The sequence below is a fragment of the Glutamicibacter protophormiae genome (assembly GCF_016894325.1).
In the GTDB taxonomy this organism is placed as follows: domain Bacteria; phylum Actinomycetota; class Actinomycetes; order Actinomycetales; family Micrococcaceae; genus Glutamicibacter; species Glutamicibacter protophormiae.
In genome coordinates, this window is the sequence record NZ_CP069806.1 from 1,194,294 (window position 1) to 1,423,765 (window position 229,472).

At 64.3% G+C, this 229,472-nt stretch carries 212 protein-coding genes, 2 tRNA genes, 3 rRNA genes, 1 other RNA gene and 2 pseudogenes (2 of these 220 cut by a window edge); 152 read left to right on the forward strand and 68 right to left on the reverse strand.

The window, feature by feature from the left end:
• From recA to dapF, 5 genes are all read left to right on the forward strand, one after another.
• Positions 1-370 carry the end of a recombinase RecA gene (gene recA, locus JQN66_RS05665; protein WP_188949188.1) on the forward strand. 683 nt of this gene lie to the left of the window's left edge, so only the last 370 of its 1,053 coding nucleotides appear in the window; its start codon lies beyond the left edge, outside the window; it ends in the stop codon at positions 368-370.
• Between the two features lie 98 nt (positions 371-468).
• The gene (locus JQN66_RS05670) at positions 469-1,254 is read left to right on the forward strand and encodes a regulatory protein RecX (protein WP_239464155.1); all 786 of its coding nucleotides are present in this window, start codon (positions 469-471) and stop codon (positions 1,252-1,254) included.
• A gap of 157 nt (positions 1,255-1,411) precedes the next feature.
• Complete coding sequence (miaB, locus tag JQN66_RS05675; RefSeq protein ID WP_239464193.1) at positions 1,412-2,860, forward strand: tRNA (N6-isopentenyl adenosine(37)-C2)-methylthiotransferase MiaB; 1,449 nt, start codon at positions 1,412-1,414, stop codon at positions 2,858-2,860.
• Positions 2,861-2,864: 4 nt separating this feature from the next.
• A complete protein-coding gene (gene miaA / locus JQN66_RS05680) occupies positions 2,865-3,797 on the forward strand; it encodes a tRNA (adenosine(37)-N6)-dimethylallyltransferase MiaA (RefSeq protein WP_204676997.1) in 933 nt (310 codons plus the stop codon).
• Between the two features lie 23 nt (positions 3,798-3,820).
• Entirely contained in the window at positions 3,821-4,753 is a 933-nt protein-coding gene (gene dapF / locus JQN66_RS05685; protein WP_204676998.1) for a diaminopimelate epimerase, read from the forward strand.
• 34 nt (positions 4,754-4,787) lie between these two features.
• On the opposite strand, the gene JQN66_RS05690 is transcribed toward dapF, so the two are convergent.
• Positions 4,788-5,396 carry a class I SAM-dependent methyltransferase gene (locus JQN66_RS05690; RefSeq protein WP_204676999.1) on the reverse strand — a complete coding sequence of 203 codons (609 nt, stop codon included), beginning with the start codon at positions 5,394-5,396 and terminating at the stop codon, positions 4,788-4,790.
• 420 nt (positions 5,397-5,816) lie between these two features.
• Here JQN66_RS05690 and hflX point away from each other — a divergent pair, with 420 nt between their 5' ends.
• The 4 genes from hflX to JQN66_RS05710 all read left to right on the forward strand — a co-directional run bounded on the left by hflX (position 5,817) and on the right by JQN66_RS05710 (position 11,671).
• A complete protein-coding gene (gene hflX, locus JQN66_RS05695) occupies positions 5,817-7,385 on the forward strand; it encodes a GTPase HflX (RefSeq protein ID WP_204677000.1) in 1,569 nt (522 codons plus the stop codon).
• The gene (locus tag JQN66_RS05700) at positions 7,378-9,375 is read left to right on the forward strand and encodes an ATP-dependent DNA helicase (RefSeq protein WP_204677001.1); all 1,998 of its coding nucleotides are present in this window, start codon (positions 7,378-7,380) and stop codon (positions 9,373-9,375) included. Before hflX ends, JQN66_RS05700 begins: the two co-directional genes overlap by 8 nt.
• Positions 9,376-9,986: 611 nt before the next feature.
• Positions 9,987-10,862: an excalibur calcium-binding domain-containing protein gene (locus tag JQN66_RS05705; protein ID WP_239464156.1), complete on the forward strand. Its 876-nt coding sequence runs from the start codon at positions 9,987-9,989 to the stop codon at positions 10,860-10,862.
• Entirely contained in the window at positions 10,850-11,671 is an 822-nt protein-coding gene (locus JQN66_RS05710) for an HNH endonuclease family protein (protein WP_239464157.1), read from the forward strand. The genes JQN66_RS05705 and JQN66_RS05710 overlap by 13 nt, the downstream gene beginning before the upstream one ends.
• 198 nt (positions 11,672-11,869) lie before the next feature.
• On the opposite strand, the gene lexA is transcribed toward JQN66_RS05710, so the two are convergent.
• On the reverse strand, positions 11,870-12,589 hold the full coding sequence (gene lexA / locus JQN66_RS05715; protein WP_204677002.1) for a transcriptional repressor LexA: 720 nt from the start codon (positions 12,587-12,589) through the stop codon (positions 11,870-11,872).
• 256 nt (positions 12,590-12,845) lie between these two features.
• Between lexA and JQN66_RS05720 the strand changes: the two genes are divergently transcribed.
• From JQN66_RS05720 to JQN66_RS05755, 8 genes are all read left to right on the forward strand, one after another.
• The gene (locus tag JQN66_RS05720; RefSeq protein WP_188949197.1) at positions 12,846-13,199 is read left to right on the forward strand and encodes a LysM peptidoglycan-binding domain-containing protein; all 354 of its coding nucleotides are present in this window, start codon (positions 12,846-12,848) and stop codon (positions 13,197-13,199) included.
• A gap of 90 nt (positions 13,200-13,289) precedes the next feature.
• Positions 13,290-14,396, forward strand: coding sequence for a histidinol-phosphate transaminase (locus JQN66_RS05725; RefSeq protein WP_204677003.1), 1,107 nt, complete (start codon positions 13,290-13,292; stop codon positions 14,394-14,396).
• Between the two features lie 21 nt (positions 14,397-14,417).
• Positions 14,418-15,038 carry an imidazoleglycerol-phosphate dehydratase HisB gene (gene hisB, locus JQN66_RS05730; RefSeq protein WP_188949199.1) on the forward strand — a complete coding sequence of 207 codons (621 nt, stop codon included), beginning with the start codon at positions 14,418-14,420 and terminating at the stop codon, positions 15,036-15,038.
• Positions 15,039-15,674 carry an imidazole glycerol phosphate synthase subunit HisH gene (hisH, locus tag JQN66_RS05735; protein WP_204677004.1) on the forward strand — a complete coding sequence of 212 codons (636 nt, stop codon included), beginning with the start codon at positions 15,039-15,041 and terminating at the stop codon, positions 15,672-15,674.
• A gap of 1 nt (position 15,675) precedes the next feature.
• Positions 15,676-15,825, forward strand: coding sequence for a hypothetical protein (locus JQN66_RS05740; RefSeq protein WP_188949201.1), 150 nt, complete (start codon positions 15,676-15,678; stop codon positions 15,823-15,825).
• A 25-nt stretch (positions 15,826-15,850) separates the two neighbouring features.
• Positions 15,851-16,588 carry a bifunctional 1-(5-phosphoribosyl)-5-((5-phosphoribosylamino)methylideneamino)imidazole-4-carboxamide isomerase/phosphoribosylanthranilate isomerase PriA gene (priA, locus tag JQN66_RS05745; RefSeq protein ID WP_204677005.1) on the forward strand — a complete coding sequence of 246 codons (738 nt, stop codon included), beginning with the start codon at positions 15,851-15,853 and terminating at the stop codon, positions 16,586-16,588.
• A gap of 361 nt (positions 16,589-16,949) precedes the next feature.
• Positions 16,950-17,831, forward strand: a complete 882-nt coding sequence (locus tag JQN66_RS05750) for an SseB family protein (RefSeq protein WP_188949203.1) — start codon at positions 16,950-16,952, stop codon at positions 17,829-17,831.
• Positions 17,832-17,865: 34 nt separating this feature from the next.
• Positions 17,866-19,200 carry an MFS transporter gene (locus JQN66_RS05755; protein WP_188949204.1) on the forward strand — a complete coding sequence of 445 codons (1,335 nt, stop codon included), beginning with the start codon at positions 17,866-17,868 and terminating at the stop codon, positions 19,198-19,200.
• 105 nt (positions 19,201-19,305) lie between these two features.
• Here JQN66_RS05755 and JQN66_RS05760 read toward each other — a convergent pair whose 3' ends face one another.
• The gene (locus tag JQN66_RS05760) at positions 19,306-19,671 is read right to left on the reverse strand and encodes a DUF1844 domain-containing protein (protein WP_188949205.1); all 366 of its coding nucleotides are present in this window, start codon (positions 19,669-19,671) and stop codon (positions 19,306-19,308) included.
• A 323-nt stretch (positions 19,672-19,994) separates the two neighbouring features.
• Between JQN66_RS05760 and infC the strand changes: the two genes are divergently transcribed.
• The 8 genes from infC (at position 19,995) to pheT (ending at position 27,723) form a co-directional block, all read left to right on the forward strand.
• The gene (gene infC / locus JQN66_RS05765; RefSeq protein WP_229777417.1) at positions 19,995-20,645 is read left to right on the forward strand and encodes a translation initiation factor IF-3; all 651 of its coding nucleotides are present in this window, start codon (positions 19,995-19,997) and stop codon (positions 20,643-20,645) included.
• A 170-nt stretch (positions 20,646-20,815) separates the two neighbouring features.
• Positions 20,816-21,010, forward strand: a complete 195-nt coding sequence (rpmI, locus tag JQN66_RS05770; RefSeq protein ID WP_047121169.1) for a 50S ribosomal protein L35 — start codon at positions 20,816-20,818, stop codon at positions 21,008-21,010.
• A 98-nt stretch (positions 21,011-21,108) separates the two neighbouring features.
• On the forward strand, positions 21,109-21,789 hold the full coding sequence (gene rplT / locus JQN66_RS05775) for a 50S ribosomal protein L20, sunset domain variant (protein WP_204677006.1): 681 nt from the start codon (positions 21,109-21,111) through the stop codon (positions 21,787-21,789).
• Positions 21,790-21,886: 97 nt separating this feature from the next.
• A complete protein-coding gene (locus tag JQN66_RS05780; protein ID WP_204677007.1) occupies positions 21,887-22,765 on the forward strand; it encodes a TrmH family RNA methyltransferase in 879 nt (292 codons plus the stop codon).
• Positions 22,766-22,801: 36 nt separating this feature from the next.
• Positions 22,802-23,251 carry a (deoxy)nucleoside triphosphate pyrophosphohydrolase gene (locus JQN66_RS05785; protein WP_204677008.1) on the forward strand — a complete coding sequence of 150 codons (450 nt, stop codon included), beginning with the start codon at positions 22,802-22,804 and terminating at the stop codon, positions 23,249-23,251.
• A 61-nt stretch (positions 23,252-23,312) separates the two neighbouring features.
• A complete protein-coding gene (locus JQN66_RS05790; RefSeq protein ID WP_204677009.1) occupies positions 23,313-23,957 on the forward strand; it encodes an LppM family (lipo)protein in 645 nt (214 codons plus the stop codon).
• Between the two features lie 142 nt (positions 23,958-24,099).
• Positions 24,100-25,179: a phenylalanine--tRNA ligase subunit alpha gene (pheS, locus tag JQN66_RS05795; protein ID WP_188949210.1), complete on the forward strand. Its 1,080-nt coding sequence runs from the start codon at positions 24,100-24,102 to the stop codon at positions 25,177-25,179.
• A gap of 3 nt (positions 25,180-25,182) precedes the next feature.
• Entirely contained in the window at positions 25,183-27,723 is a 2,541-nt protein-coding gene (gene pheT / locus JQN66_RS05800; protein ID WP_204677010.1) for a phenylalanine--tRNA ligase subunit beta, read from the forward strand.
• A gap of 65 nt (positions 27,724-27,788) precedes the next feature.
• Here the strand turns inward: pheT and JQN66_RS05805 are convergent, their stop codons facing one another.
• The gene (locus tag JQN66_RS05805) at positions 27,789-28,394 is read right to left on the reverse strand and encodes a class I SAM-dependent methyltransferase (RefSeq protein ID WP_204677011.1); all 606 of its coding nucleotides are present in this window, start codon (positions 28,392-28,394) and stop codon (positions 27,789-27,791) included.
• A 197-nt stretch (positions 28,395-28,591) separates the two neighbouring features.
• On the opposite strand from JQN66_RS05805, the gene JQN66_RS05810 reads away from it, so the two are divergent.
• On the forward strand, positions 28,592-28,756 hold the full coding sequence (locus JQN66_RS05810; protein WP_204677012.1) for a hypothetical protein: 165 nt from the start codon (positions 28,592-28,594) through the stop codon (positions 28,754-28,756).
• 541 nt (positions 28,757-29,297) lie between these two features.
• Here JQN66_RS05810 and JQN66_RS05815 read toward each other — a convergent pair.
• On the reverse strand, positions 29,298-29,822 hold the full coding sequence (locus JQN66_RS05815; protein WP_188949213.1) for a phosphoribosyltransferase: 525 nt from the start codon (positions 29,820-29,822) through the stop codon (positions 29,298-29,300).
• Positions 29,823-30,198: 376 nt separating this feature from the next.
• Between JQN66_RS05815 and JQN66_RS05820 the strand changes: the two genes are divergently transcribed.
• From JQN66_RS05820 to JQN66_RS05830, 3 genes are all read left to right on the forward strand, one after another.
• Positions 30,199-30,543, forward strand: a complete 345-nt coding sequence (locus JQN66_RS05820; protein ID WP_204677013.1) for a PadR family transcriptional regulator — start codon at positions 30,199-30,201, stop codon at positions 30,541-30,543.
• Positions 30,540-30,920 (forward strand): hypothetical protein, encoded by a 381-nt coding sequence (locus JQN66_RS05825; RefSeq protein WP_204677014.1) that lies wholly within the window; start codon positions 30,540-30,542, stop codon positions 30,918-30,920. The genes JQN66_RS05820 and JQN66_RS05825 overlap by 4 nt, the downstream gene beginning before the upstream one ends.
• Before the next feature lie 233 nt (positions 30,921-31,153).
• Entirely contained in the window at positions 31,154-32,668 is a 1,515-nt protein-coding gene (locus JQN66_RS05830; protein WP_204677015.1) for a DUF5129 domain-containing protein, read from the forward strand.
• Positions 32,669-32,720: 52 nt separating this feature from the next.
• Here JQN66_RS05830 and JQN66_RS05835 read toward each other — a convergent pair whose 3' ends face one another.
• The 3 genes from JQN66_RS05835 to JQN66_RS05840 form a co-directional block, all read right to left on the reverse strand.
• Entirely contained in the window at positions 32,721-33,638 is a 918-nt protein-coding gene (locus tag JQN66_RS05835) for an amidohydrolase family protein (RefSeq protein WP_239464158.1), read from the reverse strand.
• 64 nt (positions 33,639-33,702) lie between these two features.
• Complete coding sequence (locus JQN66_RS18470; RefSeq protein ID WP_239464159.1) at positions 33,703-33,972, reverse strand: hypothetical protein; 270 nt, start codon at positions 33,970-33,972, stop codon at positions 33,703-33,705.
• 95 nt (positions 33,973-34,067) lie between these two features.
• Positions 34,068-35,036: a quinone oxidoreductase family protein gene (locus tag JQN66_RS05840; protein WP_204677017.1), complete on the reverse strand. Its 969-nt coding sequence runs from the start codon at positions 35,034-35,036 to the stop codon at positions 34,068-34,070.
• Between the two features lie 177 nt (positions 35,037-35,213).
• On the opposite strand from JQN66_RS05840, the gene argC reads away from it, so the two are divergent.
• Genes argC through JQN66_RS05870 form a run of 6 tightly spaced genes read left to right on the forward strand, consistent with a single transcriptional unit; the run spans position 35,214 to position 41,189 of the window.
• Complete coding sequence (gene argC, locus JQN66_RS05845) at positions 35,214-36,245, forward strand: N-acetyl-gamma-glutamyl-phosphate reductase (protein ID WP_204677018.1); 1,032 nt, start codon at positions 35,214-35,216, stop codon at positions 36,243-36,245.
• A 38-nt stretch (positions 36,246-36,283) separates the two neighbouring features.
• Positions 36,284-37,456, forward strand: a complete 1,173-nt coding sequence (gene argJ / locus JQN66_RS05850; RefSeq protein ID WP_188949237.1) for a bifunctional glutamate N-acetyltransferase/amino-acid acetyltransferase ArgJ — start codon at positions 36,284-36,286, stop codon at positions 37,454-37,456.
• Between the two features lie 35 nt (positions 37,457-37,491).
• Complete coding sequence (gene argB, locus JQN66_RS05855) at positions 37,492-38,430, forward strand: acetylglutamate kinase (RefSeq protein ID WP_188949220.1); 939 nt, start codon at positions 37,492-37,494, stop codon at positions 38,428-38,430.
• Positions 38,431-38,456: 26 nt separating this feature from the next.
• A complete protein-coding gene (locus tag JQN66_RS05860) occupies positions 38,457-39,695 on the forward strand; it encodes an acetylornithine transaminase (protein ID WP_204677495.1) in 1,239 nt (412 codons plus the stop codon).
• 28 nt (positions 39,696-39,723) lie between these two features.
• On the forward strand, positions 39,724-40,683 hold the full coding sequence (gene argF, locus JQN66_RS05865; protein ID WP_204677019.1) for an ornithine carbamoyltransferase: 960 nt from the start codon (positions 39,724-39,726) through the stop codon (positions 40,681-40,683).
• A gap of 2 nt (positions 40,684-40,685) precedes the next feature.
• Entirely contained in the window at positions 40,686-41,189 is a 504-nt protein-coding gene (locus tag JQN66_RS05870) for an arginine repressor (RefSeq protein WP_188949222.1), read from the forward strand.
• A 319-nt stretch (positions 41,190-41,508) separates the two neighbouring features.
• Here JQN66_RS05870 and JQN66_RS05875 read toward each other — a convergent pair whose 3' ends face one another.
• Positions 41,509-42,060: an O-acetyl-ADP-ribose deacetylase gene (locus JQN66_RS05875; protein WP_188949223.1), complete on the reverse strand. Its 552-nt coding sequence runs from the start codon at positions 42,058-42,060 to the stop codon at positions 41,509-41,511.
• 295 nt (positions 42,061-42,355) lie between these two features.
• On the opposite strand from JQN66_RS05875, the gene argH reads away from it, so the two are divergent.
• The 19 genes and pseudogenes from argH (at position 42,356) to JQN66_RS05970 (ending at position 66,536) form a co-directional block, all read left to right on the forward strand.
• Positions 42,356-43,774, forward strand: coding sequence for an argininosuccinate lyase (gene argH, locus JQN66_RS05880; RefSeq protein ID WP_204677020.1), 1,419 nt, complete (start codon positions 42,356-42,358; stop codon positions 43,772-43,774).
• A gap of 99 nt (positions 43,775-43,873) precedes the next feature.
• Positions 43,874-44,614 (forward strand): maleylpyruvate isomerase family mycothiol-dependent enzyme, encoded by a 741-nt coding sequence (locus JQN66_RS05885; RefSeq protein ID WP_204677021.1) that lies wholly within the window; start codon positions 43,874-43,876, stop codon positions 44,612-44,614.
• A gap of 113 nt (positions 44,615-44,727) precedes the next feature.
• Positions 44,728-45,267 carry an adenine phosphoribosyltransferase gene (locus JQN66_RS05890; protein ID WP_239464161.1) on the forward strand — a complete coding sequence of 180 codons (540 nt, stop codon included), beginning with the start codon at positions 44,728-44,730 and terminating at the stop codon, positions 45,265-45,267.
• Between the two features lie 105 nt (positions 45,268-45,372).
• Positions 45,373-47,652, forward strand: a complete 2,280-nt coding sequence (locus JQN66_RS05895; protein ID WP_204677022.1) for a HelD family protein — start codon at positions 45,373-45,375, stop codon at positions 47,650-47,652.
• 159 nt (positions 47,653-47,811) lie between these two features.
• Positions 47,812-49,131: a tyrosine--tRNA ligase gene (gene tyrS, locus JQN66_RS05900; protein WP_204677023.1), complete on the forward strand. Its 1,320-nt coding sequence runs from the start codon at positions 47,812-47,814 to the stop codon at positions 49,129-49,131.
• Positions 49,132-49,643: 512 nt separating this feature from the next.
• Positions 49,644-51,169, forward strand: a 16S ribosomal RNA gene (locus JQN66_RS05905).
• A gap of 577 nt (positions 51,170-51,746) precedes the next feature.
• Positions 51,747-54,885, forward strand: a 23S ribosomal RNA gene (locus tag JQN66_RS05910).
• Positions 54,886-55,029: 144 nt separating this feature from the next.
• Positions 55,030-55,146 (forward strand): 5S ribosomal RNA (gene rrf / locus JQN66_RS05915).
• Together the 16S, 23S and 5S rRNA genes form the textbook arrangement of a ribosomal RNA operon.
• A gap of 503 nt (positions 55,147-55,649) precedes the next feature.
• Positions 55,650-56,180, forward strand: a pseudogene (locus tag JQN66_RS18705) (DEAD/DEAH box helicase); the annotation flags it as partial.
• A 402-nt stretch (positions 56,181-56,582) separates the two neighbouring features.
• Complete coding sequence (locus tag JQN66_RS05925) at positions 56,583-57,413, forward strand: tetratricopeptide repeat protein (RefSeq protein WP_204677025.1); 831 nt, start codon at positions 56,583-56,585, stop codon at positions 57,411-57,413.
• A gap of 46 nt (positions 57,414-57,459) precedes the next feature.
• A complete protein-coding gene (locus JQN66_RS05930) occupies positions 57,460-58,476 on the forward strand; it encodes an HAD-IIA family hydrolase (RefSeq protein ID WP_188948528.1) in 1,017 nt (338 codons plus the stop codon).
• Positions 58,473-58,676 carry a hypothetical protein gene (locus JQN66_RS05935; RefSeq protein WP_204677026.1) on the forward strand — a complete coding sequence of 68 codons (204 nt, stop codon included), beginning with the start codon at positions 58,473-58,475 and terminating at the stop codon, positions 58,674-58,676. The genes JQN66_RS05930 and JQN66_RS05935 overlap by 4 nt, the downstream gene beginning before the upstream one ends.
• Positions 58,673-59,464 carry a TlyA family RNA methyltransferase gene (locus tag JQN66_RS05940; RefSeq protein ID WP_204677027.1) on the forward strand — a complete coding sequence of 264 codons (792 nt, stop codon included), beginning with the start codon at positions 58,673-58,675 and terminating at the stop codon, positions 59,462-59,464. The genes JQN66_RS05935 and JQN66_RS05940 overlap by 4 nt, the downstream gene beginning before the upstream one ends.
• Before the next feature lie 90 nt (positions 59,465-59,554).
• Complete coding sequence (locus JQN66_RS05945; protein WP_204677028.1) at positions 59,555-60,583, forward strand: NAD kinase; 1,029 nt, start codon at positions 59,555-59,557, stop codon at positions 60,581-60,583.
• Between the two features lie 125 nt (positions 60,584-60,708).
• On the forward strand, positions 60,709-62,463 hold the full coding sequence (gene recN, locus JQN66_RS05950) for a DNA repair protein RecN (RefSeq protein ID WP_188948532.1): 1,755 nt from the start codon (positions 60,709-60,711) through the stop codon (positions 62,461-62,463).
• 107 nt (positions 62,464-62,570) lie between these two features.
• Positions 62,571-64,253 carry a CTP synthase gene (locus JQN66_RS05955; protein WP_188948533.1) on the forward strand — a complete coding sequence of 561 codons (1,683 nt, stop codon included), beginning with the start codon at positions 62,571-62,573 and terminating at the stop codon, positions 64,251-64,253.
• A gap of 156 nt (positions 64,254-64,409) precedes the next feature.
• Positions 64,410-65,072, forward strand: a complete 663-nt coding sequence (locus JQN66_RS05960; RefSeq protein WP_204677029.1) for an NUDIX domain-containing protein — start codon at positions 64,410-64,412, stop codon at positions 65,070-65,072.
• Positions 65,026-66,012 carry a site-specific tyrosine recombinase XerD gene (gene xerD / locus JQN66_RS05965; RefSeq protein ID WP_204677030.1) on the forward strand — a complete coding sequence of 329 codons (987 nt, stop codon included), beginning with the start codon at positions 65,026-65,028 and terminating at the stop codon, positions 66,010-66,012. Before JQN66_RS05960 ends, xerD begins: the two co-directional genes overlap by 47 nt.
• Before the next feature lie 26 nt (positions 66,013-66,038).
• Positions 66,039-66,536 (forward strand): 8-oxo-dGTP diphosphatase, encoded by a 498-nt coding sequence (locus JQN66_RS05970; protein ID WP_229777356.1) that lies wholly within the window; start codon positions 66,039-66,041, stop codon positions 66,534-66,536.
• On the opposite strand, the gene JQN66_RS05975 is transcribed toward JQN66_RS05970, so the two are convergent.
• From JQN66_RS05975 to JQN66_RS06000, 6 genes are all read right to left on the reverse strand, one after another.
• Entirely contained in the window at positions 66,523-66,777 is a 255-nt protein-coding gene (locus JQN66_RS05975; protein WP_188948536.1) for a helix-turn-helix domain-containing protein, read from the reverse strand. The two genes, JQN66_RS05970 and JQN66_RS05975, sit on opposite strands and share 14 nt — an antisense overlap.
• Positions 66,777-67,274 (reverse strand): DUF2975 domain-containing protein, encoded by a 498-nt coding sequence (locus tag JQN66_RS05980; RefSeq protein WP_204677031.1) that lies wholly within the window; start codon positions 67,272-67,274, stop codon positions 66,777-66,779. Before JQN66_RS05980 ends, JQN66_RS05975 begins: the two co-directional genes overlap by 1 nt.
• A 168-nt stretch (positions 67,275-67,442) precedes the next feature.
• Positions 67,443-68,585: a bifunctional 2-methylcitrate synthase/citrate synthase gene (locus JQN66_RS05985; RefSeq protein ID WP_204677032.1), complete on the reverse strand. Its 1,143-nt coding sequence runs from the start codon at positions 68,583-68,585 to the stop codon at positions 67,443-67,445.
• A 113-nt stretch (positions 68,586-68,698) separates the two neighbouring features.
• Complete coding sequence (gene prpB, locus JQN66_RS05990; RefSeq protein ID WP_053797750.1) at positions 68,699-69,628, reverse strand: methylisocitrate lyase; 930 nt, start codon at positions 69,626-69,628, stop codon at positions 68,699-68,701.
• Positions 69,629-69,630: 2 nt separating this feature from the next.
• Entirely contained in the window at positions 69,631-71,148 is a 1,518-nt protein-coding gene (locus tag JQN66_RS05995) for an MmgE/PrpD family protein (protein ID WP_204677033.1), read from the reverse strand.
• A gap of 7 nt (positions 71,149-71,155) precedes the next feature.
• Positions 71,156-71,800, reverse strand: a complete 645-nt coding sequence (locus tag JQN66_RS06000) for a GntR family transcriptional regulator (RefSeq protein WP_204677034.1) — start codon at positions 71,798-71,800, stop codon at positions 71,156-71,158.
• A gap of 187 nt (positions 71,801-71,987) precedes the next feature.
• On the opposite strand from JQN66_RS06000, the gene JQN66_RS06005 reads away from it, so the two are divergent.
• Complete coding sequence (locus JQN66_RS06005; protein WP_204677035.1) at positions 71,988-73,904, forward strand: AMP-binding protein; 1,917 nt, start codon at positions 71,988-71,990, stop codon at positions 73,902-73,904.
• Positions 73,905-73,984: 80 nt separating this feature from the next.
• Here JQN66_RS06005 and JQN66_RS06010 read toward each other — a convergent pair whose 3' ends face one another.
• The 3 genes from JQN66_RS06010 to JQN66_RS06020 form a co-directional block, all read right to left on the reverse strand.
• Positions 73,985-74,725, reverse strand: a complete 741-nt coding sequence (locus JQN66_RS06010) for a VIT1/CCC1 transporter family protein (protein WP_204677036.1) — start codon at positions 74,723-74,725, stop codon at positions 73,985-73,987.
• Positions 74,726-74,792: 67 nt separating this feature from the next.
• Positions 74,793-75,542, reverse strand: coding sequence for a response regulator (locus JQN66_RS06015; RefSeq protein ID WP_204677497.1), 750 nt, complete (start codon positions 75,540-75,542; stop codon positions 74,793-74,795).
• Between the two features lie 46 nt (positions 75,543-75,588).
• Positions 75,589-77,280 (reverse strand): sensor histidine kinase, encoded by a 1,692-nt coding sequence (locus JQN66_RS06020; RefSeq protein WP_204677037.1) that lies wholly within the window; start codon positions 77,278-77,280, stop codon positions 75,589-75,591.
• Between the two features lie 193 nt (positions 77,281-77,473).
• On the opposite strand from JQN66_RS06020, the gene JQN66_RS06025 reads away from it, so the two are divergent.
• Together JQN66_RS06025 and JQN66_RS06030 are read left to right on the forward strand one after the other, a co-directional pair.
• Positions 77,474-78,775, forward strand: a complete 1,302-nt coding sequence (locus JQN66_RS06025; protein ID WP_188948544.1) for a cation:dicarboxylate symporter family transporter — start codon at positions 77,474-77,476, stop codon at positions 78,773-78,775.
• Positions 78,776-79,973: 1,198 nt separating this feature from the next.
• Positions 79,974-81,422, forward strand: coding sequence for a glycoside hydrolase family 5 protein (locus JQN66_RS06030; RefSeq protein ID WP_204677038.1), 1,449 nt, complete (start codon positions 79,974-79,976; stop codon positions 81,420-81,422).
• Positions 81,423-81,486: 64 nt separating this feature from the next.
• Here JQN66_RS06030 and JQN66_RS06035 read toward each other — a convergent pair whose 3' ends face one another.
• Positions 81,487-81,837, reverse strand: coding sequence for a VOC family protein (locus tag JQN66_RS06035; protein WP_204677039.1), 351 nt, complete (start codon positions 81,835-81,837; stop codon positions 81,487-81,489).
• 1 nt (position 81,838) lies between these two features.
• Positions 81,839-82,201 (reverse strand): hypothetical protein, encoded by a 363-nt coding sequence (locus tag JQN66_RS06040; RefSeq protein WP_204677040.1) that lies wholly within the window; start codon positions 82,199-82,201, stop codon positions 81,839-81,841.
• A gap of 479 nt (positions 82,202-82,680) precedes the next feature.
• On the opposite strand from JQN66_RS06040, the gene JQN66_RS06045 reads away from it, so the two are divergent.
• From JQN66_RS06045 to JQN66_RS06085, 9 genes are all read left to right on the forward strand, one after another.
• Positions 82,681-83,538 (forward strand): ParA family protein, encoded by an 858-nt coding sequence (locus JQN66_RS06045; protein WP_229777363.1) that lies wholly within the window; start codon positions 82,681-82,683, stop codon positions 83,536-83,538.
• Positions 83,538-84,455, forward strand: a complete 918-nt coding sequence (locus tag JQN66_RS06050) for a segregation and condensation protein A (RefSeq protein WP_204677041.1) — start codon at positions 83,538-83,540, stop codon at positions 84,453-84,455. Before JQN66_RS06045 ends, JQN66_RS06050 begins: the two co-directional genes overlap by 1 nt.
• Positions 84,448-85,038: an SMC-Scp complex subunit ScpB gene (gene scpB / locus JQN66_RS06055; protein WP_188948548.1), complete on the forward strand. Its 591-nt coding sequence runs from the start codon at positions 84,448-84,450 to the stop codon at positions 85,036-85,038. The genes JQN66_RS06050 and scpB overlap by 8 nt, the downstream gene beginning before the upstream one ends.
• Before the next feature lie 99 nt (positions 85,039-85,137).
• Positions 85,138-86,262, forward strand: a complete 1,125-nt coding sequence (locus JQN66_RS06060) for a pseudouridine synthase (RefSeq protein ID WP_204677042.1) — start codon at positions 85,138-85,140, stop codon at positions 86,260-86,262.
• Between the two features lie 3 nt (positions 86,263-86,265).
• The gene (locus JQN66_RS06065; protein ID WP_204677043.1) at positions 86,266-87,366 is read left to right on the forward strand and encodes a prephenate dehydrogenase; all 1,101 of its coding nucleotides are present in this window, start codon (positions 86,266-86,268) and stop codon (positions 87,364-87,366) included.
• Entirely contained in the window at positions 87,363-88,058 is a 696-nt protein-coding gene (gene cmk / locus JQN66_RS06070) for a (d)CMP kinase (protein ID WP_229777357.1), read from the forward strand. Before JQN66_RS06065 ends, cmk begins: the two co-directional genes overlap by 4 nt.
• A gap of 66 nt (positions 88,059-88,124) precedes the next feature.
• A complete protein-coding gene (der, locus tag JQN66_RS06075; protein ID WP_188948552.1) occupies positions 88,125-89,657 on the forward strand; it encodes a ribosome biogenesis GTPase Der in 1,533 nt (510 codons plus the stop codon).
• Between the two features lie 102 nt (positions 89,658-89,759).
• Positions 89,760-89,836: transfer RNA gene (locus JQN66_RS06080), tRNA-Pro, on the forward strand.
• Positions 89,837-89,910: 74 nt separating this feature from the next.
• On the forward strand, positions 89,911-90,741 hold the full coding sequence (locus tag JQN66_RS06085) for a PhzF family phenazine biosynthesis protein (RefSeq protein WP_204677044.1): 831 nt from the start codon (positions 89,911-89,913) through the stop codon (positions 90,739-90,741).
• Between the two features lie 26 nt (positions 90,742-90,767).
• Here JQN66_RS06085 and JQN66_RS06090 read toward each other — a convergent pair whose 3' ends face one another.
• Positions 90,768-91,223: a hypothetical protein gene (locus JQN66_RS06090; RefSeq protein ID WP_204677045.1), complete on the reverse strand. Its 456-nt coding sequence runs from the start codon at positions 91,221-91,223 to the stop codon at positions 90,768-90,770.
• Between the two features lie 233 nt (positions 91,224-91,456).
• Between JQN66_RS06090 and JQN66_RS06095 the strand changes: the two genes are divergently transcribed.
• Positions 91,457-93,169: an ABC-F family ATP-binding cassette domain-containing protein gene (locus JQN66_RS06095; RefSeq protein WP_204677046.1), complete on the forward strand. Its 1,713-nt coding sequence runs from the start codon at positions 91,457-91,459 to the stop codon at positions 93,167-93,169.
• A 152-nt stretch (positions 93,170-93,321) separates the two neighbouring features.
• Positions 93,322-95,211 (forward strand): FAD-binding monooxygenase, encoded by a 1,890-nt coding sequence (locus tag JQN66_RS06100; RefSeq protein ID WP_204677047.1) that lies wholly within the window; start codon positions 93,322-93,324, stop codon positions 95,209-95,211.
• Between the two features lie 193 nt (positions 95,212-95,404).
• Here the strand turns inward: JQN66_RS06100 and JQN66_RS06105 are convergent, their stop codons facing one another.
• Entirely contained in the window at positions 95,405-95,764 is a 360-nt protein-coding gene (locus JQN66_RS06105; RefSeq protein ID WP_188948557.1) for a DUF488 domain-containing protein, read from the reverse strand.
• 240 nt (positions 95,765-96,004) lie between these two features.
• Between JQN66_RS06105 and JQN66_RS06110 the strand changes: the two genes are divergently transcribed.
• The 4 genes from JQN66_RS06110 (at position 96,005) to JQN66_RS06125 (ending at position 98,649) form a co-directional block, all read left to right on the forward strand.
• Complete coding sequence (locus tag JQN66_RS06110) at positions 96,005-96,457, forward strand: FHA domain-containing protein (RefSeq protein ID WP_188948558.1); 453 nt, start codon at positions 96,005-96,007, stop codon at positions 96,455-96,457.
• A gap of 75 nt (positions 96,458-96,532) precedes the next feature.
• The gene (ftsR, locus tag JQN66_RS06115; protein WP_239464195.1) at positions 96,533-97,288 is read left to right on the forward strand and encodes a transcriptional regulator FtsR; all 756 of its coding nucleotides are present in this window, start codon (positions 96,533-96,535) and stop codon (positions 97,286-97,288) included.
• A gap of 41 nt (positions 97,289-97,329) precedes the next feature.
• Positions 97,330-97,812, forward strand: a complete 483-nt coding sequence (locus JQN66_RS06120; protein WP_188948559.1) for a bifunctional nuclease family protein — start codon at positions 97,330-97,332, stop codon at positions 97,810-97,812.
• Between the two features lie 246 nt (positions 97,813-98,058).
• Positions 98,059-98,649: a MerR family transcriptional regulator gene (locus JQN66_RS06125; protein WP_188948560.1), complete on the forward strand. Its 591-nt coding sequence runs from the start codon at positions 98,059-98,061 to the stop codon at positions 98,647-98,649.
• A gap of 104 nt (positions 98,650-98,753) precedes the next feature.
• Here the strand turns inward: JQN66_RS06125 and JQN66_RS06130 are convergent, their stop codons facing one another.
• On the reverse strand, positions 98,754-99,569 hold the full coding sequence (locus JQN66_RS06130; protein WP_188948561.1) for a ParA family protein: 816 nt from the start codon (positions 99,567-99,569) through the stop codon (positions 98,754-98,756).
• 362 nt (positions 99,570-99,931) lie between these two features.
• Between JQN66_RS06130 and JQN66_RS06135 the strand changes: the two genes are divergently transcribed.
• Together JQN66_RS06135 and JQN66_RS06140 are read left to right on the forward strand one after the other, a co-directional pair.
• A complete protein-coding gene (locus JQN66_RS06135; protein WP_204677048.1) occupies positions 99,932-103,384 on the forward strand; it encodes a pyruvate carboxylase in 3,453 nt (1,150 codons plus the stop codon).
• 134 nt (positions 103,385-103,518) lie between these two features.
• Positions 103,519-104,061 carry a hypothetical protein gene (locus tag JQN66_RS06140; protein WP_204677049.1) on the forward strand — a complete coding sequence of 181 codons (543 nt, stop codon included), beginning with the start codon at positions 103,519-103,521 and terminating at the stop codon, positions 104,059-104,061.
• On the opposite strand, the gene JQN66_RS06145 is transcribed toward JQN66_RS06140, so the two are convergent.
• From JQN66_RS06145 to JQN66_RS06155, 3 genes are all read right to left on the reverse strand, one after another.
• The gene (locus tag JQN66_RS06145; RefSeq protein WP_188948564.1) at positions 104,034-105,845 is read right to left on the reverse strand and encodes an AMP-dependent synthetase/ligase; all 1,812 of its coding nucleotides are present in this window, start codon (positions 105,843-105,845) and stop codon (positions 104,034-104,036) included. The two genes, JQN66_RS06140 and JQN66_RS06145, sit on opposite strands and share 28 nt — an antisense overlap.
• A gap of 109 nt (positions 105,846-105,954) precedes the next feature.
• Positions 105,955-106,389: a hypothetical protein gene (locus tag JQN66_RS06150; RefSeq protein ID WP_188948565.1), complete on the reverse strand. Its 435-nt coding sequence runs from the start codon at positions 106,387-106,389 to the stop codon at positions 105,955-105,957.
• Complete coding sequence (locus JQN66_RS06155) at positions 106,386-107,159, reverse strand: alpha/beta hydrolase (RefSeq protein ID WP_204677050.1); 774 nt, start codon at positions 107,157-107,159, stop codon at positions 106,386-106,388. Before JQN66_RS06155 ends, JQN66_RS06150 begins: the two co-directional genes overlap by 4 nt.
• A 145-nt stretch (positions 107,160-107,304) precedes the next feature.
• Here JQN66_RS06155 and JQN66_RS06160 point away from each other — a divergent pair, with 145 nt between their 5' ends.
• The gene (locus JQN66_RS06160; RefSeq protein WP_204677051.1) at positions 107,305-107,979 is read left to right on the forward strand and encodes a lysophospholipid acyltransferase family protein; all 675 of its coding nucleotides are present in this window, start codon (positions 107,305-107,307) and stop codon (positions 107,977-107,979) included.
• Between the two features lie 105 nt (positions 107,980-108,084).
• Positions 108,085-109,476 (forward strand): class II 3-deoxy-7-phosphoheptulonate synthase, encoded by a 1,392-nt coding sequence (locus JQN66_RS06165; RefSeq protein ID WP_188948568.1) that lies wholly within the window; start codon positions 108,085-108,087, stop codon positions 109,474-109,476.
• A gap of 91 nt (positions 109,477-109,567) precedes the next feature.
• Here the strand turns inward: JQN66_RS06165 and JQN66_RS06170 are convergent, their stop codons facing one another.
• Both JQN66_RS06170 and JQN66_RS06175 read right to left on the reverse strand, forming a co-directional pair.
• A complete protein-coding gene (locus tag JQN66_RS06170; RefSeq protein ID WP_204677052.1) occupies positions 109,568-111,787 on the reverse strand; it encodes a Stk1 family PASTA domain-containing Ser/Thr kinase in 2,220 nt (739 codons plus the stop codon).
• A gap of 202 nt (positions 111,788-111,989) precedes the next feature.
• Positions 111,990-112,238: a WhiB family transcriptional regulator gene (locus JQN66_RS06175; RefSeq protein WP_047118688.1), complete on the reverse strand. Its 249-nt coding sequence runs from the start codon at positions 112,236-112,238 to the stop codon at positions 111,990-111,992.
• A 350-nt stretch (positions 112,239-112,588) separates the two neighbouring features.
• On the opposite strand from JQN66_RS06175, the gene JQN66_RS06180 reads away from it, so the two are divergent.
• Entirely contained in the window at positions 112,589-113,002 is a 414-nt protein-coding gene (locus JQN66_RS06180; RefSeq protein WP_204677053.1) for a hypothetical protein, read from the forward strand.
• Here the strand turns inward: JQN66_RS06180 and JQN66_RS06185 are convergent, their stop codons facing one another.
• Positions 113,003-116,728: an FHA domain-containing protein gene (locus JQN66_RS06185; RefSeq protein ID WP_204677054.1), complete on the reverse strand. Its 3,726-nt coding sequence runs from the start codon at positions 116,726-116,728 to the stop codon at positions 113,003-113,005.
• A gap of 286 nt (positions 116,729-117,014) precedes the next feature.
• On the opposite strand from JQN66_RS06185, the gene JQN66_RS06190 reads away from it, so the two are divergent.
• The 3 genes from JQN66_RS06190 to JQN66_RS06200 are packed head-to-tail and all read left to right on the forward strand — an operon-like array spanning position 117,015 to position 120,027.
• The gene (locus tag JQN66_RS06190) at positions 117,015-118,241 is read left to right on the forward strand and encodes a TadA family conjugal transfer-associated ATPase (RefSeq protein ID WP_188948572.1); all 1,227 of its coding nucleotides are present in this window, start codon (positions 117,015-117,017) and stop codon (positions 118,239-118,241) included.
• Positions 118,238-119,089: a type II secretion system F family protein gene (locus tag JQN66_RS06195; protein WP_188948573.1), complete on the forward strand. Its 852-nt coding sequence runs from the start codon at positions 118,238-118,240 to the stop codon at positions 119,087-119,089. Before JQN66_RS06190 ends, JQN66_RS06195 begins: the two co-directional genes overlap by 4 nt.
• Positions 119,086-120,027 (forward strand): type II secretion system F family protein, encoded by a 942-nt coding sequence (locus JQN66_RS06200; protein ID WP_204677055.1) that lies wholly within the window; start codon positions 119,086-119,088, stop codon positions 120,025-120,027. Before JQN66_RS06195 ends, JQN66_RS06200 begins: the two co-directional genes overlap by 4 nt.
• A gap of 208 nt (positions 120,028-120,235) precedes the next feature.
• Here the strand turns inward: JQN66_RS06200 and JQN66_RS06205 are convergent, their stop codons facing one another.
• The 15 genes from JQN66_RS06205 to JQN66_RS06275 form a co-directional block, all read right to left on the reverse strand.
• On the reverse strand, positions 120,236-120,745 hold the full coding sequence (locus tag JQN66_RS06205; RefSeq protein ID WP_204677056.1) for a hypothetical protein: 510 nt from the start codon (positions 120,743-120,745) through the stop codon (positions 120,236-120,238).
• A gap of 50 nt (positions 120,746-120,795) precedes the next feature.
• A complete protein-coding gene (locus tag JQN66_RS06210; protein WP_204677057.1) occupies positions 120,796-121,029 on the reverse strand; it encodes a hypothetical protein in 234 nt (77 codons plus the stop codon).
• A 20-nt stretch (positions 121,030-121,049) separates the two neighbouring features.
• Positions 121,050-121,508: a hypothetical protein gene (locus JQN66_RS06215; RefSeq protein WP_204677058.1), complete on the reverse strand. Its 459-nt coding sequence runs from the start codon at positions 121,506-121,508 to the stop codon at positions 121,050-121,052.
• 28 nt (positions 121,509-121,536) lie between these two features.
• Complete coding sequence (locus JQN66_RS06220) at positions 121,537-122,952, reverse strand: hypothetical protein (RefSeq protein ID WP_204677059.1); 1,416 nt, start codon at positions 122,950-122,952, stop codon at positions 121,537-121,539.
• A gap of 2 nt (positions 122,953-122,954) precedes the next feature.
• The gene (locus tag JQN66_RS06225) at positions 122,955-125,066 is read right to left on the reverse strand and encodes a phage tail protein (protein WP_204677060.1); all 2,112 of its coding nucleotides are present in this window, start codon (positions 125,064-125,066) and stop codon (positions 122,955-122,957) included.
• A 131-nt stretch (positions 125,067-125,197) separates the two neighbouring features.
• Positions 125,198-125,491 (reverse strand): hypothetical protein, encoded by a 294-nt coding sequence (locus tag JQN66_RS06230; RefSeq protein ID WP_204677061.1) that lies wholly within the window; start codon positions 125,489-125,491, stop codon positions 125,198-125,200.
• A 4-nt stretch (positions 125,492-125,495) separates the two neighbouring features.
• A complete protein-coding gene (locus tag JQN66_RS06235) occupies positions 125,496-125,717 on the reverse strand; it encodes a hypothetical protein (RefSeq protein ID WP_204677062.1) in 222 nt (73 codons plus the stop codon).
• Between the two features lie 167 nt (positions 125,718-125,884).
• Complete coding sequence (locus JQN66_RS06240) at positions 125,885-126,304, reverse strand: hypothetical protein (RefSeq protein WP_204677063.1); 420 nt, start codon at positions 126,302-126,304, stop codon at positions 125,885-125,887.
• A gap of 12 nt (positions 126,305-126,316) precedes the next feature.
• Positions 126,317-126,667, reverse strand: coding sequence for a hypothetical protein (locus JQN66_RS06245; protein WP_204677064.1), 351 nt, complete (start codon positions 126,665-126,667; stop codon positions 126,317-126,319).
• Positions 126,667-126,996: a hypothetical protein gene (locus tag JQN66_RS06250; RefSeq protein ID WP_204677065.1), complete on the reverse strand. Its 330-nt coding sequence runs from the start codon at positions 126,994-126,996 to the stop codon at positions 126,667-126,669. Before JQN66_RS06250 ends, JQN66_RS06245 begins: the two co-directional genes overlap by 1 nt.
• Before the next feature lie 2 nt (positions 126,997-126,998).
• Positions 126,999-128,399: an HK97 family phage prohead protease gene (locus JQN66_RS06255; protein WP_204677066.1), complete on the reverse strand. Its 1,401-nt coding sequence runs from the start codon at positions 128,397-128,399 to the stop codon at positions 126,999-127,001.
• Positions 128,383-129,492: a phage portal protein gene (locus JQN66_RS06260; protein ID WP_204677067.1), complete on the reverse strand. Its 1,110-nt coding sequence runs from the start codon at positions 129,490-129,492 to the stop codon at positions 128,383-128,385. The genes JQN66_RS06255 and JQN66_RS06260 overlap by 17 nt, the downstream gene beginning before the upstream one ends.
• A 74-nt stretch (positions 129,493-129,566) precedes the next feature.
• Positions 129,567-130,988, reverse strand: coding sequence for a terminase large subunit (locus JQN66_RS06265; RefSeq protein ID WP_204677068.1), 1,422 nt, complete (start codon positions 130,986-130,988; stop codon positions 129,567-129,569).
• Between the two features lie 394 nt (positions 130,989-131,382).
• Positions 131,383-131,670 carry an HNH endonuclease gene (locus tag JQN66_RS18710; protein WP_204677069.1) on the reverse strand — a complete coding sequence of 96 codons (288 nt, stop codon included), beginning with the start codon at positions 131,668-131,670 and terminating at the stop codon, positions 131,383-131,385.
• A 108-nt stretch (positions 131,671-131,778) separates the two neighbouring features.
• A complete protein-coding gene (locus JQN66_RS06275; protein ID WP_204677070.1) occupies positions 131,779-132,561 on the reverse strand; it encodes a M23 family metallopeptidase in 783 nt (260 codons plus the stop codon).
• A gap of 596 nt (positions 132,562-133,157) precedes the next feature.
• On the opposite strand from JQN66_RS06275, the gene JQN66_RS06280 reads away from it, so the two are divergent.
• The 3 genes from JQN66_RS06280 to JQN66_RS18590 all read left to right on the forward strand — a co-directional run bounded on the left by JQN66_RS06280 (position 133,158) and on the right by JQN66_RS18590 (position 136,380).
• Positions 133,158-133,508, forward strand: coding sequence for a hypothetical protein (locus tag JQN66_RS06280; RefSeq protein ID WP_204677071.1), 351 nt, complete (start codon positions 133,158-133,160; stop codon positions 133,506-133,508).
• A 583-nt stretch (positions 133,509-134,091) separates the two neighbouring features.
• Positions 134,092-136,197: a bifunctional DNA primase/polymerase gene (locus JQN66_RS06285; protein ID WP_204677072.1), complete on the forward strand. Its 2,106-nt coding sequence runs from the start codon at positions 134,092-134,094 to the stop codon at positions 136,195-136,197.
• A 48-nt stretch (positions 136,198-136,245) separates the two neighbouring features.
• A complete protein-coding gene (locus JQN66_RS18590; protein WP_275439073.1) occupies positions 136,246-136,380 on the forward strand; it encodes a hypothetical protein in 135 nt (44 codons plus the stop codon).
• A gap of 38 nt (positions 136,381-136,418) precedes the next feature.
• On the opposite strand, the gene JQN66_RS06290 is transcribed toward JQN66_RS18590, so the two are convergent.
• Positions 136,419-137,939, reverse strand: coding sequence for a recombinase family protein (locus tag JQN66_RS06290; protein WP_338029217.1), 1,521 nt, complete (start codon positions 137,937-137,939; stop codon positions 136,419-136,421).
• A gap of 104 nt (positions 137,940-138,043) precedes the next feature.
• Between JQN66_RS06290 and JQN66_RS06295 the strand changes: the two genes are divergently transcribed.
• The 10 genes from JQN66_RS06295 (at position 138,044) to JQN66_RS06340 (ending at position 145,749) form a co-directional block, all read left to right on the forward strand.
• On the forward strand, positions 138,044-138,463 hold the full coding sequence (locus tag JQN66_RS06295) for a TadE family protein (protein ID WP_204677074.1): 420 nt from the start codon (positions 138,044-138,046) through the stop codon (positions 138,461-138,463).
• Positions 138,456-138,905, forward strand: a complete 450-nt coding sequence (locus JQN66_RS06300) for a hypothetical protein (protein ID WP_188948576.1) — start codon at positions 138,456-138,458, stop codon at positions 138,903-138,905. The genes JQN66_RS06295 and JQN66_RS06300 overlap by 8 nt, the downstream gene beginning before the upstream one ends.
• On the forward strand, positions 138,898-139,350 hold the full coding sequence (locus JQN66_RS06305) for a hypothetical protein (protein WP_188948577.1): 453 nt from the start codon (positions 138,898-138,900) through the stop codon (positions 139,348-139,350). The genes JQN66_RS06300 and JQN66_RS06305 overlap by 8 nt, the downstream gene beginning before the upstream one ends.
• Before the next feature lie 49 nt (positions 139,351-139,399).
• On the forward strand, positions 139,400-140,515 hold the full coding sequence (prfB, locus tag JQN66_RS06310) for a peptide chain release factor 2 (protein ID WP_188948578.1): 1,116 nt from the start codon (positions 139,400-139,402) through the stop codon (positions 140,513-140,515).
• 328 nt (positions 140,516-140,843) lie between these two features.
• Positions 140,844-141,650, forward strand: coding sequence for a cell division ATP-binding protein FtsE (ftsE, locus tag JQN66_RS06315; protein WP_204677075.1), 807 nt, complete (start codon positions 140,844-140,846; stop codon positions 141,648-141,650).
• Entirely contained in the window at positions 141,647-142,561 is a 915-nt protein-coding gene (gene ftsX, locus JQN66_RS06320) for a permease-like cell division protein FtsX (protein ID WP_204677076.1), read from the forward strand. The genes ftsE and ftsX overlap by 4 nt, the downstream gene beginning before the upstream one ends.
• A gap of 59 nt (positions 142,562-142,620) precedes the next feature.
• Positions 142,621-144,054, forward strand: coding sequence for a M23 family metallopeptidase (locus tag JQN66_RS06325; protein ID WP_188948581.1), 1,434 nt, complete (start codon positions 142,621-142,623; stop codon positions 144,052-144,054).
• Positions 144,055-144,108: 54 nt separating this feature from the next.
• Entirely contained in the window at positions 144,109-144,588 is a 480-nt protein-coding gene (gene smpB / locus JQN66_RS06330; protein WP_188948582.1) for an SsrA-binding protein SmpB, read from the forward strand.
• Positions 144,589-144,718: 130 nt separating this feature from the next.
• Positions 144,719-145,087, forward strand: a transfer-messenger RNA (tmRNA) gene (gene ssrA, locus JQN66_RS06335).
• A gap of 170 nt (positions 145,088-145,257) precedes the next feature.
• Complete coding sequence (locus tag JQN66_RS06340) at positions 145,258-145,749, forward strand: DUF2568 domain-containing protein (RefSeq protein WP_188948583.1); 492 nt, start codon at positions 145,258-145,260, stop codon at positions 145,747-145,749.
• Positions 145,750-145,831: 82 nt separating this feature from the next.
• Here JQN66_RS06340 and crcB read toward each other — a convergent pair whose 3' ends face one another.
• The 7 genes from crcB to aroA all read right to left on the reverse strand — a co-directional run bounded on the left by crcB (position 145,832) and on the right by aroA (position 151,291).
• On the reverse strand, positions 145,832-146,209 hold the full coding sequence (crcB, locus tag JQN66_RS06345; RefSeq protein WP_204677077.1) for a fluoride efflux transporter CrcB: 378 nt from the start codon (positions 146,207-146,209) through the stop codon (positions 145,832-145,834).
• Positions 146,206-146,679, reverse strand: a complete 474-nt coding sequence (locus JQN66_RS06350) for a fluoride efflux transporter FluC (RefSeq protein WP_204677078.1) — start codon at positions 146,677-146,679, stop codon at positions 146,206-146,208. Before JQN66_RS06350 ends, crcB begins: the two co-directional genes overlap by 4 nt.
• Positions 146,680-146,744: 65 nt before the next feature.
• Entirely contained in the window at positions 146,745-147,221 is a 477-nt protein-coding gene (locus JQN66_RS06355) for a universal stress protein (RefSeq protein ID WP_204677079.1), read from the reverse strand.
• 81 nt (positions 147,222-147,302) lie between these two features.
• A complete protein-coding gene (locus tag JQN66_RS06360) occupies positions 147,303-147,929 on the reverse strand; it encodes a metal-dependent transcriptional regulator (RefSeq protein ID WP_204677080.1) in 627 nt (208 codons plus the stop codon).
• A gap of 6 nt (positions 147,930-147,935) precedes the next feature.
• A complete protein-coding gene (locus tag JQN66_RS06365) occupies positions 147,936-148,739 on the reverse strand; it encodes an inositol monophosphatase family protein (RefSeq protein WP_204677081.1) in 804 nt (267 codons plus the stop codon).
• 12 nt (positions 148,740-148,751) lie between these two features.
• The gene (gene rsgA, locus JQN66_RS06370) at positions 148,752-149,846 is read right to left on the reverse strand and encodes a ribosome small subunit-dependent GTPase A (protein WP_204677082.1); all 1,095 of its coding nucleotides are present in this window, start codon (positions 149,844-149,846) and stop codon (positions 148,752-148,754) included.
• A complete protein-coding gene (gene aroA / locus JQN66_RS06375; RefSeq protein WP_204677083.1) occupies positions 149,846-151,291 on the reverse strand; it encodes a 3-phosphoshikimate 1-carboxyvinyltransferase in 1,446 nt (481 codons plus the stop codon). The genes rsgA and aroA overlap by 1 nt, the downstream gene beginning before the upstream one ends.
• A 194-nt stretch (positions 151,292-151,485) precedes the next feature.
• Between aroA and JQN66_RS06380 the strand changes: the two genes are divergently transcribed.
• The gene (locus tag JQN66_RS06380; protein ID WP_204677498.1) at positions 151,486-152,133 is read left to right on the forward strand and encodes a sigma-70 family RNA polymerase sigma factor; all 648 of its coding nucleotides are present in this window, start codon (positions 151,486-151,488) and stop codon (positions 152,131-152,133) included.
• A gap of 1 nt (position 152,134) precedes the next feature.
• On the forward strand, positions 152,135-152,395 hold the full coding sequence (gene rsrA, locus JQN66_RS06385; RefSeq protein ID WP_113607932.1) for a mycothiol system anti-sigma-R factor: 261 nt from the start codon (positions 152,135-152,137) through the stop codon (positions 152,393-152,395).
• A gap of 92 nt (positions 152,396-152,487) precedes the next feature.
• On the opposite strand, the gene JQN66_RS18715 is transcribed toward rsrA, so the two are convergent.
• The 3 genes from JQN66_RS18715 to JQN66_RS06395 form a co-directional block, all read right to left on the reverse strand.
• Complete coding sequence (locus tag JQN66_RS18715) at positions 152,488-152,562, reverse strand: 50S ribosomal protein bL37 (RefSeq protein WP_369299107.1); 75 nt, start codon at positions 152,560-152,562, stop codon at positions 152,488-152,490.
• A gap of 125 nt (positions 152,563-152,687) precedes the next feature.
• A complete protein-coding gene (locus JQN66_RS06390) occupies positions 152,688-153,293 on the reverse strand; it encodes a GDSL-type esterase/lipase family protein (protein ID WP_188948590.1) in 606 nt (201 codons plus the stop codon).
• 168 nt (positions 153,294-153,461) lie between these two features.
• On the reverse strand, positions 153,462-157,187 hold the full coding sequence (locus tag JQN66_RS06395) for a multifunctional oxoglutarate decarboxylase/oxoglutarate dehydrogenase thiamine pyrophosphate-binding subunit/dihydrolipoyllysine-residue succinyltransferase subunit (protein ID WP_204677084.1): 3,726 nt from the start codon (positions 157,185-157,187) through the stop codon (positions 153,462-153,464).
• Positions 157,188-157,617: 430 nt separating this feature from the next.
• Between JQN66_RS06395 and JQN66_RS06400 the strand changes: the two genes are divergently transcribed.
• The 6 genes from JQN66_RS06400 (at position 157,618) to JQN66_RS06425 (ending at position 163,220) form a co-directional block, all read left to right on the forward strand.
• Positions 157,618-158,937 (forward strand): hemolysin family protein, encoded by a 1,320-nt coding sequence (locus JQN66_RS06400; RefSeq protein WP_188948592.1) that lies wholly within the window; start codon positions 157,618-157,620, stop codon positions 158,935-158,937.
• Positions 158,934-160,004, forward strand: a complete 1,071-nt coding sequence (locus JQN66_RS06405; RefSeq protein ID WP_204677085.1) for a hemolysin family protein — start codon at positions 158,934-158,936, stop codon at positions 160,002-160,004. The genes JQN66_RS06400 and JQN66_RS06405 overlap by 4 nt, the downstream gene beginning before the upstream one ends.
• A gap of 192 nt (positions 160,005-160,196) precedes the next feature.
• Positions 160,197-161,054, forward strand: a complete 858-nt coding sequence (locus JQN66_RS06410) for a metal ABC transporter ATP-binding protein (RefSeq protein ID WP_204677086.1) — start codon at positions 160,197-160,199, stop codon at positions 161,052-161,054.
• Between the two features lie 2 nt (positions 161,055-161,056).
• Positions 161,057-161,914, forward strand: coding sequence for a metal ABC transporter permease (locus tag JQN66_RS06415; RefSeq protein WP_204677087.1), 858 nt, complete (start codon positions 161,057-161,059; stop codon positions 161,912-161,914).
• A gap of 282 nt (positions 161,915-162,196) precedes the next feature.
• The gene (locus JQN66_RS06420) at positions 162,197-162,415 is read left to right on the forward strand and encodes a hypothetical protein (RefSeq protein WP_204677695.1); all 219 of its coding nucleotides are present in this window, start codon (positions 162,197-162,199) and stop codon (positions 162,413-162,415) included.
• A gap of 178 nt (positions 162,416-162,593) precedes the next feature.
• Complete coding sequence (locus JQN66_RS06425; protein ID WP_204677088.1) at positions 162,594-163,220, forward strand: maleylpyruvate isomerase family mycothiol-dependent enzyme; 627 nt, start codon at positions 162,594-162,596, stop codon at positions 163,218-163,220.
• 18 nt (positions 163,221-163,238) lie between these two features.
• Here JQN66_RS06425 and JQN66_RS06430 read toward each other — a convergent pair whose 3' ends face one another.
• Positions 163,239-163,643 (reverse strand): Fur family transcriptional regulator, encoded by a 405-nt coding sequence (locus JQN66_RS06430; RefSeq protein ID WP_204677089.1) that lies wholly within the window; start codon positions 163,641-163,643, stop codon positions 163,239-163,241.
• Between the two features lie 167 nt (positions 163,644-163,810).
• On the opposite strand from JQN66_RS06430, the gene JQN66_RS06435 reads away from it, so the two are divergent.
• The 3 genes from JQN66_RS06435 to JQN66_RS06445 all read left to right on the forward strand — a co-directional run bounded on the left by JQN66_RS06435 (position 163,811) and on the right by JQN66_RS06445 (position 165,895).
• Positions 163,811-164,551: an MBL fold metallo-hydrolase gene (locus JQN66_RS06435; RefSeq protein WP_204677090.1), complete on the forward strand. Its 741-nt coding sequence runs from the start codon at positions 163,811-163,813 to the stop codon at positions 164,549-164,551.
• Positions 164,548-165,390, forward strand: a complete 843-nt coding sequence (locus tag JQN66_RS06440; RefSeq protein WP_204677091.1) for a sulfurtransferase — start codon at positions 164,548-164,550, stop codon at positions 165,388-165,390. Before JQN66_RS06435 ends, JQN66_RS06440 begins: the two co-directional genes overlap by 4 nt.
• A 76-nt stretch (positions 165,391-165,466) precedes the next feature.
• Positions 165,467-165,895 (forward strand): HIT family protein, encoded by a 429-nt coding sequence (locus JQN66_RS06445; RefSeq protein WP_204677092.1) that lies wholly within the window; start codon positions 165,467-165,469, stop codon positions 165,893-165,895.
• A gap of 121 nt (positions 165,896-166,016) precedes the next feature.
• On the opposite strand, the gene hrpA is transcribed toward JQN66_RS06445, so the two are convergent.
• Positions 166,017-170,000, reverse strand: coding sequence for an ATP-dependent RNA helicase HrpA (gene hrpA, locus JQN66_RS06450; protein WP_204677093.1), 3,984 nt, complete (start codon positions 169,998-170,000; stop codon positions 166,017-166,019).
• A gap of 400 nt (positions 170,001-170,400) precedes the next feature.
• Between hrpA and JQN66_RS06455 the strand changes: the two genes are divergently transcribed.
• The 3 genes from JQN66_RS06455 (at position 170,401) to JQN66_RS06465 (ending at position 173,206) form a co-directional block, all read left to right on the forward strand.
• Complete coding sequence (locus JQN66_RS06455; protein ID WP_204677094.1) at positions 170,401-171,399, forward strand: ABC transporter substrate-binding protein; 999 nt, start codon at positions 170,401-170,403, stop codon at positions 171,397-171,399.
• Positions 171,400-171,501: 102 nt separating this feature from the next.
• The gene (locus tag JQN66_RS06460; RefSeq protein WP_204677095.1) at positions 171,502-172,422 is read left to right on the forward strand and encodes an ABC transporter permease; all 921 of its coding nucleotides are present in this window, start codon (positions 171,502-171,504) and stop codon (positions 172,420-172,422) included.
• A complete protein-coding gene (locus tag JQN66_RS06465; protein ID WP_204677096.1) occupies positions 172,415-173,206 on the forward strand; it encodes an ABC transporter ATP-binding protein in 792 nt (263 codons plus the stop codon). Before JQN66_RS06460 ends, JQN66_RS06465 begins: the two co-directional genes overlap by 8 nt.
• 148 nt (positions 173,207-173,354) lie before the next feature.
• Here JQN66_RS06465 and JQN66_RS06470 read toward each other — a convergent pair.
• A tRNA-Arg gene (locus JQN66_RS06470) sits at positions 173,355-173,430 on the reverse strand.
• Between the two features lie 152 nt (positions 173,431-173,582).
• Here JQN66_RS06470 and argS point away from each other — a divergent pair.
• The 20 genes from argS to JQN66_RS06570 all read left to right on the forward strand — a co-directional run bounded on the left by argS (position 173,583) and on the right by JQN66_RS06570 (position 195,232).
• Entirely contained in the window at positions 173,583-175,226 is a 1,644-nt protein-coding gene (gene argS / locus JQN66_RS06475) for an arginine--tRNA ligase (protein WP_204677097.1), read from the forward strand.
• 6 nt (positions 175,227-175,232) lie between these two features.
• Positions 175,233-176,654 carry a diaminopimelate decarboxylase gene (gene lysA, locus JQN66_RS06480; protein ID WP_204677098.1) on the forward strand — a complete coding sequence of 474 codons (1,422 nt, stop codon included), beginning with the start codon at positions 175,233-175,235 and terminating at the stop codon, positions 176,652-176,654.
• Positions 176,655-177,944, forward strand: coding sequence for a homoserine dehydrogenase (locus JQN66_RS06485; RefSeq protein ID WP_204677099.1), 1,290 nt, complete (start codon positions 176,655-176,657; stop codon positions 177,942-177,944).
• Between the two features lies 1 nt (position 177,945).
• On the forward strand, positions 177,946-179,046 hold the full coding sequence (gene thrC / locus JQN66_RS06490; RefSeq protein ID WP_204677100.1) for a threonine synthase: 1,101 nt from the start codon (positions 177,946-177,948) through the stop codon (positions 179,044-179,046).
• 126 nt (positions 179,047-179,172) lie between these two features.
• Positions 179,173-180,102 carry a homoserine kinase gene (gene thrB, locus JQN66_RS06495; RefSeq protein WP_204677101.1) on the forward strand — a complete coding sequence of 310 codons (930 nt, stop codon included), beginning with the start codon at positions 179,173-179,175 and terminating at the stop codon, positions 180,100-180,102.
• 338 nt (positions 180,103-180,440) lie between these two features.
• Positions 180,441-182,900, forward strand: coding sequence for a transcription termination factor Rho (gene rho, locus JQN66_RS06500; RefSeq protein WP_204677102.1), 2,460 nt, complete (start codon positions 180,441-180,443; stop codon positions 182,898-182,900).
• A 155-nt stretch (positions 182,901-183,055) separates the two neighbouring features.
• The gene (prfA, locus tag JQN66_RS06505; RefSeq protein WP_188948611.1) at positions 183,056-184,129 is read left to right on the forward strand and encodes a peptide chain release factor 1; all 1,074 of its coding nucleotides are present in this window, start codon (positions 183,056-183,058) and stop codon (positions 184,127-184,129) included.
• 17 nt (positions 184,130-184,146) lie between these two features.
• Positions 184,147-185,022, forward strand: a complete 876-nt coding sequence (gene prmC / locus JQN66_RS06510; RefSeq protein ID WP_204677103.1) for a peptide chain release factor N(5)-glutamine methyltransferase — start codon at positions 184,147-184,149, stop codon at positions 185,020-185,022.
• Between the two features lie 37 nt (positions 185,023-185,059).
• The gene (locus JQN66_RS06515) at positions 185,060-185,746 is read left to right on the forward strand and encodes an L-threonylcarbamoyladenylate synthase (RefSeq protein ID WP_188948613.1); all 687 of its coding nucleotides are present in this window, start codon (positions 185,060-185,062) and stop codon (positions 185,744-185,746) included.
• Positions 185,743-186,861 carry an MraY family glycosyltransferase gene (locus JQN66_RS06520; RefSeq protein ID WP_204677104.1) on the forward strand — a complete coding sequence of 373 codons (1,119 nt, stop codon included), beginning with the start codon at positions 185,743-185,745 and terminating at the stop codon, positions 186,859-186,861. The genes JQN66_RS06515 and JQN66_RS06520 overlap by 4 nt, the downstream gene beginning before the upstream one ends.
• 169 nt (positions 186,862-187,030) lie before the next feature.
• A complete protein-coding gene (locus JQN66_RS06525) occupies positions 187,031-187,465 on the forward strand; it encodes a hypothetical protein (protein ID WP_188948615.1) in 435 nt (144 codons plus the stop codon).
• A gap of 264 nt (positions 187,466-187,729) precedes the next feature.
• Positions 187,730-188,542: a F0F1 ATP synthase subunit A gene (gene atpB, locus JQN66_RS06530; RefSeq protein WP_374189861.1), complete on the forward strand. Its 813-nt coding sequence runs from the start codon at positions 187,730-187,732 to the stop codon at positions 188,540-188,542.
• Positions 188,543-188,649: 107 nt separating this feature from the next.
• Complete coding sequence (locus JQN66_RS06535) at positions 188,650-188,862, forward strand: ATP synthase subunit C (RefSeq protein ID WP_013348621.1); 213 nt, start codon at positions 188,650-188,652, stop codon at positions 188,860-188,862.
• An 80-nt stretch (positions 188,863-188,942) separates the two neighbouring features.
• Entirely contained in the window at positions 188,943-189,497 is a 555-nt protein-coding gene (locus JQN66_RS06540; RefSeq protein ID WP_188948616.1) for a F0F1 ATP synthase subunit B, read from the forward strand.
• The gene (locus tag JQN66_RS06545) at positions 189,497-190,309 is read left to right on the forward strand and encodes a F0F1 ATP synthase subunit delta (RefSeq protein ID WP_204677105.1); all 813 of its coding nucleotides are present in this window, start codon (positions 189,497-189,499) and stop codon (positions 190,307-190,309) included. The genes JQN66_RS06540 and JQN66_RS06545 overlap by 1 nt, the downstream gene beginning before the upstream one ends.
• A gap of 122 nt (positions 190,310-190,431) precedes the next feature.
• The gene (gene atpA, locus JQN66_RS06550; protein WP_188948618.1) at positions 190,432-192,069 is read left to right on the forward strand and encodes a F0F1 ATP synthase subunit alpha; all 1,638 of its coding nucleotides are present in this window, start codon (positions 190,432-190,434) and stop codon (positions 192,067-192,069) included.
• 78 nt (positions 192,070-192,147) lie between these two features.
• Positions 192,148-193,041 (forward strand): F0F1 ATP synthase subunit gamma, encoded by an 894-nt coding sequence (locus JQN66_RS06555; RefSeq protein ID WP_188948619.1) that lies wholly within the window; start codon positions 192,148-192,150, stop codon positions 193,039-193,041.
• A gap of 33 nt (positions 193,042-193,074) precedes the next feature.
• Complete coding sequence (gene atpD, locus JQN66_RS06560; protein ID WP_188948620.1) at positions 193,075-194,523, forward strand: F0F1 ATP synthase subunit beta; 1,449 nt, start codon at positions 193,075-193,077, stop codon at positions 194,521-194,523.
• A gap of 2 nt (positions 194,524-194,525) precedes the next feature.
• Positions 194,526-194,795 carry a F0F1 ATP synthase subunit epsilon gene (locus JQN66_RS06565; RefSeq protein ID WP_188948621.1) on the forward strand — a complete coding sequence of 90 codons (270 nt, stop codon included), beginning with the start codon at positions 194,526-194,528 and terminating at the stop codon, positions 194,793-194,795.
• A gap of 8 nt (positions 194,796-194,803) precedes the next feature.
• Positions 194,804-195,232 carry a DUF2550 domain-containing protein gene (locus JQN66_RS06570; protein ID WP_188948622.1) on the forward strand — a complete coding sequence of 143 codons (429 nt, stop codon included), beginning with the start codon at positions 194,804-194,806 and terminating at the stop codon, positions 195,230-195,232.
• Between the two features lie 161 nt (positions 195,233-195,393).
• On the opposite strand, the gene nagA is transcribed toward JQN66_RS06570, so the two are convergent.
• Positions 195,394-196,602, reverse strand: coding sequence for an N-acetylglucosamine-6-phosphate deacetylase (gene nagA, locus JQN66_RS06575; protein ID WP_204677106.1), 1,209 nt, complete (start codon positions 196,600-196,602; stop codon positions 195,394-195,396).
• Positions 196,603-196,611: 9 nt separating this feature from the next.
• Positions 196,612-197,307 (reverse strand): endonuclease NucS, encoded by a 696-nt coding sequence (gene nucS / locus JQN66_RS06580; protein WP_188948625.1) that lies wholly within the window; start codon positions 197,305-197,307, stop codon positions 196,612-196,614.
• A gap of 60 nt (positions 197,308-197,367) precedes the next feature.
• Between nucS and JQN66_RS06585 the strand changes: the two genes are divergently transcribed.
• Complete coding sequence (locus JQN66_RS06585; RefSeq protein WP_204677107.1) at positions 197,368-197,748, forward strand: ATP/GTP-binding protein; 381 nt, start codon at positions 197,368-197,370, stop codon at positions 197,746-197,748.
• A gap of 13 nt (positions 197,749-197,761) precedes the next feature.
• Here the strand turns inward: JQN66_RS06585 and JQN66_RS06590 are convergent, their stop codons facing one another.
• The gene (locus JQN66_RS06590; protein WP_204677108.1) at positions 197,762-199,183 is read right to left on the reverse strand and encodes an AI-2E family transporter; all 1,422 of its coding nucleotides are present in this window, start codon (positions 199,181-199,183) and stop codon (positions 197,762-197,764) included.
• A 161-nt stretch (positions 199,184-199,344) separates the two neighbouring features.
• Between JQN66_RS06590 and JQN66_RS06595 the strand changes: the two genes are divergently transcribed.
• The 4 genes from JQN66_RS06595 to JQN66_RS06610 all read left to right on the forward strand — a co-directional run bounded on the left by JQN66_RS06595 (position 199,345) and on the right by JQN66_RS06610 (position 204,419).
• Positions 199,345-201,060 (forward strand): hypothetical protein, encoded by a 1,716-nt coding sequence (locus JQN66_RS06595; RefSeq protein ID WP_204677109.1) that lies wholly within the window; start codon positions 199,345-199,347, stop codon positions 201,058-201,060.
• Between the two features lie 2 nt (positions 201,061-201,062).
• Positions 201,063-201,974: a co-chaperone YbbN gene (locus JQN66_RS06600; RefSeq protein WP_188948629.1), complete on the forward strand. Its 912-nt coding sequence runs from the start codon at positions 201,063-201,065 to the stop codon at positions 201,972-201,974.
• A 139-nt stretch (positions 201,975-202,113) separates the two neighbouring features.
• Positions 202,114-202,878 (forward strand): ABC transporter ATP-binding protein, encoded by a 765-nt coding sequence (locus JQN66_RS06605; protein ID WP_204677110.1) that lies wholly within the window; start codon positions 202,114-202,116, stop codon positions 202,876-202,878.
• Positions 202,854-204,419, forward strand: coding sequence for a transporter (locus JQN66_RS06610; protein WP_204677111.1), 1,566 nt, complete (start codon positions 202,854-202,856; stop codon positions 204,417-204,419). The genes JQN66_RS06605 and JQN66_RS06610 overlap by 25 nt, the downstream gene beginning before the upstream one ends.
• Before the next feature lie 81 nt (positions 204,420-204,500).
• Here the strand turns inward: JQN66_RS06610 and JQN66_RS06615 are convergent, their stop codons facing one another.
• Entirely contained in the window at positions 204,501-206,642 is a 2,142-nt protein-coding gene (locus JQN66_RS06615; RefSeq protein WP_204677112.1) for an HNH endonuclease signature motif containing protein, read from the reverse strand.
• A 298-nt stretch (positions 206,643-206,940) separates the two neighbouring features.
• Here JQN66_RS06615 and JQN66_RS06620 point away from each other — a divergent pair, with 298 nt between their 5' ends.
• Genes JQN66_RS06620 through JQN66_RS06640 form a run of 5 tightly spaced genes read left to right on the forward strand, consistent with a single transcriptional unit; the run spans position 206,941 to position 212,320 of the window.
• Positions 206,941-207,192, forward strand: coding sequence for a DUF3039 domain-containing protein (locus JQN66_RS06620; RefSeq protein ID WP_047118761.1), 252 nt, complete (start codon positions 206,941-206,943; stop codon positions 207,190-207,192).
• A gap of 57 nt (positions 207,193-207,249) precedes the next feature.
• Entirely contained in the window at positions 207,250-209,016 is a 1,767-nt protein-coding gene (locus JQN66_RS06625) for a DEAD/DEAH box helicase (RefSeq protein WP_204677113.1), read from the forward strand.
• 60 nt (positions 209,017-209,076) lie between these two features.
• The gene (locus tag JQN66_RS06630) at positions 209,077-210,762 is read left to right on the forward strand and encodes a bifunctional lysylphosphatidylglycerol flippase/synthetase MprF (RefSeq protein ID WP_204677114.1); all 1,686 of its coding nucleotides are present in this window, start codon (positions 209,077-209,079) and stop codon (positions 210,760-210,762) included.
• Positions 210,762-211,625: a hypothetical protein gene (locus JQN66_RS06635; protein WP_204677115.1), complete on the forward strand. Its 864-nt coding sequence runs from the start codon at positions 210,762-210,764 to the stop codon at positions 211,623-211,625. The genes JQN66_RS06630 and JQN66_RS06635 overlap by 1 nt, the downstream gene beginning before the upstream one ends.
• Entirely contained in the window at positions 211,622-212,320 is a 699-nt protein-coding gene (locus tag JQN66_RS06640) for a DUF998 domain-containing protein (protein ID WP_204677116.1), read from the forward strand. Before JQN66_RS06635 ends, JQN66_RS06640 begins: the two co-directional genes overlap by 4 nt.
• 61 nt (positions 212,321-212,381) lie before the next feature.
• On the opposite strand, the gene JQN66_RS06645 is transcribed toward JQN66_RS06640, so the two are convergent.
• A complete protein-coding gene (locus JQN66_RS06645; protein ID WP_188948634.1) occupies positions 212,382-212,975 on the reverse strand; it encodes an isochorismatase family protein in 594 nt (197 codons plus the stop codon).
• Positions 212,976-213,065: 90 nt separating this feature from the next.
• The gene (locus tag JQN66_RS06650) at positions 213,066-214,364 is read right to left on the reverse strand and encodes a nicotinate phosphoribosyltransferase (protein ID WP_204677117.1); all 1,299 of its coding nucleotides are present in this window, start codon (positions 214,362-214,364) and stop codon (positions 213,066-213,068) included.
• 143 nt (positions 214,365-214,507) lie between these two features.
• On the opposite strand from JQN66_RS06650, the gene clpS reads away from it, so the two are divergent.
• The 6 genes and pseudogenes from clpS (at position 214,508) to JQN66_RS06680 (ending at position 218,590) form a co-directional block, all read left to right on the forward strand.
• Positions 214,508-214,792: an ATP-dependent Clp protease adapter ClpS gene (gene clpS, locus JQN66_RS06655; RefSeq protein ID WP_188948636.1), complete on the forward strand. Its 285-nt coding sequence runs from the start codon at positions 214,508-214,510 to the stop codon at positions 214,790-214,792.
• 2 nt (positions 214,793-214,794) lie between these two features.
• Positions 214,795-215,373: a DUF2017 domain-containing protein gene (locus tag JQN66_RS06660; protein WP_204677118.1), complete on the forward strand. Its 579-nt coding sequence runs from the start codon at positions 214,795-214,797 to the stop codon at positions 215,371-215,373.
• Positions 215,374-215,378: 5 nt separating this feature from the next.
• Entirely contained in the window at positions 215,379-216,302 is a 924-nt protein-coding gene (gene murI / locus JQN66_RS06665) for a glutamate racemase (RefSeq protein WP_188948638.1), read from the forward strand.
• Positions 216,299-217,093 (forward strand): annotated as a pseudogene (locus JQN66_RS06670) (MBL fold metallo-hydrolase); the annotation flags it as partial. The gene murI and the pseudogene JQN66_RS06670, both read left to right, overlap by 4 nt.
• 201 nt (positions 217,094-217,294) lie before the next feature.
• Entirely contained in the window at positions 217,295-217,909 is a 615-nt protein-coding gene (locus JQN66_RS06675; RefSeq protein ID WP_204677119.1) for a DUF6308 family protein, read from the forward strand.
• A gap of 231 nt (positions 217,910-218,140) precedes the next feature.
• Positions 218,141-218,590, forward strand: a complete 450-nt coding sequence (locus JQN66_RS06680; RefSeq protein ID WP_239464162.1) for a PACE efflux transporter — start codon at positions 218,141-218,143, stop codon at positions 218,588-218,590.
• A 100-nt stretch (positions 218,591-218,690) separates the two neighbouring features.
• Here the strand turns inward: JQN66_RS06680 and JQN66_RS06685 are convergent, their stop codons facing one another.
• The 3 genes from JQN66_RS06685 to JQN66_RS06695 are packed head-to-tail and all read right to left on the reverse strand — an operon-like array spanning position 218,691 to position 221,112.
• Positions 218,691-219,923, reverse strand: coding sequence for an NAD(P)/FAD-dependent oxidoreductase (locus JQN66_RS06685; protein WP_204677121.1), 1,233 nt, complete (start codon positions 219,921-219,923; stop codon positions 218,691-218,693).
• Between the two features lie 56 nt (positions 219,924-219,979).
• Positions 219,980-220,642 carry a GTP cyclohydrolase I gene (folE, locus tag JQN66_RS06690; RefSeq protein WP_275439074.1) on the reverse strand — a complete coding sequence of 221 codons (663 nt, stop codon included), beginning with the start codon at positions 220,640-220,642 and terminating at the stop codon, positions 219,980-219,982.
• Positions 220,642-221,112, reverse strand: coding sequence for a DoxX family membrane protein (locus tag JQN66_RS06695; RefSeq protein ID WP_204677122.1), 471 nt, complete (start codon positions 221,110-221,112; stop codon positions 220,642-220,644). The genes folE and JQN66_RS06695 overlap by 1 nt, the downstream gene beginning before the upstream one ends.
• Positions 221,113-221,202: 90 nt before the next feature.
• Between JQN66_RS06695 and JQN66_RS06700 the strand changes: the two genes are divergently transcribed.
• From JQN66_RS06700 to rdgB, 3 genes are read left to right on the forward strand one after another with little or no spacing between them, the layout of a single operon-like run.
• On the forward strand, positions 221,203-221,862 hold the full coding sequence (locus JQN66_RS06700) for a helix-turn-helix transcriptional regulator (protein ID WP_204677123.1): 660 nt from the start codon (positions 221,203-221,205) through the stop codon (positions 221,860-221,862).
• 45 nt (positions 221,863-221,907) lie between these two features.
• Positions 221,908-222,642 (forward strand): ribonuclease PH, encoded by a 735-nt coding sequence (gene rph / locus JQN66_RS06705; RefSeq protein WP_188948646.1) that lies wholly within the window; start codon positions 221,908-221,910, stop codon positions 222,640-222,642.
• Positions 222,639-223,274: an RdgB/HAM1 family non-canonical purine NTP pyrophosphatase gene (gene rdgB, locus JQN66_RS06710; RefSeq protein ID WP_204677124.1), complete on the forward strand. Its 636-nt coding sequence runs from the start codon at positions 222,639-222,641 to the stop codon at positions 223,272-223,274. Before rph ends, rdgB begins: the two co-directional genes overlap by 4 nt.
• A gap of 302 nt (positions 223,275-223,576) precedes the next feature.
• Here rdgB and JQN66_RS06715 read toward each other — a convergent pair whose 3' ends face one another.
• Complete coding sequence (locus tag JQN66_RS06715; protein WP_204677125.1) at positions 223,577-223,798, reverse strand: hypothetical protein; 222 nt, start codon at positions 223,796-223,798, stop codon at positions 223,577-223,579.
• A gap of 589 nt (positions 223,799-224,387) precedes the next feature.
• On the opposite strand from JQN66_RS06715, the gene JQN66_RS06720 reads away from it, so the two are divergent.
• From JQN66_RS06720 to JQN66_RS06745, 6 genes are all read left to right on the forward strand, one after another.
• Positions 224,388-224,747: a GntR family transcriptional regulator gene (locus tag JQN66_RS06720; RefSeq protein WP_188948650.1), complete on the forward strand. Its 360-nt coding sequence runs from the start codon at positions 224,388-224,390 to the stop codon at positions 224,745-224,747.
• A gap of 38 nt (positions 224,748-224,785) precedes the next feature.
• On the forward strand, positions 224,786-225,703 hold the full coding sequence (locus JQN66_RS06725) for an ABC transporter ATP-binding protein (RefSeq protein ID WP_204677126.1): 918 nt from the start codon (positions 224,786-224,788) through the stop codon (positions 225,701-225,703).
• Positions 225,700-226,395, forward strand: coding sequence for a hypothetical protein (locus JQN66_RS06730; protein WP_204677127.1), 696 nt, complete (start codon positions 225,700-225,702; stop codon positions 226,393-226,395). The genes JQN66_RS06725 and JQN66_RS06730 overlap by 4 nt, the downstream gene beginning before the upstream one ends.
• A 404-nt stretch (positions 226,396-226,799) precedes the next feature.
• The gene (locus tag JQN66_RS06735) at positions 226,800-227,939 is read left to right on the forward strand and encodes a PDDEXK-like family protein (RefSeq protein WP_204677128.1); all 1,140 of its coding nucleotides are present in this window, start codon (positions 226,800-226,802) and stop codon (positions 227,937-227,939) included.
• 68 nt (positions 227,940-228,007) lie between these two features.
• Complete coding sequence (locus tag JQN66_RS06740; RefSeq protein ID WP_204677129.1) at positions 228,008-229,009, forward strand: 3'-5' exonuclease; 1,002 nt, start codon at positions 228,008-228,010, stop codon at positions 229,007-229,009.
• A 96-nt stretch (positions 229,010-229,105) separates the two neighbouring features.
• Positions 229,106-229,472 carry the 5' portion of a hypothetical protein gene (locus tag JQN66_RS06745; protein ID WP_204677130.1) on the forward strand. The gene runs 32 nt beyond the window's last position, so only the first 367 of its 399 coding nucleotides appear in the window; its start codon is at positions 229,106-229,108; the stop codon falls past the right edge of the window.

The window sequence follows — 229,472 nt, forward strand, 5'->3', positions numbered from 1 at the left end:
AATTGAAACCCTCAAGGAGGGAACCAACCCGGTCGGTAACCGCACCCGCGCCAAGATCGTCAAGAACAAAATGGCTCCGCCGTTCAAGCAGGCCGAATTCGACATCTTGTACGGCCACGGCATTTCCCGCGAAGGCTCGCTCATCGACATGGGTGTTGAGCACAACCTGGTCAAGAAGTCCGGTGCTTGGTTCACCTATGATGGCGACCAGCTGGGCCAGGGCAAGGAAAATGCCCGCCGATTCCTGCGCGACAACCCGGATCTGGCTACCGAGCTGGAACGTCAGATCCTGCAGAAGCTCGGTGTTCTGCCGGCGGAAGAGGTAGAAGAAGACGAGACAGAACTGCGAGTCGTCGAGGGCGATAAGTAGTGAGTTCAGGTTTCAAACGACGTAGCGTTCGACCCGGATACGGTTCCGGGTCGGACGCTACGTCCGTTTCCAACGAATTTCAGGGAGACCTTCAGGACATGCCCGAATGGGCTCGGCCCGACCCGGCCGCGCCCGAGGCTCCTGAACCGGGAGAACCGGGCGCCCGCCAAGCTGCGCCACGAAGCCTTCCCTCCGACGCGGTGGAACCAACCAATCGGCGGGTCATTGCCAGCGTCCCAGCGCAGGAGAAGAAGAAGCCGGAAAACGTCGACGAACTACGTGCAGCGATGTACGAGATCCTGTCTGCCCCGGCACCCGCAGCGCCTACGAAAAAGGAACGCCGGGAGGCTCGCGAGGCCAGGCGAGCGTCGCGCGAATCTGGGGAAACTGAAGAACTCAGCGATGACCAATGGCGGGAAAAGGCCCGAGGGATCCTGCTGCGACAGCTGACGGCCAGCGACAAAACCGCGAAACAGCTGAAGGACAAGCTTCTTGAAAAAGATTGTCCTGAAGACATTGCCGATGAGGTGATCGAGCGCTATGCGCAAATCAAGCTCGTCGACGACGAACGCTTCGCCAAGACGTGGGTGGCGGCAAGGGCCCGCTCCCGCGGGCTGGCGCGCGGCGCGATCAAGCGCGAGCTGCGTACCAAGGGAATCGACGATGAAACCGCAGCCGAAGCGCTGGAGCAGATCGACGACGAAACCGAGGAGCAGCGCGCGAGGGAACTGGTTCGCGCCAAGCTGCGGCCGGAATCGATGGGAGTGGACCGGGACAGGTCGTTGCGACGCCTGGTCGGCATGCTGGGGCGCAAGGGGTATAACGGAGGAATGGCGTTCAAGGTAGCTCGCGAAGAATGGGAAGAACGCTTCGGGCAGCACTAGAGGCAACGCGGTCGAACTCCGCGCGCCGAGGACTGCCTTCGTTTCGGGGCCTGCGCGAATTCGGTAACCTTATAAGGTGAGCGAGCAACAACCGATTTCCAGCCCCGAGTCCGAACTGCAACCACGCACCTACGAAGTGCGCACCTTCGGCTGCCAGATGAACGTCCACGACTCCGAGCGGCTCTCCGGGCTGCTTGAAGACGCAGGGCTGACACGGAAGCCGGAAGAAGCGACCGACGGCGTCGCCGACGTCGTGGTATTCAACACCTGCGCCGTGCGTGAGAACGCGGACAACAAGCTCTACGGCAACCTCGGCATCCTGAAGGGTGTCAAGGAATCCCGACCGGGCATGCAGATCGCCGTCGGCGGCTGCCTGGCGCAGAAGGACCGCGAGACCATACTCAAGAAGGCTCCGTGGGTCGATGTGGTTTTCGGAACCCATAACATCGGCTCGCTGCCGGCACTGCTGAACCGCTCTCAGCACAACAAGAAGGCTGAACTGGAGATCCTCGAGTCCCTGGACGTCTTCCCCTCGACACTGCCGACGCGCCGCGAATCGGTCTACGCGGGCTGGGTGTCGATCTCGGTGGGCTGCAACAATACGTGCACGTTCTGCATCGTGCCCTCCCTGCGCGGCAAGGAACGCGACCGCCGGCCCGGTGAAATCCTGGCCGAAATCCAGGCACTCGTGGACGACGGAGCCATCGAAGTGACGCTCCTGGGCCAGAACGTGAATTCCTACGGGGTAGAATTCGGCGACCGGCTGGCGTTCGGCAAGCTGCTGCGAGCCTGCGGAGAAATCGAAGGACTGGAACGCGTGCGTTTCACCAGCCCGCACCCGGCGGCATTCACCGACGACGTGATCGAGGCCATGGCCGAAACCCCGAACGTCATGCCCCAGCTGCACATGCCGCTGCAGTCCGGATCGGACCGCGTGCTCAAGGAGATGCGCCGTTCCTACCGTTCAAAGAAATTCCTCGGAATCCTGGACAAGGTGCGCGAGCGCATCCCGCATGCCGCGATTACCACCGACATCATCGTCGGCTTCCCAGGGGAGACCGAAGAAGACTTCCAGGCCACCCTCGACGTCGTGGAAGCTTCGCGCTTCTCCTCGGCCTTCACCTTCCAGTACTCGCCGCGCCCCGGCACCCCGGCGGCGACCATGGACGAGCAACTGCCCAAGGCCGTCGTCCAGGAACGATTCGAGCGTTTGACTGCACTGCAGGACCGGATTGCCAAGGAGGAAAACGCCAAGCAGCTGGGCCGGACCGTTGAGGTCATGGTTACCGAGCACGCAGGCCGCAAGGCCGAATCGACCCATCGACTGTCCGGCCGCTCGCAGGACCAGCGCCTGGTGCACTTCTCGGTTCCCGAGGGTGCCGCCACCCCGCGCCCCGGCGACCTGGTCACCCTGCCGATCACCGAGGTAGCGGCATTCCACTTGGTTTCCGACCCGACCGCGGAGCAGTACCAGCTGCGCCGTTCGCGGGCGGGGGACGCGTGGGACCGGTCGCAGGCCGAAAGCTGCGGTGTGCCGACGCCCGGAGCAGGCAGCGAGCCGGGACGGACCAACCTGGGCATGCCGACCTTGAAGGTGCGCGGCTAGCCGCATGGACGCGACGCAACTTCCGGTCATTGCCGTGGTCGGCCCAACCGGAACCGGCAAATCCGATCTGGCCATCGCCCTGGCCAGGAACCTGAACGGCGAGATCGTCAATTCAGATGCACTGCAGTTCTACCGGGGCATGGACATCGGTACCGCGAAACTGTCCCCTGACGAGCGCGGCGGCATCGAGCACCACCTCATGGACATCATGTCCGTGCGGGAGGAAGCCTCTGTCGCGGAATTCCAGATCCAGGCCCGTGAGTGTTTTGAAGCGATTCGAGCCAAGGGCAGGGTGCCTGTCATGGTCGGCGGTTCCGGCCTGTATGTGCGTGCTGCACTGGATGTCATCGACTTCCCGCCCACCGATCCGCAGGTGCGGGCACGGCTCGAAGCCGAGGTGCGGGCGCACGGCGACGGCGAAGTACGTCGTCGGCTGGCGGAAGTGGATCCGATGTCTGCGGCGAGGAATCTCGACCAGCGGCGCGCCATCCGCGCTTTGGAGGTCTTTGAAATCTCCGGCCGGGCTTTCAGCTCCTATATGCCCCAGCGCCAGTATTTCCAGCCTGCGGTGCAGATCGGGCTAAATTACGAGCGTTCCGCGTTGCATGCGACGTTGGAAGCCCGGGTCCATACAATGGATTCCAAGGGACTGGCCCAGGAAGTGGAAGGCCTGCTGGACTCGGGTTTGCGCGAGGGCAAGACCGCGTCGCGGGCCATCGGCTACCAGCAGTACATTGATTTCCTGGACGGGAAGATCGGGCGCGCCGAGGCGATTGAACAGACTGTGGTCGCCACCCGCAAGTTCGCCCGCCGCCAGATCACCTGGTTCAATGCCGATGAACGGGTCGCCTGGCTGGACCCGACCAAACCCGGGCTGCTTGAACAGGCGGTGGCGCTGGTGCTCGAAAGCCAGCGAACTATCGCCGCCAGCGAATGAAGCACTAAACACGAGGAGCACGGATGTACCGCAGCGAACTTCAGCAGCTTGCAGGCCAGCCATTTGCCAAGGGCCATGCAACTGGAAACGACTTCGTCCTGCTGGCGGATCCCACAGGAGCCCTTGAAATCACCGCCGCGCAGGTGGAGGCCCTGTGCCACCGTCGTTTCGGCATCGGCGGCGACGGGCTTATCCGTGCGGTGCCGACCTCCCAGGTGTCCGGGTATGAGCAGCAGTTCATCGAGAATCCCAAGGCCTACTGGTTCATGGACTACCGCAACAACGACGGTTCCATCGCGGAGATGTGCGGCAACGGAGTGCGCGCCTTCGTGCACTTCCTCCTTGCGGAAGGCCTGGTGAATCTGCCGGTCGGGCAGAGCCTGCAGATCGGCAGCCGTGCGGGCGTCAAGGAAGTCACCCGGCTGAAGGACGGGTACGCGGCCAACCTGGGCCCATGGGGTTTGATCCATGAGGACCAGGCCGCCAGCGACTCGGTGGACTCGATGGTCCGCCCCAGCGGCTGGGAACAGGCGCTTCCGGCGTTGAGCATAACCATGGGCAATCCGCATACCGTGGTAGCGCTGCCCGACCAAGGCATGCTGGATGACCTGAACCTATTTATCGCCCCAGAAGTTTCCCCGACCCCTCCCTACGGCACCAACGTGGAATTCGTGGTTCCCGCAGAGCCGCTGATCGAGGAAGGTACGGCCCGGGTGAAGATGCGCGTCTTTGAACGAGGGGTAGGGGAGACGCTGTCCTGCGGCACTGGAGCCTGCGCAGCGGCAGCGGCAATGCGTTACTGGGCGCGCGGCACCGCCCTGATCAATAATTGGTCGGTCGAGGTTCCCGGCGGCACCGTCGGGGTTGAATTCCTTGCCAACGGCGACGCCCGGGAAGATACCGTGCTCAGCGGACCGGCGGAACTGGTTGCGCGAGGCATCATCGGCCGGGACTAGCGCTCAGTCCCGCCCGCGGCTCGGCCGGGGCAGGCTACCGGGCCGGGCGGGATACCTTTAAGACGCGGAAAGCCTTGGCCGTAGCTTCACGGGTGACGCTCCAGTCGCCCGGGAGCTGGGCAACCAACCACTTCTGCAGGGAATCACTGCCCAAGTTCTTCTGCACCACCATCCAGGCCTCGCCGCCGGGCGCGAGCCGCGGCAACCACTGCAGCAACAGCTCATGCAGGGCTTCCTTGCCGATACGGATCGGGGGATTGGACCAGATCGTGTCGAATTCAAGCTCGGGATCCACGGACTCAGGCCGGCCGACAACCACGTTGTCCAAGCCCAGGTTCTGCGCGTTCAGGCGGGCTAGCTCGATGGAGCGCTCGTTGACATCGACACCGTAGACCAGAGACTCGGGGCTTTGCTCCGCGGCGGTGATGGTGATGGGTCCCCAGCCGCAGCCGATGTCCAGAATGCGTCCGCGCGGCGTCGGAACATACTTCAGCAGCACTTCGGTGCCCTTGTCCAAGCCCGAAGGCGAGAAGATACCCGCTGCGGTCTGAATCTTGCGGGCGCGGCCGTTCAACTCGACAGAAATCGTGCGGCGTTCATCGGCCGAGGCGGGGCTGGCGCTGAAGTAGTGATCCGAGCTCATACTGCAAAGTTTATCGTTGCGTGCGCACGCGCCAAACACGGCTGGAGGCAACGTGACAAAGACAATATGTACGGGTGTTCGCAAGACTGATAGAGTTTTCCCTATGACTTTGTTCTTCGTCTAATACGTAGCCCACACGGTTACCCGTGATTCCCGGATTCCCGGCGCTGATTTTGCGCGCCTGGACAGCGGAATCCGCAGGCGGCAAAGTCTTTTCTACTTTTCAGAATCCCAGGTGTGTCGGGGTCTTCACCTTGCCTTTGCGTTTGAGTAACCGCATCAACATCAGCGTCGATCGCTGTCATCAAAAATTGCAAAGGATACTCAATGACCAACGAACACCTAGAAAACGACCGTGCCACGTCGCAAAGTGGGGGTGCCCCGCACTATTCTGGAAAGCGAAGTACTTCAAAGGAGACCATGACTAACTCCGAGTCACACGAACACGATTCATCGTCAATGGACGAAGCCCAGATTCAGGCGGCCATTGATCGCATTCTTGCGGCAGATGAGGCCCAGGGGCCGCAGGTGCAGCATTTCGCATCCGATGATGAATCCATCTTCTCGGGACAGGCGACAGCACTAAACCGCTTTTCCTCCGGCTATTCCACCTACGACGGCGAGCAGGACGATCTAGCCGAACGACGCGCGCTGCGCCGTGTTGCGGGCCTGTCTACCGAGCTTGAAGACGTCACCGAGGTCGAATACCGCCAGCTGCGCCTGGAACGCGTGGTCTTGGCTGGGGTATGGACCGAGGGCAGCGTCACCGAAGCGGAGAACTCCCTGCGCGAATTGGCCGCGCTGGCAGAGACCGCCGGCTCGGAGGTACTCGACGGTGTGGTGCAGCGCCGAAGCAAGCCAGACCCGTCGACCTACCTTGGCTCGGGCAAAGCCATGGAATTGCGCGAGATCGTGGCTTCCACGGGAGCCGATACCGTGATCGTCGATGCTGAACTTGCCCCGTCGCAGCGCCGTGCGCTGGAGGACGTCGTCAAGGTCAAGGTCATCGACCGCACCAGCCTGATCCTGGATATCTTTGCGCAGCATGCCAAGTCCCGCGAGGGCAAGGCCCAAGTCGAACTGGCCCAGCTGGAATATCTGCTTCCGCGTCTTCGCGGCTGGGGCGAGTCCATGTCCCGTCAGGCGGGTGGCCGTGTCGGCGCCGCCGGCGGCGGCATCGGTTCGCGCGGCCCGGGTGAAACTAAGATCGAGATGGACCGCCGGCGCATTCGCGACCGCATGGCCAAACTGCGTCGCGAGATCAAGGCGATGAAACCGGCTCGCGAAGCCAAGCGCGCAAACCGCCGCCGCAACGAGGTTCCGGCGGTGGCCATTGCCGGCTACACCAATGCCGGGAAGTCCTCATTGCTCAACCGTCTGACAAACGCCGGGGTCTTGGTGGAGAACGCCTTGTTCGCCACGCTGGATCCCACGGTACGTCAGTCGGCTACGGAAGACGGGCTGACCTACACGCTGGCTGACACGGTGGGCTTCGTGTCGAACCTGCCTACCCAGCTGGTGGAGGCTTTCCGATCGACGCTGGAGGAAATCGCCGATTCTGACCTGATCCTCCACGTCGTCGATGCTTCGCATCCGGACCCGGAAGGCCAGATCCAGGCTGTACGCACGGTGTTGGGTGAAGTTGATGCACTGAATATTCCCGAGATTATCGTGCTGAACAAGGCGGATGTGGCTGACCCGTTCGTCATTGAACGGATCCGCAATCGCGAATCGAACACCGTGGTTGTCTCGGCGCACACCGGAGAGGGCATCGAGGAGCTCTTGGCGAAGGTCAGCTCTTCCATCCCGCGTCCGAGCGTGCAGATGGAAGTGCTGATTCCATACAACCGCGGGGATTTGATCGCGAAACTGCATCAGAGCGAATCTGAAATCCTTGACAGCGAGCATCTGGAGAACGGAACCAGAATGATCGTCAAGGTAAGAGAATCAATGGCAGCAGAGTTGGAGACTTTCAACCTTCATGGATAAGCAAGAGCAGGCCCTTGACCTGCTGGAAGCGGCAGTAACTTCCATGGGCGGTGCCATGCGCACTGGCCAGCAGGAAATGGTCAAACATGTCGTCTCGGCGCTGGAAGACGAAGAGCACCTGCTCGTGCAAGCCGGAACCGGTACGGGCAAGTCCATGGGCTACCTGATTCCGGCCCTGGCGCACGCGCAGACCAGCTCCAAGCCGGTGATCGTATCGACGGCAACCCTGGCGTTGCAGTCGCAGATCGTCGGTCGCGACGTACCCCGGCTCCTGGATTCGCTCAAGGGCAAGCTCTCGCGACCCATGGATGTGGCCCTGCTCAAGGGCCGATCCAACTACCTCTGCCAGTACAAGCTCGGCGGCGGATATCCGGAGGATGACGAGGGGACGTTGTTCTCCTTGGACGAGCCCGCTGCGCCCAGGGGGCAGACATTTTCGCCTCTGGCCAGCGAAGTCATGAAGCTTCGCGACTGGGCCGAGCGCACCGACACCGGGGACCGGGACGAATTGGTCCCGGGCGTCAGCGACAAAGCCTGGAAACAGGTTTCGGTCTCCGCCATGGAATGCTTGGGCTCGCAGAAATGCCCCATGGCCGATGAATGCTTCTCGGAGATGGCCCGCGCCCGCGCGGCTGAATCCGATGTGGTGATTACCAACCACGCCCTGCTGGCAGTTTCCGCCTTCGAAGGGCTGTCGGTGCTGCCGGACTTCGACGTCGCCATTATCGACGAAGCACACGAGCTCCAAGACCGCGTCACCAGTTCGGTGTCCGGGGCATTGTCGGCTCGTACGGTACTCACCGCAGCGGGCGGCGCCAAGCGCCATTGCGCGGTGAACGTGGATGAACTGGTGAAGGCAACGAACAGGCTGGAAAAGGCCTTGACCGGAGTTCCAACCGGGCTATTGCCGACCGGGCTGCGCGAAGACATGGGTATCGCCCTGAACGACATCGTCGAGCAGGCACGGCTGGTTCTCGCATTGACCAAGCCGGAAGCAAACGCACCAGCCGATGGCGGCCGGCAGACCGCGCGGTCGCAAATGCAGGCGGTCATGGACGATGCCATCCGCATGCTCGAAGCTGAAGAGCGCCGTGAGGTGCTCTACACCACCCGCCCACGCGAGTTCGTCGAGGGCCGCGGTTATGTCGAGGCGGATGACACCCAACCGGCAACACTCAACGTGGCGCCGCTCTCCGTGGCCGGAAAGCTGCGTGAAGGACTATTCGACGGGCGCACCGTCATCTTGACCAGCGCCACCTTGGCTATCGGCGCGCAATTCGACTCCGTGGCGGGATCTCTCGGGCTCATGGGCGCCGGGGCTCCTTCCTGGACCGGCATCGACGTTGGCAGTCCCTTCGACTATCCGAAACAGGGCATCTTGTACGTTGCCAAGCACCTGCCCAAACCAGGTAGGCAGCTTGCGGCTGAGACCCTGGACGAAATCGAGGATCTGATCAAGGCTTCGGGCGGTGGCGCGCTGGCGCTGTTCACCTCGAAGCGATCGGCCGAAGAGGCGGCCGCGATTCTGCGCGAGCGCCTCGACGTGGACATCCTCTGCCAGGGCGAGGCGAGCATGAAGTCGCTGGTGGCACAGTTCGCCGAGGAGCGGGACACCTGTCTGTTCGGTACCATGACCCTGTGGCAGGGTGTAGACGTGCCCGGCGACGCCTGTCGTTTGGTCATTATCGACAAGATCCCGTTCCCCCGTCCGGACGACCCAATTTCCAAGGCACGTACCGAGGATGTGCAGAAGCACGGTGGCAATGGATTCATGCAGGTTTCGGCAACCCATGCGGCTATCCGCCTCGCCCAGGGCGCTGGCCGCCTGATCCGTTCAGTGTCGGACAAAGGGGTTGTCGCGATCCTCGATTCGAGAATGGCTACTGCACGCTATGGAAGTTTCCTGAAAGCCTCGCTGCCGCCCATGTGGCCCACAGTGGACAAGAAGACCATCGTCGGCGTTCTCAAGCGCATGGACCCGAATGGATAACCGCTTGGATCGCTGAAACGGCTTTCAGGATGGGATGATTTTTATTCACTGGGAGCCGTGGAATGGTGGTCGCAATTCTCACGCACCCCGCATTCCGCTGTTCCGTTTATTCGATTATCGGAGTGTTCGCGGGCGGTTCCAGAGGTGGTGGCGCGGAATTGTCATTTTCGCTGTAGAGACGGTTCAATTGTGCAGAATTTCCCGTGCCGGATAATTGCGGATGAATTCAGTTCCATCACCATGGATGAAGGGTGATATTGGTTACTTCCAGCATCGTTCGCCAGCTACTCGCTAGAGTGCTGGGTTGTCGGATTCTCCGGTGATGCCAGAGGAAATGAGTGCCGACACCGGTGGCTAGATGAGGGAATCAGAGCACGTTTCAAGTTGAAAGTCCTGCTGACTGGCACGCTTCCGAATTTCCTGAAATTAGATGATATCGAAGTGAACCCAAAATCAGCTCTCCAAAGTCTTCGATGGACTTGCTGCTTGAAATTATGAACAATATTCCCGGACGAATTTGAGAAATTAATAGACGGACCTGAAGTTGTTTTTGTACAGGTGCATCAAGAGGATGGAATTTCGTATCATCACGAATTCATTGAGGAAGTACCGTGTCCTATTTTCCTTCTCCTGTTCCACCGGAGCGTCCGAAATCGAAGAGCAGCAAGAAACTCTGGGTTGTCGTAACCGTTCTTGCCGTACTGGTCATCTTGATGCTTGCCGTACCCGAATTGGCATTGTTGCTGGGATTGCTTCTCCTGATCGTTTCCTTGATCGGACTGGTCGTGGGCAAACTGCCGTTTCTCCGTATTTTCGGCAGGAAGCGAATTGCTGCACTAACTGCCGGTTCGGTTCTTATCACCATCGTCGCTGGCGGCTTCATGGACACCACCGGCGCGGCGGACGCTCCACCCTCTGCCGACGCAGCTCCGACCACAAAGGTGAGCGAAACACCAACACCCAGTCCATCGCCGTCCACGCTTGCAGATTTCATTGGCGAAACGTGCGAGGGGGACGAGCTGGTCATGGAACAAGCTTCCGAGAAGCTGTACTGCGACGAGGGTGCCACGAATGCACTTGTTTGGACCAGCCAAGGCGACCACGATAAGTCTGTTCTAGCTGCCAAGCAAGAGGCAGAGAAGAAGGCCGCAGAGGCAAAGGCCGCAGCCGAGAAGAAGGCAGCCGAGAAGAAGGCTGTGGAGGAGAAGGCTGCTGCCGAAAAGAAAGCAGCGGAGAAAGCCGCTGCCGACAAGCGAAGGGCCGAGGAGGCAGCGGCTAAAAAGGAAGCGCAGAAGCAAGCTGCCAAAGAAAAGGCAGAACGTGCAGCACCTGAAGCCTACACTCGGCCTGCCAAGGCATCATCTTCCACCTCCTATGCGAATTGCACGGCTGTGAAGAATGCCGGGGCCGCTCCCATCTATCAAGGTGACCCGGGATATTCGCGCAAGCTTGATCGTGATGGGGACGGTGTCGGTTGCGAAAAATAGCGATTGCTTCGAGCGCATTTCTAGCGCTTTCGGCGATTCTCACGGGATGCTCCGCACCGGCTGGTGGTGCCAGTCTCGCGGACGGCAATGAGTCCGCGGATCAACCTGAAATCGTGATCCGGAGCGAAGCTCCGCCGATTGAGATCTATAGTGAAGCCCCAACGCCGATTGCAACGCCTGCGGAGTCAGCCAGGCCTTCCTCGGCAACAGCATCAACCGCACAAGATGCCGAGAACCTCGGGGAGGAAGCGACCGGAGCCCTGGAGCTTCTGGCGGAAGTACCGGTCAAGGGACGTGCGCCTAAGACTGGATACGACCGCGACCTGTTTGGCAGCGGGTGGGGGGATCCGGACCGAAACGGGTGCGATGCGCGTAATGATATTCTCGCCCGTGACCTCGTGGTCCACTCTTTCCAAGACGGTACGGGGGACTGCGTCGTTTTGACCGGAACCCTCAACGATCCGTACACGGGCAAGTCGATCCAGTTTCAACGTGGTCAGGGAACCAGCAATGCAGTTCAGATCGATCACGTAGTTGCACTCTCTGATGCATGGCAAAAGGGGGCACAGCAGCTATCGGCAGTGGAACGTCAGGAATTCGCAAATGACCCACTGAATCTCCTGGCTGTGGACGGTCCGACCAATGCGTCAAAAGGCGACAGTGATGCTGCAACCTGGCTTCCACCGGAAAGAGGATACTGGTGCGATTACGTGACTCGGCAAGTTGAGGTCAAACATAAGTACGGTTTATGGATGACAGGTGCCGAGCATGCAGCGAGTGAGCGTATTCTCTCCGAGAACTGCACTTAGTTCCGAGCCCTCTTTTCCAACGTCGAGTCTTGAAGCTGCGAAGGCTTGCGACCGGAAATATTGATATTGAAACCAAAGGGTAGAACGCGGTAAGCATCCCAAGCTAGCGAGCAGTGATTCTCGGATGCCGAGCTAAACCGAAGAGCGCTGGGGATCAGCTCCATGGAACTGATCCCCAGCGCTCTTCGGCATATTGGACTAGAGCGAACGCATGACCGAGACCACCCGGCCCATGACGGTCGCAGCGTCACCGAGAATTGGCTCGTAACGCGAATTCTGCGGCAGCAGCCAGGTATGTCCGTCGCGCTGCCGGAACGTCTTCACTGTTGCCTCTTCATCGAGCAAGGCAGCCACGATGTCGCCGTTGTTCGCAGTCTGCTGGCGGCGCACCACAACCCAGTCGCCGTCGCAGATTGCTGCGTCAACCATTGAATCGCCGGAGACGCGGAGCATGAACAATTCGCCATGGCCCACCAGCTGGCGTGGAAGAGCGAACACATCTTCAACAGTCTGGTCTGCCAAGATCGGACCGCCAGCGGCGATACGGCCTACCAGCGGCACCATGGTGGTGTCCGCCGAGGTGCTCAGCTCGATAATCTTCGCATCTTCCTTGCCGGCTTCGTCCACCGGCTTGGGGGCCTCGGCCGCTGCTGCATCCTCACTGAGCTGCAACGGAAGCAGGATCTCCATTGCGCGAGGACGACGCGGATCGCGACGGAGGTAGCCGAGCTTTTCAAGCTGGCTCAGCTGGTGCGTCACACTCGAAAGACTCTTGAGTCCCACGGTGTCACCAATCTCGCGCATCGATGGTGGGTAACCGTTCTTGCCGATCGATCGCTGGATGGTCTCCAGAATTTTCTTCTGGCGGATCGTCAGCGAACGTGCGTTCGATCGGGGAGTGCGCTCTGAAGCTGACATGTCCTTTAGCCTTCCCTAATCACCGGTTGAGAGCTGGGCGGATGCCTAACTGTCGGAAGCCGGTGATGTTATGTACTCGTTACTCTTCTACTTCGAAATCTTAGTCGATGTGAGGGAGTCTTTCAAAGATTTGTTCGAAAGTGTCTGGACAATTTCCGCGAGGGTCTGTTAGAAAAGATATACGAGAGTCGAACACATCTTCGAAGTTAGTATTCGAAGATAGGTTCGTATCATGTCACTGTTGAGGAGAATAGTCATGGCTACCGTCGCACTTGACTCGAAACGCACCAAAGAACATATGAAGATTCGCATCAATCGCCGAGGCTGGGCGGTACTGGTTGGAGTTCCCGTTTTCATCTTGACCATCGCCGCCGCATTCTTGGTATCCATATTCACCTCCAGCGCCCAGGCCTCGTCCACCTTGCCGCAGGGAATTGAAACCGTGGCAGTAACGGTGATCCCGGGAGACTCCCTGTGGGATCTTGCCCGTGAATATGCCGTCGGGTACGACGTGAACGCCGCCATGGAACACATCGCAGAGATCAACGCCCTGGATTCCAGCGAGATCCGCGTCGGTGATACCTTGGACATCCCGGTGCTGGCTAATTAGCCGGCCTACCCCCTTCGGTGGCGACAGGTATTGTTACCAAGCTTCGTCGCCGATTCTGGAACCGCCGACCGCACCATTAGACTTAATGACGTGAATGTCCGCAGTGAACTATTGAGTCAGCTGCCCTTGCGTGAGAATCTCCGCGGGCTGTCCCCTTACGGTGCGCCACAAATTGACGTGCCAATTCAGCTGAATGTCAATGAGAACACCCATCCGCTTCCGCAGACCGTGGTCGATGCCATCGCGGAAGAAGTCTCCAAGGCGGCGGCGACGCTGAATCGCTACCCGGATCGTGAATTCGTGGAATTGCGCGAACTCCTGGCCGGGTACCTGGGCCACGATCTGGACCGCGAGAACATCTGGGCTGCCAATGGCTCCAACGAGATCCTGCAGCAGATCCTGCAGGCCTTCGGCGGCCCCGGTCGAAGCGTGATGAGCTTCGGCCCCACCTATTCCATGTACCCGCTGCTGGCCAGCGGGACGGATACGGAATATATTGCCGGCAAGCGAGCCGATGATTTCACACTTTCCGCTGAGTCCGCTGCCGCACAGGTGCGCGAGCACGCACCGAATATCGTTTTCCTCTGCTCGCCGAATAATCCAACTGGCACCGCATTGGGGCTGGATGTCATCGAGGCTGTCTATGAGGCGGCCTCGGAGACGAAGGCAATGGTGATCGTCGACGAAGCCTACGCTGAATTTTCACTGGCCAACACCAAATCTGCGTTGAGCCTCCTCGCGGGCCGTCAGCGGTTGATCGTCAGCAGAACAATGTCCAAGGCCTTCGGCTTGGCCGGCGCCCGCGTCGGATATTTGGCGGCGGCGCCGGAAGTCACCGATGCGATTCGACTCGTCCGCCTGCCCTACCACCTCTCTGCGGTGACCCAAGCGACGGCCATTGCAGCGTTGAAGAACGTAGACCTCCTGCTGGCGCAGGTCGAGGAAATCAAGACCCAGCGAGACCGCATCGTGAGTACCTTGACCGAACTTGGCTTGAAGCCTTCGGTTTCGGACTCCAACTTCGTATTCTTCGGCGGGCTGGAAGACCCCCACGCCATTTGGCAGGGGCTTCTGGATGCCGGAATCATCATCCGTGACAACGGAATCGCCGGTACCCTGCGAGTCACCGCGGGTACCGAGGCCGAAACGACCGCCTTCTTAGAGCGACTGACCGAACTGCTCAGCACGCAGAAGTAGACAAGACAAGCGAAGGAAGACATGTCTGCCGAATTGATTGGCGCACGTCGCGCCCGTATGGAACGAGTCACCAGCGAATCCTCGGTATTCGTTGAACTGGACCTCGATGGCTCAGGCGTCTCGGAGATCAGCACCACAGTGCCGTTCTTCGACCATATGCTCACTGCTCTGTCCAAGCACTCACTGATCGACCTCACCGTGCGTGCAACTGGTGACACCCATATCGACGTGCACCACACCGTGGAAGATACGGCGATTACCATTGGCGAGGTGCTGCGTGTTGCCCTGGGCAACAAGGCCGGAATCCGACGCTTCGGAACCTCCTACGCACCTCTGGATGAAGCGCTGGCCCGCTCGGTGGTGGATGTTTCCGGGCGCCCCTACCTGGTGCATGGCGGTGAGCCAGCGGGTCAGGAATACCACCTGATCGGCGGACACTTCACCGGTTCGATGACCCGTCACGTTTTCGAGGCGATCACATTCCACGCACAAATCTGCGCACACATCGAGGTGCTCTCGGGCCGCGACCCGCACCACATTGTCGAAGCGCAGTTTAAGTCCTTCGCACGTGCGTTGCGCGAAGCCGTCGAGCGCGACGAACGCATGGGCGACAAGATTCCATCCACGAAGGGTGCCCTTTAAGTGGCAAAGAAGAAAGTTGTTGTTCTGGACTACGGTTCGGGCAACGTTCGCTCGGCAGTGCGTGCACTGGAAGCAGCCGGAGCCGAGGTGGAACTGACCGCAGACCCGGAAAAGGTCCTGGCGGCCGACGGACTGGTCGTCCCCGGAGTCGGCGCATACGCGTCGGTCATGGAGCAGCTGACCAAGCTCGGCGCATTGCGGTGGATCGGACGTCGCATCGCCGGAGGCAAGCCAGTGCTCGGAATTTGTGTTGGACACCAGGTTTTCTTCGATGAGGGTGTTGAACACGGCGTCAAGACTGCCGGTATCGGCGAGTGGCCCGGCACCGTGGAACGACTGCAGGCTGACGTCATCCCCCATATGGGTTGGAACACCGTCCGCCCGCCGGAGAAAACCAAGCTCTTCGCGGGAATCGAGAACGAGCGCTTTTACTTCGTGCATTCCTATGGAGTTCAGAAGTGGGAATTCGACGTCACCCAACCGGCGATGACCCCGCCGCAGGTCACCTGGTCCACCCATGGAACCCCCTTCATTGCAGCTGTTGAAAACGGTGCCTTGTCGGCCGTGCAGTTCCACCCGGAGAAGTCCGGGGATGCCGGCAAGAAGCTGCTGAGCAACTGGCTGGAGACCCTCTAAGATGTGGTCGATCGTACTTCTCGGCGTCGGCGCGTTTCTTGCCGGCGGAGCAATCTCCCTGAAGAACCAGAAGGCGCACCTGTCGTGGATCATCGCCGCGTGGGGCCTGGCAGCTGGTTGTGTCATCGCAGCATGGGCCTTGACCCTCTAGTTTCAAACTTTCGAAGAAGGACAACATGACTGAGCAACCAATCCTCGAACTGCTACCTGCAGTAGATATCGCCGGTGGTCAGGCAGTGCGCCTGGTTCAGGGCGAAGCCGGATCCGAAACGGGATACGGCGACCCTCTGGAAGCGGCACTGGCCTGGCAGAACGACGGTGCTGAATGGCTGCACCTGGTCGATCTCGATGCGGCCTTCGGCCGTGGCAGCAACATCGAGATCGTCCAGCGTATCGCCCAGGAACTGACCATTAAGGTCGAGCTCTCCGGCGGCATCCGCGATGACGCATCGCTCGACCGGGCGCTGGAATTCGGTGCCACCCGCGTGAACCTGGGTACCGCCGCTCTGGAGAACCCGGAATGGACCCGCAAGGCCATTGCCCGCCACGGCGACAAGATCGCCGTCGGCATGGATGTGCGCGGCACTACCCTGTCGGGTCATGGCTGGACCAAGGACGGGGGAGACCTTTGGGAAGTGCTCGCCCGTCTTGAGGATGCCGGGTGCGCACGCTACGTCGTTACCGACGTAACCAAGGACGGAACCCTGCGTGGTCCGAATGTCGAGTTGCTGCGTGAGATCGCCTCGAAGACCAACAAGCCGGTTGTAGCTTCGGGTGGCATTTCCTCCCTCGAAGACCTGCGTGTCCTGCGTGCACTGGTGCCGGAAGGCATCGAAGGCGCCATCATGGGCAAGGCGCTGTACTCCGGGCAGTTCACGCTGCCACAGGCGCTTGATGTGGCGGGCCGTCGCTAGCTACGCCTGAAGCAAAGTTCTGAAAACGTGGATCGGTTGGAATACTCCAACCGATCCACGTTTTTCTTTTATGGTGCGGAAAAGGACCATCTTTCAGCTTTCGCGTTCTGCGGCCCTCGAAGGTCGCAAATTTCTGCACGGAACAGTAGGCAGGAACCAAGCGGAGCACGCCCGGCACATCTGCACTATCCAAGTACGCGTATCCCGTGCTGCCGTGCTTTGAAGATTTCACGAGCTGGGTCCGCCGCGAAGCGACAGCGACTGGAAAATCTGAAATGTGCCCGAGATCTCGTGGGCAAGCTCATGCCCCAGTCCCTGAAACTTGTTCTTGCGTCGGGCTTCTCACAGATAGCATGGATCTATGAACACCGAGCAACCTGAATCCACTCCTAAGCGCCATCTGCCCGGACATATCGTCGCGGCATTGGCTCAGGCGGGTTCCGCGACTGATTCCGCAGGTCAGAGCTGGGAAGGTCGAGACCTGGCCGGTGAAGATAATCCACTGCACAAGTTCGACAAGGATGATGGACTGGCAGATGCCGAGGTCATGCAGGCCCTGGCTGATCTGCGCGCCGGCAAGGGCAGCGAGTCAGGCGTCCACCAGACACTGGCCAACGCCCGAGTCTTCGTTGCGGTAGTAGCCCAGCTCGGAGAAGAGGCGATGACCGAGCACGGCTTCGCCGCCGACAAGGAAGCAGACATGGCTCTGGTCAAGATCAAGGGGCCGGACGGACGCATGGCGCTACCGGTGTTCACTACCGTTGAACGTCTCCAGGCATGGCACAACGAAGCGAGACCTGTTGCAGTTTACGCCCCGCGCGCAGCATTGTCGGCGGTTAGCGAAGAATGCCAGCTGCTGGTGTTGGATCCAGGCAGTGACTATACCTTCGTCCTTCGACGACCTGGCATGTGGAATCTTGCCAAACAGATCGAATGGACGCCGAGCTATCTGAACCAGCACATTGCCGAGCTGGTACAGGAAGCGACTAGTGGCTACGACCAGCTGCGCAAGGTGCAGGTTGCACCGGGCCGAGGTGTCGGATCACGTGACGCACAGGGCCAAGCAGTCCCCGGAGGCGGCTCCGGACCGGAACTGAACCTTCAGTTCGTTTTCGCGGCAGGGACCAGCGAAAACGATGCGCGGGAAATCGCGTCAAGTATCCACGGGCAGTTGGCCCGAAAACCCGAGTTTGCCGAGGCGGTGGACTCAATAGAAATCAGCTTGCTCAGCTCATCCAGCTAGGGATGGGCCTACCCGAAGAGGAACACCCCACGTCATGAAGAACTACTGGCAGATTCTGCGTCAGCCTCAGATCGCTTCACTGTTGGTTATCGGCATGGTGGCTCGGCTTCCTCATTCGGCGCTGGGCATGTTGCTTCTGCTCCATTTGGTCACCAACCTCGACCAAAGCTGGGTTTCCGCCGGTCTGGTGACCGCGTTGATGACGATCGGCATCGCGATCGGCGCCCCCTGGCGTGGTGCCCGCGTGGACATGTGGGGCTTGCGACGGGCGCTGATTCCCTCGGTCATCGTGGAGACTGCCGTCTGGTGCACCGTACCCCACGTCCCGCTGGTGTGGATCTATCCGTTGGCGTTCATCGGAGGGCTCTTTGCACTGCCGGTCTTTTCCGTAGTCCGTACCGCCTTGGGTGTCATGACCACTGGAGAGCAACGGCGCACCGCGTTCGCCTTGGACGCGACCGCAACCGAGCTGGTGTTCATTGTCGGTCCCGCGGCGGCAGGCATCGTGGCCACCCAAATTTCAAGCACCATCGGGTTGAGTGTCATCGGCGTGACGGCTTCGGTGGCTGGCTTGGCCATGATGCTCCTGAACCCTCCGACCAGCAGCGCCGATCCTAAGGCTTCGGCGAACAAGGCCAACGTCCATGAGGAGCGACTCGGGGCCGAGGCAAGCTTCATCGCTGCCGCCCCGGTGGGCGTGCCCGAGGTTGAAGGCGAACTGATCCTTGCCGGCATGAAATCTGCGCGTGCCAGGATCAAGAAACGCGGAAAGAACTTCAAGAACCGGTTCAACTGGGTTAGCGCCTCGGTGCTCGCGGTCTTCATCTCGGCATCCGGGGCGGGAATGCTGCTGACCGGCACCGAGGTGTCCATCGTGGCCGAACTCGAAGCAGGCGGCAACAGTGAACAGCTCGGCTTGGTTTTCCTCTTCTGGTGCGGAGCTTCGCTGATCGGCGGGCTGCTCTACGGCGCCATGCGCCGCAATATTTCGCCTCTTGTGCTGCTGCTGCTCATGGCGATTTTGACAATCCCGATGTTCTTCGCTTGGGATCCTCTGTCGTTGGCGATCTTCTCCGCACTCCCGGGCTTCATGTGCGCGCCGACCCTGTCCGCAGCCTCCGAATGGTTGACGGACCTGGTGGCGGAGAAGCGCCGAGGCGAAGCCATGGGTTGGTACGGATCGGCGATGACCGGCGGCACAGCGCTGGGCTCTCCGCTGACCGGCGTGATGGTCGACAATTTCGGCCCACCGCTGGCATTCGTCGGGATTGGGTCACTGGCCATCGCGGTTGTTGTCATGGCATTGATCGCCCAGCAAATTCGACGCCGGGTCCGTCGCCAACGCACCCGTACACGCATTGCAGCGTAGGTTCCGGCTTCACGGATACGCGGACCATAAAAAAATCATCCTCGGTGCGGCATAGCATGCCGGGCCGAGGATGATCTTAATCTCTTAAATTTTTCGGGTTGAAGGCTAGTTGACCGGTCCGGTGAACTTTTCTCCGGGACCCTTGCCTGGCTCGTCGGGGATCAGCGAAGCTTCGCGGAACGCCAGCTGCAGGCTGCGCAGGCCATCGCGCAGCGGCGCCGCATGCTGCGAACCGATCTCCGGTGCCCCGGCAGTGACTAGGCCTGCGAGGGCGGTGATCAGCTTGCGGGCTTCATCCAAATCCTTCAGTTCATTTGCGTCGTCGCCTTCGGCCAGGCCGCATTTGACGGCAGCGGCGCTCATCAGGTGAACAGCGGCCGTCGTGATGATCTCTACTGCCGCGACCTCAGCGATGTCACGCACCTGCTGGTCGACGGAGTGCTGGTGCGAGTTGGTGTCTTCGGTACTCATACTGCTAAGCTTGTCACAGACCGACTCAATACATGCAGTCAGCGTTCACCGGTTCGCGCCGGGCGGACGGATCGTACTAGTATTGAGCCATGCAAGTGGAGGCCAACTCCCACCCGCTGTCGCCGCTTAAGGCTTCCGGGTACTTCGGCAGGATGTGCTTGAGCATGTCCCAGATGCAACTCGGAGTTTTCCGAAGTTATGTCGTGTCGTCACTGTGGCCTTCGCCTGCAATCGCAGCCGGAGGCCTTCTTCGTTTGCGGGTATGGAACTTAGGATTTCAGGAGTGACACATCAGCGATCCACGCATTAATGAGCGCATTCGCGTGCCAGAGGTACGTCTCGTCGGCCCCAATGGTGAGCAGGTAGGCATCGTCCGCATCGAGGACGCGCTTCGACTGGCTCACGAGTCCGATCTGGACTTGGTCGAGGTGGCACCCAACGCCAAGCCTCCAGTGTGCAAACTGATGGACTTCGGCAAGTACAAGTATGAAGCCGCAGTCAAGGCTCGCGAAGCTCGTAAGAACCAGACCAACACGGTCCTGAAGGAAGTTCGCTTCCGCCTGAAGATTGACACCCACGACTACCAGACCAAGGTCGGCCACGCACTGCGCTTCCTGGGCGCCGGTGACAAGGTCAAGGCCATGATCCAGTTCCGCGGTCGTGAACAGCAGCGTCCCGAAATGGGTATCCGCCTGCTGGAGAAGTTTGCAGCGGATGTCGCAGAGGTTGGCATCATTGAATCCAGCCCGCGCATCGATGGCCGAAACATGGTCATGGTTGTAGGTCCGTTGAAGAACAAGGCCGAGGCTCGTCGCGAACAGCAGCAGAAGTCGGGAGGCCGTGATTCGGCCAAGCGCAAGATCCGCACTGACGCTCCAGCCGAGACCGAAGGCCAGAATGTCGCTGCAGCGATGGACGAGGATGCACTCGCCAAGCTGGAGCAGGCACGCCAAGCAGCTGAGGGCGACGCCTAGCCAAGCCTGTTGGGCTTTCGAGCCCGTCACCGCCAGCCGGTGAAGGAACTTCCCTTGGAAGATCCAACTACAAGAGAACAGCAGCGGTCACCTTTCGCAAGGGGCCCGCTTCGGATGATCCCTACACGGTATTCAATTGCCGTGTGGAGCACGTAAGGAGAACGGCAGCTATGCCGAAGTTCAAGACTCACAGTGGCGCCAAGAAGCGCTTCAAGGTTACCGGCAGCGGTAAGCTCGTCCGCCAGCAGGCTAACCGCCGTCACTACCTGGAGCACAAGTCCTCGCGACTGACCCGTCGCCTGGCTTCTGACCAGCTGGTCGCAAAGGCCGATGTGAAGACCATCAAGCGGATGCTGGGCCTCTAAGCCTCCCTTTCGCAATTCGGGGAAGCATTACCCCACCACCCATAGATTTCTCCCATTCCGCCATCGCGGCATGGGGAACCAACTTGAAGGAGACACACGTGGCACGTGTGAAGCGGGCAGTAAACGCCCACAAGAAGCGTCGCGTCGTAATGGAACGCGCCAAGGGCTACCGCGGACAGCGTTCGCGCCTGTACCGTAAGGCCAAGGAGCAGCTGCTCCACTCGTTCGTATACAGCTTCAACGACCGTCGCAAGCGCAAGGGCGACTTCCGCCGCCTGTGGATCCAGCGCATCAACGCTGCATCCCGCGCCAACGGCCTGACCTACAACCGTCTGATCCAGGGCCTGAAGGCTGCTGAGATCGAGGTTGACCGCCGCATGCTTGCCGAGCTGGCTGTCTCGGACTCCAACGCTTTCGCCACCCTGGTTCAGGTAGCAAAGGGTGCCCTGCCGGCTGACGTCAACGCCCCAAAAGCGCCTAAGGTAGTAGCTGCTGCAGCCCCAAAGGCTGCTGCTAAGGCTGCTGCCGCTGCTCCAGAGGCCGCAAAGGCCCCAGCCGCAGAGGCAACGGACGAAAACGGTGTCTTCAAGGTAGTTGAAGGTGCTGAGGTTCCAGAGGGCTTCATCATCAAGGGCAACGCAGGCTCCAACAAGTACCACGTACCGGGCTCGACCTGGTACGAGCAGACTGACGCTGAAGTCTGGTTCAACTCCATCGAGGCTGCCAAGGCCGCAGGCTTCGAGCCTGCCGGCGGCGAAGCCCGCCAGAAGATGAAGTAAATCTACTTCCTCTTTATTGGAGAGATCACACCAAAGGGTGGGATCCGCACTTGGTGCGGATCCTGCCCTTTGGCGTTTCTACCGGTATTCTCGAATCATGACCTATTCGCCCGAGCTCATGTCCAATCCACGCGCCGACAGGGTCAAGGCCGTCGCACGGCTTGCCAACCGCAAGGGACGTGAAGCCACCGGTCAGTTCCTCGCCGAAGGCCCGCAAGCCGTGCGTGAAGCGCTGCTGGCGCACCGGAACAATGACAATCTCATCCAGGACATCTATGCGGTTCCCGGATTCCTTGAAAGCCACCCCGAATTCAATGAGCTGCTGGCGGATATCAAGCTGACGCCGCGTCTTGTCACCGGGGAAGTGCTGCTTGCCATGGCAGATACGCAGACCCCGCAGGGCATCCTGGGTGTGGTGGCCATGAGCCAGCCGCAGCTCAGCGAGGTGCTCGAAGCCAAGCCGAAACTGATCGCGGTGCTCTGCCGGGTCCAGGATCCGGGCAACGCGGGAACCATCTTGCGCGCCGCCGATGCCGCCGGCGCGGACGCCGTGGTGCTGACGAAGGGGAGCGTCGACATCTACAACCCGAAGGCCGTGCGCTCCACGGTGGGTTCGCTGTTCCACCTCCCGGTGCTCAGCAACGTCGAATTCGACCACCTCGTCGCCGCCTCCAAGGCCACCGGAATCCAGGTGCTGGCCGCCGACGGCTATGCCGCCCACAACCTCGACGCCCTGCAGGACCAGGCGGTGCTGCGCGCCCATGCCGGAGGCGGCGCCCCCACCGACGGAACCGCACCGGTGCTGGAAACACCCACCATGTGGCTGTTCGGCAACGAAGGCCAAGGACTGGACGTGCATGAAAAATCCGCGGCGGACTTCCGGGTGGCCGTTCCGTTGTACGGAGTCGCCGAGTCGCTGAACGTCGGAACTGCGGCCACCGTCTGCCTTTACGGCTCGGCCCGGGCCCAGCGCTAGCCGACTGCAACCGAATCCCGAGGGAAGAACGCCTGAATGAATACCGCACTGAAGCAGATCGTCGCGGTGGCGATCGTCGACGACCTCACTGCGCCCACCCGGATGCTCGCCGCGCGACGCAACCGTCCCGAAAGCCTTGCCGGCCTCTGGGAATTCCCCGGCGGCAAGGTCGAACCGGGGGAGTCCGACACCGCGGCGGTGCACCGCGAACTGCGCGAAGAACTGGGTGTGCAGCTGCGCCTGGGCGCCGAAATCGCCGGTCCGCTGCCGCAGGGATGGCAGCTGAACGACAAGGCGGCGATGCGCGTGTGGTTCGCAGTCATCACCGAGGGGGAACCCCGGCCGTTGGACGGGCATGACCAGCTGGCATGGCTGGACCTGGACGATTCGCTGGGGGAAGCGGTTCCGTGGATTCCCGCCGATGCACCGATTGTCGGTGCCTGCCTGGCGCTGTGCCGAATCGGCCATCTGGCCCAACACCCGTAGACTGTTTACAGCGTCAATAGTGGTTTGCAAGCCACCTACCCAAATTTCAAGGAGCGTCTCCGTGAAGAGACTAATTAGCGTCATTGCGCTGGCTTTCGCCGCCGTGCTGGCCCTGTCCGGCTGCGTCAACATGAACGCGGGCGTCAGCATCGAGGGTGACGACAAGGCCACCGGTACCGTCGAAGTCACCATGAACAAGGACGCGCTCCAGGGCCTGGACTTCCAGGATCTCCTGGCCACCCAGGTCAACATGGACCAGCTGAACACGCAGCTGGCCGGCGTCTGGACCACCAGCAACATCGATGACGGCGAGAATGTCGGCCTGGCCTTCACGACTGCCAAGACCATGACCTTCACCGAGCTTGCCGACGCCTTCACCGTCTTCGGCTTCCCGGTCACCATCTCCGGCAACGGGCAGGAGTTCACCTTCTCCATGCCGGGCACCGGCCAGACCGCCGTTGATTCCAGCTTCACCGAGGCGAACTTCGCAGTGACCTTCCCGGGCGCGATCGTCTCCACCACCGCCGGCCAGGTCGATCACCACACCGTGACCTTCGACCTGATCCAGGGCGCCGAGTCCTACCAGGCCACCGGCAAGGCCAACTTCGCAATGCTCTACTCCATCATCTTCGGCGGCGCACTGCTGGTGCTGACCTTCGTCTTCGTGCTGGCCTTCAGCCCGAAGGCCGCCAAGGAATCCCACTAGCGCGGATTTCATCGCAGCTGCGTAAGCAGTGCCACGCTCAGGGCCCGTCATCGTTGAAACGAAGACGGGCCCTTGGCAATAGAATAGAAGCAAAGTGCTTGAACGAGTAATTACGAGATAAGAGTAAGGATCGATCGATCCCATGTCTGATCAGACAACACCAACGGCTCCGGACGCGGAGCCGAACATTCCGCACCCCACCGATGAAGCAGCGATCTCCCAGGCAGTAGAGGCCGCCCTGGCCGCCATCGAAGCCGCAGGGGACCTGAACGAGCTGAAGGAAGCGCGTCTGGCCCATACCGGCGAGAAGTCGCCGCTGTCGCTGGCCAACCGCCAGATCGGCAAGCTGGACAAGTCGGAGAAGGCCGTCGCCGGCAAGCTCGTGGGCGGCGCCCGCGGGCGGGTCAACAAGGCGCTGGCAGCTCGCACCGTGGTGCTAGAAGAGGCCGAAGCGGCCCGCATCCTCGTCGAGGAGACCGTCGACGTCACCGCGGCGCCGCGCCGCCGCCGTGCCGGCGCCCGCCACCCGCTGTCGGTGCTGCAGGACCGGGTCTCGGACATTTTCGTGGGCATGGGCTGGGAAATCGCCGAGGGCCCCGAGGTCGAATCTGAGTGGTTCAACTTCGACGCGCTGAACTTCAAGCCCGACCACCCGGCCCGCGAAATGCAGGACACCTTCTTCATCGAGCCTGCCGACGCCCATCTGGTGCTGCGCACCCACACCTCCCCGGTGCAGGTCCGCTCGATGCTCGAACGCGAGGTGCCGGTCTACGTGCTCTGCCCGGGACGCACCTTCCGCACCGACGAGCTCGACGCCACCCACACCCCGGTCTTCCACCAGTTCGAAGGCCTGGCCGTTGACAAGGGCCTGACCATGGCCGACCTGCGCGGAACCCTGGAGCACTTCGCACGCCAGATGTTCGGCGCGGAAGCGCAGATCCGCCTGCGCCCGGCCTACTTCCCGTTCACCGAGCCGAGCGCCGAACTCGACATCTGGCACCCGGGCGCCAAGGGCGGCCCGCGCTGGATCGAGTGGGGCGGCTGCGGCATGATCAACCCGAACGTGCTGCGCGCCGCCGGCATCGACCCGGAGGAATACTCCGGCTTCGCCTTCGGCATGGGCATTGAACGTACGCTCATGTTCCGCAACGACGTCCCGGACATGCACGACATGATCGAGGGCGACGTCCGTTTCAGCCAGCACTTCGGGATGGAGATCTAAGTTATGCGTATTCCACTTTCCTGGCTGCGCGAGTACACGCAGCTTCCGGCCGATGCCTCGGCCGAAGACCTCATGGCGGACCTGGTCAAGGTCGGCCTGGAGGAAGAAGACGTCCACCGCCCCTCCGACGAGCTTTCCGGCCCGATCGTGGTCGGCCAGGTGCTCTCCCTGGTCAAGGAGGAAGCCTCCAACGGCAAAACCATCAACTGGTGCCAGGTCCGCGTGGTGCCCGAAGGCGCCGAGCAGACCCTGACCGGCAAGGGCATCGACCCGACCGGGGTGCAGGGCATCGTGTGCGGCGCGCACAACTTCGTCGAGGGCGACAAGGTGGTCGTCACGCTTCCGGGCGCGGTGCTGCCGGGCGACTTCAAGATCTCCCCGCGCAAGACCTACGGCCACACCTCGGCCGGCATGATCGCCTCCTCGCGCGAGCTGGGCATCGGCGACGACCACGACGGCATCATCGTGCTCTCCCGCCTGGGCCTGGATCCGGAGCTGGGCACCGACGTGTTCGAGCTCTTCGGCCTGGATGACCAGGCTGCGGAAATCAACGTCACCCCGGACCGCGGCTACTGCTTCTCGATCCGCGGCGTGGCCCGCGAATACGGGCTGGCCACCGGCACCGACTACACCGATCCGGCCTCCAAGGTCCAGGTCACCGACGCCGTCGAGGCCGGCCACCCGGTGGTGCTGGACGACCAGGCGCCGATCTACGGCGTGGCCGGCTGCACCCGCTTCGTGACCCGCGAGGTTGCCGGCATCGACCCGACGCGCCCGACCCCGCGCTGGATGGCTTCGCGCCTGCAGCTGGCCGGCATGCGCTCGATCTCCCTGCCGGTGGACATCTCCAACTACGTGATGCTGGAGCTGGGCGCCCCGCTGCACTTCTACGATGCTGACAAGCTCACCGGCGCGATCACCGTGCGCCGCGCCGCGGCCGGGGAGAAGCTCACCACCCTGGATGAGAAGGACCGCGAGCTGTCGCCAGAGGACCTGCTGATCACCGACGAATCGGGCGCCATCGGCATTGCCGGCGTCATGGGCGGCGCCAGCACCGAGGTCTCGGATGCGACCTCCCGCGTGCTGATCGAGGCCGCGCACTTCGACGCGGTGTCCATCGCCCGCTCGCGCCGCCGCCACAAGCTGCCCTCCGAAGCGTCCAAGCGCTTCGAGCGCGGGGTGGACCCGCGCATCATGCAGATCGCCGCGCAGCGCGCAGTTGACCTGCTGGTCGAGCTGGCCGGCGGCACCGAGACAGCTAAGGTCACTGACGCCGGCGCCGTGCCGGAGGCCGCGCAGATTCTGCTGCCCGCGGGCTTCGCCTCGGCGCTGATCGGCGTGGACTACTCCGACGCGCAGATCATCTCCGCGCTGGAGGGCATCGGCGCGCAGGTCTCGCAGGACGCCGCGGGCTTCACCGTGACCGCCCCGAGCTGGCGCCCGGACCTGGCCATCAAGGAGGACCTGGTTGAAGAGGTCGCCCGCGTGATCGGCTACGACCAGATTCCGGCGACCCTGCCGGTGGCGCCCCCGGGCCGCGGCCTGAGCCGCTCGCAGTCCCAGCGCCGCCGCGTGCTGCAAGGCCTGGCCGACGTCGGCATGACCGAGGTGCTCAGCTACCCGTTCGTCTCGCAGGCGCAGAACAACACCTTCGGCGCCGCGCAGGCAGGCACCCCGGTCAAGGCCATCACCCTGGCCAACCCGATCTCCAAGGAATTCCGCTTCCTGCGCACCTCGCTGCTGCCTGGGCTGCTGGACACAGCACGCCGCAACCACGGCCGCGGCTTCCGCGACCTGGCCCTGTACGAGGGCGGCCTGGTCTTCCTGCCGGGCGAGCAGCTGGGCTCCAGCGTGCTGCCTCCGCTGGGCGCCAAGCCGAGCGACGAGGTGCTGGCCGAGCTCTTCGCCGGCGTGCCGAACCAGCCATGGCAGATCGCCGGCGTGTTCACCGGCCACGAGGCCCCGGCCGCCGCCGGGTTCGCCCCGCGTGCCTGGGACTGGGCCGACGCACTGGATGCGGCGCGCACCGTCGCAGACCTGCTGGGCACGCAGCTGGAGATCGCCCAAGGCAGCCACCAGGCATTCCACCCGGGCCGTGCGGCAGCGCTGAAGCTGGATGGCCAGATTGTCGGCTACGCCGGCGAGCTGCATCCTGCGCTGCTCAAGGACGCCGATCTTCCGGCGCGCACCGTGGCCTTCGAACTGAACGCCGCGGCCGTAATGGATGCGGCCCCGGCCGTGGTTGTCGCAGGGCACCTGTCCACCCAGCCGCTGGCCACCCAGGACGTTGCCCTGGTCGTGGACCGCGAGGTCGTGGCCGGCGATGTGCTGGCAGCACTGCGCGAAGGCGCCGGCGAGCTGCTGGAAGACGTCGCGCTGTTCGACGTCTACGAGGGCAAGGGCATCGAGGACGGCAAGAAGTCGCTAGCCTTCGGCCTGCGTTTCCGCGCCACCGACCGCACCCTGACCGCGGACGAGGCTTCTGAGGCGCGAGCCGCCGCGGTGGCCGTGGCCGCCGCGAAGTTCGGAGCCGTCCAGCGCTAGCTGCGACTGCGTGCTACGCCCCGTTGCCCTGGATCTGCAGGGAAACGGGGCGTTTGCCATTTCCGCTAGCGATACAGGAAGCGGTACCAGTGCGGCCTGGTCCTCTTCTGGAGCCAGCCTAGCCCACGCGTGTCGGCGGGGTAGTCGTCGATGAGGGCCCACTGGGAAAGGACGTCCTCCAGTTCTTCGCGGGAGATTCCTCCGATGAAGGAAGAGAAACGGGAATTGTCGAATTGCAGGCTCAGGAAGGTCGCACCGGGTGCGGCGAGCCTGCCGACCTCCTGCCCATAGCGGGTGCGGGCGGCGTCGGACAGGCCCTGCAGGCATCCGGAGTCCAGGGAGAAATCGAAGCCGGCAGCCAGTTCGGACAGGTCGGTGACGTCAGCCTGTACGTAGGTCTCGTGCGGCCCCGCCTGCCGACGGGCACGGACCAGCGGCAGTTGCTGCGCATCCACGCCCACCACCTCGAAGCCTGCCGCAGCCATTCGGCGGCCGTGGATTCCGCTGCCGCAGCCCAGGTCAATGGCCCGGGGGAGGAAGCCGGGGGAATCGCCGGCATGCTGCTCGAATTCACTGCGCAGCTGATGCTCGAAGTTGTCACCGTGGATCTTGGCGTAGTGCTCCCACGGGTGGAGGCCCAATCGGTAGGAAAGGCCGTAATTGATCTCCATGAGTTTCCCTCCGCCGCATTTGAGGTGTTGGGAGCATTATGGCCCCGGAACGGCACTGTGGCTAGGAAGCAAACGAGTGCCCAGCGTGTAGCCACGGGCTAGACTTGTGGCTTGGGTTTATTCGATGCGAAAAGGGGGAACGCATGTCGGCTGCGCGGAAAACAGGGGCTTGCCTGCTCGTTTTGGTTCTGGGAGCCATGGCTGTCGTGGCGGCCATCGCCCTTGCCTGGGGAGCGGTGCTGCTGATCCAACGCGGGGCGGGAACGCATCTGGACGAACCGGCGCAGGACCAGCAGCGCGAACAGGAATTCAGGGACGGTTACAAGCCCTCTTCTGCTACCTCGGAGTCTGCGGACAGGTAGGGATTCGGTGAGAGCCGCTGGGAGTGGGGGTCTGCGGCCTCCGCGTCGGTACGCTGCCGGGTGCAAGCGCTGCGGACCAGAAACCTGAGCACACCTGAATAGTTCTCGAAAGTACTGGCGAGCACCGATGCGGCGCCCGCTCCGCCGGCAATGCCAGGCCCTGCGGGAGCATCAGGGGCTTTATTCCCCGTTCCCGAATCGCGGCTCCACCCATAAGCAGACTTCCACGGATTCGAGATTGCGTGGGGTTGCGAAAATTCCGTTGGCGTATTACCTGCCGGGTGATCAACCCCTGAATTCCCGCGGCGCGCAGCGCCATTTCCCTGCCCCGCGGCAGTCGGGAAGCTGTTCAGGTCTCGCTGGTGCAGGTCACGGCAGCTCCTCGCAGAGTGCCGGCAAGCCTGGCCCGGAAATCATGGTCTGCGGCGGGAGCAGCGAGCAGGTACGCGGGCACGGGCTTTCGGCCAGCTTAAAGACGAATGCCGAGGGATGGAACACGGGGTTCACATTCCTCGGCATGCCGGCAGGGTCCTTGGCGGATCTAGCTGCCGGATACGGTCTTTTCCACCGGTGGCAAATCGGACCATGGGAAGGTGATCCACTTGTCGGTGCGGCGCCACTCGTAGTCCGGAACCATGATGGTGCGCGGCTTGGTGTAGAGGCAGACGGTCTTGACGTTTGCGCCCCATTCAGAGATGAGGTCGACGACCTTGGCCAAGGTGCGCCCCGAATCCGAGACGTCGTCAACAAGCAAGACGTTCTTACCGTGCAACGCTCCCTCGTCCAGCATCGGGGGGAGCACGACTGGTTCCGGAAGGACGGTGCCGATGCCGGTGTAGAACTCCACGTTCAGGGCACCGCAGGCCTTGGCTCCCAGGGCGTAGGCGATGGAACCAGCCAACAGCAGTCCGCCGCGGGCGATTGCCACGACAACGTCGGTTTCGAATCCGCTGTCAACAACGGTCTGGGCCAGTTCGCGGGATGCCACGCCGAAGGTGTCCCAGGTGAGAACTTCGCGTTCGGCTTCAGGAAGTACGGCCGCGCCGGAATCATCAATGCTAGTCATCCTCCAATTTTACAGCCACTTGTAACCCACGTTGACATGAGGGGGTTTCATCCTTTCGGATTCCGGGAGGTCTCGACCCTGCTCATTGCACGTCTGATATGCGACGAAGCATCGAATTGGCAACTGGGCAGCCTGCGCGGTTCCGTGCGAAGTGTTACCCGCATCTCTGATATTTCCGTGCACCTGCGCTTCCGCACAGTGGGCCGAGCGGACACAGGGGCCAGAGCTCCGGGACGGGGCCACCTCGAAGGACGCGGGGGCACCGGCGGCCAGGCGCGACTTCGGGCGCCGTGGCGCGTCAAGCAGTTTGTATCTTCGGCAGTCATATTCGGTCTACTGGGTTGCAACACTACCTAGCTAGTGAGACTATCTAAGAGTGGAAGATTTCGAGGACTACCCCGAGCTGACGAGGGCCGCGCTCCCGCAGGCGGTGCTTTCGGTGCTGAGCCACGGAGAGAATCACGGGTACGCCATTGCCGAGGCGCTTCGCCGGCACGGGTTCACGCGCATCAAGGGAGGGACGCTCTACCCGTTGCTGAAACGGCTGGAAGAGCAGAAGCTGACGCAGCACCTCTGGGCGCACGAGCATGCGGGGCCTCCTCGCAAGCTCTTCAAGCTCACGCCGCAAGGCGAGGCGGAACTTCAACGTGCTGAAGCCGCCTGGGCGGGCATGACGCACGCCTTGTCCGAGATTCGAACGACAAGCCAGGAGAAATCGTGAATTACGAACGGAACTTGACCTTCAACCTGCGGATGCAGGGCATGCCGGAGTCGGAGATAGCTGAGACGCTCAAAGAGGTTCGATCCCATGAGGCTACGACGGGCGCATCCGCCGAGGCGGAATTCGGTCCCGCCGAGGAGTACGCCAAGCAATTTCCCAAGCGGAAGCGACGTACGAAGGGGCGCGCCATCGTCACCGCTGGATTGATGCTGGCGGTTGCCTACCTGCTTTTCGCTTTCTTGGGCAAACCGCTCGCGGGCATCGATATCCGCGACTACGTCGGACCGCTGGTACTGCTTCCGGCGGTAGCGATCATCGCCGTGGGCATGCTCCTCGGATTCCTGGTGGACTACTTCCAGCCAGCCCGGTCCGCATAGTGCGGCAGGCATCCACGAGTCGGGCGGAGCAGGGGCATTGATCCTTGAATTCTTGGTGGCGTTCCGAATGCGCCGCGCTGCTTCTTCCCCTTGGCGGCGCACCGTGCCGTGGCTGACTTCTGGCGATATCTGGGAACTTGATACGGGTTCAAGACATCGCCTGAAATAGGCGATACGATGGCCTAAATCAATCGTCGGGAAGATCGACCCGCTATTCGACCGGAGTTCTGCACATGCAATTTCGCCGCTATTTGACTCGATGCTCCGCCACGGCCGCCGTGGCGGTGCTGGGATTCTCGCCGGTATGGCCTGCGGCTGCCGCCAGCGCTTCCGCCGTCGGCATCGCCGCCGGAGCAAACCTGGAGGGTGTCAGCGTTTACGACACCGCGGATGTCCTGAATGATGAGAAGATCAAGGACGCCATGGCGGGTATCGACTTCAACGAACCTACCAAGGTTGCGGTCTTTTCTCGCGAAGGCAAGAACTCCGACGACATCAACACCGAAACCCTCACGTTCGCACGGGATGCGCATCCGGAATGGATCTCGCAAGATCCCGAGGACTACGGCGACTACTGGGCCGATGGATACTTCATCATCACGCTTTCGGTCGAGGGACCGGGCGACGGCCAGATCGGCACCTACTTCGGTGAAGACCGCAAGGTCTCCACGGGCCAGATGGAATCCATCCACAAGGCCGGGTACGAGGACTTCAATCTCTCACGCTGGACCGACGGCGTCATCGCCGTCGGCGCCAAGGGTGCGAAGATCATGAACCGGCCTTGGTACAAGAACCCGGCCCTTTGGATCACCACGGGCGTCGCCGGCGGCGCAGCGGGAGTGACAGGCCTGGCGGCCTTCGGCATTCGGGCTTCGCGGCGCAAGGAGTTCGCGGCGCACCTCGACTCCGGCAGGGAGCATCTGGGCAACGTGTCCATGGATCTGGACGCCACCGAGCTATCCGCCCGCACCCTGCCGAGCGGCTCACGCCATGCGGCGGACCTTGAACGGCGATTTGCCGATTTCATGGTCGACTACCGTTCGCTGTTCACCCGGCAGCAGGAGCTGGAAGCGGCCACGAAGAAAACCAGGTCCTCCACGTCCGGCGTCGCTCGCTCCAAGGACTTCAACGACACCGCACAGCAGTTGGACGCGACGGATGACGCAATCATCGCCGCGGCGGCGCTGTACACCAGGTCTGCCACGTGGCAAGATGCGTGGCGGGCGCAGGTTGCCCCGATCCTTGAGGACCTGGAGGAACTTCCGCAGCTGCTCGACGACACGGACAAGAAGCTGGGCCCGGCCGGGAGCGCGTTGCGCTCATTTGCCGCAACAGCGCAGCAGGAGGTGCAGGACATCGGCACGGATCTGGCCGCGCAGGCGATCGACGTCGATACCGCCCTGGACCGGCTCAGCGAGCTGCGCAAGCAATTGACCGAACGGCTTGAAGCCTATGCCACCGCACGGATCGGCGCCTACGCCAAGTCCAAGGCCGAGGAAAAGGAAATGCGCGAGTCGATGCGCCAGCAGCGCTACGCCGCCACCGGAACCCGCGGCGGCGGATCGATCCTGGACGTGACCAGCCCGGCAGAGCTTTTTTGGCGGGTGGGCGCATTCAACATCGGCTACCATTCCGCAGTCAGTGCGGTGGACAGCTCCCGCCAAGCTGCCAGCTCGTCCTCAGGGGTGTCCAGCGGTTATTCCGGGGGCGGCAGCTTCTCGGGGGCGGGTGGTTCTTCCCGCTTCTAGGGATCTGCATCCGACGCCCACGAGAGGGCAGTTGCACCGGCATGCGGTGGGGCTAGTGCGCTGCGCGCACCTGGGCCAGCAGTCGCTGCGGTGTTTCCCAGAGGACCTCGCGCATCCATTGGTCGCCCAGGCCCAACGCATCGAGGGCCTGGATCTGGTGGCTGTAGGGGTAGGGGATGTTGGGGAAGTCGGTGCCGAGCACCACCTTGCCCGCCAACGCCGCCAGCAGCGAGCCATAACCCTCTGGCATGGGAGCGAACTGCTCCGTGAAGTCGGTAGCCAGCATGGTGGTATCCAGGTAGACATTCGGGTGGGCCAGTGCCAGCTCGGCGAACTCGCGGTAATCCGGCAAGCCCGCATGGGCGATGACCAGAACCAGATCCCCATGTCGTTCCAGCAGCCGGCGAATGGGCTCGATGCCCGTGTGATCTCCCTGGTGAGGGCCGTTCCCGCAGTGGATGACCACCGGGGTGCGCGCCTCGGCCACCAGCTGCCAGGCACGGTCCAGCAACGGGTCGTTCGGGTCGAAGTTTCCGACTTGGACATGGATCTTGAAGACTTCGACACCCGACTCGAGGCAGTCTTTGACCTGTTGCTCGGCGCCGGCCTCGGGATAAAAGGTGCCGGAGGCGATCGCCTGCGGGTGGTGCGCCGCGAAGTTCCGCGAGTACTCATTGAGCCAGCCGGCCATGCCCGGGCGGTGCGCGTAGTTCAAGGTGCTGAACCGGGCGACTCCCAGCTGTTCGAGGGTGGCGACGCGGTGCGCCTCGTCGGTGCGGTAGCTGATCGGCCAAGGCAGGTCGCCGTGCGCTTCGCGGCCGTCGAAGAACTCCCAGACCTTGTCCAGCACATTCTGCGGCATGAAATGCACATGCAGATCAATCAGCCCCGGAAGGCCCAACCGTTCCAGATAGTCCTGGATCTCTGCATCGTTGGCGGGGCTTCGCTGCTCCCGGGAAAGGTCTTCCACTAGTGTGCTCCGAGGGTCGTCGTTGTGAGGGGATTGGGTGGCCGGCTGGAGGCCGGAAACCGGACTAGGCCAGCAGCATCGCGGTCTGGGCAATGGCGGAAACCAGGAATACCAGCGTCCAGGCGAAGAGCGCCCAATCGCTGGGGCCGAAGGAGGAGAAGACGTTGGCGAAACGCCGGAGCACGCTGGTGCGCTGGATGGCCTTGGCCTGCGCCGGTCCTCGCCGGTCCCGATGGACGTGGCGGCCTGAACCGCCGTCCGAGTCCTCGGACCGGGAACTGAACACGGCATAAAACAGCAGCAGGAACATGCCCGCTCCGAGGAGCAAGGACACCGCCAATGAAACCAACAGCTCGCCTTTCGGGAAAATGTCAATGGAAGGAAACGGGCCGCCGCGACCCGCAGGCACTGCGACGGCCGGTGCCGAGGCTAGGGAACAAGCAGCACCTTGCCCGTAGTGGCGCGGGACTCCAGCGCGGTGTGGGCCGCCGAAGCCTCGGCCAGCGGGAAGCTCGCTCCGATGCGCACGTCCAGCTTGCCTTCGGAAGCCCAGCGGAAGATGTCGCCGAAGCGCCAGTGCATTTCGTATTCAGTGGCAATGAAGTCGTCGAGCTTCGGGCGGGTGACGGTCAGCGAACCGCCGGCGTTCAACCGCTGCAGGTTGAAATCGGGCACCTGGCCGCTGGCCCCGCCGAACAGCACCAGGGTGCCGCGGCGCCGCAGCGCGGCCAGCGAGGTGTCGAAGGTGTCCTTGCCGATGCCGTCGTAGACCGCATGCACCCCCTGGCCGTCGGTGACCTCCTCGACGGTGGCCGCCACCTGGTCGTAGCCCACCACGTAGTCTGCTCCGGCGGCCTTGGCCAGGTCTTTCTTCTCCTGGGTGCTGGCGGTGGTGATCACCGTGGCACCCTTCAGCTTGAGCAGCTGGGTCAGCAGCAGCCCCACCCCGCCAGCTCCTGCGTAGGTCAGGACGATGTCTCCCTCGCGCACGATATAGCTGGAATGCACCAGGTAGTGGGCGGTCATGCCCTGCAGCGGCAGCGCGGCGGCCACCTGCAGGTCCACTGCATCGGGGACGTGCCCGGCCCGGGCGGCGTCGACCACCGCGTAGTGGGCGTAGCTGGCGGTGCCGGAAGCGGTCGCCACCCGGTCCCCGACATTGAAGTTCTGCACGCCCTCGCCGACCTCGGTGATGATCCCGGAGAATTCGGAGCCCGGCGTGAAGGGGTAATCGACCTTGTAGGTGCCGCTGCGCTGGTAGGTTTCGATGAAGTTGACCCCGATCGCGGCGACCTTCACCTGGATCTGTCCGGGCCCCGCGGCCGGAACCGGAGACTGCCCCAGAACCAGTCCCTTGGCATCCGATGGTTCGTCAACGAGTATGGCTTGCTGCTGCATGGGGGAGCGCTCCTGTGGAAGAATGACGTCGACCCGTATGGACGGGCCCCTACTAGGGCCAGTCTATGACTCGAGCCTGCGCAGCGGCTGATCGAGAGCGTCCATGTCGTCGTTCATGACAAACCATGTTATGAATATTTATTAGCCTCAATGCATATTTTGCGGTAGAATCTGGTCATGACGATTTCAGTTGCTGTCTCCGGTGCCAGCGGGTACGCCGGCGGCGAGGTCCTGCGCATCCTTGCCGCCCACCCCGACGTAGAAATTGGCGCCATCACCGCGCATTCCCAGGCCGGGCAGCGCCTGGGCGGCATCGCGCCGCACCTGCATGCGCTCGCCGACCGGGTGCTGGTGGACACCACCGTGGAAAACCTCGCCGGGCACGACGTCGTCTTCCTGGCCCTGCCGCACGGCGCCAGCGCCGCAGTGGCGCAGCAGCTGCCCGAATCGACCCTGGTCATCGACGCCGGAGCCGACTTCCGCCTGGAATCCGCCGAGGCCTGGGAGAAGTTCTACGGCACCAAGCACGCCGGATCCTGGCCCTACGGCCTGCCCGAGCTTCCCGGCCAGCGCGAAAAGCTGGTCGGCGCCAAGCGCATCGCGGTGCCCGGCTGCTATCCGACCGGTGGCCAGCTTTCGCTGGCGCCTGGCTTCGCGGCCAACCTGCTGGAACCCGACGACGTGGTGATCGTGTCCGCCTCGGGCACCTCCGGCGCGGGCAAGAGCGCCAAGACCCACCTGCTGGGCGCCGAAGTCATGGGCTCCATGAGCACCTACGGCGTGGGTGGCGTGCACCGGCACATCCCGGAGATGGAGCAGGGCTTCTCCAAGCTCGCCGGGGAACCTGTCACCGTGTCCTTCACCCCGACCCTCGCCCCGATGCCGCGCGGCATCCTGACCACCGCCACCGCCAAGGTGAAGCCCGGTGTGACCGAAGCGCAGCTGCGCGCGGCCTGGTCCGCGGCCTACGACCATGAGCTGTTTGTCCATCTGCTGCCCGAGGGCCAATGGCCGACCACCGGCGCGGTACAGGCAAGCAACCACGTCCAGCTGCAGCTGGCCTTCGACACCCACGCCAACCGCGTGATCGTCTCGGTCGCGCTGGACAACCTGACCAAGGGCACCGCAGGTGCCGCAGTCCAGTCGATGAACATCGCGCTGGGACTGGAAGAAAACACCGGATTGCTCATGCAAGGAGTCGCACCGTGAGCCTCGCCCACACCAACACCCACCCATCCGCCAACGCCCTGGGCGTCACCGCCCCGGCAGGCTTCACCGCCGCGGGCGTGCCGGCAGGACTGAAGTCCACCGGCAAGAACGACGTGGTCGTGGTGCGCAACCTCGGGCCGGACTTCGCCGCGGCCGGCGTCTTCACCTCGAACCGCGTGGCCGCCGCTCCGGTCAAGTGGTCCCGCCAGGTGCTGGCCGACGGCCGCATCGACGCGGTGCTGCTGAACTCCGGCGGCGCCAACGCCTGCACCGGCGCGGAGGGCTTCGGCAACACCCACCGCAGCGCCGAATACGTGGCGGACCTGCTGAAGATCTCCGCCGGCGACGTGGCGGTGGCTTCCACCGGCCTGATCGGCCAGCAGCTTCCCATGGACAAGCTGCTGCCGGGCATCGCGCAGGCCGTCGGCAAGCTGGCCGGCAGCCAGGATGCCTCCGACCAGGCGGCCGCCGGCATCATGACCACCGACTCCGTGTCCAAGCAGGTCAGCCGCGTGGTGGGGGATTCCACCAGCGGCCAGGCCATCATCGGCGGCATGGCCAAGGGCGCGGGCATGCTCGCCCCGGCGCTGGCCACCATGCTGGTCGTGTTGACCACCGACGCGGTGCTCACCAGCGAGCAGCTGGACGCCGCGCTGCGCAGCGCCACCGCGATGAGCTTCGACCGCGCTGACTCCGACGGCTGCATGTCCACCAATGACACGGTGCTGCTGCTGGCCTCCGGCGCCTCGGGCATCACCCCGGACACGGCCGAGTTCACCGCGGCGCTGACCGACGCCTGCCAGGAGCTGGCAGCCCGGTTGATCGACGATGCCGAAGGCGCGGACCACACCATCGCGATCCGCACCTTCAACGCCGCCACCGAAGCCGATGCGCTGGAGGTCTCCAAGGCCGTCTCGCGCTCCAACCTGGTCAAGACCGCGGTCTTCGGCAAGGACCCGAACTGGGGACGCGTGCTCTCCGAGGTCGGCACCACCGCCGCGGCCTTCGACCCGGACGAGCTGAACGTCGCGATCAACGGCGTGTGGGTCTGCAAGAACGGCGGGGTGGGCGAGGACCGCTCGCTGGTCTCGCTCGAAGACCGCAACGTCACCATCGACATCGACCTGAACGCGGGCACCGCGCAGGCCACGGTGCTGACCAACGACCTGACCCACGACTACGTCCACGAGAACTCCGCCTACTCCAGCTAGGCGCGTCCCTTCAACAAGGACAAAGGAAGAGCATCATGCCTGAGAACACCCGCACCGACGTCGGCCTGGCCCAGCGCAAGGCCGAGGCGCTGATCGAGGCGCTGCCCTGGATCCAGCGTTTCGCCGGCACCACCATGGTCATCAAGTACGGCGGCAACGCCATGGTCAACGACGAGCTGCGCCGCGCCTTCGCGGAGGACATCGTGTTCCTGCGCCACGCCGGGATCAACCCGGTGGTGGTGCACGGCGGCGGCCCGCAGATCAACAAGATGCTCGACACCCTGGGCATCGAGTCGGAGTTCCGCGGCGGGCTGCGGGTCACCACCCCGGAAGCCATGGACGTGGTGCGCATGGTGCTCACCGGCCGGGTGCAGCGCGATCTGGTCGGCTTGATCAACTCGCACGGCCCCTACTCCGTGGGCATGTCCGGCGAGGACGGCGCCACCCTGCAGGCCATCCGCACCGGCACCATCGTTGACGGGCTGCCCGTGGACCTGGGGCTGGTCGGCGAGGTCACCCGGGTGCGCACCGACCAGGTGGACTCGCTCATCGACGCCGGGATGATCCCGGTGGTCTCCACCGTGGCCCCGGAATTCGACGCCGAGGGCGAACCGACCGGCGCGGTGCTCAACGTCAACGCCGACACCGCCGCCGGCGCCCTGGCCACCGCGTTGGGCGCCTCCAAGCTGGTGATCCTCACCGATGTGGAGGGCCTCTACAGCGCCTGGCCCGACAAGTCCTCGCTGATCACGTCCATCACCAACGACGAGCTGCGCGAGATGCTGCCGGGCCTGGAATCGGGCATGATCCCCAAGATGGGCGCCTGCCTGGATGCCGTGGACTCCGGCGTGGGCCAGGCCCACATCGTGGACGGGCGCGAACCGCACTCCATGCTGCTTGAAATCTTCACCGCCGCCGGCGTGGGCACCCAGGTGGTCCCCGCCGCCCCAACGAACCAGAAGGACCAGAAGTGAGCGAGACCGCCGCCTCCACCGACGCAATGCCCAGCGAGAACTCCAGGGCCGCGGACCTGGCCGGGCTGGGCAACCAGTCCTCGGCCGCGCTGGCCGAGCGCTACTCCAACAGCCTGCTGGGCGTGTTCGGCGCCCCGCAGCGGGTGCTGGTGCGCGGAGCCGGCTGCCATGTGTGGGATGCCGACGGCAACCAGTACCTGGATCTGCTCGGCGGTATCGCGGTGAACACCCTCGGCCACGCCAACCCGCTGCTGACCTCCGTGATCACCTCGCAGCTGGCCACCTTAGGGCACGTGTCCAACTTCTTCACCTCGCCCACGCAGATCGCGCTGGCCGAGAAGCTGCTGCAGATCTCCGCCGCCCCGGCCGGCTCCAAGGTGTTCTTCGCGAACTCCGGCACCGAGGCCAACGAGGCCGCGCTGAAGCTCACCCGGCGCAACGCCGGCACCGAGCAGGCTCCGCGCACCAAGGTCATCGCCCTGGAGCACGCATTCCACGGCCGCACCCTGGGCGCGCTGTCGCTGACCTACAAGGAAAAGTACCGCGCCCCGTTCGCCCCGCTGCCGCAGAACGTCACCTGGATCCCCGCCGGGGACATCCAGGCGCTGCGCGACGCGGTAGACGAGACCGTCTCTGCGGTGTTCATCGAGCCGATCCAGGGCGAAGCCGGCGTGCTGGAGCTGTCCGGCGAGTACCTGCAGGCGGCCCGCGAGATCACCTCCGAGGCCGGCGCGCTGCTGGTCTTCGACGAGGTGCAGACCGGCATGGGCCGCACCGGCGAGTTCTTCGCCTCCGCGCCGGTGATCCCTGATGTCATGACCCTGGCCAAGGGCCTGGGCGGCGGCTTCCCGATCGGCGCGATGATCGTGTTCGGCGAGGAAAACACCGCATGGCTGACCCCTGGGGACCACGGCACCACCTTCGGCGGCAACCCGGTGGCCTGCGCCGCCGGCTTGGCGGTCATCCACACCATCGAGAAGGACAACCTGCTGGCCCACGTGCGCGACACCGGCGCCTGGCTGCGCGAGCAGCTGGCCGGAGTGCAGGGCGTGGGCGCGGTACGCGGCGCCGGCCTGCTCAACGCCTTCGAGCTCACGGCCGGCTCGGCGCCGGCAATGGTCGCCGCCGCGCTGGACGCCGGCTTCATCATCAACGCCACCGACGAGCGCACCATCCGCCTGGCCCCGCCGCTGGTGGTCACCCGCGAGCAGCTGGCTACCTTCATCGCGGCGCTGCCCGGCCTGCTGGCCGCGGCCGCAGCCTGAGCGACCTACTGACTTTAAGGAACACACCATGAGCACAACCCGCCACTTCCTGACCGACCTGGACTTCAGCCAGGCCGAGCAGACCAAGGTGCTGGACCTGGCACTGGCCATGAAGGCCGACAAGTACGGCTACACCCCGTACGCCGGCCCGCAGACCGTCGCGGTCTTCTTCGACAAGACCTCCACCCGCACCCGGGTCTCCTTCCACGCCGGCATCGCCGAGCTGGGCGGCAGCCCGCTGATCATCAACTCCGCCGAGTCCCAGCTGGGCCACAAGGAATCCATCTCCGACTCGGCCAAGGTGCTCGAGCGCATGGTCTCCACCATCGTGTGGCGCACCTACGCACAGTCCGGCCTGGAGGAAATGGCGCAGAATTCCTCGGTGCCGGTGATCAACGCGCTGTCCGACGACTACCACCCGTGCCAGCTGATCGCCGACCTGCTCACGGTGCGCGAGCACAAGGGCGCGCTGGCCGGCCTGAAGATGACCTACCTGGGCGACGCGGCCAACAACATGGCCAACTCCTACCTGCTGGCCGGTGTCACCGCGGGCATGCACGTGGCGATCGCCGGACCGGAGGGCTACCTGCCGGCGGACTCCATCGTCGCCGCCGCCAAGGAGCGCGCCGCGCTCACCGGCGGCTCGGTCACCATCACCACCGATGCGGCCGCCGCGCTGCAGGACGCCGACGTGGTCGCCACCGACACCTGGGTCTCCATGGGCCAGGAGGAGGAAAAGGAAGCACGCCTGTCGCTGTTCACCGACTACTCGGTCACCTCCGCGGCGATGAAGCACGCCAAGGACGATGCCATCGTGCTGCACTGCCTGCCGGCCTACCGCGGCTACGAGATCGAGGCCGACGTCATCGACGGCCCGCAGTCGGTCGTGTTCGACGAGGCGGAGAACCGCGTGCACGCGCAGAAGGCCGTCATGACGTGGCTCATGGTCGCCTCCGGCCTGGCCGAAGACGCCCGGGTGGAGCTGTAGCCATGGCTTCGCAGCCCAGTACGAAAACCGCCCGCCAGGCGCGCATCCGCGCCTTCCTGGGCAACAACTCGGTCAAGTCCCAGGCCGAGCTGCTCGGCCTGCTCAAGGACGACGGACTGGAGGTCACCCAGGCAACGCTCTCGCGCGACCTGGTGGAGATCGGTGCGGTGCGCATCCGCGACAACCTGGGCCAGCTGATTTACGCGGTGCGCCAGGAAGGCGGGGACCGCTCCCCGCAGACCGCCATCACCCAGGAAGTGCTGGACGCGCGCCTGGCCAAGATCTGCGCCGAGCAACTGGTCACGGCCGAGGCTTCCGGGAACATCGTGGTGCTGCGCACCCCGCCGGGCGCCGCGAACCTGCTGGCCCTGGCCATCGACCACTCGCAGATGCCCTCGATTCTCGGCTGCATCGCCGGGGACGACACGATCATGGTCACCACCAGGCAGGTGGACGGCGGCGCGGACGTCGCCGCCCGCTTCCTGCAGCTGGCCGAACCGAGCTAGAACACCGCGGATCCTCCGCTGTGAAACGACGCCGGGCGCACGATGTTATCCACATTGTGCGCCCGGCGCCGTTGCGCCCGCCCCCGGTGCGCGATCATCGGGGCATGGGCGGCCGTAGCCTTGCCCGCGGTACCGCGGCGCACCTTGCCCGGCCCGGCCGCCCATAGCCGTCCGGACCCGCGCCGCAGCATCCCCCAGCGCGGACCGACGGGCCCGGGCGGCGCCGGCAATCCCGGCGCGGACAGGGCGAAGCCGCCGCCAACCCCGAGGTTCGCGGCGGCTTCGCCGTGGTGGTGGAGGCCGTGCGGGCCGCGTGCTCTCAGGCGGCGAGCTCCTCGACGGCGTTCAGCGCGAAGGCCTGCTCGAAGGCCTCCTGCACCTCGTCGTTGTAGGCGACCAGCACGATCCGGCGGATCGGTGAGATGTGCTTGTTGGTTTCCACCCACTCATTGATGGCCGTGTAGGCGATCTGTGCGACCTGCTGCGGATCCCAGCGGAACGCACCGGCGCCCAGCGCAGGGAAGGCGATCGAATGCACCTCGTGGCGGGCAGCCACGTACAGGGAATTCTTGAAGCAGTCGGCAAGGATCTTGGGGTTCGGCTTGATCAGGGCCAGATTCGGTGCGGCCGTGTGGATGACCCACTTGGCCTTGAGGTTGCCCGCCTTGGTGGCCACGGCGACACCCGAGGGAATGCCGTCGGGATAGCGGCTGGCGCGGACCTGGCGGCAGGCGGCCAGCAAGGCCGGACCCGCGGCTGCATGGATGGCGCCATCCACGCCGCCTCCGCCGAGCAGGGAGGGATTGGCTGCGTTGACGATGGCGTCGACGCTCAGCGTGGTGATGTCACCGCGGAACAACTGGATATCCATTTGACTTCCTCCAACGACGTATCCGTATACGACTATGGCTTCACCTTACGCCGGGGCCATGCTTCGTGGAAGAGGGAATCTGCCAACTGTTGGGCATCGCGCGGAGACTTCTTCGAGTTTCCACAGGAAGTGCTTTCACGAGGCGGGAACGGCTTTCGCCCGCCCGTGATGAATATTTATGAGCATCATTGCATAAACCTTTGCTAGAGTAGTGCTCAGCGAAATAAACTCCATCGCGCCCGCCGGCCGAACCGGCGCGCGGCGGAGTCCGGGCAGCAGCAGAAAGGAACGAGCCATGGCCTCGTCAACAAATGAAGGATCGCTCTGGGGCGGCCGTTTCTCCGACGGTCCCGCGGATGCAATGGCCGCACTGAGCAAGTCCACCCACTTCGACTGGCGCCTGGCCAGCTACGATATCGCCGGCTCCCGCGCCCACGCCAAGGTGCTGCAGCGCGCCGGCCTGCTGACCGAGCAGGAGCTCGCGGACATGATCGCCGCGCTGGACAAGCTCGAAGCCGACGTGCTGGACGGCACCTACACCGCCGCGCAGTCCGACGAGGACGTGCACGGTTCGCTGGAACGCGGACTGCTGGAACGCGCCGGCACCCAGCTGGGCGGCAAGCTGCGCGCTGGGCGCTCGCGCAATGACCAGATCGCGACGTTGGGCCGCATGTTCCTGCGCGACCATGCCCGCATCATCGCCGGCGGCGTCGTCGACACCCTGGATGCGCTGCTGGGCCAGGCCAAGGCCCACCCGTACGCGCCAATGCCGGGCCGCACCCACCTGCAGCATGCCCAGCCGATCCTGCTCTCGCACCTGCTGCTGGCCTACGCCTGGCCGCTGCTGCGCGACGTGCAGCGCTTCGTGGACTGGGACAAGCGCGCGGCCGTGTCACCCTACGGTTCCGGCGCGCTGGCCGGCCAGACCCTGGGCCTGGACCCGAATTTCGTGGCCGACGAGCTGGGCTTCGATTCCGCGGTCTACAACTCGATCGACGGCACCGCCGCCCGCGACGTGTTCGCCGAATTCTCCTGGATCACCGCAATGATCGGCGTGGACCTTTCCCGCGTGAGCGAAGAGGTCATCCTCTGGGCCACCAAGGAATTCAGCTTCGTGAAGCTGCACGACGCGTTCTCTACCGGTTCCTCGATCATGCCGCAGAAGAAGAACCCTGACATCGCAGAGCTCGCCCGCGGCAAGGCCGGTCGCCTGATCGGCGACCTGACCGGCCTGCTGGCAACCCTCAAGGCGCTGCCGCTGGCCTACAACCGCGACCTGCAGGAAGACAAGGAACCGGTGTTCGACGCCGCGGACACCCTCGAAATCCTGCTGCCCGCCGTGGCCGGCATGATTCAGACGCTGACCTTCAACACCGAGCGCATGGCGGATCTGGCCCCGCAGGGCTTCGCCTTGGCCACCGACATCGCCGAATGGCTGGTGCGCCAGGGTGTGCCGTTCCGCGACGCCCACGAGCTGTCCGGCGCCGCCGTGCAGCTGGCCGAGTCGCGAGGAGTGGAGTTGTGGGACCTGTCCGACGCGGACTATGCAGGGATCTCCGAGCACCTGACGCCGGCGGTGCGCGAGGTGCTCTCCACCGAGGGCTCGCTCAACGCCCGCAACGGCCAGGGCGGCACCGCCCCGAGCGCCGTCGCGCAGCAGATCGTCGAATTCGAGCGCCAGCTGGACTCGGTCCGCGGCTGGGTCGCCAAGTAGCACTGCCCGGTAGGCGGCCGGAACCGCGCAGCAGGTTTGCCTGCGGCGCGGATCCGGCCGCCTACGCATTTAAGCCCCACTCGCGATAAGGTGTGGGTCATGACACAGTTACCGGCACCGGATGCACTCATTTCACAGGTCACCATCGCATTGGATGAGTTGCGGGAACAGGTGCGCGGCGTCGACTTCCAGAACTACGCAAAAGCCAGTTCGCTGCCGGGCTGGAGCACCGCACAGCTCATCGCGCACCTGGCCTCCTTCGCCAAGGCCGCCCGCCGCCAGTTCGAGCGCGCCGGGCAGGAACCGCTGCTGGAAATGTACGACGGGGGAGCGGCCGGCCGCATCGAGGCCATCAACATGACCGCGCTGATGCGCCCCGAAGCGCTGCTGGAACTGACCAACACCGCGCTGGCCGAGTTGCGCGAGGTGCTGCCATCCGCCGCCGGCGCATGGGAAGAACCGGTCGGCTACCGCCCCGGAGCGAAGGTGGCGGACATGATGTACGCCACCTGGCGCGAGATGCTGATCCACGCCACCGACCTGGACGAGTTCGTGCGCCCAGCCTCCAGCTGGCCCGCCGAATTCTCCGAACATCTTTTCCGCGCGCTGGCCGCCCGGGTGCCTTCCGGGGATCGCCTGGTGCTGCAGCCGCATGGCAAACCCCCGGTAGTTCTGGGTGCCGGGGAGAACTCCTGGGTGCTCTCGGGAACCGAGTTTGATCTGGCCGCATGGCTTGCCGGGCGCCCCGCCGCAGGACCGGTGCAGGCCACCGCCGCCGCGGACGCGGCCGATTACCCCGAGCTGCTGCCCTGGCCGAGCGACCGTCTGATGAACCGCTAGCCCCGGGCCGCCGAATCCGAGGCCGCCGGCCGCAGTCCCCTCCCGGGTGCTGCGGCCGGCGCCGTCAAGCCGCCTGACTCGAAGATCCCCAAGTACGGCTAAAATTGTGAGGCGTGAATACTTCTGAGAGCATTACCGACCTGCTGGACCGTTTGTGCGCGATCGTCCCCGACTACCCGCAGCCTGGAATTTCCTTCAAGGACCTGACCCCGGTCTTCGCGGACCCGGTGGGCCTGCGCCGCATGGTCGATGAGCTGATCGCCCCGTTCGAGGGCCGGTTCGACATCGTTGCCGGGTTGGAAGCCCGCGGCTTCGTGCTCGCGGCGGCGGCGGCCTACGCCTCTGGCAAGGGAATGCTGACCATCCGCAAGGCCGGCAAGCTGCCGCGCGAGGTCTACCGCGACGAATACACCCTTGAATACGGCTCGGGCTGCCTGGAGATGCACCGCGACGAGATCGCCCCGGGCACCCGGGTGCTGATCCTGGACGATGTGCTGGCCACCGGAGGCACCGTGGGCTCCGCCGTGCGGCTGGTCGAGATGACCGGGGCCGTGGTCGCCGGCATCGGCGTCGTGCTGGAACTGGACGGCCTGGAAGGCCGCACCAAGCTGGACGGGCATGAGGTCGTCTCGCTGCAGCTGGTGCATTCCTGAACCGCGTTTCGGCTGGTTACGCCGCCCGCGAAGCGGATTAACCGCGGGCGCGGCAGCACGCGTAGAATTATCTGTCCTGTGAATTTAGCGCAAGGGGAAACTGGGTTGTCCGAAACGATCGAACAGGATCTGTCCGTCGAGACCGAGTACGTGGGGAAACTGTACGCAAGGCTTGATGAATTGCGCGCCGAAAAGGTGGAGCAACTGGTCCGAACCAGGGCGCAGGGCGCCGTGGGAAGCTTCCAGAACATGTCCGAGCGCGACTCCTTCGCCACCCTGTACGAGGACCGCATCGCGCAGCTGGATGCCGTGCAGGACCGGCTGGTCTTCGGCCGCCTGGACATGGCCGCCGCCAACGGCTCCAACGGCGATCCGGAGGCGGAAGAGCACCGCACCCGCTACATCGGGCGCATCGGGCTGAGCGACGAGGACCTGAACCGGCTGATGATCGACTGGCGGGCCGCCGAGGCCGCGCCGTTCTACCAGGCGACGGCGCTGAACCCGCGCGGCGTGCGCCGCCGCCGCCACCTGATGCTTTCCGGGCGCAGCGTGGCCGGCATCGAGGACGATGTGCTGGACGAGACCTGGCTGGACGAGGGCCATACCCACCACGGCGAGGGCGCTCTCATGGCTGCGCTGCGCGAAAAGCGCACCGGCCGCATGGGCGACATCGTGGGTACCATCCAGGCCGAGCAGGACGCCATCATCCGCGCTCCGCTGCCCGGAGCCGTGGTGGTCCAGGGCGGGCCGGGCACCGGCAAGACCGCGGTGGCGCTGCACCGCGCCGCCTTCCTGCTCTACGAATACCGCGAGCGGCTGAAGAACGCTGGCGTGCTGATCGTGGGACCGTCCAACTCGTTCATGCGCTACATCGAGCGTGTGCTGCCCTCGCTGGGCGAGACCGGCGTGGTCATGTCCTCGGTGGGCGAGCTCTACCACGGCGTGAAGGCCGTGCCTGAGACCAACCGCACCGTCGCCCGGCTCAAGGGCCGTCCCTCGATGGCACGCGTCATCTCCGCCGCCGTGCGCAACCGCCAGCGCGTGCTGGCCGAGGACCGTACCGTGGTGGTGGAAGGCACGCGGCTGACGCTGACCCGCAAGATGGTGCTCAACGCGCGAGAACGCGCCCGGCACACCCACAAGCCCTACAACCAAGCCCGCGAAACCTTCGTGAAGGTGCTCGTGGGGGACCTGGCAGAGCAGCTGCGCCGCAAGCTGGAGGAATCCGCAGGGCAGTCCTCCACCACCGACCGCTCCTACCTGCCGCAGGAGGTCCGCGAGTCCTGGGACGTGCGCGTGGCGCTGAACCTGTGCTGGATGCCGATGACGCCGCAGAAGCTGGTGCGCGAACTGTTCGCCAACCCGCACCTGCTGGCCGCCGCCGCGCCGAAGCTCTCCGAGGCCGACCGCGACGCGCTCTACCGCCGCGTCGACGCCCCGTTCACCGAGGCCGACGTGCCGCTGCTGGACGAAGCGGCTGAACTGCTGGGCGAATACGAGGACCCGCAGGCCGCCAGCGGCCAGGCCCAGTACGACCGCGACGTGGAGAACGCCCAGGCCGCGCTGGTGAACATGCACACCATGCTGGAAAACGCCGGCATCGACGGGGTGGTCACTGCGGAGCAGGTCGCCGGGGTCAACCAGGAGACCGCCGTGCGCCAGACTGCCGCCGAGCGAGCGGTCTCGGACCGCACCTGGGCCTACGGGCACATCGTGGTGGACGAGGCGCAGGAACTCTCGCCCATGCAGTGGCGGCTGCTGCTGCGCCGCTGCACGATCAAGTCCTTCACCATCGTGGGGGACATCGCCCAGACCTCCGCGGCTTCGGGCGCGACCAGCTGGGCCCAGGCGCTCTCGCCGTTCTTCGGCGAACGCTTCACCCTGGAAGAGCTGACGGTGAACTACCGCACGCCGGCGCAGATCGCCGACGCCGCGGTGCGTGTGGCGCAGGCCGCCGGGTTGCACATCACCACCCCGCGTGCGGTGCGCGAGGGTGACTGGCCTCCGCTGCTGACCAAGACCACCGACGCGCAGCTGGACGAAACGCTGCGCACCGCGTTGGCCGAGGAGCTGGAATACGCCGCAGGCGGACTGCAGGCGGTGATCGTTCCGCAGGATCAGCTGGCCCATGCCCGCAAGGTGATCGGCGCCGCCTACGGCGACCGCGTGGGCGCCGGCTCCGGAGGGCTGAGCCAGGACATCGTGGTGATCTCCGCGCGCGAATCCAAGGGCCTTGAATTCGATGGGGTGATTATCTTGGAACCCGAGCAGCTGGTGGCCGAGGTCGACGGGGGAGTGGGCGACCTGTATGTGGCGATGACGCGTACCACCCAGCGCCTGCGCGTGGTTTACACCGGAGAGCTGCCCGAGGGGATGGAAGCCTAGAAACCTCGGCGGCGCCAACTGGCATACAGCCTCCGCAAACCGATAATCTAGGAAGTGCGCACGCCAGGAAACCCCAACTGGCTGCGTCGTGGTGAATTCCCGCTGGAAGCAGCGGGGACAAAGGGGCAGAACATAGACAGAAAAATGGTCAAAGTTAGCATGTCTGAAACCAATCAGAATCCCGTTATTGCGGGACAGAGTAATGATTCCTCCTTCGCGAACGTCTGGCAGGAGCTGAAGTGGCGCGGCCTGGTGCATGTTTCCACCGACGAGGCCGAGCTGGAGCGTGCGCTGTCCGAGGAGACCATTACCTACTATTGCGGCTTTGACCCCACCGCGCCGTCCCTGCATCTGGGCAACCTGGTGCAGCTGCTGAACATGCGCCGCCTGCAGCTGGCAGGCCACAAGCCGCTGGCCCTGGTCGGCGGCTCCACCGGCCTGATCGGCGACCCGCGCCAAACCGCCGAGCGCACCCTGAACACCAAGGAAACCGTTACCGAGTGGGTTTCCAAGCTGCAGGCACAGGTTTCGCGTTTCCTGTCCAACGAAGGCGAGAACGCGGTACGCCTGGTCAACAACCTGGACTGGACCGCACCGCTATCCGCCCTGGACTTCCTGCGCGACGTAGGAAAGTACTTCCGCGTGGGAACGATGATCAAGAAGGAGATCGTCGCCGCGCGCCTGAACTCCGACGAAGGCATCAGCTACACCGAATTCTCCTACCAGGTGCTGCAGGGCTACGACTACCTGGAGCTGTACCGCCAGTACGGTTGCACCCTGCAGACCGGCGGTTCGGACCAGTGGGGCAACCTGACCAGCGGCACCGACCTGATCCGCAAGGTAGAGGGGAAGTCGGCTTTCGCCTACGGCACCCCGTTGATCACCAACTCGGACGGCACCAAGTTCGGCAAGTCCGAGGGCAACGCGATCTGGCTGGATGCCCAGATGTGCTCCCCGTACACCTTCTACCAGTTCTGGCTGAACACCGCCGATGCAGATGTGATCGACCGACTGAAGGTCTTCACCTTCATGTCGCGGGAGCAGATCGAGGCGTTGGCTGTGGAAGTTGCCGAACGTCCGTTCAAGCGCCAGGCCCAGCGCGAGCTTGCCTGGCAGGTGACCTCGCTGGTGCACGGCGAAGAAGCGACCAACAAGGTGATCGCCGCTTCCGCCGCAGTCTTCGGCAATGGAGAACTGGGCGACATCGACCTGCCGACCTTGCAGGCAGTGATTGCCGAACTGCCCACCGCCCAGGTGGCGGCCGGCGACCTCGGCATTCTGAATGTGTTGCATGCTTCCGGACTAAGCGAGAGCTTGTCGGCTGCACGACGCACTGTCGGTGAAGGCGGAGCCTATGTGAACAACGAAAAGGTCGAAGGCATTGACAGCGAACTGTCTGAAGCCGACTTCCTCCATGGTCGCTACGCGATCGTCCGCCGCGGCAAGAAGAACATGGCTGTCGTCGAACTGACCAAGTAGAAACTCAGCAAAACCGCCAAGAATTTGTGAACCAGCACACTTTTTTGGCGGTTTTGTTGCATCTAAAATGTAAAAACACTAGTCAGAGCGGAAAGTTGTGCCGTTTCGGGAGTCGTTGGCCGATTTTGCGTGGGGGCGGAAGGCGTGTAGAGTTTTATCTCGCGCCGCTGACACGGACCAGCCGGAAACGGCAGGGATGTGGACGCGAAGCGAACAAGCGTGAAACACGGAGTTGACACTGGTCAACGAGGTGGTAAGCTTGAAAAGTTGCTCCGGAGCGAAGCAGTTCGAACCTCAGGGTTCGGGTGTGGTGTCGAGAGTGTTTGTTGTTTGAGAACTCAATAGTGTGCCAAGTTTGTTGATACCAAATTATTTTTTGTTTGGTGAATACGAAACATTTTGCTTGGGATGATGCACCCCCGTGTGTTGTTCCGAGTGTTTTTATTCGCCAGGATTTATACATCACGTGTGGCCCCGTCTTTTTCCGGTGGGGTTGTGGTGGCTTTTTGTTTTTTATGGAGAGTTTGATCCTGGCTCAGGATGAACGCTGGCGGCGTGCTTAACACATGCAAGTCGAACGATGAAGCCCAGCTTGCTGGGTGGATTAGTGGCGAACGGGTGAGTAACACGTGAGTAACCTGCCCCTGACTCTGGGATAAGCCCGGGAAACTGGGTCTAATACCGGATATGACCATGGGACGCATGTCTTGTGGTGGAAAGATTTATCGGTTGGGGATGGACTCGCGGCCTATCAGCTTGTTGGTGAGGTAATGGCTCACCAAGGCGACGACGGGTAGCCGGCCTGAGAGGGTGACCGGCCACACTGGGACTGAGACACGGCCCAGACTCCTACGGGAGGCAGCAGTGGGGAATATTGCACAATGGGCGCAAGCCTGATGCAGCGACGCCGCGTGAGGGATGACGGCCTTCGGGTTGTAAACCTCTTTCAGTAGGGAAGAAGCGAGAGTGACGGTACCTGCAGAAGAAGCGCCGGCTAACTACGTGCCAGCAGCCGCGGTAATACGTAGGGCGCAAGCGTTATCCGGATTTATTGGGCGTAAAGAGCTCGTAGGCGGTTTGTCGCGTCTGCCGTGAAAGTCCGAGGCTCAACCTCGGATCTGCGGTGGGTACGGGCAGACTAGAGTGATGTAGGGGAGACTGGAATTCCTGGTGTAGCGGTGAAATGCGCAGATATCAGGAGGAACACCGATGGCGAAGGCAGGTCTCTGGGCATTTACTGACGCTGAGGAGCGAAAGCATGGGGAGCGAACAGGATTAGATACCCTGGTAGTCCATGCCGTAAACGTTGGGCACTAGGTGTGGGGGACATTCCACGTTTTCCGCGCCGTAGCTAACGCATTAAGTGCCCCGCCTGGGGAGTACGGCCGCAAGGCTAAAACTCAAAGGAATTGACGGGGGCCCGCACAAGCGGCGGAGCATGCGGATTAATTCGATGCAACGCGAAGAACCTTACCAAGGCTTGACATGTTCCAGACCGCCTCAGAGATGGGGTTTCCCTTCGGGGCTGGTTCACAGGTGGTGCATGGTTGTCGTCAGCTCGTGTCGTGAGATGTTGGGTTAAGTCCCGCAACGAGCGCAACCCTCGTTCCATGTTGCCAGCGGGTTATGCCGGGGACTCATGGGAGACTGCCGGGGTCAACTCGGAGGAAGGTGGGGATGACGTCAAATCATCATGCCCCTTATGTCTTGGGCTTCACGCATGCTACAATGGCCGGTACAATGGGTTGCGATACTGTGAGGTGGAGCTAATCCCTAAAAGCCGGTCTCAGTTCGGATTGGGGTCTGCAACTCGACCCCATGAAGTCGGAGTCGCTAGTAATCGCAGATCAGCAACGCTGCGGTGAATACGTTCCCGGGCCTTGTACACACCGCCCGTCAAGTCACGAAAGTTGGTAACACCCGAAGCCGATGGCCTAACCACCTTGTGTGGGGGGAGTCGTCGAAGGTGGGACTGGCGATTGGGACTAAGTCGTAACAAGGTAGCCGTACCGGAAGGTGCGGCTGGATCACCTCCTTTCTAAGGAGCTAACCATTTTTTTGGTGCCCATGTCTGGACCCGAGTGTGGTTCGGGTGGGTTGCTCAAGGGTGGAATGTCAATGAACTCAACATCGGGAAACGGGTTTTCGAAAGGGCTGCCATGGTGGTGGTGTTTTCGGGGGTTCGGGTGTTGGCATGGTTTGTGTTGTGTGGTGTGTGTGGTTTAGTACGCAGTGCCGGCTCCTTTGGGGGTTGGTGGTGTTGGAAGGGCGCGCATGGTGTGTGATGCGAATGGGTATGTTTGGTGCACTGTTGGGTTTTGAGGCAACAAGCCTCCTGGCTGTCTTGCTCCTTGTGGGGTGGGGTGGTTGGGTGCTTGGTGTTTCGGTGTTTGTCCTGTGTCTGCTGCATGGTGTCCTGGTGGCTGGTCTTTTGGCTGGTTGGGGGTGTTGTGTGGGGGTGCGGGGTTGTTGTTTGGGAACTGTATAGTGAACGCGAGCATCTTGCAGACAAGATGAGTTGCATGTGCCTGTCCTGGGTGTGTGTGGTGTTTGAGTCTTGTTTGTAGTGATTTTGTTGATTGTTTTATAGCTCAATTTTGAGAACTTTGTTTTGTGTTGAAGTTTTTAAGGGCGCACGGTGGATGCCTTGGCATCAAGAGCCGATGAAGGACGTGGGAATCTGCGATAAGCCTGGTGGAGTCGATAACCGGACGTTGAGACCAGGATTTCCGAATGGGGAAACCCCGCACCATGTTATGTGGTGTGACCTGCAGCTGAATGTATAGGCTGTGTGGAGGGAACGCGGGGAAGTGAAACATCTCAGTACCCGCAGGAAGAGAAAACAATAGTGATTCCGTTAGTAGTGGCGAGCGAACGCGGATGGGGCTAAACCGGTTGGTGTGTGATAGCGGATAGGCGTTGCATCATCGGGGTTGTGGGGTCCACATGTACCAGTTCTATCTACGCTGGTGGGATGAGGTGCAGGCGTATAGGTGAATCGGTTGGAATGCCGGACCAGAGAGGGTGATAGTCCCGTAGGTGTAATGCGTGTCTGCCGTTCTTTGTGTGGATACCCGAGTAGCACGGGGCCCGTGAAACCTTGTGTGAATCTGCCAGGACCACCTGGTAAGCCTGAATACTACTTGATGACCGATAGTGAATCAGTACCGTGAGGGAATGGTGAAAAGTACCCCGGGAGGGGAGTGAAATAGTACCTGAAACCGTGCGCTTACAATCCGTTAGAGCCATGCCTTGTGTGTGGTGATGGCGTGCCTTTTGAAGAATGAGCCTGCGAGTTAGTGTTACGTCGCGAGGTTAACCCGTGGGGGGAAGCCGTAGCGAAAGCGAGTCTGAATAGGGCGAGTGAGTGGCGTGATCTAGACCCGAAGCGAAGTGATCTACCCATGGCCAGGTTGAAGCGTGTGTAAGAGCGCGTGGAGGACCGAACCCACTTCAGTTGAAAATGGAGGGGATGAGCTGTGGGTAGGGGTGAAAGGCCAATCAAACTTCGTGATAGCTGGTTCTCCCCGAAATGCATTTAGGTGCAGCGTTGCGTGTTTCTTGCTGGAGGTAGAGCTACTGGATAGGCGATGGGCCCTACAAGGTTACTGACCTTAGCCAAACTCCGAATGCCGGTAAGTGAGAGCGCAGCAGTGAGACTGTGGGGGATAAGCTTCATAGTCGAGAGGGAAACAGCCCAGAACGCCAACTAAGGCCCCTAAGCGTGTGCTAAGTGGGAAAGGATGTGGAGTTGCTGTGACAACCAGGAGGTTGGCTTAGAAGCAGCCACCCTTGAAAGAGTGCGTAATAGCTCACTGGTCAAGTGATTCCGCGCCGATAATGTAGCGGGGCTCAAGCACACCGCCGAAGTTGCGTCATTCAAATGTTTATCTGGCCTTCGGGTTGGGTGTTTGGATGGGTAGGGGAGCGTCGTGTGGACGGTGAAGTCGCGGTGTAAACCAGCGGTGGAGGCCACACGAGTGAGAATGCAGGCATGAGTAGCGAATGACGGGTGAGAAACCCGTCCGCCGAATGATCAAGGGTTCCAGGGTCAAGCTAATCTGCCCTGGGTTAGTCGGGACCTAAGGCGAGGCCGACAGGCGTAGTCGATGGATAACGGGTTGATATTCCCGTACCGGCGAAGGACCGCCCATACTGAGCGATGGATGCTAACCATGATGGATCATGGCTGTTGCGCCCTTCGGGGTGTTGGCTGTGTGATGTGGTGGGAACCGATGTTGTGAGGTCAGCGTATTAACAGGTGTGACGCAGGAAGGTAGCCGAGCCAGGCAATGGAATTGACCTGGTCCAAGGGTGTAGGAAGAACGGTAGGCAAATCCGCTGTTCATTGTTTCTGAGACCTGATAGGCGCCCCGTTTGTGGGGTGATTCGGTGATCCTATGCTGCCTAGAAAAGCATCGGCGCGAGGTCCCAGTCCGCCCGTACCCTAAACCGACACAGGTGATCAGGTAGAGAATACTAAGGCGATCGAGAGAATCATGGTTAAGGAACTCGGCAAAATGCCCCCGTAACTTCGGAAGAAGGGGGGCCTGCCCCGTGAAGAGGATTGACTCCTTGGAGGCGGGTGTGGGCCGCAGAGACCAGGGGGAAGCGACTGTTTACTAAAAACACAGGTCCGTGCGAAGTCGCAAGACGATGTATACGGACTGACTCCTGCCCGGTGCTGGAAGGTTAAGAGGACCGGTTAGCACACTTGTGTGCGAAGCTGAGAATTTAAGCCCCAGTAAACGGCGGTGGTAACTATAACCATCCTAAGGTAGCGAAATTCCTTGTCGGGTAAGTTCCGACCTGCACGAATGGAGTAACGACTTCCCCGCTGTCTCAACCATGAACTCGGCGAAATTGCAGTACGAGTAAAGATGCTCGTTACGCGCAGCAGGACGGAAAGACCCCGAGACCTTTACTATAGTTTGGTATTGGTGTTCGGTGCAGCTTGTGTAGGATAGGTGGGAGACTGTGAAGCTCGGACGCTAGTTCGGGTGGAGTCATCGTTGAAATACCACTCTGGCTGTACCGGTCACCTAACTTCGGACCATGATCTGGTTCAGGGACAGTGCCTGATGGGTAGTTTAACTGGGGCGGTTGCCTCCTAAAATGTAACGGAGGCGCCCAAAGGTTCCCTCAGCCTGGTTGGCAATCAGGTGTTGAGTGTAAGTGCACAAGGGAGCTTGACTGTGAGAGTGACAGCTCGAGCAGGGACGAAAGTCGGGACTAGTGATCCGGCGGCACCTCGTGGAAGGGCCGTCGCTCAACGGATAAAAGGTACCTCGGGGATAACAGGCTGATCTTGCCCAAGAGTCCATATCGACGGCATGGTTTGGCACCTCGATGTCGGCTCGTCGCATCCTGGGGCTGGAGTAGGTCCCAAGGGTTGGGCTGTTCGCCCATTAAAGCGGTACGCGAGCTGGGTTTAGAACGTCGTGAGACAGTTCGGTCCCTATCCGCTGCGCGCGTTGGAAATTTGAGAAGGGCTGTCCTTAGTACGAGAGGACCGGGACGGACGAACCTCTGGTGTGTCAGTTGTACTGCCAAGTGCATCGCTGATTAGCTACGTTTGGAAGGGATAACCGCTGAAAGCATCTAAGCGGGAAGCCTGCTTCGAGATGAGATTTCCATCCACCTTGTGTGGGTGAGGCCCCCAGCTAGATTACTGGGTTGATAGGCAGGATGTGGAAGCAAGGACCAAAGACTTGTGTAGCTGACCTGTACTAATAGGCCGATGACTTACAACACACTATAAGATGGTGTGTCGACAAAATTCATTTTTTTGCTGTTCGCGTTCACTATGCGGTTACGAGACAACAACCTCGAACCTGAAGAAGTTTTTTTGCAGGACGAGTGCTGGATCACCTGGTGGTTTGTGTGCTTCGTGATTGTTACGGCGGTCATAGCGTGGGGGAAACGCCCGGTCCCATACCGAACCCGGAAGCTAAGGCCCATTGCGCCGATGGTACTGCACTCGTGAGGGTGTGGGAGAGTAGGTCACCGCCGGACTTAACTTGAAGATGTGTGGTCCTGGACTTGTGTCTGGGGCCGCACGTGGTTAACGGGGAGGCTCCGGCACTGTGTGTCGGGGCCTTCGCTGTTTAACCGGGGTTGCTGCAGGGGGTCCTGACACTGTGTGTCGGGGCTTTCGCTGTTTAACGGGTGGTGCAGGGGGTCTGGCGCCGGGTGGCGGGGTGGTGGTGTGGGGGAGCGATGGCTCCCCCTTTTTTTTCTTGTTTAAAAGGGGAAAGGACATTCCAAGACTGGCAAGCGATGAGCTCGCCAGCTGCACAAGACCCTAGTAAGTGTCCGTACTGGATTAGAAGCTACTTCTCGTCATATGAGTGTCTGCACACATTGGAGTCTAATCCCTATGGTAGAAGCGCTTACTCCCGTAGGATTGAACAAGACGTACATGCATTTGATGCATGGTGATTTGTAAATAGTGAAGTGCTTCGCTGACGCGAACACGAAGGTTGCGGTATTGAGATATCCGCTGAAGGAGACATTAAATGTCTAACGATTTCCGCCGTAGTTCCAACAATGGACAGGGTGGCTTCCGGAACTCAGATTCAAACCGCAACAATTCCAGCGATGGATTCAAGCGCCGCGATGATAACCGTGGTGGTGACTTCAAGCGTCGCGACGACAACAACAGTGGTTTCAAGCGCAACGATGATCGTGGCGGTTTCCGCGGTGAACGCCGAGACGACAACCGTGGCGGTGGCTTTAAGCGCAACGACGACAACCGCGGTGGCGACTTCAAGCGCAACGATGATCGTGGTGGTTTCCGCGGTGAGCGCCGCGATGACAACCGCAGCGGTGGCTTCAAGCGCAACGACGACAACCGCGGTGGTTTCCGCAGTGATAACCGTGGTGGCGATTTCAAGCGTCGCGATGACCGCAACGATGATCGCGGTGGCTTCCGCCGTAACGATGACAACCGTGGCGGTGATTTCAAGCGCAACGATGATCGTGGTGGTTTCCGCGGTGAGCGCCGCGATGACAACCGCGGTGCCGGCTTCAAGCGCAACGACGACAACCGCGGCGGTGGCTTCAAGCGTCGCGATGACAACCGTGGCGGCGACTTCAAGCGCAACGACGATCGTGGTGGTTTCCGCGATGACAACCGCGGTGGCGGTTTCAAGCGCAACGACGACAACCGCGGCGGTGATTTCAAGCGCCGCGATGACAACCGCGGTGGCGACTTCAAGCGCAACGACCGCGACTTCAAGCCTCGTGGCGAGAAAAAGTTCGAAGCTCCCCACGCACAGGAGCCTAAGGCGCACAACCCTGGCGATCTGCGCATTTCCAATCGTGCAGACCGTTCGCAGTCCCCGGAGATCGATGAAGACGTCACCGGCAAGGAGCTGGACCGCGTTGCCCGCGCCCAGCTGCGTTACCTGGAAGAGCGCTCTGCCAGCTGGGTTGCGAAGCACCTGGTGATGGCAGGTCGTCTGCTGGAAGAAGATCCAGAGCTGGCCTACGAGCACACCCTGGCTGCTTCGCGCCGTGGTGGACGCGTGGCAGTGGTGCGCGAGGCCGTGGGCATCGCCGCTTACCACGCCGGCAAGTACGCTGATTCGCTGCGAGAGCTGCGTACCCACCGCCGTATTTCCGGTTCGGACTACAACCTCCCGCTGATTGCTGATTCGCTACGCGGCCTGGGCCGTGTGGAGAAGGCCATCGAGCTGGCCCAGTCCGATGAGTCCGCAAACCTGGAGCCATCGGTCAAGGTCGAGATGCAGATTGTCCTTGCGGGCTGCTTCTCCGACCTGGGCAAGCTGGACGAGGCGCTGGCGGCGCTGGAGTCCCTGGAACAGCTGAACTTCAACCGCGCCTTCTCCTTTAGCCCGCGCTTGTTCGCGGTCTACGCCGAGCTGCTTGCAGCCGCAGGCCGCACCGAGGAAGCAGCCCGCTGGGAAAAGCAGGTTTCAGTGGCAGAACGCGCCCTCGGCATCGAGGAAGAGACCGAGTCCTTCATCATCGACCTGGCTCCAGAGATGGACGAGGAAGAAGAAGAGGCACCTCGCGCCCGCGATCTGGTGGATTCCGAGGGTGCCGCCGAATCCGAGGCAGTAGCCGAGTCCGACGAAGCGGCTGAACTGGATGCCCCGTCCGATGAACTTGCACAGGATGAGGCCGGCGCGGAAGAGGAAACCGACACCACCGCCGAACAAAACGGCGTCGACGAGGAAGACGGCCTGGTCGAGGTTGACGCTGATCACATCTTCAGTGAGGTCTCGGAGAACTCCGACGAGGAAGCCGCAAAGTAGACTCGCAGTAGTACCAGTCATTTGATGAAGTAGGAACCACCTCCCCATGCTGATCTCCGGATTTGATTCTGTCCTCTCCGACCTGGATGGCGTCGTGTATGCCGGTCCGAATGCCATTCCCGATGCAGTGGAATCGCTGAACGCCCTGGCCGAGGTGAACGTGGCACACGCGTTTATCACGAACAACGCTGGACGTTCGCCCATGTCGGTCGCGGCGCACCTGCGCCAGCTGGGCGTGAAGACCAGCGCGGAACAGGTCTTCGGCTCGGCAGACGCCGGGGCCGAGATGCTGGCCCGCGAGTTGAATCCAGGCAGCAAGGTGTTGGTGGTTGGGTCCCCGTACCTGCGAGAATGCATCGCGGTGCGGGGCCTGGAAGTGGTCGAGTCCCATAAGGATGAACCGGTAGCGGTCATCCAGGGATTCGATCCCGAAGTCTCCTGGAATGACCTGGCCGAGGCCTCCTATGCAATCCAGAACGGCGCCAAATGGGTCGCCACGAATACTGACCTGACAATCCCGCGCGCCGAGGGTATCGCCCCGGGCAACGGATCGCTGGTCCATGCGGTGAAGCTGGCCACCGGGGTGACTCCTCGGGTGGCTGGCAAACCCGAGTCCTATCTCTTCTCCCGTGCTGCGGACCGCCTGGATTCCAAGCGTCCGCTCGTGCTGGGGGATCGCTTGGACACCGATATCCTCGGCGGCTTCCATGCTGGGTTCTCCACCGCCATGGTGCTCACGGGTGTCGACACACCCGCCACCGCTCTTGGCGCGCCCGTGGAGCAGCGTCCGAACTACCTGATTGCCACACTGGCCGACATCTACCGTCCTTACCCGACCATCAAGGTGCTCGGCTACGGCGTGCAGGTGGGGGACGCAGTAGCCCGTATCGCCAACGGCAAGATCGCTGTGGACGGCAACGAATCGGATCTCAACGCCTGGCGCGCGGCCTGCCACGCTTGGTGGCTCGCCCATCCGCGCCAGAGCACCCACGAATCCCCGGAGATCGAGTTCACCTCGCGCGGCCTTCAAATGCTGCGCCGCAAGAACGGTGAAAAGCAGTGAACGATTTTTCCTCCACCCCTGTGCCACGCCCCGGGTTTCCCGGTACGCCGCATGGCGGAGCTCCCCAGTTCGATGACCAGGCTCTGGAAGCCGCGCTCTCGTCCTTGGCAGACCACGACATCACCGAGCATGCCGGCATCTACGAGCAGCTGCTCGGCGGGCTGCAGCAGGAGCTGAACCGTTCGGAGTTCGGTGCATGAGCCGCCTGGATCAGGAATTAGTGGTGCGCGGCTTGGCACGCTCGCGTACCGAAGCAGCCAAGCTCATCGAGGCAGGCCGGGTGCTTGTGGACGGGCAGGAAGTCTCCAAGGCATCCAGGAAGGTCTCCGACACAGCTGCTGTGGCACTTACCGAGATTGAAGGGGAGCAATATGTCTCCCGGGCCGGGCACAAGCTTGCTGGCGCACTGGATGTATTTACCACTATTTCTCCTGAAGGTTTGCGTTGTCTGGATGCAGGGGCTTCCACCGGAGGATTTACAGACGTCTTGCTGCGACGGGGAGCCGGCCACGTGGTCGCCGCAGATGTCGGCCACGGCCAGCTCGTCGACGAAATCCGCTTTGACCCCCGCGTTTCAGTTCATGAGGGGCTGAACGTCAGATACCTGACACCGGAAGTTATCGGTGGAGATGTCGACTTGGTGGTAGCAGACTTGTCCTTTATTTCGCTACGACTTGTGCTGGAAGCGCTGTCCGGCGTGACGCGTCCCGGCGGCTCGCTGGTGCTGATGGTCAAACCCCAGTTTGAGGTCGGGCGCGAACACCTGAACCGCACCGGCGTAGTCACCAGCCCCCAGCTGCGCCGAGGCGCGGTGGAATCCGTCGTTGCCAAGGCCGCCGAAGCGGGTCTGGCCCTACGGGGTTTGGCACGTAGCCCGCTGGCCGGCCAAGACGGCAATCTGGAGTTCTTCCTGTGGCTCAGCGCTGCTGCGAAGTCGCAGGATGACGCCGAGAAATCCGCAATGATCCATGCCGTTGACTATTCTTAGATAAGAAATGCAGCGTTTTCGGACTACCTCCGGATTGCAGCTGCCTACGCAGAGCCAATCACTCATCACTGTTGAGAGGGGCACGCCGCCTTGCGCAAGATCCTAGTCTTCGCCCACACCGGCCGAAAAGAAGCGATCACTGCAGCACTGGAAACCTGCGCATTGCTTGCCGAAGCCGGCACCGTACCGGTGATGCGCGCCAAGGACCAGGAAGCGGTGATTCGCGCCGTCGGAGAACCTGTTCCAGGCGTTGAAATCCTACATGACGACTGCGCCGTAGAAGACATCGAGCTGGGCGTGGTGCTCGGCGGCGACGGGTCGGTGCTGCGCGCCGCGGAATTGGTCCGCGCCGCGCCTTTGCCGCTGGTCGGCGTAAACCTGGGCCACGTAGGATTTCTGGCGGAAGCCGAGCGCACCGAATTGGCGGCAACCGTCAAGGCGCTGGTTGAGAAGTCCTACACCGTCGAGGAGCGCATGGCCATCGAGGTCAAGGTCTGGCAGGACAATATCTGCCTTGCTGAAACCTGGGCGCTGAACGAGGCCGCGGTGGAAAAAGCCAATCGCGAACGCATGGTCGAGGTGGTCATCGAGGTGGACGGCCGCCCGATCTCCACGTTCGGCTGCGATGGCGTAGTCATGGCCACGCCTACTGGTTCGACGGCCTACTCCTTCTCCGCTGGCGGTCCCGTGGTCTGGCCTGACGTAGCTGCACTGATCATGGTTCCGATATCCGCCCATGCACTCTTCGCCAAGCCCCTGGTCGTATCGCCCGATTCGGTGATGGCAGTGGAAATGCTGACCCGCACGGATGCAGGAGCAGTTCTATGGTGCGACGGCCGCCGCACCATTGATCTGCCGCCGGGTGCCCGAACCGAAGTCACACGCAGCGACACGCCGGTGCGTCTGGCCAGATTGAATACCACACCGTTCTCCGAGCGCTTGGTCAACAAGTTCGAATTGCCGATTACCGGCTGGCGCGGTCCAGCCAAGGACGATCTGCGCCGGGCTGCAACCACCGCATTGCCGGTGATCGGCCCGGGACTTCAGAGCGTGGAACCGCACCACAAGGACGAGCCGGGAATCCCCATGGTAGGCGGGGGCGAGGAGCCGCGCCCGTAGGCGTTCCGCGCAGCAGAATTCGCCTCGAGTTTCCCACATCTTCGAATCTAGCTACGAAAGTGCGCTTAGAACACATATACTAATCGTGCACGTTTGAACTTGAACTCGACTTTCGGGAGCAGGCCATGATTCAGGAAATCTCGATCTCCAACCTGGGCGTCATCACCAATGCCACCCTGCCGCTCGGCCCCGGGCTGACTGTTGTCACCGGTGAAACCGGTGCCGGCAAGACCATGGTGATCACCGCGCTCTCGCTGCTGCTGGGACGCCGCGCAGATGCCGGCGCCGTCCGCACCGGGGCCGACCACGCCTTGGCGGAGGCCGTGATCCACCTGGACCCGGACCATCATGTACTCGATGCAGCCGCCCAGGCCGGCGCATTCATCGAACCGGCTGGACAGTGCAGCGAGCTGCTGCTTACGCGGTCGCTGTCCGCGCAGGGCCGCTCGCGGGCTACCGTCGGCGGCCGCAGCGCACCCGTCGGCTTGCTGGCTGAACTGGGGCAGGAACTTGTCGCCGTGCACGGCCAGTCCGACCAAATCCGTTTGAAGGAGCCTGGGGCCCAGCGCGACGCGCTCGACCGGTTTGCAGGCAGCGGCGTGGCCCGCATCCTCGGCAGCTACCAGCGCAGCTATCGCCAATGGCGTGCAGCCACCAAGGAGCTTGCCTCGCTGACGCAGGATTCGCGTAACCGCGTACGGGAAGCCGAGAACCTTCGCTTGGCGCTGGATGAGATCGACTCGCTGGATCCGCAACCCGGAGAGGACGACTCGCTGCGCGAACAGTCCATGAAGCTTGGCAACATCGAGTCGCTGCGCAATGCCAGCCTGCAGGCCCAAGCTGTCATCGACTCCGAAGACTTTGAGAACCCGGGCATTACCACACTCGTGGAAACGGCCAGAGGGGTCCTGGCCCAAGCCAGCGGGGACGACCCGGTACTTTCCGGATTTGCCGAACGCGCCGCCGAACTCGGAATTCTGGCCTCGGAGCTTTCAAGCGACCTGTCCGGCTACGTTGCTGATCTGGACGAAGAAGGGCCCGAGCTGCTGGCTCAAGTTGAGGCACGTCGCGCAGACTTGGGCAAGTTATTGCGCAAGTACGCGCCGAGCATCGACGAGGTCATCTCCTGGGCGGAGACTGCGCGAAAGCGCCTTGAATCCCTGGGCGGGGATGACTCACGCATCGAAGTATTGCAGGAAGAAGTCGTCGCCCTGGAGCAGAAGGTCGCAGCGCTTGCCTCCGATCTATCCGATGCCCGCCGCAAAGCCGCCAAGAAGCTGTCAACCCGTGTTTCGGCTGAGCTGACCGCGCTGGCCATGCCTGACGCCAAGCTCGTCATCGAGGTCAACGAGCTTGATGAACCGGGAGCCTTCGGCCAGGACTCGATCTCCATGCTGCTCGCGCCGCACGCCGGCGCCTCGCCGCGCCCGCTGGGCAAAGGTGCCAGTGGCGGCGAGCTCTCCCGCGTCATGCTGGCCATTGAAGTGGTACTGGCTGCTGTGGATCCCGTGCCGACGTTCGTCTTCGACGAGGTTGACCAGGGAGTCGGCGGAAAGGCTGCAGTCAGCATCGGCGAACGCTTGGCCATGCTGGCCCGGCATGTCCAGGTCATTGTCGTGACCCACCTGCCGCAGGTAGCCGCCTACGCTGACCGGCACATCCGCGTTATCAAGAACTCGGATGCGAAATCCAACGCCGGGGCGGGGTTCACTGCAAGCGACGTGGTGGCGCTGGATGAGCCGGCCCGCATCCGTGAGCTGGCGCGCATGCTTGCCGGCCAGGAGGAATCCGATACGGCCCAGGCCCATGCCGAGGAATTGCTGGCGGATGCGCAAAAATTAGTGTGTTCGCTCACCGCCAGCGAATCGAAGAAGCCCTGATTTTCAGGGTGGAAGGGTAAACCTCGAAGCAAACTAGGGCTTCGCGAACCCGTGCACTACAGTGAGTGTGGATGCTTGGTAAAAGAATGGTGATAGGATGAAATCCCGTGGTGCAGCGTAATAAAACTCGTGATTCTCGGTCGTCTGAAACGACAAAGCATATCTTCGTCACCGGCGGTGTGGCCTCTTCCCTGGGTAAGGGATTGACGGCATCCAGCCTTGGACATCTTCTTCGAGCTCGTGGTCTTTCTGTGACCATGCAGAAGCTCGATCCGTACCTGAACGTCGATCCAGGTACTATGAACCCCTTCCAGCACGGCGAAGTCTTCGTAACCGACGACGGCGCCGAAACTGATCTGGATATCGGACACTACGAGCGTTTCCTGGATGAGAACCTCCCGGGCAGCGCCAACGTGACTACCGGTCAGGTTTACTCCACAGTCCTTGAGCGCGAACGCCGCGGCGAGTACCTTGGCGACACCGTACAGGTCATCCCTCATATCACGGACGAGATCAAGCGCCGCATGCGCTTGGCCGCCACCGAGCCCGGTGAAGGCAAGTCGGCTCCCGATGTCATCATCACCGAAATCGGCGGCACCGTCGGCGATATCGAATCCCAGCCATTCCTGGAGGCGGCACGTCAGGTGCGTCAGGACATCGGCCGCAAGAACGCTTTCTTCGTCCATGTCTCCCTGGTTCCGTACATCGGCCCAAGCCAGGAACTGAAGACCAAGCCTACCCAGCACTCGGTCGCGGCCCTGCGCTCGATCGGCATTCAGCCTGATTCCTTGGTCATCCGCTCGGATCGCGAGATCCCGGACGAGATGCGTGCCAAGCTCGGCCGCACCTGCGACGTGGACACCGAAGCAGTCATCAACTGCGCCGATGCCCCGAGCATCTACGACATCCCGAAGGTTATCCATTCCCAGGGCCTTGACGCCTACATTGTGCAGACCCTTGACCTGAAGTTCCGCGACGTGGACTGGGAAGACTGGGACCGCCTGCTGGATGTGGTGCACAACCCGAAGACCGAACTGACCATTGCGTTGGTCGGCAAGTACATCGACCTGCCGGACGCCTACCTGTCCGTCACCGAGGCATTGAAGGCCGGTGGCTTCGCCAACCAGGCCAAGGTCAATATCCGGTGGGTCCCCTCGGACGAGTGCGCCACCGAAGCCGGTGCCAAGAAGGCCCTGGCCGGCGCGGAAGCAATCTGCGTCCCAGGTGGCTTCGGTATCCGCGGCCTTGAAGGCAAGCTCGGCGCACTGAAGTTCGCCCGCGAAAACAAGCTCCCGACCCTGGGCCTGTGCCTGGGCCTGCAGTCCATGGTGATCGAGTACGCTCGCAACATGGCCGGCCTGCCGGATGCCTCCTCGACCGAGTTCGATCCAGAATCCTCCACCCCGGTTATCGCAACCATGGAAGAGCAGCTGGACATCGTTGAGGGCAAGGGCGACCTGGGTGGCACCATGCGCCTCGGCCTGTACGACGCGAAGCTGCTGGAGGGCTCCGTTGTTGCGGAGACCTACGGCAAAACCGAGGTTGCAGAGCGCCACCGCCACCGTTACGAGGTCAACAACGCCTACCGCGCACAGCTGGAGGAAGCCGGTCTGGTCTTCTCCGGCACCTCGCCGGACAACAGCTTGGTCGAGTACGTGGAACTGCCGAAGGACGTACATCCTTACTACGTTTCCACCCAGGCCCACCCTGAGCTCTCCAGCCGCCCAACCCGTCCGCACCCGCTCTTCGCGGGTCTGGTGGAAGCGGCAATCGCTCAGCGAGACGCCTAATCAGCTAGAACCCAGCCGTTGACGGCACCCCGCAGGGAACGTCATCGCTGAACCCAGACGCGCCGGTCATTCCTGACCGGTGCGTCTGCGTTTAAGCTGGAGATAGAGCCAACCGATTTTTCGGGCCCGCCGCCCGTTACAGGAGAACCAAGTTCCATGAGCAAGGACCACAGCGTGCAGAGCCAACAGATCTCCGACGAATTTTCCGAACGCACGCTGGTCGCCCGAGAAACCGTCTATGAGGGCCGCATCTGGAATGTGCTGCATGATTCCGTGGAGCTGTCCGACGAAGGCGTCGTCATCGAACGCGACTACATCGCCCATCCCGGGGCGGTCACCGTGCTGGTGATCGACGACGATGAACGCGTGCTCATGATCAACCAGTACCGGCATCCAGTGGGGATGCGTTTGTGGGAGCTGCCGGCAGGACTGTTGGATGTCGCGGGAGAACCACCGTTGGAAGCGGCCAAGCGCGAGCTGTGGGAAGAAGCAGACCGCACCGCGCAGCACTGGTCGATCCTGACCGACGTGTTCCTGAGTCCGGGCTCATCCTCGGAAGCCGTGCGCATCTACCTGGCCCGCGGAGTCGCGCTGGTCCCCGAGGACCGGCGCCACACCCGCACCGAGGAGGAAGCCGAACTGATCACCGAATGGGTGCCGCTGGATGAAGCCGTCGCCCAGGTGCTGGCCGGCAAGATCCACAACCCCACGGCGGTCATCGGGCTGTTGGCAGCCAATGAGGCCCGCGCTGCGGGCTATGCCACGCTGCGCCATGCAGACGAACCCTTCACCGTGCATCCGGGGCTTCGCCATCAGTAGGACAGCCGAACCCGCACTGGGTTCCTCGTTTGCCCCCGGCTTGCGCCGCTATCTGCAGCACCTGGCCATTGAACGCGGATTGGCCGAGAATACGCTGTCCTCGTATCGACGGGACCTGACCCGCTATTTGGAAACGCTGGAAGCAGCCGGCGTGGGAACACCTGCAGCCATTACCGAGGCACACGTCAATGGCTACCTGCAGCAGCTGGCACGTGGCGATGAGGCACACCAGGCGCTCGGCGCCCGGTCGGTCGCGCGGCATACGGTTGCGGTGCGGCAACTGCACAAGTACTGGGAACTGGAAGGCATCTGCGAACCCAATCCGGCGCGCGAGGTTCAGCCTCCCGCCGTGGGGCAGTCGCTGCCCAAGGCCATCTCCATTGCCGAGGTCACGAGAATACTTGAATCAATTTCGCTGGACACCCCGGCGGGGCTGCGAGACCGGGCAATCCTTGAATTCCTGTACTCCACCGGAGCGCGCATTTCGGAAGTTGTCGCGCTGGACGTGGACGACCTGCATTTCGCCGATGACGCGGTGGTCAGGCTGTTCGGCAAGGGGTCCAAGGAGCGTGTAGTCCCGGTGGGCGCCTATGCACAGCGCGCAGTCAGCGACTACCTGGTCCGCTCCCGCCCCGGATTGGCGGCCAAGGGCAAAGGTACCCCTGCATTGTTCCTGAACCAGCGCGGCGGCCGGCTTTCCCGGCAGTCGGTCTGGATGATCCTGTCCAAGGCCGCCCAGCGGGCGGGCATCGCCACGGAAGTCTCGCCGCATACCCTGCGCCACTCGTTCGCTACCCACCTGCTGGAAGGCGGTGCGGACGTGCGCGTGGTGCAGGAGCTGCTGGGCCACGCATCGGTGACCACAACCCAGATCTACACGAAGGTCAGCGTCGATTCACTACGCGAGGCCTACCAGCTGGCGCACCCGCGCGTGAATTAGTCGAACGCGCAAGGAGAAGAACCATCATGAGTGTGGACAAGACCCAGCCCCAGCCGGTGGCGCTGATGCTGGTCCTGCGCGGGCAGGGGGAAACCCGGCAGGTGTTGCTCGGCCGCAAGCTGACCGGCTTCGGCGCCGGCAACATGGTGGCGCCCGGGGGCAAGATCGAGCCGGGGGAGCAGGCGGCGTCAGCAGCGGTCCGTGAGCTGGAAGAAGAGACCTCGCTGCGGGTGGCTGCGGAATGCGCGGACCACAGGGCCACGATACTTTTTCGTTTTCCGGCGCGGCCCGCTTCGGACATGGATTGCCAGGTGTTCCTGGCCACCAGCTACGACGGCGAACCTGCGGCCAGCGGGGAACTGGAGCCGCACTGGTATCCGGTGGCCGACCTGCCGGTCGAGCAAATGTGGCAGGACGCGGAGCACTGGCTTCCGCGCATCATCGGCGGGGAAATGTTCACTGCAACTGTCATCATGGCTCAGGACAACCTCGGCGTTACGACGGTGCGGATCAGCTCCTGGTAGCCGGCGTGGCGTCCTGCCCGGCCTCGGCCTGGGGGTTCTCGGGCTCGTAGACCAGCAGGTCCCCGGGCTGGCAGTCCAGGACTTCGCACAGCGACTGCAACGTGGTGAAGCGGACTGCCTTGGCCCGCCCGTTCTTCAGCACCGCGAGATTGGCCGGAGTGATTCCGATGCGTTCGGCCAGCTCTCCGACCGCCATCTTCCGCCGGGCAAGCATGACGTCGATGTCTACCCTGATCCCCATCAGATGACACCGCCGAGTTCGGTGCGCAGCGCGGCGGCCTGCGCCTCGGTCCGCGTGGCCTGGATGAGCAGTTGGCGCAGGACGTAGACGATCACGGAAATTCCGGCCAGCAGGATTCCGAAGCCGCCGATGAGCAGGACCATCCCGGGGGCGATATCCTCGCCGGGCGCCAGCAGGGCGGCTAGGGCGAAGGTAGCCAGTGAGCCCGCGGCGACGGACACGATAATCGGCGAGACGTATTTGAACGACGCCGGGTCGAAAACCGTGCTTCGGGCCACGCGGGTGGCCAGTTTCCAGACGCAGACCGCGCAGATCTCAATGACGATCCCCGCGAGGACCAGATAGGCAAGCAGCGCGACCGCAGGCACTTCAGGCGCCCCGGGGCGTGCCACCTCATTCACCGCAATCATCGGAACCATGCCCACTTGGACGAAGAGCGTCCCGGCAAGGACCACGGACAAAATCCCCCTGAGCGCCATAATGCTGATTCGGCTCACGGTTGACCTCACTTATCGTTTAGCAGATGGTATCTATCGTTAAACGATAGCTCTTGGTAGGTGAATCGACAATTCTGATTGGGTCCGTTCCTCCCGCGGTACTTGCCTCGGACGCAAAAAACCGCCGGCCCGGACATGATGTCCGAGCCGGCGGCTTTGCGCGGCTGCTTACAGTGCGCGCTGCTCCGGGCCGTTGTAGGCCGACAGCGGGCGGATCAGGGCGTTCGAGGCGCGCTGTTCCATGATGTGTGCCGTCCAGCCGGTGATGCGTGCCGCGATGAAGATCGGGGTGAACATCTCGGTGTCGAAGCCCATCAGGTGGTAGGTCGGGCCGGCCGGGTAATCCAGGTTCGGCTTGATCGACTTGGCTTCGTCCATGGCTGCTTCCAGGCCGTCGTACAGGCCCAGCATTTCGTGGCGGCCGTAGTGCTCGATCATGCGGTCCAGTGCGGCCTTCATGGTCGGGACGCGGGAATCACCGTGCTTGTAGACGCGGTGGCCGAAGCCCATGACCTTCTTCTTGGCGGCCAGGGCCTCTTCCATCCAGGCCTTGGCGCGCTTGGCCGCATCCTCGCGGGACTCGTCCTTGTCGATGCCGATCTCGGTGAAGGTGTGCATGACAGCCTCGTTGGCGCCGCCGTGCAGCGGGCCCTTCAGGGCGCCGATGGCACCGGTGACGGCCGAGTGCAGGTCCGACAGGGTCGAGGTGATGACGCGTGCGGTGAAGGTCGACGCGTTGAACGAGTGCTCTGCGTAGAGCACCATCGACACGCGGAAGGCGTCGACAACCTCTGGTGCGGCTTCTTCGCCGAAAGTCATCCACAGGAAGTTGGCGGCGTAATCCAGGTCATCGCGCGGCGGGACGACGTCCAGGCCGCGGCGGCGGCGCTGGTCGTAGGCCACGACAGCCGGGAAGGCGGCGAACAGTTCCTTGGACTTCAGCAGCTCGGCCTCGACGGAGGAGTTCTCCGACTGCGAGTGGTTGGCTCCGATCACGGAGACCGCGGTGCGGCCCACATCCATCGGGTGGCAGTCGGCCGGCAGCAGGTCGATGGCTGCCTTGACCGCTGGATCCAAGGTGCGGTTGGCGCGCTCGAATGCGGTGAATTCGGTCAGTTCGCTCTGGGAAGGCAGTTCGCCGTTCCACAGCAGCAGGGCAACCTCTTCGAAGGACTTGGACGCCGCCAGATCCTGTACCGGGTAACCGCGGTAGAGCAGGGAATTGGTCTCCGGGTTGACCTTGGATACGGCGGTGTAGTCGACGACGACTCCAGCCAGGCCCTTCTTGATGTCTTCGGTGCTCGTGCTCATGGTCGTACTCCTCCTGAATTGTCTTTCAAGACTTTTAGGCCGGTAGCGCGGGCCGTCGAAGTTATCGACGGCCCGCGCCACCGGACGCTGCCACAGTGTGGTGTGGCTCCTGTTTAGAGATTCGCGCTGTTGGAATCAATGTCCAGGGTTGGGACCTGGAAGTTGAAGATTCCGGTGTCGAACCGGTTGTATGCTTCGTAGTCCACCAGTTCGTACAGTCGTGACCTGGTTAACATGTTATCCACTTCACGCTGCTGCGTGCCGTCTTCGCTGATCGCGTCCAGCACCCGCTCAGCCGCGCCCATGGCGCTGCGCAGCAGAGTCACCGGGTAGATGATCAAGGCGACGCCTGCATCGGCCAGTTCCTGGCGGTTGAACAGTTCGGACTTGCCGAACTCGGTCATGTTGGCCAGCACCGGCACGTCCACCGCGTTGCAGATTGCTTCGAACTCGGCCACGTTCTTCATAGCCTCGGGGAAGATCGCGTCCGCACCGGCATCCACCATGGCCTTGGCGCGGTCCACGGCCGAAGCCAGGCCCTCGACCGCACGGATGTCCGTGCGGGCCATGATCAGGAAGTTCTCGTCGATGCGTGCGTCAGCGGCGGCTGCGATGCGCTTGAGCATGGTTTCGGTATCCACCACGTTCTTGCCATCCAGGTGCCCGCAGCGCTTCGGGTTGAACTGGTCCTCGATGTGGCAGCCGGCCAGGCCGGCGTATTCCAGCTCCTGGATGGTGCGCGCCACGTTCATCGGCTCGCCGAAGCCGGTGTCGGCATCCACGATCGATGGGAGGTCGGTCATGCGGGCGATCTGCCCGGCGCGGGTGGCAACCTCGGTCAGCGAGGTCAGGCCGATGTCCGGGAGGCCCAGGTCATTGGCCAGCACCGCGCCGGAGATGTAGACGCCGTCGAAGTTCTTCTCGCTGATCAGCTTGGCCGAGAGCGGGTTGAAGGCGCCGGGGAACTGGCGGGCAGCTCCCGGGGTCAGCATTTCGCGCAGCGCGACGCGCTTTGCGGCTGGGGTCTTGGTTGAATACAACATGATTAGAACAGTCCCTTAGGTGCGTTGTTCGCGTCGATCACACCGGCGGCGGCCTGGATGTTCAGCTGATCCAGCTCGCCGGCGGCCAGGTTCTCCAGGTTTTCCGCGGCGGCGATGAAGCGGTTGATCTCCGCCTCGTCGACCAGGCCTGCGGCCAGGGTGCGGAACTTGTTGATGTACTGCTCGCGGGCGAACGGACGTGCGCCCAGCGGGTGAGCGTCGGCTACGGCGATCTCGTCGGTGATCACGGTGCCGTCGTTCAGGGTGATTTCCACCGAACCGCCGAAGGCCTTCTCCGAGATGTCCAGCGAGTGGTAGCGGCGGGTCCACTCGGCGTCTTCCTCGGTGGTCACCTTGTTCCACAGCTCCACGGTGTCGGCGCGGCCGGCACGCTCAGGGGAGTAGGAATCCACGTGGTGCCATGCGCCGTCCTGCAGTGCAACGGTGAAGATGTACGGGATCGAGTGGTCCAGGGTCTCGCGCGAAGCGGTCGGATCGTACTTCTGCGGGTCGTTCGCGCCGGAGCCGATGACGTAGTGGGTGTGGTGGCTGGTCTTGATCAGCACCGACTTCACGTTTTTCGGGTCGGCGGCTTCCGGGTGCTCGCCGTGCAGCTTGCGGGCCAGGTCGATCCAGGCCTGCGCCTGGTACTCGGCCGAGTGCTCCTTGGTGTAGGTGTCCAGGATGGCGCGCTTGGCTTCGCCAGCCTCTGGCAGCGGCACTTCGTAGGCTGCGTCCTTGCCGTCCAGCATCCAGGCGATGACGCCGTCTTCGCCTTCGTAGATCGGGACAGGGGAGGTCTGGCCGCGCATGGCGCGGTCGGCGGCCTCAACAGCCATCTTGCCTGCGAAGGCCGGGGCGTGCGCCTTCCAAGTGGAGATTTCGCCCTTGCGCGACTGGCGGGTGGCGGTGGTGGTGTGCAGGCCCTGGCCAACGGCCTGGAAAATGGTCTCGACGTCCAAGCCCAGCAGGGTGCCGATGCCGGCGGCGGCCGACGGGCCGAGGTGGGCAACGTGGTCGATCTTGTGCTTGTGCAGGCAGATCGCCTTGACCAGGTCGACCTGGATCTCGTAGCCGGTGGCGATGCCGCGGATCAGGTCCTTGCCCGAAGCGCCGGTGTGCTGTGCCACGGCCAGGATCGGCGGGATGTTGTCGCCCGGGTGGGAGTACTCGGCGGCCAGGAAGGTGTCGTGGTAGTCGAGTTCGCGCACTGCCACGCCGTTGGCCCAGGCCGCCCATTCAGGGGAAACCTTCTCGGAAATGCCGAACACCGAGGCGCCCTGGCCGCCGGTGGACGGCGCATGGGTCAGAGCCTGGGCGCGGGCTGCGACGATCGGGCCGCGGTTCAGCGAGGCGATGGCCACCGAGGCGTTGTCGATGATGCGGTTGATGATCATTTCGGTGACTTCGCTGGTTACCTCGACCGGATCGGCGGCAACGGTGGCGATCTTATGGGCCAGCTGGTCTTCGCGGGCCAGGTTTTCCTCGGAGCGGTATACGCGTACTGGGTGGTTGATCATGGAGATGCTACCTTTCGGATCCAACTGTGTATGTCTTGATGTGTGTAAAAGATTTGTGGAGGTGAACAGTGGTGGCGGCGGCCGCCACCTCGGCGTTCCCCTCGGCAATCGCCCAGGCAATGGCCGCGTGTTCACGGGCCGAGTCGCGCAGCCTGTCGGAATTGTCCTTGGCCAGCCTGCGTACCCGCTGCAGGTGCACTCGCAGCGTGCGCAGCGCGGTGGCCAGATACGGGTTGTTGGCCGCGTCGTCGACCATCTCGTCAAGCCGTGCGACCAGTTGGTAGTAGTCGTCCCGGGCTCCGGAAAGATCCGCCAGGTGCACTGCCCGGTCGAAATCCTCGGCCAGGGCTGCGAACTGGGTGCGGTTCTCCGACAAGGCGGCCTGTCGGGCGCTGGTGATTTCCAGCGCGCGGCGCAGGACGAAGAGGTCTTCCAGATGGTCTTCGCTGACTTCTGAAACCACTACTCCACGGCCCCGCTGCGGGACCGCCAGTCCGTCGGCCACCAATCGGGCCAGTGCTTCACGCACCGGAGTGCGGGAAACTCCTAGTCGTTCCGACTGCTCAACCTCGGCAAGCACGGTTCCCGGGTGCAGGCGCCACTCGACGATGTCGGTGCGCAGGCTCTCGTAGACCTTGTCACTTGCTCTCATGCTTCGAGTGTATACACAAACCGAGTCAAATGGGGCAAAGACCGGAAAATATTTTAGAAAAGAACGAAATATGTATACACGGATGTTGTGATTGTGTGACTGTAGTCATAGGCTTATATATACGAGGACGAGTCCAGACATTTAACAGGACGCCGGGCAGCGACGCCCGACGCCGGAGGAGAACACCATGGCGCAGACCTACCGCCAGGCCTTTGACCAGGCGAGCACCGATCCGGAGACATTCTGGCTTGAGGCTGCCAAAGATATCCAATGGGATTCGGCGCCGACATCGGCGGTCGATGCTTCGCGCAAACCGTTGTACAACTGGTTCCCCGACGGCATGCTGAACCTGTCGGTCAATGCGCTGGATCGCCACGTGGCCGCCGGCCGCGGCGACCAGGCTGCGCTGATCTACGATTCCGCCATGCTGGGAACCACCCAGACCTACACCTACACCCAGCTGCTGCATGAAGTCGAGATCTTCGCCGGCGTGCTCGCGGGACGCGGGGTGAAGACCGGGGACCGCGTGCTGATCTACATGCCGATGGTGCCGCAGGCCTTGATCTCCATGCTCGCCTGCGCCCGTATCGGAGCCGTGCACTCGGTGGTCTTCGGCGGCTTCGCGCCCAAGGAACTGGCAGCGCGCATCACCGACTGCGCGCCGGTGGCGATCGTGGCCGCGACCGGCGGCATCGAGCCTTCGCGCCGCATCGAGTACCTGCCGGCGGTGGCCGAGGCGCTGAGCTTGGCCGAGCCGGCGGTGAAGGATGTCATCGTCGCGCACCGCGACGGGTTCGCGCACTCCCTGGACGAATACCAGGGCAAGCCGATCAACGGGCAGGACATCAACTGGCTTGACTGGGGCCAGCTGGCCGAAACCGCGCAGCCGGCCGCACCGGTCTCGGTGCCGTCTACGCACCCGCTGTACGTGCTCTACACCTCCGGCACCACCGGCGCACCCAAGGGCGTGGTGCGCGACACCGGCGGCTACGCCACCGCGCTGCAGTTCTCCATGAACGCCATCTACGACGTGCACCCGGGGGACACCATGTTCACCGCTTCGGATGTGGGCTGGGTCGTGGGGCACTCGTACATCGTCTACGCGCCGCTGATCGCCGGCGCCACCACGGTGCTCTATGAGGGCAAGCCGGTGGGCACCCCGGATGCCGGCGTGTTCGGCCGCATCATCGAGGACCACAAGGTCACCACCATGTTCACCGCGCCCACCGCGCTGCGTGCGGTGCGCAAGGCCGACCCGAGCGGCGAGATGATGACCTCCCACGACCTGTCCAGCCTGCGGGCGCTGTTCGTGGCCGGCGAGCGCCTGGATCCGGATACCTACCACTTCACCTCCGAGCTGCTGAACATCCCGGTGGTGGACAACTGGTGGCAGACCGAAACCGGTTGGCCGATCGCCTCGAACCCGCTGGGCCTGGAGCCGCTGCCCGCCAAGGCCGGCAGCCCCACCACCCCGGTGCCGGGCTTCGATGTGCAGATCCGCGACGCCCTGGGCGAGGAAGTGGCCGCGGGCGAGGAGGGCAACATCGTGGTTCGCCTGCCGCTGCCGCCGGGCGCACTGGTGACCCTGTGGGGCAACGACCAGCGTTTCATCGACACCTACCTGAGCCAGATCGACGGCTTCTACCTCACCGGCGACTCCGGCTTCCTCGACGAGGACGGCTACCTGTTCGTGATGGGCCGCACCGACGACGTGATCAACGTGTCCGGCCACCGCCTGTCCACCGGTGCCATGGAGCAGGTGCTGGCGAGCCACCCTGCCGTCGCCGAATGCGCGGTGATCGGCCTGGCCGATGCGCTCAAGGGCCAGCGTGCCAGCGGCTACGTGGTGCTGAAGTCCGGGGTTGAAGCGGACGAGGAAGCGCTGAAGAAGGAGATCGTGGCCCTGGTGCGCCAGCACATCGGCCCGGTGGCCGACTTCCGCGAGGTCACCGTGGTGGCTGCGCTGCCCAAGACCCGTTCGGGCAAGATCCTGCGCAAGACCATGCGCCAGATTGCCGACGGCAAGGACTACACGGTGCCCTCGACCATCGAGGACACCGCGGTGCTTGACGAACTGATGCCGTTGCTGCGTCCGGAAGCCTAAACCGGAACCGGCTCGAAAACCCGTGCCCGGCCTGCGAAACATCGCTGGCCGGGCACGGGTTTTCTCGTTGTGCGCGGTATTTAGCTGACTGCGACGCCGAACAGCAGCCCGATCAGGTAGGTGGCGGCCATGGTCGCCGAACCCATCAGCACGTTGCGCAGGATCGCCGGCAGCAGCGGGGCGCCGCCCAGCCGTGCGCTGATCCATCCGGTCAGCAGCAAGCCCAGCACCACTGCCAGCGCGGTGTTGAGGATTTCGCTGCCGACAGGCAGCAGGATCATGGCCAGCGGGATCAGCGCTCCGACGGTGAAGGCGATGAACGACGACAGGGCCGCATGCCAGGGGCTGGTCAGCTCGTCCGGATCGATGCCCAGCTCCACTTCCGCGTGCGCCGCCAGCGCGTCATGGGCGGTCAGTTCCTGTGCGACCTGTTTCGCAAGTTCCGCGGACAGTCCGCGCTGCCGGTACAGGCCGGCGAGTTCTTCGAGTTCCTCCTCGGGCTGCTCGCGCAGCTCGCGCTTTTCCTTGGCGATCAGGGCGCGCTCGGTGTCCCGCTGGGTGCTGACCGAGACGTATTCGCCGCCGGCCATGGAAAACGCGCCGGCCACCAGGGCTGCGATGCCGGCAGTGGCGATGGCCGCCAGATTTCCGGGAGTCGCCGCGGCAACGCCGACCACGACGCCGGCCACCGAAACGATGCCGTCGTTGGCGCCGAGCACCCCGGCCCGCAGCCAGTTCAGCCGCTGGCCCACGTTGTCCCCGACGTGTGCTTCGCCCGGGTGCTGCACGGCGGAAATGATGTCCTGGTTTTCCTCGCTCATAGTGCCATCATGCGCGCTTGATGGCGTGCTGACAAGGATGGTTTGGCTTGGTTAAGTTTGCTTCTGATTACCTGCCGGCCGCGGGGGAGGCCGCCCGGTACTCGTATTCCGGCCGGCCTCGGGTGCCGTGCCGGGGCTGCTTCACCGCGGCCCGGGACTCGGCCAGGTGCTCCAGGTAGCGGCGGGCGGTGACTCGCGACATGCCCAGCTGTTCGGCCAGCTCGGTGGCGGAGAACGCCGTGCCCGGGCTGGCGTTCAGGTGCTCGCTGATCTGGGCCAGGGTTTCGGGGATCAACCCCTTAGGCAGGGTCGTGGAGGCGCTCGCCGTGCGCAGCGCAGAAAAAGCGGTATCCAGCGCGGCCTGGCTTGCATCCGGTCCGGTGGAGCGCATCGAGGCGATGAACCGGCGGTGGTTCTCCAGCTTCTCGGCAAAGACCGCGAAGGTGAACGGCTTGATCAGGTACTGCGTGATGCCGGTGGCCACCGCCGAGCGCACGACCGCCAGGTCCCGCACCGCGGTGATGGCGATGATGTCGGTGGTCAGCCCGCGCCCGCGCATGCGCTTGGCCACGTCGATGCCATGCAGGTCAGGCAGCGTCATGTCCAGCAGCACCAGGTCGAAGGGGGCCCCATCCTGCTGGGCAGCGGCGAGCAAGGCCAGGGCCTGCTGCCCGTTGCCGGCCACCGCGGCGGCGGTGAAGCCTTCAATGCGGTTCACATAGGCCGCGTGGGCCGCCGCAGTGTCGGGTTCGTCGTCGACCACCAGGACCCGCAGCGCAGGCGGGGTCGCGGCGTCGGGGGTGTTCTCGGCGTGCATCTGGCCCATCGGCTCCTCCCGAATTCTGTGTGCCATCTCCAGCTGCCTAGGTCCGCGGCCTGAACGGCAGGGTCACGGTGAAGATCGCCCCGGCATCATTGTCCACATTCATTGTGCCATCCAGGCGCAGGACCGCCTGCTGGACCAGCGCGAGCCCCAGCCCCCGCGGCTGCACCCCGGACTTGGTGCTGACCCCGAAGCGCAGCAGGTTCTCCAGGAATTCCGGCTCGATGCCGGGCCCGGAGTCGGCCACCGCGATGATCAGCTCGTCGCCCAGCGCGGTGACCTCCACCCAGACCGTGGCGTCCTCGGTGCCCACCGAGACGTCCAGCGCGTTGTCCAGCAGGTTGCCCACGATGGTGACGATGTCGGTCGCCTGGAACGCGTCGGTGGGGATGAAGCCCTGGGCGCTGATGTCCAGCTTGATCCCGCGTTCGTGGGCCTGCGCTGCCTTGGCGACCAGCAGGCTGGAGAGGTAGGCGTCGTCGATGCTGTGCACGATCGCGTCGGTCAGCTGCTGGGAATGCTGCCTGTCGTCCACCGCAAAGGCCAACGCCTGGTCGGCCTTGCCGCTCTCGATGAGGGTGGCGATGGTGTGCAGCCGGTTGGCGTGCTCGTGGGTCTGGGCGCGCAGCGCGGTGGAGAAGGTCTTCAGCGACTGCAGCTCCCCGGCCAGCTCCTGCACCTCGGTCAGATCCCGCAGGGTGAGCACCTGCCCGGTCAGCGGCTGGATCCCGAACCAGCCGCGCCACGGCCCGCCCATGCGCGGCAAGTTGGCGTTGGTCAGCCGGGCCGGGCCCTGGGAAACGGACAGCACCGTGTGGGCGCCGAGGTGGATCTCATCCTTGCAGCTGCGCCCCGTGGTCATCAGGGCGCGCAGGGTTTCGGGCATCTGCACCTGCTGCGGATTCAGGCCCTCGCCGGGCACTTCCTCGGGCAGGTCCAGCAGCCGGGCCGCCTCCTGGTTGTACAGCACGATGCGGTGTCTGCGGTCCAGCAGCACCAGGCCCTCGCGCACCGAATGCAGCGCGGAGAAGTAGAACGCGTACAGCCGGCGCAGGCCGTGCGGACCGAATCCCAGGGTGGCCTGGTTGACATAGCGGGAGAAGAACCAGGCGGAGAATCCTGCCAGCAGCAGGGCCAGCGCCGAGACCAGCAGGATCTGCGGCAGCTCGCTGCGGTACTGCAGCTGCAGATTCTGCAGCGTGTAGCCCGAGGAGACCAAACCGACCACGGTGCCGTCGTGGTAGACGGGAGCGATGGTGCGCACGGAATTGCCCAGCGTGCCCACGGCCTGCTCGTTGAAGATCTCGCCGTTCAGCGCCTGGGTCGTGGAGCCGATGTACTTCTGGCCGATCTTCTGCGGGTTCGGGTGCGTCACGCGGATGCCGTCGGGGGTCATGATCGTGATGAAGTCCAGTGACTGCGCATGGGCCAGGATCTTGTTCGCGTAGGGCTGCAGCAGCGCGGTGGCATCCGGCCCGGTCAGGGATTCGCTGACGAAAGGGTCGTTGGCCAGGGTGATCGTCACAGCGGCCACCGTGGACTGGCGGTCGTCGAGGATGACGCGGTTTTGCTGCTGGTAGGTGGCAATTGCCAGCCCGGCCACCACCAGCAGCACCACGAGCATCTGGGCGGCGAAGATCAGCACGGCGAAGGACCAGCCGTCGCGGGTCAGCGGGGCAGGTTCGCGCGGCGGCGCCTGAGCGGCCGGACGATCCGCGAAGTGATCGGTCATCTCGGGGCCTTTCCGCGGCGTGTAGCGCCGCCGGTCTGCGCTGCGCTGCGGCAGGGATGTACGGGTGCGTGACCAATATGAACTCAACAGAGATGAAAATCACCCGCGCGCGCACCATGGACTTAACGATTCTACGGAATGCCGTCCGGCAACGACGCCGGAGCGGTTCTCACTCACAGGACAGGTCACCCCCATGGCTATCACCGAGCACGATTCGGCGGCAACCGATGCGCCGCAGCAGGTAAAGAAGAAGGACCGGACACACTGGCTGTACATCTCGGTGATCGCCGCGGTGGTGCTCGGCGCGATCATCGGGTTGGTCGCCCCGGATCTGGGCAAGGCGCTCAAGCCGCTGGGCGACGGCTTCGTCGCCCTAATCAAGATGATCATCGCCCCGGTGATCTTCTGCACCATCGTGCTGGGCATCGGTTCCATTGCCAAGGCGGCGACCGTTGGGAAGGTCGGAGGCCTGGCGCTGCTGTACTTCATCAGCATGTCCACCTTCGCCCTGGCCCTGGGCCTGATCGTCGGCAACATCATCCACCCGGGCGAGGGCCTGGACCTTCAGCCGTACGACCCGTCGAAGCCTGCCAGCTCCAATGCCAGCGTCGACTTCTTCATGTCGCTGATCCCCGGCTCCCTTCCGGTGCTGCCGACCCTCGTGGTCGCACTGCTGGTCGGTTTCGCGCTGCAGGGCATGGGCAAGAGCGGCGAGCCGGTGCTCAACGGCATCCAGGCCATCCAGAAGGTCGTCTTCCGCATCATGATGATGATCATGTGGGTTGCGCCGATCGGTGCCTTCGGCGCCATCGCCGCCGTCGTGGGCGCCACCGGCTGGGCCGCGATCGGTTCCATGGCCATCCTCATGGGCGCGTTCTACCTGACCTGCATCATCTTCATCGTGTTCGTACTGGGCACCATGCTGCGCCTCGTCACCGGCCTGAACATCTTCCTGCTGCTGAAGTACCTGGCCCGCGAATACCTGCTGATCTTCTCGACCTCCTCCTCCGAGTCGGCGCTGCCGCGGCTGATCGCCAAGATGGAGCACGTGGGCGTCTCGAAGCCGGTTGTCGGCATCACCGTTCCGACCGGCTACTCGTTCAACCTTGACGGCACCGCCATCTACCTGACCATGTCCGCGCTGTTCGTCTCGACCGCAATGGGCATGCCGATGAACCTCGGTGAGCAGATCGGCCTGCTGGTCTTCATGATCATCGCTTCGAAGGGCGCCGCCGGCGTGACCGGCGCGGGCTTGGCCACCCTGGCCGCGGGGCTGCAGGCGCACCGTCCGGAGCTGCTCGGCGGCATGGGCGTGATCGTGGGCATCGACAAGTTCATGTCCGAGGCGCGCGCCTTGACCAACTTCACCGGCAACGCGGTGGCCACCTTGTTGATCGGCAAGTGGACCCACGAGGTCGACTTGGACCAGGCCAAGGCCGTGCTCGCCGGCGAGCGTCCATTCGACGAGGCGCTCATGGAAGAAAGCATGCACTAGCCACCACCCAGGCCGAAGCCGTGACGACATCCGCACTCCCGTACCCAGCGGGAGTGCGGATGTTTTTCGTTAACTGCCCCGGCAAGATGCCCGTCCCGGGAGCCTCCGTCGCGGCCAGGGCCGGCCGAATTGCCGTTCGTGGCAGGAACGGCGGCCACGCACGCATCAACTACGCGATTCAAGGAGCGCGCGGCATTCCGTATTGACGTGTGCGTATTCCTGCCTAAAGCTATACGGAACACCTGCGGTTCGTGGGGCTCCTCTGGCAATGGGGGATGTATGGCACAGGTACGGCGCCCGGTTGTCGCTGTCGCAACGTTATTGCTTCTCGCGCTGATACAGGCCGTGGCGGACCCCACGGGCCTCATGGCCCTGGTCGGATACTCCGGTGCCCTGCCTTCCTCCTCGGCAGGTTGGTGGAGCTCCGCGCCGTATCTGGTGTTTGTCCCGGTGATGGGGGCGATGGCGTGGTGGGTCGCGCATCGTGCCGGCGAAAGGTTCTGGCTCCTTGCCGCCGGACTCACCCTTGCCGTGCTGCTGGCCCAGGCGGCTGCCGCATTGGCAATGTCCGGGAACCTCGCGGTGGCCGGCTGGGCTGCCGGGTACGTGGCGGCCAAGGCGGTACCGGCCGCAGTGATCACCGCCGCGATCACCCGGTGGCTCGGGGGTCCGAGGAGTCCGGGCCGCCATCCGGCCGGACGCAGCCTTCCGCCGGCGCTGGCCTTCGGAGCCCTGTCCACCCTGCTGTCCGGGCTGTGGTGGACCGGCGCCGCCTACGCCCCCGGACTGCCCGTACCGCGGCCGGAATGGGGATTCCTGTCGGTGGCAGTTTCGATCGGGCTCCTGGCGCTTGCCGCGTCCCTGTGCCTGAAGCCGATCCGTTCACGAGTCGGAGGCCTGCTGGGCGGCTGGATCGCCGGACTGTGCGCCGGCGGGCTCTTAGGCCTGCTCCAGGCCGTCATCTCACTGGTGGTCGACCGCGGCGCCGGGGGCGATATGTGGCCGCTGATGATCGCCTATGTCGCGGTGGCCGACGGGCTGGCATTCGGCGCCTGCACCGGATGGCTTCTGGGACTGGCCGCGCTGGCCACCGACCGGGTCGACCAAACCTCCCGCCCCGGGCGTTCCACCGCGCCGCAATTCATCGCCGGCGCGCTGGGAGTGATGGCCTTGGCCGCCTCGCTGATCGTCCCCGAACGTGCAGGGCGCCGCCAACGTCGGGAAGAACCTGCCGGATGCCGGTTTCCTGCGCGCCGAGGGATCGCATATTTCCGACGGGCGAGGCAACCAGGTGCTGCTGCGCGGCGTGAACGTGAACCAGCTCGTGGACTTCTACCGTCCGCAGCCCGAGGTTCCGGCCGTCAGGCCGTTGAGCGAAGAAGATTTCGCCGGCATGGCGGAACAGGGCTTCACCGTTTCCCGGCTGAACATTTCCTGGTCGGCGTTGGAGCCTGAGCGCGGCTCGCTGGATCCGGAGTACGTGGCGAGAATCCACCAGGCGGTGGACTGGGCGAAAGCGCACGGGATCTACACGGTGCTGGACATGCACCAGGACGGCTGGTGGAACGGGCCGACCGAGCCCGGCACCACATGCCGCCCGGGAACCGAGGAGATGTGGGGCTACGACGGGGCGCCGCAGTGGGCCACCATCACCGACGGGGCTCCGCGCTGCCAGTTCACCGGCCGGGACATCTCGCCAGCGGGCAACCGCGCCTTCCAGAATTTCTACTTCGACACCAACGGAATCCGCAGCGCACTGGCCCAAACCTGGGGCAAGCTGGCCGCAGAATTCAGCGACGAGCCGATGGTGGCAGGCTTCGACCTGCTCAACGAGCCGGGGTTCGGCGAAACCGCCCCGGTCACCACCTCGTATCTGCTCGGCAAGTTCTATGCGCAGAGCATTGAGCGAATCCGGGAGGCCGGGGCCCGGCAGATCATTTTCATCGAGCCGAGCATTTTCTGGTCGGGACTCGGATTCGATTCGGGGCCCACCCCCGGTTTCACCGAAGACACGAACATCGTTTTCTCCCCGCATCTCTACGCGGAATCAATCACCATGGACCGGGACCTGGGCATCGTGCCCATTGTCGGATTGGAACGGCAATTCACCCTCGCCCAACGGGTCGCCGTGGAATACAACGCGCCGCTGTGGTCCGGGGAATACGGCTACTGGGGCTCGGAAGAGGTCCACTGGGGCGAGGACGAAGACTCGCTGGCGCGTTTGGCCCGCTACGCGGCCGCCGAGGACGAACATGTGCTGGGCAGCGCCTACTGGGTGTGGAAGCAGGCCTGCGGCGATCCGCAGAACGGCATCGAACCCTATGGCAACGCCCTGATGATGCAGGATTGCGCCACCGGTGGCGACCTGCCGCCGAAGCGCGGACTGCTGAAAATCCTCAGCCGCGCCTACCCGCAATCCGCGCCGGGGAAAATCACCTCGCTGGCGGCGGAGGAATCCACGCTGCGGCTCGCCGGGCAAACGGACACCGCCAGCTGCGACCTGCAGGTGTGGTTCCCGGGTTCCGCGAAGCCGGAAATCCACAGCACTGGGATCGCCAATTCGTCGCTCGAACAGGTTCCCGGGGGATGGAAATTCACCGGCTGCGCCAGCGGGGACTATGCGCTGGCCAGCGGTTCCGGCGAATAGCCACCTGACCGTGGCGGCTTAAGCCCCGACGGAAGGACAGGCGAAGCCCGGGAAGACAGCGGCGTCAGGGGCGGGGGAGGACGCCGGGACCGGCTAGGACGATCCTGTTGCCATCTGGATCCGCGAGCTGCACGAGCTGACCGCCGCCGCCCTGCTCCGGCCCGTGGTGATCCAACCCCGCAGCAGCCAGCCGTGTTGCCACGGCCTCAAGATCTGCGACTTCCAGCACGACCGTGGAATGACCGGAGCGTTCCGGTTCAAGCCAGACCTGCAGGCCGAATCCCGGACCGAGATGCCATTCAAGCAATCCGTCCATGGGCCGTCGGTCCGGGCCGCGTTCGAACAGCAGGGCGAACCACCGTTCGGCGCGGCCAAGATCTGAAACCGTGCAATTTCCAAGCATGCCCTCGAACATGTCAGTTCCCTTTGCCGTGTCGACGCTTCCGAACTCGGGCCAATTCGACCACGGCCCCCGGAAGCCGGCAAGAGCGGTCTGCCGGTTGCCAGCCGGCATCAAGGTTCACTGCGCTGACCTGAAGCCAGTAAACGCCGGCCGCGGAAAGCATCACCCGCAGCCGCAAGCCGAGCACAACGCCATGGGGGAGGCTCTGCAGCTCATCGAACGGCACCATGACGTGCTGGCCGGAAAGGATTTCGCGGGCTGGCAACCAATAGCCGCGCACTGCGTGCTCCGGGGACTGCCCGGATAGCCGCTCATCCGGGCCAACGCCCATCCGCGCCGTTTTCTCGATCTGCGCGACCGGGGTGGCCGAGAACAACTGGTTGGCCAGCCGCGATCATCCGGAACTGTTGCCCTCCGGCCGTCGTCCAGCTGCGCTTGGCAAAGCACAGACAACACCACGCTGCGTGGTGGACCATCGGCATCAAGCTCGACAGCGCCCACGAATCTGCACGCTGCGAGCATCACTTCTGCTTCGACGGTGCCTGCTGGAAGCATGCTCCTCTGCGCCGGATCAGCCTTGCCGAAGGAGCCGGGCGGGCCGCTGCCTGCTGACGGTGCGTAGCCCCCGCCGGCACTTTGCGGCCGATCGGAGAAAATACCCAGCGTCCATACAACATTTGAGTTAAGGTTCAAGGTAAAGGCTCGCCGTGAAAAAGTTGAAAATACCCCGAATGTCCGTCCCGCCCGATAACCTTTAAATGAGCCAAAAGCTCAAAGTTTTTTGTCAGAAATAACGGGAAGTGTGGTTGACCCATCGTGAGCGAGGAACAGGCAAGCAAGGTCCGCGGCGCCGGGATGCTCAAGGAGCCCCGCCCGGTGGGCCCCACCGGCAAACCACTCTCGGAATTCCCCGTACCCGCCGCCCTGCCGTCCCATGGCCCGGCCCGTGTCATCGCCATGGTGAACCAGAAGGGCGGGGTCGGCAAGACCACCTCGACCATCAACCTGGCCGCGGCGCTCGCCGAATACGGCCGCAAGGTGCTGCTGGTGGATTTTGATCCGCAGGGCGCCTTGTCCGCGGGCTTCGGCACCAACCCGCATGAAATGGACGTCACCGTCTACAACGTGCTGATGGACCGCAACGTCAAGATCACCGACGCGATTCGCCACACCGACGTGGAGAACATCGACCTGCTCCCGGCAAACATCGACCTGTCCGCCGCCGAAGTGCAGCTGGTCAACGAGGTTGCCCGCGAGCAGGTGCTCGAACGCGCGTTGCGCCATGTCATCGACGACTACGATGTGGTGCTCATCGACTGCCAGCCGTCGTTGGGCCTGCTGACCATTAACGCGTTGACCGCCGCCCACGGCGTCATCATCCCGCTGACCGCCGAATTCTTCGCCCTGCGCGCTGTGGCGCTGCTGATGGAGACCATCGACAAGGTCAAGGACCGGCTGAACCAAGTGCTGGAGCTGGATGGCGTGCTCGCCACCATGTACGACGCCCGCACCCTGCACAGCCGCGAGGTCATCACCCGCCTGGACGAGGCCTTCGGCGACAAGCTCTTCGAAACCGTCATCAAGCGCACCATCAAGTTCGCAGACGCGAATGTGGCCGCAGAGCCGATTACCTCCTATGCCGCCAACCACCCGGGTGCCGAGGCCTACCGCAACCTGGCCCGCGAGCTGATCTGGCGTGGTGGTGCCCCGTAATGAGCACCATGCTCAGCGAGGACCAACGCGAACAAACCGCCACCGGCGCCCCCGATTCAAGCCCCGAAACGGGCCAGGGGAAGCCGGCTGGCGGTTTTCGCCTTGCTCTGGCCAATTTCAACGGGCCTTTCGACGTCCTGCTGCACCTGATCACCAAGCGCGAATTGGACATCACCGAGGTGGCGCTCGCCGAGGTGACGGACGAATTCATCGCCTACCTGCGCGAGCTGCAGCAGCGCAGCCTCGAAGCAGGCAGCGACGGGATGAAGGTCCTGGATGAAACCACCGAATTTCTGGTCGTCGCTTCCACGCTGCTCGACCTGAAGGCCGCCCGCTTGCTGCCGCGCGGGGAAATGGCCGACGAGGAGGACTTCGAGCTGCTTGAAGCCCGGGACCTTCTGTTCGCCCGGCTGCTGCAGTACAAGGCGTTCAAGCACGCCGCCGCCTTCCTCGGGGAACGCTACGAAACCGAAGGCTCGCGCCGTCCGCGCGAAGTGGCGCTGGAGCCGGAATTCGCCGCGCTGCTGCCCGAGCTGATTTTCTCGATCGGCCCCGAACGCTTCGCCAAGATCGCCGCCGGCGTGCTCGCTCCGAAACCCGAGCCGATCACCGAGGTCGGATTGGACCACCTGCACGGGGCGAACGTCACCATCGCCGCCGAGGCCGAGGCCATCGCGGAGCTTCTGGCGGCCCACGGCGCCATGGACTTCACCGCGCTGGTCGCCGATGCCGCCGAGCATCTGGTGGTTGTCGTGCGGTTTCTGGCATTGTTGGAGATGTTCAGGCAGAAGGTCATCAGCTTCGAGCAGCACGACCCGCTCGGCCCGCTGCAGATCAGCCTGGCCGGGGAATCGGACTTCGACGCCGACGCGGTGCTGGACGACTACGAGGGGAAGGGTGAGGTGGATCATGAGTGAGATTGCACCCATTGACCAGCTCCCCGGAGGCCTGGAATCGGGGCTCGAAGCGGTGCTGATGGTCGCCGATACCCCCGTATCCTCGGCGCGTTTGGCCGAAATCTTCGAGGTGCCGGTACCCCGGATTGCCGCCGCCTTGGAGAGCCTGGCGAGCGAGTATGATAGTAGGGATCGCCCGCGCGGATTTGAACTGCGTCGCGTCGCCTCCGGGTGGCGCTTCTATTCGCGGGCCGATTACGCCGATTTCGTCTCCAGTTATGTGCTCGACGGGCAAACAGCACGCCTGTCACAGGCCGCCCTAGAAACCCTGGCTGTCATCGCTTACCGACAGCCGGTCTCGCGTGGACGTATTTCGGCGATTCGAGGTGTCAACGTCGATTCGGTGGTGCGCACGCTGCTCACCCGCGGATTGATCACGGAGTATCCGGAGATGGGCGACGGTGGAGCGACGCTCTACCAAACGACCGAATACTTCCTGGAACGACTGGGACTGGGCTCGCTTGAAGAGCTGCCTGCGCTGTCCCCGTATCTGCCCGGGGTGGCCGATCTCGAATCGCTCGATTCGGCAACCTACGACGACTAGGCAATGCAGCTGTGCAGCATTGCCCGACAGGACCAACGACGCATGGGGCCCACCGGCCGCAGGCGCGCGAATACGTAATAGCAAGGGACAAGTCTTAGCATGAGCAGGGGATCCTCCTCCGGCCGCAATCCACGCGGCAACAATTCGAACTTCGGCGGCAAGCCTTCAGGCTCCCGTTCGGGCCAGGGCGGCAAGCCCGGCGCCGGCGGCAAAACCGGCGGGCGCCCGGGCTCCGGCTCGGCCAAGCCCTACGGCAAGCCGGCCGACTCCAAGCCCTACGGCAAGTCCGCGGGGGCCAAATCCGGCGGGGCCAAGCCGGCTGGCGGCTCCGCCAAGCGCAACACCTCGGCGGCGCGCAAGAACTCCGAGCGCGCCTTCTCCAAGGAGCGCTTCGGCAACTCGGTGCCGAGCAACTACGCCCGCCCGACCCAGCGCGCCCGCGCCCAGGCTCGCGCCGAGAACCAGGCAGCCCGCATGGAACACGGTGAGCTGCAGGACGGCATCCGCCTGCAGAAGGCCATGGCCAATGCCGGGGTCGCTTCGCGCCGCGTCTGCGAGGAGATGATCCTCGAAGGCCGCGTGGAGGTCAACGGCAGCCTGGTTGTCGAACTGGGCACCCGCGTGGATCCTGCGAAGGATTCCATCCACGTGGACGGCATGCGCATCCAGCTGAACAAGGCCGCCCGCTACTACGTCTTCAACAAGCCCAAGCACGTCATGTGCACCATGGACGACCCCGAGGGCCGCCGCACCATCGCGGACTACTTCAAGAACGAGCACCACTCACAGCGCCTGTTCCACGTCGGCCGCCTCGACTACAAGACCGAGGGCCTGCTGATCCTGACCAACGACGGGGAGCTGGCCAACCGCCTGCAGCACCCGAAGTACGAGGTCCCCAAGTCCTATCTGGTGCAGGTCCCCGGCCCGCTGCCGCGCTCCGTGGGCAAGCAGCTGCGCGACGGCATCAAGCTGGAGGACGGCTGGATTAAGGTCGACGACTTCAAGCTGATCGACCAGTCCCCGAAGCACGTCATGGTGGAAGTGACCCTGCACTCGGGCCGCAACCGCATCGTGCGCCGCATGTTCGACGCCGTCGGCCACCCGGTCGAGCGCCTGGTGCGCGTCGCCATCGGCCCGATCCAGCTCGGCGACCAGAAGCAGGGCATCATCCGTTCCCTGGGCAACCAGGAAGTGGGCCACCTGATGAAAATGGTAGGGATGTAGTCCATGGCCACCTCTCACCTCGCCGGGCCGGTGCTGGTCGTCGGCACCGGACTGCTGGGCACTTCCGTGGGCCTGGGGCTGCGCGCCAAGGGCGTGAGCGTCTACCTGCAGGACATTTCGCCGACCGCCCAGGGCGTCGCCCAGGACATCGGCGCCGGCGTGGTGCTGCACGGGGAGAAGATCGCCCCGGAGCTCGTGGTCATCGGCGCCCCGCCGGACGTCACCGCCCACCTGGTCGGCGACGCCCTGCTGGCCTACCCGAACGCCACCGTGGTTGACATCGCCAGCGTCAAGGGCTCGATCCTCGACGCGGTGCTGGCCGACGGCCGCCTGGGCGAAGCGGAAACCTCGCGCTACGTGGGCACCCACCCGATGGCAGGACGCGAGAAGTCCGGCCCGGCCGCCGCGCGCGGCGAGCTGTTCACCGCCATGCCGTGGGTCATCTGCGCGCATGAGAACGCCCAGCCGGACCGCGTCATGGCTGCCGAATCGCTGGCCATCGACCTGGGTGCCACCATGCACCGCATGTCGGTGACCGAGCACGACGAGTCGGTGGCGCTGATCAGCCACTTCCCGCAGGCCGCCAGCTCGATGATCGCCTCCCGGCTGCTGAACGCACAGGGCCACCAGCTGGCCCTGGCCGGCAACGGGCTGCGCGACACCACGCGCATCGCGGCCAGCGACGAGAAGCTGTGGATCCAGATCTTCGCCCACAACGCCACGGCGCTGATTCCGATCCTGACCGGCATGAAGGAAGACCTGGACCGGCTGATCAACACCCTGCAGCACCCGGATGAGCCCGGGTCGCTGCTGGACCTGTCCCAGCTGATGACCGAAGGCAACGCCGGCCGCGCCCGCATCCCGGGCAAGCACGGCGCCCCGCCGCAGGCCTTTGCCCTGGTCACCGTGGTAGTGGATGACAAGCCCGGGCAGATCGCCGCGCTGCTGGCGCAGATCGGCGAAGCCGGGATCAATATCGAGGACCTGCGCATGGAGCACTCCGCGGGCCATCAGGTGGGCCTAGTGGACGTCTCGGTGCTGCCGGGGCGCCGCGACGAACTGATCAACGCATTGATTTTCAACGGATGGAAGGTTGCCCAGTGAGCATCGAGAACAACCAGGGCCGAGCGGACGCAAGGCTTGTCATCGCCATCGACGGCCCCAGCGGTTCGGGCAAGTCCTCGGTGTCCAAGGCCGTGGCCCGCAAGCTCGGCGCCGCCTACCTGGATACCGGTGCCATGTACCGCGCGATCACCTATTCGGTGCTCGCCGACGGCACCGACCTGGATGACGCCGCCGCGGTGGCCCAGGCAGTGCGCGACGCGAAACTGAGCATCTCGGTGGACCCGGACGCCGAACTGGTGGTCATCGGGGAGACCGACGTGACCGAGGCCATCCGCGAACCGCGCATCTCCGAGCAGGTTTCCGCCGTGGCCACCAACCTGGACGCGCGCGCCGAACTGGTGCGCCGCCAGCAGGAGATCATCGCTGCCAACACCCGCATCGTGGCCGAGGGCCGCGACATCACCACCGTGGTGGCCCCGGATGCCGACGCGCGCATCCTGCTCACCGCCTCCGAGGAGGCCCGCCTGCGCCGCCGCGGACTGCAGCTGGGCGGCACCCAGAACGACGCGCAGCTGGCCACCCAGGTGCTGGCGCGCGACGCCAAGGATTCAACCGTAGTGAACTTCACCCAGGCCGCGGACGGCGTGATGACCGTGGATTCCTCGGACCTGGATTTCGAACAGACCATTGCCGCCGTGCTCGACGCCGTCGACACGGCCACCACCAACTAGCCACGAGCTGGTGCCCATCCTCGGCGAGAGCCGATGAAGATTACCGATCGCTGTGAAGGGAAAATCATGAGCGAGAACAACTCCACCCACGACGAGGAATACGTTCCCGTTGGAGACGACGATATCGCCGAGCGCCTTGCCGAACTGAGCGAAGAAGACGCCGCGATTCGCACCAAGGCCCTGCTGTCGGGTCTGGACGACTACGACCTGGACGACGAGGACGCCGCGCTGCTCGCGGGCCTGGACGAGTACGACGAGGATGACAAGGACGTTGTCATCCCGCCGGTGCTCGCCGTCATCGGACGTCCCAACGTGGGCAAGTCCACCCTGGTCAACCGCATCATCGGCCGCCGCGAGGCGGTCGTCGAGGACACCCCTGGCGTGACCCGCGACCGCGTGTCCTACTCCGCGCAATGGTTGGGCCGTCCGTTCACCATCGTTGACACCGGCGGTTGGGAGCACGATGCCAAGGGCATCCACGCCTCCGTGGCCGAGCAGGCGGAAATCGCCGCCGACGTCGCGGATGCCATCCTGTTTGTGGTCGACTCCCACGTGGGAGCCACCGCCACCGACGAGGCAGTGGTGAAGATGCTGCGCCGCAAGGGCAAGCCGGTCTTCCTCGTGGCCAACAAGGTCGACGATTTCAACCAGGAAGCCGAAGCCGCCGTGCTCTGGGGCCTGGGCTTCGGCCAGCCCTGGCCGGTGTCCGCGCTGCACGGCCGCGGCACCGCCGACCTGCTGGACGCCGTCATGGAGAAGCTGCCGACCCACTCGGCCCACGGGGGAGTCATCCCCTCCGGCGGCCCGCGCCGCATTGCGCTGATCGGCCGCCCGAACGTGGGCAAGAGCTCGCTGCTGAACAAGCTGGCAGGCTCCGAACGCGTGGTCGTCGACGACTATGCCGGCACCACCCGCGACCCGGTTGACGAACTGGTCGAGCTGGGCGGGGAAGTCTGGCGCTTCGTGGACACCGCAGGCATCCGCCGCCGCCAGCACATGGCCGTCGGCTCGGACTACTACGCCTCGCTGCGCACCCAGTCGGCCCTGGAAAAGGCCGAGGTCGCCGTGGTGCTGCTGGCCGCGAACGAAACCGTGTCCGAACAGGACGTGCGCATCATCCAGCTGACCATCGAAGCCGGCCGCGCGCTGGTTGTGGTCTTCAACAAGTGGGACGAGGTGGACGAGGACCGCCGCTACTACCTGGAGCAGGAAATCGAACGCGACCTGGCCCACATCGACTGGGCGCCGCGCGTGAACATGTCGGCCTTGACCGGCTGGCACAAGGACAAGATGGTCCCGGCGCTGCACACCGCGCTGGAATCCTGGGACAAGCGCATCCCGACCGGCAAGCTCAACGCCTTCCTGGGCGAGCTCGTCGCGGCCCACCCGCACCCGGTGCGCGGCGGCAAGCAGCCCCGCATCCTGTTCGGCACCCAGGCCTCGGCCCGCCCGCCGAAGTTCGTGCTGTTCACCACCGGATTCCTGGACCCGGGCTACCGCCGCTTCATCACCCGCCGGCTGCGCGAGACCTTCGGTTTCGACGGCAGCCCGATCGAAGTGTCGATGCGAATCCGCGAACGCCGCGGCCGCAACCGGTAACGGTTCGAAAAGTCCACCCGACTTGGTGTAGGCTTATCTAGGAGCTTTTCGCAGACGGCACCCTTGGTTCTCACGACTTGGGGATAACGGCTGCGAAGGCATCGGGCTATGGCGCAGCTTGGTAGCGCGCCTGACTGGGGGTCAGGAGGCCGTGGGTTCGAATCCCGCTAGCCCGACCACAAGATCAACCCCGGCGAGCATCTCGCCGGGGTTTTTCGCACCCGGAAACCGGCAGCCGACTGAGGGGAGAACGATGCGCCGCAGGTTCATGCAGGTCGACGTGTTCAGCCAGGACCCGTACAAGGGCAACCCGCTGGGGGTCGTGCTGGACGGCGACGGGCTGAGCACCACGCAGATGCGGGACTACTCCAGCTGGTCAAACCTCTCCGAGGTCACCTTCGTGCTGCCGCCGAGCGACGGGCGCGCGGATTTCCGCTTCAGGATCTTCGCCGGGCAGCAGGAATTCCCCTTCGCCGGCCACCCCACCCTGGGCACCGTCAAAGCCTGGCTGGCATCCGGCGGGAGCCCGCAGAACCCTGCAGAGGTGCTCGCCGAATGCCAGGCGGGCCTGGTTCCCGTGCGGGTGCAGGAGGACCTGCTGTCTTTCCAAAGCCCCGCGCTGCTGCGCTCCGAGGCGCTCGACGCTGCCCAGGTCCGGCAGATCAGCGAGCTTTTGGGCATCGACTCCGCGGCGATCGCCGCCGCCTTCTGGGCCGACAACGGCCCGGGGTGGCGCGCGGTGCTGCTGGACAGTGCCGACGCGGTATTGGCGCTGGCGCCGGATGCGTCGCGGCATCGCGGCGTGTGGAAGATCGGGGTGCTGGGGCCGCTGGCTTCGGGCGGCTTCGAAGTCCGGGCGCTGAACTTCGCGGACGGCGTCCTGCGCGAAGACCCTGTCACCGGAAGCCTGAACGCCGCCGCGGCCGAATGGCTTCTCGCGCACCAGCTGGCCGAAGCCCCGTTCTGCAACCGCCAGGGCACCGTGCTGGGACGTCGCGGGCGGGTTGAATTCCAGCAGGATCACGGGGTCTTGTGGACCGGCGGCGCAACCCACGTGTTGATCGACGGCCATATCGATCTCTGAGCACCGCGGTGGGAACCCTGAAGGCATCAGGCCTGGCTGGTGTCCAGCTCCTCGGCGCGCGCCACCACGCTGACCTTGCTGCCCAGCACGGACACCGACACGGACTTCAGCGACGGATCATCGAATTCTTCGAGCAGCCGCAACGCAAAATACTTCAGGTCCCGATCCGTGGTGGGCTCCGAGCCGTTGACGCTCAGCTGCAGCTCGCCGGGCTTCGAGGCGCCCCAGCTGATGATCCGGCGTTCGGCGGTTCCCGACATCCACAGCTGCGCCGCGGAATCATCGCGCAGCCAATAGGCCTCCATCAACCCGTCCGCCCAATGCTGGCCTTCAACGGCCTCGCTGCGTTTCCTGTCCAGTTCTGGTTGTTGGCTCGGGGACACCGCCGGGGCCGTGGGCGGGCTTTGCTCGAACTCCAGCGGCGCGCAGCCGACCAGGGCGCAGGCGAGCAACAGGGCGCTGGGCACTGCAAGCTTGCGCATGGGACCTCCTGGATTGCTGCACTCATGATTCTAGTTGGCGTACGGCGTCATTGCCCGCGCCCGCGGCCGCGAGTAGGCTGAATCCATGGGTACGTTGCATCTTTAAGACGTCCGCCGCGTTGAGCCGAGCTCCGCGACGGACAGTTCCGCACCGCCGCGCCTCAATCGCGGCGGGGCCCTTCAACGTACCGGTTGCGCCTGCAGTGCGGACCGCCAGCAGATAACGGATAGCCATGACCCGCAAACACGACCCCTCGAATACCCCTGCCGCCGAGCCGGACGCGGTTCACGCCGCGGAATTCACCTGCCGGCTTGTCGATTTGAGCGTCAGCTTCGGCGACCGCGATGTCCTGGACAATATCGAGCTGGTGGTCGGGCCCGCCGACCGGATCGCGGTGCTCGGCGACAACAGTTCGGGAAAATCTACGCTCCTTCGGGTCCTGGCCGGGACGCTTGCGCCGGATCGCGGCGAGCGGCTTGCCACCGTGCCCGGGGCCATCGCCTACGCCGCGCAGAATCCGCAGTTCCCCGGCACAGCCAGCATTGCCGAGGTCATCGATTCGTATCACCACCGGTTGCGGCGGCTGGAGCAGCTGATCGAAGCCATCGGGGCGCGGCTTGCAACGGCTGGCGATGCAAAGGCCCAACGGCTGCTGGCCCAGTTGGAGCAGGTGACCGACTTGTATGAGGCGGCCGACGGATACTCCGTGGGACCGCGGCTGGACAGCGCGCTGCAGCAGCTGGGACTCGGGCGGGTTTCCCGCGACACCCCGGTCAACTCGCTGTCCGGGGGCCAGCGCTCGAGGTTGGCCCTGGCCTGCGTGCTCAGTTCCGGTGCGCAGCTGCTGCTGCTCGACGAGCCGACCAACGACCTCGATGACGACGCGCTGCATTGGCTGGAAGCCGCGCTCCAACGGCATCGCGGCGCGCTGGTGCTCGTCAGCCACGACCGCGTTTTCCTGGAGCGCTTCGCCCGGCGCATCATTCTGGTGGAAGGCCGGAAGCTGAAGGCCTACGGCGACGGGTACCGGGGGTTCTTGCGGGCCAAGGAAACCGAGCGCGCTGCCGCCATCGCTGCATTCGAACGCTGGCGCGAGGATCTGGAACGCTCCGAGACCCTGGTCTCCAAGAATGCCGCACGCGTGGCGGACATTCCGCGAAAACAGGAAAAAGCCGCCTTCGGCCACGGCGCCTTCAGGCTCCGCAGCAGGAACCATGGATCGACCAGCAAGATCCGGCAGGCGAAATCGCGGATCGAAGAACTCGAATCCCACCCCGCGCCCAGGCCGGCGGACCCGCTCGAATTCAGGATGCCGCACGGCGGCGGCGCTCCGGACGGGCAGCGGCCACTGCTGCATTCCGCCGGCGCTGCGCGGCCCGGTGCTCCGAGGCTGTTGCTCGGCGAGATGACCCTGGCGGCGGGGGAGCGGTGGCTGGTTGGAGGGCCCAACGGCGCGGGCAAAACCACGCTGCTGAAGGTGCTGGCAGGCGAACTTCCCGTGCAGCGCGGCATGCTCCACCGTCGTGAAGGTCTGCGTGTCGGATGGCTGCGGCAGGAACTGGGCGAGCCGCCCGGGGACACCGTGATCGAGGCGTTCGCCGCTGCGCTGGGGATCTACCAGGACGAGGCGGTATCGCGAATCGTCAAGCTCGGCCTCTTCGCTCCGCGCGACCTATTCATGCATCCTCGTGCGCTGTCGGCCGGCCAGCAACGCCGGCTGGAACTGGCGATCGCGGTGAGCCGGGAGGCCGACCTGCTGTTGCTGGACGAACCGACCAACCACCTGTCGCCGGATCTCGTCGAGCAGTTGGAAGCTGCCGTGGCGGAGTATCCGGGAGCCGTTGTCACCGTGACCCACGACCGGCGCTGGAGGGAAAAGCAGGCAGGGCAGCGCGGGGTCCGGCTGCTCGACATCGTGCACGGTACGGTGCGTTTCGAGCGATGAGCCAGGAGCCCGCGCGATGCTCTCCGACTTTTTGTGAAGTGCATTCTTGTGCGCTGGTTCACCGCTCGGATACAGTTATAGTGCGATAAAAGAACTGAGCGTTCGATTATTGAACAAATGATTTGCTTGACTCAGCTGAATGGGGAGAAACAGTGCAGTTTCATCACAATGGATACGTCTCGGAAGACCCGCGCATCAAACCCGCGGCGGGCACCGGAATCGACCGACTCGTCGACCTGCCAGACACCATGGACGTGCTCATTGTGGGTGCCGGACCGGCCGGCATCATCACCGCGGCCCAGCTCTCCCAATTCCCGCAGGTGCATACCCGTATCATCGACCGCCGTCCGCATCGCCTGCAGATCGGCCAGGCCGACGGCATCCAGTCGCGCACGGTAGAAACCTTCCAGGCCTTCGGCTTCGCTGAGAGCATCGCCGCCGAGGCCTACCGCATCACCGAAACCACCTTCTGGAACCCGGACCCGCAGAACCCGGAGCGTATCATCCGCACCGACCGCACCCCGGATGATCCGACCGGCGTGAGCGAATTCCCGCATCTGGTGGTGAACCAGGCCCGCGTCATCGACTATTTTGCCGACTTCGCCCGGAACTCGTCCGCCCGCATTGAACCGGACTACGGCTGGGACTTCGAGACCCTGGTCGTCGACGACGAGGGGGAGTACCCGGTCAAGGTCACCCTGGCGGGGACCGGAGAGGGCAACCAGGGGCAAACCCGGGTTGTGCGCGCCAAGTACGTGGTCGGCGCGGACGGCGCCCGCAGCCAGGTCCGCCGTTCCATCGGCGCCACCCTTTCGGGCGACAAGGCGAACCACGCGTGGGGCGTCATGGACACCCTGGCCCTGACCGACTTCCCCGACGTGCGGATCAAGTCGGCCATCCATTCAAGCAACGGCTCCATTCTGCTGATCCCGCGCGAGGGCGGCCAGCTGTTCCGCCTCTACGTGGACCTGGGCGAGGTCGCGGAGGACGACAACGGCAAGGTGCGCCAGACCTCGCTGGAAGAGATCATCCAGCGCGCGCAGGCGATCCTGCAGCCGTACACGCTGGATGTGAAAAACGTCGCCTGGCACAGCGTCTACGAGGTGGGCCACCGCCTCACCGACCGCTTTGACGACGTGCCGCTGGAGGAGATCGGCTCCCGCGATCCCCGGGTCTTCATCACCGGCGACGCCTGCCACACGCACTCGGCCAAGGCTGGCCAGGGCATGAACGTGTCCATGCAGGACGGGTTCAACCTGGCTTGGAAACTGGGCTACGTGCTGACCGGCCGCTCGCCGCAGAGCCTGCTGGCTACCTATTCCGCCGAACGCAAGGTCATCGCCAAGGATCTGATCGACTTCGACAAGAAGTGGTCCTCGCTCATGGCCGCGACCCCCGAAGAGCTCGAAGGCCAGGAGGGCGTCGCCGAATTCTACGTGCGCACCGCGGAATTCCCGGCCGGCTTCATGACCGAATACCAGCCCTCGGAACTGACCGCGGCGAACGAGTTCCAGCACCTGGCAACCGGTTATCCGGTGGGCAAGCGCTTCAAATCGGCCGAGGTCATGCGCTTGGGCGACAGCAACCCGGTGCACCTGGGCCACCACCACCGCGCCGACGGTCGCTACCGGATCTACGTCTTCGCCGACCAGACCCCGGCCGGAGCGGCATCGCCAGTGGCGCAGCTGTCTGACTGGCTGCTGGGTTCCGAAGACTCCCCGCTGCTGCGCTTCACGCCGGCCGGTGCCGACATCGATTCAATTTTCGACGTCAAGGTCGTCTACCGCCAGGACTACACCACCATCAACCTCAATGACGCGCCGGCGGTCTTCCGCCCGACCTGCGGCGAGTTCGGCCTGATGGACTACCAGAAGGTCTACACGGCGCTGGAGGGCAACGACATCTTCGCCCAGCGCGGCATCTCCGAGGAGGGAGCGATCGTCATCGTGCGCCCGGACATGTACGTGGCCAACGTCTTGCCGTTGCAGGCAACCGACGCGCTGCGCGACTTCTTCACCCCGGTCATGCGCGAGCAACGCTAGGTGATGGGCGAGCCGTTGGATGGCAAACGACATCCGACGGCTCGTCCAGGAATTTTCACCCCGCGCCGAAGGTTGACCATTGATGAAGGCCAACCAACGAGGGGAAACATGAGCCAAGAATTTTCGTTCAACCTGCAGAACGTCGTCGAATCGGACATGGCTTGCGTGGACGGCGTGTGCTTCGTGCCCGCCGCTACGACTGAAGTTGCGGAAGAAGATAATCCCGCAGCACCACCGCGTGATTGACCTCTTCGCTTTTAGCGCCGTAAACAAACGTCACCGTAGGATGCTGCGCCAGCAACTCCAGGAATTCGTCGACCGCGGGGTTCTGGTTCAGTTCCTCACGATAGTGTTCAGCGAACTCCGAGAACCGATCCGGGTCGTGATGCCAGGCCTTGCGAAGTTCCGAGCTTGGCGTCACCGACTTGGCCCACTTCTCGATTTCCAGTTGCTGCTTGGTCAAACCACGAGGCCAGAGCCGATCCACCAGAATCCTGTAGCCGTCCGAATCCGAAGGATCCGCATAGGCACGCTTCAGGAGAATCTCGGTCATGACGCTCACCCTTTCACTACCTGCCAAGGGGCCCGAGGATATTTTGGACCCCGAACTGTCTCCGATACTTGCATGATCCCATGAATGAACAGGGACGGAGCTGGAAATATCGGCTTTTCTGTTATCGCGCACCTCTTGAGTAGGCTAATCTGGAAATAGTTTGGTAGAGCGTATCGAACTATTGTTGAATACGAGGTCGTCTTGCACGAACTTAACGCAGAACTTTCTGGAGGACCACAAATGTCGGAAAATGGGCCGGTAACCCCGCACAACGAGTCTGCGTCCGAGACGACCAATATTTCGCTTCCCTCGTTCCAGAGCTCATCCGAACCCGCCGTCATCTACGCGCTGAGCGAGGACGAGAAGCGAGCAGTGGCCGCGTTGCCAGCCGGATCCGCATTACTCGTGGCCCATACCGGACCGAACAAGGGCGCACGCTTCCTGCTGGATACCGACGAAAGCATCGCCGGCCGTCACCCGAACGCGGACATCTTCCTTGACGATGTCACGGTCTCGCGCCGCCATGCCAAGTTCGCGCGAACCGACAAGGGCTTCACGCTGACCGACATCGGTTCGTTGAACGGTACCTACATTAATGGCGACCGCATCGACTCCATTACCTTGACCAACGGCGTCCAGGTGCAGATCGGAAAGTTCCGACTCAATTTCTACCAGAGCGTGCCTAACCTTTAAACTAGTCCAGTTAGAGGTTTCGTTGCTGGCGCCGATCGCGCCGGCAACCACGTAATTACCGAGGTGTTAGTTCTTTTGCCGATGTTCAACGTAGCCAGCAGCCCACGACTCGAGGCGATCCGTCACGAAGGCGTGCGGCAGGCTGCGCTTAACATCGGCGAAGTGCTGGCGGAGCTCAAGGACGAATTTCCACGAGTCACCGCATCGAAGATCCGGTTCCTTGAAGACAAGGGCCTGATCATCCCGCAGCGCACCTCAGCTGGCTATCGCAAGTACAGCGCGACCGATGTCAGCCGCCTGCGTTTCATCCTCTCCGTGCAGCGCGACCAGTATCTTCCTTTGAAGGTCATCAAGGACCATCTGGACGCCGTGGACCGCGGCGAATCACCGGCAGCACTGCCGGGTGGCGCCCCGGTGGCTCCCGTTGTCGTCGGCAAGGACCTGACCGAAGCGGTGGAAAACCACTCCCGGTTTGTGTCCATGGCGGAACTGCAGGGCATCACCGGCGCCAGCGAGGCGCTCGTCCATGACCTGATCAAGTTCGGCTTGATCGAGCCACAGGGCGGTTTGTTCGATTCCAACGGCATCCGCATCACCAAGTCCGCCGTCCAACTTTCCAACCACGGCATTGAACCACGACACCTGCGCCAGTTCAGAACCGCCGCCGAGCGCGAATTTTCGCTGATCGAATCGATCGTGGGCAACGAGCTGCGCAAGCCCGAGGTTTCTGCCAGGGCGCGGGCCGCGGAAGAAGCCCAGGAAATTTCACGCCAGTGCCTGGAGCTGCATGAAGCTCTGGTACAGCGTGCTATTTCCCAGATCGATCGCTAAGCTGAAGTCAGCGACGAGTTTTCAACCCTCAGGGGGCTATCATGCTGGATCTGGAGTTTGCGGGAATCCGCATTCAACTGCCGGCGAATCAACCGCTGCTGCTGCTCAAGCAGCACGAAAAAGAACTTTATCTGCCGCTCTGGATCGGTGCCCCTGAAGCATCCGCCATCGCAATGTCGGAGCAGGGACTGACCCCTCCGCGGCCCATGACCCACGATCTGATGATCAATGTCTTCGAGGCGCTGGGCATCACCTTGGACCGGGTGGAAATCGTATCGGTCCAGAACGCGGTCTTCGCCGCCGAGCTCGTGCTCTCCAACGGCAAGCGCGTGGACTCCCGCTCCTCGGATGCGGTGGCTCTGGCGGTGCGTGTGCAGTGCCCTATCAAGTGCACCGAAGAGGTCATGCAGGAAGCCGGGGTCATCATCGAAGGGGCCGCCGATAGCGAGGAGGCCCCCGAAGAACAGATGCGGGAGTTCCGTGAATTCCTCGACACCATCGATCCCGAGGACTTCTCCTCCTAGCTCGCAAGGACGCGTCTCCTGCCGGTCATGGCGCCACTTTTCTGCGGTCGGCATTCGGATAATTCCGACACGCCTTAAAGTTAAACTTGAAGGTCTTTGACCCCGGTTGATTATGGCCGTACCGTCGTTGCATAGGGATATTTTCCGCCCACCCGGTCTCGTGCTCATTCATCACTCGCACCCTGCCGGACGGCGAATATCCTGACTCTCGCAAACGGCACGTGCTTACACGCAAGGAGCAATTGGATGGAGACAAGCCAGACAGGCCCACATTACGGGGCTCACGGCGGCGTTCAGCGATCCAATGCCCAGGGCCTCCTCTTCACCGATGACCTGCCGCAGCTGGACGAGCACGCGGGGTACCGCGGGCCCATCGTCTGCAAAGCCGCGGGAATAACCTACCGCCAGCTCGACTACTGGGCCCGCACCGGTCTGGTCGAGCCAGCGGTACGAGGCGCCAAGGGTTCAGGCAGCCACCGGCTGTATTCCTTCCGCGACATCCTGGTCCTCAAGGTCGTCAAGCGCCTGCTCGACACCGGGGTATCGCTGCAGCAGATCCGTACCGCGGTCCTGCACCTGCGCGAACGCGGGGTCGAAGATCTCGCGCAAATCACCCTGATGAGCGACGGCGCCTCGGTCTACGAGTGCACCAGCGCCGACGAGGTCATCGATCTTGTCCAGAAGGGCCAGGGAGTCTTCGGCATCGCCGTGGGCCGCGTCTGGCGCGAGGTTGAAGGTTCCCTGGCCCAACTTCCTTCGGAGAACTCAGAACGGCAGGAGCCGGGGGATGAGCTGGCAGCACGTCGCGCGGCCAAGGCCGCCCGTCAAGTCGGCTAACGGGTTCAACAGCCCAACAGATATTAAAAGGTATGGTCCGAACTTCCTCAGGGAAGTTCGGACCATACCTTTTGTGTTTGAAGCCTTGCGCCGCGAAGCGACTTCTAGGAGTTCGGCAGGGCGGCCTTGTCCATGACGTCCTTGAGCAGGGCATCGAACTGGGTGAGCATCGGCGCGGTGCTCTTGGAGGGCCACTGGTGTACCGAGTACGCGGCTCCCTGGATCTGCTGCCATTCTGGGTGCTCGGGGATTTCCGGCTTCACCATGGAATCACCGAACATCTGTCGCATTTCGGACAGGCGGAAGGCGTGCTCTGCGGAGTCCTTGCGCACGCGGTTGGCGACAACGCTGACCGGGCCCAGCGACGGGGCGAACTCTCGGCGGAACAGCTCCAGGGCACGCTGGGTGCGTTCGGTGCCGGCCACGGAGAACAGGCTCGGCTCGGCCACGAGGACCAGCTGATCCGAGGCGCTCCATGCCATGCGGGTCAGGCCATTGAGCGATGGCGGGCAGTCGATGAGGACCAGCTGGTAGCCGCTGGTACGGCTGAGCAGCTGGGTGAGGCGGCGAAGATCCCTGGTGCGCAGGTCGGGGCGGTCGTAGATGCCGGTGAAGGCATCGCCCACCGCCACGTCAAGAACCGGGATCCGGGTGCGGGACTTCTTTTCAGCGGCCTTTGACTGCCAGGCGGAAGCGACCACGTTGTCCTGCAGACGCACGCGCCGGGCGTTTTTCAGCATTTGCCCGATGGGCTGCTTGCCATTGGCGCGCACTCCAAGGCCGGTGCTTGCGTCGGCATGTGGGTCGAGGTCGATGACGAGGGTCGGAATCCCTGCGGCCAGTGCTGCTGAAGCCAGACCGAGTGTTACGGAGGTTTTTCCCACACCACCCTTGAGGCTGCTGATGCTCACTACGTGCACGGACCAGACCACGCCTTTCGCTGTTCGATTCTTGAACGTCCCGCCGAATATTTAAGTCTCTCCTCATCATAGTGTGCCCGGTGCCGATTCCCCGACTTTGCAACGGCGGTTTTCGAGGTTTGACCTAACTTAGTGATTAAAAGTGATTAAAACTTCAGCGCCGGCGCATATTTCCTATGGTCTGACCACACTGCGAAATGTTTGGGTGATCTAGACCTCGTCCGTGTAGGGTGATTGGAGAACGTGCTCGAACGAGCATTTTTGAGAGACCCGACACACCGGTCTCGGGCCATTGGAGTTCCGGGAGCTACCTTCCGATATCCGGCCTGAATCCATGTGTGCTGATTCGATGTAGGGACACTATGTTTGAAAAAATCTTGGTCGCCAACCGCGGGGAAATCGCAATCCGCGCTTTCCGTGCCGGCTATGAACTAGGCGCAAAAACCGTTGCAGTCTACCCGCACGAAGACCGCAACTCCGTTCACCGCCAGAAGGCCAATGAGGCCTACCAGATCGGCGAAGAGGGCCACCCGGTCCGCGCCTACCTGAACATTGACGAAATCATCCGCGTCGCCAAGGAAGCCGGCGCAGATGCAATCTACCCGGGCTACGGCTTCATGTCGGAAAACCCCGACCTGGCCCGCGCCGCTGCCGAGAACGGCATTAAGTTCATTGGCCCGAAGGCCGAAATTCTTGAACTTGCAGGCAACAAGGTTGCAGCACTGAAGGCCGCCAAGGCTGCCGGCATTCCAGTGCTCGCCTCCTCCGAGCCCAGTGACGATGCTGAGCTGCTCATTGCCGAAGCAGACAAGATCGGATTCCCGATCTTCGTCAAGGCCGTTGCAGGCGGCGGCGGACGCGGCATGCGCCGCGTCGACAAGCGCGAAGACCTGCCCGAGGCACTGGGCGCCGCCATGCGCGAAGCCGGTACCGCCTTCGGCGACTCGACCGTCTTCCTGGAGCAGGCGGTGCTCCGCCCTCGCCACATCGAGGTGCAGATCCTCGCTGACGAGCACGGCAACATCGTCCACCTGCACGAACGTGACTGCTCGCTGCAGCGCCGCCACCAGAAGGTTGTGGAGATCGCCCCGGCCCCGAACCTGGACGAGAACATCCGCCAGGCGCTGTTCCGCGACGCCGTGAAGTTCGCCGAGGCCCTGGGCTACCAGAACGCCGGCACCGTCGAGTTCCTGGTTGACACCGTGGGCGAGCGCGCCGGACAGCACGTGTTCATCGAGATGAACCCGCGCATCCAGGTGGAGCACACCGTGACCGAGGAAGTCACCGACATCGACCTGGTGCAGGCGCAGATGCGCATCGCCTCGGGCGAATCGCTGGCCGACCTGGGCATCACCCAGGACACCATCCAGGTGCGCGGCTGGGCGCTGCAGTCCCGCATCACCACCGAGGACCCGGCCAACGGCTTCCGCCCCGACGTCGGAACCATCACCGTGTACCGCTCCGCAGGCGGTTCGGGCGTGCGCCTGGACGGCGGCACCATCTACGCCGGCGCCGAGGTCTCCCCGCACTTCGACTCGATGCTGGTGAAGCTGACCTGCCGCGGCCGCGACTACGCCACCGCAGTATCACGCGCCCGCCGCGCCCTGGCCGAGTTCCGCATCCGCGGCGTCGCAACCAACATCCCGTTCATCCAGAACGTGCTCAATGATCCGCAGTTCATTGCCGGCGACGTTGCTACGGACTTCATCGACTCGCGTCCTGACCTGCTGACTGGCAACGAGTCGCAGGACCGCGGCACCAAGGCCCTGAACTACCTGGCACACGTGACCGTGAACCAGCCCAACGGGGAGCGCATCGAGGGCATCGACCCGCGCAAGAAGCTGCCTTCCTTCCCGGGCGACAAGTCGGACGAGCCTGAGCGTTCGCCGTTCGACGGGCCGTCGCGGACGGCGCATCCGGCCGACGGCTGGCGCCAGAAGCTGCTGGAGCTGGGCCCGGAGGGCTTCGCCAAGGCGCTGCGCGATTCCACCGCCGTGGGCATCACCGACACCACCTTCCGCGACGCGCACCAGTCGCTGCTGGCCACCCGCGTTCGCACCCGCGACCTGCTGGCCGCCGCGCCGGCCTACGCGCACACCGTGCCGCAGCTGTTCTCCATGGAGGTCTGGGGCGGTGCGACCTACGACGTGTCGCTGCGCTTCCTGGGCGAAGATCCGTGGAAGCGACTGGAGCTGCTGCGCGCCGAGCTGCCGAACATCCCGCTGCAGATGCTGTTGCGCGGCCGCAACACCGTGGGCTACACCCCGTACCCGACCGAGGTGACCGACGCCTTCGTGAAGGAAGCCGCCGCCGCGGGCATCGACATCTTCCGCATCTTCGACGCGCTGAACGACGTGTCCCAGATGGCCCCGGCCATCAAGGCAGTGCGTGAGACCGGCACCGCCGTGGCCGAGGTGGCCCTGTGCTACACCGGCAACCTGCTGGATGCCAACGAGAAGCTGTACACCCTGGACTACTACCTGGACCTGGCACAGCAGATCGTCGACGCCGGCGCGCACATCATCGCGATCAAGGACATGGCGGGCCTGCTGCGCCCGGCCGCGGCGGCCAAGCTGGTCACCGCGCTGCGCGAGCGCTTCGACCTGCCGGTGCACCTGCACACCCACGACACCTCCGGCGGGCAGATGGCGACCCTGATGGCAGCCATCAACGCCGGCGTGGACGCCGTGGACGTGGCCAGCGCCGCCATGGCCGGAACCACCTCCCAGCCGTCGGCCTCCGCACTGGTGGCCGCGCTGGAGTTCACCGAGCGCGACCCGGGCCTGTCCCTGGACGCCGTCGCCGCGCTGGAACCGTACTGGGAAGCCGTGCGCTCCATGTACAAGCCGTTCGAGTCCGGGCTTCCGGCGCCGACCGGACGCGTGTACCAGCACGAAATCCCCGGCGGACAGCTTTCGAACCTGCGCCAGCAGGCCATCGCCCTGGGCCTTGGCGAGCGCTTCGAGGCCATCGAGTCGATGTACGCTTCGGTCAACGCCATGCTGGGCAACGTGGTCAAGGTGACCCCGTCCTCCAAGGTGGTCGGCGACCTGGCGCTGCAGCTGGTCGGCTCCGGCGTTCCTGCCGCGGACTTCGAGGCCAACCCGCAGAACTACGACATCCCGGATTCGGTCATCCAGTTCCTCTCGGGCGAACTGGGCAACCCTCCAGGTGGCTGGCCTGAGCCGTTCCGCACCAAGGCGCTGCAGGGCCGCAGCGTGAAGGCCCACATCGAGGACCTGAGCGCAGAGGACGCCGCGGCGCTGACCGGCGACTCGGACACCATCCGCGCAACGCTCAACCGCCTGCTGTTCGCCGGTCCGACCCGCGATTTCGCGGCCTCGGTGGAGAACTACGGCGACCTGTCCGTGCTGCATACCCGCGACTACCTCTTCGGCTTGGTCCGCGGCCACGAGCACGTGATCTCGCTGGGCACCGGCGTTCGCCTGCTGGTCAAGCTGGTCTCCGTCTCGGAAGCCGATGAGAAGGGCCTGCGCAACGTCGTGGTCACCCTCAACGGCCAGTCCCGCCAGATCAGGGTGCGCGACGAGTCGGTGGAGTCCACCGTCAAGACCGCTCCGAAGGCCGATCCGAACAACGCCGGCCACGTGGCCGCCCCGTTCGCCGGTGCCGTGACCGTCAACGTCCAGGTCGGCGACCTGATCGAGGCCGGCCAGTCGGTGGCTACCATCGAAGCAATGAAGATGGAGGCCGGCATCACTGCGAACTCCTCCGGCGTCGTCACCCAGATCACTCTGAACGGCACCAGCCAGGTTCAGGGCGGGGACCTGCTGGTGGTCATCGAATCGAAGTAGCCGCTTCGGCACGGTAAATCCGCTGCACCTACATCGTGGCCCACGACGCATGTCGTGGGCCACGATGTGTTTATGGCACGATCATTGGGACGGCGCCGCACCCGGCGCCGGCATGTTACGACCCAGGAGGGAATATGAAGGCTGGCAGGAACACTCCCGGCGGCGTGCCTGCCGCGCGCCAGCAGCAGGCCAGGGAGGTCGCCGCAGCACGCAGCGAACTGGGCGTGCTGCTGTTCACCTTGGATCCGGCCCTGCCGCAGGCGGAGCTTGCCCAGCAGCTGGCCGAGCAGTTCGCGGAACTGCAGCTGCCCTCCCGCGTGGCCACCGCCGGGCCGCAGCGGGTTGCGGCGGTCATGGACGGCAGCTTCACTGGAATCGACGTACTCGTTGTGCTCGGGGACGCGGGCGCCGACACCGAAGACCGGCTCATGGAACTGGTCGAATGGCTGTTGGCCAACGGGCGTGGGGCCCTGGCTGAAAACCTCATTTTCGCCCAGCTGGGCCAGCCGCCCAAGCACCGCCCGGTTCCTGCCTTCGCCCGCGTGGTGCTGGAGCGGAATTTCGCCGCCGAGGCACGGAAAAGCGGCCTCAGGTTTCCCTGGGCCGCTTCCTCCCATCCCTCATGGGAGCTCGCCGGAGCCGTGCTGGACTATGCCACGGGCTTGGGCGCCGAGTAGATGTCCTCGATCATCGCGTCATAGTCGCTGAGCACCACGGCGCGCTTGATCTTCATCGACGGGGTCAGGTGCCCCGAGGATTCGGTGAAATCTTCGGGGACGACGCGGAACGCGCGGATGGATTCCGCCCGGCTGACCGAGGTGTTCGCCTTGTCGATGATCTTCTGGATGGTCAGCAGCACCTCGGGGTGCGTGGACAGCTCGTCCATGGACAGGTTCTTGTCCAGGTGGTGGCGCTCCAGCCAGCCGGGCACCGCCTCGGGATCCAGCGTGACCAGGGCCGAGATGAATGGACGCCCCTCGCCGACGACGACGCACTGGGAGACCAGCGCATCGGCGCGGATCTGGTCCTCAAGCATCGCCGGAATGACGTTCTTGCCGCTGGCGGTGACGATGATCTCCTTCTTGCGGCCGGTGATTTTCAAGAACCCGTCGGCGTCCAGCTCGCCGATGTCCCCGGTGTGCAGCCAGCCGTCGGTGAAGGTTTCGGCTTCCAGATCGGGCCGGTTGCGGTAGCCGCGCATCACGCACACGCCCTTGGCCAGGATCTCCCCGTCGTCCGCGATGCGCACCGCATTGCCCGGCAACGGCTTGCCCACGGTGCCGATCTTGATGCGGTCCAGGGTGTTCACGGTGACCGGCGCAGTCGTCTCGGTCAGGCCGTAGCCTTCGAGCACCGTCACGCCGATGCCGTTGAAGAAATGGCCCAGGCGTTCGCCCAGCGGTCCGCCGCCGGAAACCGCGTGGCGGATATTGCCGCCCATGGCATTGCGCAGCTTCTTGTACAGCAGCGCGTCGAAGAGCTTGTGCTTCAGGTTGAGCCCCAGCGGGATCTTGCCGTCCTGCTCGGCCCGCGAGTACTTCACCGCCACGTCCACGCCTGCATGGAAGATCTTGGATTTGCCGCCGTCTTCGGCCTTGAGCATGGCCGAGTTGTAGACCTTCTCGAACACGCGCGGCACGGCAAGGATGAAGTTCGGTTTGAAGGACTGCAGGTCTTCGAGCAGGTGCTTCACGTCCGGGGTGTGGCCGGTGCGGCAGCCGGCGGCCACGTTGACCACCGAGATGAAGCGCGCGAAGACGTGGGCCAGCGGCAGGAACATGATGGTGGAGGCACCCGGGTAGACGGCTGCCGGCAGCTCGGCCACCGCGTTCTCCGCCAGCTCCACGAAGTTCGAGTGCGTCAGTTCGCAGCCCTTGGGCCGCCCGGTGGTCCCCGAGGTGTAGATGATGGTCGCGGTGTCCTTGAGGGTCGCCGAGCTGCGGCGCGTCTCCAGTTCTTCGTCGCTGACGTCCTTGCCGTCCTTGGCAAGTTGCTCCAGGCCCTCGCCGAACTGCCAGACATGGTCCAGGCAATCGAGCTGCTCCTGATGTGCCGCCTCGCGGACTACGGCTTCGTGCGCTGGGCTTTCCACCACGACGGCCACGGTTTCGGAATCCGCGGCGATCCAGGCGACCTGGCTGGGGGAGGAGGTCTCGTAGATCGGGACGGTCACACAGCCTGCGTACCAGATCGCGAAGTCGACCAGGGTCCATTCGTAGCGGGTCCGGGCCATCAGGGCGATGCGGTCACCGGCGTTGATGCCATTGGCGATGAAGCCCTTGGCGATGGCCGCGGCTTCGGCGGCGAACTGCGAAGCGGTGACATCCTGCCAGGCGCCGCCGGGAGAAGGTTTGGAGAAGAGGGCCGGATTAGCAGCTGAATTCGCGTGGCGCAGCAGCAGGTCGGTGATGTTCGACTCTGCCGGCGAGTGGATGCGTAGCGGCGTGCTGTATTCGCGCATCTGTGTCTCTTCTCCTGAACTCGGTGTGACCCGGTGGGCAATGCGGGGTAATCCGCATCACATTGTTATTACTCTACAGTAACCTAGCGTTCCTCGGGCTCAAAGTCGATCAGACCCTTGCTCCATCATCTCCCGGATCGCGTTCGGTCGGTAGCCTTCTGAGTAGGTAAATCACGCCGATGATGGAGAGTGCGACCATGCCGATGTAGACGAAGGCCGGGGCCGAGCGAAAGAAGATCACGCATAACAGCAGTCCGATCGGTCCGCCCGCGGCCATCGTCCACGCGAGGTTGACCATCGGGTTTCCCGAGCCCAGCGCGGCCGGTTCCTCGGGGACGAACTGCTCCTCGCCCTCCTCGACCTCGTAGTCGCGTGGTCCGGCAACCGCGCCGGGGCCGGTGGAGAACAGCTGGCGCAGCTCCGCCTGGCGCTCGGCGGCGCTCGGCTCGCGGGGAGTGCCCTGGTCAAGGGTCCGGAAATTCTCAACGAGCTCGTCCCAACGCGGATCGTCGGCGCCGGACGGCTTGTTCTCTGCGGGGTTCATGACCTGCCCTTCGGGGAGTGCGCGGCCTGCGCGGCCACATGGTGGAAGAATCGAGCTGATTCCTCGAAGATCTGCGCGGCGTCGTAGTCGAGGGTGGCCACGTGCTTTGAATGCAGCAGCTGGTGGTGCTCGACCAGGGTGCCGGGGGCCAGCCCGTCGGTCAGCGCGTGCACCGAAGCATCGGACACCACGTTGTCCACGGTCGAGCGGAACAGCTGGACCGGCGCGGTGACCAGGCCCAGCCTTCTGCGGGTCTGCGCGAACAGCTGGTACAGCTGGTGCACCGCCGCCACCGGGGTGCGGTCGTAGGCCTTTTCGTCGGCTCCGCGCTTGGCGATGTCGTTGCTGATCGGAGCGACCGAACGCACTACACGCCGCAACCACTTGGTATAGGGAGCCAGCGGGCTGTCCACGACCAGCCCCGGATTCACCAGGCTGACGCCGGCGACGTTGCGCCGGGTGGCCAGGTGCAATGCCAGCGCTCCGCCCATCGACAGGCCGGCGGCGAACACCTGGTCGTGGGATTCGGCCAATTCGTCAAAAGCTTGTTCGGTGGCCTGGATCCATTCGGAGAAGGGCCGGCCGACCATGTCCTGCCAGGAGGTTTCATGCCCTGGCAGCACCGGGCACAGGGTGTCGAACCCGGCGGACTCGAGCGCCCGGGCCCATGGCAGCATGGCGGTTCTGGACCCGGTGAAGCCGTGGATCAGCAGTACGGCAGGCTTCCGCTCCGGCTGGCCGGCCGCCCCCGGATGTGCTTCGTGATTCATCGCGTCCCCCTCGAGGTGCTACGTTGTACTGCATTCTTATTCGAGCGTAGTGCACAATTGAAGGGTGCGGACCCGCGCCAGTCAACACGTCGACGGGCGTGTCCGCCCGCAATGCCTGATGACGAGAAGAAGGAACCGCCCCATCGTGCTGTACGACTTTCTGAAACGCTTCGCGGTCAAGCCGCTGCTGCGTATCTTCTTCAAGATTGACATCCAGGGCATCAATAATATTCCCGCCGAGGGCGGCGCCATCCTCGCCTCCAACCACCTGTCGGTCAGCGATTCGGTGTTCCTGCCGGCGATGATCGAACGGCCGGTCGTGTTCCTGGCCAAGGACGACTATTTCAACGGCAAGGGCCCCAAGGGGCGTCTGGTCGCATGGTTCTTCCGCAACATCAACCAGCTGCCGATGGACCGCTCGGGCGGACGCGGATCGGCCGCCTCGCTGGCCAGCGCCAACACCGCCCTGGCCGAGGGCAAGCTGCTGGGCATCTATCCCGAAGGCACCCGCTCTCCCGATGGGCGGCTCTACCGTGCGAAGCTCGGCGTCGCCAAGCTCGCCCTGGAATCCGGGGTGCCGGTGATCCCGATCGCCATGATCAACACGGACAAGGTGCAGCCCATCGGGCAGCGCCTGCCGCACCCGGGCCGCATCGGCATCAAGATCGGCAGGCCGTTGGACTTCTCCCACCTCACCGGGAAGGCCTCGGACCCCGCAGTGCTGCGCCAGGTAGCCGACGACATCCGCAGGGCCATCAACGTGCTTTCCGGGCAGAGCTACGTGGACGTCTACGCGCCGGCCAAGGCCAAAAAGAAGTAGCCGCGGCCTGAAGCGGGGGCCAGTGGCCGGGCGCATGCCCTGTGTTACGTCCGGTTGTTACATTGCACGCGGTGCTTTGCGCGCAAGACACGTAGACTTGTCAAGGTGAGCGAAGTAAACCGAACCCCATTGCCAGGCTCCTCCGTAGCCGGCCCCGCCACCGACCCGCAACTTGATCTGTGGCGTGATCTGCCTATTGCCCAACAGCCCACCTGGAGTGAGCACCCGGACTATAGCGCTTCCATTGCTGAACTGGGTTCGCGTCCGCCACTGGTCTTTGCCGGCGAGGTCGACGTGCTGCGCGAACGCCTGGCCGAGGCGGCCCAGGGCAAGGCCTTCCTGCTTCAGGGCGGGGACTGCGCCGAGACCTTCGCCGACGCCACCGCGGACAAGATTTCCGCCCGCGTGCGCACCATCTTGCAGATGGCCGTCGTGCTGACCTACGGCGCCTCGATGCCGGTCATCAAGATGGGCCGCATGGCGGGGCAGTTCGCCAAGCCGCGTTCCTCGAACGACGAGACCCGCGACGGCGTCACCCTGCCGGCCTTCCGCGGCGACATCGTCAACGGCTACGACTTCACCCCGGAGTCCCGCGCCCACGACCCGAAGCGCATGGTCCAGGCCTACAACACCTCCTCTGCCACGCTGAACCTGATCCGCGCGTTCACCCAGGGCGGCTTCGCCGACCTGCGCAGCGTGCACTCCTGGAACCGCGGCTTCATGGCCAACCCGGCGCACTCCGCCTACGAGCAGCTGGCCGGCGAAATCGATTCGGCCATCCGCTTCATGGATGCCTGCGGCGCCGGCTTCGAAGGCCTGACCCGCACCGAGTTCTTCGCCTCCCACGAGGCGTTGCTGCTGGACTACGAGCGTGCGCTGACCCGCACCGACTCGCGCACCGGCCTGCCGTACGACACCAGCGGCCACTTCCTGTGGATCGGCGAGCGTACCCGCCAGCTGGACCACGCCCACGTGGACTTCCTGTCCCGCGTGCGCAACCCGATCGGCGTGAAGCTCGGCCCGAACACCTCGGTCGAGGACACCCTGGCGCTGATCGAGAAGCTGGATCCGAACCGCGAGCCTGGCCGCCTGACGTTCATCACCCGCATGGGAGCTCAGAACATCCGCGAGAAGCTGCCGAACCTGGTGGAGAAGGTCACCGCCACCGGCGCGCAGGTCCTGTGGGTCACCGACCCGATGCACGGCAACACCGTCACCAGCAAGAACGGATACAAGACCCGCAACTTCGACGACGTCATGGACGAAGTCCGCGGATTCTTCGAGGTGCACGACTCGCTGGGTACCAACCCGGGCGGCCTGCACGTGGAGATGACCGGCGACGACGTGGCCGAGTGCCTGGGCGGCGCCGATCCGATTCGCGAAGAGGACTTCGATGAACTCTACGAGTCCGTCTGCGACCCACGCCTGAACCACCGCCAGTCCCTGGAGATGGCCTTCCTGGTCTCCTCGGCACTGCAGAGCCGCGCACGCCGCTAGGCGCCAGCCGGCCCAAGGAAAAGACCTGGCCCACCACCCCTTCGAGGGGTGGTGGGCCAGGTCTTTTTTGCCGTGGCGCAGGCCTTGCCGGCTAGAACGCGTAGATGCTGATTTCGCTGCCGCGCTCGACGCTCCGGTTCAGCGGCGACTGCATGCGCACGGTCTGCGACAATTCGCCGAGCACGTGGTGCGCCTTGACGGTGAGCCCCGCCTCTTCGAGCACCCGGGTCGCCTCCGCGACGTCCAAGCCGATCACCGAGGGGATCCGGACGAATTCCGGGCCCTGGGACAGGTTGACCGTGACGGTGCTTCCCACCTCGGCGGTGCCGTTCTGAGGCGACTGCGCGGCGACCATGCCGGATGGCACGGTGCCGGAATGCACCGGATCGCCCACCTGCAGGCGCAGGCCCGCGGATTCAAGGGCCGCGGCGGCAGCATCCTGGCTCAGCCCCTGCAGCGCAGGAACCTGCACCGGGGCCGGCCCCTTGGACACCGCCAAGGTGATGGTGTCCTTGCGCGCGGCGGTCTTGCCCGCAGCCGGTGAGGAGGAGATGACCTTGCCCTTCTCCACCTCGGAGGAGTACTCGCGGACCTCCTTGACCTTGGCCAGCTCCCGCTGGGCCAGCAGCTCGGTGGCCGTCTGGAGGCTCTTGCCGGCCACATCCGGGATCTCGAAACGCTCGGGGCCCTGCGAGACGATCAGCTCGATGCCCTGGAACTTCATGATGTTCTCGCCGGTGGACGGATGCGAGTCCACAACGCGCCCGATGGCGATGTCGTCGTCGAAGGCGGAGCCGAGCCGGACCGGGATGCCCTGTTCGGACATCTGCGACACCGCCTGCTCCTGCAGCAGGCCGTTCAAAGACGGAATGCGGATCACCGTTCCCGGGCCGCGGCCGAAGAACCAGCCGGCGGCCGCCACCAGCGCAACGATCAGCACCCACGCCACGGCGACGCCGGTTTTCTGCGCCGCGCTCCTGGGCTTGCGCAGTCGATGCGTCGGCAGCTGGGCTTCCTTGCGCCACTGCTTCTGCGCCGCCTTGTTCGCGCGCTTCTGGCCGCGCGGTGAGAGGGCCGCCGGTTCTGGATCCCCTTCGATGGCGGCATCCGCACCGAAGGATTCAATATCGAAGCGCGAATAGGCGGCGGTGGCCTCCGCGCCGGGAGAACCCGCCCCGGCTGCCGGGTCATGGACCACGGTGGCCTGCGCATCTCGCAGATCCAGCACCTCGGTGGCATCCGAGGTGGCGATGACGGTGGTGGCTTCGGGATCAAGCTGCGCGTCCAGCGAATAGGCCCCGCCCGCAGTATCGGTGCCCTGCAGCTGCCAACGGCGTTCGCGGGCTTCCTCGCGCTCGCGCTGCCAGTCGTCCAGACGCTGCTGCACGGTGGTGGGCATGTGCGAGATGGAACCCGGAGTCAGGTCCTCGACACCGCCCAGGGTTTCCGCGTCGAAGTCCAGCTGTTCGTCGCTGAGCGTCGAACGGATCTGGATGACCTCGTCAAGCAGCAGCTCGGCGTTCTGCGGCCGCTTCTCAGGATCCTTTTCGGTGCACCACTGCACCAGTTCGTCCAGGTCGCTGGCAAGTCCTGGCACGATATCCGAGGGCAGCGGCATGGGGGAGTCCAGGTGGTGCTTCATCAGTGCGGCCGCGTTGGCTTCCGAATACGGCAGGCGCCCGGTGAGCATCTGGTAGACCATGATGCCGACAGCGTAGATATCGCTGCGCGAATCGGCCGGGGCACCGGAGACCAGCTCGGGGGAGACGTGCGAGAGGGTGGCCACCAGGGTCGCTGACTGCGTGTGGGCGCTGGCCGCGCGGGCCAGCCCGAAGTCGGTCACCTTGATTTCGCCGGTATCCGCCAGCAGCACGTTCGCGGGTTTCATGTCGCGGTGGATGATGCCTTCGGAGTGGGCGGCGCCCAGCCCGTGGCAGACCTGTTCCAGGACGCTGAGCATCTGGCGCGGCGTGAACCGTCCGCGTTCGGAGATCACCTGCTCCAGGTTGCGCCCGCGGACGTACTCCATCACCAGATAGACGATGTTGTCCGTGACGTTGTGGTCTCGGATCGAGACCACATTCGGGTGGGTGATGTTCGCGGCGATGACCGCCTCGGATTCGAAGCGCTCGCGGACCGTGGATTCGCTGGCGAAGTTGTCGTTCAGGATCTTCACGACCACCGCGCGGTGCAGACGCTTGTCCATGGCGCGGTAGATCCGAGACATGCCGCCCAACGCCAGCAAATGGTCGATACGGTAGCGGTCGTCAAGGGTCGTACCCAGGTTGGGGTCGGCAAGAGCAGGGCTCATGGTGCACGCACTCCTGACTTGGGATTGCGCGCCGCAAAGGCGTGATTCACCCACTGCTCCTTTCGAACATGATTACTATCTTTTAATGTACCTAGCCGACCTGAGAATTTCCGGTTTAAAGCCGAAATCCGCCAGTGGTGTCTACCTCTGGCGGATTTCGTGCAGCTTCCCGGGTTGCGAGATCTACCGCGGGAGCGGTCTCTTAGGATGCGCGGCGGGCACGTGCAGCGCGGCGCTTCAGAGCGCGACGTTCGTCTTCGCTCATTCCACCCCACACGCCAGCGTCCTGACCGGACTCGATGGCCCACTGTAAGCAGGTTTCGGTCACTTCGCACCGACGGCAGACGCTTTTGGCCTCTTCGATCTGCAAGAGGGCCGGACCGGTGTTACCCACCGGGAAGAAAAGTTCCGGGTCCTTATCCAGACACGCCGCGCGGCTACGCCAATCCATGCTTATTGATGCTCCTTGAAATTTTTGAGGGGGGACGAAAGGCTCATGATCTGAACACGCAAACGCCCCGCCTTGAAAAGGTCAGCGGGGGGACGGTGTAAATGCCGTAGTGCTTTTCGCGTCGTCGGATGTGAACGACGGGGTCATCGTTTTGCCAACCACATAAGGTTTTCATGTTACGAGAAAGTAAACAAGGGTCAATGATGCGAAATATGTCGTATTGCCTGAGTGCTTTCTCACATGGAAATCAGCATGGGCTTAGGCTAGCTGACGCGGATGTGGCCGGGGCGACAAGCCTGATCCGGGGCCGTCGTTTGAGTTCCTGAAGCACCTCAACGAAAATAGTTGGGGTGAGCAACGAAGAGATTAAGATCCCGCGTCCGACCAGTGTTATTGCCGTCGCCGCACTGGTGATGTTCGAGGCGCTGGCGGTCCTTGCCTACGCCATCAACTACGGCATCCACCTCACTTCGGACGGTGTGGTGAACATGGGCGGGCGGATTTTCATGCTTGCGCTGTGCCTCTTCCTGGCCAGCTGGCAGGGGTCGGTGGCGATCAACTTCTTCCGGGGCAGGGCCTACACCCGAGCGCCGATCATCGTCTGGCAATTGTTCCAGTTGATCCTGTCGGTGTCCTTTTTCCAGTCGGATATGCCGATCGTCGTCTCCGCAGCGGTCGTGTCGATCATCGTCGCCGGTGCCACAGTGGTGCTGCTTTTCGCGCCGAAGACCACCGAATTCCTGGGGGACCGCCCAGCACAGTAGTCAACGCTCGATGATGATGGCGCGTGGTTGCCCGGCGATCCCGGCGATCGCGCGCCATTGCCTTGTCCCGCCCGCGCCGTAGCCCCCAGGTGTATGGGGCAACGGTCGCCAGGCAAGCGGCAGCAGGTCCTGCGGATGATGGGCCTCCACCGCAATCGCTTGCCGGTCATCAACCATCAGCCCCGGCAGCCCCAGGTCGTAGGGGAGCCGGGTCGAAGGCGGCACGAACAGCACGGCCCGCGTTCCCAATGCGGCCGTTCGCTGGCGCAGCGCCGCCAGCTGGGGGTCGGAGGTGTCGTGCAGCACCACGCAGATCGTAGACGCGGCGGCTTCCGCTCCGTGCGCCTCGCAGGCTTCAACCCAGCGCAGCCACGACGCGGCGCCATTCACCAGGGATGCTTTCCAACGTTCGGACAAGAGCGCCGCGAGCTCTTCCCGGTCACGCCGACCGGGACATATGACCAGCGGCGCCGGAGCCTGGTCGAAGCCGAACTCCTGCCGGGTGAACGCAGTGTGCCCCACCGCCAGGGTCTGCGAGGTGTCGTCGTTCCGGCAGGGCAGCCTCGTTGGGCAATCGGCGCCCGCCGCTCCTCCTGTCTCCGGCTTGGCGGCCGTGGCTGTCAACTGGATCGTCATCGGTGCTTCGACGGGACTGAACCGGATCCCGCGCCCGGGCAGCTGGCTGGTCGGAGGAAGCTTGGGCCAGGACATGCGCAGGGAATCGGCGGCGTTGAGCGGGAAATACCATTGTTCGGCGCACAGCCCGGCGGCCTTGAGCAGATTCACGTCGCGATCGGCCATCATGACCAGTTGCGCCGGGGCCGATACACCTTGTCGCAGAAGCTCCGTGAGCACCTGGTCGAACCGTTGGAAGGCGGCGGGATCCAGTTGCGACTGCAATCGGGCGATGCCGTGCACGAGCACCAGCGTGAGGCGATCGCGGGGCAGCGACTCCAGGTCGTCGAGCGCTTCCAGGAATAGATACCGGTCTTCCCCGTTCACGGTGAGCGTCCCCGGCAGCGGGACGGAGTCCGGGAACAACGCGTCACCGAAGCACAGGATCCGGCGCTCCAGCCGCATCAGCCCTTCGAACAGCTGGCGGCCGCCGGCTTCCGGCACACCGCACACCAGCAGCCCCCGGCCGCGGGCCGGTTCTATGACCAGGTCCTCCAGCCGGCCCGCTGCGAGGTCGTCGACAACACCGCAGAAGATGGCGCCGGCACCATCGCCCTGCCACTGCGTCGGGGGAGTAGCCTTCTGCTCAGGCGGCGGCAGCTGCGGGGCAAAGGGGCACGGAGGTAGGGGCGAATGCCGCCAGCTGTCGGCAAGCCGGCGCACATGCCGGTGCAGGGCCTGCCCGTCGGCCCCGGGATCCGGATGCCCGAAGCGGCCCACCGGATGCAGGATCAGGTTTCCGGGTCCGCGCTCGGCAATGCTTCCATACAGGGTGGGGCTCACCGCCAGGGCGAACTGGACCTGGCGGTTGGCCTGCCCGGGGCCGGCCATGACCGCGCTGCCCGGGCGGACCAGCTGGGCGGCGGCCGGCGAACCGACCAGGTCCATGGACTCGGCTGCGTCCTTGACCCGCAGCGCCACCACGGTGTTCAGATTCGCACGGGTCTGCCCGGACAGTGCGCCGGCGGCCCGCTGCGTGCTCAGCAGCAGGTGGATGCCCAGCGACCGGCCGACCGCCGCCAGCCGGTCGATGCGCGCCGCCGCTTCGGGCAGGGTTTCGATGAACACCCGGAACTCGTCGACCACCACCAGCAGCCGGGGCAGCGCGGGGACGCCGGAGCGCCGGACGTACTCGGAGCGGTCGCTGCAGTGGTGTTCGGCCAGTAGCCGTTCGCGCCGGGCCACCTCGCGTTCCAGCTGCGCAAGGGTCCGCTGCGCGCCGGCGGCGTCCAGGTCGTTGGCGGAAAGCTGCACGTGGGGCAGCGGGCCGAAGGCGGCCAGGCCCGCACCGCCCTTGAAATCAACCAGCACCAACGCCAGCTGCTCGGGACTGTAGCGCCCGGCCAGATCCGCGATGATGCGCCGCAGCGCTTCGGACTTGCCCGACCCGGTGGTGCCGCACACCAGCACGTGCGGCCCGTCCTCGTCGAAATCCAGCAGCTGCCGGCCGCGGAACGGATCTTCCCCGATCACCGCGGTCAAGCCCGCACCCGCCGGGGGCTCCCCGTCCGACGCCGGTGCGCGCGGGCAGATCGCGAGGCACGACTGGATGATCCGGGCGAGCCTCCCCGCATCCAGCCGGTCCGGTGTTTCCAGGCACAGGATCCCGTCGGGCAGCTTGGCTCGGCAGCGCACCGGATCCACCCAATAGTCGCACCGGGCTGCGGGCGCCGGATGCAGGCTGATCACCAGCGTGCGCGGCAGCGGGACCGGAGCGAGCCCGGTCAGGAATATCCGCTCGATGGAAGGGTCAGGCGATGCCGAGGTTCCGCTGCCGCCGGGCATCCCGGCAACGGCCGACGCAGGGCCAGTGCTCCGGGCCAGAAGCGCGGCGGTGCCCTGGCGCACATGCCGCAACAGCAACAGCTCGGCCGGAAGCCGAGTGATCGAGGGGTCGATGACCAGCTCGATGCGGCCCGCGGCCACCGCCGGCAGGAACCTGGACAGCAGCGCGGCCAGCAGGGAATCCACCGCGGGGTCCTCGCCTCCGAGAAGCTGCCAGACCTGCGCGGCGGCCGGCGCGAAAACCGGAACGCCGGAAATCCTGCCCGCGGACCGGCCGCTGCCCGGCGCCCTGCGCGGCCGCCGGCTGCCGCCCTCCGGCGGCGTCTTCCGACCCGGAAGCTGCCAGCTGCCGCTGCCGAACACCAGCGGAGGAAGGCCCTGGGGAAGCACCCCGAGCTGCGCCCGGTCGATGCCGGCGACCAGCGCCGTACCCAGCGGGCAGGCGAAACGGCGTCGGGCGCGCACCACGCTGTGCTGCTGTCCACGCACCGAACGTTTCCACCGGCGGCGCTCGCCGAGCAGCTGCACCGCGGGGACGACGCCCAGCAGCGCCGACAGCCCGGAGACCGCCAGGAACAGCATGGAACCGGTCAGCACCGCCAGCAGGACGCCGGAGAACACCGGGACCAGCGCCGCCAGGCACAGCGTCACCAGCCTGCCCAGTTCCGGGGGCGGAGGGAGGCTGAACTCCAGCTGCCCGCCGTCCGCCGCCTGCCCCGCCTCGCCGCGCGCCGGATCTCCGACCTCCAGCACGGTGCCGCCCAACTGGATCCGGCTGCCGGCCTGCAGTTCCGCCTCGGCTTCCACCGGCACCGCATCCCGGCCAGAAAACACCAGTACCCGCTGCCCGGGGGCCGGCCGCACGCGCATGGACCGCTCATCAACCACCAGGCGGGCGTGCACCCGGGAAACCTGCGGATCGCCAAGGAACAGCGGGGCGCCACGGCCGATCTCGTGGGTGCCCCGGCCCAGTTCCATCCAGGCTCCCGCATCCGGGCCCTCGGGTACGTACAGCTTCAGCCGCGGGCTGCCGGCCGCCACCGCGAAACCGGGGCCCGGGACATCGGCCAGCAGCAGCGGCTGGCCCGGGCCCAGCATTCCCAGCTCCTCCAACGGCGTCGCTCCCCGGTACCAGCGGGTGCCCGGAACCTGGCCGTCGAGCACCGCCGCCAGTTGCGGCCCGTCCAAGGCCGCGGAGACTTGGAGCAGCAGCTGCCGGGGATTCAGCAGCGTGCGCGAGGACAGCAGCAGTTCATAGTGCAGCATCTTCCCTCCCAACGCGTTCTCCGGCCCTTGCGTGCCCCAGCCCATCACGACTAGCGCGTTTGCCGGGTCCGAGGACGCCGGGGTGGGGATAACCGCCCATTGCTTTATCCACAAATTCGCGAAACATCTTGCCAGCACCTGATGTCGGGGCTAGGCTCCACAGACATATCCAGAAATAGACCTCGGAACAGCACCGGGGCCTACCGCTGCACCGGCAGTGCGCTCGCCGATGGTCCCCGAGAATTCCGGGAACGCCGAACCCCCATGAGGCCCGAAGGATCTTGACGTGGATGCCTTGTCCATCGTGGAAGATGAAGTGCGAGAGCTGGTCCGACGCCGCGGCCTGGACCCGGCCAAGCAGCCCGCGCTGATGAAGTCGCTGATCGACGACGTCGTGCGGGACTACGACGAACGCGCGCTGCTCGGCGCGGTGCCCGCCCTTGGCTCGCTGGAACAAGCCCGGCGCGCGGTCTACGACAACGTCGCCGGATTCGGCGCCCTGCAGCAGCTGCTCGACGACCCGAGCGTGGAGGAGATCTGGATCAATTCCCCGCACCAGGTGTTCTGCGCCCGCGGCGGCCAGAGCGAACTGACCCACATCAGGCTGGACGCCGCGGAAGTCGCCGGGCTGGTTGAGCGCATGCTCAAGGCGTCCGGGCGCCGGCTGGATTTGTCCCAGCCGTTCGTCGACTGCCAGCTGCCCGACGGTTCCCGGCTGCATGTGGTCATCCCGGACATCACGCACGAGCACTGGGCTGTCAACATCCGCAAGTTCATCGCCCGCGCCTCCCGGCTCGAAGACCTGGTGGACCTCAAATCACTGAGCCCCGCGGCGGCCACCTACCTGGGCTGGGCGATCTGCGCCGGGCTGAACGTCATCGTCACCGGCCCGACACAAGCCGGCAAGACCACCATGCTCAACGCGCTGTCATCCTCCATCGGCTCCCGCGAACGCGTCATCACCATCGAGGAGATCTTCGAACTGAACCTGGCGCTGCGCGACGTCGTGGCGATGCAAACCCGGCTGGCGAACCTCGAGGGCACCGGCGAAATCACGATGCGCCGGCTGGTCAAGGAGGCGCTGCGCATGCGTCCGGACCGCATCATCGTCGGAGAGGTGCGCGAGGCCGAATCCCTGGACTTGCTGATCGCCCTGAATTCGGGCGTCGCGGGCCTGTGCACCCTGCATGCGAACTCAGCCCGCGACGCAATCATCAAAATCTGCACGCTGCCGCTGCTGGCGGGGCCGAACATCACCAGCGACTTCACGATCAAGACCGTCGCCGCCTGCCTGGACCTGGTGGTGCACTGCGTGCGCGACGCCTCCGGCAACCGCTATGTCAACGAGATCCTCGCGGTGCGCAATCGCGTGGAGGGCGGCGCGATCGAGACCTCCACGCTGTTCGAACGCAAGGCAGGGGAACTGGTTCCAGCATCCGGCGCGGACTGGTCGCATGAGAAATTCGACCTGGCCGGGCTGAACGTCGCCGAGCGGTTGGGACAGGAATCATGAGCATCTTCCTGGGGCTGCTGGGCGGGCTGGGGCTGGCGATGCTGGCCGACTGGCTGCTCTTCGCGCCCTGGGAACGCACCCGCAGCCGGCACTCGCGGATCGGCCAGGCGCTGCTGCGCGCCGGGGTCACCAGCGTCAGCCCGGCCAAGTTCATGCTGATCTGCCTGGCCAGCGGGCTGGTGTTCGCGCTGCTCACCCTGGGGCTGACGGCCTCCTGGCTGTTCGCCTGCGTTTTCGCGATCTTCGGTGTTCTGGCGCCGTGGGTGTATCTGCGCCACCAGGCGGCCAAGAGACAGAGCGCGCTGCATGAACAATGGCCGGAAGTCGTCGACCACCTGCGCAGCGCCATCCGCGCCGGCCTGTCGTTGCCCGAATCGCTGAGCCAGCTGGCGCTGGTCGGCCCCGAGACGCTGCGCCCGGTGTTCCGCGACTTCGCCCTCGACTACCGGGCCACCGCCAACTTCAGCACGGCGCTGGACCAGCTGGGCGAACGGCTCGCGGACCCGGTAGCGGACAAGATCCTGACGACGCTGCGCATCACCCGCGAGGTCGGCGGCACCGACCTGGGGCAGACGCTGGCCACACTGGCCGCGTTCCTGCGCGACGACGTGCGCACCCGCGGCGAGCTGGCCGCCCGGCAGTCCTGGATCGTCTCCGCCGCACGGCTGGCCGTCGCCGCCCCCTGGATCCTGCTGCTGGTGCTCGGCACCCAGCCGGCGGCCAAGGACGCCTATCTCACCCCGGCGGGGGTCTTCGTGCTGCTGGCCGGCCTGGTTGTCTCCTTCCTCTGCTACCGGGTCATGCTGCGCCTGGGGGCGCTGCCCATCGAGGAACGAGTGCTCTCATGAACAGCTACACCGCGTGGGCGGCGCTGTGCGGGCTGGGCCTGGGGGCCGGGCTGTGGCTGATGATCGTGCGGCTTCCCGCGTGGCGTCCCATGGCCTTCGCCGATCGAGTGGCCCCTCACATCAGGGTCGGCGTGCGATCCTCGCGCATGCTGCAGGATTCCTGGCAGCAGGATTCGGCGACCCCGGCGCTCTGGCAGCTGGCGCGTCCGCTGCTGCAGCAGGTCAAGAAGATCGCCAACCTGCACAGCCCCTCTTCAACCACCGTGCGCAAACGACTGCAGGCCGCGGGGCTGCGCCTGAGCCTTGTGGACTACCGCTCGCAGGAACTGCTCTGCGCGCTGACCGGGCTCGTCATCGGCTCCGCGCTGATGGCCTTGCTCGCCTTCCGCCAGTCGGTCTCGCTTCCGCTGGCCGTGACGGTGGTGCTGGGCTGCGCCGTCATGGGCTACTTCCTGCGCGGCTGGTGGCTCGGCGAACAGGTCAAACGCCGCGCCCGCAGGATCCTGACGCAGTTTCCCACCGTCGCCGAGGTGCTCGCGCTGACCGTGGGCGCCGGCGAATCGACCACCGGGGCGGTCGAACGCATCTCGCGTATTTGCCATGGCGACATCGGTGCCGAGTTCACCCACACGCTCAACGACATCCACTCCGGCACCAGCATGGTGCAGGCCATGTCCAACATGTCGGACCGGGTGCAGATCGGCGCGATGACCCGCTTCGTGGATGCCATCGTTGTCGCCACCGAACGCGGCACGCCCCTGGGGCAGGTGCTGCGCGACCAGGCGCAGGACGTGCGCGATGCCTCCAAGCGCGAGCTGATGGAGATTGCCGGAAAGCGGGAAATTTCCATGCTCGTTCCCATTATCTTCGGCGTCCTGCCCCTAACCATCGTCTTCGCCATCTTCCCCGGGCTGGCGCTCTTGGAGATGAGCTATTGACGCCTTCGACACCGAATCCATCACATCGCACCACCTACACGAAGGAGGGGCCACCATGTCACGGCTCCACATGATGATGTTCAACCTGAGCCTGCATGTCGCAGACGCAGGCCGCAACCTCTGGGGCAGGGCGGCGGCCCGGGCCCGCGACCAGCGTGGCGACGTGCCCGGATGGGCAAAGATATGTGAATGCTATATAAGCGGTAACCTAGGGGTTCGCTATGTTCGCAGTTTCATCTGGTAGGTGAGTGTCCTTAAAGGACACTCCTGGTAATTCCAGGTCGGCTCTCATTTCCTGCACTAGTTTTCTTCGCTGCAAACGGTAACTGTCCATGAAGCCTTGCCATGCTTGCTTGTCCTTGTCCGTCGGTTCTAGAGCCAGTGGCGACATAAAATCCGAGAAGAGCGCGTACAGCGAGTTGTACTCGGCTAGTACCGTTGTAGGTGCAACCAACATCATGGTCGATTGATGTGCGTTGGTTAGTTGATCGTGAATATCAGAGCGGCTCGCACGACGTAGATAAAGGAAATCGCTTAATTGCATATACAGTGCGCCATAGGATGATAAGACTCGAACGTATTCTTGTAACTTTTTATCTTTTTCCCAGTTCTTAGTATTGTTTGAGTGCTGTATTTTTGCCAGCCATATCGAGCCTGCCGCACCTAAAACTGCACCAATCAAGGTACCTGAAACAGCTACGAGTGTATTCCAATCCATGCGCTAATCAAAGCACGAAAAAGCCCCCAGCATATAGCTGAGGGCTTCTCTTATTTGCGTCTAGGCGGTAGAGCAGGCTCTACATACTTCGTGTGCTGCTTGAGGTAGAAAATATCTTCTCCGTGCTCATCGGTCACACGTTCCAGTTCGGTCACTCTCTGGGGTACGCCTTGCAAGTCCTTGAGGACAGGCCAAGCTTTCTTGAAGAGGAAGTAACCAATGACCGCCAGTAAGGCGAACGTGGGGTTTACGTTGCTGAGCAAGTGCGGCAATGTATCAATCAAAACAGAATCCACAGCCAGCCCTAGTCGATGTAGTAGGAGAACTGGCTACGGTAACCGCCCGTAGTAGAGACAAACGAACCGCGAAGCTGTCCACCGGGGCTGAACCAGATAGAGTGCCCTGGCGCTCCACCAGTCTCAGTGAGAATTGGCGGGGTAATTTCCATGCTTGGGCGGTAAGGCTCTGGAATAACGAACGCGGTAGCCGTGCCGGTAATACCAGCAGACCTGCGCATGTTCCAGATGCGGACGTGTACGGTGTTGCCGTCCACGGCGTAGAAGCAACCAGACACGTCAATGGAGGATTCCTGCGCAATTACCGGAGTCCACGGCACCTTACGCCGGGAGGTATCTGCTTCAAGCTGATTCAAACGCGCCAGAACGCTATTCAAATCAGGGTTTCCCGGAGGGACGTTAGCAGTTTCAAGCAGGCTTTCAATGCGTTCTGCCTGAGCCTTGTCTACTGCTGGAATGTTAGCCATACGGTCACCTGGGGTGAGGTACGGAATACTATACTGGGGCGTTACCAAACTCAATTAGAGGCTCCCTAATGGTGTCTTCAGTGTATTGCATATCACTGAGTCGGATAGATTCATGCAGCTCTGAGAACTGCGGGTTATTCGTGGTGCCTGAACCCCAACGAGTGAAGGTAATAGGCTCCAAATAGGCCGTGTCATAGCCATATGGCGCTAGTTTCGGCTCAAAATGCCAAGCGTCATCTCGGTAGGTAATGGTGTTACCCATAAGCGAGTAGATCGGTACATAGTCCTTCAAGTGGCCATGCGCGCTACCGTTCAGGAAGATTCGCATATCGTTTGACCGTGGCTGTAGCCACATGTGCATATGCGTAGTGGTCTTGAAACCGCCAGTACGCTTGGTAGTCCACTTCACGTCTTCTAAGCGCCAGCGCCAAAGGTTGTACTTGGCTTCCGCTTCCAGTGCCAGCAAAGGTGCTGCGTCGTAGTCATAGAACTTGGTTTCAAAGTTCCATGTACGGTTGCCAATGCCCTTGTAGTTCGGAATGTTCACAGCTATACGGCTGTAGAACTCCTTCTCTGCGCCTTGGGTGGACTTGTAATACTTGACGCTGATGTTAGTAATGGATGAGTCAACATCCTGTGTCAGCACACCGTCAGATTCGACGTCTTCAGCAGGCAAGGTATAAATCAAGTTAATTCCCCGCTTGGAATCGTCCAACACGTTAGGGTGTCTCGGCATACCAAGCATGTATTTGCCGGAATCTTCATCCTTGCAAAATGCTGCGAAGTTCCAGTAGGTGAACGTCTCCCACCGTCCACGCTCAATGCGGTTGGTGTGGGGGTCATACTCTGGCCGTGCGTACTGAGCACCACGGTAAAGGTCATCCAGGACAGTCAGAGCAGCACTGTTGGTGTAAACCTCGGGGATCATGCCGTATACCGGCTCATTCGCGGTCACAATGCCAGCAAACGTATTCCCTGCCGCTTCATTGATCTTGTCAGCACGGTAGCGAAGTGTACGACGCTCATTGGTTGCAGAAGCGTCAAAGCTAACGTAGGTGTTGCCAAGCTGGCCAATACGGTCAGTGGCCACAATATCCACGTAGTAGCCGTGGTCTTCATTGGCTTCCTTCTCCAGCTTGCGTGGAGTGATGTTAGCGGCAGTAATCATGCCACGGAACATATAGCGGTTATCCCACTTGCTGCCGTCCCACCAAGTGTAGGCAACCTTAATGTCAGTGCCTGAAAGCACCTTGTCTGCAATCCATTCTCCCGTTGGGTCAAGAATGGTAAAAGTTAGGGTGGCCGGAATAATATCTACAAAACGTTCGTGGGAACCCCACTCAATCTTGAGTCCTTCCAGACCAATATGAGTGGGGTCACCAGCGGCGCTAGTAGGTACATATTCACCGGCAATCCAAACCTGGGGTTTTGGATTAAATGCCATTGTTAAAATGCGCCTCTCGCTGAGCTATAGCCCATAGTGCGGTTGTATTTCTTCATTACTTCTTCGATCTGCTTACCAACTGCGATTGGATCAAGAGCACCCTCAACATTGATGTTGATGTTGTTTACAACTGGCGTGATGCTTGGAGCACTAGCGGTTCGTCCTGCGAAGCCAGCACCTGAAGCGCCAACGCCGAAGTCACCGAAGCCACCCAGACCGAAGTTTGCGAAGTTGCTTGCACCAGTGCCGCCGAAGCCGAAGAACCCGCCAACCTTGCCCAGCCAGCCTGGAGCCTTGATGCTGAACAGGTCACGTACCCAGCCAATCGTGTTGCGTACAGCGCTCACGACTGCATCGAACTTGCCAGCAATGTTGCCGATAATGTTTCGAGCAGTTCCCAGCAAGGCGCTGAAGCCGCCCTTCCAGATGCCCTTTACGGTGCTGATAACACCACGAACAATGGAGCTAACACGCTGGATCACTCCACGAATGGAATTGATTACGGAAGTCACTACGGACTTCACGACGTTCCAGCCAGCACGCCACACGGCCTTTACGGTGTTGATTACCGCCCGGACTACAGCAGACACCTTCTGAATGTGGCTACGCACCACGGCGATAACTCGCTGGACAACGCTCTTGATAACTGCCCAGCCTGCATTCCAAACAGCCTTAGCGAAGTTCACTACGGCAGTGAACACACCGCGAATACGGTTGATAATGCCGGTAACAATCGAGATAGCTGCATTGGTTACAGACTTGAAGAAGTTAATGAATACCTGCCAAGCAACCTTGACAAAAGCAGTCATTTTCTTCCACGTATCTTGGAAGAACGTGGTCTTAGTCGCCACAAGGACAATGACAGCCACGAGTGCCGCCACAGCAGCGATTATCAGGCCAATAGGGTTAGCGGTCATAGCTGCGTTCCAAAGCCATTGAGCGGCAGTTGCTGCGCCCTGTGCGACCTTGAGAGCAACCATCTTGACCATTGCTGCCGCCTGAACAGCAGCGTTCTTCACCCAAGCAGCAGTGTTGACTACGAGAGCCTTAGTGCCTGCGCCTACGGCAGTCATAGCGCTTCGCACAGCTCCACCAACAGTGCCCATACGTCCAGTGAACGTAGAAGCAGCAGCAGTGGCACTGGAGAAGCCAGCTCGGAAACTAGAGAACGCTGTGCCAACAGCCATGGCGCTCTTGAAGGCTACGGTTGCACCCTTAGCCACAGCCATTGCTGCTGAATAAGCCTTGAACGCACCATTGATAGCCAGTACCGAAGCTGCCAAGCCACCGATGCCCACAGCCAAGCCTTGAACAAGGCCAGTGTTTTCGCCTACCCAGTTAGCAAAGCCCGACAGAGCATCTGCGGCAGAGACAACCAAAGGCAGTAGTGCCGTACCAAGCTTGGCTCCAGCGTCTGCGGTCTGTGCCTGGAAGCGAGCTAGAGCACCAGCGGCAGTGCCTGCTTCACGAGCGTTAGCACCCAGTGCGTCTGCGCCCTGCTCATTCAGCAAGGCCATGATAGCCATTGCCTTACCCTGAGACTCAGCCTTGCCGGTCAGCTTGCCCATGCCCATCTCAGCCATTTTGGCCTTGATAGCTGCCTGATTAAGACTGATACCGTAACGCTCAATGGGATCCATTTCGCCCTTGAGAGCGGAGGAGATAGCCTCAATAGCTTCCACATTGGAGCCACCGAACTGAGCGGCAAAGTCTGCACCCATACGCACCAGCGAGTCAGTCTTACCTGCAAGCTGATCCATTGGTGTGCCCAAGTTCTTGAGCTGAGAGCCAATGAGAACCGAATACTTTTCATAGTCTGAGCCACTTACGCCAATGTCCTTGGCAGTGGTCTTAGCCATGTTGTGAACGGTGTTTGCGTGATCCTTGAACACTGCGTCAACAGCGCCAAAGTTCTGTTCTGCTTCTGATGCTAGATCAAAAGTCTTTTTACCAATCGCGGTTAGTCCGGTGAGGATTCCAGCAGCGGGGAGAGTCATCTTCTCTACGCCCTTTTGGAACTTGGAAAGCTTGGACTCTGCCTTCTGGAATCCATCACCGAACTTCTTAGCGTCAGAGACTAGCTTGACACTAAGAATTGCGGATTTATTCGCCATTTAATTCCACCTAATTGTTTGCCTTGGCTTCCATCTCCATTAGTTCTAGGTAGTAATCAATGAACGGTTGTTCTAGGTCTACTAGGCTCTGGAAAGGAATGCCTGTTTTGTAGGAAATGGCAATGAGAGCTTTACTCGGTTCCGTCAGGCTGAAAGTCGGCCTCAGCCTCTTCTGCGTCATCCTCAGGGGTAATGCCCTCAAGGGAGTTCAGGAAGTCTTCAACCTTGGTGCCCTGGGTAAGCTTGCCTACGCGGATAAGTGCTGCGTAAGCTACGAGCGCCATGAACAGGAAGTCAGACTCTTCACGCTTAGGGAAGTTATTACGAGCACGCAGAATGTCGTACTTCACGAGGTCTGCATAGATAGCGGTTACGTTTTCAATGTTGCCGTTGTATTCGACGGTAAAGTTAAGCTTCTCAGCCATTTTGTTAATCTCCCTTTACAGAGCTAATAACTTTATTGAGCTTTTCCCAATAAAGATTGATCCAAGTATTTTCAGTATCTTTTGCCGCGCTTGTAAGCCACGGCTGCGCTTTAATTCCACGAGTAGGCCAGCCCCAGTGAATTGCACCGGGATAGGGTTTGCCCTTGTTGCCTACGCGGATGATGCCTGCACGCTGTGTAGCGCCAGCGCGTACAGTGCTTTTCATGTGGCCGTTCTTAGGAGGCCCGATTGGTGTAGATGCCTTAGCACGAGGGAGGACAACGTTAGCTGCTGCACGGTTGACAGCGGTTAGGTCTTTCATATCTAGACCTGCCTTTTTCAAGGTGCGTCGTAGCTCGCGCCCTCCCTCAATGCGTAGGTTTTCAGCCATGACTAGCCAGCGATAGCTGCGATAACAGGTTCGCCAACCACCATGAACTCAAAGTCAGAGGTTGGCTTGGTGCCCACGTCGCCACCGATTTCCACGGCTTCGACAACCAGCGAACCAGTGATCTTCTTGCCCTTGGCAGTATTCGGTACGAACTCGAAAGCGTGGGTTTCTCCACGGTGGGTAAACAGCCACTCAGTCTTAGCATCGGCAGAGCCGAAGTCCTGGAGGATCGAACCTTCAAGGGTGAACGATTCGGTACGGTCGCCTGCAACAGACTCACCAGACAGAACCTTGATTGCGTCATCCTGGTCTACGTCTGGAACGAGCTTCACAGAGGTAGTCTGCGAGGAGAAGTTAGTGAGTGCATCTTCAGCGCCAATGGTCAACTGACCAGCGCCAACGGTAATGGTTTCAACTGCCATTTTCTTAAATCCTTACGGGGTAATGGTTACGGGTAGTTCCAGCAAGAGTGCTGGCAACCCGTCTGGAGAATGATTTGAGGCCGATAGAGTGGCCGGAGTAGCTGTACTGAAGCCGTAAACAGCCTTTGTCTTGGCTAGTAGGTGCTGGAGGTCATTGAGAGATTCCACAGCGCCACGGTCAGAAGTAACTAAGTAGACTTCGACGGTGGCGCTGTAGGTTTCCTTGTCCAAATGGTCGAACTCGATAACACCGGGGTTTACCAGTGCTCCAGGTACTTCCAAACGGTCAGGCTCTACCGTGGCGTTCACTCCTGCTGCACTTAGCGTGTCTGCAATCTCTTGAAGAGCGTCACCGTAGAGCATTAGCCCACCAGAGGCTTTCTAAAGGTGTCGATGTTCAGCAGACGGCTAATGTCTGAGTCGTAGCGAGAGACGTAAGTGCTCATATCGCCTACAGACTCAATGCCATGTGGGGAGTTCTTACGGCGGTAAAGCCGACTTGCCAGCATGACAGCGCCAAGGTGTGTAGTGCCTGCCCACTGGGTGTTACCTTCTGTATCGGTCACACGATCAATGGAGGGCAGAGCATCTACATAGGCGTTTACAGCAGGTACGATCAGCGTTAGGTGAGCGTCATCGGTAGATACCGTGCGTAGCTCCAACCAATCAATAACTTGCTGCGCAGTAACCATGGTTAGGCTTCAACACCAACGCCAGTGAACACCAGAACAGCACCGTTATCGGTGATCTTCTCGGCATTGAACTTGATAAGCGAAATGTCCACGCCACCACGAGGCAGGTCAAGTGCCTTGTAGCGGAAGTCTCGGGACTCGCGGTAATCAACTGCACGGTGGTCAGCGACAACCACAGTGCCTGCTGCCAGCTCAGGGTTAGAGGTCAGGACAACGCCAGAACCCAGATCAGCCGAACCGTTAGCAAGGTTCACCGAACCCTGCTTTGCCAGCCACCACGGAGCGTCTACGGCCTTGATACCACGCAGGGTAGCGAACACGTCTGGAGCACAAGCAACAATGCTCATGTTGGCACCGATAGCACCAAGGGTGTCAGCTGCCTTGTTGATGACCGAGATAGCGTCATCTGCTGCACCGGCTGGAATCTGAGTACCGCCAGCAACCAGCGAGGCAATCATTTCGGATTCGGTCTGCTCGATGTAGCTGTCCATAGCCTGCTCGTACAGCTCCGAGATAACGTCTTCAGAACCGAACTCAACCAGTTCCATAGCAACGTCAACAGCAACGGCCTTGGACTTTGCCTGCCAGTTCTCGCGCGAGGTGGTGAACTTGCCGGTAGGCAGCTCAACCTTGGAGCCTGCCCAATCGGCAACCTCGAAAGTACGAGCCTTCTTGTGACCGGTAACGAACAGCGAGTTCAGTGGCTTCACGCCAATCTTCTCGATGACTGGACGGTTGACCTTGCGAGCTTCCCACAGCTCGCCAATCTCCTGGTCACGAATGTAGACCTTGCCAGTGTCATCCGAAGGCAACTGGTCTGCCAGAGCTGCCTGCACAGAGGCACCGGACTTAGCAGCGTTGAAGGTCAGAGCGCCAAGCTCTACACGGTCAGCGCCAGCAGTCAAAGGCTCTGGCTGGACAAAAGTTTCGTTGTTTTCCATAGGGGTAACTTCCTCAGTTTCGTTTTTAGCGGCTTCTACAAGACGCGCATTGTCAAAAGCAGGTCGTACAACCAGACCTGCGCCAGTGAGTCGGCCAGCGGTAAGCTGTCCGTTCTCGATAATTGGGTCGGCAATCTCAACAGAAATGCCTGTACGGAGTCCTGCACGCGCCAGTTTCAGCGCGTCATTACCTGCCGTAGTCTCTACGATGTTCACAGCGGCATAAATGCCGTCTTCACGCTCTTCTACAGAGCTGAACTTGCCAATAGGCCGGGTGTAGTCGTGCTCTTCATTGAGTTCCAGAGTTTCTGCTTCTGGAATCTCAATAACACCCTTGTCTGCATGAATCTCACCAAGGTTGGTGCGTCCAGGTTCTCCGAAAGGGAGAAGCTTGAACTTCAATTCACGCGTGTTTTCCTCAGCCTCTACAAGAGAACCGAAAATGCTAAGGTTGTTCGTCATTCTTTTCCTGTTCCTGTTCAAATTCAGGCTTAGGCTCTAGGTTGATCTTTTTACGGGCTTCATCCTCAGTAAGCAGGCCAGACTGAATAGCAGAACCCAAGTATTCGTACTGGGTTTTGGTGTCATCCTGGAGCAGTTCAGAAGAATCGAATTCAATCTTGGTGCCGTAGGGGAACCACATGCTGAGCGTCTGCTCAATGGCTTCCATGTAAGGGTTAATTGCATCGAGCAATTCACGGTTACGGCTTGCCATATTCGAGTAGCTAAGGGACTGTCCCTTCACGTTTGCATCTACAGCCCAAGCTGGGAGGGAGAGCAAGCGCGCCATTTGCAGGGAAGACTGGTTACGTCCGTCAATCAGCAGGTTTTCTGCTGGCTGTCCTTGGAATTCGGCCTCAACAGCCTTGTTCAGGTAGGCAACGGAACCGCCCTGCTTGCTACGAGCTGAGCGCCAGTGCGCTAGAAGTTCGTCACGCTCACTCTTAGTAAGGTCAGCGCCTTCCTTCTGCTTAAGCACAGTGTGTGGGATAGGGTTACTACCCACTTCTGCTGCCAGCTTCTCTAGGAGAGTGGCTTCTCGAATTGCATTTTTGCCAAAAGAAATGATGCCCTCGTGAATGGCATCTATTCGGATCGAGTCTGCGGGTTTAACCGGCTTATCGAAAGCCTTTACCAGTCGGCCATTTTCAACATCGGCCTTATTCTCTGGAACCCACCGTAAAGCGCTTGGCTGTCCATTGTTCAGCCTTGATTCAATGATGAACCATGCACGCCCGTAGAAGATCATTGCATCTACTGCCCAAGACAAAGTTGTAATGTTCGGTACGCCAGTTTGCAACTGGTTTAGCAGCATTGGCTGCGGACTCAGAAGCCCATTGTCCCTACGTGCTACCAGCGGAAGCCGTGCAACACTAGAACAGATAAGGTTACGACCCTTTGCCAAGCTTGGAATACTCATTGCTGAGGTTCGGTTGACTGGCATTTGGTCGGGAGTTAGGCCGTAAAGGTCGGCCAAAGTCATTGTTTCCAGATGACTGTTATCTGCCCATGGACTTTCAACTTCTGAGGTTTTCCAAAAATCGAAAAATCCCATTGAATTCCTTTGTTTGTTCTCTATATATTTTAGCGAGAACTCGGTAATTCAATGGGATTCTTATTTCTATTTAATTAGAAGGCAATTAGCGGTTGGCTTTCTTCCTTGGATAGCGCCAAGAGTCGTACTGCAACTACTGCCGCTACAACCTCTGGGGGAGAGTTGTGTGAAAGTACCCATCCTTCGCCCATTGGCCGTGACATTGCTTCTGAAACTGCCCTTGTTAGTGCTCCGTCGCCCGTATGCTTCACTGTGCCGTCTTCAATCCGTCCCTTGTAAGCAACACAGGCGGTTTTGATGTGTTCAGGAGTCAGGGTTACGACTTCCTTTTGCAGTTCGTCGCTTAGTTCACTGACCAGCGCGTTGTTCTGTGCGTACCTGTCAGCGCCAATGGCCATAGGGCGGTATTCAGCTAGTTGTTCCAGTGTTGGTGCCAGCCAGTTGATTCCAGAACCGTTGCGAATGACCTTATGGTGAATTTCTCCGCTGTTACCGTTCTTCCATGCCGCCACAATCGCTGCTCGGGAACGGTCAGCGTTCACTTCAAAGCCGATAGCCACTTCTCGGCGTAGAGGCTCACTGAGTTCTGCCTTAAGCTCTGCCCAAGCCTTCATATCGAACACTGCATCTGACTTCTGAATAGTCGGACGGTTCATAAAGGCTCGAATGAACTCACCACGGCTCATACTCTCCGCTGCTGCTGCAATGTCGGCCTTCTCAATCAAGCCACCCTGTAAGCCGGGGTGGAAGTCCCAGTTAGCCGGGTCGAACGGGTCTAGGCCGTCTGCAAGTGACCATTCAAAGTACGCAATCTGCGTGTCTGCTTCCTGGGTAGCCTGCCTGCCCCGCTCAACCCAATCAGCTAGGAACGTGCTGTCAGACGTGCCAGCAGTAGAGGTCATGATAAGTTGCCGGTCACGCACGGTCTGCTGTGCAGGAGTTACAGCACCAAGCAGGAGGTTTCCCTCGGCAATATCAAAGGCGAAAATCTCATCCAGCGTTACTGTGCGTGGCGTGTAGCCGTGCAAACTCTCAGGCGTAGGGCTGAATGAGTGGATACGTGAGCCGGTCGGCAAAGTGATTCTAGGAGCGCCAGCAGCTCGGTGAACGATAACTTCATTTCCGATTGGGCTTGCTTGTAGGTTGTCTGCAAGGTCAAAGAGTCGTTCTCGCGCATCCTTGCCGCTCTGGGCAGTGTAGAACGCCTTAGAACCGGGGTACTTGATACCGCGCATGGTGTCCAGAGACATGACAATAGTTGTCTTGCCAGACTGGCGCGGAACGGTGATAACCACAATCTTGTATTTGTAGTTACCGAAACTGTCTTTCTCTGTTGCAACGCGTCCTACGAGTCTCTGCCAAGGCATAAGTGGCCTGCCTTGCATTTTGGCGGTCATTTCTAGCGCCTTGAGTTCATTTTCAGCGCCAGGAGTGGGCTTGGTGGCGTACAAGGGCTGTGCCTTGCCCAGGTTCTCGAAAAAGTCTTCTTCTAGCATTTGTCCTCGTTAACGGCAAAGGCCGCCAACATTGCGTTGACGGCCTCTGAATAGGTTTTGAATAGCTCAAGCATTGGCAATGTCTCCTAGGAGCTGTGCTGAGCCGCTTGGCTGTGCTTCTGGCTGAGGCAAGTTTTGAATGAGCTGCCGAAGCTCGCGTGCAATGCTTGCTTGCTGGCTGGCGTTCTCGCACTTAGGCCATGCGTTGCATAGTTCTTCAATGAGAGCCACGGTTAGCGCGTCTTTCTCTGTCAATAGCTGTAGATCGGTGAGTTTCTGTACCGTTTTCTGGGCTGATTCGATTAGCAAATTATGTCCTTTTGGGTAGGTAGTTGCACTTTGTCAACTAAAATAGGTCTTAGAAAAAATGAATCTGGAGCGCGGGGTGCTTAGCTCAGGAAGCCAAACCAAAAAACCAGTCGGTTTTGTCTTGTTCTGTCAGCAGATACTCTTCGATCGGTCTATCTCCTCTACGGGAGTTGCACAGCAGGTGTGATGGTCGAAGGTTCTCTATTGTGTTCTGTCCACCTTGTGATCGAGGCAACACATGATCGAGTGACAGACCCTGCTTGCCTTTCATCTGTGGGTCGATTGGCTTTCTACACAGGTGACACAACCAGCCATATGCACTGACTACCTGATCCTTGTAGCGGTGGTAGTCCGCTGTAGTCCACTCAGTCATCGAGTTTCCCTGATATTGCTTGCATAACTCGGACTAAGTGCCCCTGTCCTAGGAGTTGTACCCCCTGCATTACATACCCCCCTGTTTCCCTGACATAGCCCCCATAACTCAGGAAGCACCCCCCTTGTTTCTGGCTACATCCCCCTGTAGTGGGAACAGTGCCCCCTCCTTATCGAAGTAGGGTGCTGGGTCAACACGGCCTAGGTATCCGTTATCCAGCTCCATATGTCCTACAGTTCCCATGGGGATCAACTCGAAATGCAGGTGGTCGCCGGTAGTCATGCCACTAGCGCCAGAGAGGGCGATAACGTCCCCCTTCTTGACCTTGGCACCTTCCTTGACATACACGCGGGATAGGTGGGCATATCCAGTAAGGAAGCGTGCCTGCCCGTCACGGTGATGCAGAACCACACATAGGCCGGCTGATGCACCCATAAGCACTTCATCTACGCCCTGTCCCTGGAATCGCACTTCACCGTCATAGGCTGCTACTACAGGAGTACCGCTAGGCACTCCGTAATCAAGGCCGTTGTGGCCGTCAAGCCCTACCTGCCCGTAGGCACGAGCATTAGCGCCAAAGGGCTGGATAACCTCTCCACGTCCCTCGGTAGGGTGCTTGAGGCGGATACGGGTACGGTGCGGCTGCTTGGCAGTCTCTCGCTTGCCACGGTCTTCAGTAGCCATGTCTGCAAACTCTGGCAATGCAATGCCTTCTTTCTTGTAAATCTTTTTCATGTTTCCTCGCTTGGGAATATCCATGCACTCTGAGTGCTCTGCGTGCCACCACATCTGGTCTAGTGCTGATTTCAGTCCGTTAGCTCCGAAGCCCAGGAATCGTGCATCGCACCAGCAGATAGTTACAGAGGTAAATTCGGTGGAGTCGTATTTCATTCGTCGCATTCCGGCCTAGTTGTAGTACCAGTCAGAGCCGTCACGGTCGGCCATATTCTTCTCAATACGCGCCATTAGCTCGGCTTTGCGCTCTTCAGTCAGTTCTTTTACTTCAAAACTCATTGGTTTCTTCCTTTTGCTCTAATCTAAACGATGGATTAATTAAGTTAGGCCATTCCCTTGAATAACTCTCTACTACCAGTGTAGCACACTTTTTTGAATTACCCCTTGACACCAGAGCGCCAGTGTGGTAATTGCTTTTGCCTAAGCACTGCTTGCAAAACTCGAACTAGCTTTTCCTGGAGGCACAATTACCCCTCTAGATACCTATAGCTGCGTTTTACCTCAGTATTGCTTTGATAAAACACCCTTAGGCAAAGCAAAAGCCCCCAACACTGAGAAAGGAAGAAAACAGTGTTAGGGGCTTGCTATGTGGGAGCGGAAGGAAGGAACGCTCAACCACTTACAAGGAGCCATAAATGCGACCAACATTTACGCTATACATCTATTTTAGCGGCAAGTGAGTAATAGATTAGGAAAATGCCGAACGGAGGCTTAGGCTTCAGAGGATTAAACATTCATTAGGGGGAGTTGTTTTGGCTGAATCTTCAAAGGGCTGCATTGGCGGTTGTAGCGGCTTGCTGGCCTTGGTACTGGTTGGCTCGCTTTTCGTGTTCGGTAGTTGCGGATCAGGCGATACTAAGAGTCCCAACAAGTACGGGGCTTTCGATAGGTGTGAAACGGCTATCAAGTCTCAATTGAAAGCACCCTCGACGGCAAAGTTCAGCAATAAGAACTACTTTGAAGGTTCTGCCACGCATACGGTTTATATGGATGTTGATGCTCAGAACTCATTTGGTGCGTCGATGAGAAACAGGTTCACCTGCGAGCTTTCTTTCTCGGAAAGTAGCGGCACTTGGTCGCTTCAAGACATTCGCGTTAACTAGCGGTACGAGAAAAGCCCCTATCTCAAGATAGGGGCTTTTTCGCTTGTTTAATCGACACAAGGTTGACTAGACCTTGTACTTCTAATTCTAGCACAGTTCTAGAAATCACGTCAGAGGTGGACATGGACATGTGGACATACCCAAAACCCCTCACACACACCTAAAAAGGCCTATATATATTAAAAAATAATAAAAATTTGCTTATATGTATACCACTTCTCGTGTAGGTGGATTTTTATACATTTACGCCTACACCCATGTCCACATGTCCACATGTCCACTTTTCAACCTTTTGCCTAGTCAGACTGAAAATTAGACGTGTACACCCCTAAAATCCACATCTGGACGTGTCCAACTCTCAGTCAAATGTACACCTCTAAACCCTCCTAAGCCAGTGGCGCGAGCCACACTTATTTAGCTTAGTTGACGTGTCAGCTATTATTATTAATTTCTTACACAAGCAGAAAATAATTAAAATAATCCTTAATTTCAATGCCCAAAAAGATGATTTGGATTTATGTGCTACGCTTAGATATGTAGCCACGAAGGGCTACATTGTTTAATCGACTAATAAGGAACTAAATTGAAGAATTTGCCAAACATTGCCCTGTACTTCCCAATCTCCGCTGGCACCAAGCGACCAGCAGTAAAGAATTGGCAGGCAATCGCTACTGATGACGTAAAGACTATCCAGGAATGGGTAGCAAAGGGTATGGATATTGGAGCCATGCCAAAGGCTGGCTACTTTGTGCTTGACCTTGACGTGAAGGAAGACAAGAACGGCATTGACTGGATTGCGAACAACCGCCCAACACTGCCAGCCACTTGGACTGCAAAGACTGCCCGTGGCGGTCAGCACCATTGGTTCAAGCTTCCAGCAGACGTAGCAATGTCCAATAAGACTGATTTTCAGCCGGGTCTGGATATTCGAGCTGCTGGCCGTGGCTACATCGTGTTTGAAGGCTCCTACGAGGGTAAGCCATACACCCAGATGCCTTTTGAAGGTGAGATTCCAGAAGCGCCACAGTGGATTATTGAGGATGCTAAGGCTAAGCCTGCCAAGGACAAGTTCGCAGATGACGGTTCTGCTGTCCTGACCTACAAGGGTGCCGCTGTACTGGCTTACAACGAGGCCATGAAGCACGCTAACGCCCTCTACGAAGCCCAGAATGGCGCTCATAGCTGGGATGACGCTGCGTCGGAACTGGCTTGGTACACCGCCCACCTGATGTGCCATGCGGATACCGAGACTGAGCGCGAAGAGTTGCAGGCCAACTACCTTACTCACCCGTTGGTTGAGGACTTGGACGCGAATGAAAGCGGACGAGGAAGCAACAAGCTTGACCAGAAGCTGAACGTGCTTGAGCCTCAGTACGCCTACGCAGATGAGTTGGAGGAAGAGCGCGAGAGTGCTTTCTTCGCTTCTACCGAGATGCTGAGCAAGATTGAGAAGCTGGCCAAGGGGTCGAATACTTCCCCATGGGCAGTGCTCGGACACAGCCTTGCAATGACCAGCGCAGATACTCACCACAACGTTTTGACTGACCCAGACCTGCGAGGCAGTGGCGCTAGCTTGAACTTCTTCTTGGCAAGCGTTGGCAACTCGGGCGACGGTAAGGGCGAAGCCTACCGTGTAGGCCGTAAGGCTATGAACCTGGATAGCTTGAACATTCAGGACGTGGGTTCAGGCGAAGCGCTGTTGAAGCTCATCTCCGACGCTCAGGCGCTGGAGGAGGACACTGAGAACGAGCAGGAGGGTAAGACCTTCACCGCTAAGTCATCTGTGTTTGTGCGAAGTGATGAAATCACCGATTTTGCTACCAAGGCTAACCGTTCCGGCTCCACGATCTTCCCGCGTTTGCTGTCGATCTTCATGGGTGCGGAACTGAGCAATAACACTGTTGGTGGCAAGGCTAACGTGTCGATTGCTGATGGTAGCTACCGCTGCGTTTTCGATGTTGACGTTCAGCCCCGCAACGCTGGCGCACTTCTGGAGCACCAGCAGAGCGGATTGCCTCAGCGTTTCGTTTGGGTGAGTGCCAGCAGCGACAAGTCTAAGCGTCTGAGCTGGCGTGAGCGTCGGGAACTGAACAACGTGGTCAGCGAATTGGGCTGGACTAATCCGTTCCCAGAGTTTGTGCCGACCACTACCTATGTGATGCTCCCAGATAGCGCAAAGGATGAGCTTGACCAGTTGGAAGCAGAGCGTGCAAAGCGCATTGACGATTACACCGAAGACCACGACGGCCACCTGTCCTTGGTGCGTATCAAGGTAGCAAGCTTGCTGGCTATCCTGCACGGTCAGAAGTTCGTGTCTGAGGACATTTGGAAGTTGTCTGCTGAGGTTATGCGCCACAGTGCCAAGACTCTTGACCGTTGCATGACCGTCATGGATCACTTTGTGACCAAGGAAGCTATTGGACGTGCGAAGCTCAATGCAACCATTGCGCACCACGCTCATAAGCAGGAGGAAGAACTGTCGCAGGCAGATATGCCTGTCGCTCAGTTCGCAGAAACTGTGGTACTCCCTAAGATCCAGGAAGCTGGCAAGTTCCCTAAGGCAGATGTTAACAAGCAGTTCCGTAGCAACCTGCGCACCAAGGCACGCGAAGCTATGACTTGGTTGGTGACTCAGGGGCTTGTAGGTGAGGAAAAGGAAGGTCGCACGACCTACTACCTTGCCGCCTAATTTTTGTGTCCAAAAATATATACAAACATTTTAGAAAAGGAAATGAAATTGACTACTCAGAACGAAATTCAGGAACTTAAGGCAGACCACGAAGCCGACAGGAAAAAGCTGGCCGGAGTAAGCGCAGAGGTAACTCTGATGCTTGCGTCCTTACACAAGGCCAAGGAAGAACTAACTAAATAGGCGAAAGCACCCCACCATTTTAGGTAGGGTGCTTTTTGTTACCTGAAAGCGGCCAATAGCATCCACTGCATTGCTTCTGCTTCAAGCTCTTCCAGCAAGGGGCTTATCTCAACCTTGATGTTCTTAGGCTGGAACGTCCTTCCAGTGCCTATTCCTTGTGGCATTACTTGAACATTCTTGTATAACGCCTGTATCAGCAACCTCTGGCGCTCTGTCGATAAAGAGTTCCAGTTTTCCCAAGCAATAGGCTCAAATTCCATAATGTCTCTGGCGTGCTCAATCCAGGAGATTCCAGCAAAGACACTATCCGCTTCTAACTCAGCAATGCTTTCCTTGAGTGCTGCCAGCTCTTTCTCGTGTTTAGCCTCTCTTTGTGCCAGCAATGTCGGCCTAAGTCCAGCTTCTATGGCTTCATTGAGCCATTCCCTATGCTCCTGCATAAGGGTCATTTGTTGCCTGCGAAGCTCAGCAGCTTCTGTAGCGCCATGAGGGCTTAGCACCTCTTGAGAGCTGGGGGAGAAGAGGGGCACTAGAACGCGGCTTACAAGCATCTTCTCGATAGGTTCAGCAGCTCTTGTGACGTGTCCAGGAGTAGGGCAACTGTAGGCACGCGTGTTCTTGGGCTTGCCCCGGTAAGCCGTATTCAGTTTGCGTCCGCATATGCCGCATTCAATCCAGCCTGATAACAGGTGTGGTTGGTGCCTGTAGCCTTGCTTTCCGCGCTCGCCGGTCTTGCGTGACTCTCTAATGAGCTGGATATGCTCGAACTCTTCTTCGCTTAGCAACGGCTTCCAGTCAGCCAGCTTGTATAACGTGCCGTCATATTCTTGGTAGCCCTTGAGCCTTGGGCGCTTGAAGTATTGACTAACCGTGCCAGAAGTCCACTCCCTGCCGCCTTGCTTGCCAGTCTGAGGTGTCTTGAGTCCTCTGGCGTTCCATTCAGTCGCTACCTTGAAGAACGTCCATTCACCGCTAATCAGCTTCTCGGTAGCTTCACGTACAGCACTAGCTTCCGGCTCAACCCAAGCGCCAGTTCGCTCCTGCCCAAACGGCCTGATACTGCCACGGTACTTACCGGCCTTAGCGTCACGTTGCGTAGCCAACTTCTGGCGCTCAGATTTCTTTGTTTGCTCCGTAGAGTCGATCACTGAGCGGAACAGCGTAAGCATGGTGCTGTCAGAACTGGAGAAGTCCAGCTTTCCACCGTCGCACAGCCAGCCAGTGATGCCGGAGGCTTTGAGTCTCAGAGTGTCCATCACGTCGCGGCTTAGGCGGTCAGACTTGAACGCCACCACATTAGCGGGGGAGTCAGTAAGCATCTGCTCGAACTGAGGCCGTAGGGCACCACTTGTGGCGCTTATATCGTTGTCAACATAGGTCTTATCCAGTGTCCAGCCCTTAGCCTCTATAAAGGCCGTACAGGCCTCTACCTGAGCCTTCACGCTAGAACCCTCTTCTGAAGTTCCCTTGCGCTTGTCCTGACTGAGACGCGCGTAAATTGAAGCTCGCATGTTTATAGGGTAGTTGAATATCTTCTGCTGGGTCATGATCACGCTCATGAGCGCGCTGTTGGTGGCCGCCCTGCTGGCGATCGCCGGGCCCCGGCTGCAGGACCTGTTCAACCAGGCCATCGACAGGGTGTCCGGGCTGGGATAGGACCGGCATGCGAAACCGAACGGGACTGCAGCTCCGGTTCGCCGACGGTCCGGGGGACCACGGGGAACGCGGCTCCGCAGTGGCGGAGTTCGTCATGATCACCACGCTGCTGATCGTGCTGGCCTTCTCGATCATGCAGCTGGCCCTGGCGCTGCACGTGCGCAATACGCTCACCGACGCCGCGGCCAACGGCGCCCACTACGGGGCGTTGGCCGACCGCTCGCCCGCCGACGCGGCCGGCCGGACCCGCACGCTCATCACCGAATCGCTGCATGGCGGATTCGCCAAGGATGTGTCGGTGTCCACCACCGCCATCGGCGGCACCCAGCTGGTGACCGTCACCGTCAACACCCGGGTGCCGCTGATCGGCTTCCTGCCCAACGGGTGGGACCTGAGCGTCACCTCCGATGCGGTGCGCTATGGCTAGGGCCTGCGCTCGCCAGCCGCTGCGCCGGTGGCGTGAGGCGACCGCGGACGAACACGGCAGCGCAATCGTGGAGTTCATCTTCGCCGCCACGATCCTGCTGATTCCGATGATCTACCTGGTCCTGGCCGCCGCAGCGCTGGAGGGCGGCAGCTATGCGGTGGTCTCCGCGGCTGACCAAGCCGCCAAGGTATTCGCCGTGGCGGAGAACCCGGCGCAGGCCCGCTCCAACGCCCAGGCAGCGGCCGATCGCGCCATCGCGAACTTCGGATTCAGCGGTTCGAACACCACCATCTCCTGCAACAGCGAATGCCTCAGCCCCGGATCGGTGGTGACGGTCACCGTCAGCCTGGACGTCCCGCTGCCCTTCGTCTCCGACTACATCTCCGCATCGGCGTTCGCCGTGGACGCCACCGCTGCCCAAAGGATTGACCGTTTTGGCTAGCCGCCGCCTGCGCGAAGCCTTGGGGCGCGAGGACGGCCAGTCGCTGGTGCTGGCCATCGGGTTGTGCGCGGTCACGCTGCTGACCATTTCCGTGGTGCTCGCCGCCAGCGCGGTGAATCTCAAGGCGCGGCAGCTGCTGTCCATGGCGGACGGTGCCATCGTGGCGGCGGTGGACGAATTCGAATTCGTCGCCGACGACGGCGCCCCGCGCATCCAGCTCACTGCAGAGCAAGTCCAACAGGGTGCACATCGCTATCTGGCGGATGTCGGCGCCTCGGGACGCATCGACAATCTGGGCATCGAGTCCGTACAGGTGTTGCCCGGAGGGCAGGGCGCTGAGATCGTGCTCACCGGCACCGTCAGCCCTCCGATCATCGGATGGATTGTGCCCTCCGGGATTCCCATTACGGTGCATTCCACCGCGCGAACGGTGCTCAGCCGTTAACGACGCAAAACCCGGAACCGAACCGCAAATGGCGTACGCTTAGAACACCATGGCAAATACTGACTTTCCCGCTGAAATCCGCTCAATCCGTGCGACCTTCGCCGCCATCGAGGAAGTGAGCGATGTTGATCAAATCAAGGCTGACATCGCAGTACTCTCCGAGGAAGCCGGTGCCCCGGATTTGTGGGACGATCCGGCCAGCGCGCAGATTGTCACCAGCAAGCTCTCCTATCGCCAGTCGGAACTTGATCGCCTGACCAAGCTGCACACGCGCATCGACGACCTGGAAGTCCTGGTCGAACTAGCGGAGCTGGAAGACGACAAGGACACCCTGGCGGAGGCGGACAAGGAACTGCTCGCCATCCGCAAGTCGCTGGACGACCTGGAAATCGTCACCCTGCTCAATGGTGAGTTCGATGCCCGCGGCGCCGTGGTCACCATTCGTTCCGGCGCCGGCGGCGTCGATGCCGCGGACTTCGCGGAAATGCTGCTGCGTATGTACCTGCGCTGGGCGGAAAAGCGCGGCTACAGCGCGACGGTCATGGACACCTCCTACGCGGAAGAAGCCGGATTGAAGTCCGCTACCTTCGAAATCGATGCTCCCTACGCGTTCGGCATCCTTTCGGTCGAGGCCGGCACCCACCGCCTGGTGCGCATCTCGCCATTCGACAACCAGGGCCGCCGCCAGACGTCCTTCGCCGCGGTGGAAGTCATCCCGCTGATCGAGCAGACCGATTCCATCGAGATCCCGGAAAGTGAAATCAAGGTCGATGTCTTCCGCTCCTCGGGTCCCGGCGGCCAGAGCGTGAACACCACCGACTCCGCGGTGCGCATGACCCACATCCCGACCGGCATCGTGGTCTCCATGCAGAACGAAAAGTCGCAGATCCAGAACCGCGCCGCCGCCCTGCGCGTGCTGCAGTCGCGAATTCTGCTGCAGAAGAAGGCCGAGCAGGACGCCCAGAAGAAGGAACTGGCCGGCGACGTCAAGGCATCCTGGGGTGACCAGATGCGTTCCTATGTGCTCAACCCCTACCAGATGGTCAAGGACCTGCGCACCGAGCACGAAGTCGGCAACACCGCCGCCGTGCTCGACGGTGAAATCGACGACTTCATCGACGCCGGGATCCGCTGGCGCGCCACACAGCGCCGCCCGAGCAAGTAGGCCGCGCAGCCCCGCCGGCCAACGGAAGCGCAGGTCTCTTCCCTTGGCCCGGGGGAGCGTGGGTTTGAGGAAACTCACGTCCTTGCGCCCGTCCGCGGATCCGCCAGGACAACCAGTAAAAAACTGGTTGCCAGCACCGGAATTGGCGGCCAAAATATAAATTTGTGTCAGCTGTTAGTAGCTGATGAATCTGGCAACACACCCGCGAATGCCCTCATGATGGCCGCCGCGCACCGATAAGGTTTGGTTGATTGGCGCATCAGAAGACGTTTGCTCTCGAGATTGGTTTTCGTGGGTCGCGCCCCGACGAAAACTGGCGATTGAAGACATGATTAAATTCGAAAACGTCTCGATGGTTTACGAGCCCAAGCAGAAAAATGCTGCCCTGGACGACGTGAGCATCGAGATCAACCGCGGCGAGTTCGCGTTCCTTGTCGGCGAATCCGGCTCCGGTAAATCAACCTTCCTCAGCCTTGTCCTGCGTGAAAAGCGCGCCACCGACGGCGCCGTCTACGTGGCTGGCCAGAACCTGAACCGCATCCCCAGCCGTCGCGTGCCTAAACTGCGCCGCAACATCGGCTTCGTCTTCCAGGACTTCCGGTTGCTGCGCGAACGCACCGTCTTCGATAATGTCGCTTTCGCCATGGAAGTCATCGGCGCCTCCCGCGCACAGATTCGCGACCGCGTCCCCGACGCGCTGAAGCTCGTCGGACTTGAAGACAAGGCCCGGCGCAAGCCAACCGAACTCTCCGGCGGCGAACAGCAGCGCGTGGGCATCGCCCGCGCGATTGTGAACAAGCCCGCCATCCTGCTGGCCGATGAGCCCACCGGCAACCTCGACCGCAAGAACAGCATCGAAGTCATGAACGTGCTGGACCGCATCAACCAGAACGGCACCACTGTGCTGATGGCAACTCACGCCCATGAACTGGTCAGCGAATTCCGCCACCGCGTCATTGAGCTGAATTCCGGACGCGTGGTGCGAGATGAAGCCCAGGGCCAGTACACGCCGATGACGACCGTGGTGAACCAGGACGGATCCCGCGCGCTGCTCTTCGGCGATGCCTCCGCCGAGCCGAACGACGAGCGTGAACCGCTTGAAGCCATGGACGAAAAGAAGGACGAAGACCAGTGAGACTCGGATTTATCCTGCGCGAAGCCGTCAAGGGCCTGCGCCAAAACGTCGTCATGGTCGTTTCGGTGGTGCTGGTGACCTTCGTGTCGCTGACCTTCGTCGGCGCTTCAGCGCTCCTGCAGCTGCAGATCAACCAGATGAAGGGGTACTGGTACGACCGCATGGAGGTCGCAGTCTACCTCTGCGACGATGCCAGCGCCTCGCCGAACTGCGCAGGCAAGCCGGTCACGGATGACCAGCGCAACTCCATCAAGGCCATGCTCGAATCCGAGCAGCTCGCCCCGTACGTCAAGGAAATCGCCTACGAGTCCAAGGAAGACGCCTACAAGAACTTCCTGGACCAGTACAAGAACTCCTCGCTCGTCGACCAGGTCAAGGCCGACCAGCTGCCCGAGTCCTTCCGCGTCGCGCTGGTCGATCCTGAGAAGTATCAGGTCATCAACGAGGCCTTCTCTACCGTTGCCGGTGTCGACTCGGTGGTCGACCAGCGCGAACTGCTGGAAAAAGTCTTCCAGCTCGTTCGGGTCGCCTCCGCCGCGGCGGCCATCGTGGCCATCGTGATGATCGCCTGCGCGGTGCTGCTTACGGGAACGACAATCCAGCTGTCGGCCATGCATCGACGGCTGGAAACCACGATCATGCGCCTGGTAGGTGCTTCAAAGGCGACGATTCAGCTTCCGTTCATCATCGAAGGCGTGATTGCCTCCGTGATTGGCGGCGTGCTGGCCTCCGGCACGCTCTGGCTGCTGATGAAATTCCTCGTTGAGGACAAGCTCGCTAGTGAGAACGTGGGAGTGGCATTCATTTCCACCGCGGAAGTCTGGCTCATAGCACCGGTGCTCTTGATAATTGGTATCGTTTTGGCAACAATTTCATCAGTGGTAACGTTGAAGCGTTACCTGAAGGTTTAGCTTTACCGCGACCTTTGTGTCGTGATCAACCTGCTTTTTGCACGTCTTTAAGGAGTCCTATGCTGTCCAACGCAGTTCGGCGCAAGTTCCTGCGCGCCACCCTCGGTGGAGCAATGGCTCTCGCCCTGACACTGCCAGCTGGACTCGTTGTCGCTGATGAACTCGACAACAAAAAGGTTGAAGTGCAGGAGAACATCGACAACCTGGAGCAAGACATGGAGTTCCTGGATGCAGACATCCAGGAAACCGACCAGAAGCTGCGCGACCAGCAGGCCCAGGTGCCGGTCTTGCAGGCCGCGCTGGCCGACGCGCAGAACCGCGTCGCCAACGCCCAGGCCGCCGTGTCCGACCTGAACGACCGGCTGATCAGCGCCCAGGGAACCCGGGACAAGGTCGCCGCGGAGATTGCAGCGAACAACGCGGAGATGGACAAGGCGGAGGACGCCATGGCCAAGATCGCCTCCGAAGCGTACAAGCGCGGCGGCGTATCCGGCGGCCTGGACATGATCCTGAACATGGAATCCGCGACCGCCATGGCCGACGGGCTCGACATGGCCAATCGCGCCATGGAATCGCAGAACTCCGCCTACAACGATTTGGCGCAGGAGAAGGCGAACAACGAGAACAACAAGGTCCGGCTGGCGGCGGTGGAGAAGGAAATTTCCTCGCTGAAGTCCCAGGCCGAGGAAGCGCTGGCCCAGGAAGAAACCGCCCGCAACGCCGCGCAGTCTGCCAAGGATGAACTGGACGCGCTGGTCGTCAGCACCGAGTCCCTCAGTGCGCAGCTGGAAGCGAAGAAGCCGCAGATCCAAGCGAAGCTGAAGGCCCAGCAGGCCGAGTACGCGCAGGTGCAGGCGGACATCAAGGAGCGCCAGGAGCGCCTGTTGCGCGAAGAGCAGGAACGCAAGCGCAAGGCCGCCGAAGCTGAGGCCAAGCGCAAGGCCGCCTACGAGGCCCAGCAGGCCAAATTGGCGGCGGAAGCCAAGGCCAAGAAGCAGGCCTACACCAAAAAGAAGTACGTTCCCAAGGAAACCGCCGCTCCGGTGGCTCCGCAGTCCGCAGGATCCAGCGCCTGGGGCCTGGTCAAGCCGACCGCCGGGAACAAGATCACCTCCAGCTTCGGTTGGCGTCCCACTCCAGCCGGCACCATCGACTACGGAGGCCGGGGAGGCTACGTGCACGCCGGCATCGACTGGGGCTTCGGCGGCCAGTGCGGTTCGCCGATTACCGCAGCAGCCGACGGCGAAGTCTGGATGGCTGGCTGGGGCGGTTCCTCGGGCAACAAGGTGACCGTTTCGCACGGCGTCGTCAACGGCAAGGCGCTGGCGACGAACTACCACCACATGTCCAAGATCGCCGTAGGCGTCGGCCAGAAGGTCTCCCAGGGGCAGGTTATCGGCTATGTCGGCACCACCGGCAACTCCACCGGCTGCCACCTGCACTTCGAAACGATCGTCAACGGCCAAGCCGTGAACCCATTGGGACTTCTCTAACGCTAGACTTGATATTTGTGCGCGGGAATCCGCCCGCGACATGCAAGGAGTGTCATGGCCAAGAAGAACCAGGAAGATCGTGTCATCGCGAGCAACCGCAAGGCTCGCCACGATTATGAAATTCTCGACACATTCGAAGCCGGTATGGTGCTGACCGGCACCGAAGTGAAGTCCTTGCGCGAAGGCAAGGCATCGCTGGTGGACGGCTTCGGCCAGTTCTATCGCGGCGAACTGTATATCGAGAACTGCTATATCCCGGAGTACCTCAACGGCTCCTGGACCAACCATGCGGCTCGCCGCCGCCGCAAGCTCCTGCTGCACCGCCAGGAGCTGGTCAAGATCGAGCGCAAGATCTCCGAAGCTGGCTTGACCATCGTGCCGCTGAGCCTGTACTTCAAGTCCGGCCGCGCAAAGCTTGAAATCGGCATCGCGCGAGGCAAGCGCGAGTTCGACAAGCGGCAGACGCTGCGCGAGAAACAGGACAACCGCGAAGCGCTGCGTGCCATGCGCGAGCGCAATCGCGGTCATGCCTGATCAGACTGCGGCTCCACGCTGAATCGGTGGCGCATCTCTCGTTGGGGTTCCGGCGGGAGGTGCGCTATGATTGGTTAACGCACTTCGGTGCGGTTGCATCCGGGGAAACCCGGAACTGACAACAAAATACGGGGATGATCGGTTTCGACGGTGTAAGTCGCGACAGATGAAGCGGGCCGAGGACGCAAAGTTATCTCGTAAACGCTCTTTGCAAAACAATAAGTGCCGAATCAAAGCGCACTGACTTCGCTCTCGCTGCCTAAGCAGCCAGACAGTCCGTTAGCCAGGGGATGCTATCGCCCCTGTTCCTAACGTCATTTAGATAGCCACTGTATCCGGCAGCTGTTGCCGCTGTCGGGTACATATTTAGGCAACTGTGCCCGGATCAGCCACTTGTTTGCGTGATGGCTGGGGCAGAGAAATTCCGTAGCAAACTGCGCCCGGAGAAGACCTGGCAACACTACATCGGACGGGAGTTCAATTCTCCCCATCTCCACCAATGGCCCCGGAACTACGGTTCCGGGGCTTCTTGCTGTCCGGAATCAAGCAGTGGTGCTGTACCTCTCGCGCGAGCCTGCTCGCAGGCATTCTGTTTACCACATAGAATTGAGTAGATACCGAGAGCATTCTTGGGCGAAAACGTGCGGAATTAGAGTGAGGCAGTCAGTGATGGGCAAGAGCAACACCCAGAAAGTGTCCCCGATCCTCTCTTCGCTCTACGCAGCCGTCGCCTTCCTTTTGGAAGTCGGCTTGCTGTTTGCCGCGGCACTTGCCGCGATCGCCTACGTGCCATGGCCGACGATCCCCGCGATCCTCGTGGTAGTGGTGCCGTTGCTGGCGCTCTGGTCGGTGTTCTTCTCGCCGAAAGCCGTCGTCAGGCTGCGCCTGCGCACCAGGCTGACGCTGATCCACCTGATTTACCTCATCGGTGCCTACGTGCTCTGGCTGAGCATCGACCGGTCGTTCACCGAACAGTCGCAGATCTGGGCCATCGCCATGCTCGCGCTCACCGGCGTGAGCGCGATCCTGATCCTCGCCACCGGCGGCTACGTCGTGCCGCACGACCGCAGCAAACCCCAGCCCCAGGCCCAGCCGGTGGCTGTGGGCACCCAGCCGGCGCAGTCGCCAGCGCCAGCCCGCGGACGTCGCGCCGCACGCTGAGCCGCGCAACACGAGAACCTAAAGAGCAGGAGCCAGGCCCGACGGGCCTGGCTCCTGCTGATTAACTGGCCGACCGGCCACGCTACAGCCGTGCGGCGGCCAGCAGTCCGAGCCCGGCGGCCGCGAGGGCCCCGAGCAGGGTGCCGAAAGCATTGACCGCGCTGGCTGCCGGCTTGCCGGCCTGCAGCAATCGCACCGTTTCGATGCTGGCGGTGGAGAAGGTCGTGTAGCCGCCCAGGAAGCCCGTTCCGACGGCGAGCTGCCACGACTCGGGGAGCAGCCGTCCGGCGACCAGGCCGGTGAGCAGGCCCAGCAGGAACGAGCCGCTGAGGTTGACGAGAATCGTTCCCCACGGCAGGGCGCCGGAAAGGCGCGAGGCGACCAGCCCGTCCAGCGCGTAGCGGGCACAGGCGCCGAGGCCGCCGCACAGGCTCAGCACGAGAAACAGCATGGCGGTCATCGGGAGGCCTCCCCGGACGCATTGCGGCGGGTGCGAGCGGCACCGAGCAGGATGCCGCACCAGCTGGCCGCTGCACCCAGCACGATGCTGCCCAGCGCATACAAGGCTCCGAGGCCGGCGGATCCTGTGCCCAGCAGCAGCGCGCCGTCCACCGCGAGGGTGCTGTAGGTGGTGAAGCCGCCCATGAACCCGGTGCCCAGCAGCAGCCGCATCCGCCGCACGCGGCCGGGGCTGCCGCCAAAGCGGCCCAGGGATTCGAGCAGCAGGCCGAGCAGCAGCGCGCCGAGGATGTTCACGGCGAAGGTGGCGGTCGGAAAGCCCTGATGCGAAGGGAGCAGCAGATTCACGGCCTCGCGCCCCGCGGTCCCGGCCGCGCCGCCGAGGAACACCAGCAGCAGATGGCCCGGACGCAGGTGCGCCCGGCGCCGTACGGTGTTTTCGGGGTCCGGCTGGGGGAGGTCTCGGTTCATTGGTCAGCGTTCGTCGGTAGCGGATAGCGGGACAGGGCGGCGCCCGGCTCTGGCAATTCCCCGGTTCAGGGGTGCTGCGCGGCGGGCACCACGAGTACCGGGAGCAGCTGGCACCGGGCGAGCTGGGCCGCCACCGAGCCGCCGAGCAGTTCGTGCAGCGAGGTGCGCAGCGAGGGACGGCGGGCGCCGACCACGATCATTCGCGCCCCGAGCCGCTCGGCCAGGGCGGCCAGCTCAGCGCTGGGGTTCCCGGCCAGCGCGTGGGTCCGCCAGACCACCGCCAGCGGTTCCAGAATCGTTGCGAGATCCCGGCGGAGCAGTTCGGGAAACGGCTGGACATCCTGGTCCTGCACCTCGGGGTCGATGGGCGCCGAGCGCACCGTGCCGTCGGCGAGCCGCTGCACGGTGTAGCGGGCGGGGTCGACCCAGGCGCAGTGCAGTTCGGCGCCCAGCTGCTCCGCCAGCGCCGCGGCCTGGGCCGCTGCGGCCAAATCCTGCTCCGGGCAGACGCCGAGCAGCAGCACGCCGGGGCGCTCCGTCATGGCATGCTCCTGTCTGCCGGGGTTCTGGCACCATTTTTGCACATGGTCCGGGGCGCCGTGGCGGCCGGCCGGGCGTCGGGCTCAGGCCGGGCGCACCCACACCAGCGAGGCATCCAGGTAGTTCAGCTGGTGCGGCAGGGTGATCGCCGCTCCGGGCACCAGCCCCTGGTCTTTGGCACGGCGCAGGAAGTCGGGGTCCTCGTCGCTGATCCGGTCCACGATCGCGGTGCGGCCGGTGAAGCGGTCAAGGCGCACCGCCCGGCTGGCCGGCAGGGTGCCGTCGGCCGCGGGGATCGCGTCCCCATGCGGGTCGCGCCGCGGGCGGCCCAGGCGCTCATCCAGCGCGTCGATGAAGCGGTCGGTCACGGTGTGCTCCAGCGCCTCGGCCTCGTCGTGCACCTCGTCCCAGCCGTAGCCCAGCTCGTCGCGCAGGAAGGTCTCCAGCAGCCGGTGGCGGCGCACCATGCGCAGGGCCTCGCGGCGCCCGGCCTCGCTGAGCGTGATCGCCCCGCGGGGCACGTGGTGCACCAGCGACTTCGCCGCCAGCTTCTGCACCATCGGGGTCGCCGAGGCGGGGGACAGGCCCAGCTGGTCGGCCAGCGCGCCGGTGCTCACCTGCGTGTCCTCCCACTCGGTGAGCAGGTACAGCGCCTTGAGGTAGTCCTCCTCGCTGGTGGTCAGCGCGCGCGGATCGCGGTTGCGGGGCATGGGCGGCTAGCGGTTCAGGTAGGGGAGGATCGCCTCGTGCAGGCGGCCGTTGCTGGCCAGCGCGTTGCCGCCGTGGCAGCCCTCGACTCCGGCGACGGAGGTGAAACGGCCTCCGGCCTCGCGCACCACCGGCACCAGCGCGGCCATGTCGTAGAGCTCCAGCTCGGGTTCGAACGCGGCGTCCACCGCGCCCTCGGCCAGCAGCGCATAGGAGTAGAAGTCGCCGTAGCCGCGGGTGCGCCAGGCGCTGGTGAGCAGGTCCAGCAGCCCGTCGAGCTTGCCGGCGTCCTTCCAGCCGTTCAGCGACGCGTAGGACAGCGACGCGTCGGACAGCTCGCTCACCCCGGAAACGCGGATCTGCCGGGTGGCGGTGGAGCCGACCTCGGCGCCCGGCTCGGTGACGAACGCACCCAGCCCGGTGGCCGCATGCCAGCGGCGGGCCAGCGCGGGGGAGGAAACGACCCCGAGCACCGGTTCGTCGTCGACGAGCAGCGCGATCAGCGTCGCCCAGACCGGCACGCGGCGCACGAAGTTCTTGGTCCCGTCGATCGGGTCGATGACCCAGCGGCGCGAGGAGTCCCCGTGCACGCCGAACTCCTCGCCGAGCACGGAGTCCCCGGGTCGGTGCTCCGCCAGCTGGTCCAGGATCAGCTGCTCGGCGCCGCGGTCGGCGTCGGAGACCGGGGTCATGTCCGGCTTGGTTTCGACCAGGAGGTCGTTGGCGCCGTAGCGGGCCAGGGTGAACGCGTCGACCTTGTCGGCCAGCGCGAGGGCGAACTTCAGGTCCTGCTGCAGGGTGTATTCAGCCATGGTGGTGCGGCGCTACTGCGCGCCGAGCTCCTTTTCGTGCGTAGTTTCCTCGGTGGTGACCAGCCGGCGGTAGGAGGCCAGCCGGGCGGCGGCCTGGGCGCCGGTGGATTCGTCGTCGGCCCAGGCCTGCAGCGCACAGCCGGCCTCGCCGGCGGCGTGGGTGCAGCCGCGTGGGCAGCCGGTGGCGATCTCGGCCAGGTCCTCGAAGGCGGCCAGGATGTTCTCCGGGTCCACCAGGCCCAGCCCGAAGGAGCGGATGCCGGGGGTGTCGATGAGCCAGGAGCCGGGGGTCTCGCCCAGGCGCAGCGCCAGCGCGTTGGAGGAGGTGTGCCGCCCGCGCCCGGTCACGGCGTTGACGTGCCCGGTGGCGCGCTGCGCGCCGGTCAGCGCGTTGACCAGGGTGGACTTGCCCACCCCCGAATGGCCCAGCACCACCGAGACGCAGCCGGCGAGCAGGCCCTGCAGCTGATCCAGCGCGGCGGCGTCCAGCCGGGCGCTGGCCCCGTCGGCGCTGCGCGCGTCGATGCCGGAGGCTTCCGCATCGGTGGTGCGCGAGATGACCACCGGCAGCTCCAGGCCCTCGTAGTGGGCCAGGAATTCGGCCGGGTCGGCGACGTCGGCCTTGGTCACGCAGAGCACCGGCTGGATGCCGGCGTCGTAGGCGGCGACCAGCGCGCGGTCCACGAAGCCGGTGCGCGGCTCCGGATTCGCCGCGGCGACCACGATGACCAGCTTGTCCACGTTCGCCACGACCACCCGCTCGGTGGCGTCGGTGTCGTCCGCGCTGCGGCGCAGCAGCGTGCTGCGCTCCTCGATGCGCACCAGCCGCGCCAGCGTGTCCGGCTTGCCGGAGGTGTCCCCGACCAGCGCGACCAGGTCCCCGGGCACGATGGCCTGGCGGCGCAGCTCGCGGGCGCGGGCGGCGATCACGATGCGCTCGGCCGGCGTGTCCTCGTCCAGGATCGCGGTGTAGCGGCCGCGGTCCACGGTGACGATGCGCCCGATCACTGCCTTTTCATGGGCCGGGCGGTCCTTGGTGCGCGGGCGCGAGCCCTTCTTGTTCGGGCGGACGCGGACCGAGGATTCATCGTAGTCGGAGTAGCGCATCAGCGGGCGCCCTGCTCTGCCGCTCCGGCGGCGGTGGCGGCCATCGCCGCCCACTGCGCCGGGAAGTCCGGCATGGTCTTGGAGGTGGTGGCGATGTCCGCGACGCGGATCCCGTCGACGGCCAGGCCCAGCAGGGCTCCGGCGGTGGCCATGCGGTGGTCCTCGTAGCTGTCAAGGTCCGCCGGGCGCAGCGCACCCGGGGTGATCTCCAGCCCGTCCCCGGTCACCTGCACCTGCGCACCCACCTTGCCCAGCTCGGCCTGCAGCGCGGCCAGCCGGTCGGTCTCGTGCCCGCGCAGGTGCCCGATGCCGGTCAGCCGGCTGGGGGAGTCGGCCAGCGCGCACAGCGCGGCCAGGGTCGGGGCGAGCTCGGAGGCATCCGCGTAGTCGATCCCGCGGATCGGCCCGGTGCCGCGCACCGTGAGCACCGAATCGGCGCCCAGCGACACCTCGGCGCCCATGGCCGCAAGGATCTGCACCCACTTGCCGCCGACCTGGGTGGTCGCCGCCGGCCAGAACGGCACGCGCACCACGCCGCGGGTGGCCAGCGCGGCGGCCAGGAACGGCCCGGCGTTGGACAGGTCGGGTTCCACGGTGACGGTGAAGCCGGCGATCGGCCGCGGCTGCACGTGCCAGCCGCGCCCGTCCGCGTCGACCTCCAGCACCGCGCCGAGCTCGCGCAGCGTGGCCACGGTCATCGCGATGTGGTCCGGCGAGGCCAGCGGGCCCTGCGCGGCGCGCAGGCGCAGCCCGCCGGGCAGGGCCGGGCCGGCCAGCAGCAGCGCGGAGATGAACTGGGAGCTGGCCGACCCGTCGATCTGCACGGCGGCGCCGGCTTCCAGCTGCCGCGCGTCCATGGTGAAGGGCAGCATGCCCGGGGTGCCGTGGTAGGTGAAGACGGCGCCCAGCTCGGCCAGGGCGTCGAGCACCGGGGCCATCGGGCGCACGCGGGCGGCGGCGTCGCCGTCGAAGCGCGCCTGCGCGCCGGCCACCGCGGCCAGCGCCGGGACGAAGCGCATGACGGTGCCGGCCAGCCCGCACTGCACCTGAAGCGGCCCGGCGGACAGCCGCGCCGGGGGGACGACGTGCACGGTGGTGGAGCCGTCGGCCTGCACGGTGCGCTCCAGCGCGACGCCGAAGGCCGCCAGCGCGTCGAGCATCAGTTCGGTGTCTCGGCTGATCAGGGTGTTGTGGATCGTGGAGGGGGAGGACGCCAGGGCGGCGAGGACCAGATACCGGTTGGTCAGCGACTTGGAAGCCGGCACCAGGACCGTCGCGTCCAGCGGCGCGGCGGCGAAGGGGGCGGGCCACCACAGGGGCTCGACCGGATGCGAAGGGGTGGTTCCAGTGCTGGGTGCGGTGTTGATTGGGCTGATCCTAACTGTGAGGCCTGGCTGCTGCGGCGTCGGAGCACAAGATGTTCTGGCGCCTGCCGGGGCGTTCATCGCCCCGTCCCGCCTGCTTAAATCCTAGCCGAGATCGGCGCGGGAATAAGGTTTGGACGCCGTTCGTTGAACCGAGTGTGACGACGATTGAAGACATCAGCACCGTGGCGGGCGCCGGCGGCGCAGTGCAGGGCACGCAGCGCCCGGGCCGCGCCCTGCCCGGAAACCCCGCGCAGCGCGTAGACTCGAGGGCGATGACTAACGAGAGTGTGGACGCGAACCTTCCCGATGCGGGCGCCGAGTCCGAGGCGCAGCGCCGCGAGCGTTTCGAGCGGGACGCCCTGGTCTACGTGGACCAGCTGTATTCCGCCGCGCTGCGCATGGCGCGCAACCCGTCGGATGCCGAGGACTTGGTCCAGGAGGCCTACACGAAGGCGTATTCGGCCTTCCACCAGTACAAGCCCGGCACGAACCTGAAGGCCTGGCTGTACCGGATCCTGACCAACACCTACATCAACCTGTACCGCAAGCGCCAGCGCGAACCGCTGCGCACCAGCACGGACACGGTGGAGGACTGGCAGATGGCCCAGGCGATGGAGCATTCGCCCACGGGCCTGCGCTCGGCCGAGGTCGAGGCGCTGGACCACCTTCCGGATTCCGATGTGAAGGCGGCCCTGCAGTCCATTGGAGAGGATTTTCGCCTGGCGGTGTATTTCGTCGACGTCGAGGGCTTCAGCTACAAGGAAGCCTCGGAGATCCTCGGGGTGCCGATCGGCACGGTGATGTCGCGGCTGCACCGTGGACGCAAGCAACTGAGGGAACTGCTGGCGGACTACGCCGCAGAACGCGGAATCCAGGCGGCGGCCAAGCCCGCAGCCAAGGTCGATGGAGGGACGAAGTAAGATGGACTGCAATTCTTTGGGGGACTGCTCCGACGCGCGCATCGTGCGCATCTACGAGTACCTCGACGGCGCCCTCACGCTGGCCGACCTGAAAGAGGTCAAGGCCCATCTGGACCACTGCCCCGAGTGCACCGAGCAGTACGACCTGGAGTGCATCATCCGCTCGGTGGTGCGACGCAGCTGCCAGGAGCATGCCCCGGAGCAGCTCAAGGCGAACATCATCACCCGGATCTCGCAGATCAGGATCGAATCCGGCCACTAGCACCCGGCGCGCCGCGCCGGCCACCATGGAAAGAACCCCGTATCGCTCGAAATGCTTCGAGTGGTACGGGGTTCTTCGTCTGTTCGCTTCGCTTAGCTGTTTGGGCGCTTGCCGTGGTTGGCACCGCCACGCTTGCGATCGCGACGCTTACGAGCGCGCTTCGACATGGTGACTCCTTAGAGGGATCATTACAAACTGCTCGATGGGTTTCGAGCCGACTAATAGTCTTTCACATTCCGGTGGCAAAAGCCTAACGGGCCCCGCGGACGCCGGGTCGCGCCGGGCGGTGCCGCTAGCCTGCGCTGGGCTCTGGCAGCTGCAGCCAGGAGTACCAGCCGCGGTGCAGCACCAGCCACGCCATCAGGCCGTAGCCGGCCTGTCCCGGCACGCCGCCGGAGGCGTTCAGGTCGGCGCGCCACTGCGCGTGGCTGCGCAGGGGAGCGAAGGTGTCCACGTAGTGGTGGTTGCGGCGCATGGCCACGTCCGCGTACACGCGGTTCAGCTCGGCCACGCGTTCGTTGCGCGCGTCGTCCAGCCCGGGGGCCGGGCCGACCAGCAGCGCCTTGATGTTCATCTGGGAGGCGGAATCGAGGATGTTGGCCAGGTTCAGGCGGCTGCGCGCGGTGCTGACGCCCAGGTCGACGTCGCGGTCCGACAGCGCGATCACCAGGCGGTTCTCGAACTGGTCGCTGAAACGGCGCGACGCCTCGCCCAGCCAGCGTTCGGCCAGCGCCTCGGAACCCTCGGCGGGAGCGGCGAGCACAAACGACTGCAGGCGCAGGGCCGGGTCCTGGGTGCGGGCCATGACGCGGCCGAACCAGCCCAGGCCGCGCGGGTCGCCGTGGCCTGCCAGAAGTTCGTCCCCGATTGCGGTAATCCGGATGGTGCGTAACTCCAACTTGGCGGCCTTTCGTTGGGTAAGGGTGGATCGTTGTCAACATTATCAGTGTTGCACTGCGTGCTCTGGGATGTCGTACCCCATTAAACACCTAGACCGGCGAACCCGGCTCCTGGAAAGGGAGCGCTGGTTCGCCGGTCGGGGATGCGCCGACGGCGCGGGTGGGCGCTAGCGGGCGAAGGCCTGCTGCATCAGCACCGCGTTCTCAGCCTCGTGGCGCTTGGCGGTGCCGGCCGAGGTGGCGGCCGATGCCGGACGCGAGACCAGGTTGATCTTCTGGTCCAGGTTCGGTGCCACGTACAGGCCGAAGAACGGCCATGGGCCCTGGTTCGCAGGCTCGTCCTGCACCCAGCTCGCGGTCGCGTTCGGGTACTTGGCCAGCTCGGCGGCGATCTGCTCGACCGGTGCCGGGTAGAGCTGCTCGACGCGGACGATCGCGGTCTTCGAGTCCCCGGCCTTGGTGCGTGCGGCCAGCAGGTCGTAGTACACGCGGCCCGAGCACAGCAGCACCTTGTCCACGGCGTTCGCATCGGTGATCGAGGCGTCGCCGATCACTTCGCGGAAGCCGCCGCTGGTGAAGTCCTCCACGGCGCTGGCTGCGGCCTTCAGGCGCAGCAGCTGCTTCGGGGTGAACACGATCAGCGGCTTGCGCGGACGGGCGTAGGCCTGGCGGCGCAGCAGGTGGAAGTGGTTGGCGCCGGTGGACGGCTGGGCCACGACCATGTTGTTCTCCGCGCACAGCTGCAGGAAGCGCTCGATGCGGGCCGAGGAGTGGTCCGGGCCCTGTCCCTCGTAGCCGTGCGGCAGCAGCATGACCAGCGAGGAGGACTGCGACCACTTCTGCTCGGCCGAGGAGATGAACTCGTCGATCACGGTCTGGGCGCCGTTGACGAAGTCGCCGAACTGCGCCTCCCACATGACCAGCGCGTCCGGGCGCTCCACGGAGTAGCCGTACTCGAAGCCCAGGGCCGCGTACTCGGAGAGCAGCGAGTCGTAGATCCACATCTGCGCCTGGTCCTCGGACAGGTTCTTCAGCGGGTACCACTCGTTGTCGTTCTCGCGGTCGTGGAAGACCGCGTGGCGCTGCACGAAGGTGCCGCGGCGCGAGTCCTGGCCCGCCAGGCGGACCGGCACGCCTTCCATGGACAGCGAGCCCAGGGCCGCCAGCTCGGCGAAGCCCCAGTCGATGCCGCCTTCGCGGGCCATCTTGGTGCGGCGCTCAAGCAGCGACTTCAGCTTGGTGTGCATCACGAAGCCCTCGGGGATCGCCGAGTGGGCGTCGCCGATGTGGGCCAGGGTCTGCGCGGAGATCGCCGACGGGCGGGCGCCGTCCATGGTGCCCTCGTCTGCGGCCTGGGCGAATGGCTTCTCCAGGTCGTTGATCGTCGAGCCCGGTGTGATGATCGGGATCGGCGAGGTCTGGGCGGCGTGGGTCTCGGCGAAGATGCGCTCCAGCGAGCCCTTGTACTCGGCCAGTGCGTTGTCGGCCTCTTCCTGCGTGATGTCGCCGCGGCCGACCAGGGCCTCGGTGTACAGCTTGCGGGTCGAGCGCTTGGCCTCGATCAGGTTGTACATGATCGGCTGGGTCATCGACGGGTCGTCGCCCTCGTTGTGGCCGCGGCGGCGGTAGCACATGAGGTCGATCACGACGTCCTTGCCGAACTTCTGGCGGTACTCGAAGGCCAGCTGGCCCACGTGCACCACTGCCTCCGGGTCGTCCCCGTTGACGTGGAAGATCGGGGCCTGCACGGTGCGGGCCACGTCGGAGGCGTAGACGGACGAACGCGAGGAGGTCGGCGCGGTGGTGAAGCCGATCTGGTTGTTCACGATCACGTGCACGGTGCCGCCGGTCTTGTAGCCCGGCAGCTGGCTCATGGCCAGCACCTCGGAGACCACACCCTGGCCGGCGAACGCGGCGTCGCCGTGCACCAGGATCGGCAGCACTGCGTTGCCCGAGCCCAGGCGGTCCAGCTTGGCGCGGGTGATTCCCTCGAGCACCGGGTCCACTGCTTCCAGGTGCGACGGGTTGGCCGCCAGGTACACCTTGGTCTCGTTGCCGGCGTCCGAGGTGTAGGAGCCCTCGGTGCCCAGGTGGTACTTCACGTCGCCGGAGCCCTGGACGGAGCCCGGGGTGGCGGTGCCTTCGAATTCGCGGAAGACCTGTGCATAGGTCTTGCCGGCGATGTTGGTCAGCACGTTCAGGCGGCCGCGGTGGGCCATGCCGATCGCGACTTCGTCCAACTGGTCGTCGGCCGCGTCGGAGATGATGGCGTCCAGCAGCGGAATCAGCGATTCGCCGCCTTCCAGCGAGAAGCGCTTCTGGCCGACGAACTTGGTCTGCAGGAAGGTCTCGAAGGCCTCTGCGGAGTTCAGCTTGCTCAGGATGCGCAGCTGCTCTTCGCGGGTCGGCTTCGCGTAGCCGCGCTCCAGCTTGGCCTGGAACCACTCGCGCTCGACCGGGTTCTGCAGGTGCATGTACTCGGTGCCGATGGTGCGGCAGTAGGCGTCGCGCAGGATGCCCAGGATGTCGCGCAGCGGGGCGCGGTCCTGGCCGCCCAGGCCGCCGGAGATCCATTCGCGGTCCAGATCCCACAGGGTCAGGCCGTAGGACTTGATGTCCAGGTCCGGGTGCTTGCGCTGGACGTATTCCAGCGGGTTGGTGTCGGCCATCAGGTGGCCGCGCACGCGGTAGGAGTTGATCAGGTGCTGGATGCGGGCGACCTTGTTGACCTGCAGGTCGATGTCGACCTGGTTGTCCACGGCCCAGCGCACCGGCTCGTACGGGATGCGCAGCTGCTCGAAGATCTCGTCGTAGAAGCCCTGCTCGCCGAGCAGCAGGCTTTCCACCAGCTTCAGGAACTCGCCCGAACCGGCACCCTGGATGACGCGGTGGTCGTAGGTGGAGGTCAGGGTGATGTGCTTGCCGATGCCCATGCGGGCCACGGTGGTCTCGGCCGAGCCGCGGAACTCCGCCGGGTATTCCAGGGCGCCGACGCCGATGATGGCGGCCTGGCCCTTGGACAGGCGCGGCACCGAGTGCACGGTGCCGATGCCGCCGGGGTTGGTCAGCGACACGGTGGTGCCGGCGTAGTCGTCCGCGGTCAGCTTGTTGGCGCGGGCGCGCTTGATCAGGTCTTCGTAGGTGGTCCAGAACTCGTTGAAGCTCAGGGTCTCCGCGGCCTTGATGTTCGGCACGGCCAGCATGCGGGTGCCGTCCGGCTTGGGCATGTCGATGGCGATGCCGAAGTTCACGTGCGCCGGCTGGATGGCGGTCGGCTTCTTGTCGATCACGTCGTAGGTGACGTTCATCGATGGGATCTGCTTCAGCGCACGGATCACGGCGAAGCCGATCAGGTGGGTGAAGGAGATCTTGCCGCCGCGGGCGCGCTTGAGGTGGTTGTTGATGACGATGCGGTTGTCGATCATCACCTTGGCCGGAACGGCGCGCACGGTGGTGGCGGTCGGCACGGTCAGGCTGGCGTCCATGTTGGTCGCGATGGCCTTCATCGGGCCGCGCAACGCGGTGCGCTTCTCCTCGCCGAACAGTTCGGTCGACGGGGTCGGCTTCGGTGCCTGGGCTGGAATGGGAGCAGTCTTCGGCGACGGCTCGGCCTTCTTGACAGGTGCTGCGGCTGCGGGTGCCGGCTCCGAGGCGCGGGCATCTGCGGCCGCGCGCGGTGCGCCCTTAACGGCTGGAGCGGGTGGTGCGGCGGCTGCCGGCTTCGACGCCGGTGCGGCCGGCGCCGACTTCTCCGCAGCGAGGGACTCGAAAATCTCCCACCACTTCTTGTCTACCGAGTTCTTGTCAACGAGATACTGTTCGAACAGCTCATCTACTAGCCATTCGTTTCCACCGAACTCTTCAGTAAGTCGGTGGTGTGCTTGCTCTGGCACGTGCAACGCCTCTTCCCTGATTTCTACGTTGTTCTAGCTTGAGCCGGTGGTCTGACGAGGACGTGATAGTGACCGCCGAACTCACTTTGATTTCTAGACCTGCCGACCAGTCTAGTAACTTTTCTACGCACTTGGCCACGGCACGTATCAAAACTCACGAAAGTGGTGCGAATGACAACCCGTTCATCGGGTCCGGGATACCGCTGGTCGCCTGAAGCGCGGAGTAATGCAGATTCCCCCGCCATTAGTTAGACTGAGTCGCACTATGGAATCACACTCTCCTAGCCGGCCCGACGCCCGTAGGCGCAGCGCCGGCCACGTCAGTCCAGCTCCGACAAGTTCCGGCTCCGCATTGGAGCCTTCTAGTTGCCCCCTCACGGGCTTCGGGGAAATACCACCTCAATCATTGCGCGGGTGGAGATAACCACCCATGGAATGGCTTTACATACTTTTCGGCCTGCTGCTGATCCTCGGGACCGGCTTTTTCGTCGCCGTGGAATTCGCGCTGGTCGCACTCGACAAGAGCACCGTGCAACAGGCCGTCGAAGCCGGCGAACGCGGCGCCAAGCCGCTGATGCAGTGCCTGACCTCCCTGTCCACGCAGCTGTCCAGCTGCCAGCTGGGCATCACCCTGACCACGCTGCTCACCGGCTACGTGCTCGAACCGTCATTGAGCAAGCTGCTGGCCCCGCTGCTGGAAACCGTCGGCATCGCCGGCGCCAGTGCCACCACGATCTCGGTGGTAGTTTCCATGTTGATCGCCACGCTGCTGTCGATGCTTATCGGTGAACTGGTCCCCAAGAACCTGGCGATCGCCCAGGCCATGGCCGTGGGCAAGGTGCTGGCCCGTCCGCACCTGGTGTTCACCGCGGTCTTCAAGCCGGCCATCGTCGTGCTCAACGGTTTCTCCAACGCGGTGCTGCACCGCTTCTTCGGCATGGAGGCCAAGGAGGAGATCTCCGCGGCCCGTTCGTCGCAGGAACTGGCCTCGCTGGTGCGCCGTTCGGCGCAGCTTGGCACCCTGGATGTGCAGACCGCCCGCTTCGTGCAGTCCACCATCGAATTCTCCGAGCGCACCGCCGCGGATGTGATGACCCCGCGCACCTCGATGTCCACCATCGACTCCGAGGCGCCGCTGTCGGAGCTGATAGCGGTCAGCGCCGACACCGGCTTCTCCCGCTTCCCGGTCACCGAGGGCTCCAGCGACGAGATCCAGGGCGTCTGCCACATCAAGGCCGTCGTCTCGGTGCCGCGCGAACGCCGCGCCGCCCTGCAGGTGGGCGAATTCGCCCACGACGCGCTCTACGTCCCGGAGACCATCCACCTCGACGTGCTGCTGGAGCAGCTGCGCGAGGCCGAGTACCAGCTGGCCATCGTGATGGACGAATACGGCGGAACCGCCGGGCTGGTCACCCTGGAGGACCTGGTCGAGGAGATCGTCGGGCAGGTGTCCGACGAGCACGACGAGGACGAAGAGGAAGCTGTCACCCAGCCCGACGGCAAGTGGCTCTTCCCGGGCATGTACCGCCCGGACGAGGTCAACGAGCACGTGGGCAGCGAGGTCATCCCGGATGACGCCTCCTACGAAACCGTCGGCGGCTACATGCTCGCCGAGCTGGGCCGCATGGCCGAGCTGAACGACCAGGTCTCCACCGCGGCCGGCGTCTTCACGGTCACCGAGCTGGACGGGCGGCGCATCGCGCAGATCCGCTTCGAACCGGCGCCGAGGCAACAGGAGGAGGGCGAATGAGCGACGTCATGGGACTTCTCTGGCTGGTCATCCTGCTGGGATTCAACGCGTTCTTCGTCGCCGGCGAATTCGCGGTCATGTCCGCCCGCCGATCGCAGATCGAGCCGCTGGCCGAGGCCGGCAACAAGCGGGCCAAGGTGGCACTGTACGCGATGGAGCACGTGTCGATCATGCTGGCCGTGTGCCAGCTGGGCATCACGGTCTGCTCGCTGCTGATCCTGAACATCTCCGAACCGGCGATCCACCACCTGCTGGCCGAACCGCTGATGGCGCTGGGCCTGGCCGCCGCCGCGGCGGACACCGTCGCCTTCCTGATCGCGCTGATCGTGGTCACCTTCCTGCACGTGACCTTCGGCGAGATGGTGCCGAAGAACATCTCGGTCTCCGTGGCGGACAAGGCCGTGCTGCTGCTGGCCATGCCGCTGGTGGGCCTGTCCAAGGTGCTCAAGCCGATCACCGCGCTGCTCAACGGCGCGGCCAACCTGGTGCTGCATGCCTTCGGCGTCGAGCCAAAGGACGAGGTGGCCAGCTCCTACACGGCCGCCGAGGTGCGCACCATCATCCGCGCCTCCTCCGAGGAAGGCGCGCTGGAGAAGGACGACGCGCTGCGCCTGACCAAGGCGCTGGAGTTCTCCAGCGTCACCGCGAAGACCTGCATGGTGCCGCTGGAGGACCTGTTCACCCTTGAATGGGGCACCGCCACCGCGCGCGAATTCGAGAAGAAGGTCGGCAAGACCGGCTTCTCGCGCCTGCTGATCACCCGCGAGCAGATCCCTGTGGGCTACTGGCACGTGAAGGACGTGATGCTCATCGACGATGCGCATTCCACCGCCCCGCTGCGCGACCTGGACCTGCACCCGCTGGGCAAGCTGAAGCAGGACACCGAGATCGAGGACGCGCTGGAGACCATGCGCCAGGAGGGCAACCACCTTTCCGCGGTGGTCGACGACGCGGGCGCCACCCTGGGCGTGGTGTTCCTGGAGGACATCATCGAGGTGCTGGTGGGCGAGATCAGCGACTCCACCCGGAAGCGCGTGGCCCCGCCGCGCAGCAACCCCCAGGGCTGATCCCGCCGGTTCGGCGGGGCGCCCATTAAGCCTTCGGCCGACCGCGTATTGCGAATGACTCGCAACTGGTAGGATTAACTGCGGTACCGTTCCAGCGGTGCCGCAGTTTTTCATTCCCGCCCGAATCAGCGCCCGAAGGGGCGCCCCGGGCGGGGGACTCCGCATGCAGCACCTGCTTAGAAAGCCGCCCCGATGAGCCCTGCCCCGATCGTCACCTTCGAGAATGCGCGACTGGCCTATGGCCCCAGAGTCCTCTGGGAAGGCCTGGACCTGCAGGTGCAGCCGGGGGAGTTCCTGGCCGTGCTCGGGCCCAACGGCTCGGGCAAAACCAGCTTCATCAACACCATGCTGGGCACCACCGCGCTGGATGCCGGCAGGGTCTTCATCGACGGGGCCCCGGTGCGCCGGGGGTCGGACTCGGTGGGCCTGATCCCGCAGCAGCGGCCCTTCGGCGACAATGTGCCGCTGCGCGCCCGCGACCTGGTCGCGCTGGGCATCGACGGCACCAGGCCGGGCATCCGGCTGGCCCGCCGTGCGGTGCGCGCCAAGGTCGACGAGCTGCTGGAGCTGGTCGGCGCCGGCGGCTACGCCAACCGGGCGGTGTCGGATCTCTCCGGCGGCGAGCAGCAGCGGCTGCGCGCGGCCCAGGCGCTGGCCGGGGACCCCAAGGTGCTGCTGTGCGACGAGCCGCTGCTGTCCCTGGACCTGCACCACCAGCAGGCCATCAGCGAGGTCATCCACCACCAGGCCGTGCAGCGCGGCAGCGCGGTCATCTTCGTCACCCACGAGATCAACCCGATCCTGCCCTATGTCGACCGGGTGCTCTACCTCGCCGAAGGCCGCTTCCACCTGGGCAGCGTCGACGAGGTCATGCGCACCGAGGTGCTCAGCGAACTCTACGGCGCCCCGGTGCAGGTGCTGCGCGTGAACGGGCGCATCGTGGTGGTCAGCGGCGACGGCAACCGCGCCCTGCCGCCCGACGGCCACGACCACGCCGAGGACGCCGGCCCCGCCTCCGGTGCGCAGGGCGCCAACGGAAAGCAGGCCTGAACATGGACTTCGCAGACTTCATCGACAAGGCGTTCAACTTCGAGGACTACGCGCTGCTGCTGCCGTTGGTCGGCAACTCGCTGGTCGCCGGCGCCGCGCTGGGCATCGTCGGCGGGCTGATCGGCATCTTCATCATGATGCGCGACATGGCCTTCGCCGTGCACGGCATCGCGGAACTGTCCTTCGCGGGTGCCGCCTTCGCCCTGCTGATCGGCGTGGACGTGGTCACCGGCTCGGTCTTCGGCTCGCTCATCGCGGCGCTGATCCTCGGGGTGCTGGGCACCCGGGCGCGCGACCGCAACTCGATCACCGGGGTGCTGATGCCCTTCGGCCTGGGCCTGGGCATCTTGTTCCTCTCGCTCTACGAGGGGCGCAGCGCCAACAAGTTCGGCCTGCTCACCGGCCAGATCGTCGCGGTTGACGACGTGCAGCTGGGCGGCATGCTGATGCTCAGCGCGGTGGTGGTGCTGGCGCTGGCGCTGATCTGGCGGCCGCTGACCTTCGCCAGCGCCGACCCGGTCGTGGCCAATGCGCGCGGCGTGCGCACCGCAGGGCTGTCGATCATCTTCATGATGGTGCTGGCCCTGGCCGTCGCGGTGACGATCCAGGTGGTCGGCGCGCTGCTGGTGCTCGCGCTGCTGATCACCCCGGCCGCCGCGGCCATGCGCGTGAGCTCCAATCCGGTGCTCACCGTTATCCTCTCGGTGCTGTTCGCCGAGCTGGCAGTGGTCGGCGGAATCCTGCTGGCGCTGGCCGGCTCGCTGCCGATCAGCCCCTATGTCACCACCATTTCCTTCGTGATCTACCTGGTCTGCCGGGGGATCGAGGCGGTGCGCTCCCCGCGCCGCCACCAGGTTTAGCCGCCCGGCGCACCCGGCATCCTGCCCCGCCCGGCGCCGCAACTATGGGCTGGCGCACGGCGCGGACTCAGCGGGCTCATAGCCGCGGCCCGTAACGTAGTAGGTACCTCAAAAGGTGCGAGTGATGATTCAACCGCGGCCCCGTCAGTCTTGTGACGGGGCCGCGGTTGGTTAACCCGAGGTTCCGGCCGGATGGGTATTCGCTGGGAACCTGCCCGCGGCGCTCGAACCATGGCGGCGCCGGTTGCTACGGTGGCAGCTCCCGATGAAAGGAGCACCGAGATGGACCATGAGATGAACGACGCGACCGGGCACGACTCGCTGCAGGACTCGCTGCAGCCTGAATCAGTGCTGACCGGATCCACGCCGGACGACACGGCGGGCCCGTCCGCGGACCACGTGTCCGACCCGGCGCTCAACGACGAACTCGGCCATGACTGGACCGACGAGGGCGGCGCCACCCCGAGCGGCCCGGCCACCGAGCCGCGCACCCGGCGCTAGCCGACGACCCGGCCGCCCCGCCCCGGCATCGTGCACCGCCCGGTTCCGCACTGCAACCCCAGCCGTCGCAGCGGACCGGGTGCAGGTTTGGGCCGGGCGGGGGCTTGGGCCGTGCGGGGCGCCATGGGCGCTGGCCGCCGCCATTGACGGAACGGCGGATCCGCACAAGGATCGGGTCATGAGTGGAAAAGCAGCCGAGCTGATCTGGCCGCTGGTGCATGCCGAGCGGCAGGCGCTGATCGCGGACCTCGGCACCCTGGACCGCGCGCAGTGGGAGCAGGAGTCGATGCTGCCGGGCTGGAGCGTGCACGATGTCGCGGCGCACCTGGTGGACAATGCGCTCACCACCAAGCCAGGTTTCCTGCGGTGCCTGCTGGCCGCCCGCTTCGACTTCGACCGGCTGAACCAGCGGGGGATCGAGGCCCATCGGGGAGCGAGCCCCGGCCAGACCCTGCAGCGGCTGCGGGCGGTGGCCCGCCGCACCTCCGGACCTCCGGCGGCACCTGCCTCGCGGCTGGTCGAGGAGATCGTGCACGGGGAGGACATCCGCCGCGCGGCGGGGCTGGAGCGCAGCTACCCGCACCGGGCGCTGGAGCTGGCCATCGGCTACCAGGCGCGGACCGGGCAATCCATCGGCGGGGCCAGGGAACTGGCGCGGCGGCTGCAATTGGTGAGCGAGGACGGGAACTTCGTGCTGGGGCTCGGCCCGCAGCTGCGCGGGGCACGCCTGGACCTGCTGCTGCGGCTCACCGGGCGCGCCGTCCGCCCCGGCGCATTGTCGGGTCCCGGCCTGGCGCTGCGCTGAGCGAGGGGACCCCGGCAGCTAGTTCCCGGCTTCGCGGCACGCGGCGCAGGTGCCGTAGATCTCCACGGTGTGCTCTGGGTCGGTGAAGTCGTTTTCCGCCGCGATCCGCGCGGCCCAGCGCTCAACGGAGGGGGCTAGCACCTCCACGGTCTTGGAGCACACCCGGCAGATCAGGTGGTGGTGGTGCGCCTCGGTGATGCAGCGGCGGAAGCGGGCCTCCCCGTCGGCGCTGCGCAGCACGTCGACCAGGCCGTCGTCCGACATGGACTGCAGCAGCCGGTAGACCGTGGCCAGCGAGACCTTCTTCTGCGCCTCCTGCAGCCAGCGGTGCAGTTCCTGGGCGGTCGCGAAGTCGTCGACCTGCTCCAGGGCCTCCTCCACCGCGACCCGCTGCTTGGTGATCCGGGTTTCGGGCTGTGCCATGGCCGTGCACCATTCCTCTCCTGGGTGGGATCCCGTGGTTGCCGCGGCGGACTGCCGGTGTCGAATCGACCCCAGCCACCGGCGGTTTAACCCAATTTTAGCCAACTTTGCGGCGCAGGGCGTGTCTGGTGGTGGCACGGTACGCCGCCGGAGCCTACGCTAAGGACATGCGTATCACATCCAGAGGGCATTCGTGCCTGGAACTGAGCACCGTTGACGGGTCGCTGCTGCTCGACCCGGGATCCTTCAGCGATCTGGCCGGTGCGTTCGAGAACAAGAACGCGGTGCTGGTCACCCACCAGCACCCGGACCACGCCGACCACCAGGCCCTGGCGGCCGCGCTGGGCGCGAACCCGGTGCTCCAGGTGTATGCGCCGGCCGGGCTGGCCGCCGCGCTGCGCACCGAACTGCCCGCGGCCCGCCGCGCCCAGGTGCACACCGTGCACGAGGGCATGGACTTCATCGTCGGCGGGATCCGGGTGCGCACCTTCGGCGGCACGCACGCCACCATCCACCATTCGATCGACCCGGTCGCCAACGTGGGCTACCTGGTGGGCGACGCCGCCGTGGGGCGGGTGCAGGTCTTCCACCCCGGGGACAGCTACCAGGTTCCGGTCGGCGTGCGCCCGGACGTGCTGCTGCTGCCGGTGATGGGCCCCTGGGGCAAGATGGCCGAGGCCGCGGACTTCGCGGTGGCGGTCGGCGCCCCGGTCTGGGTGCCGATCCACGACGGGCTGCTCAATGCCCGCGGCACCGGGCTGTTCGACCGCCAGCTCGGCGCGATCGCTGCGCACCACGGGGCGAGCTACCAGCGCCTGGAGCCGCGGACCGAGTACCGCGCCGCCGAACTGCTGGCCGCGGCGGAAACTTCGCAGACCGACGCCGGCACCGTGGAGGGGCACGCATGAACCCGCTGATTTCCGCCGCCTCGCTGGCCGCGCTGCTCCAGGCTCCGGGCCCGGACCCGGTGCTGCTGGACGTGCGCTGGTCGCTGGGCCGCAGCGACGGGCGCGAGCTCTACGCCGCCGGGCACATCCCCGGCGCGGTCTTCGTCGACCTGGAACGCGAGCTGTCCTCGGCCCCGGGCCCCGGAACCGGCCGCCATCCGCTGCCGCTGCCGGCCGATTTCGAGGCCTCCGCCCGGCGCTGGGGAGTCAACCAGGACTCGCAGGTCGTGGTGTACGACGATTCCGGCGCGCTGGCCGCCGCCCGCGCCTGGTGGCTGCTGCGCCACGCCGGCTTCGAGAACGCGGTGGTGCTGGACGGGGGACTGGAAGCCTATTCCTCGCTGCCCGGCACCGCGCTGGCCACCGGGGAGCAGGCCAACGACCCGGGCCGGGTCACCCTGTCCTGGGGGCGCATGCCGGTCATCGAGTTCGACCAGCTGGCAGGTTTCAGCGGCACGCTGATCGACTCGCGCGCCACCGCCAGGTACCTGGGCATCGAGGAGCCGATCGACCCGGTCGCCGGCCACATCCCGGGCGCCCGGAACCGGCCGACCACCGACAACCTGGACTCGCAGGCGCGCTTCCTGCCCGCCGCGGTGCTGCGCGCCGACTTCGCCAAGCTCGGCGCTGACACCGGCGATGCTGCCGCGTACTGCGGCTCGGGCATCACCGCCGCCCACCAGGTGCTCGCCGCGCACACCGCCGGGATCCGGCTGGCGCTCTACCCGGGCAGCTGGTCCGAGTACTGCTCGCATCCCGAGGCCCCGGTCGCCACCAGCGACGAGCAGCACCGCCACTAGTTTTCCGCGCGGCGCGCCCCGCCGAGGGCCGCCGCGCGCCCGCAACCGCCCGCCGCCGCGGGCAGAAAGGCAGCCCATGAGTACGCTGTTCACCAAAATCATCAACGGCGAGATCCCCGGCCGCTTCGTCTGGTCCGATGCGCAGTGCGTCGGCTTCCTGTCGATCGGCCCGCTGTCCGACGGCCACACCCTGGTGGTGCCGCGCGCGGAGATCAACGAGTTCACCGACGCGCCCGATGAGCTCGTCGCCCACCTGACCCTGGTCGCCACGAAGATCGGCCGCACCCAGAAGCGCGTGTTCAACTCCGCCCGCGCCGGGCTGATGATCGCCGGCTTCGAGGTCCCGCACCTGCACGTGCACGTGTGGCCGACCAACTCGCTGGCCGACTTCGACCTGGCCAACGCCGCGGTGAACCCGGACCCGGCGCAGATGGACGCCAACGCGCAGGCTCTGCGCGACGGGCTGCGCGCCGACGGCCACGGGGACTTCGTCCCGGCCGGCTAGCGTCGTCCGCCGACCGGGGCTTCGTCCCGGCCGACCCTGCCGGCCCGGCAACGGCGAAGGCCCGCCGGAACCGACCTACGCGGTCGGCTCCGGCGGGCCTTTTCCTGCGCGGGCCGTGCGGCTACAACGCCGCGAGCCCGTCCTTGACCGCCTTGCGGATGCGCTTCTCGCTGACCGAATACGCGGTGCCCAGCTCCTGGGCGAACAGCGAAATGCGCATCTCCTCCAGCATCCACTTCACCTCGCGCAGCCCGGCCGGCAGGCGGGCGCCCTCGGGCACCTTCTCCAGCGCGGCGTCGTACTCGTCCTCCAGCTTCTGGATCACGGCCAGCGCCTGGCCGTCGCGGGTGACCGCGCCGCCGGTGAGCTTCTCCAGCCGCTTCTCGATGCCCTGCAGGTAGCGCGGCAGGCGCAGCAGGTGCGCGGCGCCGGTGGCGGCGATGAACCCTGGGTAGATCAGCTGCTCCAGCTGCGAGCGGATGTCGGCGACCGCCGGGTACATGGCCAGCGAGCGGGTGCCCTTCAGCTCCTTGGAGATCCGCGTGGCGGCGGCGAACACCTTCGCCACCACCGCGGTGATCGCGAACACCGTGTCGATCTGCTCCGCGCGCACCACCTCGAACAGCGCCTCGAACGCCGCGCGGTCCATCGGCAGCTGCTCGGGCACCAGCTTGTCCACCGCGGCCATGGTGCAGTCGCTGATCAGGTTCTCGATCGAGCCGTGCGGGTTCTGCGTGAACGCCAGCTTCTCGGTGTTGTTCAGGTGCGAGATCACGAACTTCGCCGCCGGCGGCAGGCGCAGCATCAGCAGCCGGATCACGCCGGTGCGGTGCGCCGCGTCGCGCTCGGAGGCCGTGCGGAACACCGTCAGGTCCACGCCCTCGCCCTGGGCGAGCAGGCCCGGGTACGCGGTGATCTGCTGGCCCATGACCGTGGTCGTGACCTTCTGGGGCAGCCGGTCGCCCAGGGTGTCCCCGGCCGCTTCCAGCTGCGGCCAGGCCGTCAGCCGCTGCTGGTCCCACGCCCCGGCGGCGTGCTTCGCGCCGCGGGATGCCTTCCCGCCCTGCCGGCCCTTGGCCGTGTTGCCCTGCCCGGCCTTGGAAGCAGCCCCCGGCTTGCCGGGTGTCCCCGGGCGGCCCTGGGCCGCGGCGCCGGGGGAGTTGACCCCGCTGGCCAGCGCGGCGCGGTTGGCCGCCGCCAGCTCGTACTGCAGCTTGCCCAGGTCGTCGCCCTGCCCCAGCACCTTGCCGGCGGCGTCGGTGACGGTGAAGCCGAAGCGCAGGTGCGCTGGCAGCGTGGAGAAGTCGAAGACCCCCGGGTCCACGACGATGCCGCGCAGCCGGCGCAGCACCAGGGCCAGGGATTCGGCCAGGTCGTCGGCCGCCGGGTCGAAGTCGGCCTCCAGCATCGCCAGCGCCTTGCCCGCCACATCGGGCGCAGGCACGAAGTTCTTGCGGATCGCCTTGGGCATGGAGCGGATCAGCGCGGTGAGCAGCTCATGGCGCAGGCCCGGGATCAGCCAGGCGAAGCGCGCCGGATCCAGCTGGTTGAGGAACACCACCGGCACGGTCAGCGTGACGCCGTCGCCTTCGCCGCCGGCGGCCGCAGGGTTGTACTCGTAGCTCAGCGGCAGGTGGATGCCGCCCAGCGCCCAGGTGGTCGGGAACGCGGTCTCGTCCAGCGCCTGCGCGTCGGCGGCCAGCAGCGCCTCGGGGTCGAAGTCCAGCAGCGCCGGATCCTCGGCGCGCGCCTTCTTCCACCAGCGGTCGAAGTGCCGTTCGGAGAGAATGTCCGCGGGCAGCCGGGCGTCGTAGAACGCGAACAGGTCCTCGTCGCTGATGCGCAAATCGTGCCGGCGCATGCGGGTTTCCAGTTCCTCGACTTCCTCCAGCAGCGCGCGGTTCTTTGCGAAGAACTTGTGGTGCGTGCGCCAGTCGCCCTCCACCAGCGCATGGCGGATGAACAGCTCGCGGGCCAGCGCCTTGTCCACGCGCCAGTAGTGGAACTGGCGGCGCGGCACGATCGGCAGCCCGAAGAGCGTGAGCTTCTCGTAGCCCATCACCGACCCGTTGCGCTTGGACCAGTGCGGCTCCGAGTAGGTGTGCTTGAGAAGGTGCGGGGCCAGCTCCTCCACCCACGCCGGGTCGATCACCGCGTTGGTGCGCGCCCACAGCCGCGAGGTCTCCACCAGCTCGGCGGCCATGACCCAGGTCGGGGACTTCTTGAACAAGCCCGACCCGGGGAAGATCGCGAAGCGGGTGCCGCGCGCGCCCACGTAGTCGCGCTTGCGCTCGTCGTAGAGCCCGATATGCCCCAGCAGCCCGGACAGTAGCGACTTGTGCACCGCGTCCTCGTTCGCCGCCGGCTCGATTGGGGCGGCGGCCACGGTGATGCCCAAGGGCTTGGCCAGCTGGCGCAGCTGCGTGAACAGGTCCTGCCATTCACGCACCCGCAGGTAGTTGATGTGCTCGGCCTTGCACAACCGGCGGAAGGCCGAGGAGGACAGTTCGTTCTGCTGCTCGCGCACATACGCCCACAGGTTCAGCAGCGCGGTGAAGTCCGATTTGTCGTCGGCGAAGCGCTTGTGCAGCTCGGCGGCGCGCTCGCGCTGGCCGGTATCCTCGCTGGGGCGTTCGCGCGGATCCTGGATGCTCAGCGCGGCGGCGAGCACCATCAGCTCCTTGGCCACGCCCCGCCCGGCGGCCTCCACGATCATCCGGCCCAGCCGCACATCCAGCGGCAGCTGCGCCAGCTGGCGGCCCACCGCGGTGATGCCCGCGCGCTTCTGCCCGTCCAGCGCCCCGAGCTCGCGCAGCAGGTTCACGCCGTCGGAGATCGCCCGCGAGTCCGGCGGCTGCACGAACGGGAAGTCGGAGACCTCCGCGGCCGAGGCCACCACGCCCATGGAGATCATCTGCAGGATCACGCTGGCCAGGTTCGTGCGCAGGATCTCCGGATCGGTGAACTCCGGGCGGCCCTGGTAGTCGTCTTCCGAGTACAGGCGGATCGCGATGCCCTCCGACACGCGGCCGCAGCGGCCCGAGCGCTGGTTGGCGCTGGCCTGCGAGACGCGTTCGATCGGCAGGCGCTGGACCTTGGTGCGGTGCGAGTACCGCGAAATGCGCGCGGTGCCGGTGTCGATCACGTACTTGATGCCCGGCACGGTCAGCGAGGTCTCGGCCACGTTGGTGGCCAGGATGATGCGCGGGGCGGAGCCCGGATGGAAAACCCGGTGCTGCTCGGCCAGCGAGAGCCGGGCGAACAGCGGCAGCACCTCGTAGCGCGGCAGCCGCTTGTTCGATGCCACCAGCGCGCGCAGCGCATCGGCCGCGTCGCGGATCTCGCGCTCCCCGGAGAAGAAGATCAGGATATCGCCGGGGGCCTCCGCGGCCAGCTCGCGCACCGCGTCGGCCACCGCATCCAGCGGGTCGCGGTCGTCCTCCAGCGAACCGGCGTCCGCGTCGTCCTCCAGGTCCGCCTCGGCCTCCAGCGGACGATAGCGCAGCTCGACCGGGAAGGTACGCCCCGAGACCTCCAGGATCGGCGCCGGGACCAGCTCGCCGTCGGCATCCAGCGTGCCGAAATGCTTCGCGAAGCGCTCCGGGTCGATGGTCGCGGAGGTGATGATGATCCTCAGGTCCGGACGCCGGGGCATGATCTGCTTGAGGTAGCCCAGCAGGAAGTCGATGTTCAGGCTGCGCTCGTGCGCCTCGTCGATGATGATCGCGGAGTACTTCTTCAGCAGCTTGTCGCGCTGGATCTCTGCCAGCAGGATGCCGTCGGTCATCACCTTGAGCTTGGTGCGCCGCGACACCTCGCCGGTGAAGCGCACATGGAAGCCGACTTCCTCGCCGATGCTGGTGCCCATTTCCTCGGCGATGCGCTCGGCCACGGTGCGCGCGGCCAGGCGCCGCGGCTGGGTGTGGCCGATCATGCCCTTCTCGGCCAACCCGAGTTCGATGAGCATCTTGGGCAGCTGGGTGGTCTTGCCGGAACCGGTTTCGCCGGCGATCACCACCACCTGGTGGTTGGCCACGGCCTCGAGGATGTCCTCGCGGCGGCCGGAGACGGGTAGGGCTTCGGGATAGGAAATGGTTAGCGCCATGATGCCCCCATTCTATTCGTGTTCGCGCCACCGTGCCCGCCGCGCCCCGCGAGGTCGTTCAGGGCCGCTCGCCGACGTGATCCGAATCGCGTTCAACGCAAGTCAAGTTCGCATTTTGTCCAGACAATCGTCGCCGTCTCGGGGTTCTGGAATACAAAAAGTGCGCGAATTGCGCCTTGGAGACCGGATTTGTGCGGTGTTTTCCCCGGTTCAACACGCAAATGTCTGCGATACGGCGTTGATTGTAGTCAAGGTGAGGTCGTTCACATGTAAGATCGGGGGTAATTACCGTCACCTGGTCCGGATCGTTCCCGAGCCAACAGCGAGCCTGGCGGCTCTCCGGAATCCAGTGAAGTATCGGTGGTTATCACTCGCATTGGGAACTTTGAAAGGAACCTCCATGAAGCGCTTTACGGCTTTGAAATTCGCGGCCATCGCCGCCACCGGCGCCCTGGCCCTGACCGCCTGCGGCAGCAACGACTCCGGCAGCAACGACGCAGCCAAGACCGACGAGCCGGTCAAGATCGGCATCGCCCAGTACGTGTCCCACCCGTCGCTGGACGCCGTGGCCGCTGGCTTCAAGAAGGGCATGGAGAGCGCCGGCTACACCGGCGACAAGATCTCCTACGACGAGAACAACGCCCAGGGCGACCAGGCCACCAACACCTCGATGGTGGGCAAGCTCGCCTCGGACAGCGACGTCGACCTGGTTCTGGCCATCGCCACCCCGACCGCCCAGGCCGCCGCCCAGGCGATCACCAGCATCCCGGTGGTCTTCTCCGCCGTCACCGATCCGGTGGATGCCAAGCTGGTCGCCTCCAACGAGGCCCCGGGCGCCAACGTCACCGGCACCTCGGACAAGAACCCGGTCAAGGAGCAGCTGGAGCTGCTCAAGGAACTGGCGCCGGAGGCCAAGGACGTCGGCATCGTCTACTCCTCGGGCGAAGCGAACTCCGCAGTCCAGGTCCAGTGGGCCAAGGACGCCGCGGCCGAGCTGGGCCTGACCATCAAGGAAGCCGCGATCTCCGCTCCGAGCGAGGTCCAGCAGGCAGCCAGCTCGCTGGACGTCGACGCGTTCTACGTGCCGACCGACAACGCGGTAGTTTCCGCACTGGAAGGCCTGCTGCAGAACGCCCAGTCCAAGAAGGTGCCGGTCATCTCCGCCGACGGCGAGTCCGTCAAGCGCGGCGCGACCGCCACCTACGGCATCAACTACGAGAAGCTGGGCGAGCAGACCGCCGCCATGGCCGTGAAGATCCTCAAGGGCGAGGCCAAGCCGGCCGAAATGCCCGTTGAGACCATCTCCCAGGTCGAGCTGTACCTGAACGAGGGCGCAGCCAAGAAGGTCGGCATCGAGTTCTCCGAGGACATGAAGGCGAAGGCCGTGCAGACCTACTAAGGTTTGCCGGAGAAAACCTGCGGCACGAAGGCGGGGCGCGCACCATGCCGCCTCGCCTTCGTCGCGACTACCCACATTTTTTAACAACTCAAGGATCCGAACATGATCACCGCAGTTGAACTCGGGCTGATTTACGCCATCATGGCGCTCGGGGTGTACCTGACCTTCCGCATTCTGGACTTTCCCGACCTGACCGTCGACGGCAGCTTCACCACCGGGGCCGCCGTGGCCGCGGTCGGCATCGTCAACGGGGTCAACCCATGGCTCGCCACCCTCTTGGCCTTCCTCGCCGGCATGGCCGCCGGCGCGATCACCGGCCTGCTGCACACCAAGGGCAAGATCGACGGCCTGCTGGCCGGTATCCTCACGATGATCGCGCTGTATTCCATCAACCTGCGCATCATGGGCAAGGCGAATACGCCGCTGCTGGGCGAGGACACGCTCATCAGCCCGATGCGCTCCGCAGGAATCCTCGGCTCCTGGACCTCCATCGGCATCTTCTTCCTGGTCAGCCTCGTGCTGGTCGCGGCCGTGGTCTGGTTCCTGCACACCGAGATGGGCATGGCCATGCGCGCCACGGGCGACAACCAGGAAATGATCCGCTCCTTCGGCGTGAGCACCGACAACCAGAAGATCCTGGGACTGGCGCTGTCCAACGGCCTGGTCGGAGTCTCCGGCGCCGTCGTCGCCCAGTACCAGGGGTTCGCCGACGTCGGCATGGGCATCGGCGTGATCTTGATCGGCCTGGCCTCGGTCATCGTCGGGCAGGCGATCCTGACCCAGCGCTACATCTGGCTGGCCGCGCTGGCCGTCGTCATCGGCGCGGTGCTCTACCGCCTGGTCATCCAGCTGGCCCTGGTCGCCGGCCTGGAGGTCAACGACATGAAGCTGATCTCCGCCGTGCTGGTGGTCGTCGCCCTGCTGCTGCCGAAGTGGAAGGGGTTCCAGAAGATCGTGAAGACCTTCAAGCGCACCCCTGCCGCCGTTACCGAATCCAAGGAAGAGGTTCGCACCAATGCTTGAGATCAAGAACCTGTCCCGCACGTTCTTCCCGGGTACGGTGAACGAACGCAAGGCCCTGCGCAACATCAACCTGACCCTGGGCGACGGCGAATTCGTCACGGTGATCGGGTCCAACGGCGCCGGCAAGTCCACGGTGCTGAACATGGTCGCCGGCAAGCTGCATCCGGACGTCGGTTCGGTGACCATCGCCGGGAAGAACGTCACCAGGATGGCCGACTTCCGCCGCGCCAAGTACATCGGCCGCGTCTTCCAGGACCCGATGGCCGGCACCGCGCCGACCATGTCGATCGAGGAGAACATGGCCCTGGCCTACGCCCGCGGACGCTTCCGCGGACTGGGGCCCGGCGTCGGCGCCAAGCGCCGCGAACTGTTCGTCGAGGAGCTCAAGTCCCTGGAGCTCGGGCTGGAAAACCGCCTGAAGACCAAGGTCGGTCTGCTCTCCGGCGGCCAGCGCCAGGCGCTGAGCCTGCTCATGGCCACGTTCTCCGAGCCGAAGATCCTGCTGCTCGACGAGCACACCGCTGCGCTGGATCCGCAGCGCGCGGCGCTGGTCTCGCGGCTGACCAACCAGATCGTCGAACGCCACCAGTTGACGACCCTGATGGTCACGCACAACATGGAGCAGGCGCTGCAACTTGGCACGCGCCTGATCATGATGCACGACGGGCAGGTCATCCTGGACCTGGATTCCGAGCAGAAGCAGCAGATGACCGTCAAGGACCTGCTGGGCGAGTTCGAGAAGATCAAGGGCGCCCAGCTCGATGACCGCACCATGCTGCAGTAGCCGCCCGCGCGGCTGAACGGGCAACGGCCCCGCCGGATGAGGAAACCTCCTCGCCGGCGGGGCCGTTGTCCGTTGGCGCGGCACCCGGTGGTGCGCGGTGGATGCAAAAAACCGCAGGTCCCGGTGGAAACCGAGACCTGCGGTGCGGTGGTGCCCCTGAAAGGAATCGAACCTTCGGCCTTCTGCTCCGGAGGCAGACGCTCTATCCACTGAGCTACAGAGGCGTGTTGCTGGGCAACGAAAAAATACTATCAGGTCGCGACGCCAAATGCGCAATCCGCACCGAGGCTCGCGCCTGCCCCGATTGCCTACATGATCACAGCCTGCGGCGTCATGAATGCCCGTGGCGCGCGCGAAAAACCGGTAGTCTTGATGGGTGACTCCTGAAGAACTCTCCGCAGCAATATCCGCATGCCTCACCCAGGCCGTAGCAGCCGGCGAAATCTCCGTCGACATCCCCGACGTCGTGCGCGTGGAGCGACCCAAGAGCCGTGAGCACGGCGACTGGGCGACCAACATCGCGCTCCAGCTGGGCAAGAAGGCCGGCATGGCCCCGCGCGACTTCGCGCAGCTGCTGGCCGCCCGCCTGGCGGAGGTACCGGGAGTCGGTGCCGTGGACATCGCGGGCCCCGGCTTCCTGAACATCACCCTGGACGCCGCCGCCGCCGGCGAACTGGCCCGCACCATCGTCGAGGCCGGCAAGGCCTACGGAACCAACGACGCGTTGGCCGGCCACGTGGTCAACATGGAGTTCGTCTCCGCGAACCCGACCGGCCCGCTGCACATCGGCCATACCCGCTGGGCCGCGCTGGGCGATGCGATCGCCCGCGTGCTGCGCGCCTCCGGCGCGGAGGTCACCAGCGAGTACTACATCAACGACGCCGGCAACCAGATGAACGTGTTCGCGCGTTCGGTCTACAACCGCATGCACGGCCTGCCGGTGCCCGAGGGCGGCTACCCGGGCGAGTACATCAAGGAACTGGCCGACAGCGTCGAAGCCGAAGCGCCGCAGCTCAAGGGCCTGGACGAGGATGCCGCGCTGCCGCAGATCCGCGAGCTGGCCTACAAGGCCCAGATGGCGGACATCAAGGCGACCCTGGCGGACTTCGGCGTCGGCTTCGACGTGTTCTTCTCCGAAACCTCGCTGCACGAAGGCGGCGCGGTGGCCGACGCCGTGGCGCGCCTGCGCGAGCAGGGCCACATCTTCGACAAGGAGGGCGCGGTCTGGCTGCGCACCACCGACTTCGGCGACGACAAGGACCGCGTGCTGATCCGCGCGAACGGCGAGCCGACCTACTTCGCCGCCGACGCCGCCTACTACCTGTCCAAGAAGGACCGCGGCTTCACCGAGAAGATCTACCTGCTCGGCGCCGACCACCACGGCTACGTCAACCGCCTGAAGGCCATCGCCGCCTGCGCCGGGGACGACAAGGAAAAGAACATCGAGGTGCTGATCGGCCAGCTGATCAGCGTCAACGGGGCGAAGCTGTCCAAGCGCGCGGGCAACATCATCGAGCTGCGCGATTTGATCGACTGGCTGGGCGCCGACGCGCTGCGCTATTCGCTGGGCCGCTTCCCTGCCGATTCGCCGATCGCGCTGGACCCGGAGCAGCTGAAGAAGAACACCAACGACAACCCGGTGTTCTACGTGCAGTACGCCCACGCGCGCTCCGCGGCCGCGGCCCGCAACGCCGCGGAGAAAAACGTCACCCGCGAGTCCTTCGACGCCGGCGAGCTGACCGACCCGACCGAAAACGAGCTGCTGGCCGTGCTGGGCCAGTTCCCCTCGGTGGTCGCCGGCGCCGCGGAGTTCCGCGAACCGCACCGCATCGCCCGCTACCTGGAGCAGGTCGCCGGCGCCTACCACTCGTGGTACGCCGCCACCCGCGTCACCCCGATCGGCGAGGACGCGAACGTGCTGCCGGTGCATTCCGCGCGCCTGTGGCTCAACGACGCAACCACCACCGTCCTGGCCAACGGCCTGGAACTGCTGGGCGTATCCGCCCCGGAGAGGATGTAATACCCTATGGCAGCATCGCCGCTGGCTCCTGCTTGGCTGAATTTCCCGAACGACGTTAACGCGCTGCGCGAGATCGAATGGGCCACAGGCGTGGCCCGCGGCGCCGACGGCCAGCTGGCCGTGCAGGGCATCCCCGTCTCCCGGCTGGCCGAAGAATTCGGCACCCCGCTGTTCGTGCTCGACGAGAACGACTTCCGCGCCCGCGCCGCCGGCTTCAAGGCAGCGTTCGACGCCGCCTTCAAGGACCTGTGCGGCGGGGTGGACGTGTACTACGCCGGCAAGGCGTTCTTGTGCACCGAGGTCGCCCGCTGGGTGACCGCCGAGGGGCTGCGCCTGGACACCTGCTCCGGCGGCGAGCTGGCCGTGGCCGCCGCGGCCGGCGTGCCGGGGGAGAACCTCTCGCTGCACGGCAACAACAAGTCCGCCGCGGAGATCACCCGCGCCATCGAGACCGGCGTGGGCCGCATCGTGGTGGACTCGCTGGACGAACTGGAGCGCGTGATCCGCATCGCCGACGCGCTGGGCCGGCAGGCCAACGTGATGCTGCGCATCACCCCGGGCGTGCACGCCTCCACCCACGAAGCCATCGCCACCGCCCACGAGGACCAGAAGTTCGGCCTGTCCATCCTGGCCAACGATTCGGGCACCTCCCCGGCGCTGGCGGCCGTCGCCCGCGCCCTGGACGCAGCGAACGTGAACCTGCTGGGCCTGCACGCGCACATCGGCTCGCAGATCTTCGAGGCCGAGGGCTTCGCCATGGCCGCGCGCACCATGCTCGGCATCCTGGCGCAGATCCGCCAGATCCACGGCGTGCAGCTGGGTGAACTGGACCTCGGCGGCGGCTACGGCATCGCCTACACCTCCGAGGACCACCCCTCCACCCCGGTGAAGCTGGCCGCGCAGATGGCGCAGGTCGTCTCCGCCACCTGCGCCGAGCTTCAGCTGGACTGCCCGCGCATCTCGATCGAGCCGGGCCGCGCCATCGCCGGCCCCTCGACCTTCACCCTCTACGAGGCCGGGGTGCGCAAGGACGTCCAGGTCGAGGACGCCGCCGGCACGCTGCATCCGCGGCGCTACGTTTCGGTGGACGGCGGCATGAGCGACAACCCGCGCCCGGTGCTCTACGACGCGCAGTACACCGCGGTGCTGGCCGGCCGTATGACGCAAAGCGACGCAATTATTTCTCGCGTAGTTGGGAAACACTGCGAGTCAGGTGACATAGTCGTTAAGGACGTTTACCTGCCCGAAGACCTTGCCGCCGGCGATCTGCTTGCCGTTCCGGCGACCGGCGCCTACTGCTGGGCCCTGTCGAGCAACTACAACTACCTCACCCGCCCCGCGGTGGTAGCCGTGCGCGACGGCGAAGCCCGTCTGATCGTGCGCAGGGAAACGGAAGCTGATTTGTTGGCCCGCGACATGGGAGTTTAATTGACCGCTGAAAAGAGCCTGAAGGTCGCCCTGCTGGGCTGCGGCACGGTCGGCGCGCAGGTCGCGCGGATCCTGCGCGAGGACGCGGCGGCGCTGGCCGACCGCAGCGGCGCGAAGCTGGAGCTGATCGGCATCGCCGTGCGCAACACCGCCTCGAAGCGCGACGTGGAGCTGCCCGCGGACCTGTTCACCACCGACGCGAATGCGCTGATCGACCAGGCCGACGTGGTCATCGAGCTGCTCGGCGGCCTGCAGCCGGCCGGGGACTACATCGCCCGGGCGCTGAAGCGCGGGGCCAGCGTGATCACCGGCAACAAGGCGCTGATCGCCGCCCAGGGCGCGCAGCTGAACGCACTGGCCGCCGGGAATGGCGCACAGCTGCGCTACGAGGCCGCGGTGGCCGGGGCCATCCCGATCCTGCGCCCGATCGCCGATTCGCTGGCCGGAGACCACATCACCAAGGTGATGGGCATCGTCAACGGCACCACGAACTTCATCCTCGACGCCATGGACTCCACCGGCGCGGCCTTCGACGACGTGCTCGCCGAGGCCCAGGCGCTGGGCTACGCGGAGGCCGATCCGACCGCCGACGTGGGCGGGCACGACGCCGCCGCGAAGGCCGCGATCCTCGCCTCGCTGGCGTTCCACACCACCGTCACCTCGGACCAGGTGCACACCGAAGGCATCACGCAGGTGACCGCCGCCGACGTGGCCGCCGCCGCCGAGGCCGGCTACGTCATCAAGCTGCTGGCGATCGCCCAGAACGCCGAAGCCGGCGTCTCGGTGCGCGTCTACCCGTCGCTGATCAAGCGCAGCCACCCGCTGGCCAGCGTGCGCGGCGCGTTCAACGCCGTGTTCGTCGAGGCCGAAAACGCCGGGGACCTGATGTTCTACGGTGCCGGCGCGGGCGGCAACCCGACCGCTTCGGCCGTCATGGGCGACGTCGTCGCCGTGGCCCGCCAGCTGGCCGCCGGGGCCCCGCTGCCCTGCGGCTCGGCGGACCAGCCGGTGAACCTGCTGGACTTCGATGCGATCACCACCAGCTACTGGATCGGCCTGTCGGTCAAGGACCAGCCCGGCGTGCTGGCGAGCATCGCCGCGGTCTTCGGCGAGCACGGCGTCTCGATCGAGTCCATGAGCCAGCACAGCGATGCCGACGGCGAGGGTTCCGCGCTGCGCATCCTGACCCACCGGGGCACCGAAGCGGCCCTGCGCACCACCGTCGACGCCGTCGCGGCGCTGGACTCGGTGCACTCTGTTACATCCGTTATGCGAGTTGAAGGAAACTAACGTGGCCCACCAGTGGCGCGGAGTCATCCGCGAATATGCCGACCGTCTGCCAGTAGACGAGAACACCAAGGTCATCACGCTCGGAGAGGGCGGCACCCCGCTCGTCTTCGCCCCGGCGCTCTCGGAGCTGACCGGCAGCGAGGTGTACCTGAAGGTCGAGGGCATGAACCCGACCGGGTCCTTCAAGGACCGCGGCATGACCATGGCGATGACCGCCGCGGTCGCCGCCGGCGCCAAGGCCGTGGTGTGCGCCTCCACCGGCAACACCTCCGCCTCCGCCGCGGCCTACGCCACCCAGGCCGGGCTGAAATGCGCGGTGCTGGTGCCGGACGGCAAGATCTCCATGGGCAAGATGTCCCAGGCGATCGCGCACGGTGCTGACATCATCCAGATCGACGGCAACTTCGACAACTGCCTGGAGGTCGCCCGCAAGCTGTCCGAGAACTACCCGGTGTTCCTGGTCAACTCGGTGAACCCGGCCCGCATCCAGGGCCAGAAGACCGGCGCGTTCGAGGTCGTCGACTTCCTGGGCGACGCCCCGGACTACCATGTGCTGCCGGTGGGCAACGCGGGCAACATCACCGCCTACTGGAAGGGCTACAAGGAGTACGCCTCCGAGTTCACCAACCAGGCCGGCGCCGTGCTCGCACCGGTGTCCACCAAGACCCCGATCATGTGGGGCTTCCAGGCCGCCGGCGCCGCGCCGATCGTGCTGGGCCACCCGGTGACCGAGCCGGACACCATCGCCACCGCCATCCGCATCGGCAACCCCGCCTCCTGGGCCCAGGCCGAGGAAGCGCGCGACGAGTCCGGCGGCATCATCGACTCGGTGACCGATGAGGAAATCCTCGCCGCGCACCGCTGGCTCTCCTCCCGCGAGGGTGTCTTCGTGGAGCCGGGCTCCGCGGCCGGCGTCGCGGGCCTGATCAAGCACCACGCCGCCGGCAACGTGCCAGCCGGCAAGAAGATCGTGATTACCGTGACCGGCCACGGCCTGAAGGACCCGGACTGGGCCCTGAAGCAGGCCGACGGCTCGGCCGTCGCCCCGACCAAGGTCGGCTTCGACGTCGTGGAAGTCGCCACCGCACTGGGCCTGTCCTAGACGCCGCCCGCTGCCTGCCGGCCCGTCGCAGCCGCACCGGCACCCGGTGCGGCCGCGGCGGGCCGCTGCACGTTCCGGCTCCGGCCGCCCGCCAACCACCGCAAGCTCAACACCTCGAAGGAACCCATGCAGCAGATCGCCCTGGGCCAGCACCTGATCGTCGCCCCTCCCGCCACCACCGCGAACCTCGGACCAGGGTTCGACTCGCTGGGCCTCGCGCTGGAATTCCGCGACCGGCTGGAGATCCGCACCGCGCAGCGCAGCACGGTGGAGATCAGCGGCGACGGGGCCGAAAGCCTGCCGCGTGACGAATCCCACTTGATCATCCGCGAGATGCACCGCTACTGGGAACAGCGCGGCTTCGCTCCGGCCGGCATCGAGCTGCAGGCAACCAACAACATCCCGCACGCCCGCGGCATGGGTTCCTCCGCCGCCGCGATCGTCGCCGCCTATGCGGCGGCCGATGCGCTGCTGCCGGCCGCCGAGCGCGGGGGACTGGACGCGGTCTTCCAGGCCGCCGCCGCGTGGGAAGGTCACCCGGACAATGTGGCTCCGGCGGTGTACGGCGGATTGAGCATCTCCGCGACCAACGCCGACGGGACCTTCAGCTGCGCGCTGGTTCCGGTGCACGCACAGGTCCGCGCGGTGCTGGCCATCCCGTCCAACGGCCTGTCCACCGAGGTGGCCCGCGGGGTGCTGCCGGCGCAGATCGACCACGCCGAAGCCGCGGCGAACACCGCCTCCGGCGCGCTGCTGATCCACGCGCTGAGCAATGACCCGGCCTACCTGCTCGCCGGCACCGTCGACTACCTGCACCAGTCCTACCGCGCGGCTTCCATGCCGGAAAGCAGCGCGCTGATCGCGCTGCTGCGCGAGAACCAGCTGGCCGCGGTGGTCTCCGGGGCGGGGCCGACGGTGCTTGCGCTGGTGGCCGGGGAGCAGCAGGAACAGCAGGCGCGTGAGCTCATCGAGCAGTTCTCCGCACAATCTTCGGTGTCCTGGCGTGCTGAGTTTCCGCGGCTGGCCGCCAACGGTGTTACAGTAGAAGTGCTGTAGCACTCAAGGCAGACCGGATCATGCGGGCGCCAGCCCGATGATGAACCTTATGGCGAGTGCTGAAGCGGAGGCGATCGGTGCACAGTGCCTGTCGCAGCCGTCCAGCCGTTCCGGATTTTTCCTGCAGCTCGCAGCACCCTTGATATCCCACATCCATGCACAGTCGTGTCGTCGAGATATCAGCTTTTCAAACCCCGTGTACCGCCATCACCGGTCATACCTGAAGGCGGGACGGGTTTTCGTTGGAACAGCCTCCCATTCTGGGCGGCAACACCTCATATTTACGGCACAGTGGGACTGCCGCAAGCAGCCCATCCTACTAGTCAGAAGGAACTTTCGTGACCGAAACCACGAGCCTGAATGAAGGCGTGGACACCAAGACTTCCGAGAACAAGAGCTCGGGCCTGGCCTCTTTGAAGATGACCCAGCTGCAGCAACTGGCTTCGCAGCTCGGCATCACCGGCGGATCTCGCATGCGCAAGGCCGACCTGGTTGCCGCCATCAGCTCCCACCAGCGCGGCGGCTCGATCGCCGCGAAGGACGCTGAAGCAGCCAAGGCCGCGGAGCCGAAGAACGATGCTGCCCAGGCGCCTGCCGCCAAGGAAGCGCCAGCCAAGGCAGCACGCACCCGTCGTGCACCGAAGGCCGCCGCCGAGGCGCCGCAGGCAGCCGAGGCCCCAGCCCAGGAGGCCGCACCGGCCGCCGAAGCCGCAGAGCCAAAGGCCGAGAAGCCTGCCCGCACCCGCCGTACCTCGCGCCGCGTGACCGATTCGGGCAAGATCGGCGCCAAGGACGAGGCAGCCAAGGCAGACACCGCCGAGGCGCCGGCCCAGGCCGAAGCCGCGGTGGAAGCACCGGCCGAGGATGCCGCCCAGGCATCGGCCAAGGAGCGCGCGCCACGCCAGCGCCGCAACACCCGCGCCGCCAAGGCCGAGCAGGGCAGCGAAGCACCGGCGCAGGACGCCGAAGCTGCCGCAGGCGAGGCGAAGGCCGCTTCGGCCGAGGCCGACGCCGCCGAGTCCGCCGACGCGGAGAAGTCCGGCGATCAGCGCGAAGAGCGCCGTGAGCGCGGCAACCGCCGTGAACGCGGCAACCGCCGCGAGCGCAACAACGACCGCGGCGACCGCGCCGAGTCCTCCGAGCAGGATTCGGCCGAGCAGTCCGAGGATCGCCGCGAGCGCAACAACGACCGCAACGAGCGCAACGCCAACCGTCGCGAGCGCAACAACGACCGCAACGAGCGCGGCAACGACCGCGGCGACCGCGGCAACGACCGCGCCGAGTCCTCCGAGCAGGATTCGGCCGAGCAGTCCGAGGATCGCCGCGAGCGCAACAACGACCGCAACGAGCGCAACGCCAACCGTCGCGAGCGCAACAACGACCGCAACGAGCGCGGCAACGACCGCGGCGACCGCGGCAACGACCGCGCCGAGTCCTCCGAGCAGGATTCGGCCGAGCAGTCCGAGGATCGCCGCGAGCGCAACAACGACCGCAACGAGCGCAACGCCAACCGTCGCGAGCGCAACAACGACCGCAACGAGCGCGGCAACCGCCGTGATCGCAACGATCGCAACGACCGCAACCAGGACCGCAACGACCGGAACAACCGCAACCGCCGCGGCCGCCGCGAGGACGACGAGCCGCAGCTGAGCGAGGACGACGTCCTGCTGCCGATCGCCGGCATCCTGGACGTGCTGGAGAACTACGCGTTCGTCCGCACCGCCGGCTACCTGCCCGGCCCGAACGACGTCTACGTCACCCTGGGCCAGGTCAAGAAGTACAACCTGCGCAAGGGCGACGCCATCGTCGGCGCCATCCGCGCACCGCGCGACGGCGAGACCCCGAACCCGCGCCAGAAGTTCAACGCCCTGGTGCAGCTGACTTCCGTGAACGGCAAGATGCCGGAGGACAACCGCGAGCGAGTTGAATTCAACAAGCTGGTGCCGCTGTACCCGACCGAGCGCCTGCGCCTGGAGACCGACCCGAAGCTGGTCGGCCCGCGTGTCATCGACCTGGTCGCCCCGATCGGCAAGGGCCAGCGCGGCCTGATCGTCTCGCCTCCGAAGGCCGGCAAGACGCTGATCCTGCAGTCCATCGCGAACGCCATCACCACCAACAACCCCGAGGTGCACCTGATGATGGTGCTGGTGGACGAGCGTCCCGAAGAAGTCACCGACATGCAGCGCACCGTCAAGGGCGAGGTCATCGCCTCGACCTTCGACCGCCCGGCCGACGACCACACCACCGTGGCCGAGCTGGCCATCGAGCGCGCCAAGCGCCTGGTGGAGATGGGCATGGACGTCGTGGTGCTGCTGGACTCGATGACCCGCCTGGGCCGCGCCTACAACCTGGCCGCCCCGGCCTCGGGCCGCATCCTGTCCGGCGGCGTGGACTCCGCCGCGCTGTACCCGCCAAAGCGCTTCTTCGGCGCCGCCCGCAACATCGAGAACGGCGGCTCGCTGACCATCCTGGCCACCGCGCTGGTGGAGACCGGGTCCAAGATGGACGAGGTCATCTTCGAGGAGTTCAAGGGCACCGGCAACATGGAGCTGCGCCTGAGCCGCCAGCTCGCCGAGAAGCGCATCTTCCCGGCGGTCGACGTCAACGCGTCCTCGACCCGTCGCGAAGAGCAGCTGATGAGCGCCGAAGAGGTGCGCATCATGTGGCGTCTGCGCCGCATGCTTTCGGGCATCGACCCGCAGCAGGCGCTGGAGGTGCTCACCGGCAAGATCCGCGACACCCAGTCCAACGCGGAGTTCCTGATGCTGGTGAACAAGACCACACCGGACAAGCACTAGCGTCCAAAAAGCCATGGCGTCCAGCCGGCCGGCACCTGCCCGGCCGGCTGGACGCCATCGGCGCGTCAACCACCGCGACGCTTAAGACATAGAATTTAACTCGGCCCCACGCGGCCGCTGGCCAGAGATGCGTAGAAAAAAGGAAGAGCAGCCCCATGTTTGAATCCGTCAAGTCGCTACTTGAGGAGCACGCCGAGATTCAGGCGAAGCTCTCCGATCCGGCCGTCTACGCCGACCAGGGCGTGGCCCGCAAGCTGGGCCGCCGCTCCGCGCAGCTGAACGGCATCGTCGAGGCCTACAACAAGTGGCACAGCGCCACCGAGGACCTGGAAGCCGCCAAGGAAATGGCCGACGAGGACCCGGACTTCGCCGAAGAGGTCGAAACCCTCACCGAACAGCTGCCCGAGCTGGAGGAGAAGCTGCGCCGCCTGCTGATCCCGCGCGACGAGAACGACGCGCGCGACGTGATCCTCGAGGTCAAGGGCGGCGAAGGCGGCGACGAGGCGGCCCTGTTCGCTGCCGACCTGCTGCGCATGTACACCCGCTACGCGGAGCACAAGGGCTGGAAGGTCGAGATGATCTCCTACAACGAGTCGGACCTCGGCGGCTACAAGGACGCCCAGGTGGCGATCAAGGGCAAGTCGAACGACCCGGCCGAGGGCGTCTACGCCCACCTGAAGTTCGAGGGCGGCGTGCACCGCGTGCAGCGCGTGCCGGTCACCGAATCGCAGGGCCGCATCCACACCTCGGCCGCCGGCGTGCTGGTGCTGCCCGAGGTCGACGAGCCCGAAGAAGTGGACATCCACGCCAACGACCTGAAGATCGACGTCTACCGCTCCTCGGGCCCCGGCGGGCAGTCGGTGAACACCACCGACTCCGCCGTGCGCATCACCCACCTGCCCACTGGCATCGTGGTGGCCATGCAGAACGAGAAGTCGCAGATCCAGAACCGCGAAGCCGCCATGCGCGTGCTGCGTTCGCGCCTGCTGGCCCACCAGCAGGAGATCATCGACGCCGAGAACTCCGCGGTGCGCGCCAGCCAGATCCGCACCATGGACCGCTCCGAGCGCATCCGCACGTACAACTACCCGGAAAACCGCATCGCGGACCACCGCACCGGGTACAAGGCCTACAACCTGGACGCGGTGATGGACGGCGACCTCCAGCCGGTCATCGAATCCTGCATCCAGATGGACGAGGAAGAGCGCCTGGCGGCGCTGGGCGAGTAGTCAGCGCCCGTACACCCGTGGAGAATCCGCTACCCGTCCGCGAGCTGTCAGCCGTGCGCCGCGCCGCGCTGGCGCAGCTCGCCGCCGCGGGCGTGCCCAGTCCCGCGGCCGACGCCGACCTGTTGGCCTGCCACGTGCTGCGCGTCGAGCGCTCGGAGCTGAAGCTGCGCGAACTGCGCGGGGAGTCCTTCTCCGAGCCGCAGTACGCGCTGTATGCATCGCTGCTGGAGCGCCGCGCCGCACGCATCCCGCTGCAGCACCTGACCGGCGAGGGCCACTTCCGCTACCTGACCCTGAAGGTCGGGCCCGGGGTGTTCTCGCCGCGCCCGGAAACCGAGACCGTGGTCCAGCTGGGCTTGGACTTCCTCGCCGAGCAGGGCCTGGCCGCCCCGCGCTGCGTGGATCTGTGCTCCGGCTCCGGGGCCATCGCCGCAGCGCTGGCCAGCGAGGCGCCGCAGGCCGCCGTGTGGGCCGTGGAGCTCTCCGACGACGCCATCGGCTACACCAGGGCCAACTGCGAGCCGCTGGGCGTCACGGTGCTGCACCGCGACGCCTCCGCGTTGCCGCCAGAGCTGCACGGCACCATGGACCTGGTCGTCTCCAACCCGCCCTACATCCCGCCCAACGCGGTGCCCCGCGAACCGGAGGTGCGCGACCACGACCCGCAGATGGCCCTGTACGGGCTGGGCGAGGACGGTCTGCAGATCCCGCGTGCCGTCGCCGCCGAGGCGCGGCGCCTGCTGCGCCCCGGGGGGCTGTTCGTGATGGAGCACGCCGAGGTGCAGCAGGAGTCGGCAGCCCAGCTGCTGCGCGAGACCGGATTCACGAGCGTGGCCGGGCACCCGGACCTGTCCGGACGACCGCGCTCGACCAGCGGCTGCGCGCCGCGCTGAACTACCCACCCACCACACCACATGAAAGAATGATCCCGTGAGCACACGATTTATGGTCAGCAACGAGCAGGAACACGCTGCAGGCATCGAGGCGGCGCGCGCCGCGCTGTCGGCCCAGCGCTGCATCGTCCTGCCCACCGACACGGTCTACGGGATCGGGGCCGACGCGTTCAGCGCGCAGGGCGTGGCGATGCTGCTGGCGGCCAAGGGCCGCAGCCGGACCATGCCGCCGCCGGTGCTGATCGCGCAGTCCGCCACGATGGACGGGCTGGCCCGCGACATCCCGGACGAAGCCCGCAAGCTCGCCGAGGCCTTCTGGCCCGGGGGACTGACCCTGATCCTGCAGGCGCAGCCGTCGCTGACCTGGGACCTGGGGGAGACCCGCGGCACGGTGGCGCTGCGCGTCCCGAACGACCAGACGGCCCTGGAGCTGCTGGCCGCCACCGGCCCGCTGGCGGTCTCCTCCGCCAACCGCACCGGCAACCCGGCGGCCACCTCGGCCGACGAAGCCGTCGCCCAGCTGGGCGAATCGGTGGACGTGTACCTTGACGGCGGCTCGCGCGCCGCGCAGGACGACGCCGAGACCCTGCCCTCGACCATCGTGGACTGCACCGGCACCCGGCTGAAGGTGGTCCGCGCCGGCGCGATCTCCATCGAGGAGCTGCGCGTGGTCGTTCCCGCCATTCTCGATTTGGGACAGGACGACTCCGGCCAGGGCGCATGAGAAGCTACGTCCTGCTGATCGCGTTCAGTTTCGCGGTCTCCTTCCTGCTTACCCCGATCGTCCGCTCCGTGGGCGAGCGGTTCACCGGCAACCAAAAGGTCCGCGCCCGCGACCAGCACGAAAAGCCGATCGTGAAGTTCGGCGGCGTGGCGATCATCGCCGCCTTCGCGCTCGGGCTCGGGCTGGCCAGCCAGCTCAGCTTCTTCCGCGGGGTCTTCGGGAACACCGAACCGATCACCGGGATCGTGCTGGCGCTGCTGGTGATCCTGCTCCTGGGGCTGGCCGACGACATGTTCGATCTGCGCTGGTGGTTCAAGGCACTGGGCCAAGTCCTGGTGGGCGGGATCATCGCCGGGCACGGGATCGTGATCCAGTCCCTGCCGGTGGGTTCCTGGCAGATCGAGCACAGCTGGATGCAGATCGCCATCACCATCTTCCTGATCGTGCTCACGATGAACGCGATCAACTTCTCCGACGGGCTCGACGGGCTGGCCGCGGGGCTGGCCGCCATCGGGGCGGCCACCTTCTTCGTCTACTCCTACGTGCTGGCCACCCATGTCAGCGCCGACGACTACGCCAACATGGGTGCGCTTTTGTGCTCCCTGCTGCTGGGCGCCTGCCTGGGCTTCCTGCCGCACAACTTCAACCCCGCGAACATCTTCATGGGGGAGAGCGGCGTACTGGCGATCGGCATGATCCTCTCGGTGGCCACCATCGCCGTCACCGGCGACGTGCAAGGACTCGAAGCGCAGCGCTTCCGCAACATCCCGGCCTACATGCCGATGCTGCTGCCGATGGTGATCGTCTTCCTACCAGTACTGGACCTTGTGCTCTCGGTGCTGCGCCGGCTGGCCAACAAACGCTCACCCTTTTCACCGGACGCCAAGCACATCCACCACAAGATGCTCGCGCAGGGCCATTCGGTGCGCCGCGCGGTGATCCTGCTGTACCTGTGGGCCGGCTTCATCGCCGTATCCGTGGTTTCGATCGCGTTCATTCCTATCGTATTGATGATTCCGATCGTCATCTTGCTGTTTCTCGGTGTGGGTCTTGCCACATGGAAACCGCTGGTCGAAGACCGCTTCCGCGCACTGCGCAAGAAGCTGGCCAAGTAGCCAATCCGCCCAAGATGACGCTCCGCCTGACAACAATCTCTTTCTATCTCGTGTAGAATTCAATGTGGATGTTCTCCCGGAACAGTTTTGTTTGCAGGGAGATTTGAGTTTCATCAGCATCGATAGGTGCAACATGGATCATCGATTTAGACGAAGGAAGGATGCGGACTTGGCTTCTGGTTCTGCCCGCGTCAGTGCTTCGTCTGCACCGAAATCCATCTGGTTGCCGATTCTTGGCCTGTCATTGGTGTACTCGATCATTGCAACTGCAGCCTTTTTCCTGATTTCTTGGCTCGTTGCCGATCTTGAGTATGCGTTATCCGGCGCACTTGCCGCCGGTGTGGTTATTGGCTTTTTTGCTATTGGCATTCTGATCGCTGAAGCTGCAGGGCGAATCCGTCGTTCGTGGGCCATGCCCGCGTTTCTGGCGACGTTCGTCATCAAGGTGTTCGGCGTCGCCTTCGTTCTGTTGAACCTGGGGTTGCCCGATTGGGTCAACCGTCAGGGATTCGTACTTGCTGCAGCCATATCTCTCGTTGCCTGGCAGGTTGGTGAGGTCCGCGCCTTCATGAAGGCTCGCCTTGCCATCTATAACGAGGAATAGGGCTTAGACCTCTGACTCTTATGTCGGAGAGATGCTGTGAGTTTGATAAGCTTACTAACGGGTCACTTTCGGCCGTGCGCTTAATTGGGTGCGGACGAATCGGATTCATCCTCGGGGAAACCCGGGGGTGCCACTTGTCAGAGTTGATGCTAATGGCGACAGCTGTGAGAAGTACCCGTTTGATCTTTTCTTCACACGGTGAAAGGCAGTTACCGCCAGTCACCACCTTTTGCCCGTGACCGTTACTGCAGAGAGGACAGCGCGTTGTTCGCGTTTGCGCTCCCAATGGCCTCAGAAGAAGGCGGTTTCGTACCGCCAACAGTGTCCGACACCCACCTCCCGGATCTTTTCCCATGGATGGCTGAGTACGGCACTGGTTTCGGCAAGCAGATGCTCATGATCGTCCTGTCGATCGTGCTCATTACTTGGTTCTTCACCGCAGCCATCAAGAACCCGAAGTTGGTTCCAGGTAAGATGCAGTACCTCGCTGAATCCGGCTACGCCTTCGTGCGTAACGGCATCGGCCGCGACATCATTGGCGAGAAGAACTTCCGTCCTTGGATTCCTCTGCTGTTTGCGACCTTCTTCTTCGTACTGCTGAACAACCTCTTCGGCGCAATTCCGTTCTTGCAGCTTCCATCGTTCTCACACGCTGGTTCTGCATACGCGATGGCAATCATCATCTACGGCACCTGGATTGCCGTAGGACTGAAGAACCACGGCATTCGCTACTTCAAGCTCGCCGTAGTTCCGTCCGGTGTTCCGGGCTGGATCATGCCTCTGATGATCCCGTTGGAAATCATTTCTAACTTCATCGTTCGCCCGCTGACGCACTCGCTGCGTTTGATGGCAACGATGCTGGCCGGTCACATGATCGTGATGTTGGCAGCTGCCGGCGCACGTCACCTGATCGTGGTTCAGGATTCCCTCGCCATGAACGGCCTGGGTGTTCTGGTCATCGCCGGATCGGTTGCCATGTACTTCCTGGAACTTCTGATCATGGTGCTGCAGGCGTTCGTTTTCGCCCTGCTGACCGCGATCTACGTCCAGGGTGCGATCGAAGCCGACGCCCACTAGGCCTAAACTCCACTTCTTCCAACCAAACAGATCTTCCTTGGGCTACTCAAGGAATACCTCACAACCTACCGGCACGAAGCTCGGTATCTTGAAAGGAACATAATCACATGTTGCACGGCTCCCTGAATATGATCGGCTACGGCCTGGCTGCTATCGGTTCGGCTATCGGCGTTGGCCTGATCTTCGCTGCCTACATCAACGGTGTTGCTCGTCAGCCAGAAGCACAGCGCATCCTGCAGCCAATCGCAATGCTGGGCTTCGCCCTTGCAGAAGCACTGGCCATCCTGGGCCTGGTTTTCGCTTTCGTCATCGGCGCCTAGTCTTTTCGCAACTGTAGTGGCCTCGCCACTATCGCGAGGCATACACACAAGCGGAAACTAGTAGATAAGGAATAGTGAGAATGAACAGCACTGACTTCATCCTCGCTGCGAGCGAATCGGCAAACCCGTTGTTGCCAAACCCGTGGGAAATTCTCGTCACGGGCGTTGGTTTCGCGGTCCTTCTGTTCATCGTCATCAAGGTGATTGCTCCGAAGTTCGAGCAGTCCTACGAAGATCGCGTCACCGCGATCGAAGGTGGCCTGGAGAAGGCCGAGGCAGCGCAGAAGGAAGCAGAGGAGACCTTGGCACAGTACAAGGCCCAGCTTCTGGAAGCCCGCACCGAGGCTAACCGCATCCGCGAGGAAGCTCGCAGCGAAGGTGCTCAGATCCTTGAAGATCTGAAGACCAAGGCAACCGACGAGGCTACTCGCATCAGCGAGCAGGCTCAGCGTCAGATCCAGGCCGAGCGCACCGCCGCTCTGTCGTCGCTTCGCACCGACGTGGGCACTTTGGCCACCGAGCTTGCAAGCAAGATTGTTGACGAAGCTCTGAAGGACGATGCCCGTGCACAGCGCGTGGTAGATCAGTTCCTGAACGATTTGGAAGCTCAGCAGAACGCAGGTGCATCGAACTAATGGCAAGTGTATCGAGCGAGTCATTGGCAAAGGCTTTGGAGTTCCTGGAACCCAAGCTGGCACTGGCATCTTTGGAGCTGCCGAAGGAACTGTTCGCGGTCCTGGAAGTACTGGATGCAAATGCCGGTCTTCGCCGAGCATTGACTGATCCGGCCCGTGAAGCTGCCGAGAAGGCAAGCCTGTTGGCACAGCTGCTGCGCGGAAAGGTTTCGGCCGACGCCGAGTCCACCGTCGCCCAGCTGGCTTCCACCCGCTGGAGCTCGGAACGCGACATTAGCGATGCGCTCGAAACGCTGGCTGTCACTGCGCTGACCGCAGTGGCCGAGCAGCAGGACGGCGCTTCGGGGCTGGACAAGCTGGAGCAGGATCTGTTCTCCTTCATCGAGGTAGTTCGTTCAAACCACGAACTGCAGCGTGCGTTGGATGATGCGCAGGCCCCAGCCGAGGCAAAGAGCGCTCTGGCGCTCAAACTCGTGCCCAACGCGTCGCGGACCGCGCAGGTGTTGATCTCCCAGGCAGTTTCGGCCCCTCGCGGGTTGAAGCCTAGTGCTCTGATTGAGCGTTTCGTCGAGCTCGTGGCCAAGCGCCAGCAGCGTTGGATCGCCTCGGTGACCAGCACTGTGCAGCTCTCCGAAGCCCAGTTGCAGCGTCTGGAGATCAGCTTGAACAAGGTTTACGGTCGCCAGCTGAAGCTCAATGTCACTACCGACCCGTCGCTGATCGGCGGACTGGTAGTCAAGGTGGGCGACGAAGTTGTCGACGCTTCCGTGGCATCTCGTGTGGCCGAATTGCGCCGCGCCCTGGCCAGCTAGAACTTCGTCCAGGGGCTAGCCCCTGGCAAAGTTCTGGCTCGCCGGGACCAACACAGACTTCATTCACATCGATTCACCACTGATTTACGGTGGATCACAATTTAGGAGAGCAGGGACTGCAGATGGCCGATTTGACCATCAATGCCGACGACGTCCGTAATGCCCTAAACGAGTTCGCATCTTCCTACGAACCGGGTAAGGCAGAGCGCACCGAGGTGGGACGCGTTGTCGCAGCAAGCGACGGCATCGCCAAGGTGGAAGGTCTTCCTTCCGTCATGGCCAACGAGCTGCTGAAGTTCGAAGACGGCACCCTGGGCCTGGCCCAGAACCTCGATACCCGTGAAATCGGCGTCGTGGTGCTCGGTGACTTCACCGGCATCGAAGAGGGCCAGAAGGTCGAACGCACTGGCGAGATTCTCTCGGTTCCAGTAGGCGACGGCTTCATGGGCCGCGTGGTTGACCCGCTGGGTGAGCCAATGGACAACCTGGGCCCAATCGAGTCCGAAGGCCGCCGTGCTCTGGAACTCCAGGCACCAGGCGTGACCGAGCGTAAGTCGGTTCACGAACCGCTGCAGACCGGCATCAAGGCTATCGACGCCATGATCCCGATCGGCCGTGGCCAGCGTCAGCTGATCATTGGTGACCGCCAGACCGGCAAGACCGCAATTGCAGTCGACGCCATTCTGAACCAGCGCGCCAACTGGGCCACCGGTGACCAGACCAAGCAGGTTCGCTGCATCTACGTTGCAGTGGGCCAGAAGGCTTCGACCATCGCAGCCGTGCGCCAGACCCTCGAAGACCAGGGCGCTCTGGAGTACACGACCATCGTGGCCTCCCCAGCATCCGACCCTGCAGGCTTCAAGTACCTGGCACCCTACGCAGGCTCGGCCATCGGCCAGCACTGGATGTACGGTGGCAAGCACGTTCTGATCGTGTTCGATGACCTGTCGAAGCAGGCTGAAGCCTACCGCGCTGTGTCGCTGCTGCTGCGCCGTCCGCCAGGACGCGAAGCCTACCCGGGCGACGTCTTCTACCTGCACTCCCGTCTGCTTGAGCGTTGCGCCAAGGTTTCGGACGAGCTGGGCGCAGGTTCGATGACCGGTCTGCCGATCATCGAAACCAAGGCGAACGACGTCTCGGCCTTTATCCCGACCAACGTCATCTCGATCACCGACGGCCAGATCTTCCTGCAGTCGGACCTGTTCAACGCCAACCAGCGTCCAGCTGTCGACGTGGGTGTCTCTGTTTCCCGCGTTGGTGGCGCCGCCCAGGTGAAGGCCATGAAGAAGGTCTCCGGTACCCTGAAGCTTGAACTGGCTCAGTACCGCGACATGCAGGCCTTCGCCATGTTCGCTTCGGACCTGGATGCCGCTTCCAAGCAGCAGCTGACCCGTGGCGCACGTCTGATGGAACTGCTGAAGCAGGGCCAGTACCAGCCGTACGCCGTCGAGGACCAGGTTGTCTCCGTGTGGGCCGGCACCAACGGCTACCTGGACGATGTCCCGGTGGAAGACGTGCTTCGCTTCGAGCGCGAGTTCATCGACTACCTGCGTCACCGCACCGAGGTCCTGACCGTTCTGGCACAGACCGGCAAGCTGGAAGACGAGACCGTCGAGGCCATGAAGGCAGCCATTGCTGACTTCAAGGCCGGATTCTTCGGCCAGGGTGACGACCAGCTGGTCGCCGCAGGTCACGAAGAGCACGACGCTCTGGATGCCGAGTCCGTCGACCAGGAACAGATCGTCAAGCAGAAGCGCTGACAATTTCCATGACGTTTAGGGGTACGGCGTCGTCTCCGGCGCCGCACCCCAAACGTTGGGAATAAGGAAAGGACACACATGGGAGCCCAGATTCGGGTCTACCGCCAGAAGATTGCCTCGACCTCGTCGATGCGCAAGATCTTCAAGGCGATGGAACTGATCGCTGCATCCCGCATCGGCAAGGCACGTAGCCGTGTTTCGGCTTCGCTGCCGTACGCCAATGCGATCACCCGTGCAGTTACCGCCGTCGCGTCCCAGGCCGATGTTGAACACCCGCTGACCACGGAACCGGCGAATGTTCGCCGGGCCGCGGTGCTGGTGATGACCTCGGACCGAGGACTCGCCGGGTCCTACTCCGCCAGCGTTCTGAAGCAGGCAGAGCACCTCGTGGAACTCCTGCACGGAGATGGCAAGGAAGTCAAGACCTACTTGGTCGGCCGCAAGGCCCAGGCTTACTTCGATTTCCGTTCGCGCGAGTACGCCCGAGTGTGGACCGGGAACACCGATTCCCCGCAATTTGAAACCGCACGCGAGCTGCGCGAAATCCTCCTTGAGGACTTCGCTAACGATTACGAGCAGGGTGGCGTGGACGAGATCCACGTTGTTTACACCCAGTTCAAGTCGATGGTCACGCAGGAACCGACGGTTATCCGTCTGTTGCCGTTGGAGGTTGTCGAGGGTGAAACCGAGACTCCAACCGACGAGCTGTTGCCACTGTACGAATTCGAGCCGTCGCCGGAGGAAGTGCTGGACGCACTGCTGCCGCGTTACATCGATTCGCGTCTGTTCAACGCCCAGCTGCAGGCCGCAGCCTCCGAGCTCGCTGCCCGCCAGCGCGCGATGAAGGCCGCGGGCGACAACGCCGGCGAGTTGATCAAGAAGTACACGCGACTGCGTAACAACGCCCGTCAGGCTGAAATCACCCAGGAGCTTTCGGAAATCGTCGCCGGCGCAGACGCGCTGAACGACTAGCCGAATCCTCCTACCAGACAAGAAGTGAGAAAGATGACTGCCCAACTCAACGAGCAGGTTACCGCAGGGGCCACCGGTCGTATTGCCCGCGTGATTGGCCCGGTCGTGGACGTCGAGTTCCCTGCCGATGCACTGCCTGCTATCTACAACGCACTCACCGCTGAGCTGACCCTCAACGGTGTAACCAAGACCATCACCTTCGAAACCAGCCAGCACCTCGGTGACGGCCTGGTTCGCGCAGTATCGCTGCAGGCCACCGACGGCCTGGTTCGCGGTGCGGCCGTGAAGGACACCGGCGCTTCGATCTCCGTCCCTGTTGGCGACGGCGTCAAGGGCCACATCTTCAACGTGCTGGGCGACGCCCTGGACGTTGATAACTCGGAGATCCAGGTCACCGAGCGCTGGCCAATCCACCGCCAGGCACCGAAGTTCTCTGATCTTGAGGGCTCGACCGAGATGCTGGAAACCGGCATCAAGTCGATCGACCTCCTGACCCCTTACATCAAGGGTGGCAAGATCGGTCTGTTCGGTGGTGCAGGCGTGGGTAAGACCGTGCTGATCCAGGAAATGATCACCCGTGTTGCACGTAACTTCGGTGGTACCTCGGTATTCGCCGGCGTGGGCGAGCGCACCCGTGAAGGTAACGACCTCTGGGTCGAAATGGACGAGGCCAACGTCCTGAAGGACACCGCCTTGGTGTTCGGCCAGATGGATGAGCCACCAGGCACCCGTCTGCGCGTGGCACTGTCGGCTCTGACCATGGCGGAGTACTTCCGCGATGTGCAGAACCAGGACGTGCTGCTCTTCATCGACAACATCTTCCGCTTCACCCAGGCCGGTTCCGAGGTGTCGACCCTGCTGGGCCGCATGCCTTCCGCCGTGGGTTACCAGCCGAACCTTGCCGATGAAATGGGCCTGCTGCAGGAACGCATCACCTCGACGAAGGGCCGCTCGATCACCTCGATGCAGGCAGTCTACGTCCCGGCCGATGACTACACCGACCCGGCTCCGGCAGCAACTTTCGCCCACCTGGATGCAACCACCGAGCTGTCGCGTGAAATCGCGTCGCGCGGTCTGTACCCGGCCATCGATCCGCTGACCTCGACCTCGCGAATCCTGGATCCGCAGTACATCGGTCAGGCTCACTATGATACGGCCATCCGCGTGAAGGCCATCCTGCAGAAGAACAAGGAACTGCAGGACATCATCGCGATCCTCGGCATCGACGAACTGGGCGAAGAGGACAAGGTCGTCGTGGCACGTGCACGTCGTATCCAGCAGTTCCTGTCGCAGAACACCTACACCGCAAAGCAGTTCACCGGTGTTGACGGTTCGACCGTTTCCATCAAGGACACCATCGAGGGCTTCACCGCCATCTGCGATGGCGACTTGGACCACATCGCAGAGCAGGCGTTCTTCAACGTCGGTGGTTTGGACGACGTAGAGCGCCAGTGGGCTGAAATCCAGAAGGCCAGCAAGTAACCATGGCCGAACTTCAGGTCGAAATCGTTGCGGCCGACCACTTCGTGTGGTCGGGCCCGGCGAAGCTGGTCAAGGCTCGTTCGGTAGACGGCGAGATCGGAGTTCTGCCCGGTCACGTTCCGATGCTGTCGGTGCTTGCCGCTGGGGATCTGGAAATCGAACCGATTTCCGAGTCCCGCTTCTCGGTCCAGATCGACGGGGGATTCTTCTCTGTTGACTCGGATCGCGTCGTGATCGTTGCCGACAACGCTGTTCTTAACAACGCAGCGTAGGCGATGAATTGATTGAGATTACCGCACCAGTTCTCATAGCGCTGCTGGTTCTAGCCGGCATCGTGATGTTCTTTGGCGCCATGGCCGTGCGTCGCATTCAGTTGCGGCGCACGCTGGGCACCTTCGACGCCTCCATCCTCACGCCCAAGGGCAAGTGGATGATGGTGATCGGCCGCTACGGCGGCGGACATGTAGATCTGTTGCGGTTTTTCTCTGTCTCGCCGATCCCCAGCTTCGTGGTCGAACGCCGCGGGCTGGATGTCACGGGGTGGCGTCGCGCCGACGAGCAGGAGGCCTTGCGGATTCCGCCGGGCTTCGTGATCGTCCAGCTGACGCGCAACGGCGAACCCCTGCTGCTGGCCATGGACTACCGGGACTACACCGGGTTCTCGTCCTGGCTTGAAGCAGGGCCGATTGCCGGCTCCTGGCAGATCTAGACAAGAACTTTTTGATCCCGCCTCCGGACGGCCGTTCCCTTCGTGGAACGGCCGTCCGGAGGCGGGATTTTTTATGCTGTCAGCGGTCCTGGAGACAGATGGCAAAGGCCCGCCGTATCGCAAGCTGATTGCGAAGCGGCGGGCCTGGTGCAGGGAACACGCTAGAGCAGCTGGCCCTTGCGGAAAGTTTCGACCAGTTGCAGCTGCGAGTCCAGCACCAGCACGTCGGCGGCGAAGCCGTAGTGCAGCGACCCGACCTCGTCGGCCAGCCCGATCAGCGAAGCGGGATTCACCGTGGCAGCGTAGACCGCCTGCACCAGCGGAATGCCGGCGGCAACGGTTTCGCGCACGATCTGCAGCAACGTTGCGGTGCCGCCGGCCAGCGAGCCGTCCTTGGCCAGGCGCGCCTGGCCGTCGGCGACGGTGACGTCTTGCGGGCCGAGCGAGTAGCTTCCGTCGGCCAGGCCGGTGGCGGCCATGGAGTCGCTGACCAGCAGGATGCTGCGGGCACGCACGAGGTTGAACATCAGGCGCACCGTGTCGGGGGAGAGGTGCACCCCGTCGCCGATCAGCTCGATGTAGGCGTCGCCGCGCTGGGCGGTCTCCAAGCAGGCGGCCACGGGGCCGGGCTCGCGGTGGTGCATCGGCGGCATGCCGTTGAACAGGTGGGTCACCGTCGGCTTCTCGGTGAATCCGTCCACGCCGGCGCTGCGCAGCTGCTCGCGGGCGAAGAGCAGCGAATCGGAAGTCTGCGCAGCCGTGGCGTTGGTGTGGCCCAGCGACGGGACCACGCCGTAGGAGACCAGCTGGCTGATCAGCTCCTCGCTGCCCTCCAGCTCCGGGGCGTAGGTCATGGTGCGCAGCTGGCCGCGGGAGGCGGCGAACAGCTCGTCGACGAACTCCGGCTGCGGATCGGAGAGGAAGCGCGGATCCTGGGCGCCGCAGCGGGCCTCGGAGAGGAAGGGCCCTTCGGCGTGGATGCCGGCAATCAGGCCTGCTTCGGCGAATTCTGCGAGGATTTCGGCGGCCTCGACCATCGCGCCGCGATCGGCGGTAACCAGCGAAGCCAGCAGGGTGGTGGTGCCGGCCTTGTGGAGGTAGCCCAGGGCCTCGGTGACCGACTGGTGCTCCGGGGCGGCGAAATCGGCGCCCACCGCCCCGTGGCAGTGCAGGTCGATCAGACCGGGAATCAGGACGGCGCCCTCCGGGACCGGATGCACGGCGAATTGATCGGCGTCTTCCTTGGCGAGGAAGTCGTCGCGGTTGCCGGCGAAGGCGATGCGGTCATCTTCGATGGCCAGTGCGCCATCGGTGACCTTCATTCCGTCGGAGACCAGGGTGGCGAACAGTACTAAGCGCGAAGCAGTCATGCTCCTAGCTTAGAAGAGACGGCCCTCCGAGTCATCGACTCCGCGCATTGCGTCGTAATCGAGGGTGAGGCAGCGGATGCCGCGGTCCTCGGCCAGCGTGCGGGCCTGCGGCTTGATCTGCTGGGCGGCGAACACCCCGGAAACCGGCTTGAGCAGGGGATCGCGGTTGAGCAGCTCCAGATAGCGGGTCAGCTGTTCCACGCCGTCGATGTCGCCGCGGCGCTTGAGTTCGACGGCCACCGTGGCGCCTTCGCCGTCGCGCGCCAGGATGTCCACCGGGCCGATCGCGGTCATGTATTCGCGGCGGATCAGCTTGTGCCCGGTGCCCAGCAGCTCGATCTGCTCTGCCAGCAGGCGCTGCAGGTCGGCTTCCACGCCGTCCTTGATCAGGCCCGGATCGGTGCCCAGCTCGTGGGCTGAATCATGCTCGATCGCGTGGAACTGGATGGTCAGGCGGTCATCGCTTTTGGTGCTGGCCACGGTCCAGGTATTGACCGAGCCCAAGGCTGCGGCATCCTCGTCGGGGGAACCTTCCCGCAGGGTCAGCGGCGGGTTCATCCAGTTCAGGGGCTTGTAGCTGCCCCCGTCGGAATGGATGAGCACCGAGCCGTCGGCCTTCACCATGATCAGGCGGGTAGCCAATGGGAGGTGGGCCCGCAGACGGCCCTCGTAATCTACTGAACACTTCGCAACCACTAAACGCACCTGACACACTCTACTAGCTGTGTGCGATGGGCGCTGCCGGAATACGGCATGATTAAAGACATGCCACGTTCCAACCGCCCCCGCCGCACATCCAAACCCCGAGGCAATTCCCGGGGTTCCTCCGGCGGCGGATCGCGCTACGAGGACGATGCCGACGGGGATTTCGGCTCGGCGCGCCGCGAGGACGATTGGATGCAGCGCGCCCGCTACGGGGTGGTCATGCTGCAGGACGCCCCGGACGGGCAGTGGCATGTGCGCAAGATTTCCCCGCTGAACGCCCAGAAGACCTACACCTGCCCGGGCTGCCACCGGCAGATCACCGTGGGCGTGGCCCATGTGGTGGCCTGGCGCGCGGACCACTGGTCGGGCGACGACGCCGCGGCCACCGCCCGGCGCCACTGGCATCCGCGCTGCTGGGAAACCCGTTCCTACAAGTACTAGCCGCGGTGATTGGCTAGAGCCGATCCTGGCGGGCGATGAACACCTCGCGCAGCAGGATCATCGCACTGGCGGCGACCGGGATGGCCATCAGCGCCCCGGTCACCCCGGCCAGGGTGCCGCCGGCGATTACGGAGATCACCGCGACGGCACCCGGCACCGCCACCGCCCGGCGCATGATGCGCGGTGAGACGAAGTAGGCTTCCAGCTGCAGGTAGCCGAAGTAGCACAGCGCATAGATCAGCGCCGTCTGCCAGCCCAGCGACAACGTCACCAGGGTGACCAGGATGCCGGCGATGACCCCGCCGACCAGCGGGATGAACGCCAGCACCGCCACCAGCAGGGTGAGCAGCGCCGCGAACGGAACCCCCAGGATCGTCATCAGCAGCAGCGCCACCAGCGAGTTGAGGAACGCGACGGTGGCCTGCCCCATCACGTAGTTGCCGACCGAACTGGTGATGCGCACCGCCAGCTCGCCGGCGCGTTCGCGCTTGGAACGCGGGGCCAGGCGCAGCCCGAAGGCCATGATGGTGGGCAGCGAGGCGAGAAAGTAGATCGCCAGCACCAGCACGATCAGGATGCCGAACATCGACTGGGCCACGGTCTGCGAGACGCCCAGGACGCCGCCGAACACGTTAGTGATCGCGCCGGAGTCGCCGAAGAAGCGGTTGACCTCGTCGTCGAGTCGCTGCGTCAACGCGTACTGGCGGTCGATCTGCACCAGCCACTCGCTGTTCAGGAAGTTGTTGATGATGGTCGGCGCATCGGTGATGAACGAGGTGATCTGCGTGACCAGCGTCGGGATGATGAGCGCCATGAACCCGCCGAAGAGCGCCAGGATGCCGAACATCGTGGCGGTCACCGCCAGCGGGCGGCTCAGCCCCTTGGACACCATCCAGCGCACGACCGGATCCAGTCCCAGCGCGATGAACAGCGCGATCGCGATCCAGGTGATGAGTGCGCCGACGTTGGTCAGCACGTAGTATCCGCCCAGGGCCAGGCCCACGCCGATCGTGCCCAGGAAGCCCAGGGCGATCGGGTGCAGCGCCGGGATCGGATCCGGAACCTCCAGGTCGTCGTGGGCCAGCTCGCCCAATGCATCACGGCGCGGGGTGTGCAAAATGGCGGCGAGCCGGCGGGAAAGCCTGCGCCGCAGCGAAGCCTTTTCGGCATTGGCGGAGGCCTGGGCCGGCGAGGGGGGTCCGACCCGCGGCGCGGCGGGCTGCGCCCCGGAAACCCGGGGCGTCGAGGCGGTATCCGGCGCGGGATCGTCGACGGTGAATTCCGCGCCTTGGTCGCGATGCTGGCGGCGGGCATGGTGGTGCAGCGGATCAGCCGGCGGCGGGTTCTGCCGCGTGTCCGGTTCCCCCGCCGGGGAGGGGATCGGCCCGGTGGCCGGAGCTGGCTCGTTTGGCTCGTGCGGCTGATCTGACTGCATGGCACCGAGCTTACCGCGCAAACTGCTTTTCGGTGTGCCCAAAGACACCGCGGACTTGGGTGATTGAGCCAGTTCACAGGTAGTGCGAGGAACAATGCGGGCACCGGACTCGTTAGACTGGGGATAGTACAGCCGTGAGACGTAGGTGAATAGGTGAAATCGTGCGAAAAGTAATCTCCGTGATCGCGATGCTGCTAGGGGCTGCGGCCCTGGTTGTCGGCATCGGACAGAAGACCTTTTGGGCTCCGCCCGAAACGGTGACCGCTGCCATGCCGCAATTCGAAGGCAAGGCCCCGCTGACGCTGATTGAATCCAGCGTCAACTCCGAAAAGCTCGCCCCGGTCGAGCTGGTCATCACCGGCGAAGGCGAATTCACCGCGTCGCTGGGACGCAGCTACGACGTCGAAGCCTGGGTGGGCAAGACCGCGCACGCAGCCGTCACCGGCATCGACACCGAAAACCACCAGATGCAGGCCAACTACGTCGAGGGCGACGCCACCGCGCCGGATCCGAAGAACGCCGACATCTTCTTCGATTCGCAGACCGCGGAGGGCACCATGACCTACCGCTGGACCGCCCCGGACTCAGGCGACTGGTCGCTGCTGCTGGCCGCCGGCGGCAAGGACGCCGCCCCGGTGGACATCTCCGTCACCTACGCCAACGACGAAGCCATGCCGTTCGCGCTGCCGCTGATCATTGCCGGCTCGCTGCTGCTGGTCTTCGGGCTGGCGCTGCTGGTGATGCGCACCGCAAAGCCAGACGCCGCCGCACCGGCCACGGCAAAGAGCACCACCCAGAACTCCGTGGCCGCCGTCGCCGTCCTCGCGCTGGCGGTTTCCGGCGCCGCCCTGCCGATGGCACCCTCCGAAGACGCCTCGCCGTCGCCCACCCAGAACGCCACCGATAGCGCTTCGCCGAGCGCCACCGACCAGGCCGGCGGGTCCGCCGAACAGTCGGCCTCGGAGGAGCCGGAGTCGAGCGCCTTCCCCGTCGTCACCGAAGAGCAGCTGACCCGCATCCTGGGCGACGTGCAGAAGCAGATCGGCAACGCGGATGAGAAGCGCGACGCGAAGCTGCTTGAATCCCGCGCCGCCGGCGCGTTCAAGTACATCCGTTCCAGCCGCTACGACATCCTGAACGACGACATCAAGGTCGCCAAGCCGCTGACCCTGAACACCTCCGTGGTCCGTTCGGCCGCCGTGCCGAACACCTCGGACGCCAGCTTCCCGCGCGTGATCACCGTGGTGACCGCGAAGGACTCGGACGCCGAGACCCTGCCGCAGGCGCTGACCCTGGTGCAGGCCACCGCCCGCGACAACTACCAGGTGATCTTCGCCGAGCAGATGCTGCCCGGCGCCAGCTTCCCGGGCATCGCCGTCGGCGACCCGTCGATCAAGCAGCTGGACGCGAATGCCAAGGGCCTGCAGCAGACCCCGAAGGACGCGCTGAAGGCCCTGGCCGACGTGCTGACTAACGAGAAGTCGAAGAGCAAGGACAAGTTCGCCGAGTCCGAGTTCATCAAGGCCATCCACGCGGGCCAGAAGACCGAGTCGCAGAACGCGAACGAGGCGAAGGTCAAGTATGCGCGCACCGTCACCGAGGGCGACACCCGCGTGGTCTCCACCCCGGACGGCGGCGCGATCGTGACCGGCAAGCTGAACCAGCGCGCCGTGTTCGAACGCACCGAGGACGCCGATCCGCTGGAGGGCACCGACGAGCTGACCAAGAAGCTGCTGGGCAAGGCCAGCTCCACCGGCGACGTGGAAATCAATTACGCCGAACCGGTCATGTTCTACCTTCCGGCCGAGGGCTCGGAGGATAAGATTCAGCTGATTGCGGCCGAGGTAGTGCTGCTGAACGTGAAGGAAGTGAAGTAACCGTGAGCGAAGAGCCAACGATCCCATCGTCCCGCGGCGCCGTGGACCTCAGCGCGCTGTCCTCGCACCGCCTGCAGGCCACCGATGCGACCGCGCCGGAAGCCGGCGCAACCTGGACCATGGAGCTGGACGAGGCTGCATTCCAGCAGTTCGTCGCCCTGTCCCAGCGGGTCCCGGCGATCGTATCGCTTGGTTCCCCGCGCGTGCCGGCCTCGACCGAGCTGGACGCCTCGCTGCGCAAGCTCGTCGACGCCCGCGGCGGCACGTTCGTGCTCGGTCTGGTGGACGCCGAGGCGCGCCCGCAGATCGCCCAGGCATTCCAGGCGCAGCAGATCCCGTTGGTAGTCGCGCTGGTCAACGGCCAGCCGGTGCCGCTGTTCCAGGGGCCGGCCGGCGAGGAGCAGATTGAGCAGGTCTTCGGCCAGCTGGAGCAGCTTGCCGCACAGCAGGGCCTGGGCGGCACCGTGCCGCCGTTCGCCGGCGCCGCCGCGGAGCCTGCCCTGCCGCCGCTGCACCAGAAGGCCGTGGATGCGATCGAGGAGGGCGACTACGCCGCCGCCGAGGCCGCCTACCTGCAGGCCCTGAACGAGAAGCCGAACGACCACGAAGCCCAGGTCGGCCTGTACCAGGTGCGCCTGCTGTCGCGCACGCAGAACATGGATTTGAACCAGGCCCGCGCGGAGGCGGCATCGAACCCCGATGACCTGAACGCGCAGCTGAACGTCGCGGACCTGGACATCGTCGGCGGCCACGTGGAGGACGCGTTCTCCCGACTGGTCTCGCTGGTGTCGCGGCTGGCCGATGAGGATCGCGAACGCGTACGGCGCCGGCTGATCGAGCTCTACGCGGTGATCGGCACGAACGATCCGCGCGTGGCCGCCTCGCGCCAGAAGCTGGCCCGCGTGCTCTTCTAGCAGCGCGCTTCCACGCCATCGCCCAGGGCGCCGGTGCACCTCGAGAGGTAATCTCGCGGAGCGCCGGCGCCCTGCGTTTATTGCGGATTAATTCGAAAGGATGATGCTTGATGACTTGGGACGTTGCTAGGCTCGAGGCATGAATCCGATCGCACTAGATATCCGCTCCCTGGCCAAGCAGTTCGGGGCCAAGGTTGCGGTGGACAACGTCAGCCTGCAGGTTCCCGCCGGCTCTTTCTACGGGTTGGTCGGGCCCAACGGCGCCGGAAAAACCACGATGCTCTCCATGGCCACCGGGCTGCTGCGCCCGGATGCGGGAGCAGTTCTGGTCAACGGGATCGACATCTGGGCCGATCCGCACGCCGCCAAGGCCACCCTGGGTGTGCTGGCCGACGGGGTGCGGCAGTTCGACCGGCTCACCGGCCGCCAGCTGGTGACCTATTCTGGCCTGCTGCGCGGCATGGACCGCGAGGAAGTCGCCGTACGCACCGAAGACCTGCTGCGGGTCATGGACCTGGTGCAGGACGGCGACAAGCTCGTCGTCGACTACTCCGCGGGCATGACCAAGAAGATTTCGCTGGCCACCGCAATGATCCATTCGCCGAACCTGTTGGTGCTCGACGAGCCGTTTGAAGCCGTCGACCCGGTTTCCGCGGCGAATATCCGCGACATCCTGAACGGCTACGTCCAGCTGGGCGGTACCGTCATCGTTTCCTCGCACGTGATGGACCTGGTCCAGCGCATGTGCACGCACGTTGCGGTGATTGCCGAGGGAGTGCTCAAGGCCCGGGGAACCGTCGAGGAAGTCCGCGCCGGCAAGTCCCTGGAGGAGCGTTTCGTGGACCTGGTCGGCGGACGCGGTACGAATGAGGGGCTGTCGTGGTTGCGCACATCCTCAAACTGAAACTCCGCCTGCTGGGCAACGGCTTCAAGCGCTCCGTCGGGCAGCTGGTCGGCGTGATCATCGGCGGCCTGTATGCGCTGGGCATGATCACGCTGCTCTCCGCCGCAAGCTGGGCTACCGCCGCCGAGAACCCGTTCCCGGGGCAGCTGACCGTGATCATCGGCTCCGCCGTGGTGCTGGGTTGGGCGCTCATCCCGCCGCTGCTGACCGGCGTGGACCTGACGCTGGAGCCGGCCCGCTTTGTGCACTTCGGGATCCCTACCAAGGTGCTGGCCCCCGCGTTGGTGCTGGCAGGGTTCATCTCGGTGCCCGCGATCCTGACGGTGCTCGGCCTGCTGGGTGCTTCGATGATGTGGCGGCTGGAGCCGGCGGTGCTTGCCGTGGCGATGGTGTCCGCGGTCGCCACCGCGGTGATGGCGGTGCTGCTGTGCCAGTATCTGACGATTATGGCCACCGCGCTGCGCGCCAAGCGCCGCTTCCGTGAACTGACCTTCGCACTGCTGTTCCTGTTGCTGGTGTCGGTGGGCCCGCTGCTGTCCTCCGTGATTTCCGCCGCGGAGAACATCAGCGACTGGGTCAATCCGATCTCCGCGGTGCTCGCCTACACCCCGTTTGGCGCGTTCGCCGCGCTGCCGGGGGCGCTGGCCGCCGGGAACTACGCGCAGCTGACGCTGTGCGCCGCACTGGGCGTGATCTATCTTGCGGGACTGTACCTGCTGCTGGTGCGGGCCACCGGCGCCGCGACCGTTGCGCCACCGCCGCAGCAGCGCGCCGCCACGGCCCGCGGCCTGGGGGTGTTCAAGATCGTGCCGGCCACTCCCACCGGCGCGGTGATGGCCAGGGCGCTGGTCTACTGGCTGAAGGATCCACGCTACGCGATCGGCGTGCTCATGGTGCCGATGCTGCCGCTGATTTTCTGGTTCGCCGGCCGCCAGTCGGGGGACTACACGATGATGTTCCTGCTGGGCCCGTTGATCGGCATCCTGCTGGGCTTCTCGATCTCCGCGGACGTCTCCTACGACAACACCGCGTTCGCGCTGCATGTGCTGACCGGGGTCTCGGGCCGCGCCGACCGCGCAGGACGTGTGGCGGCCTGCTTCACCATCGGCATCGTCCCGCTGCTGCTCGCGGCGACGCTGCCGGCGATCCTTTCGGATCAGCTGTGGAGGCTTCCGGGGGATCTGGGGCTGACGCTGGCGGCGTTCCTGATCGCGCTGGGTGTCGCCTCGGTGGCGTCGGCCCGCTACACCTATGCGGTGCCGCTGCCGGGGGAGAACCCGATGAAGACGCCTCCGGGCAACGGCCTGCGTATCGCGCTGACCCAGCTGGGCACCATGGGAGTCATGGCGGTGCTGCTGATTCCCGTCGTGATTCCGTACGTTTTTGCCTGGGTCAACCAGTCGCCGAACGCCGGATTCATCGCCTTGGGCGTGGGACTGGCCTTGGGCATCGGCCTGCTGCTCGGCGGTGTGATCCTGGGTGGCAAGTGGTTTGAACGCCGCCAGCCGGAACTCATGCAGGCGGTCATGATCAACCGATAGCTGCGCGCACCGTGGGACTGCCAATCGAATTTTCGATTGGCAGTCCCACTTTTTTGCGCGAAGGGAACCCAGCCGGTGGCTTCACTCCGTGTCGGGTCTTGGGATGCTGGTCGGGACGCCCGGCGGACTGTAATTCCTGCGCAACCGCTGCGCCGGATCCCGGTCCTTGGGCAGCAGCACCCACGGCAGGCCCTTCACCCACACGATCTTGACCACCTCATGGTCGAATTCGATGTGGTGGTTCTTGCACCCCGGAGCGATCTTGTCCAACTTGGTTTCCCCGCCCAACGCGAACGGATCGGTGTGGTGGAATTCCAGCTGCTCCACCGCCGCGGTGCACCCGGGCACCAGGCAGTACCGGTCCCGGGCCAGCACCGCACGCTGCAGCACCTCGGGAACGAACCGCCGGGTGCGTCCGAAGTCCAGCAGCACCCCGTCGCTGTTGAATACCGCCGGGATCAGGTCCGCCTGGCACAGCAGCTGCCGCAGCGCGGCCGGCGGCAAATCCACCCCGTGCGCGGTCTGCGCCGTCGAGGAGGCCAGGTGTTGCAGGTCGGCCAGTTGCAGGTGGGCGATGACCACCGGACGCAGCCGCTTGCGCTTGCCCCGGGGCGGGGACCCGGATGCGGACGCTTCGGACTGCGGGGAGCTTTCGGGCTGGCCGGTGGAGCGCTCGTCCCCGTCTTCGGGCCAGCCGCCGATGTCGGTGCTGTCGTCGTCGGTGCTGTCGTCGTCGGTGTTCTCGGGGTCGGGATCGAACAGGGATCCCTGGCCCGGATCCCCGTTCCCAGCGGGTCCGGTCGGGTCGTCGCCGCTGGCGTCCAGCAGGATCTCCAGCAGCGCATTCAGGGCGCGTTCGGGCGGGGTCGCTTCGGGGATGAACAGCTCGTCCTCGTCCCAGCGCAGTTGCTCGGAGCCTTCGGGCAGCAGGTCCTGGATGGACCAGCCGCCTTCCCCGTCGGGACCGGCCCCGGTAGCTCCAGACCCGGTGGCCTCGGCCCCGGGGTGCGCGCCGCTGGTGTCCGCGGCGTTGGCGCTGCCGGAGGTTTCGGTGCTGGTGCTGCCGCTGGTGGAGCCGGTGTCAGAGCCCGAGGTTCCAGTACTGCCGGTTGCCCCGGCGGCGGAATCTGCCTGTGGTTCTCGCGCCTGCCCCGAAGGCTGGTTGGGGTTCTCGGCGGGGTCCTTGAAAAACGAGGCCCCGGCCACCGGCCCGCCCGAGTCCGGCCCCGGGGACGGGGTCGCGTTCGGGTTCGCCGAGGCAGGGTTCGTGCGCGCGGCCTGCCCGGCCCGCGTGCTGGCCTTGTTCGCCGCCGCAATCAACGCATCCACCCACGCGCCTTCCGCGGTGGAGGTGCGCACCAGGAACTCGCGGAAATGCGGGCTGCGGATCGGCAGCTTGAACACCCCGCGCCGCAACGCGGCCGGCGGCACCGGGCCGGACTGGTTGATCGCCTCCAGGATCAAGGTGGCGATCTTCTTCACCGCCGCGAACGGGATCAGCTCCTGGCCCAGCAGCAAGGCGGCGTGTTCCTCCACGCTGCGCCCGTCGGCGTGCGTCAGGGTCACGGCGGTGGGTGTGCCTTCGAAGGTGCGGTCCTCGGGTTCGACCTTGGCCAGCTTCCGGCTGGCCTGCCGCACCACGGACGGGTCCACCCCGGACTCGAAGAGCAGCGCGGACAGGTGCTCGAAGCGCGGGGGAACCCGGGCGCCGGTGAGGTCCTTGCGCCCGACCAGGTCTTGGGAGTCCAGCACGAGCCGGTGGGTGTGCCAGTAGGGGGTGCGCGTCCAGGAGGCCAGGAGTTCTTCGGGGTTGCGGTAGCAGCACCGGCCGGTGGCGCGCACCGGGGCGGAGGTGGTGTCTGCGGGGTGTTCGCGCAAGGCGTCCAGCTCGGTTTGGGCCAGGGTGTGGGCGGCGGTGGCGGCAGCGCGTTCGGCCGCGACCAAATCCATGCGGGTCGCTTCGAAGCCCAGCTGCTGGGCGGTGGCCGCCAGTTCCAGGGCCAGGCGGGGGTCGGTGGTGGTGGCCAGTTCCAGGGCCAGGCGGGGGTCGGTGGTGGTGGCCAGGGTTTCGCGCAGGGCGGCGAGGGCGTCCAGCAGGCTGGCGCCCAGGGCGCGGACCGCGGTGCCGGACAGCTCGGGCAGGGCGTCACCGGGTGCGGGGCGTACTTGGGCCAGTACGTGGTGCAGGGTGGTGAGGCCTTGGGCCAGGGCGGTGGTGTTCATGGATCCAGTGAACCGCCGCGGGGCGGCGGCGGGGCGCGGTCGGACGCGAGCTGTGGAGAAGTGCCCGAAAAGAATTTTTCTGGCCCCTGCATCCGTGCAGTGTGGGACACGGCACTGGAGGCGGGACAGGGCGGCCGCGGCGCGCGGGCGGCGCGGTCGAACATCGGGAAAACGGCTGGTGGCCAGCGGGAACCGTGCCCGGACGCCGTGCCAGGCGGCGGTGGAAATGGCTTCGATGTGGACAACCTCCCATGCCTGTGCGCCCCATGAAAGCGTCGTACGTACTAGACTGGATGGCATGGTGGAACAGTCTGAAGAAACCCGCGGCGGTACGGCAACGATCGAGCGCACCGAGACGACCCAGAGCGTCGAGGCCGGCGATCACGAGCGTTTTGCGCACTATGTGCAGAAGGACAAGATCATGGAGTCGGCGCTGTCCGGCGAGCCGGTGATCGCCCTGTGCGGCAAGGTCTGGACCCCAGGCCGAGATCCGAAGAAGTTCCCGGTGTGCCCGGAGTGCAAGGAAATCTACGAATCCTTGATGGGGTAGTGCGCGCACCACGTTCGCACTTCCTACAACTTCTGCACGCGGCCGGGAAAAGGGTAAATGACGCAGGCACTTTTTGACTTTGGTGACAAGCTTCCACTGGAAGACAAGCTACCGGTAGCGTATCCGGAGCGGGCGGCCTGGGGCACCGGGCCGAAGCTTCGCGCCTGGCAGGCCGAGGCGCTGGCCAAGTACTTCGAGGCCGAGCCCAAGGACTACATGGCAGTGGCGACGCCCGGCGCGGGCAAGACCACGTTCGCGCTGCGCCTGGCCAAGGTGCTGATCGACTCCGGCAAGATCAACCGCATGATCGTCGTCGCGCCCACCGACCACCTGAAGAAGCAGTGGGCGGATGCGGCGGCACGCGTGGGCATCTCGCTGGACCCGAACTACAAGAATTCCGACGGGCGCCACGGCTCGCACTACCTGGGTGTGGTCGTGACCTACGCTCAGGTCGCGCTGAAGCCGGCGGTGCACCGCGCGAAAACCGAGAACGCGCGCACCCTGGTGATCATGGACGAGGTCCACCACGCCGGCGATGCGCTCAGCTGGGGCGACGGCATCCGCGAGGCCTTCGAGCCCGCGGCCCGGCGCCTGGCGCTGACCGGCACCCCGTTCCGTTCCGACGCCGCCCCGATTCCCTTTGTGCAGTACGTCGACGAGGGCGACGGCATCCGCCGCTCCAAGGCCGACTACACCTACGGCTACGGCAACGCGCTGGCGGACCACGTCGTGCGCCCGGTGCTGTTCATGGCCTATTCGGGCAACATGCGCTGGCGCACCGCCGGCGGCGAGGAGATGGAGGCGAACCTCGGCGAGGGGTTCACCAAGGACGTCACCGCGCATGCCTGGCGCACCGCGCTGGACCCGCACGGCGACTGGATCCCCTCGGTGCTGCAGGCCGCCGACCGGCGCCTGTCCGAGGTGCGGCGCACCGTGAAGGACGCCGGCGGCCTGGTCATCGCCACCGACCACGAGGACGCGCGCGGCTACGCCGCCCAGCTGGAGGCCATCTGCGGGGAAAAGGTCACCACGATCCTCTCCGACGACCCGAAGGCCTCGGAGAAGATCGACGAATTCTCCGCGTCCGAGGCGCGCTGGATGGTCGCGGTGCGCATGGTCTCCGAAGGCGTTGACGTGCCGCGGCTGTGCGTGGGCGTGTACGCCACCTCCACCTCCACGCCGCTGTTCTTCGCGCAGGCCGTGGGCCGCTTCGTGCGAAGCCGCAAGCGCGGCGAGGTCGCCAGCGTGTTCCTGCCCTCCGTGCCGGTGCTGATGGCGCTGGCCAACGAGATGGAGGTCGAGCGCGACCACGCGCTGGACCGCGAGGGCGAGAAGGTCGAGGACGGCCTGGACGACGCGCTGCTGGAGGCGGCCAACAAGGAGGACAAGGCCAGCGACGAGCTCACGCGCAACAAGTTCGAGGCGCTGAACTCGCAGGCCTCCTTCGACCGCGTGCTGTTCGACGGCGGCGAGTTCGGCACCGGCGCGGACATCGGCAGCGACGAGGAGCTGGGTTTCCTTGGCATTCCCGGGCTGCTGGACACCGAACAGGTCTCCGAGCTGCTGCGCGCGCAGCAGAACAAGCAGATCAGCCGCGGCGCCACCAAGCCGGCCCCGGTCTCCGACCACCGGCGGATGATGGACCTGCGCACCAAGCTGTCCAAGAACGTCTCCGCCTGGTCCGCGCGCACCGGAACCCCGCACGCGCAGATCCACACCAAGCTGCGCACCGTGTGCGGCGGCCCGGCCGTGCCGCAGGCCACCGCCGACCAGCTGCAGGCGCGCCTGGACAAGCTCTCCGACTGGTTCGTCGGCCGCAAATAAGCCTCCGCCGCCGGCCGCGCGGCCTGCGGTTTAAGTGGCATACTTCCTGCTATGGCCGGCATGAAAACTTCCATCGCCGTCCGGGTGCAGCGGCGCGACCGCTCCCGGGCGGCGTCCGCGTACCTGGGCATCGGGCTGGGTGCGCTCAGCCTGTTCTCCGCGCTGCTGCGCCCGCTGCACTCGTGGCTGCGCGGGCCGCTGGCGGTGCTGCCCGAATTCCTCATCCAGGTCTCCGCGATCTACGTGGTGTTCCTGTCCTTCGGCCTGTTCATCGTCGCCCGCTACCTGCGCTCCGGCAACCGGGTGGCCTGGGCCGGGTCGGTGCTGCTGCTGGCGCTGATCGCGGTGCTGCACGCGGGCAAGCGCGCTGACTGGCCGCTGGCGGCGCTCTGCGCGGCGGCCGCGCTCTGGCTGGGGCTGCAGTACCGGGCGTTCCCGGTCTGGCCCGGGCGCCTGGCGCTGAAGCGCACGCTGCTGGCCTCCGGCGCGGTGCTGGTGCTGGCCAGCCTGCTGGTCGGCGCGCTGGTGCTGCGCCTCGCCCTGGCCACGCACCAGGACCTGGGCTCCGGGGCCCGGCAGTTCGCCTCGGTGCTGGATGCCGAACTGCACGAACACCGCCTGGCGCTGTCCTTCGCGCTGGTCGCCGCGGTGCTGCTGGGCCTGGCCGGGCTGCTGTGGTGGTACCGGTACACCGGTTCGCACACCGCTCCCGCCGACGTCGCCGCGCACCTGGCCGACCGCGAACGGGCGCGGGAGCTCGTCGCCCGCCACGGAGGCGGCACCCTCGACTATTTCGCGCTGCGCGACGACAAACGCTGGTTCTTCCTCGGGCAGAGCGTGATCGCCTACGCGGTGCGCGGATCGGTGTGCCTGGTCTCCCCGGATCCCATCGGGCCGCGGGACGAGCGCGAGGAAACCTGGGCCGAATTCATGGTGTTCGCCGAGCAGCGCGGCTGGTCGGTGGGTGTGCTGGCCGCCGCGGAAGACTGGCTGCCGATCTATGAACGCTCCGGGCTGCGCGGGGTCTACCTGGGCGACGAGGCGATCGTGGACAGCGCGGGCTTCAGCCTGGCTGGCAAGAAATCCAAGTCGCTGCGCCAATCCCACGCCCGGCTGCTGCGCGCCGGCTACCGCGTCGAGCATGCGGATCCGCTGACGCTGGACCCGGCGGCGCGCGAGCGGCTGCTCCAGCTGGCGGGCGAAAGCCGGCGCGGCGAGGCGGAGCGCGGTTTCTCTATGACGCTTTCGCGCCTTTTCGACCCTGCGGACACCGGGCTGCTGCTGTCCATCGCCTACGACGCGGCCGGCATGCCGCAGGCGTTCATCCAGTGGGTGCCGGCCGCCGCGGTGCGCGGCTGGTCGCTGGATGTCATGCGGCGGTCCACCGCCGGGCAGCTGCCCGGCGGCCTGATGGACCTGTTGATCATCGAGATGCTCGGCAAGCTGGCCGGCGAGGGCGGCGGCCAGTTGGGGCTGAACTTCGCGGTGCTGCGCGAGGCGGTGGCCGCGGGAGGGCGGGGCGCCGGCGGCGGCTGGTTCGAACGCCTGGTCGCCAGGCAGGCTTCCAAGCACGCCCAGGTGGAGTCGCTGTACCGCTTCAACGCAAAGTACGATCCGCGCTGGCAGCCGCGCTACGCGGCGCTGGGCACCGTGGATTTGTGGGTGTCCCAGGGCCTGCGCATGGCCCAGGCCGAGGGGCTGGCCGAGCTGCCGGCGCTGCCCAGGCTGCGCCCGGAGCGTGCCTGATGCTGCCCGGGCTCACCGCGGCGCTGGCCGCCAGCATCGGCTACGGCACCGCCTCGGTGCTGGAAGCCGTGGCCGCGCGCCGGGCGGGCGGGGCACGGGTCTACACCCATCCGCTCTACCTGGCCGGGATCGCGCTGGACCTGCTGGCCTGGTTGTGCTCGCTGCTGGCGCTGCAGCACCTGACGCTGTTCACGGTGCAGGCGCTGCTGGCCGGATCGCTGGTGGTCACCATGCTGCTGGCGCGCTGGGTGTTCGCCAGCGAGCTGAGTCGCGCGCAGCTGGCAGCCATGGGGCTGCTGGCGGCCGGGCTGGCGCTGCTGGCGCTGTCCACCGGGCCCCAGCCGGCCCGGCCGGCCCCGCCGCTGCTCGCCTGTCTGCTGGCCGGGGCGCTGCTGGTGCTCGCCGCGGCCCTGGCGGTGCTCTACCGGAGGCGGGCGCCGCTGCCGACCGCGGTGCTCGCCGGACTGGCGGCTTCGGGCGCAGCGCTGGGCGCCCGCGGGCTGGTGCTGGAGGGCGGGCTGCCGCAGCTGCTGCGCGAGCCGATGCTCTGGCTGGTGCTGGGCTTCGGGGTGGCGGCCATGGCCGGCTACACCCGGGCCCTGGAATTCGGCGAGGTGGGGCCGGTGACCGCGGTGTTCACCGTGATCGAAGTGGTGGTGCCGGGCATCGCCGGCATGCTGCTGCTGGGCGATGCGGCCCGCCCGGGCTGGGAGGCGGCTAAGTACGGCGCCATCGCGCTGAGCCTGGGTTCCTGCCTGTGGCTGACCTTGGGCAGCCCGGGTGCTGGACTGCCGGTCGGGCCGGCGGCGATGCAGGCGGGCGGCGGCGCGGGGGACCGCGGCGAAGGGAGCGGAGGAACATGAGGAAATACCGGGCCCCGGGCGGGGTCGGCGAACTGCGGCGCGCGAGGATCCGGGCGGCGGCGCTGGGCACGGGCGCCGCGGCCTACTCGCTGGGCATCCTTGGCGAGGCGGTGCTGGGCTGGCCGCTGGATCCGCGCACCGCCATGCTTTCCGAGCTGGCGGCCCGTGACCGCTGGCATCGGCGGCTCTTCCAATGCGGCGATGTGGCCTCGGCCGGGTGCTACCTGGTGGCGGCTGGCGCCTCGCGGCCGGGGGACTCGGACCCGCGCGCGCTGCTGAGCGCGTCGCTGGCGGCCTTCGGCGCCGCGACGATCGGCGATGCGCTCAGCCCGCTGGACTACCCGGTGTCCTTCGACGATCCCGGCTCCCCGCGGCGCGGCGAGCGCCCCGAGAACTCCGCGACCAGCGCCAGCCACGGGCGCCACTACGTGACCACGACGCTGGCCTCGGCCGCCTCGGTGGGGCTGATGGCGTGCTACTGGCGGGAGTTCGGCCGGCAGCCCGGCGCCTCGGCGCGCCGCCGGCTGGCCGCTCCCGTGGTGCTGGGGCTGCTGGCCGCCAGCGCGGCGAGCCTGGCTTCCCCGAAGCTGCAGCCGGGCGCCGTGCAGCGCCTCTACACCCTGGGGTTCAGCGCGCTGTGCGTCGACTTCGCGCGCCGGGACCTGGCCCGGGCCGCCGCCGCGCAGGATCAGTAATGCCGCAGGCCGCCGCCGGGAAACCGGAGGCGGCCTGTCACATTGACGGGGACGGGGAAAATTAGCCCAGGGTCAGCACCGTGACGCCGGCGGCGCGCAGCTGCTCGTTCACCGCCGGCATGTTCTGCGGGGAGACCGCGGCGGTCAGCGGGGCGAGCACGGTGGTGGCGAACCCCGCCGCTGCCGCGTCCAGCGCGGTGGCGCGCACGCAGTGGTCGGCGGCCAGGCCCACCACATCCACGGCCTCGATGCCGCGGCGCTTGAGCCAGTCGCCCAGCAGCGCGCCGGATTCGTCCGCCAGGTCGGCGGCCGGGTCGATCCGGCGCGCCTCGAAGCCCGAGTATGCCGCGGCGAAGCGGCCCTTGGCGAAGTGCGCGTCCACGTCGAGCCCGGCGACCTGCGGGTGCAGGGCCGCGCCGGCGGTCCCGGCCACGCAGTGCACCGGCCAGGAGTCGACGAAGTCCGGCGTCTGGGAGAAGTGCGTCCCGGGATCGATGTGCCAGTCCTGGGTGGTGGCGATCGCGGCGTAGCTCTCGCGGCGCGAGCGCACGTCCCCGGCGATGCCCGCGGCGACCAGGTTGCCCCCGGCCACGGCCAGCGCACCTCCTTCGCAGAAGTCCGGTTGCACGTCGATGATCAGCAGGGCGCGGTTCATGGCAGCCTCCTTGGGGCGTGGCGGTAATACGCTCGGGTGATAGGGATCGTAGCGCCCGCCGCTGTGAGCGCGGTGGGCGGCGGGTGCGGGTTAGCTGCGCACCATGATGGTGGGGATGACCGGTTCGCCGCGCTGCAGCTTGCGGGCTTCGCCGGGCATTTCCTGGATGGAGCCGCGGTGGCGCGCGGCGGCCTTGGCCACGCCTTGCGCGCCGATGAAGGAGCGGTCGATCTCGCCGTTGATCACCAGCGGGACCATCAAATCGCGCTCGGGGCCGCCGGTGGTGTACTCGGCGGTGGACACGACCTCGGCGACGGCGCGGCCGCGCGCGTTCAGTTCGCGCACCGCGTACTTGCGCCCGCCCACGCTGGCCTTGTTCGCGGCGGCCTTGGCCACGGGGATCCACTGCCCGGCGTCGTCCTGCCGGGAGACCAGCTTGTAGACCATGGAGGCGGTCGGGTGGCCGGAGCCGGTGACCAGCGCGGTGCCCACGCCATAGGAGTCCACCGGGGCGCTGGCCAGCGCCGCGATGGCGTATTCGTCGAGGTCCGAGGTGACGGTGATCTTGGTGTTCCAGTTGCCCAAGTCGTCCAGCAGGGTGCGCACCCAGCCGGCCTGCTGGACCAGGTCGCCGGAGTCCAGGCGCACGCCGCCCAGCTCGGGGCCCGCCACTTCCACGGCGGTGCGCACCCCGGTTTCCACGTCGTAGGTGTCCACCAGCAGGATGGTGTCGCGGCCCAGCGAGGCGACCTGCGCCTCGAAGGCGGCGCGTTCGGTGTCGTGCAGCAGGGTGAAGGAGTGCGCGGAAGTACCCACGGTCTTCAGCCCGTAGCGGGCGCCGGCCTCTAGATTGGAGGTGGAGTCGAAGCCGGCGATGATCGCGGCGCGGGCCGCGGCGACCGCGGACTCCTCGTGGGTGCGGCGCGAGCCCATCTCGATGCACGGGCGGTTCGCGGCGGAGGCGATCATGCGTGAGGCGGCGGAGGCGATGGCCGAGTCGTGGTTCATCACCGATAGCAGGTAGGTCTCGATCACGCAGGCCTCGGCGAAGGTTGATTCCACCATCAGCAGCGGCGAGTTCGGGAAGTACAGCTCGCCCTCGGCGTAGCCGGTGATGGTGCCGGTAAAGGTGAAGTCCTCAAGGTACTTCAGCGTTTCGGCGTTCACGACCCGGTTGTCGGAGAGGAACTTCAGCTCGTCGTCGCCGAAGTGGAAATCGGCCAGCCCTTCGAGCAGGCGTCCGGTGCCGCCGACCACGCCGTAGCGGCGTCCTTCGGGCAACCGTCGGGAGAAGGCTTCAAACACGCTCGGGCGGTGCGCCGCGCCGGAGGCCAGGGCGGCCTGAAGCATGGTCAGCTCGTAGTGGTCGGTGAAGAGGCTGGTGCGCATGAACGCTCCTGAATCGTGTGTGTGCTCTGGCTTCGGTCGCCTCCGCGGAGGTGAACCAGCTTTTACTGTATAACGGGTCGCCGCTTGGCCGTGATTCGGGCCGGGCTGCGCCGTGCTCAGGAACCGGGCGTAAAATGGTTGGCATGACCGCAATGCCCGATGTACTTTCCTCTCCTGAAATCCGGGAAACCACGGAGAAGGCCTGGCGCCTGATCGTGTGGAACGACCCCGTCAACCTGATGAGCTACGTGTCCTACGTGTTCCGCTCGTACTTCGGTTTCAGCCCGGAAAAGGCTGAGACGCTGATGCTCCAGGTGCACCACGACGGATTCTGCACCGTGCGCAGCGGCGCGCGCGAGGCGATCGAGTCCGACGTGCAGGCCATGCACGGATTCGGGCTGCAGGCCACCATGACTCAGGAGGCCTAGGCGTGGCGAAAGCCTTCAAGTACGGTTCGCGGGGCATCACCGGCTCGCTGCATTCGGCGGAGCGCAAGCTGCTGCGCGACCTGTTCGCAGACATCATCCACATGCTCGAAGAGCGCGCCGAGCTGCACCGGCTGCCCGAGGGCCTCGACCCGCTCTATGCACTGACCGGCATGCGCCCGGCGGACCTGGAGCTGCCGCCGATCGGCGACCCGGCCCTGGCCCGGCTGCTGCCGGATGCCAGCGACGACCCGCAGGTCGCGCGGGAGCACCGCCGGCTGACCGAGTCGGGCTTGATCGGGGAGAAGATCGGCCGGCTGCGCGAGGCGCAGTTCCTGCTGGAAACCGACAAGATCGTGCTGGACCCCGCCGGCGCCCGGCGATTCGCGCAGGCGCTGAACGACGTGCGCCTGGTGCTCTCCGAACGGCTGGAGATCCGCAGCGAAGCCGACTCCGAGCGCATCTCGCAGATCAACGACGCCAAGGACGTGACCACCCCGGAGGAATACCTGGGGCTGGTCTACAACCTGGTTTCCTGGGTGCAGGACACACTGATGCACGCGCTGATGAATGCGGAGTACTAGGACACGTGAATTCCTTTTTCGCCACCGGACAGGTCTCCGCACCGGATGCAAACACCCCCATCGGCATCTTCGACTCCGGCGTGGGCGGGCTGACCGTCGCGCGCGCCATCATCGACCAGCTGCCGGGGGAGTCGCTGATCTACGTCGGGGACACCAAGAACTCTCCCTACGGCCCGCTGCCCATTGCCCAGGTGCGCGCGAACGCGCTGGGCGTCATGGACGAACTGGTGGATTCCGGGGTGAAGCTGCTGGTGATCGCCTGCAACTCGGCGTCCGCCGCGGTGCTGCGCGACGCCCGCGAGCGTTATACCGCCCGCTACGGCATCCCCGTGGTCGAGGTCATCCAGCCAGCCGTGCGCCGCGCGGTGGCCGGCACCAAGAACGGCAAGATCGGCATCATCGGCACCCAGGCCACCGTGGGCTCGCGCGCCTACGAGGACGCCTTCGCCGCCGCCCCGAACCTGGAAGTGACCTCCGTGGCCTGCCCGCGTTTCGTGGAGTTCGTTGAATCCGGCATCACCGCCGGCCCGGAGCTGCTGGGCATCGCCGAGGAATACCTGGCCCCGCTGCAGGACAAGGGCGTGGACACGCTGATCCTCGGCTGCACGCACTATCCGCTGCTCACCGGCGTGATCTCCTACGTGATGGGGGATTCGGTCACCCTGGTCTCCTCCGCGGAGGAGACGGCGAAGGATGCGTTCAGGGCGCTGACCAAGCATTCGCTGGTCCGCGAGGACGGGCAGGCGGCGCGTCACGAATTCCTTGCGACGGGCAACGCTGATAGTTTTGGGGTACTGGCACGCCGCTTCCTCGGCCCCGAGGTCTTGCAGGTGCGCCATGTGGACCATGTGGCCGCCCACTATCCGACCGGAGCCATCGCGCGGATTACCCCGCAGATGATCGCCGCGTCGAAAGCGAGAACCGAATGAAGCTGACCATCATTGGATGCACCGGGTCGTTCCCGGGGCCGGGCTCTCCCGCGTCCTGTTACCTGGTGTCGGCCTTTGATGGCACGCGCGACTGGAAGATCCTGCTTGATCTGGGGTCCGGCGCGCTCGGCGTCCTGCAGCGCTATACCGATCTGAAGGACATCGACGGGATCATGATTTCCCATCTGCACCCGGATCACTGCATGGACTTGTGCGGCCTGCACGTGGCGATCCGCTGGGATCCGACCGGCTGGGGCCGCGAGAAGATGCTGGTGCACGGCCCGGCCGACACGGCCAACCGCATCGAGACGGCCTACGGGCTGCCCGAGGGCGACACCATGCACCAGGACTACAACTTCCAGGTCTGGGAGCCGCTCAAGCCGGTGCACCTGGGCCCGTTCACGATCACCCCGTACCCGGTGCGCCACCCGATCGAGGAGGCGTATGCGCTGCGGGTCGAGGCCCGCGAGCCGACCCCCGAGGGCGAGATCATGACCACCGTGCTCACCTATTCGGGGGACACCGACACCTGCCAGGGCTTGGTCGACGCCGCCTACAAGGCGGACATGTTCCTCTGCGAGGCCGCCTTCGAGGAAGGCCGCGACGACGCGATCGACGGCGTGCACCTGACCGGCAAGCGCGCCGGCGAGATGGCGACCGCCGCGCAGGCCGAACGCATGCTGCTGACCCATATCCCGGTGTGGACCGACATCAACAAGGTCGTCGAGGAAGCCAAGGGAACCTACGACCGCGGCATCGCCGTGGCGGTTTCCGGCGTCACCTACGGCGTGTACTCCGGAAGCCTGAAGGACGGCAAGGACCCCGAGCTGTTCAAGGGCGACCGCGGCACCGACTACATCGTCTCGGAAACCGGTACGCTGCCGGTGGTCAAGTACGAGAAGACCCGCAAGTTCCCGCTGCTCAAGCGCAAGAAGTAGCAATCCGGATCCGGCGCTGGTCGCCAGCGCCCTCAAAGAAAGTGGTATTCGGCCGTGACGTCACGCAGTCTCGCGGAATTACGGGTCACAGCGAAAGAGACGCTGGAAAAATATACGTCTCCAAGCAACTGGTATGCGTTTAATACCTACGATGTCCTCGGCGATTCCGCGGCATCGTTGTCGCCGGCTGACGTGCTCATGGCGAATCTCTTGAGCCTCCGGCTCAGCGCCACTGAAGTTATTCCGCTGTTTACCGAGGGGCACGAGGCCGCCCAAAAGTTGCGGGCGGCGTTGGACCACGCGCTTGAAGCGTTGAGGGATGCGCCAGCATTCGAGACCTTCGGCGATATTGAATCCTTGGAAGCATGTGTCGGTCCGCTCGCAGCTGCCAATTACGCAGCAATGGAGGTGCCGCAGTGGACAGCGGTCACCGTGTCCAAGGTCCTTCACCGACGCGTGCCCCAGATCGTCCCGATCATCGACTCGCGGGTACGTTCTTTCTACGGTGTCCGGTACGCCGAGGACGTGCGTAGCGCCCTGTGGCATGACATCCGCAATGAGATCGATTGGCTGGCTCCGCTTGCAGCATCGCAGATGACGCCGGACGGTCGCGCTTTGTCAGTCTTGCGTCTTGCCGACATCCTGATCTGGATGGCCGAAGCAAAATAGTCATCGCGAATAAAGCCCGGAACCGGCAGCAACCGGTTCCGGGCTCGATGCGTTAACGCGCAGGCGGTGAGCTTGATTACCAGTTGGTTCCGAGGCGGTCGCTGCGTGCTAGCGTTAAATCAGCAGGGCAGGCAGGTGTTACCGCCGCGCGTTGCCAGATTATCCACCGACCATGGACGCGAAACCTCATCGAGGACTTCCTATGGCATCAACTCATTGGGAGAGATTTTCGTGTCCGCCACGCTTCGCCGGGTCGTCTACGTTCTCAGCTACGAGCTCATCGCCATCATCGCGACCACCGTCGGCCTTTCGCTTCTCGGTTTTTCCGGTGGGCATTCATCCACCGTCTCCGTCGTCTCCTCGGCGGTCGCCCTGATCTGGAACTACCTCTTCAACATGATGTTCGATGCGTGGGAGCAGCGCCAGGAGAACACGCAGCGCACGCTGCGCCGCCGCATCGCCCACGCGCTGGGGTTCGAAGGCGGGTTGGTCGTGATCCTGGTGCCGATTTTGGCATTGATCCTCGGTGTCACGATCCTCGAAGCCCTGATGCTGGAAGCCGGCCTGCTGGTCTTCTTCCTGATCTACACCTTCGTTTTCGCCTGGGTCTTCGACAAGGTCGTTCCGCGGGCCACGGCGAAGTCTTCCGCGGTTTCCGCGGAACACTGCACGAGCCGGTAGCCGCCGCGCACCGGGCATGGCATCGGCCATCCGAGGCGCCCCGGGAGGGACGCTTCGGATGGCCGAGTGCTTTTTTTCGGGCGGTGGCTTGCCAGTCCTGCTAGAGCAGCTCGCCCAACGGCACGGACGGATCGGCGAGCTTGGCAGGATCAACGCCCTTCCGGGACAGGATCAGCGCCTTGAAATCGTCCATGACATCCCAGATGTTCACGTTCATGCACGCGAGCACCCGGTTCCGGGCATCCACCCAGAACGCCATGAACTCGCGCACCGAGGGATCCCCGCGCACGATGATCCGGTCGTAGGATCCGGCTGGCGCGTACCCGATGTACTCCATGCCCAGGTCGTACTGGTCGCTGAAGAAGTAGGGCAGCTCCGCGTATTCGGTGCGCTGTCCCGTGATGGTCGCCGCCACGGCGGCCGGCTGGTTCAGCGCGGTGGCCCAGTGCTCCACACGCACCCTGCGTTCAAGGACCGGATGGATGTGGTTCGCGATGTCGCCTACCGCGTAGATGTCCGCGTTGCTGGTCTGCAGCGTGGAATCAACCAGCACGCCGTTCTCGGTTTTCAGCCCGGCGGCCCGGGCCAGCTCGATTTGCGGTGCGACGCCGATGCCGATGACCACCGCATCGGCCTCAACCACCTCGCCGTCCGCCAGCCGGACCCCGGTGGCCTTGCCGTGCCGGGTGGCGACCTCGGTGATTTTCACGCTGCATCGGAGGTCGACCCCGTGATCGGTGTGCAGGGTGGCGAAGTGCGGGGAGATTTCCGGGCCGAGCACCGCCAGCAGCGGCTGCGCGGCCCCTTCGAGGATGGTCACCCGGGTCCCGGCCAGGCGTGCCGCGGCGGCAACCTCCAGCCCGATCCAGCCGCCGCCGATGAGCACCAGCCGCTGGTCGGGTCCGAAATGCTCGCGGATCGCGGTGGAGTCCTCGACGGTGCGCAGGGAGTAGACGTTGTCCGCGTCGGTGCCGGGCAGCGGGAGGCGGCGCGGGGCGGAGCCGGTGGCGAGGATCATGGTGTCCCAGTCCACGGTGGCCCCGGCGGAGGTCCGCAGCTTCTTGCCCACCGCATCGATCGCCACGACGCTGGTGCCCTGGCGGACGGTGACGTGGTTGAGCGCATACCACTGCTTGGGGTGCACCAGGGCCTGGTCGAACTCGGATTTGCCCTGCAGGTAGTCCTTGGAGAGCGGCGGGCGCTCATAGGGCAGGTGATCCTCGCCGGCGAAGATCGTGATCGGCCCGGTGTAGCCCTGCAGTCGCAGGTGCTCGGCGCTCTTTGCGGCGGCCAAGCCTCCGCCGACGATCACCAGATGTCCATCGGTGCTCATTGGATAATCCTTTCACTGGGTATGCCGCCCGAGGCCAGCGCCGTCGAGCCGGGGTGTCAGTTGTTCATCAGGCCGGAGAACGACAGGAATTCCTGCCGGGCTCCGGCGTTGTCCCGCAGGTGCCCGAGCAGCGCGGAGGTCACCGTGCTGGTGCCGGGGGTGTTGGCCCCGCGCAGGCTCATGCACGAATGCTCGGCGGAGATCACCACGCCGACGGCCCGCGGGTGCAGTTCCTCGCGCAGCCAATCGGCGATCTGCTGGGTCAGGCGTTCCTGGGTCTGCGGCCGGCAGGCGAAGTGCTCCACGATGCGTGCCAGTTTCGACAGGCCCACGATGCGCTCGCCGGGCAGGTAGCCCACGCAGGCCCTCCCGGTGAAGGGGAGCAGATGGTGCTCGCACATCGAGCGCACCGGGATGTCGCGCAGCACCACCAGCTGGTCGTAGTGCTCTTCGTTGGGGAAGGTCGTGAAGGTGAAGTCGCGCGGGGTCAGCATCTGAGCCCAGGCTTGCGCCATGCGGGCCGGGGTGCGCTGCAGATGCACCGCATCCAGATCCATGCCCAGCGCGCGCAGGAACTCGCCGGCGGCGTGCTCGGCGGCTGCCAGGTCCATGCCGCCGGCCCGCCGCGGCGCCCGCACCCGGGTGGGCAGGCCCGGAGCCTGCCCGTCGAGTTCCGCCACCTCGGCCAACGCCTCGTCGAGCTGGTCCACGGAGTTCATCAGACGTGCGCCTTCCGTCGGTTCGCGCCGAAGGGCGGATCGAATTCCGCGGCAAGACGGGAGAGCGCCAGCGCCGCGACGAGCAGCCCCACATCGCGCAGGGCGACATCCAGCACGCCGCCGAGCAGCAGCAGGTTCACGATGATGCCCAGCAGCCACAGGGCCACGATGTAGCTGGCGTACCGCGGCTTAACCGCGATCGCGACGCCCGCGATGATCTCCACCGCGCCGACCAGGTACATCGCCGTGGCCGCGGAGAACGGCAGCAGCGAGACGACCCACGGAGCCAGATAGTCCGGCCAGTAGGTCATGAAGTTGAAGAACTTGTCCAGCCCCATCAGCAGCGGCAGGAGGACAAAACCAATGCGCAAGATCCAGAACGCACCGAACGACGGATCACTGAGTATCCGTGCACCAAAAGTTGCCGGAGCCAGCGACGCCGGGAGGCGTCCGCTGTAGGCAGCATTCATGATCACCACCCTCTAAAACTAATGAATGTGTATCTTAGAATTCTCCTCTTAACCCTATTTGTCAAGATCCATTGTTGATAGAATTCAGGTATGTCGAAGATGCCCCAACCCATGACCCAGCAAATGCTCAAAACGCTGACGGACCCTGTGCGCCGCCGACTCTTCGACTTCGTGTTCGCCAGCGGAAAACCGGTGGGCCGGGACGAAGCGGCGGCCGCGGCGGGGATCAGCCGCACGCTGGCCGCCTACCACCTGGACAACCTTGGTGAGGCAGGGCTGCTCACCATCAGCTATGCCCGGCCGCAGGGGAAAACCGGTCCCGGAGCGGGCCGCCCGGCCAAGCTCTACGCGCCGGCGCACCAGGAAGTGTCGTTGAACGTGCCCCCGCGCAACTACCGGCTGCTCGGAAGCCTGCTGGCCACCGCGGCCGCGAGCGACGACAGCGGCGTCGTGCTGCGCGCGCTGCTGTCCGCCGCGCGCAGCGAAGGAATCGAGCTGGGGGAGTCCGGAGAGGATCTGCTGGACCTGCTGCACGAGCTGGGCTACGAACCGGTGCAGGAGGAGAACGGCGACATCACCATGGCCAACTGCCCGTTCCACCTGGTCGCCCGGCACCAGACCGAAATGGTGTGCTCCATGAACCGGGAGCTGCTTTCCGGGGTGCTCACCGGTTGCCGGTGCGATGGCCGGCGCGCGGAGCTCAACCCCGCCGAGGGCCGCTGCTGTGTGGTGATCCACCCCGAAGCGTAGGCCGTGCGTGCGCGGCGCGGCGCTGCGAATAGATAGGATGGAAGCATGACTTTACGTGCCGACGGCCGAGGCGCCGCGCAACTTCGAGACATTACCATCACCCGCGGCTGGTCCGCCCAGGCCGAAGGCTCGGCCCTGATCGAATTCGGCAACACGCGGGTGCTGTGCACCGCGTCGTTCACCGAGGGTGTGCCGCGCTGGCTGAAGGGCGAGGGCACCGGCTGGGTCACCGCCGAATACGCCATGCTCCCGCGCGCCACCAATACCCGCAACTCGCGCGAATCCGTCAAGGGCAAGCTGTCCGGACGCACCCATGAGATTTCCCGCCTGATCGGCCGCTCGCTGCGCGCCGTGGTGGACACCAAGCAGCTGGGCGAGAACACCATCGTGCTGGACTGCGACGTGCTGCAGGCCGACGGCGGCACCCGCACCGCCGCGATCACCGGCGCCTACGTGGCGCTGGCCGAGGCCATCGAGTGGGCCCGCTCCCAGGGCATCCTGAAGCAGAACGCCAAGGTGCTGACCGACTCGGTCGCCGCCATCTCGGTGGGCATCATCGACGGCACCCCGATGCTGGATCTGCCCTATGAGGAAGACGTGCGCGCGGAAACCGACATGAACGTCGTGGTCACCGGCTCCGGCGACTTCGTCGAGGTGCAGGGCACCGCCGAGGGCGTGCCGTTCAAGCGCGCCGAGCTGGACGCGCTGCTGGACCTGGCCCTGGGCGGAACCAGCGAGCTCGCGCAGATCCAGCGGGAGACCCTGCGGGCCGCGCAGTGAGTGCGCCCGTCCTGGTCCTGGCCTCGCACAACGCCGGCAAGCTGCGCGAACTGCGCGAGCTGCTGCGCGGCAAGGTGCCGGGCCTGGACGTCGACACCCAGGTCATCGACGCGGCCGCCGCCGGCGCCAGCGACCCGGTCGAGGACCAGGTCACCTTCGCCGGCAACGCGTTGAAGAAGGCCCGCGAGGTCGCCGCCTCCAGCGGGCTGATCGCGCTGGCCGACGACTCCGGGCTGAGCGTGGACGTGCTGGGCGGGGCCCCGGGCATCTTCTCCGCCCGCTGGTCCGGCGTGCACGGCAACGACGAGGCGAACATCGACCTGCTGTTGGCCCAGCTGGGGGACATCGCTCCCGAGCACCGCGCCGCACAGTTTGTCTGCGCCGCCGCCCTGGCCACCCCGGCCGGCGCCGAGCACGTGGAACTGGGGACCTCGGCCGGGGTGCTGCGCACCGAGCGCGCCGGTTCCCACGGCTTCGGCTACGACCCGATCTTCGAGCCCGAGGGCTCGGGCAAGACCATGGCCGAGCACACCCCGGCGGAGAAGAACGCCATCTCGCACCGTGCCCGCGCGTTCGCCGCGCTGCTGCCGGTGATCATCGACGAAGTGGCCAAGGCGCTCGCCGCCCGGTAGCTCCGGCGTCCACGCGAATATCCGCCGTTCCCTTCCGCCAGCGGGAGGGAACGGCGGATTTTTCCATTCCTTGCGCAGTCCTCCGGTCCGGCGCCGGATGCCGTGACGCGGGCGCCGATGCGCTGGGCCTCGCTGGGAACGCGCTGCAGACTTCCAGGGTCATCTGCTTGGCGCCCGTGGGTGCGTTCACGCTGATCTCGCGCCTGGTCTGCCGCGAGGACGTATTTGCAGTCGGTGCGGGCCTGCAGCTCCAAGTTGTCGTTAGGCGCTTCCAGCGAGAAGGCCGGTAGGCCTTGCCCAGCTCATCGGGAGTACTGCGGGATGACATCGTGGTTTTCCATGGCCAGGGTGTCGGCGTTCGGCACCGGCGAGCGCAGGGAATCCTGCGGGACGGGCCCGGAATCAGGTTCCGGGCAGCGCTCGCCAGCCGAGAAGCGGGCCCTGATGATGGTTTTGTCGTTGACCAGATTCAGCTGCTGAACCGTGCGCTGGTGGATTCTCGCGCCGCCGAGTGCTGCGGACAAGCCCGTGTCCATCCCTCGTTGATGCCCAGCGCTGGGTCGAGGGCGACGTCCAGGTGGTGGTAACGCGTTAGGGCCCGGGAATTATCGGCGACGAGCATGACCGCCAAGAGCAGGACGAGCCGGACGGCGCTTCCGGCCAGCGCGGCCGCGACGGCAAAGACGCCGAGGCTGAGGCCGAAATGCGAAACCACCAGATCTCGCCGCCGGCGCCTGGGCAGCTAAGACGGGGCCACGGCCGCAAACAGCTAGATAGGCGTAGGCGTCATTCCTTGGAAGCAGGTTTTCGAAAGGGAGCCTTCAGCTTTCTCCTGTCGCCTGTGTGCTGCCTCCGGCACTCGCTTGAGAGGGCCAGAATGGAGGCCAGGTCCGGTGATTCGGGTACTGGAGGGCTGCGGTCCGGTCGACAGGCCATGCGGCATTCCGTGCAATGTCGAGGCCCGAATCCTGCGTGCTGGGTGGGAAGCATGAAATTTCCTTGCATCAGTGCCCGGTGGGCTCTTGCCAGCGGAAAGGTCTGGCTCTATGGTTAGTTACATGAGTAATGAACCCACTAAGCAAGAGGCGGGTTCACGTGAGGAGGGGGGCCGAGATGATCGATGATTCCAAGCCGATCTTCCTGCAGATTTCAGAACTGATCGAAAACGACATCATTTCCGGAACCCTGCCCGAAGAATCGCAGGTTCCATCCACCAACGAGTTCGCAGCCTTTTACCGGATCAACCCGGCCACCGCCGCCAAGGGCATCAACCGGCTGGTCGAAGAAGGGCTGCTCTACAAGAAAAGGGGCATCGGCATGTTCGTCGCCCAGGGTGCGCCGGCCAGGTTGCGCAGCAACCGCCGTGAACACTTCGCCAACCAGTTCATCATGCCGCTGACCGCCGAAGCCGCCAAGCTCGGCATCGAGATGGATGAACTGCTCTCCATGATCAAATCAACTTCGGCCACCTAGCACCACCGGCCTCCCACAAGCACAGGCAGGAATGAGCCATGAGTGAAACACCAGCCATCGCCACCCGGGCGCTGAGCAAGACCTACAAAGACGTCAAGGCCCTGGACAATGTCGGCCTCAGCCTGGCCCCGAACCGGATCTACGGGTTGCTCGGACGCAACGGAGCGGGAAAAACCACGCTGATGTCGATCCTGACCGGGCAGAACTTCGCCGATCACGGGACCGCGGAGATCTTCGGGCACACCCCGTTCGAACATGATCCAACACTGGCGCGCCTGTGCTTCATCCGCGAATCGCAGAAGTACCCGGATGACTTCAAGGTCTTCCAGGCGTTCCACGCCGCGGCGCTCTTCTTCGGGAACTGGGAGGAGGAACTCGCCCAGGACCTCATCCGGGCCTTCAACCTCCCGGTCAAGCGCCGGATCAAGAAACTCTCCCGCGGCCAGCTTTCCGCGGTGGGCGTGATCATCGGCATGGCTTCGCGCGCCGAGATCACCTTTTTCGACGAGCCCTACCTGGGACTGGACGCCGTGGCCCGGCAGATCTTCTACGACCGCCTGGTCGAGGACTTCGCGCAGCACCCGCGCACCATCGTGCTCTCCAGCCACCTGATCGACGAGGTCGCCAACCTGCTGGAGCACGTGATCGTGATCGACCAGGGCAGGATCATCATCGACGCCGAGGCCGAGGAGCTGCAGGGCGCGGCGGTCACCGTCACCGGCGGCGCCCAGAAGGTCGAGGAATTCATCGCCGGCTACCCGGTCATCCACCGCGATGCGCTGGGCTCGCTGGCCAGCATTTCCATCCGCGCCCGGCTCACCGCCGAACAGCGCGAACGAGCGCAGATCTTGGGCCTTGAACTGACCCCGGTCTCGCTGCAGCAGCTGGTGGTCCGCAGCACGCTGAGCTCCCAGAAGGACCAGGAACAGACTACCGAGAGGCAGGCCATCAAATGAGCCGCATCATCAAGGTCGCACGCATGCAGCTGATCAACAAGTGGACGTTCATCGGGATTCCGCTGGTGATCCTGGCCAGCTCGTTCCTCTTCACCGTGGCCATCTGGTACCTGGTGCGCCGCGGCGGGGGAGAAGGCATCCTCTACGGCGGGGGCGCCCAGGCCCCCATGTGGTACTTCCTGGCCCTGGGCATCCAGGCGCTGACGCTCACCTTCCCCTTCGCCATGGCGATGAGCGTCTCGCGGCGCAGTTTCTACCTGGGAACGCTGGCGCTGTTCTCCGCCTGCGCCCTGATCCTGGCGGTGTTCTACTACCTGATGGGCCTGGTCGAGGTGGCCACCGGGGGATGGGGTGTGGACGGGAGGTTCTTCGCCCTGCAGTGGATCGCCGAGAACAACTGGCTCACGCAGATCCTGTTCTACTTCGTGCTGATGATCCTGCTGTTCATGGTCGGCTTCTTCGCCGCGACGCTGTACATGCGCTGGAGGACCACCGGAGTGCTGGTCTTCACCATCGGGCTCGGGCTGGCCCTGCTCGGGGCGGTCGCCCTGATCACGCTGACCGAAACCTGGCCGCAGGTCGGCCGCTGGCTGGCGGCGTGGACCGCCGCCGGGGTGACCGCCGCCGGCGCGGGCCTTGCGGTCGTCCTGGCCGGATCCTCCTACCTGACCCTGCGCAAGGCCACCGTCTAGGTCAGATCTAACCGAACAATGCAACATCGAGGACCTGCCGCCCACTCGGGCGGCAGGCCTTTGCCTTGTAGCGCCTAGCGGACGGTTGTCTACTTTGCGCCTCCGGTGCAGAGGTCGTTGGAGCGTGCGCCATCAACCGATCGTGTCCTTATAGATCCTCGATGGTGATCAACGATGTAGGGCACCCAACAAATTGACCAGAATCGACTATGCGCGGAGATCTATTCGTAGTCGCTTTCTCACGGTCGTGAGTCGAGAAAAATCTAGTGTAAGCGCGAATCGACGTGTGGTGCGCCCCTCCTGCAAACGGATACATCTGAATCTTGCCTTGTGTAACGGTGGAGCTATGACAGTAAGGTGTCACGACTCTGCGGAACTTCCTTGGAATTGGTATATTCGCAGCCATGTCAAAGGTAGAGAAAAGCGGAAGCGAACCGCTAATCACGAATTTCAAGTTGATGCTGCATCTGAATAGTGAAATTCGTTGGTCGGCTTTTTTGGCTTCGCTAATTCTCAACGATACTTCCACTGCCGCATCATGGTTGGGCCTAGAGCCAGCCGATATCTGCACGGTCCAATGCGAGCGCGTCGATCAAGATGGTCGACCAGACATCGTGCTTGTCGACGAACACGATCGCATCAGTGCAGTGATTGAAGTCAAAATCTTAGCCGGTTTGGGGCCGTCTCAATTGGAGCGATATCTCCAACCTCAAAACGGACGAACCATTAGTTATCGACTTATCGTACCCGGACAGTTTCCGCTTTCCATCCGTGCGGAGAGTTGGCAACTAAATACTTGGGAGGACGTTCTAGGCCAATTCACCACGAGCTCGAATCGGTGGGTAGCACTAACGTCAGCCGGAATGATCTCGCACCTCTCAGATGAATTGCCCTCGATAAACGAACAGATGTCATGGGTCGATCTACCGATCGGCAGCGACTTTCGGCTGGAAGTCAGAGGGCGTGTTAGTTGGCTGTATCGCCAGCTGATCCCACGCGCCTCGGGCAACTTGGCACTGGAAACTTCGTCATCCAGCAACGTCTCGATCATCAGCTACGAAATTCCGTTCGAACACCCTAGTGGTGACTATTCGGTCTATATGGAGATTGAGGAATCTCTGTCGCGCAAGAAGGGCTGGCCTCTTGTTGTCGCTGAGGATAGTACTAGGCCGACCGGGCCGATCGCCATAATCGGGTTGAAGAAGAACGACAGCACGTCGAGAGGATTTGACTGGGACCTGCTACATGCAATGTGGACCAATGCACTCAAGGATACTGGCATGGATTTTCTTGCAGCCTCTGCAAAACCGCGAGCCGAACATGACAAGGAAAGTTGGGGTACCCAGGTCAAGAATGGCATGCCCAAATTTGTTGGTAGGGGATACGGCGAAAACCAAGCAGCCAAACATGGTTTTTGCGTATTTGGTGTGCACGCGATGTTGTCGGGGGATTCGATGGATTCACTTGCAGAATCGGCTCAATCGCTGATTGCTCAACTGCATAACATGGAAGAGGTGGCCGTTGCACGCACAACGAATAAGTAGCAGGCTTCACTAGTAAGATGTGATGGCGGAAACTGCGGCGGTGTTGAACTAAGAGTAGGCTGTAGGGCGTGGCTTTGGACTTCACTGCAGTAGATTTTGAGACAGCAAACGGATTTATCGGCTCGGCCTGCTCGGTCGGCCTGGTCAAGGTACGCTCCGGGCGCATCGTGGAGACCGAGCAGTGGCTCATGAAGCCGCCGGCCGGGTTCGACCACTTCGACCCGCGCAATGTCTCCATCCACCACATCACCGCGGACATGGTCATCGACGCCCCGCGCGTGGATGAGAAGCTGCCCGACCTGCTGGACTTCGTCGGCTCCGACGTGCTTGTCGCGCACAACTCCGCATTCGACTCCGGGGTGATCCGCGCGGCCTCCGAAGCCAGCGAGCGTCCGGTGCCGGAAATCGCGCACCTGTGCACCGTCAAGCTCTCCCGCAAGGCCTACGACCTGCCCAGCTACTCGCTGCCCTTCGTCGCTGAGGAAGCCGGCCACCCCATCGAGAACCACCACGAGGCGCTCGCCGACTCCGTGGCCTGCGCCTGGGCGATGATCGACATGGCCGAGCGCAGCGGCACCGCCTCGGTGCTGCAGACCGCCGACCACTACCGCGTGGGGCTGGGCCTGACCCAGGCCTGGAGCCCGGGCGACGCGCTCTCACGCGCCACCCGCGACGCGCAGGGCTGGCTGGCTTCGGGCAATCCGCTGCCCCCGCAGGGCGACTTCGGCAACTGGCCGCAGGAAGGCCCCAACCCGCAGCCGAACCTGGACGCGGATCCCAGCCATCCGCTCTACGGGCAGGTCATCGTCTTCACCGGCAACCTCAGCCTGCCGCGGCCCCAGGCCAAGGAGCTGGCCGCCCAGCACGGCGCCCAGTGCGCCTCCCGCGTCACCCGCGCCACCACCGCGCTGGTGGTCGGCGACGGCTTCGTCCCGCAGGACCTGGCCACCGGCCGGCTGACCAACAAGGCCAAGCACGTGCTGCGCCTGCGCGACAAGGGCCAGCGCGTCTCCATCATCTCCGAGGGCGAATTCCTGCAGATGGTCGGCGGGTTCGGGCTGACCGCCTAGGTACCAGTTCACTGGGAATACCGCTGGTCTTCACCTCCCGGACGCAGCGCGGCTGGTAGGTTGGCACTGACCGAGCCGCCGAACGAAACACCGTGCATGATCGACTTACTGACCGAACCGCCGGCAGGGTTTGTCCTGTCCCTGGCGGCACTGCTTTTCGCCGCCTGCCTGGCCCGGCGCACCCGCATGGCCCGCTGCGGCGCCTTCGTCGCCGGGGCGGCGGTCCTGCTGACCGGCGCGGCCGCGCTGGCCATGATCTTCCCGCTCTCCATCCGGGGAACCGCCTGCGGCATGCCCGCCGGGGCGCTGGACCCGGGCGCCGCCGCGGGAGGCTGCCGGATCGTCGCCAAGACCGTCTTCGACACCGCGCTGTGGCTGGGCCTGGGCGGTGCCGCCGCCGCATTCCTCAGTTTCGCCCCGGGACTGCGCAGCGCGTCGCCGATGCCGGCTGCCACGGGCCAGG

Excerpts from the sequence above, each read along its gene's own strand:
- JQN66_RS05670 (WP_239464155.1), top strand. The coding sequence starts at position 469 with ATGCCCGAATGGGCTCGGCCCGACCCGGCCGCGCCCGAGGCTCCTGAA.
- miaB (WP_239464193.1), top strand. The coding sequence starts at position 1,412 with ATGAACGTCCACGACTCCGAGCGGCTCTCCGGGCTGCTTGAAGACGCA.
- miaA (WP_204676997.1), top strand. The coding sequence starts at position 2,865 with ATGGACGCGACGCAACTTCCGGTCATTGCCGTGGTCGGCCCAACCGGA.
- dapF (WP_204676998.1), top strand. The coding sequence starts at position 3,821 with ATGTACCGCAGCGAACTTCAGCAGCTTGCAGGCCAGCCATTTGCCAAG.
- JQN66_RS05690 (WP_204676999.1), bottom strand. The coding sequence starts at position 5,396 with ATGAGCTCGGATCACTACTTCAGCGCCAGCCCCGCCTCGGCCGATGAA.
- hflX (WP_204677000.1), top strand. The coding sequence starts at position 5,817 with ATGACTAACTCCGAGTCACACGAACACGATTCATCGTCAATGGACGAA.
- JQN66_RS05700 (WP_204677001.1), top strand. The coding sequence starts at position 7,378 with ATGGATAAGCAAGAGCAGGCCCTTGACCTGCTGGAAGCGGCAGTAACT.
- lexA (WP_204677002.1), bottom strand. The coding sequence starts at position 12,589 with ATGTCAGCTTCAGAGCGCACTCCCCGATCGAACGCACGTTCGCTGACG.
- JQN66_RS05720 (WP_188949197.1), top strand. The coding sequence starts at position 12,846 with ATGGCTACCGTCGCACTTGACTCGAAACGCACCAAAGAACATATGAAG.
- hisB (WP_188949199.1), top strand. The coding sequence starts at position 14,418 with ATGTCTGCCGAATTGATTGGCGCACGTCGCGCCCGTATGGAACGAGTC.
- JQN66_RS05740 (WP_188949201.1), top strand. The coding sequence starts at position 15,676 with ATGTGGTCGATCGTACTTCTCGGCGTCGGCGCGTTTCTTGCCGGCGGA.
- priA (WP_204677005.1), top strand. The coding sequence starts at position 15,851 with ATGACTGAGCAACCAATCCTCGAACTGCTACCTGCAGTAGATATCGCC.
- JQN66_RS05750 (WP_188949203.1), top strand. The coding sequence starts at position 16,950 with ATGAACACCGAGCAACCTGAATCCACTCCTAAGCGCCATCTGCCCGGA.
- JQN66_RS05755 (WP_188949204.1), top strand. The coding sequence starts at position 17,866 with ATGAAGAACTACTGGCAGATTCTGCGTCAGCCTCAGATCGCTTCACTG.
- JQN66_RS05760 (WP_188949205.1), bottom strand. The coding sequence starts at position 19,671 with ATGAGTACCGAAGACACCAACTCGCACCAGCACTCCGTCGACCAGCAG.
- rpmI (WP_047121169.1), top strand. The coding sequence starts at position 20,816 with ATGCCGAAGTTCAAGACTCACAGTGGCGCCAAGAAGCGCTTCAAGGTT.
- JQN66_RS05780 (WP_204677007.1), top strand. The coding sequence starts at position 21,887 with ATGACCTATTCGCCCGAGCTCATGTCCAATCCACGCGCCGACAGGGTC.
- JQN66_RS05785 (WP_204677008.1), top strand. The coding sequence starts at position 22,802 with ATGAATACCGCACTGAAGCAGATCGTCGCGGTGGCGATCGTCGACGAC.
- pheS (WP_188949210.1), top strand. The coding sequence starts at position 24,100 with ATGTCTGATCAGACAACACCAACGGCTCCGGACGCGGAGCCGAACATT.
- pheT (WP_204677010.1), top strand. The coding sequence starts at position 25,183 with ATGCGTATTCCACTTTCCTGGCTGCGCGAGTACACGCAGCTTCCGGCC.
- JQN66_RS05805 (WP_204677011.1), bottom strand. The coding sequence starts at position 28,394 with ATGGAGATCAATTACGGCCTTTCCTACCGATTGGGCCTCCACCCGTGG.
- JQN66_RS05810 (WP_204677012.1), top strand. The coding sequence starts at position 28,592 with ATGGCTGTCGTGGCGGCCATCGCCCTTGCCTGGGGAGCGGTGCTGCTG.
- JQN66_RS05815 (WP_188949213.1), bottom strand. The coding sequence starts at position 29,822 with ATGACTAGCATTGATGATTCCGGCGCGGCCGTACTTCCTGAAGCCGAA.
- JQN66_RS05830 (WP_204677015.1), top strand. The coding sequence starts at position 31,154 with ATGCAATTTCGCCGCTATTTGACTCGATGCTCCGCCACGGCCGCCGTG.
- JQN66_RS05840 (WP_204677017.1), bottom strand. The coding sequence starts at position 35,036 with ATGCAGCAGCAAGCCATACTCGTTGACGAACCATCGGATGCCAAGGGA.
- argC (WP_204677018.1), top strand. The coding sequence starts at position 35,214 with ATGACGATTTCAGTTGCTGTCTCCGGTGCCAGCGGGTACGCCGGCGGC.
- argB (WP_188949220.1), top strand. The coding sequence starts at position 37,492 with ATGCCTGAGAACACCCGCACCGACGTCGGCCTGGCCCAGCGCAAGGCC.
- JQN66_RS05860 (WP_204677495.1), top strand. The coding sequence starts at position 38,457 with ATGCCCAGCGAGAACTCCAGGGCCGCGGACCTGGCCGGGCTGGGCAAC.
- argF (WP_204677019.1), top strand. The coding sequence starts at position 39,724 with ATGAGCACAACCCGCCACTTCCTGACCGACCTGGACTTCAGCCAGGCC.
- JQN66_RS05870 (WP_188949222.1), top strand. The coding sequence starts at position 40,686 with ATGGCTTCGCAGCCCAGTACGAAAACCGCCCGCCAGGCGCGCATCCGC.
- JQN66_RS05875 (WP_188949223.1), bottom strand. The coding sequence starts at position 42,060 with ATGGATATCCAGTTGTTCCGCGGTGACATCACCACGCTGAGCGTCGAC.
- argH (WP_204677020.1), top strand. The coding sequence starts at position 42,356 with ATGGCCTCGTCAACAAATGAAGGATCGCTCTGGGGCGGCCGTTTCTCC.
- JQN66_RS05885 (WP_204677021.1), top strand. The coding sequence starts at position 43,874 with ATGACACAGTTACCGGCACCGGATGCACTCATTTCACAGGTCACCATC.
- tyrS (WP_204677023.1), top strand. The coding sequence starts at position 47,812 with ATGTCTGAAACCAATCAGAATCCCGTTATTGCGGGACAGAGTAATGAT.
- JQN66_RS05925 (WP_204677025.1), top strand. The coding sequence starts at position 56,583 with ATGGCAGGTCGTCTGCTGGAAGAAGATCCAGAGCTGGCCTACGAGCAC.
- JQN66_RS05930 (WP_188948528.1), top strand. The coding sequence starts at position 57,460 with ATGCTGATCTCCGGATTTGATTCTGTCCTCTCCGACCTGGATGGCGTC.
- JQN66_RS05940 (WP_204677027.1), top strand. The coding sequence starts at position 58,673 with ATGAGCCGCCTGGATCAGGAATTAGTGGTGCGCGGCTTGGCACGCTCG.
- recN (WP_188948532.1), top strand. The coding sequence starts at position 60,709 with ATGATTCAGGAAATCTCGATCTCCAACCTGGGCGTCATCACCAATGCC.
- JQN66_RS05960 (WP_204677029.1), top strand. The coding sequence starts at position 64,410 with ATGAGCAAGGACCACAGCGTGCAGAGCCAACAGATCTCCGACGAATTT.
- xerD (WP_204677030.1), top strand. The coding sequence starts at position 65,026 with ATGCAGACGAACCCTTCACCGTGCATCCGGGGCTTCGCCATCAGTAGG.
- JQN66_RS05970 (WP_229777356.1), top strand. The coding sequence starts at position 66,039 with ATGAGTGTGGACAAGACCCAGCCCCAGCCGGTGGCGCTGATGCTGGTC.
- JQN66_RS05975 (WP_188948536.1), bottom strand. The coding sequence starts at position 66,777 with ATGGGGATCAGGGTAGACATCGACGTCATGCTTGCCCGGCGGAAGATG.
- JQN66_RS05985 (WP_204677032.1), bottom strand. The coding sequence starts at position 68,585 with ATGAGCACGAGCACCGAAGACATCAAGAAGGGCCTGGCTGGAGTCGTC.
- prpB (WP_053797750.1), bottom strand. The coding sequence starts at position 69,628 with ATGTTGTATTCAACCAAGACCCCAGCCGCAAAGCGCGTCGCGCTGCGC.
- JQN66_RS05995 (WP_204677033.1), bottom strand. The coding sequence starts at position 71,148 with ATGATCAACCACCCAGTACGCGTATACCGCTCCGAGGAAAACCTGGCC.
- JQN66_RS06000 (WP_204677034.1), bottom strand. The coding sequence starts at position 71,800 with ATGAGAGCAAGTGACAAGGTCTACGAGAGCCTGCGCACCGACATCGTC.
- JQN66_RS06005 (WP_204677035.1), top strand. The coding sequence starts at position 71,988 with ATGGCGCAGACCTACCGCCAGGCCTTTGACCAGGCGAGCACCGATCCG.
- JQN66_RS06010 (WP_204677036.1), bottom strand. The coding sequence starts at position 74,725 with ATGAGCGAGGAAAACCAGGACATCATTTCCGCCGTGCAGCACCCGGGC.
- JQN66_RS06015 (WP_204677497.1), bottom strand. The coding sequence starts at position 75,542 with ATGCACGCCGAGAACACCCCCGACGCCGCGACCCCGCCTGCGCTGCGG.
- JQN66_RS06020 (WP_204677037.1), bottom strand. The coding sequence starts at position 77,280 with ATGACCGATCACTTCGCGGATCGTCCGGCCGCTCAGGCGCCGCCGCGC.
- JQN66_RS06025 (WP_188948544.1), top strand. The coding sequence starts at position 77,474 with ATGGCTATCACCGAGCACGATTCGGCGGCAACCGATGCGCCGCAGCAG.
- JQN66_RS06035 (WP_204677039.1), bottom strand. The coding sequence starts at position 81,837 with ATGTTCGAGGGCATGCTTGGAAATTGCACGGTTTCAGATCTTGGCCGC.
- JQN66_RS06045 (WP_229777363.1), top strand. The coding sequence starts at position 82,681 with ATGCTCAAGGAGCCCCGCCCGGTGGGCCCCACCGGCAAACCACTCTCG.
- JQN66_RS06050 (WP_204677041.1), top strand. The coding sequence starts at position 83,538 with ATGAGCACCATGCTCAGCGAGGACCAACGCGAACAAACCGCCACCGGC.
- scpB (WP_188948548.1), top strand. The coding sequence starts at position 84,448 with ATGAGTGAGATTGCACCCATTGACCAGCTCCCCGGAGGCCTGGAATCG.
- JQN66_RS06060 (WP_204677042.1), top strand. The coding sequence starts at position 85,138 with ATGAGCAGGGGATCCTCCTCCGGCCGCAATCCACGCGGCAACAATTCG.
- JQN66_RS06065 (WP_204677043.1), top strand. The coding sequence starts at position 86,266 with ATGGCCACCTCTCACCTCGCCGGGCCGGTGCTGGTCGTCGGCACCGGA.
- der (WP_188948552.1), top strand. The coding sequence starts at position 88,125 with ATGAGCGAGAACAACTCCACCCACGACGAGGAATACGTTCCCGTTGGA.
- JQN66_RS06085 (WP_204677044.1), top strand. The coding sequence starts at position 89,911 with ATGCGCCGCAGGTTCATGCAGGTCGACGTGTTCAGCCAGGACCCGTAC.
- JQN66_RS06090 (WP_204677045.1), bottom strand. The coding sequence starts at position 91,223 with ATGCGCAAGCTTGCAGTGCCCAGCGCCCTGTTGCTCGCCTGCGCCCTG.
- JQN66_RS06095 (WP_204677046.1), top strand. The coding sequence starts at position 91,457 with ATGACCCGCAAACACGACCCCTCGAATACCCCTGCCGCCGAGCCGGAC.
- JQN66_RS06105 (WP_188948557.1), bottom strand. The coding sequence starts at position 95,764 with ATGACCGAGATTCTCCTGAAGCGTGCCTATGCGGATCCTTCGGATTCG.
- JQN66_RS06110 (WP_188948558.1), top strand. The coding sequence starts at position 96,005 with ATGTCGGAAAATGGGCCGGTAACCCCGCACAACGAGTCTGCGTCCGAG.
- JQN66_RS06120 (WP_188948559.1), top strand. The coding sequence starts at position 97,330 with ATGCTGGATCTGGAGTTTGCGGGAATCCGCATTCAACTGCCGGCGAAT.
- JQN66_RS06125 (WP_188948560.1), top strand. The coding sequence starts at position 98,059 with ATGGAGACAAGCCAGACAGGCCCACATTACGGGGCTCACGGCGGCGTT.
- JQN66_RS06135 (WP_204677048.1), top strand. The coding sequence starts at position 99,932 with ATGTTTGAAAAAATCTTGGTCGCCAACCGCGGGGAAATCGCAATCCGC.
- JQN66_RS06140 (WP_204677049.1), top strand. The coding sequence starts at position 103,519 with ATGAAGGCTGGCAGGAACACTCCCGGCGGCGTGCCTGCCGCGCGCCAG.
- JQN66_RS06145 (WP_188948564.1), bottom strand. The coding sequence starts at position 105,845 with ATGCGCGAATACAGCACGCCGCTACGCATCCACTCGCCGGCAGAGTCG.
- JQN66_RS06150 (WP_188948565.1), bottom strand. The coding sequence starts at position 106,389 with ATGAACCCCGCAGAGAACAAGCCGTCCGGCGCCGACGATCCGCGTTGG.
- JQN66_RS06155 (WP_204677050.1), bottom strand. The coding sequence starts at position 107,159 with ATGAATCACGAAGCACATCCGGGGGCGGCCGGCCAGCCGGAGCGGAAG.
- JQN66_RS06170 (WP_204677052.1), bottom strand. The coding sequence starts at position 111,787 with ATGAGCCCTGCTCTTGCCGACCCCAACCTGGGTACGACCCTTGACGAC.
- JQN66_RS06175 (WP_047118688.1), bottom strand. The coding sequence starts at position 112,238 with ATGGATTGGCGTAGCCGCGCGGCGTGTCTGGATAAGGACCCGGAACTT.
- JQN66_RS06185 (WP_204677054.1), bottom strand. The coding sequence starts at position 116,728 with ATGCTGCACTATGAACTGCTGCTGTCCTCGCGCACGCTGCTGAATCCC.
- JQN66_RS06195 (WP_188948573.1), top strand. The coding sequence starts at position 118,238 with ATGAGCATCTTCCTGGGGCTGCTGGGCGGGCTGGGGCTGGCGATGCTG.
- JQN66_RS06200 (WP_204677055.1), top strand. The coding sequence starts at position 119,086 with ATGAACAGCTACACCGCGTGGGCGGCGCTGTGCGGGCTGGGCCTGGGG.
- JQN66_RS06205 (WP_204677056.1), bottom strand. The coding sequence starts at position 120,745 with ATGGATTGGAATACACTCGTAGCTGTTTCAGGTACCTTGATTGGTGCA.
- JQN66_RS06215 (WP_204677058.1), bottom strand. The coding sequence starts at position 121,508 with ATGGCTAACATTCCAGCAGTAGACAAGGCTCAGGCAGAACGCATTGAA.
- JQN66_RS06220 (WP_204677059.1), bottom strand. The coding sequence starts at position 122,952 with ATGGCATTTAATCCAAAACCCCAGGTTTGGATTGCCGGTGAATATGTA.
- JQN66_RS06225 (WP_204677060.1), bottom strand. The coding sequence starts at position 125,066 with ATGGCGAATAAATCCGCAATTCTTAGTGTCAAGCTAGTCTCTGACGCT.
- JQN66_RS06230 (WP_204677061.1), bottom strand. The coding sequence starts at position 125,491 with ATGGCTGAGAAGCTTAACTTTACCGTCGAATACAACGGCAACATTGAA.
- JQN66_RS06235 (WP_204677062.1), bottom strand. The coding sequence starts at position 125,717 with ATGAAAAGCACTGTACGCGCTGGCGCTACACAGCGTGCAGGCATCATC.
- JQN66_RS06240 (WP_204677063.1), bottom strand. The coding sequence starts at position 126,304 with ATGGCAGTTGAAACCATTACCGTTGGCGCTGGTCAGTTGACCATTGGC.
- JQN66_RS06245 (WP_204677064.1), bottom strand. The coding sequence starts at position 126,667 with ATGCTCTACGGTGACGCTCTTCAAGAGATTGCAGACACGCTAAGTGCA.
- JQN66_RS06250 (WP_204677065.1), bottom strand. The coding sequence starts at position 126,996 with ATGGTTACTGCGCAGCAAGTTATTGATTGGTTGGAGCTACGCACGGTA.
- JQN66_RS06255 (WP_204677066.1), bottom strand. The coding sequence starts at position 128,399 with ATGACGAACAACCTTAGCATTTTCGGTTCTCTTGTAGAGGCTGAGGAA.
- JQN66_RS06260 (WP_204677067.1), bottom strand. The coding sequence starts at position 129,492 with ATGGGATTTTTCGATTTTTGGAAAACCTCAGAAGTTGAAAGTCCATGG.
- JQN66_RS06265 (WP_204677068.1), bottom strand. The coding sequence starts at position 130,988 with ATGCTAGAAGAAGACTTTTTCGAGAACCTGGGCAAGGCACAGCCCTTG.
- JQN66_RS18710 (WP_204677069.1), bottom strand. The coding sequence starts at position 131,670 with ATGACTGAGTGGACTACAGCGGACTACCACCGCTACAAGGATCAGGTA.
- JQN66_RS06275 (WP_204677070.1), bottom strand. The coding sequence starts at position 132,561 with ATGAAATACGACTCCACCGAATTTACCTCTGTAACTATCTGCTGGTGC.
- JQN66_RS06290 (WP_338029217.1), bottom strand. The coding sequence starts at position 137,939 with ATGAGCGTGATCATGACCCAGCAGAAGATATTCAACTACCCTATAAAC.
- JQN66_RS06295 (WP_204677074.1), top strand. The coding sequence starts at position 138,044 with ATGCGAAACCGAACGGGACTGCAGCTCCGGTTCGCCGACGGTCCGGGG.
- JQN66_RS06300 (WP_188948576.1), top strand. The coding sequence starts at position 138,456 with ATGGCTAGGGCCTGCGCTCGCCAGCCGCTGCGCCGGTGGCGTGAGGCG.
- prfB (WP_188948578.1), top strand. The coding sequence starts at position 139,400 with ATGGCAAATACTGACTTTCCCGCTGAAATCCGCTCAATCCGTGCGACC.
- ftsE (WP_204677075.1), top strand. The coding sequence starts at position 140,844 with ATGATTAAATTCGAAAACGTCTCGATGGTTTACGAGCCCAAGCAGAAA.
- JQN66_RS06325 (WP_188948581.1), top strand. The coding sequence starts at position 142,621 with ATGCTGTCCAACGCAGTTCGGCGCAAGTTCCTGCGCGCCACCCTCGGT.
- smpB (WP_188948582.1), top strand. The coding sequence starts at position 144,109 with ATGGCCAAGAAGAACCAGGAAGATCGTGTCATCGCGAGCAACCGCAAG.
- JQN66_RS06340 (WP_188948583.1), top strand. The coding sequence starts at position 145,258 with ATGGGCAAGAGCAACACCCAGAAAGTGTCCCCGATCCTCTCTTCGCTC.
- crcB (WP_204677077.1), bottom strand. The coding sequence starts at position 146,209 with ATGACCGCCATGCTGTTTCTCGTGCTGAGCCTGTGCGGCGGCCTCGGC.
- JQN66_RS06350 (WP_204677078.1), bottom strand. The coding sequence starts at position 146,679 with ATGAACCGAGACCTCCCCCAGCCGGACCCCGAAAACACCGTACGGCGC.
- JQN66_RS06355 (WP_204677079.1), bottom strand. The coding sequence starts at position 147,221 with ATGACGGAGCGCCCCGGCGTGCTGCTGCTCGGCGTCTGCCCGGAGCAG.
- JQN66_RS06360 (WP_204677080.1), bottom strand. The coding sequence starts at position 147,929 with ATGCCCCGCAACCGCGATCCGCGCGCGCTGACCACCAGCGAGGAGGAC.
- JQN66_RS06365 (WP_204677081.1), bottom strand. The coding sequence starts at position 148,739 with ATGGCTGAATACACCCTGCAGCAGGACCTGAAGTTCGCCCTCGCGCTG.
- rsgA (WP_204677082.1), bottom strand. The coding sequence starts at position 149,846 with ATGCGCTACTCCGACTACGATGAATCCTCGGTCCGCGTCCGCCCGAAC.
- aroA (WP_204677083.1), bottom strand. The coding sequence starts at position 151,291 with ATGAACGCCCCGGCAGGCGCCAGAACATCTTGTGCTCCGACGCCGCAG.
- JQN66_RS06380 (WP_204677498.1), top strand. The coding sequence starts at position 151,486 with ATGACTAACGAGAGTGTGGACGCGAACCTTCCCGATGCGGGCGCCGAG.
- rsrA (WP_113607932.1), top strand. The coding sequence starts at position 152,135 with ATGGACTGCAATTCTTTGGGGGACTGCTCCGACGCGCGCATCGTGCGC.
- JQN66_RS06400 (WP_188948592.1), top strand. The coding sequence starts at position 157,618 with ATGGAATGGCTTTACATACTTTTCGGCCTGCTGCTGATCCTCGGGACC.
- JQN66_RS06405 (WP_204677085.1), top strand. The coding sequence starts at position 158,934 with ATGAGCGACGTCATGGGACTTCTCTGGCTGGTCATCCTGCTGGGATTC.
- JQN66_RS06410 (WP_204677086.1), top strand. The coding sequence starts at position 160,197 with ATGAGCCCTGCCCCGATCGTCACCTTCGAGAATGCGCGACTGGCCTAT.
- JQN66_RS06415 (WP_204677087.1), top strand. The coding sequence starts at position 161,057 with ATGGACTTCGCAGACTTCATCGACAAGGCGTTCAACTTCGAGGACTAC.
- JQN66_RS06420 (WP_204677695.1), top strand. The coding sequence starts at position 162,197 with ATGGACCATGAGATGAACGACGCGACCGGGCACGACTCGCTGCAGGAC.
- JQN66_RS06425 (WP_204677088.1), top strand. The coding sequence starts at position 162,594 with ATGAGTGGAAAAGCAGCCGAGCTGATCTGGCCGCTGGTGCATGCCGAG.
- JQN66_RS06430 (WP_204677089.1), bottom strand. The coding sequence starts at position 163,643 with ATGGCACAGCCCGAAACCCGGATCACCAAGCAGCGGGTCGCGGTGGAG.
- JQN66_RS06435 (WP_204677090.1), top strand. The coding sequence starts at position 163,811 with ATGCGTATCACATCCAGAGGGCATTCGTGCCTGGAACTGAGCACCGTT.
- JQN66_RS06440 (WP_204677091.1), top strand. The coding sequence starts at position 164,548 with ATGAACCCGCTGATTTCCGCCGCCTCGCTGGCCGCGCTGCTCCAGGCT.
- JQN66_RS06445 (WP_204677092.1), top strand. The coding sequence starts at position 165,467 with ATGAGTACGCTGTTCACCAAAATCATCAACGGCGAGATCCCCGGCCGC.
- hrpA (WP_204677093.1), bottom strand. The coding sequence starts at position 170,000 with ATGGCGCTAACCATTTCCTATCCCGAAGCCCTACCCGTCTCCGGCCGC.
- JQN66_RS06455 (WP_204677094.1), top strand. The coding sequence starts at position 170,401 with ATGAAGCGCTTTACGGCTTTGAAATTCGCGGCCATCGCCGCCACCGGC.
- JQN66_RS06460 (WP_204677095.1), top strand. The coding sequence starts at position 171,502 with ATGATCACCGCAGTTGAACTCGGGCTGATTTACGCCATCATGGCGCTC.
- JQN66_RS06465 (WP_204677096.1), top strand. The coding sequence starts at position 172,415 with ATGCTTGAGATCAAGAACCTGTCCCGCACGTTCTTCCCGGGTACGGTG.
- lysA (WP_204677098.1), top strand. The coding sequence starts at position 175,233 with ATGGCAGCATCGCCGCTGGCTCCTGCTTGGCTGAATTTCCCGAACGAC.
- thrB (WP_204677101.1), top strand. The coding sequence starts at position 179,173 with ATGCAGCAGATCGCCCTGGGCCAGCACCTGATCGTCGCCCCTCCCGCC.
- prfA (WP_188948611.1), top strand. The coding sequence starts at position 183,056 with ATGTTTGAATCCGTCAAGTCGCTACTTGAGGAGCACGCCGAGATTCAG.
- JQN66_RS06520 (WP_204677104.1), top strand. The coding sequence starts at position 185,743 with ATGAGAAGCTACGTCCTGCTGATCGCGTTCAGTTTCGCGGTCTCCTTC.
- JQN66_RS06535 (WP_013348621.1), top strand. The coding sequence starts at position 188,650 with ATGTTGCACGGCTCCCTGAATATGATCGGCTACGGCCTGGCTGCTATC.
- JQN66_RS06540 (WP_188948616.1), top strand. The coding sequence starts at position 188,943 with ATGAACAGCACTGACTTCATCCTCGCTGCGAGCGAATCGGCAAACCCG.
- JQN66_RS06545 (WP_204677105.1), top strand. The coding sequence starts at position 189,497 with ATGGCAAGTGTATCGAGCGAGTCATTGGCAAAGGCTTTGGAGTTCCTG.
- atpA (WP_188948618.1), top strand. The coding sequence starts at position 190,432 with ATGGCCGATTTGACCATCAATGCCGACGACGTCCGTAATGCCCTAAAC.
- JQN66_RS06555 (WP_188948619.1), top strand. The coding sequence starts at position 192,148 with ATGGGAGCCCAGATTCGGGTCTACCGCCAGAAGATTGCCTCGACCTCG.
- atpD (WP_188948620.1), top strand. The coding sequence starts at position 193,075 with ATGACTGCCCAACTCAACGAGCAGGTTACCGCAGGGGCCACCGGTCGT.
- JQN66_RS06565 (WP_188948621.1), top strand. The coding sequence starts at position 194,526 with ATGGCCGAACTTCAGGTCGAAATCGTTGCGGCCGACCACTTCGTGTGG.
- nagA (WP_204677106.1), bottom strand. The coding sequence starts at position 196,602 with ATGACTGCTTCGCGCTTAGTACTGTTCGCCACCCTGGTCTCCGACGGA.
- JQN66_RS06585 (WP_204677107.1), top strand. The coding sequence starts at position 197,368 with ATGCCACGTTCCAACCGCCCCCGCCGCACATCCAAACCCCGAGGCAAT.
- JQN66_RS06590 (WP_204677108.1), bottom strand. The coding sequence starts at position 199,183 with ATGCAGTCAGATCAGCCGCACGAGCCAAACGAGCCAGCTCCGGCCACC.
- JQN66_RS06605 (WP_204677110.1), top strand. The coding sequence starts at position 202,114 with ATGAATCCGATCGCACTAGATATCCGCTCCCTGGCCAAGCAGTTCGGG.
- JQN66_RS06615 (WP_204677112.1), bottom strand. The coding sequence starts at position 206,642 with ATGAACACCACCGCCCTGGCCCAAGGCCTCACCACCCTGCACCACGTA.
- JQN66_RS06620 (WP_047118761.1), top strand. The coding sequence starts at position 206,941 with ATGGTGGAACAGTCTGAAGAAACCCGCGGCGGTACGGCAACGATCGAG.
- JQN66_RS06625 (WP_204677113.1), top strand. The coding sequence starts at position 207,250 with ATGACGCAGGCACTTTTTGACTTTGGTGACAAGCTTCCACTGGAAGAC.
- JQN66_RS06630 (WP_204677114.1), top strand. The coding sequence starts at position 209,077 with ATGAAAACTTCCATCGCCGTCCGGGTGCAGCGGCGCGACCGCTCCCGG.
- JQN66_RS06635 (WP_204677115.1), top strand. The coding sequence starts at position 210,762 with ATGCTGCCCGGGCTCACCGCGGCGCTGGCCGCCAGCATCGGCTACGGC.
- JQN66_RS06640 (WP_204677116.1), top strand. The coding sequence starts at position 211,622 with ATGAGGAAATACCGGGCCCCGGGCGGGGTCGGCGAACTGCGGCGCGCG.
- JQN66_RS06645 (WP_188948634.1), bottom strand. The coding sequence starts at position 212,975 with ATGAACCGCGCCCTGCTGATCATCGACGTGCAACCGGACTTCTGCGAA.
- JQN66_RS06650 (WP_204677117.1), bottom strand. The coding sequence starts at position 214,364 with ATGCGCACCAGCCTCTTCACCGACCACTACGAGCTGACCATGCTTCAG.
- clpS (WP_188948636.1), top strand. The coding sequence starts at position 214,508 with ATGACCGCAATGCCCGATGTACTTTCCTCTCCTGAAATCCGGGAAACC.
- JQN66_RS06685 (WP_204677121.1), bottom strand. The coding sequence starts at position 219,923 with ATGAGCACCGATGGACATCTGGTGATCGTCGGCGGAGGCTTGGCCGCC.
- folE (WP_275439074.1), bottom strand. The coding sequence starts at position 220,642 with ATGAACTCCGTGGACCAGCTCGACGAGGCGTTGGCCGAGGTGGCGGAA.
- JQN66_RS06695 (WP_204677122.1), bottom strand. The coding sequence starts at position 221,112 with ATGAATGCTGCCTACAGCGGACGCCTCCCGGCGTCGCTGGCTCCGGCA.
- JQN66_RS06700 (WP_204677123.1), top strand. The coding sequence starts at position 221,203 with ATGTCGAAGATGCCCCAACCCATGACCCAGCAAATGCTCAAAACGCTG.
- rph (WP_188948646.1), top strand. The coding sequence starts at position 221,908 with ATGACTTTACGTGCCGACGGCCGAGGCGCCGCGCAACTTCGAGACATT.
- JQN66_RS06720 (WP_188948650.1), top strand. The coding sequence starts at position 224,388 with ATGATCGATGATTCCAAGCCGATCTTCCTGCAGATTTCAGAACTGATC.
- JQN66_RS06725 (WP_204677126.1), top strand. The coding sequence starts at position 224,786 with ATGAGTGAAACACCAGCCATCGCCACCCGGGCGCTGAGCAAGACCTAC.
- JQN66_RS06730 (WP_204677127.1), top strand. The coding sequence starts at position 225,700 with ATGAGCCGCATCATCAAGGTCGCACGCATGCAGCTGATCAACAAGTGG.
- JQN66_RS06735 (WP_204677128.1), top strand. The coding sequence starts at position 226,800 with ATGTCAAAGGTAGAGAAAAGCGGAAGCGAACCGCTAATCACGAATTTC.